Raw genomic sequence first — 226,918 nt, 5'->3', positions numbered from 1 at the left:
TTGCCGAGCGACTTGGACATCTTGTTGCCCTTCTCGTCCAGCGTGAACCCGTGCGTGACCACGTTGCGATAGGGCGCGCGGCCGTTGGTGCCGCAGGATTGCAGCAGCGAGGAATGGAACCAGCCCCGGTGCTGGTCGGTGCCTTCCATATAGACATCCGCGATCCCGTCCGCGGTTCCGTCGGCGCGGTCGCGCAGGACAAAGGCATGGGTCGACCCGCTGTCGAACCACACGTCGAGAATATCGAACACCTGGTCGTAGTCGTCGGGGTTCACGATCCCCGCGAGGAACCGTTCGCGGGCGCCCTCGGCATACCAGGCATCGGCGCCTTCGGTCTCGAACGCCTCGAGGATGCGGGCGTTGACCTCTGCATTGCGCAGCAGGAAATCACCGTCGGTGGGCAGCGCGCCCTTGCGGGTGAAACAGGTCAGCGGCACACCCCAGGCGCGCTGACGGCTGAGCACCCAGTCGGGGCGGGTCTCGATCATGGCGTAGAGCCGGTTGCGCCCGGACACGGGCGTCCATTTCACCTGTTCGTCGATCGCGGCGAGCGCACGGGACCGGATGGTGGTGCCCAGGTCGTCCTGCCCGTCGCCGACGGCGCGGTCGATGGCGGCGAACCATTGCGGCGTGTTGCGGTAGATGACCGGCGCCTTAGACCGCCAGCTATGCGGATAGCTGTGCTTGATCCTGCCACGCGCGAGCAGGCCGCCGACCTCGACCAGCTTGTCGATCACCGCCTTGTTCGCGTTGCCTTCCTTGCCGTTGGGTTTCAGGATCGCGGTGCCGCCGAACAGCGGCAGGTCGGCGCGGAACCGGCCGTCGGGATCGACATTGTAGGTGATCACCTCATCCAGCATCCCGGCATCCCGGTAGAGTTCGAACTCGTCCATCCCGTGCGAGGGCGCACAATGGACGAACCCGGTGCCGTCCTCGTCGGTGACAAAGGGCGCGGGCCGGAAATCGCGCGGCGCGTCCCATTCGCCCTCGCCACCCTCGACCCCGGCCAGCGGGTGCTGCAGGGTCAGGCCTGACAGGTCTTCGGCGCTTACGTCGCGCAGGCGTTTCCACATGCCGCTCTCGAGCCGGGCACGGGTCATCACGTCATCGGCGCGCTTGTCGGCCAGGATGAACCGGTCGCCGACCTTGGCCCAGGACTCCTCCGGCGTGCCGGTGACCTCGTAGAGGCCATAGTCGAAATCCGCACCATAGACGACACCCCTGTTGGACGGGATGGTCCATGGGGTGGTGGTCCAGATCACGACGTGAGCGCCGACCAGATCACGGTTTTCAAGCGCCTCGCCCGTCCCTGCGACCGGGTCGAGAACGGCGAACTTCACCCAGATGGTAAAGCTTTCCTTGTCGTGATACTCCACCTCGGCCTCGGCCAGCGCGGTCTGTTCCACCGGCGACCACATCACCGGTTTCGACCCCTGGTAGAGCGTGCCGTTCATCAGGAATTTCTGGAACTCCTCGGCGATCACCCGCTCGGCGTGGAAATTCATGGTCAGGTAGGGATCGTCCCAGTTGCCGGTGATGCCCAGGCGCTTGAATTCCTCGCGCTGGATATCGACCCATTCGCCGGCGAATTTCCGGCATTCCTGCCGGAAGGTGATCACGTCCACCTCGTCCTTGTTCTGGCCCTTGCTGCGGTATTGTTCCTCGATCTTCCATTCGATCGGCAGGCCGTGACAGTCCCAGCCCGGCACATAGCGGGAATCGTGGCCCATCATCTGGTGCGACCGCACGATCATGTCCTTGATCGTCTTGTTCAGCGCGTGCCCGATATGCAGGTGGCCGTTGGCATAGGGCGGGCCGTCATGCAGCACGAAGGACGGGCGCGCGCCACCGGCCTGCGCCGCCTTTTCGCGCAGTCGGTCGTAGATGCCGATCCGTTCCCAGCGGGCCAGCCAGTCGGGTTCGCGCCTGGGCAGGCCCGCGCGCATCGGAAAGCCGGTCTTCGGCAGGTTCAGGGTGTCTTTGTAGTCGGGTGTCTCGGCGCACATCTCGGGCGTCCTTCGGATGGTCGTGTGGGTCTGTCGGAGCTGTTTCTTGGCGGTGCGGAAACTCGGACACCTTTGCCCGGCGGCTCGATAACTCAGAGCGCCGGGGATGTAATTCGGATCGCAATGCGGCGGATGCGGCTCATGGCGCGGGTTATAGGCGCGTGCGCGGGCGGGGTAAAGTGCCCCGATCAGGGGTGGAACAGGGTTCCGACCACATAGGCCAATGCCGCCGCCGCTCCGCCGATCAGCAGGGTTTCCGCGCCCGACCGCCACCATGGCGCCAGCGACCAGCGGCTTTTCAGCGCGCCGATGGCAAAGAACACCGCCGCCGTCATCCAGGCCGAAACCGTGAACGCCGCCGGAACACCGAACAGGAATGGCAGCAGCGGGATCATGCCCGCCACCAGGAAAGCGCAGAACGTGGCCAGCGCCGCGCGCATCGGATGCGGGTCCGTCCCGCCCAGCCCGTATTCGCCTTCGAGCATCAGTTCGATCCAGGTCTCGCGGTCCGAGGTCACCACCTGCGTCATCTCCTCCAGCAGGTGCCCCTGCAGCCCCTTGCGGCGCAGGATCTCGCGAACCTCGTTGCGCTCGCCTTCGGGATAGCGGTCGATATGGCGCTGTTCGATGGCGCGAACGCGGCGGATGTTGTCCAGTTCGGCCTTGGTGCCGGAATAGTTGCCCGCCGCCATCGAGAACCCGTCGGCCAGCACGTTGGCCAGCCCCAGCGCCACGATCACGAATTCGGACAGGCCCGCCCCGGCCACGCCGGCGACGATGGCGAAGGTGGTGACCGACCCGTCGATACCGCCATAGACCACGTCGCGCAGCACCCCGCGCCCGCCCGCGGTATCTATCCGCGCGGCGATCTCGGCCTTGCTGTGCCCGTGATCCTGCATTGCCCTCTCGCTCCGGATGACCTGTCCGGGCAGATTGGCAGGGAGACGGCGCCCCGTCCTTGCGATGGATCAGGGATCATCCCGGCAGGCGTGCGATCATCTCGATCGGGGCGATCAGCCCGGCCTGCAGGTTGGCGATCATGTTCGCCACCTTCTGGGGGGCCTGCGGGCCCAGCACCAGATGCAGGCCCAGCGGCGGCGGGCCATCGGCGCGGGCCTGCCGCGCCTGCATCCGCTCGAAGAACTCCAGCGCGAAATCGGCGCGATCGGTTTCCTGTTCGAGCACGAAGCCCGCCGCGTCGAGCGCGGCGCGATAGGCCGTGGGCATTGCCAGCGCATTCTGCGCGGGCTCGGTCGCCCACGGGACCGGCAGCGTCAGATCACCCGTTCCCGTGCGCATCACATCATAGATGCCAAAGACGCAGCCCGGTTTCAGCACCCGCGCCACCTCGGCCGCCAGCCGTGGCTTGTCGGCGATATTCATGCCCACATGCATCATGTAGGCGGCATCGAACCGGTCGGGACCGAACGGCAGGTCGAGCACGCTGCCCTGCACCAGGTCGACCCGGTCGATCAGTGCGCACATGCCGTTGAGCGCACGCCCGGCGGTGATGAAATCCCCGGTCAGGTCGATGCCGGTGACATGGGCGGCGGTCAGTTTGCCCACCAGCCGGGCCGCGCCGCCCAGGCCGCAGCCGAGGTCGAGCACCCGCATCCCCGCGTGAAGCCCGAGCTGGCCGACAAACCGCTCGGTGGCCTGTCGCCCGCCGATGTGAAATTCGTCCACCGGCGCCAGCATGTCGAGATTGACCGGTATCCGGGCACCCACGGCCTCCAGCCCCTGTTCGATCCGCTCCAGCAGCGACGCGCGGGCGTAATGCGCGGCCACCCCTGACGTTTCCTGCATGGTTCTCCCTCCATGCCCGTTTCGAGCCCATCATGTGCAGCAAAAGGTTTACCTAACGTCAATATTAGCATAGGTCAGGCGTGAACCGAACACCCGCCATGGTTGCGCGCCGCGGTCAGTCGCGGGACCGCGCCACCAGCCCGGTGAGTGCGCGGCGGACGATCCCGCGCACCGACGGGCGGCGATCCGCGGTGAACGCCAGCGGCCGGCAGACCTCCATCGCGGCGACCCCCACCCGCGCGGTCAGCGCGCCGTTCACCAGCCCCTCGCCAAAGCGGCGCGACAGTTTCGACAGCACCGACCCGCCCAGGATCGGTTCGAGCAGGTCATCGGCGGCGGCCACGGCGCCGGTAGCCACCAGGTGCGCGAACACCGCGCGCATCAGCCGCCAGCTGCCCAGCGTGCCGGTGCGGCCGCCATAGATCTCCGCCACCCGGCGGATCATCCGCAGATTGGCGGCCAGCGCGGCGGCGACATCCGCCAGCGCCAGCGGAACCAGCGCCGTCACCGTGGCGACCTGCCGCGCGGCGGCCTCGACCTCGGCCGCGGCGCGGCCATCGAGCGGAACCAGCAACTCGGCCTCGGCCAGCGCCAGCAGGGCATGGGCATCGAGCTGTTCGTCGACCCGCTCGGCCAGCCGCTCGCGCCCCCAGCGCGTATCCTCGCGCCCGCGATAGAGCGCGTCGAGCCGGGCGGTCACCGCCCGCGCGGCGCCGAGATCGCCCCCGGCCAGCGCGGCATCCGCCGACCGGCGCAGCCCGTCGATCCGCGACAGCCGGCCAATCGCCGCGATCTCGCGCAGGGCGATGGCCAGCAGCACGGCGACAAAGGCCGCCAGCAGCCCGGTCACGGCCCAGCCCAGCACCGGCGCGCGGGCGATCAGTCCGGCGGCAAAGTTCCAGGCCGCCACCGAGATCGCGGTGATGATCAGCGCGCCCCCCAGCCCCAGCGCCCAGCGCAGCAGCCGCGATGGCCGCCGCGCGGCGACGGCCGCCGCCGCCTGCATGACCTGACCCTGCGGGCCGGGCTCGGCCAGATCCGGCACCGGCGGCGCACCGGCCACGTCGACGGGCGCTGTGTCCTCGCCCGACAGGTCGATCAGCACCGGGCCGGTCTTGTCGATATTTGGGTTCACAGCCTGTCTCCGATCAGGAATTGCGCGGCCTGGTCGAGCCGGATATGCGGCGGCCCGTCGCCGGGCTTCAATGCCAGCTGCGCCGGCTCGAACCGCATCCGCGCATAATCGGCATCGAGCCACGCCGCCGCCCCGTCCCGCGCCGGACCGAGGATCGCCGCCGGGTCTTCGGGCAGGTCGCCGGGATGAAAGGCGGCGATGCGCCCGTCCCCGAGCCGCCCGCGCACGCAGGCGATGTCGCGCCCGTCATGGCGGCGGGTTTCCTCGGTGGTCGCCCGCAGCGACGCGATCGCAAGCGCCGCGGTCTGCGCGCCGGCGAACTGCGCCCGGTCCCGCGCCTGCCGGGTCAGCGCCTGCATGATCGCGGTCAGGCGTGCATGCTGGGTGTGATGCAGGTGATCCGCCTTGGTGGCGGCGAAGAGGATCCGCTCGACCTGGCGCCCGGTCAGCAGCCGGGTCAGGAACGCATTGCGGCCCGGCCGAAACGCGCCCAGGATTTCCGTCATCGCGGCGCGCATGTCCTCGACCGCGGGCGGGCCGGAGTGGATGGCATCGAGCGCATCCACCAGCACCACCTGCCGGTCGATCCGGGCAAAATGGTCGCGAAAGAACGGTTTGACCACCTGCGCCTTGTAGGCTTCGAACCGCCGCCGCATCTCGCGCCAGAGCGACCCGCGCGGCGCGCCGGGATCGGGCGGCAGCGGCACGAAGGTCAGCGCCGGCGCCCCTTCCAGATCGCCCGGCAGCAGGAACCGCCCCGGCGTGCAGTCGTAGAACCCGGCCGCGCGGGCCTCGTGCAGATAGGCGGCAAAGGCACCGGCCAGCGCGCCTGCCCGCGGCTCGTCGAGCGGCGCCCGCGGATCGGTGTCGCCCAGCAGCGCGCGGAACCCGGCCGCCTGCGGACGCGGTTCGATCCGCGCCAGCACATCCGCCGACCAGTCGGCATAGGATTTGTCCAGCAACCCGAGATCGAGCAGCCATTCGCCCGGATAGTCGACGATATCCAGATGCACCGTGCGCGGCCCCTGCAGCCCGCCCAGCAACCCGGTCGGCCGCACCCGCAGCGACAGGCGCAGTTCCGACACCGCGCGGGTGCTGTCGGGCCAGTGCGGTGCCGGACCGGTCAGCGCCGACAGGTGCGATTCGAACTCGAATCGCGGCACGGTGTCGTCGGGCTGCGGCTGCAGGAAGGCCGCCTCGATCCGGCCTTCCTGCTGCGCGGCCAGACCCGGCATCCGCCCCCGGTCCATCAGGTTGGCCACCAGCGAGGTGATGAACACCGTCTTGCCCGACCGCGCCAGCCCGGTCACGCCCAGCCGGATCACCGGTTCGAACAGGGATTCACCCAGTTTCCCGCCCGCCCGTTCGACCCCGCGCAACAGGCTGTCTGCAATCGTAGAAATTCCCAAACCGGTGCGTGCTCCTGCTGCCCTGCGCCCCAAGATAGGCCCGCGCCCGCACAGTTGCCAGAGCTTGCCGCCGGCCGGCGCGCGCGCTAGGCAGCCGTCATGCCCAGATACGCGCTGAAAATCGAATATCACGGCGCGCCCTTTGCCGGCTGGCAATTGCAGCGCGACCACCCCTCGGTGCAGGGCGCGATCGAGGACGCGCTGGCGCGGCTGGAGCCCGGCCCGCACCGGATCGCCGCGGCCGGGCGCACCGATGCGGGGGTGCATGCGCTGGGACAGGTGGCCCATTGCGACATGGCCAGAGACTGGGAGCCGTTCCGGCTCGCCAGCGCCCTGAACCACCACCTGAAACCCGCGCCGGTCGCGATCGTCGGCGCCGCGGCGGTCGATGCGGACTGGCACGCGCGGTTCTCGGCCATCGAACGGCAATACCTGTTTCGCCTGCTGATGCGGCGCGCGCCCGCGACACTGGACCGGGGCCGGGTGTGGCAGGTCGCGCACCGGCTCGATGCGGGCGCGATGCAGGCGGCGGCGGACCTGCTGATTGGGCGGCATGATTTTACCACCTTCAGGTCCTCGATCTGCCAGTCCGCCAGCCCGGTCAAGACACTGGACGAATTGCGGGTCGAAGAGGCCGAGGGCGTCTCGGGCCCCGAGATCCGGTTCCACGTCCGCGCCCGGTCGTTCCTGCACAACCAGGTGCGCAGCTTCGTCGGGACGCTGGAACGGGTCGGCGCGGGGGCATGGTCACCCCGGGATGTCAGGGCCGCGCTCGACGCGCGCGACCGCGCCGCCTGCGGTCCGGTCTGCCCGCCGCAAGGGCTCTACCTGGCGCGGGTGGGGTATCCGGCCGATCCGTTCGCCGCACAGGGCTGAGCCGCCGCGTCACCCCACCGGGTGCAGCACCAGCGTCTGCAGCGCCACCGCCACCGGTCCGTTACGGTCATGCAGCACCGCCTGCGACATGCCGATCCCGTTGCCCTGCCAGTGCGACAGCGCCTGCGAGGCCAGCCAGTCGCCGCGCGGTTCGCGATGCACCTGCAACGTCAGATCGGTGTTCATGAACCCGATCTCGGTCAGCGGCGCGTTCCACGAAATGCCGTTTCCGCTGTCGGCCAGCGCGCAGAGCGTCTGCACCGGGGTCTGGGCCTCGCCCTCCAGCAGCGCGGGCGCGCGCATCCACACGGTCTTGGGCCCCGGCCCCGGCCGCTGACCGGGTGGCCAGGCCACGTCCATGCAGTCACCAAAGGATCGCAGACCATGCCGGCGCACCTCGAGCGGGAACGGCCCCGACCCAGGCCCGGGAAAGACCGGCGGCTCGGCCGGCGCGGTGGGCAACGCCCCCATGTCCTTGCGGACCAGGTGCATCGAACTGCCTGCCATGCACAGCGTGCCATCCGTATCCCGCACCGCGATCCGCGTGGTGCCCAATGTGCGGCTGTGGCGCGTCACCTCGGCCTCGACCCGCAGCCCGGCCAGCGGCAGCGGGCGCAGGATGTCCAGCGTCAGCCGGGTCAGCATCTTGTCCGGCCCGATCGCTGCCTCGGCGGCGCGCGCCGCCAGCCCGGCCACCGGCCCGGCATGGCAGTGATCCGGCGACCACGGCCCGCGGGCCGCATCATTGCCGGTGAACAGCCCGTCCGGGCCGAGGCGGAAGAACGCCGGCCCGGTCAACGGGTTACACCTTTTCCTGGGTGTATTTCTTCAGCTCGGCGCGGGCGACCTGGCGGCGGTGCACCGCGTCGGGCCCGTCGGCCAGCCGCAGCGTGCGCACATGGGTCCAGGCGCGCGCAAGCGGCGTGTCCTGGGTGATCCCCTGCCCGCCATGCATCTGCACCGCCTCGTCGATCACCTTGAGCGCCATGCGCGGCGCCACCACCTTGATCTGCGAGATCCACGGCGCCGCCGCACGCGCGTCGCCCTTGTCCATGTACCAGGCCGCCTTCAGGCACAGCAGCCGCGCCATCTCGATTTCCATCCGGCACTCGGCGATGATGTCGTAATTGGCCCCCAGTTGCGCCAGCTTCTTGCCGAACGCCTCGCGGTTCAGCGACCGGCGGCAGAGCTGCTCCAGCGCCGCCTCGGCCTGACCGATCGCGCGCATGCAGTGGTGGATGCGCCCCGGCCCGAGCCGTCCCTGCGCGATCTCGAACCCGCGGCCCTCGCCGAGCAGGATGTTCTCCGCCGGCACCCGCACATCGGTGAACCGCATGTGCATGTGGCCATGCGGGGCATCATCCTCGCCATAGACCTCCATCGGGCGCAGGATCTCGATCCCCGGCAGGCCGGCGGGCACCACGATCATCGACTGGCGCTGGTGCTTGGGCCTTTCCTCGTCGGCGGTCTTCACCATCACGATATAGACCTTGCAGCGCGGATCGCCGGCACCGGAGGCAAACCATTTCTCGCCGTTCAACACATAGTCGCCGCCGTCGCGCACGCAGGACATGGAGATATTGGTGGCGTCCGACGACGCGACATTCGGCTCCGTCATCAGATAGGCCGACCGGATCTCGCCCTCCAGGAGCGGCGCCAGCCACTCGGCCTTCATCTTCTCGGTGCCGTAGCGCTCGAACACCTCCATGTTGCCGGTATCGGGCGCGGAACAGTTGAACACCTCGGCCCCCAGCGGCGTGCGCCCCATTTCTTCGGCGAAATAGGCGTATTCGACGGTGCTCAGCCCGAACCCCTTGTCGCTGTCGGTGAGCCAGAAATTCCACAGCCCGGCGGCCTTCGCCTTTACCTTCAGCCCTTCGAGGATCTCGCTCTGCCGGTCGGTGAATGTCCAGCGGTCGCCCTTGGCGATCTCGGCATGATATTCGTCATCCAGCGGCGCGATCTCGTCACGCACCATCGCCGCCACCCGGTCCAGCAACGCGCGGTTCTGCTCGCGCATGGCAAAGCTCATGTCCATCGGTGGTTCCTCTCCCTTGATCCGGTGTCCGGCGAACCATGGCCCGCGGCGGGCGGCACTGTCCAGCAGCCCCGCCGCCGCAGCCGGCCAATTGCCGTTACGTCAGGTCGCGAAAGACGACACCGGCCACCCGCCCGACCCGCAGGCCCGGCCCGCCAGGGCGGGGCCGAGATATCCAGCGGCGGGCCGTCCGGCCCGCCTCCGTTTCACCAACGGCTATTCCGCCGCCTCGGCGTAATCCTCCATCGGCGGACAGGTGCAGACCAGGTGCCGGTCGCCCCAGGCGTTGTCCACCCGGTTCACCGGCGGCCAGTATTTGTCGACCCGGAACGCGCCCGGCGGGAAACAGCCCTGCTCGCGCGAATAGGGCCGGTCCCAGTCCTTGACCAGGTCCTCCATCGTGTGCGGCGCGTTCTTCAGCGGGTTGTTGTCGCGGTCGATGCGGCCTTGCTCGATGTCGCGGATCTCGTCGCGGATCGCCAGCATCGCGTCGCAGAACCGGTCCAGTTCGGCCTTGGTCTCGCTCTCGGTCGGCTCGATCATCAGCGTTCCGGCCACCGGCCAGCTCATGGTCGGCGCATGGAACCCGCAATCGACCAGCCGCTTGGCGATGTCGTCGACGGTAACACCCGCGCTCTCGGCAAAGGGCCGCGTGTCGATGATGCATTCATGCGCCACCCGGCCCCCCGCGCCGCGATAGAGCACGTCATAGGCCCCTTCCAGCCGCTCAGCGATGTAATTGGCGTTGAGGATCGCCACCCGCGTCGCCTGGGTCAGGCCCTCGCCGCCCATCATCAGGCAATAGGCCCAGGAAATCGGCAACAGCGACGGAGACCCGTAGGGCGCCGCTGAAACCGGCCCCTCGGTGCCGCCGGTCACCGGATGTCCGGGCAGGTGCGGCACCAGGTGCGGCTTGACCCCAATCGGCCCCATGCCGGGGCCGCCGCCGCCATGCGGGATGCAGAAGGTCTTGTGCAGGTTGAGATGGCTCACATCGCCGCCCAGGTCGCCCGGCCGCGACAGCCCGACCATGGCGTTCATGTTGGCGCCGTCGATATAGACCTGCCCGCCATGGGCATGGGTGATCTCGCAGACCTCGCGCACGGTTTCCTCGAACACGCCATGGGTCGAGGGATAGGTAATCATGCAGCCGGCCAGGCTGTCGGCGTGCTTGGCGGCCTTCTCGCGGAAATCATCGAGATCGATATCACCGTTTTCGGCCGATTTCACCGGCACCACCTTCCAGCCGACCATGTTGGCGCTGGCCGGGTTGGTGCCATGGGCGCTCATCGGGATCAGGCAGATGTTGCGCCCGCCCTCGCCATTGGCGCGGTGCCAGGCGGCGATGGTCAGCAACCCGGCATATTCGCCCTGCGCGCCGGAATTGGGCTGCATCGAGATCGCCGCATAGCCGGTGATGTCGCACAGCTTGGCCGACAGGTCGTCGATCATCTCGGCATAGCCCGCGGCCTGGTCGGCGGGCACGAACGGGTGCAGCTGCGAAAACTCGCGCCAGCTGATCGGCATCATCTCGGCGGCCGAGTTCAGTTTCATCGTGCACGATCCCAGCGGGATCATCGCCCGGTCCAGCGCCAGGTCGCGGTCGGCCAGCCGCCGCATGTAGCGCATCATCTCGGTTTCCGCCCGGTTCATGTGGAAGATCGGGTGTTCGAGATAGCCGCTCTGGCGCTCCAGCGCCTCGGGCAGGCGGTATTCGGGGCGGAAATCCTCGTCCTTCATGATGATCCCGAAGGCGCGCCAGACCGCCTCGATGGTGGCGGGGCGGGTCCGTTCATCCAGGGTGATGCCCACCTTGCTGTCGTCGACGCGGCGCAGGTTCAGCCCCTCGCGCACGGCCGCCTGCAGCACCCCGCGCTGCAACAGCCCCACATCGACGGTGATGGTGTCGAAATAGGTCTCGGGTTCGACATGGAACCCGGCCGCCTCCAGCCCCTTGGCCATCCGCACGGTCTTGCGGTGGATACGCTGCGCGATGGCGCGCAGGCCCTCGGGGCCGTGGAACACGGCGTAAAAGGACGCCATAACCGCCAGCAGCGCCTGCGCGGTGCAGACATTGCTGGTCGCTTTCTCGCGGCGGATATGCTGTTCGCGGGTCTGCAGCGACAGCCGGTAGGCGCGGTTGCCGTGGCTGTCCACCGACACGCCGACGATGCGCCCCGGCATCGACCGGGCATATTGCTGCCGGGTGGCCATATAGGCCGCATGCGGCCCGCCATAGCCCAGCGGCACCCCGAATCGCTGGGTGCTGCCCACGGCGATGTCGGCGCCCATCGCGCCCGGTTCCCTGAGCAGGGTCAGCGACAGCGGGTCGGCCGAGATGATGCCGATCGCCTTTGCCTCGTGCAGCGCGGCGATCTCGTCGGTGAAATCGCGCAAATGGCCATAGGTGCCGGGATACTGGAACAGCGCGCCGAACACGCGGCCGGCCTCCAGCGCCTCGGGCGCGCCGACGATCACCTCGATCCCCAGCGGCGCGGCACGGGTGCGGATCACCGCGATGTTCTGCGGGTGGCAGTTCTCGTCGACGAAAAACGCCGTCGCCTTCGATTTCGATATCCGCTGCGCCATCGTCATCGCCTCGGCGCAGGCGGTGGCCTCGTCCAGCAGCGAGGCGTTGGCGATCTCGAGCCCGGTGAGATCGGACACCATGGTCTGGTAGTTCAGCAGCGCCTCGAGCCGCCCCTGGCTGATTTCCGGCTGGTAGGGCGTATAGGCGGTGTACCAGGCCGGGTTTTCCAGGATGTTCCGCTGGATTGCCGGCGGCGTGACCGTGCCGTGATAGCCCTGCCCGATCAGCGAGGTCAGCACCTCGTTCTTCGAGGCCGTCACCCGCATGTGGTGCAGCAACTCGCGTTCCGATTTCGGTTTGCCGAAATCCAGCGGCTGTTCGAGCCGGATGCTTTGCGGCACCGTTTCGTCGATCAGCGCGTCGAGGCTGTTGGCGCCCACCACCTTGAGCATGTCGTCCATCTCGGCCGGCGACGGGCCGATATGGCGGCGGTTGGCAAAATCATATGGCAGGTAGTCGATCGGCTTGAAGCTCATTCCCGTATCCTCGCAACTGCAACGACCGGGCGCCGGCAACCCGCCGCGCCCGTCCCATTTTTTCCGTTTCAAACAGGCCCGCGCCGGTCCCGGCGCCGGACCAGAAAATCAGGCCCGAAAAATCAGGAGATGAAGTCGTTATAGGCGGCTTCGTCCATGTATTCCTCCATCGGCGCCAGGTCCGACGGCTTCATCTTGAAGAACCAGGCATCCCCGGTGGGATCCTCGTTGACCAGCCCCGGATTGTCGGCCAGCGCCGCGTTCACCTCGACGATCTCGCCGTCCAGCGGTGCGAGGATGTCCGACGCGGCCTTGACGCTCTCGATCACCACGATCTCGTCATCCTTGGCCACTTCGGTGCCGGCCTCGGGCAGTTCGACAAACACGACGTCGCCCAGCTGTTCGGCGGCATGGGCGGTGATGCCCACGACCACCACGTCGCCTTCCACCAGCAACCATTCATGTTCTTCGGTATACTTCATGTCCCTGATCCCTGTTCTGGACTATCGTTTGAAATTCGCCGCCACGAAGGGCAGTTCCGAAACCGTGACCGGCAGCCGCTTGCCGCGAACCTCGCCGAACAGCGCGGTGCCGGGAGCGGCGTGATCGGCGCCGACATATCCCATCGCGACCGGACCCCCGACGCTGGGGCCGAAACCGCCGGATGTCACCTGCCCCACCGGGTCGCCGCCAGCGGCCGACGCGAACAGCGGCGTGCCTTCGCGCATCGGTGCACGGCCATCGGGGCGCAGCCCGACCCGACGCCGCGCCGTGCCGTTTTCCAACTGGTCCAGAATGATCTCCGCGCCCGGAAACCCGCCCTCGCGGACGCCGCCGCGACGGCGGATCTTCTGGATCGCCCAGTCCAGCGCCGCCTCGACGGGCGTGGTGGTGGCGTCGATGTCGTTGCCGTAGAGGCACAGCCCCCCTTCGAGCCGCAGCGAATCGCGCGCGCCCAGCCCGATCGCCTCGACCCGGTCGTCGGCCAGCAGCCTGCGCGCCAGCGCCTCGGCCTGAGCGTCGGGCACCGAGATCTCATAGCCGTCCTCGCCGGTATATCCGGACCGGGACAGCCACAGCTCGCCCCAGTCGCTGCCGAGGATGGCGACATCCATGAACCGCATCGCCGCCGCGCCGGGCACCAGCGCCTCCAGCACCGCCTCGGCCTGCGGCCCCTGCAACGCCAGCAGCGCGCGGTCGGTGATCTCGTCGATCTCGCACCCGGCCAGCCCGGCGCGCATATGGGCGATGTCGGCCTCGCGGCAGGCGGCGTTGACCACGACGAACAGGTGGTCGCCCCGGTTGGCCAGCATCAGGTCGTCGCTGATCCCGCCGGCATTATTGGTAAAGAACCCGTAGCGCTGGCGCATCTCGCCGAGCCCGGCGATGCTGGCAGGCACCAGCGCCTCCATCGCCAGCGCGGCCGCCTCGTAGCCGGACGCGCGCACGATCACCTGCCCCATGTGGGACACGTCGAACAGCCCGGCCGCCGCGCGGGTATGCAGATGCTCCTTCATCACCCCGAGCGGATACTGCACCGGCATTTCATAGCCGGCAAAGGGAACCATCCTGGCCCCCAGTTCGGTGTGCAGGTCGTAAAGCGGCGTGCGCCTGAGATCCGTCATGTCGCCTCCTCGTCGTTCCGGGCCGGGTGCGTTCCATGACGGGAGGCGTCCGGCATCCACGGCCCGCCATCCCGGCGTGCCTGCGATGCCCCCTCTGTCCTTTGGCCTGAGATCGTTATCCCTTCGGCGGGCGCGTCCCTGCACGCCTCTCTCCAGAGTCCTTCCGATGCACCCGCGGTCCGTGTGGCCTGAGAGTTTCCGGGGCGGTTGCTCCTTCGGCACCGGACTGCGCGAACGGTCCGATTCTCCCACGGGTACGGGCGCCAAACTAGCGCCGGGCCCGCCCCCCGGCAAGTGGCGAATGGCAGCATTCGCCATCGCCCGGTCACGGCATCAGCAACCAGCGACCGTCCCCGGACTGGCACAGCCGCGTCTTGAGCTGTTCCGCCTTTTCGGCCCCCTTGGGATGGACCCGATGGTCGACGACGACGCATTGGCCGTCGACCCGGTCAAGCTGCGCGCTGCCATGGGACCCGGATTTCGCATTCGACCACGTCACCGATTTGCCGGGCTGCGGCGCCGGAACGTAGAGCACGGATGCGGCCTGACGCATAATATCGAAATCCTCGGGGCTGAGCCCGGTCTTGCGCAGGGTCTTGCTGAGCGGATTGGCCGCCACACCGGTGGCCGCGATACCGGCCGCAAGCGCGGCGATGAGAACGGGAACGACAAGGCGCTTCATGGGTGTTTCCTGAGGAGTATCCTGACTGGCTCGCCCCCTGAATACACCGGCAGCGGCAGCGCTCCAACCGTTTATCCCGCAAAACTCCGGCCATCTTCAAAATTTGGCGAAGGATGCGGCAGGTCCCGCGCGGTTCCGCGACCTGCCAGGACGTGAACGGTCGCCTGCGGCCGCACCCGCCCGGGTGACGGCTGTGACGTGAATGCGCAACAGCGCGCATCCGCAGGCGAACGGCGCATTTGCAGCGGCGGCGCGATCCGCTAGCATCGGCGCGAACGGGGGCCGCCCGGCCCCGCCGATGGAGGACCGGCGATGAAACGCCTGCTGATGACCCTGCCGCTGCTCTTTGCCCTGCCCGCCTGCGAAAGCCTCGACACCGCCTTCGGCGCGAACGAGATGCCCGCCCGCGAGGTGGTGGTGCTGGGGCGGACCTGGACCGTGACGCAGGAAGCGCCGCCGGAATTCGAAGGCGGCCCGGCCACCTGGTCGGCGATCCGCGACAACAACAACCTGAACCCCTATGGCAAACCCGTCGCCCGTCGCACCCCGCAGGCTATCCAGGCGCTGACACAGGCCACCGGCTGCCAGATCGTGCCCGGCACGCTGTCACAGAACACCTGGGCCAAGTATTACGCCAAGATGCGCTGCTAGTTCGGGACCCCATGCAGGCCATCGGCGCGGCGCCCGGGCTACGGTGTGACGGCACCCCAGCCTATCAGGGCGCGATGCAGCATCTCGATTTCTAGGCCGACCGTTAGGCCAGGCTGGACGCGGCCATTTCGACCCGATCGCCGAACTACATGACTGGTATGTCGGCGTGCGGGGCGGCAAGGTCGCGGCGGTCTGGCCTGCGATCACCTGCGGGCGGGCTTACTGTGGACCGCCGTGAACCGCGCCCTTGGCGCGGTGCCTCCGGCGGGGATATTTCTGGCAAGAGGAAGACGGGCGGCAGCGCCCGGAACGGGGCTCGCATGTGAATTCTACCGGAAAGCGTGGTGGCGGATTTTACCTGCACCGGGGCGATTTTCGACACGGTGGAGGTGGTCTTTGCGGCCATGGCAGGCTGCGAGGCGATGAGTTTTTCGGTGGTGCGCGAAGCCATCGGCCACGCGGATGCGCTTTGTGGCGTCATGTCCGGGTTCGACTGAGTCAGGCTGATTCTGAGGCTCAAATCAGGCAGTTTCTGGTCCGACAACGCCGCGCGTGGGCTGACCAATCATCAATCCTCCGTGGTGCCGTTCGACGCGGATAGCGGGCAATGCCGGCGCTGGACGGGGCATCTTGCTGGCCGCCCCGCGCATGACGGCCGCGCCCCGGTTGACCGATGCAACCGCGAGCATTCCGAACGGGGCGGTGATCGACGGCACCGGTGTCGGTCTTCAGGTCCCGCGGTGGTCGGGACGGTGCAGCAAGCGGCGATCGCTTCCGTCACACCCATTGAGGTTGATTTCTGAGCCTGTCATACCGCGATCATGCGTATCGCGATCAATGGATTCGGCCGCATCGGCCGCACGGTTCTGCGCCAGCTTCTGAGCAGGCCAGAACATGATGGGATCGAGGTGGCGGCGATCAACGACATCGCCGCACCTGAGACCTGTGCCTACCTGTTCCGCTATGACAGCACCTTTGGCCCGTTTTCCGGCGAAGTAACCGCGCGCGACGGCAGGCTCGAGGTGGCGAACCGGTCGATCGCCCTGAGCCATTCGCCGGATCTCGGGCAGATCGACCTGCGCGGGGTCGACGTGCTGATGGACTGCACCGGTATCGCGCGCACCACTGACGTTGCCCGGCGCGGCCTGACCGCCGGGGCGCAGAAGGTGCTGATCTCCGGCCCGTCGCCCGCGGCGAAGGTCACCGTGGTGCTGGGCGCGAATGACGATGCGCTGGGATCGGCTCGGGTTGTGTCGAATGCCTCGTGCACCACCAACGCAGTGGCGCCGCTGGCCCGGCTGATCGACGAAATCGCCGGCCTGGAGCGGGCGCATATGACGACGATCCATTGCTACACCAACAGCCAGCCGATGGTGGATGCGCCGCGCGGCGACCACGCCCGGTCGCGGGCGGGCGCGCTGTCGATGGTTCCGACCACCACCAGCGCGGCGCACCTGGTGGACACGGTGCTGCCGCAGCTCGCCGGCCGGATCAGTGGCGCCGCGGTGCGGGTACCCACCGCCAGCGTTTCAGCGGTGGATCTGGTGGTGCAACTGACCCGGCCGACCGACGATTTCCCGGCGGCGCTGCGTGCCGCGGCGGAGGCCAGCCCGGTGCTGGGCTGGACCGACGAGCCGCTGGTGTCGTCGGACCTGCGCACGCGACCGGAATCGCTGGTGATCGCGGGGCCGGAACTGATGATGACCGGCCCGGCCCAGGCCCGCGTCTTTGGCTGGTATGACAATGAATGGGGCTTTTCCGCGCGGATGATCGAACTGGCGGCGCGGATGGTCGGCTAGGATGTGAAAATTGCACATCGGTCCGCCTTGCGGCACATCTGGACACCGGAAAAGGAGGCGAGACGATGACCGGCTATCTGACCACCCATGTTCTGGATACAGCGCGAGGCTGCCCTGCCGAGGGGCTGCGGATCGAGCTGTTCCGCATCGACGGCGAGACCCGCACCCATCTGCGCACGCTGCGCACCAATCACGACGGCCGCACCGACGAACAGATCCTGCCCGAAGCCGGGTTCGAAACCGGCGAATACGAGCTGGTATTCCACGCGGGCGATTATCTGGACATCTCGGGCGTGCCGCCGGAAGCCCCGCGGTTCCTGCGCACCATCCCTGTTCGGTTCGGCATGTCGGAACCGGTGCATTACCATGTGCCGCTGCTGTTGTCGCCCTTTGGCTATTCGACTTACAGGGGCAGTTGAACGCGGCCGCCTGTCTCTTTCGCCGCCGTGCGGATCTGGGCCAGCCGGACCCTAAAACCACAGCCCGGTCGCTCGATGCGGCGGGCGCGGAGTTTTCCGTTTAACGCGCTCTGCGGGTCGTGCTAATCACATGAAAACGACCTAGAGGCAGGGGAATCGCGACTGTGGGGAGCGATCGAATTCCGGGCAGGAGTGGCTTTGCGTGGCTGGCCGGTGCCGCATTCTGTGCATTGCCGATGTCCGGGCTGGCGCTGGAAACGTCGCTGACGGCGCCGGGTGCCTCCGACGACCTGCGCAAACGGCTCGCAGCGGCGTCTTCGGCGATATCGGCCGAGGAACGCGGGCTGGAAACGGCCCAGGAGGTTCTCGCCGCCGCGCGGTCGGATTACCGCACGCTGGTGCAGGTCCTCTATGACGAAGGCCGGTTCAGCCCCGAGATCAACATCCGCATCGACGGTCAGGAAGCCGCGGACATCGTGCCGATCAGCCTGCCGCCGAAATACAACCGCATCGCGATCACGGTCAGACCCGGGCCGTCCTTCACCCTTGGCCGGGCACGGGTCGCCCCGCTGGCGCCCGGCACCGAGATGCCCGAGAGTTTCGCCCCCACCCGGCCCGCCAATACCGGCATCATCCAGGACGCCACGGCCGCCGGGGTGAAAGGCTGGCGCTATGCGGGCCATCCCAAGGTCGAGGTCGCCAACCAGGCGATTACCGCGGACCATCGCGCCAATCGCATCGACGCCGACATCACGCTGGCGCCCGGTCCGCAGCTTCGGTTCGGCAGGCTGCGCGTTTCCGGCAATGAAAGGGTCCGCGAAGACGCCATTCGCGCGATGGCCGGCTGGCCCGAGGGCGAGGTCTATCACCCGGACAAGGTGAAAAAGGTCGGCACGCGGCTACGGCGGTCGGGGGCCTTTGCATCGGTATCGCTGGCCGAGGACGAGATCGCCAACCCCGATGGCACGCTGGATTTCGGCGCCGCGTTCGAGGAAGAGGCACGCCGGCGGATCACGCTGGGCGGCGAGATCTCGTCGCGGCAGGGCCTTGACGTGTCGGCAATCTGGATACACCGCAACCTGTTCGGCGCCGCCGAGCGGCTGCGGCTGGAGGCACGGGTCCGCAATATCGGCGGCGAGGACGATGTCGACGGGCTGCTGTCGTTCCGGCTGGATCGCCCGGCGGTGCTGGGCCCCGATGACAGCATGTTCTACATCGCCGACCTGGAACAGCTGCACGAAACCCATTACAGCGCCCGGCGGGCGTTGATCGGCATGGGGGTGCGGCGGGTGTTTTCAGACCGCCTGTTCGCCGAATTGTCGATCACGGCGGGTGTGTCCAAGGCCGATGACGCCTTTGGTTCGGATCGCGAATTCAACCTGATCGCCCTGCCCCTGCGGGTCGAATGGGACAAGCGGGACAACAGGCTCAACCCCACGCGCGGCTTCTATCTCGACGGCCGCATCGCCCCGTTTGCCGGGTTTGGCGGTTCGGCGTCGGGCCTGCGAACCGTGGTCGACGGGCGCGGCTATTTCGGGCTGGGCGCGTCGCGGCGCGTGGTCCTGGCCGGGCGGGTGCTGGTGGGATCGACCGCCTGGGCCGAACTGTCGGAAATCTCGCCCGACCTGCTGTTTTATTCGGGCGGCGCGGGCACGGTGCGGGGCCAGCCCTATCAGTCGCTCGGGATTCCCATCAACAACGACGTGACCGGCGGGCGGTCGATGCTGATCGCTTCGGCAGAGGCCCGCGGGCGGATCACCGACAAGCTGTGGGTGGTCGGGTTCTACGATTTCGGCGCGGTGGACAGCAATGCGTTCGTCACCGCGGATTCCGCCCATCACTCGGGCGCCGGGCTGGGCGTGCGCTATGACCTGGGCGGGTTCGGGCCGCTGCGGTTCGACCTGGGCTATCCGGTTACGGGCGACACCGATGACGGGCTGCAATTCTATATCGGCATCGGGCAGGCATTTTGAAACATATGCGTCTATACGCGCTGGTGCTGGTCACCGGCCTGTCCGCCCCCCTGTCCGCCCAGCAGGACGGCGACACCGGGGAGGACGAGGCCAGCGGCGGGCTGCTGGTCGGCATGCTCGAGGACCTGCTGTCGAACGAACACAGCAGCATCCGGGTCATCGGGCTGGAAGGCGCGTTGTCGTCGCGGGCGACGATCGAAAAGCTGACGGTCGCGGATGACAGCGGCGTCTGGCTGAGCGTCAGCGACGCGGTGCTGGACTGGAACCGGCTGGCGCTGCTGCGCGGACGGTTTTCCGTCAACGCGCTGAGCGCGGGTGAAATCAGGCTCGAGCGGTTGCCGGAACCGGCGCCACCCGACCCGTCGCTGCCGGTGCCCGAGGCGCAGCCGTTCAGCCTGCCGGAGCTGCCTGTCGCGGTCGAGATCGGGCAGCTCGCGGTGCCGCGCATCGCGCTGGGTAAACCGGTGATCGGCCTCGCGGCGGACCTGTCGCTTGACGGCAAGCTGCTGCTGGCCGACGGGATGCTGGATTCGACGCTGGCGCTGGCACGGCTGGACAAGGCGGGCGATGACCTGAACCTGACCGCGCGGTTCGACAACGAGAACCGGCAGGTCACCGTGGACCTGGCGCTGAACGAGGCCGAGGGCGGGCTGGTGACCGAGCTTCTGGGCGTGCCCGACCGCCCGTCGCTGCGGATGGAGGTCAAGGGCCAGGGGCCGGTGTCGGATTTCACCGCCGATATCGGGTTGGCCAGCGACGGTGTCGAACGGGTTGGCGGGCAGATTCGGCTGCAGGGCGCGGACACGCCCGGCGGCGGTGGCGGCATCGCCTTTGCCGCAGATATCGCGGGCGACATCACCCCGCTGCTGACACCGGAACTGCGCGGGTTCTTCGGCACCGAGACCAGCCTCGGACTGGACGGCCACAGCGGTCCTGACGGACGGCTGGAACTCAGTTCGCTGGACGTGTCGGCCGACGCGCTCAGGCTCAGCGGTGCCGTCACCATCGCGCAGGGCAAGCTGGACAAGGCGCAGCTCGACGGGCGGATCACCCCACCCGCGGGCGATGCCGTGGTTCTGCCGCTGGGCACCCGCACCACGCTGCAAGGCGCGCGACTGGCGCTGGATCTCGACCGTTCGGTGGATGATGGCTGGGATCTGAGCCTGGATCTGGACGGGCTGGAACAGGACGCGCTGAGCCTGCAGCGGGCCGAGCTGACCGCGACCGGTACGCTCGGGCCGGACCGCGACACCGCCGCGGACGGCACGTTCGACGCGACGCTGACCGGGCTCGGCTTTGCCGATACCGCGCTGGCGCAGGCGGTGGGCGATACCGTCGGCATGACCGGCGGCTTCAGATTGTTGCGGGAAAAGGTGATCGAACTCACCGATATCGACCTGGCGGGGGCCGATTACCGCGCCACGGTGGATGGCCGGATCGACGGGCTGGACAGCGGGTTCAACATGACCGGCAGCGCCTCGGCCACGGCGGACAACCTGTCGCGTTTCGGTGCGCTGGCCGGCCAGGATCTGGGCGGCGCCATCACCGCCCGCGTCGACGGTGTCGGCGCACCGCTCTCGGGCATGTTCGACGTGAAGGTGCAGGCGGACGCGACCGACCTGGCCGCGGGGATCGACATGCTCGACCCGCTGATCGAAGGCGCGAGCACGCTGCACCTGGACGCGGCGCGGGACGAAACCGGCCTCTCCATCAGGGATTTCGGGCTGCGGACCCCGGCGCTGGATGCGCAGGCCGAGGGCGCGGTGCGCACCAGCGGCACCGACCTGACCCTGTCGGCGGCGCTGGACGACCTGGCCCGCGTGCTGCCACAGGCCAGTGGCCCGCTCACGCTGTCGGGCGACCTGGCGCATGGCGACACCTGGTCGGGAAAGCTGCGCCTCGACGCGCCGAACGAGTCCTTTGCCGATATCGAAGGCAGCTACGACCCGCAGGGCAGCGTCGAACTGACCTATGCGGCAACCGTCAACCGGATCGAAACCTATGTCCCGCAGATCGAGGGCACGATCACCTCGCGCGGCACCGCGCAGCGGCAGGATGGCAGCTGGCAGATCGACAGCGCGACCGATGGCAGCGCCGGGATCACCGCGCAGATTGCCGGAACGCTGGTCGAGGCCACCGGGGTGGCGGATATGCTGGTGCAAGCCGGGTTTGACGATCTCGGACGGCTGGTTCCGGCCCTGCCGGGCGCGGCCCGGCTGAACGGCCGCGCCGCGCGCGACGCGGACGGGGTGGCGACCGCGCAGCTGCGCCTCGATGCGCCCAAGGGCATTTCGGCGGTCATCGACGCCGACGCCCAGCCGGACGGCGCCGCGAATGTGACCTTCTCGACGCTGGTCAGCGCGCTGGACACTTTCGTGCCGCAACTGGCCGGGGCGCTGTCCGCCGACGGCACCGCCAGGCGGCGCGACGGGGCATGGGACATCGCCGCCACCACCGGCGGCAGCGCGGGGATCGCGGCCACGGTTGATGCGGGGTTCGACGAGGCCACCGGCGACGCGGAAGCAACCTTTGACGCCACGCTGGCGCGGCTGGAGCGGCTGGTTCCGACGATGGACGGCTCCGCACGGCTGCGCGGACAGGCGGCCCGCACGGGCGCGGGCGATATCTCGGGGCGGGTCAATCTCGACGGGCCGCACGACAGCCGGGCCGAGATCGCGGGCGAACTGCCGGCCAGCGGCGATGCGAAGGTGACCCTGAGTGCCGCGATGGAACAGCTGGAGCGGCTGGTGAAACCGCTGGAAGGATCGCTCACCGCGCAGGCCACGGCCCGGCGGCGCGACGGGATCTGGCAGATCGACGGCGGGACCGGCGGCAGCGCCGGGATCAGCGCCGACGTGATCGGCAAATATGCCGAGGCCACCGGCGCCGCGCAGGTTGCGCTCGATGCCGAGCTGGCCCGGCTCGAACGGCTGGCGCCGCCGATCAAGGGCAGCGGCCGGCTGGCCGCCAATGTCGATCTGTCCGATACCGGCACATTGGGCGCGCTGGCCCGGTTCGACGGGCCGAGCAGCTCCTACGCGGAACTGACCGCGGAGCTTTTCCCCGAAGGTGAGGCCACCGTGATCTTCGATGCCGAACTGGCGGCGCTCGAACGGTTCATGCCACAGGTCAGCGGCGCGGTTCACGCCAAGGGCACCGGCAAGCGTGACAAGGGGGTCTGGCAGATCGCCAGCGACGCGCGCGGCCCGGCCGGTATCACCGCCGATCTCGCGGGCAGTTTCAATGAGACCAGCGGCGAGGCCGACATCGCCGCCAGTGGCCGGCTGCTGCTGGGGATCGCCAACCAGTTCATGACCCCCAACGCGGTCGATGGCGCGGCCACCTATGACATCACGCTGAAGGGCAAACCCGCGGTCGAGAACATCGCCGGCACCGTTGCGACCTCGGGCGCCAGCCTCGTGATCCCCGATATCGGGCAGAGCGTCACCGACATCAACGCCAGTATCGGGCTGGCCGATGGTTCTGCCAATGTGGACCTGTCCGGGAGCATGCGCGCGGGCGGGCGGTTCACGGTCACCGGCCCGGTGGCGCTGGCCCCGCCCTTCGAGGGCAATCTCGCCATCGCGCTGAACCAGCTGGGCCTGACCGACAACGTGCTCTTCACCTCGGTGGCCAACGGGCAGCTGTCGGTCGCCGGCCCGCTGATGACGAACCCGCGGATCGCCGGTCGCATCGATTTCGGCGAAACCAATATCGACCTCAACAACGTGTCCGGCTCAATCGGCGCGGCCCCGATCCCGCCGATCCGCCATGTCAGCGAAACCGGCGCGCAATACGCCACCCGCGAACGCGCCGGTCTGGTCAAGGACGACAGCGGCGGTGGCGGCGGCGTCGTGGTCGGGCTCGATATCACCCTGTCGGCCCCGGACCGCGTCAAGGTGAGCGGCCGCGGCCTGCAATCGGAACTGGGCGGGGAAATCCATATTGGCGGCACCAGCGAACAGATGGTGCCCTCGGGCCGGATCAGCCTGATCCGCGGCACGTTCGACCTGTTCGGAAGCCGGCTGGAGCTGGACGAGGGCCGCGTGTCGCTGCAGGGCGATTTCGAACCCTATATCGATTTCGCCGCCTCGACCTCGACCGATGACGGCCAGGCCACGATCAGGATCACCGGCCCGATGGAGACCCCGGAAATCGTCGTCACATCGGTGCCCGACCGCCCCACCGAAGAAGCGCTGGCGATGCTGATCTTTGGCACCGACATCAACGACATATCACCGCTGAAACTGGCGCAGATCGCCGCCCAGGCGGCCTCGTTGAGCGGCGCGGGCAACAAGGCGACGGATACGCTGGCCACCGGGCTGTTCGACCTGGGCGGCTACCTTACCGACAATCTCTATACCGATGTCGAGGTCAATGCGAAGGGCGAGGCGGAACTGCAGCTGAACCTCGACGTGACCGACCACCTGACGCTGCGCGGAACCGCGGACAATGCCGGCGATACCGGTATCGGGGTATTCTTCAGCCGCGATTACTGATCCCGGGCCAGCGCCCGCACCACCTGCGCGGCGCCGGTCAGCCCGGCGGCATCGTCGGTGATCAGCCGCAGCGGCACCCCGGCGATCTGGTCGCCGAACGGGCCCGGCGCCCGCAGCGCCTCCAGGAACACCGCGCGGGCGGGCGATCCTAGCAGGCCGCGCGCCACGCTGCCGGCGAAATGCAACCCGGCATGGGGTTGGTAGAGGAACACCAGTTCACGCGCGAGCACCGCCATCGATCGCGCCGTCAGTTCGACGCAATGCGCGGTCCGGTCGCGGCGGGCCGGATCATAGGCAGAGATCAGCGCCGCCGCATCGGCCCCGGCGCCATCTTCCGGACAGGCGCAGAGCCGCGCCAGACCCGGGCCCGAGAACAGCGCCTCGTAGGTCTCGAACCCGGCCGCGCGCGCGCCGATCGCCGCGGTCAGGATCGCCGAGATGCTCGATGGCAGGGACGCGTGGCCGAGTTCGGCCTCGATGACCACGGGAGGCACCATACCCAGCTGGACCAGAGAGATGTTGAACCCCGTTCCCAGCCCTGCGACCAACATCTGGTCATTGGCCGGCGATGCGCCGAGGCTGGGACTGGGACTGGGGCCGGGACGAAGTTCCTCGACCTGGGCCGCGTCCAGCGCCGCCAGCGCGTGGCCCAGCGCCGCCAGATCGTTGATCAGCCGCAGCCGGCCCGGCTCCTGCAGGCCCAGCGCGGCGGCGACAGCGGCACGGTCGATCAGCCAGCCGCGATTGGTCAGCCGCGCCCGGCGCGTCGTCACCGGGCCGGCGACCGCGATGCAGGCGCCGGTCAGCGGCGGCGGCGCGGCATCATCGCGCCAGGCGGCCAGCAACGCCCCGAAGCCCGGAAAATCGTCGTTGCGGTAATACCGGGCCGGGCCGGGCCGCCCGTCGCCGCCCACCAGCGCCAGCCGCGTATTGGTGCCGCCCACATCGGCGACCAGCCCGGTCACGCCCCCTGCCCCGTCACGCCGACGCACCCGGCTCTTTGCCCAGGATGATCATGCCCAGCAGGTCGTCATGGGTCACATCGTCCACATCGACGGTGCCGACAAGCTTGCCGTTCTTCATCACGCTGGCCCGGTCGCAGAGCTTCATCACGTCATGGATGTCGTGGCTGATCAGGAAGATGCCGATGCCCTCGGATTTCAGCTGCCCGATCAGTTCGGCCACCATCTGCGTCTCGTGCGGCCCGAGCGCGGCGGTGGGTTCGTCCATGATCAGGATCCGCGCGTCGAAATAGACCGCCCGCGCGATGGCCACCGATTGCCGCTGCCCACCGGACAGCGCCGCTACCGGATCGCCGAATTTCTGGAAATTCGGGTTCAGCCGGGCCATGATCCTGCGGGTCTCGGCCTCCATCGCGTCCTCGTCGAGAAACCCCAGCGCCGTCGTCAGTTCGCGGCCCAGGAACAGGTTCGAGGCCGCGTCCAGATTGTCCGCCAATGCCAGCGTCTGGTAGATCGTTTCGATCTTGTAGCGCCGGGCATCGCGCGGATTGGCGATATCCGCCTTTTCGCCATTGATGCGGATCTCGCCCGAATCCATCCGGTAGGCGCCCGAGAGGATCTTGATCAGGGTGGATTTGCCCGCGCCGTTGTGGCCCAGCAGGCCGACCACTTCGCCCGCGTGCAGATCGACGCTGACATGATCGACCGCGTGCACGCCGCCAAAGGCGATGCAGATGTCGCGCATCTCGACCAGCGGAGGGGACGGTTGGCCGGTCATCGGGCGTCTCCCGTGCGCCTGCGATAGACAATGTCGACCAGCACGGCCAGCACCAGCACCGCGCCCACGACGATGTTCTGCAGCGGCGCATCCACGCCCACCATCGCCATGCCCGATTGCAGCGACTGCATGATCAGCGCCCCCAGGATGGCGCCGTGGATGGTCCCGGCCCCGCCCGCCAGCGCGGTGCCGCCGATCACCGCCGCCGCGATCACGCGCAATTCGTCCAGCGTGCCGATATCGTTGGAGTGGTTGCTCAGCCGCGCCGAGGCGACCACCGCCGAGATCGCGCACAGCGCGCCCATCAGCGCGAACACCTTGACCGTGAGCAGCCGCGTGTTGATGCCCGACAGTTCCGCCGCATCCGGGTTGCCGCCGGTGGCGAAGATATATCGTCCCAGCGCGGTCCGCCGCGCGAGAATGGTCATGCCGGCGGCGACAAAGACCAGCAGCAGCACCGAAACCGGGATGCCATAGGCCATCGTGAACCCTTCGGGCATCACCGCGCCCCGCGCTTCGAACAGGCGCTGCACCCGGCGGACGGGCACGTCATAGGCGTTCAGGATCGCGACAAAGCCGAGGATCGCCACCGCGATGATCGACGCCAGCACGGCTTCGGCCCAGAGCGGTTTGACTGCAAAGCCGTGCCGCATCTTGTTGCGCCGGGCGCCGTAGAGGCCCCAGAGCGCCGCGGCCAGCGCCAGCCCGCCCACGATCCAGGAGGCGGTCGCGCCCAGCGTTCCGTTGATGCCGCCGAATTTCAGGAAGGTCGGATCCAGCGGCCCGATCGTCTTGCCGCTGGTCAGATACCAGCCCACGTTGCGCCAGACCAGCAGCCCGCCCAGCGTGACGATAAAGGCGGGGATGGCCATGTAGCCCACCAGCCAACCGTGAAAGGCGCCGATCAACGCCCCGGTCAGCAGGCCCAGCGCGATAGTCAGCCACGGGATCAGCGGATGGCCGAGCCCCAGCCCCAGCGCGTTCGGCAACAGCTGCGTCTGCGTCATCGCCATCACCGCCGAACAGGTGGCCAGCAGCGCGCCGACCGACAGGTCGATATTGCGGGTCACGATGACGAACACCATCCCGGTGGCCATGATCGCCACCGAAACCGTCTGGATGGTCAGGTTGAAGATGTTGCGCGGGGTCAGGAACCGCCCGCCGGTGACAATGTCGAAAACCACGCACAAGACCGCGAAGGCGGCCACCATGCCCAGCAACCGCAGGTCGATCTCGAGCGTCTGCAGGATGGTCTTCCGCGCCCGCGCCGGTTCCGGTGCCGGTTCCGGCGCGTGGTCGGTGTCGGTCTTGGTCATGTCGCGAGGATCCATGAGGCAGCTGGCCCGCTCCGGCATCCGCAGCGGGCCGCCATCAGGTCAGTTGCAGGGCGACGGGCCGCCCGAAATGCCCTGGCACAGGGCCTCGGTGGTGATCCAGCCGGCATCGACCACCGCATCCAGGTTCTCCGCGGTGATCGGCACCGGCTTCAGGAACACCGCGTTCAGCTCGGTTCCGCCGGGCGATGTCCACAGCTCGCTGTCCTGGATCCCGTTCATCTGCGTCCCCTTGGCCAGCGCCACCGCGATCCGGCCCGCCGCCTTGCCGAGATCGCGGGCATCCTTCCACACGCTCACGGTCTGGGTGCCCTTGGCGACCCGGTTCAGGGCGGCGTGGTCGCCATCCTGTCCCGATACCGGGATACCGTCCATTCCCTGCGCGGTCAGCGCCGCGACCACGCCTCCGGCGGTGCCGTCATTCGACGCCACGACCGCATCGACCTTGTTGTCGTTGGCGGTCAGGATCTGCTCCATGTTGCGCTGCGCGTTGGCGGGCAGCCACCCGTCGGTATAGGCTTCGCCGACAATGGTGATGTCCCCGGCGTCAATCGCCTCCTGCAATACCTCCTGCTGGCCGCCGCGCAGGAAATCCGCGTTCGGATCGGTGGGCGAGCCCTTGATCATCACATAATTGCCCTTGGGAGCGGCCGCGAGAACCGCGCGCGCCTGCATCCGCCCCACCTCGACATTGTCGAAGGTCAGGTAAAAGGCGCGGCTGTCCTCGATCAGGCGGTCGTATCCGACCACCGGGATACCCTCGTCGGTGGCGGCCTGCACCGCGGGACCGATCGCCTGCGCGTCCTGCGCGAGGATGATCAGCGCATCGACGCCCTGCGCGATCAGGCTTTCGACATCCGACAGCTGCTTGGCGGACGAGCTTTGCGCGTCGGCCGAGACATATTGCGCGCCATGCAGTTCCAGTTCGGCCTTGATCGCCGCCTCGTCGGTCTTCCAGCGCTCTTCCTGGAAATTCGACCAGCTCACCCCGACCACCAGGTCGTCGGCCCAGGCCGCCGAACTCATCAGGGCGCCGGCCAGCAGCGCCGTCGCGGTTGCTTTGATCTTCATGTCTCTCCCTCCACGATTGTTGCGCGCCGGGGTCCAGGTCACGGGCCGATGCGAATGCAGGGATCGTGATTCATTTTAATTTGAAAATCAAATTTAATCGCCTAACCTTGGGGAAATTGTGGCCGGCACCCCGGCCCGGCCCGTGACACAAGTTTTATCGTTGCATGAGCAAGATCCGCGTAAATGGCTGCATTGCAAAGAGAACAGGGCAGGAGCACCTTGCTGCGCCATATCCGGCAGGCGGGGCCGGTGCCGCGTATCGAACTGGCCGACCGCACCGGAATCAGTCGCGCAACGGTAACCACGATCACCGCCGAGCTGCTGTCGCACGGGCTGATCGAAGAGGTCGCGCGCACCGATTCTTCCCCGGACAGCCGCCGCGGCCGCCCCCGCGTCGATCTCAGGATACGCGGCAAGGCACATCTGCTGGCGGGGATGAAGCTGAGCGACCGCAAACTGTCGCTGGTGCTGATGGATTTCGCAGGCGCCGAGCTGGCGGAACTGGAAACCCGGATGCCCGCGTCGACCCAGTCGCCCGGGCAGCTCGCCACCGAAATCGGCGCCGCGCTGGACCGGCTGACAGCGCAGGCGGACCGGACGCTGGCCGACCTGTCGGGTATCGGTGTGGGCATCGCCGGCGTGGTCGAGGCGGCGCGCGGCTTCGTCTACTGGTCGCCGTCCCTGTCGGACCGCAACATCCCGCTGGGCGCGTTGCTGTCGGATCACCTCGGCATCCCGGTCTTCGTCGACAACGACGCCAACCTGGTGGCCGTGGCCGAACAGGGGTTCGGGCTGGGGCGCGGCCGTGACGATTTCATCGTCGTCACCATCGAAAGCGGCGTCGGGCTGGGGCTGGTGATCGGCGGCACGCTCTATCGCGGCACGCGGGGCTGCGGGGCAGAGTTCGGCCACACCAAGGTGCATTTCGAAGGCGCGCTGTGCCGCTGCGGCCAGCGCGGCTGTCTCGAGGCCTATGTGGCCGATTACGCGCTGCTGCGCGAGGCGCTGACCGTGCCCGGCGCGGGCGATCCCGGCGCGGGGACAGAGGCCCGGATGCAGGCGCTGCTGTCGGCGGCGCGGGCGGGCGATGCCTCGGCCCGGTCGATCCTCGACCGTTCGGGCCGGGTCTTTGCGATGGGGCTGGCGAACCTGGTCAACATCTTCGATCCCGACCTGATCATACTGGCCGGCGAACAGATGCAGTTCGACCATCTCTATGCCGACGCGGTGATCGAGGCGATGCGGCGTTCCATCGTGCAGGTGGACAAGCCGCCGCCCGAGGTGGTGATCCACAAATGGGGTAACCTGATGTGGGCGCGCGGCGCGGCGGCCTATGCGCTGGACCAGGTGACCGACCTGGCGCTGGCTGGGATGGCCGACAATGCAGGCTGAAGCGACCGTCATCGCGGTGCTGCTGGCCGCGTCGGCCGCCGCCGATCCGCTGTTCCGCCCGGTGGACATGCCCGCGCATGTCTATTCGGGCGGCTGGGAACATTTCGTGGGCGGCGGGCTGGCGGTGTTCGACTGCGACGGCGACCGCCTGCCCGAGCTTTATGCCGCCGGCGGCAGCGCCCCGGCCATGCTGCTGCGCAACCGGTCGGTGCCGATGGGCGATCCGGCCTTTGTCGCCGACACGCCCGGGGCGCTGGCGCTGACCGGCGTGACGGGCGCCTATCCGCTGGACATCGACGGCGACGGGCAGCTGGACCTGGCGGTGTTGCGGGTGGGCGAGAACCGCCTGTTCCGCGGCGGCGACAACTGCATCTTTGCCCCGTTCGACGATCTGGGCTTTGACAGCGATGACCGATGGACTACGGGTTTTTCCGCCACCTGGGAACCGGCCTCCGGCCTGCCGACGCTGGCCTTCGGCAACTATGTCGACCGAACCGACCCCGACGGCCCGTTCCGCGCCTGCGATGTGAACCGGCTCTATCGGCCCGAAGGCGCGCGGTATGGCCCGCCGCGGGACCTGTCGCCGGGGTTCTGCCCGCTGTCGATGCTGTTCACCGACTGGGACCGGCGCGGACGGGCCGACCTGCGCATCAGCAATGACCGCCATTACTATGTCACCGGCGGCGGCGAACAGATGTGGGCGATGGAGGAGGCCCCCCGGCTCTACGGTGCCGGGGATGGCTGGCGCAGTCACCAGCTCTGGGGCATGGGCATCGCCCAGCGCGATCTGGATGGCGACGGGCTGGCCGAGGTGTTCCTGACCTCGATGGGCGACCAGCGGCTGCAGCGGCGGGTGGCCGGAGCGGCCGGACCGGCCTATGAAGACGTGCCCTATGAGATGGGTACCACCGCGCACCGGCCCTATCTGGGCGGTGACGGGCGGCCCTCGACCGGCTGGCATGTGGCCTTTGGCGACGTGGACAATGACGGGCGCGACGATGTCTTCATCGCCAAGGGCAATGTGCAGGCGATGCCCGACAGCGCCCATGACGACCCCAACAACCTGTTGATGCAGGGCCCCGGCGGACGGTTCGCCGAAGCGGGCGGCGCGGCGGGGCTGGCCAGCCTGCATCGCGGGCGCGGCGCAGCCCTGGCCGACCTGAACGGCGACGGGTGGCTGGACGTGGCGGTGGTGAACCGCCGCGCGCCGCTAGAGGTCTGGCGGAACGTGACCGGCGGACCGGGCCACTGGCTGGCGGTGTCGCTGGCGCAGCAGGGGCCGAACGTGAACGCGGTGGGTGCGTGGATCGAACTGGAAACCGGCGGGCGGCGGCAGCTGCGCGAGATCACCGTCGGCGGCGGCCATGCGGGCGGCACCGCCCTGCCCGAGCATTTCGGGCTGGGACCGGCCGGATCGGCCCGGCTGCGGGTGACCTGGCCCGACGGGACGGTGTCGGGCTGGCAGGAGATCCCGGCGAACCGGCAGGTGGTATTGCGGCGCGACGGCGACGCGCTCGCCGTGTCCTACTGATCGACCGGCAGGCCGCTGGGCACGCGGGCCGGAACCCCCAGCCGCCCGGCAAGCGCGGTCTCATCCGTCAGCGCGGCAAGAAAGGCGAGCAGGTCGGCGATCTCGGCCTCGCCCAGAGATCGGGAACCCAGCCTGTTGGCCGCCGCGATGGCCGTGACTTCGGCCGCATCACCCATAACCGCGCGGTCGCTGCCGAACGCTGCCCCCGGCAGCGACGCCTGCGCCGGGTCATAGGCGCGCAGCGACGCAACCGGATCGAGATGGTGGCGGATCACCCCGTCGAGCGTGGCAAAGGCGCCCGCATGGCCATAGGGCGCGGTGCGCGTCACGTTGCGCAGCGACGGGGTGCGAAAGGCATAGGCATCGCGCGCCTCTCCCGTCACCCGCATCCGGCCGGTATCGCGGTTGTGGCGCTCGAACCGCGCCGCCTTGCCGGGGCCGATCTGGGGCATGGCGATGGCGTGAAATCCATGATCGGTCTGGAACTGGCCCGCGTGGCAGCCGTCACAGCCCGCCGCGCCATAGAACAGCGCCATGCCACGGGCGGCGGCCTGCGGTAGCGCCGTGCCTTCACGCAGATACCGGTCAAAGGCGCTGTCATCGGCCCGCCATTCGAACGCGATGAAATCGGCAATCACGTTGGCGATGTCGGTGAAACGGATGTCGCGGGACCCGATCACCGCGTCGAACGAGGTGCGATAGTCCGGTATCGCCGCCACCCGCGCCGACAGGATATCCCAGGCCCCGCCCGGTTCGGCCAGCAACCCCTGCCGCACCGCCTGCGCCACGTCGTTCTCGGAGTAATGCCCGGCCATTTCATCGCCGGACAGCACCGGGAACATCGCCTGCGCCGACAGCACCGAGGCAAAGCCCCGCGCCATGTCCGCGCCCAGCGGGGTCCGGATGCCGCCCGCGCGGTCCGGGTCCAGTTCCAGCCGCCCGTCATGGAACAGGGTGGTGAACTGCGCGGCGCCGAGGTTGAACAGGGCGGGCGCATTGCGCGGGATGCGCTGTTCCGGCGGGTTGGCGGGATCAGGGCCGCGATCCGGCCCCAGTCCGGTGCCGCCATCGCCCAGCCCCAGCGACACCCCGTCCCCGGTGGCAAAGCGCGGATGGTGACAGGTGGCGCAGGACACGGTTTTCGCGCCGCTCAGGATCGGGTCGTAGAACAGCAGCCGGCCAAGCTCGACCCGCGCCATGTCCGGTTCGGGGAACACGGCATCCGCATCCGGCAACGGCCCGGCAACGGCCAGCCCCGCCACCAGCAGCCAGATGACGAGGCCGCCCCCTGCCCCGGCCTGCCGCCGCAATGCACCGTGTCGGCCCGCTCTCATCGCTCAGACAAATTGGTTGACGTAGTTTTCCAGCATCTCCTGGCGTCCCGAACGGGGCTGCGGGTCGATCTCGCCAGAGCACACGCGGTCAAAGATCGTATCGAGATCGCTGGTCAGCATCGCCTGCGCCTGCGGGTTGTCCCACCCGGCGTAGCGGTCGGCCAGCGCCGCCTCGAGCCCGCCATCCCCGATCATCGCGGCGGCGGATTTCAACCCGCGCGCGCATACGTCCATCGCGCCCACATGCGCGGCGATCAGGTCCTGCGCGTCCAGCGACTGCCGCCGCAGCCTGGCATCGAAATTGGTGCCGCCGGTGGTGAAACCGCCCGATTTCAGGACGTGATAATAGGCCAGCGCGACCTCGGGCACGGTGTTGGGAAACTGGTCGGTATCCCAGCCGGACTGATAGTCGTTGCGGTTCATGTCGATGCTGCCCAGCATGCCCTCGGCCGCGGCCAGTGCCAGTTCGTGTTCGAACGAATGCCCGGCCAGGATCGCGTGCCCCTGTTCGATATTCAGCCTGACCTCGTTTTCCAGCCCGTATTTGCGCAGGAACCCGATGCAGGTGGCCACGTCGAAATCATACTGGTGTTTCGACGGCTCCTGCGGCTTGGGCTCGACCAGGATCGCCCCCTCGAAACCGATCTTGTGCTTGTAGTCGACCACCATCGACAGGAACCGGCCCATATGGTCCAGTTCCCGGCCCAGGTCGGTGTTCAGCAGGGTTTCATAGCCTTCGCGCCCGCCCCAGAGCACATAGTTCTGCCCGCCCAGTTTCTGCGTGGCGTCCATGCAGGTCTTGACCGTCGCCGCCGCCCAGGCAAACACGTCCGGGTCCGGGTTGGTCGCCGCGCCGGCCATGAACCGGCGATGGCTGAACATGTTGGCGGTGCCCCACAGCAGCCGGACCTTCCGGCCCTCCATCTTCTGCGCGAAGTAATCGGTGATCTCTTCGAGGTTGCGCAGGCTCTCGGCAAATGTCGCGCCTTCGGGGCGGATGTCGGCATCGTGCCAGCAGAAAAACGGCTGGCCCAGGATGTCGAACATCTCGAACGCCGCGTCGGCCTTGTCCCTCGCGCGGGCCATGTCGTCCTGCGGATACCACGGTCGCTGAAAGGTCGGCCCGCCAAAGGGGTCGCCGCCTTCCCATGCGAAGGAATGCCAATAGGCGACGGCAAAGCGCAGATGGTCCTCCATCCGGCGGCCCATGACCAGCTCGTCGGGGTCATAGTGGCGGAAGGCCAGCGGGTTGTCGCTGTCCGCGCCCTCGTAGGTGACGGGCGCGATGTCACGAAAAAATCCGGTCATGTCATGTCTCTCCGGGCATTGCCTTGAGGGCCGGATAGGCGGCGGCGAAACCGGCATGGGCCTCGGCAAAGGCGTCACGCAGATCGGGCCGCGGTTGAAGGGTTTCGGCGACGGGCGGCCGGGTCATCACATCGGCGGGCGCCGCACCGGTGACGCCGCAGATCGCCAGCCGCGCCGCCCCCAGCGCCGCGCCCAGTTCGCCTTTCTCGGGCAGGTCCACCGGCAGGTCGAGCGCACAGGCCAGCAATTCGCACCAGTAGCGCGACCGCGCCCCGCCGCCGATGGCCAGCACGCGCTGCAGACCGGCCCCTGTCGACCGCAGCGCCTCGAGGTTGTCGCGCAGCGCGAAACAGACCCCTTCGAGCACCGCGCGGGTCAGGTCGTCGCGCCCATGCGCGATGTCCAGCCCGGTGAACGCACCCCGTACGGCACTGTCGTTATGCGGGGTCCGCTCGCCCGACAGGTAGGGCAGGAACCGCAGCCGCCCCGGTGCGCGCAATTCGCCCAGCCCGGCGGTCAGTTCGGCGGGCGTCTGCCCGGTGATCCCGGCCAGCCAGTTCAGGCTGTCGGTGGCCGACAGGATAACCCCCATCTGGTACCAGCGTTCCGGCACCGCGTGGCAGAAGGTATGCACCGCGCTGTCCGGTTTGGGGGCAAAGCCATCGCGCGCGGCCAGCAGCACACCCGAGGTGCCGAGCGACACGAAGCCGTCGCCCTCGTCCAGCGCGCCGACGCCGCAGGCCGCCGCGGCGTTGTCACCGCCGCCGATCACCACCTGCACATCCCCCGGCAGCCCGAGGTCACGGGCCAGATCGCCGCGCAGCGGCCCGGCGACACCGGTGCCTTCCATCAGCGCGGGCATCTGGTCCCGGCGCATCCCGGACGCGGCCAGCAGGTCGTCGGACCAGTCGCGCGCAGCGGTATCGAGCCACGCCGTGCCGGCGCTGTCGGACATGTCGGACACCGCGCGACCGGTCAGCCAGTAGGAAAGATAATCCTTTGGCAACAGGACCTTGGAGATTGACGCGAAGGTATCGGGTTCGGTTTCGGCCACCCAGAGCAGCTTCGGCGCGGTGAAGCCGGGAAAGACGATGTTGCCGGACAGCGCACGCACCCGCGGCGCCGCATCGAGCCGTGCCGCCTGTTCGTGGCTGCGCGTGTCGTTCCACAGGATCGCCGGGCGCAGCACCGCGCCCCGGTCATCCAGCAGCGTGGCACCGTGCATCTGGCCCGACAGCCCGATCCCCCTGAGTGCCGCGATGTGATCCGGAAACGTCTGCGCCAGCTCACGCAGTGCCGCCCGTGCCGCGGCGATCCAGTCAGCGGGGTCCTGTTCGCTCCAGCCGGGATGGGGGCGTGATGCCCCAAGCCCCGTCGCCGCGTCACCGACAACCGCGCCGCCGCCATCCACCAGCAGCGCGCGGACGCCCGACGTACCAAGATCGAGACCGATGAACATGTGACCTCCCCTCACCCGCCGGGAGTGTCCCGATGTTTTTTTCGCGTGTCAAACTAAATCAGCGCCGCATCCTGCCCCGGCGGGTGAACCCGCGTCATTTCGCCGATGCCATGGCGGCGGCCGTGTCCAGCATGCGCAGCGAAAACCCCCATTCATTGTCATACCAGGCCAGCACCCGGACCAGGCCGCCATCGCTGACGCTGGTCTGTTCGGTGGCAAAGATGGACGAATGTGGGTTGTGGTTGAAATCGCTGGAGACCAGCGGCAGGTCGCACACGTCCAGGATGCCCCGGAGCGGCCCGGCGGCGGCCTCGCGGATCGCATCGTTGACCGCCTCGGCCGTCGGCACCCGGATCGGCATGAAACACAGGTCCACCGCCGACACGTTCGGCGTCGGGACACGGATCGCGGATCCGTCGAGCCGCCCCTTGAGATGCGGCAGCACCTCGCCCACCGCCCGCGCGGCACCGGTGGTGGTCGGCACCATCGACAGCGCCGCGGCGCGGGCACGGTAGAGATCGCCATGCGCCGTGTCCAGCGTCGGCTGGTCGCCGGTATAGGAATGGATCGTGGTCATGTAGCCGGTTTCGATCCCGAAGGCATCGTCCAGCACCAGCGCCACCGGCGACAGGCAGTTGGTGGTGCAGGATGCGTTCGACACGATCCGGTCGCGCGCCGTCAGCACACCGTGGTTGACCCCGTAGACGACGGTCTTGTCGACATCCTTGCCCGGCGCCGAGATCAGCACCTTGCCGACCCCCGCCTCAAGGTAGGCAGCGGCCTTGTCATGGGACCGGAACACGCCGGTGCATTCCAGCGCGATATCCACATCAGACCAGGTCAAGGCCGCCGGATCGCGCAGGGTCGAGACCCTGAGCCGGTGCCCGTCCACCACCAGGTCGTCGCCCTCGACCACCACATCGCGGTTCAACGGGCCGTGCACGCTGTCGAACTGCAGCAGATGCGCCCCGGTCGCCGCCGGCGCGAGGTCGTTGATCGCGACGATCTCAACGTCGTCGCGGCCCGATTCCAGCCAGCCGCGCAGCACCAGCCGCCCGATCCGTCCGAACCCGTTGATCGCCAGTCTTACGGTCATGTCCGCCTCTCCGCCCTTTGCGATGTTAACGCTAACATGTGCGCATCTAGCAAAGTCGGACGCAGATTTCCAGACCTGTTGTGAGCGCCTCTGCCGGACCGAGCATTCCGTGCGGCCCTGGCCGGTCCGGCGCAAGTTTCCGGCATCGGACGACTCGACGCTGGCGACCGGGGCGTGCATGGTCGAAGCCAGCGGCATGGTGGCAACGGAGCAAAGCGCGGATATGACGGACAGGGTGCAGGCCGGCTGGATCGCGGTGGACTGGGGCAGCAGCCGCCTGCGGGCCTGGGCGATGCGGGGCGACACGGTTCTGGACCGGGCCGAAAGCGATGCCGGCGGCGGATCGTTGGCCCGGGGCGACTTTGGCCCGGCGCTGAATGCGCTGGTGGCGGACTGGCTGGGCGACGGCATCACCGACGTGCTCGCCTGCGGCATGGTCGGCGCGCGGCAGGGCTGGGTCGAGGCGCCCTATCGCGCCGTCCCCTGCCCCCCGCTCGGTGCTGACGCGACGGCGGTGGCCGATGGCGACGGGCGCCTGTTGGTGCGGGTGATCCCGGGCCTGAAACAGGCCTCCCCGCCCGACGTGATGCGCGGCGAGGAAACCCAGATCGCCGGTTTCCTGTCTCTGAACCCGAACTGGGACGGGGTGATCTGCCTGCCCGGCACCCATACCAAATGGGTTCAGGTCAGCGCGGGTGAAGTGGTCAGTTTCCGCACCTTCATGACCGGCGAGATATTCGCGCTGCTGGGCCGGCATTCGGTCCTGCGCCATTCGGTCGGCGAAACCGGCTGGGACGACGCGGCCTTTGCCGGGGCGCTGGGCGATGCGATGAGCCACCCCGAACGGATCGCGGCACAGCTGTTTTCGCTGCGGGCCAGCGACCTGCTCGATGGCCAGCGGCCCGAAACGGCGCGCGCGCGCCTGTCGGGACTGCTGACCGGCGCCGAACTGGCGGCGGCCCGGCCCTACTGGCTGGGCCAGCAGATTGCCGTGATCGGGGATCGCGGACCCGCGCAGCCCTATGTGGCCGGGTTGCAGGCGCAGGGTGTTCCGGTCACGCAGGCCGACGCCGCCAGAGCGACGCTAGCGGGCCTGGTCGCGGCGCGTCGCCTGATGGTGGAGGCACCGCGATGAGCCGCCCGCTGATCGCGATCCTGCGCGGGATCACGCCCGCCGAGGCCGAACCCGCCGCCGCCGCGCTGATCGGCGCCGGGATCGACGTGATCGAGGTGCCGCTGAATTCCCCCGACCCTCTGGACAGCATCGCGATCATGGCCGGGGCCTTTGGCGACCGGGCGCTGATCGGGGCCGGCACCGTGCTGACGCCTCGGGACGTGCAGGCCGTGGCCGATGCGGGCGGGCGGCTGATCGTATCCCCCGACTGCAATCCCGAGGTGATCGGGCGCAGCAAGGCGCTGGGGCTGCAAAGCTGGCCGGGCGTGTTCACACCGACCGAAGCCTTCGCCGCGCTGCGGGCCGGGGCGGACGGGCTGAAACTGTTTCCCGGCACATTTGCGGGCCCAGACGGGCTGCGCGCGCTCCGCGCCGTGCTGCCCACGGGCACGCGGGTCTATGCCGTTGGCGGCGCCGGACCAGATAACTTCGCCCGATGGCTCGAGGCCGGCGCGGACGGTTTCGGCATCGGCGCGGCCCTTTACGGGCCGGGCATGTCGGCCGCCGATATCGCCGCCCGCGCCACCGCAATCGTGACCGCCTATGACGCGGCCGCGAACCGATGAGCGCAATCTTTGACAGCCGCCCGTGCAAGCTGGGCGAAGGCCCGCTCTGGCACCCGGTGCGGCAGCAACTGTTCTGGTTCGACATCCTCGGCAAACGGTTGCTGAGCCGGAAAGGCGACGACACCCGGGACTGGCGGTTCGGCGAATGCGTTTCGGCCGCGGGCTGGATCGACCGCGACCGGCTGCTGATCGCATCGGAAACGGCGCTGTTCACCTTCGATCTGGTCAGCGGCACCCGCCGCGACGTGATTACGCTCGAGGCGGACAACCCGGTGACCCGGTCCAATGACGGGCGCGCGGATCCCTGGGGCGGGTTCTGGATCGGCACCATGGGCAAGAACGCGGAACCCGGGGCCGGGGCGATCTATCGCCTCTACCGGGGCGAATTGCGCCGGCTGTATTCACCGATCACCGTCGCCAACTCGATCTGTTTCAGCCCCGACCGCAGCCATGCCTGTTTCAGCGACACCATCACGCGACAGGTGATGCGGCAGGCGCTGGAGCCCGAAACCGGGTGGCCGCTGGGTGACCCGGAGGTCTATCTCGACCATACGGAGCAGGGGCTGAACCCGGACGGGGCGGTGATGGATGCCGATGGCAACCTGTGGCTGGCGCAATGGGGCGCGTTGCGGGTTGCCTGCTATGCGCCCGACGGGACATTCCTGCGCGCGGTGCGTTTCGACGCCTTGCAGACCTCGTGCCCGGCCTTTGGCGGGCCGGACCTGACCACGCTCTACTGCACCTCGGCCACGCAGGGGATGCGGCGCAGCACGCTGGCGGCCCATCCGGCCAACGGCATGACCTTTGCCGCACCGGGCATCGCGCGCGGACAGCCCGAACACCGGGTGCGGCTGTGACCCCGGCATCCGGGCCGTGGCCCGCGCCCGGTGACGGTCAGGTGTTGAACAGGAAATGCATCACGTCGCCATCCTTGACGACATAGCTCTTGCCCTCGGCCCGCATCTTGCCTGCTTCCTTGGCACCCTGTTCGCCGCCGCATTCGACGAAATCGTCATAGGCGATGGTTTCGGCGCGGATGAACCCCTTTTCGAAATCGCCGTGGATCACGCCCGCGGCCTGCGGCGCCTGCGTGCCCTGGCGGATGGTCCAGGCGCGGGCCTCCTTGGGGCCGACGGTGAAATAGGTTTCCAGGTGCAGCAGGTCGTAGCCCGCGCGGATCAGCCGGTCCAGCCCCGCCTCGTGCAGGCCCATCTCTTCGAGGAACATCGCCGCCTCGTCCGGTTCCAGCTGGCTGATTTCCTCCTCGATCCGGGCCGAGATGATCACATGCGCGTTGCCCTGTTCGGCGGCCATCGCGGCCACCGCCCCGGTATGGGCGTTGCCGGCCGCGGCCTCGTCCTCGGCCACGTTGCAGACATAGAGCACCGGCTTGGTGGTGAGCAGTTGCAGCAGTTTCCAGGCGCGGGCGTCCTCGGCATCGACCTCGACCAGCCGCGCGGGCCTGCCGTCTTCGAGCATCGCCTGCGCGGCGGCGAGCAGCCGGTCCTGCTGCACGGCGTCCTTGTCGTTGCCCTTGAGCTTGCGCACCAGCCCGGCGCGGCGTTTCTCGATGCTCTCCAGGTCGGCCAGCATCAACTCGGTCTCGATGGTCTCGGCATCGGCCACCGGGTCGATCCGGCCTTCGACATGGGTGACGTCGCCATCCTCGAAACAGCGCAGCACATGGGCGATTGCGTCGACCTCGCGGATATTGGCCAGGAACTGGTTGCCCAGCCCTTCGCCCTTGGACGCGCCTTTGACCAGCCCGGCGATATCGACAAAGGTCATCCGGGTCGGGATGATCTGGCGCGACCCGGCGATGGCGGCCAGTCTGTCCAGCCGCGCGTCGGGCACCCCGACCTCGCCCACATTGGGCTCGATGGTGCAGAAGGGAAAGTTGGCCGCCTGCGCAGCGGCGGTGCGTGTCAGCGCGTTGAAAAGGGTCGATTTGCCCACATTGGGAAGCCCGACGATCCCCATCCTGAAACCCATGGCCCGTGGCCTCCGTTGCCTGCGCGTTGCGTGAAATCCGCGCCGCTTCTACGGTCTGGCCCGCGCTGGGGCAAGGGGCGGCGTCGCGCGCGCGTTTCCCGGCCGGTCCGAACCGCCCGGGCGCAGAGCCCATTGATTTTCCCGCGCGCATTCGTCACATCGGTGCGGACAAGGAAAAAGGACGCCCCATGACCCGTATCGACGCCAAGTTCGCCGACCTCGCAGCCCGCGACAAGAAGGCATTCGTCGCCTATGTCATGGCCGGCGATCCGGATTTCGACCGCTCGCTCGAGATCGTGCGCGGCCTGCCCGGCGCGGGGGTGGACGTGATCGAACTGGGGCTGCCCTTTACCGACCCGATGGCGGACGGCCCGACGATCCAGGCCGCCGGCCAGCGGGCGCTCGAGGCCGGCATGACCCTCGACCGCACGCTGGCGCTGGTCGCCGCCTTCCGCGAAAACGACGACACCACGCCGATCGTGATGATGGGTTATTACAACCCGATCTACAGCCGCGGGGTCGACCGGTTCCTGGCCGAGGCATCCGAGGCCGGTATCGACGGGCTGATCGTCGTCGACCTGCCGCCGGAGGAAGACGGGGAACTGTGCCTGCCCGCGCAGAAGGCGGGGCTGAATTTCATCCGCCTCGCGACGCCCACCACCGACGATGCCCGCCTGCCGCGCGTGCTGCAGAACACCTCGGGCTTCGTCTATTATGTCTCGATCACGGGCATTACCGGCTCGACCGAGGCGCAGGCGGCCGATGTCGCCCCAGAGGTGGCGCGGATCAAGGCCGGGACCGACCTGCCGGTGGTCGTGGGGTTCGGCATCAGCACGCCCGAAAAGGCCCGCGCCATCGCCGGTGTCGCCGATGGCGCCGTCGTCGGATCGGCCATTGTCAGCCGCATCGCCCAGGACCAGCCTGCCGCCGACGTGCTGGAGTTCGTCCGCTCGCTGGCCGACGGCGCCCACAGCGCCACCGCCTGATCCCGTCCGGCCCAACTGCGTTCCGGTCAGCGCGGGCGGATCACGTCAGCCAGCCGAGACTGTCCTCGGTGCGCCGGGTGCTGGGCGTGTATTCCGCGCTGACCCAGCCCGCATACCCGCTGGCGTCGATCGCGGCGAACAGCGCCGCGAAATCCACCGGTCCGTGACCCGGGCCGCGCCCCGGTTCGCTGCGATCCGGCGCGGCGCCGATCTGGACGTGAAAGGCCCCTGCCCCGTAGCGGTCCCAGATCCCGGCCGCATCGCCATGGATCATCTGCGCGTGATAGGCGTCGTATTGCAGCCCGACATTGGGCCGGTCCACCGCCGCCAGCACCTCGGCCGCCAGCGCGTAGTCGTTGAGGAAATAGCCCGGCTGGTCGGTATCGTTGAGCGGTTCGATGGTGAACCGCTGACCGGGCGCATGATCGGCGGCCCATTGCAGGTTGGCGACAAGTGTCTCCTGCGCCGCCGCGCCCTGCGCCGGCCCCGCCATCACATGGATCAGCCCCGCGCGCAACTCGTCGGCATAGCGCAGCACCCGGCGAATATCATGGCGGAACCGGTCCTCGCCGCCGGGCAGCGCGGCAAAGCCAGGCATACCCCCGGTGTAATTGGGCGGCGGCGCGTTGATCAGCACCAGCTGCAGACCGTTGGCGATCAGCGCGCGGCGGGTGTCACGCGCGGCGATGTCATAGGGAAACAGGATCTCGACCGCCTCGAAACCGGCCCGCGCCGCGGCGGCGAACCGGTCGAGATAGGGCAGTTCGCAAAACAGCAGCGACAGGTTGGCGGCAAAACGTGGCATGGGTCCAGATTAGCCGCTGCACCGGGCCTGTCCAAGCGAAACGGTCATGCCTCCTGCGGAAACCGCGACCGCGTCCGGTTGGCGAACGCCACGAGCGAGAGCATCACCGGCACCTCGACCAGCACGCCGACAACGGTGGCCAGCGCCGCGCCGGAACTGAGGCCGAACAGGCTGATCGCGACTGCGACGGCCAGTTCGAAGAAGTTTGACGTGCCGATCATCGCACAGGGGGCGGCGATGCGGTGCGGCACCTTCAGCACCCAGGCCGCGCCATAGGCCAGCGCGAAGATGCCGTAGCTCTGGATCAGGATCGGGACCGCGATCAGCACGATCACCAGCGGCTTGTTCAGGATCACCTCGCCCTGCAGGCCGAACAGGATCGCCACGGTTGCGATGAGGCCGATGACCGACCACGGCTTGACCCGGGCCGCAAAGGCGTCGATCGCCGCCGGGTCGCCCAGCAGGCGGCGGGTGACCAGCCCCGCGGCCAGCGGCAGCGCGACATAGAGCACGGTGGCCAGCACCAGCGTTTCCCACGGCACCGCGATGTCGGTCACACCGAGCAGGAAGGCCACGATGGGCGCGAAGGCCACCACCATGATCAGGTCGTTCACCGAGACCTGCACAAGCGTATAGGTGGCATCGCCACGGGTGAGCTGCGACCAGACGAACACCATCGCGGTGCAGGGTGCCGCGCCCAGCAGGATCAGCCCGGCGATATATTGCTGCGCATCCGCCGGCGCGATCCAGGGGGCAAAGACATGGTCGAAGAACAGCACCGCCAGCAGCGCCATGGTGAAGGGCTTGATCAGCCAGTTCACCGCCAGCGTGACCAGCAGGCCGCGCGGCTGGCGCGCGACGCCCGCAACGGCGCCCAGATCGACGCCGACCATCATCGGATAGACCATGGCCCAGATCAGCACCGCGACGACGAGGTTGATCGACGCGATCTCGGCCGAGGCCACGGTTTCGACCAGGCCCGGTGCGACATGGCCGATGGCGATCCCGGCAATCATCGCGAGGGCGACCCAGAGGGTCAGGTAGCGTTCGAAGATGCCCATGCTGTCGGTGCGGGGCGGGGTGATGTCGGTCATCGGATCATCCGGTTCAGGGTTGCGGTGTTGCGGGGTCGGCGGGTTCGGTGGGGTCTGCGGCGTCGGTGGCGCAGGCCAGCCGGTCGAGCACGGGCTGGCACAGTTCGGGACGACCGCCGCAGCAGTCCTCCATCAGGAACCCGAGCAGGTCGCGCATGCCGTCCATGCGGGCGAAATAGCGGATCGAGCGCCCTTCGCGCCGCGAACGGATCAGACCGGCGGCGGTGAGCAGGGCGAGGTTGTTGGAAACGGTGTTGGGCCGCGCGCCGATGGCGGTGGCCAGTTCGCCGGCGGGCATGCCATGGTCGCCGGCGCGGGTCAGCCGCCGGAAGATGTCGATGCGCAGGTCATGCGCGAGGGCCGAAAGGGCGGCGATGGCATCTGTCTTTTCCATATTTCATGTAATATGGAATCATTCCGCGCGATGCAAGGGCGGCTCACCCCTGTCCGAGGCTTTCGGACGGTGCGACGGGAAAGAACGCGCCGCCCGACCACAGACCGAACCAGCCATCGTGATGGGCGCCGATATCCACCAGCCGATAGAAGCTCTTGCGGTCGATCAGCGCCTTGAGCCCCGCGCGGACATGCACATAGGGCGACGGTTCGCCGGTTTCCGGGTCACGTTCGACGCGAATCGGATTGTCCGGCCCGGCGACGGTGAAATCGCCCACATTGGTCTCGAAGGTCAGGATCTGGTCCGCCCCGTCATCGGCGGCCTCGAAATCGACGGCCACGAACGGGGCGTCATCGACGGTGATGCCCACCTTTTCGACCGGGGTGACAAGGAAATACTTGCCGTCTTCCCGTTTCAGGACGGACGAGAACAGCCGCACCAGTTCCTTCCGCCCGATCGGCGTGCCCAGGTAGAACCACGTCCCGTCCCGCGCGATCCGCATGTCCAGGTCGCCACAGAAGGGTGGGTTCCACAGATGCACCGGCGGCAGACCGCGGGATTTCGTCTTTGCCGCACGGACCGCGGCGGCGATGCCATCCGCCGAAGGGGTCACGGTATTTTGTCTGCTCATTGCTTTTGCCATTTCAATCCGGCGCGATACACTCCACCCTCGAGACTATACGCGCCATGAAAGGAAAGTCATGTCCGATCCCGCCGACCTGGTCGCCGAAATCGAGGCGCTGGAACAGAAACTGGTCAAGGCGCGCAGTTCGATCGGCCGCCGCTTCATCGGCCAGCAGCGGGTCGTGGACCTGACGCTGGCCACCTTGCTGTGCGGAGGGCACGGGCTGCTGATCGGCCTGCCCGGGCTGGGCAAGACCCGGCTGATCGAAACCCTGTCGACGGTGATGGGCCTGCAGGGCAACCGCATCCAGTTCACGCCGGACCTGATGCCGGCGGACATCCTGGGCTCCGAGGTGCTGGACACCGCCACCGACGGCACCCGGTCCTTCCGTTTCGTGCCGGGGCCGATCTTCTGCCAGTTGCTGATGGCCGATGAAATCAACCGCGCCAGCCCGCGCACCCAGTCGGCGCTGTTGCAGGCGATGCAGGAACGCGTCGTCACGGTGGCGGGCGCCGACCGGCCGCTGGACGCGCCGTTCCATGTGCTGGCCACCCAGAACCCGATCGAACAGGAAGGCACCTATCCCCTGCCCGAGGCCCAGCTCGACCGGTTCCTGGTGCAGATCGACGTGGCCTATCCCGACCGCGACACCGAACGCGACATCCTGATCGCCACCACCGGCACCGAGGAAGACGCCGCCACCCAGGTCTTCAGCCGCGACGAATTGCTGGCCGCGCAGGAGCTGCTGCGGCGGATGCCGGTGGGCGCATCCGTGGTCGAGACCATTCTGGATCTGGTGCGCGCCCTGCGCCCCGACAGCCCCGGCGCCCCCGAGCGCGTGGCCGAAACGGTGGCATGGGGGCCTGGACCGCGCGCCGCGCAGGCGCTGATGCTGATGGTCCGCGCCCGCGCGTTGCTTCAGGGGCGCCTGGCGCCCAGCGCCGAGGATGTGATCGACATGGCGCGCCCGGTGCTCAGCCACCGGATGGCGCTGAACTTCTCGGCCCGCGCCCGCGGCGACAGCCTTGCCGACCTGATCGACGCCACCACCGCCGCGATTTCCACGCGCGGCGAGGCGGCCGCGTGACATCTGCGCTCACCCTGCGGGAACGGGCCGAGGCCGAAGCCGGCCGCCTGCCGCCGCTGCTGGCGCGGGCTGAGCACCTGGCCGGCACCGTTCTGCTGGGTGACCATGGCCGGCGCCGCGCCGGTCTGGGCGATGATTTCTGGCAGTATCGCCCGGCGCAGCCCGGCGACAGCCGGCGGCTGATCGACCACCGCCGGTCGGCGCGGGGCGACACGCAATACGTTCGCGAACGCGAATTGCAGATCGCGCAGTCGGTGATGCTGTGGTGCGACCGGGGCGCGTCGATGCGGTTCGCCTCGAACGACGCCCTGCCCGAGAAGATCGACCGCGCCCGGCTGCTGACGCTGGCGCTGGCGATCCTGCTGATCCGGGGCGGCGAACGGGTCGGGTTGACCGGCACCGTCCTGCCGCCGCGACGCGGCAACGCGCAGGTGCTGCGGCTGACCGAAATGCTGTCGCGCGACCTGCCCGAAGACTACGCCCCGCCGGAACACCGCGCCATGCTGCCCCATGCGCGGGCGGTGTTCGTGTCGGATTTCCTGGGCGATATCGCGCCGGTGGAAACCGCGCTGACCAAGGCCGCCGACCGGGGCGTGCGCGGCGTGTTGCTGCATCTGCTCGACCCCGCCGAGGCGGAATTTCCCTATCGCGGGCGCAGCGTCTTCGAGAGCATCGGCGGAGAATTGCGCCACGAGACCCTGAAGGCGGACGACCTGCGCGGGCGTTACCTCGACCGGCTGGCGGAACGGCGCGAGGCGCTCGAACGGCTGTGCCGCGCCACCGGCTGGCGGCTGGGCCGGCACCGGACCGACCACGCCGCGCAAACGGCGCTGCTGTGGCTCTACCGCGCGCTTGATGCCGGGCGGCGGCGGTGACGGTTCTGGGCGGCATCGGCTTTGCGCAGCCATGGCTGCTGCTGGGCCTGCTCGCGCTGCCGGTCCTGTGGTTGCTGCTGCGCGCGGTGCCGCCGGCGCCGGTCCGCCGCCGGTTTCCCGGCGTCGCCCTGCTGCTGGGGCTGACCGACGACGAAACCGTGACCGACCGCACGCCCTGGTGGCTGCTGCTGCTGCGGATGCTGGCGATCGCGGCGGTGATCCTCGGCCTGGCCGGGCCGGTGCTGAACCCCCGGCAGGCCGATACCGGCAGCGGTCCGCTGCTGATCCTGCTCGATGGCGGATGGGCCGGGGCCTCGCGCTGGCCGCAGACCACCGCCCTAATCGGCGCGCAGCTCGACGAGGCCGCCCGCGCCAACCGTCCGGTGGCGCTGCTGCGGCTGACCGATCCCGCCGATGCCGTGTTCCAGGCCCCGGACGTCTGGCAGAGCCGGCTGGCCGGGCTCGCCCCCGCCCCCTGGCCCCCCGGTCCGGCGCAGGTCGCGGCGGCGCAGGCGGCGGTGCAGGCGATCGAGGGCCGGTTCGACACCCACTGGCTGGGCGACGGGCTGGACTATGACGGGCGCGGCGACCTGCTCGCGGCGCTGCAGGCGCGCGGTGCGGTCACCGTGTTTCAATCGCCCGGCGCGGTGCTGGGGCTAGAGCCGGCCGGGTTCCGGGACGGGGCGGTGCAGCTGACCGCGATCCGGTCGGCCCCCGGCCCGGCCCGCGAGGTGACGCTGACGGCGCAGGGGCGCGATCCGGCGGGACATGCCCGCGTGCTGGCCACCGTTCCCGCACGGTTCGACGCGGGCGCGACCACCGCCGACGCGGCGCTGTCGCTGCCGTCCGAGCTGCGCGCGCGTATCACCCGGTTCGAGATCCGCGGCCAACGTTCGGCCGGCGCGGTCAGCCTCGCGGATGACAGCCTGCGCCGGCGCGAAGTGGCGCTGGTCGCCGGGCGCGACGACCGCGAGGGGCTCGAATTGCTGTCGCCGCTGCACTACCTGGAACAGGCGCTGGCCCCCAGCGCCGACCTGTTGCACGGGGCGCTGAGCGACCTGCTGCCGGCCAATCCCGACGTGGTGGTCCTGGCCGACGTGGCCACGCTCTCGGCGGCAGAGGAAACCGCGCTGACCGACTGGGTCGATGCCGGCGGGATGCTGCTGCGCTTTGCCGGGCCGCGGCTGGCGGCCAGCGACGTGTCGCGCACCGAGGAACACCCGCTGATGCCGGTACGCCTGCGCGCGGGCGGACGCAGCGTCGGCGGCGCGATGAGCTGGGGCGAACCCAAGGCGCTGGCGCCGTTCCCCGATGGCTCGCCCTTTCACGGCCTGTCCGTTCCCGCCGACGTGGCGGTATCGGCGCAGGTGGTCGCGCAGCCCGACCCGACGCTGGCCGACCGGGTGATCGCCGCGCTTGGCGACGGCACGCCGCTGGTCACGCGCAAACCGCTGGGCCAGGGGCAGGTGGTGCTGTTCCACGTCACCGCCAACGCGGAATGGTCGAGCCTGCCGCTGTCGGGCCTGTTCGTCGAGATGCTGGAACGGCTGGCGGTGTCCTCCACGGCCAAGGCGCCCGAAGCGGCCGATCTCGAAGGCACCACCTGGACACCGCTCCAGGTGATGGACGGGTTCGGCACATTGTCCGAAGCGGGCACCCTGCCCGGCATCGACGGGCCCGAGCTGGCCACCGCCCCGGTCGGCCCCGCGCTGCGTCCGGGGCTGTACCAGAGCGGAGACCGGCGGCTGGCGCGCAATGTGCTCGAACCGGGCGCGGTCCTGACCCCGGCCGGCTGGCCCGCCACGGTGCCGGTCGAGGGCACCGGCGTCGAACGCGAAACGCCGCTGGGTGGCCCGCTGCTGGCGCTGGCGCTGGGGCTGCTGGCCATCGACGTGCTGGCGGTGCTGTGGCTGACCGGACGGCTGACCGGCGCGGGCGGACGGGCGGCGGCCGCGCTGGCGCTGGTCCTGGTGCTGCCGATCCCGCAGGGTCAGGCGCAGACCGCCGATGACGCGGCCGCGATCCGTGCCGCCGCCGAATTGTCTCTGGCCCATGTCCTGACCGGTGACGCGCGGGTCGACGATGTGACCTGGGCCGGGCTGGCCGGGCTGAGCAGGATCCTGTCCTACCGCACCTCGGTCGAACCGGCCGACCCGGTGGGGGTCGATCTGGAACGCGACGAACTGGCGTTCTTCCCGCTGCTCTACTGGCCGGTCACCCCCGATCAGCCGCAACCCTCGGGCGAGGCCTATGCCCGGCTGAACGCCTATCTGCGGTCGGGCGGCATGATCCTGTTCGACACCCGCGACGCCGATATCGCGGGCTTTGGCGCCGCCAGCCCCAACGGGCGCAAGCTGCAGCAACTGGCCGCGCCGCTGGACATTCCGCCTTTGGAACCGCTGCCCGCCGACCACGTCCTGACCCGCACCTTCTACCTGCTGCAGGATTTCCCCGGCCGCCATGCCGGCCGCGGGGTCTGGGTCGAGGCGGCGCCGCCGGACGCGGAACGCGCCGAAGGCATGCCGTTCCGCAATCTCAACGACGGGGTGACGCCGGTGGTGATCGGCGGCAATGACTGGGCCGCCGCCTGGGCGGTCGATCCCGCCGGCCGGTCGATGCTGCCGGTCGGGCGCGGCTTTGCCGGGGAACGCCAGCGCGAACTGGCCTACCGGTTCGGCGTCAACCTGGTGATGCATGTGCTGACCGGCAACTACAAATCCGACCAGGTGCATGTGCCCGCGCTGCTGGACAGGCTGGGCCAGTGACCGGGTCGGTGATCTTCGATCCGCTGCTGCCCTGGCCGGTGATCGCCGGGCTGGCGGTCGCGGCGCTCGCGGCGGTTGTGCTGGCACTGGTGCGCGGGCTGTCCGGCTGGGGGCTGCGCGCGCTGGGCGCGCTGGTGCTGCTCGGCGCGCTGGCCGGGCCGGTCTACCAGGTCGAGGATCGCGCGCCGCTCTCGGACATCGTGGTGATGATCGAGGACGAAAGCGCCAGCCAGACCCTGTCGGACCGCCCTGCCCAGATGCGCGGCGCCGCCGACCGGCTGGCCGCCCAGATCGCCGCGCGGCCCAACACCGAATTGCGGCGGGTGACGCTGGCAGACGGCGCGGAGGATGCCGGCACCGAACTGATGACCGCCCTGAACGAGGCGCTGGCCGGCGAGCCGCGCGCCCGCGTCGCCGGGATCATCGCGCTCACCGACGGGCGGGTGCATGACATTGACCGCGCCCCCGCCGCGCTGCCCGCGCCGATGCATGTCCTGCTCACCGGCCATGACGAAGACTGGGACCGCCGCCTGATCGTGCGCAACGCGCCGGCCTTTGCCATCATCGGCGAACCGGTCACGCTGACCCTGCGGATCGAGGACAGCGGCGCGGCCCCCGCGGGCGTCGCGACCGCGCCGCTGGAGATCGCGGTAGATGGCGGCGAACCGCAACGCTACGACGTGCCGATCGGCCAGGACATGGACCTGCCGGTCACCCTGCCCCATGGCGGCCGCAACGTGCTGCAGTTCACGGTGCCCGAGGCGGATGGCGAGATCACCGCGCGCAACAACACCGCGCTGATCCAGATCAACGGCGTGCGCGACCGGCTGCGGGTGCTGCTGGTGTCGGGCGAGCCGCATCCGGGCAGCCGCACCTGGCGCAACCTGCTGAAATCCGACAGTTCGGTGGACCTGGTGCATTTCACGATCCTGCGCCCGCCCGAGAAACAGGATGGCGTGCCCGTGGGCGAGCTGAGCCTGATCGCCTTTCCCACCCGCGAACTGTTCCTGGAGAAGGTCGACGATTTCGACCTGATCATCTTCGACCGCTACAAGCGGCGCGGCATCCTGCCGGCGATCTATCTCGACAACGTGGCCGATTACGTCAATCGCGGCGGCGCGGTGCTGGTGGCGGCGGGGCCGGATTTCGCCGGGGCCGACAGTATCTACCGGTCGCCGCTGGCCGCGGTCCTGCCCGCCCAGCCCAGCGCGCGGGTGATCGAGGACCGCTATCGCCCCTCGGTCACCGAGCTCGGCGCCCGCCATCCGGTCACCGCCGGCTTGCCCGACGCGGATGGCTGGGGCAGCTGGCTGCGCCAGATCGAGGTCAGGGCCGAATCCGGCCAGACCGTGATGACCGGGCTCGACGACAGGCCGCTGCTGCTGCTCGACCGTGTCGGCGAGGGCCGGGTGGCGCTGCTGGCCTCGGACCATGCCTGGCTCTGGAGCCGGGGCTTCGAGGGCGGCGGGCCGCAGCTGGAACTGTTGCGGCGGCTGGCGCACTGGATGATGAAGGAACCCGAACTGGAGGAAGAGGCGCTCTGGGCCGAGGCAACGGGCCAGAGCATGCGCATCATTCGCCGGTCGTTGACGGATGATATCGGCGCGGTGACGGTGACGCGCCCGGATGGCGGCACCGATCAGGTCTCGCTGGGAGAAACCGCGCCGGGTCGGTTCGAAGCCCTCTATGACGGGCCGCAGATCGGGCTCTACCGGCTGCGCGAAGGCGACCGCGACGCGGTGATCGGGCTCGGCCCCGCCGCCCCGCGCGAATTCGAACAGACCATCGCCAGCGGCGAGGTGCTGGCCCCGGTCGTGGCGTCGCTGAAGGGCGGCGTGATGCACCTGCAGGACGGGTTGCCGAGCCTGCGCAACATACGCGAAGGCCGCCCCGCCGCGGGGCGCGGCTGGATCGGGCTGGTGCCGCGCGGCGCCTATGAAACCCGCGACGTGACCCGCACGCCCCTGCTGCCCGCCTGGCTGGTGCTGGCGATGGCGGCGGCCCTGATCGTGGGCGGCTGGCTGCGCGAGGGACGCCGCTAGGGTCGTCCCTCGCGGTGCCGTTTCAGCATCCTGCCCGGCCCCCGCGCGCCGGCCCTGTCAGCGGAACACCACCGACACCGACGGATCGCCCGGCAGGCCGGTATAGGTGGCGGTCGCCCCGCCCTTGCCCTTGGCGGGCGGCACCAGCGGCCCGAAGGATCCGACCGAGATCATGTCGCCCGGTTTCAGGTCGATCCCCTTCGACATCAGCCACATGAGCGAATTCACCGGATGCCCCAGCACCGCCGCGCCGGGCACCTCGGCCAGGACCTCGCCATCGGCGGCCGACAGCGTGACCGTCATCGCGCCCAGCGCCGCGTGCATCGCCGCCGGGTCGTCGACCGGGATCGCGCTGCCCAGCACGCCCAGTTTCGGCGCCACGCCGATGGCGGTCAGGGTCACCCCGGTGATCGGCTCGCCCTCGGCAACGGTCAGGTCCGGCAGTTCGATGAACGGATGCACCGCCGAGATATGCGCCATGGCGTCTTCGCCGCTGGCCGCGTCATTGATCGCGGCGTCACCGACGACGAGGATCAGGTCGGCCTCGAATACCGGGCGCGCGCCCCATTTCTCCGGCACCTCGGCCCCGTCGGGCAGCATCATGTCGCGGTAGAGCACCCCCTGCACCGGCTCGGTCACGCCGAAGCGGTCCTGCGCGGGCTTGCTGGTCAGCCCGGCCTTGTATCCGATCACCGGCCCCATCTGTTTGCTGATCGCGGCGGCGACCTTGGCCTGGGTGCAGAGCGCATCCTCCATGCTGCCATCGGCCACCAGCGCCCGCGTCGGTGTTCCGGCGGCATAATCGGCGGCAAACCTGGCCACGTCCTCGTCGCTGGCGCAATCCGCCACCGCCCCGCCGGCGATACCGGCGACACCCATCATGCAGGCCAGCGCGGCCCCGATCCGATCCGGTTTCATCGTCCATCCTCCCGTTGCACGCGGGCAGGTTTGCATGCCGGCCGCGCCCCAGGCAACGATTCCCGTCGCCGCTTAAACACTTGTTCACCGGGATCGCGGATGCTGCCGGGCGGAATTGCCTGCCGGGCCGGATGCGGAGCTGCCTGCATGAGCCTTACACATAAACTCGCCGAGGAACGGCGTGCGCGGCTTGCCGCCGAACGCCTGCTCGAGCTCAAGCAGGCCGAACTGTCGGCTGCCAACCGCAAGCTCGGCCGCCACGCGCTGGCCCTGACCCGCCAGATCGGCCAGACCAGGGCCGAGGTCGAAACCGTCCGGGACGAAAACGAAAAGGTCAAATCGGACCTGACCGCCGCCAATGCCAAGATCGAGATCGCCGAGCGGCGGCTGTGGCATTCGATCCAGACCATCCAGGACGGGTTCGCCTTTTTCGATTCCGACGGCATCCTGATCGGCGCGAACAGCGCCTATATAGACGCCTTCGAAGGGCTCGAGGAAATCGCCCCCGGCGTGTCCTACATGCGTATCCTGCAACTGATGACCGACGAAGGGCTGGTCGACACCCAGGACCTGGCACCGGACGACTGGCGCGCGATGATGGCCGAGCGCTGGTTTTCCCCGTCCCCCCAGCCGGTCGTGATCCGGATGTGGAACGACGCCTATATCCGTCTGGTCGACAGCCGCGCCCATGGCGGCGACGTGGTCAGCCTCGCGCTGAACATCACCGCCACCGTTCGCTACGAGGCGAGGCTGACGACCGCGCGGGTCAGGGCCGAGGCGGCCAACCGCGCCAAGTCCGCCTTTCTCGCCAACATGAGCCACGAGATCCGCACCCCGATGAACGGCGTGGTCGGCATGGCCGACCTGCTGCTCGACACCGGGCTGGACGAGGAACAGCAGCTCTACGTCAACACCATCCGCAATTCGGGCGAGGCGCTGCTGGTGATCATCAATGACGTGCTCGATTATTCCAAGATCGAGGCCGAGAAACTGACCCTGCGCCCCGAACCCTTCGACCTCGAACGCTGCATCCACGAGGTGGTGATGCTGCTGGCGCCGATCGCCCGCGACAAGGACCTGGCGCTCGCGGTCGATTACGACCTGTTCCTGCCGACGATGTTCGTCGGCGATCCCGGCCGGCTGCGGCAGATCCTGACCAATCTCGCCGGGAATGCGGTGAAATTCACCCGGCGGGGACATGTGCTGATCCGCGTGACCGGCGTGCCCGACGATACCGGCAGCGGCTGCGCGATCCATGTGGCGATCGAGGATACCGGCATCGGCATACCGGCGGACAAGGTCGGCCACATATTCGGCGAATTCAACCAGGTCGATGACGAACACAGCCGCGAATTCGAAGGCACCGGGCTGGGACTGGCGATCACCCAGCGGCTGATCGGGCTGATGGGCGGCAAGGTCTGGGTCGAAAGCGAGGAAGGCAAGGGATCGTGCTTTGGCTTTCGGATCACGCTCGACCGGGCCGAGCCCATGCGCCCGCTGCCCCCCATCCCGGCCCTGACCGGGACCACGCTGGTGGTGGACGGCCAGGACACCAACCGCGAAATCCTGCGCAAACGGCTGGGGCAGCTGAACCTGCCGGCAACCTGCTGCTGCACGGGCGCCGCGGCGATCGAGGCGGCCGGTGCCGACACCGGCCTGGTCCTGTGCGACCAGTCCCTGCCGGACATGGACGGGCTGGATCTGGCCGAGGCCCTGCAGCGCGACCGCCCCGGATTGCCCGTGATCCTGTTCAGCGCCAATCCCGGCAACATCGACCCGGACCCGCAACGGGCAAGGCTGCATGACGTGCTGCAGAAACCGGTCCGGCGCAGCGATCTGCTGGCGAGCCTCGCCCGGCTGGACCAGGCGCCGGCACTCCAACCTGCGCCGGGGGATGACGGGGACAGACCCGTCGCCGACACCACCCCGCCCCAGGCTCTGGCCCGGTCGCCAGAGGCCGGGATCCCCATTGGTCAGAGCACGGTCGGGCCAACGGTTACCAGAGCCGAACCTCCCCCCGTTTCCGAAACCGCTGCCGCGTCGGTCGAACAGCGGACCCCGGCACCGTCACAGGCCCGCAGAATGCGGATCCTGGCGGCCGAGGACAATCGCACCAACCGGCTGGTATTCACCAAGATGGTGAAGGATCTCGACATCGACCTGCGCTTTGCCGAGAACGGCGAAGAGGCGGTCGCGGCCTATTCCGAGTTCCGCCCCGACATGGTGTTCATGGATATCTCGATGCCCCGGATGGATGGCAAACAGGCCACGCGCGCGATCCGCGCCATCGAGGCCGACCGGGGCGGCCATGTGCCGGTCGTCGCCATGACCGCCCATGCGATGGATGGCGACAGCGCCGAGATCCTGGCCGCGGGGCTGGACCATTACCTGACCAAGCCGCTGCGCAAGGCCCTGATCCACGAACGCATCGCCGCTGACTGTCCGCCGGATGCCCGCGCCCCGCTGCCGGATAGCGCGTTGCGCTGAGGACGGGACCGGCCCTAGGCTGCGGCGATGCCGGACGATCCGCCTCCCGACACCTGCCCCGACCGGGGGTTCCGCCCGCGTGCGCTGGGCGAGATCGCCATCCGTTGCGCCGACCGGGCGGGCATGGCCGCCTTCTACCGCGACGTGATCGGCCTGGAACCGCTGGACGGGTTTCACAATCCCGCCATCACCTTTCTCAGGATCGGTGCGGGCTATGGCGGCCATACCGCGGTGCTGGCGCTGTTTTCCGCAGAGCCGGGCGCGGCGGCTCCGGCCACCGGCGCGGGATCGTCGCTGCATCACATCGCGCTGTCGCTGCCCTTTGCCGAACAGGAGGCGGCGATGCGCTGGTTCGACCGGCTCGGCCAACCCTACCGGGTGGAACAGTTCGGCTGGATCGGCTGGCGCGGCGTGTTCACCCTGGACCCCGAGGGCAACACCGTCGAACTGGTCGCCTATGACGCCTCGATGCTCGATGCGCCGGGCTCGGCCCCGCGCAGGAACACCGGACGACCGGGGTCGGACAGGTCCGGCTGATACCGGTAGCCGCCGCTGTCGAACCCGGTCAGCGCGGCGGGATCGGTCAGGCGGTGCTGAACGATGAACCGCGCCATCGCGCCACGCGCCCGCTTGGCGTAGAAGCTCACGATCTTGGGCCCGCCGGGGCGATCCTCCATGAACACCGGGGTGATCACGGACAGCTCCAGCGCCTCCGGTGCGACCGCCCCGAAATATTCCTGGCTCGCGCAATTCACCAGCGCCCGCGCGCCCACCGTTTCGCCCTGGGCGTTCAGCGCGCGCGCGATCCGGTCCCCCCAATACGCATAAAGCGAGGCGCCCCGCCGCGTCCTAAGCCGGCTGCCCATTTCCAGCCGATAGGGCTGAATGGCATCGCGCGGGCGCAACAGCCCGTAGAGACCGGACAGGATGCGCAGGTGATCCTGTGCCCAGTCCCATTCATCAGGGTCGAGCGACGCCGCCTCGAGCCCCAGATAGGTATCGCCGGCAAAGCCCAGTGCCGCCGGGCGGGTCGCATCGGCATCCGGGGTCTCGGAAAAGGCCCGGAACCGGTCGCGGTTCAGTTTCGCCAGTTCGGGGCTGATCTTCATCAGGTCCTGCAGGTTCTTCAGCGTCAGGTTCCGCGCCGTCCGCGCCAGGCGGACCGCATCTGCCGCGAAATCCGGCGCGGTGGTCGCGCCCTCCCGTTCGCTCCAGTCCAGCCGCTTGGCCGGTGAAATCACCACAAGCATCGCGTTCTCCCGTCGACTTCGGCCCGGTCTACCCGGCCCCTTGCAACACATCCAGAAAGGCGGGGCCGAACCGTTCCGCGCGCCGGTCGCCCAGCAGCCGTTCCAGCGTCCCGGCATCGCCGGGGCGCAGCTGTGCGACCCGCGCCAGCAATGGTGCCGGACAGCTCATCGGTTTCAGCGTCCCGCAGGCCCCGCGCGCCAGATCGGTCTGCACCGCCAGCAGCCGGTCATAGAGGTCGCCCGCCCCCTGCCCGGCCAGCTTGCGCCGCGCCGGGTGCGGGATATCCGCCGCGCCATTGATGACCGCGAGAAACTCGGCGCCGTAGCGGTCGAGCTTCTTGGCCCCGACGCCGCTGATCCGTGCCATCGCGTCCAGATCGGCGGGCCGGGTTTCCGCCATCTCTATCAGGGTGCGGTCGGTGAACACCATGTAGGCGGGCATCCGGGCGGTTTCGGCCAGGTCCCGGCGCCTGGCCTTGAGTGCGGCCAGCAGCGGGGCGTCCTCGTCCGACACCAGCGCGCGCGGCGTATCGGGCCGGCGCCCGGCAGCCCGGATCGTGTCGCGGCGCAGGTCGATCGTCGCCGCATCGCGCAGGATGGGCAGCGCGGCGTCGGTCAGCCGCAACGCGCCGTGACGTTCGGGATCGGGGCGCACGAGGTCATGGCCCATCATCTGCCGGAACACCGCCTGCCAGCCACGGCGGTCGAACTCGCCGCCGACGCCGAAGGTGGGCAGCGCGTCATGGCCGCGCGCGCGGACCTTTTCGGTCGCGTTTCCGGTCAGGATGTCGGTCAGGTGCCCGGTGCCGAACCATTCGCCGGTGCGCAGGATCGCCGACAGCGCCTTGCGCACGGCCTGGGTACCGTCGAAGGTTTCGGGCGGGGTGTCGCAGAGATCGCAATACCCGCAGGGTTCGGCGGTTTCACCGAAATAGCGCAGCAGCATCCGGCGGCGGCAGCCCAGCGCCTCGGCCAGGCCCAGCAGCGCGTTCAGACGGGCGTGATCGGCGGCGCGGCGTTCGGGCGCGGCGGGGCTTTCGTCGATCTGGGTGCGGCGCAGGCGGATGTCATCGGCGCCAAACAGGGTCAGCGTTTCCGCCGGGGCGCCATCGCGCCCGGCGCGGCCGATTTCCTGGTAATAGGCCTCGATCGACTTGGGCAGGTCCGCATGGGCCACCCAGCGGATGTCTGGCTTGTCCACGCCCATGCCGAAGGCGACGGTGGCGACCACGATCAGACCGTCTTCGCGGGCAAAGCGATCCTCGACCGCGCGGCGGTCGGCCGGCTCCATGCCGCCGTGATAGGCGCAGGCGTTGTGGCCGTCGACCTCCAGCGCGTCCGCCAGCGTTTCGGTCTTGGCGCGGGTGCCGCAATAGACGATCCCCGACTGCCCGCGCCGCGCATCGGCAAAGCGCAGGATCTGCTGGCGCGGCCCATCCTTGGCGGCAAAGGCCAGGTGGATGTTGGGCCGGTCGAACCCGCGCAGGAACACGCGCGGCGTTCCCCCGTCAAACAGCTTTTCCACGATCTCGGTGCGGGTTTCGGCATCGGCGGTCGCGGTGAATGCCGCCAGCGGCACCCGCAGCGCCCGCCGCAATTCGCCGATCCTCAGATAATCGGGGCGGAAATCATGGCCCCACTGGCTGACGCAATGGGCTTCGTCCACCGCGATCAGCGACACGCCCGCCCGCCGCAGCATCGCCGCCGCCGCGCCCGAGGCCAGCCGTTCGGGCGCCATGTAGAGCAGTTTCAGCCGGCCTTCGTTCAGCGCGGCGAACACGGCGTCGTTTTCTTCGCCGGTATTGCCCGAGGTCAGCGCGCCGGCGGCCACACCGGCCTCCTGCAGCGCGCGCACCTGGTCCCGCATCAGCGCGATCAGCGGCGAGATGACCACCGTGACGCCGTCGCGCAGCAGCGCGGGCAGCTGGAAACACAGGGATTTGCCACCGCCCGTGGGCATGATCGCCAGCACGTTTTCGCCTGCGGCCACCGCATGGACGATCTCTTCCTGCCCGGGCCGGAAGCAGTCGAAACCGAATATCTCGCGCAAGATGTCGTCGGCGCGTTGCATCGCGGGCCTATATTTTGTTGTGGACTGCTCGGCGCGACAGTCCCACAGGTCCCGCGTGCGGGCAAGGGCCGGATTACATGAAGCCGAAGATCGTCGGCAGGATATAGGCGCGCAGCGAGATCACGATGATCAGCGCCACCAGCGGCGCCAGGTCGATGGTCCCGGTATTGGGCAGGATGTTCCGGATCGGGCGATAGATCGGCTCGAGCAACTGATTCAGCCCGTACCAGATCTGCGCCACGAATTGCTGGCGCAGGTTCAGGACCTGGAAACTGATCAGCCAGCTCATGATGATATGCGCGATCATCACGAAGTAGACCACGCTGAGGATCAGCTGAAGCGGGCCGTAGATTGCCATCATTGCAGGATACTCCGTTGCAGGCTGCGGCAAGAGACCTAAGCGCGCGAAACCGAAAGGGCAAGAGCCGCCCGAACCGGTGGTCCCCACCCTGGCCTTGATCCTGACCCCGGCCCCGGTCGCGGCGACGGATACCGCCCTGCGCGCCCGTTGTTTCACGATGCGCTTGATTGACGCCCGTTAAATCTGTCTAAATCCCCCGAACGAAAAAGGGCGGGACGGGCATGGCGGAGATATCGGCGCGCAAGCGGATCTGGGGCTGGTTCTTCTTCGACTGGGCCAGCCAGCCCTACAACACCCTCCTGCTGACCTTCATTTTCGGACCCTATGTCAAGGAAATGCTGGGCGACGGGACGCGCGCGCAATCGGCCTGGGGTTTCGGCATCGGCGCGGCGGGCATCGTGATCGCGATCCTGGCACCGGTGCTGGGGGCGATGGCGGATACCGCGGGCAACCGGATGCGCTGGATCTGGTTGTTTTCGATCATGTATGTGGTCGGCAGCTTCGGCCTCTGGTTCGCCCATCCCGACCATTTCGACCTGCTGCTGGTCCTGTGCCTGTTCGCCATCGGCCTGATCGGGATGGAATTCGCGACCATATTCACCAACTCGATGCTGCCCGATCTCGGCACGCCCGAGGAAATCGGCCGCATTTCGGGCAATGGCTGGGCGTTCGGCTATGTGGGCGGGCTGCTGGCGCTGGTGATCATGCTGCTGTTCTTTTCCGAGAACGCGGCCACCGGAACCACCATGCTGGGGCGCTCGCCCGCGCTGGGGCTGAACCCGGCCGCGCGCGAAGGCACCCGTTTTGTCGGGCCGCTGACCGGGCTGTGGTTCATCGTCTTCATGGTGCCGTTCTTTCTCTATGTCCGCGACCCCAAACCGCGCGGCACCGATGGCGCGGCGGTGGCCGCGGCCCTGCGCGGGCTGGGGCAAACGCTGCGCGGCCTGCCCGCCAACCGCAGCCTGTTCGCCTATCTCGGATCGTCGATGTTCTACCGCGACGCGCTCAACGGCATGTATACGTTCGGCGGCATCTACGCGGCCGGCGTGCTGAACTGGAGCGTGATCGACACCGGCCTGTTCGGCATCCTCGCGATCATCACCGGCGCGATCTTTGCCTGGCTCGGCGGGCGCGTGGACAGCGCGCTGGGACCGAAACCCGTGATCGTCGCGGGCATCCTGACGCTGACGGTGGTCGCGGTGGCGATCCTGTTCGTATCCCGTGAGGCGGTGTTCGGCATGCCGGTCGAGCCCGGATCGAAGATGCCCGACACCGCGTTCTACATCCTCGGCGCGCTGATCGGCGCGGCCGGCGGCACGCTGCAATCGGCGAGCCGGACGATGATGGTGCGCCAGGCCAACCCCGCCCGCATGGCCGAGGCGTTCGGGCTCTATGCGCTGGCCGGCAAGGCGACATCCTTCATCGCGCCGCTGCTGATCGGCGTGGTCACATTGTGGACCGGCAGCCAGCAATGGGGCGTCACCCCGCTCATTGGGCTGTTCCTGTTGGGGCTGTTTCTGCTAGCATGGGTCAAACCCGAGGGGGATCGAGCAGCATGGGACACCTCAGAAGAGCCGCCGCGCTGATACTGGCGCTGGCCATGTCGCAGGCGGGAACGGCGGATGCCGCGCCGCTGGCCAAGCAACTGTTCGGCGCCAAATCCACCGCGTCGCACCAGAAACCCGCCCCCTATGGCAGCTATTCCCGCGGATGTGTCGCCGGCGCCGTGCAACTGCCGGAAACCGGCCCCACCTGGCAGGCGATGCGGCTGAGCCGCAACCGCAACTGGGGCCACCCCGAAACCATCGGTTTCATCCGCGACCTGTCCGGCTTTGCCGCGCGGCAGCCGGGCTGGAACGGGCTCTATATCGGCGATATCAGCCAGCCGCGCGGCGGACCGATGCTGTCGGGGCACCGCAGCCACCAGATCGGGCTCGATATCGACATCTGGATGTTGCCCGCCTCGCGGCTGAACCTCAGCCGCCAGAAGCGCGAGAACATCTCGTCGATCTCGACGCGCCGCGCCGAGGGCGCCTATGTCAACGGCAACTGGAGCCGCGCCCATCACCAGATCCTGCGCGCGGCGGCCAGGGACAAGCGGGTGGCGCGGATCTTCGTGTTCCCCGGCGCCAAGGTTCAGATGTGCAAGGATGCAAAGGGCAACCGCAACTGGCTGCGCAAGATCCGGCCCTGGTGGGGCCACCATTATCATTTCCATGTCCGGCTGGCCTGTCCGCGCGGGATGCGCGGCTGCGTCGACCAGGATCCGCCGCCCCGGGGCGATGGCTGCGCCGAGGCCCAGCAATGGGTGAACAACATTCTCAATCCACCGCCGCCCAAGCCGCGCGACCCGAACGCGCCCGCACCCAAAAAACGCCGCGAATATGTGCTGGCGGATCTGCCCAAGCAATGCGTTTCGGTCCTGCAATCGCAATAGCGGCCTGGGCCGCGCTGACCCCGGTTCTTCCCGCCCCCGCCGCGCCCGCCAGCGCGGCGGAAGGCCCGCCGGCGCAGTTCCTCGGGGAATATGAATGGCGCATGGACGCGCGATGGTTCGGCGGGTTCTCGGCGCTGGCGCTGTCGCCCGACGGGGGCGCGATGCTGGTCATGTCCGATCGCGGCCTGGTGTTTCACGCCGCGATCCTGCGCGACGGCGACCGGATCGTCGGGATACGGCCCGCGAAACCGGGACGGCTGCGCTCTTCCGAAGGCAAGCGGTTGCAGGGCCGCGCCGGCGATTCCGAGGGGCTCGCGATCATGCCCGACGGCACGTTCTGCGTGTCCTTCGAGGCGGTGACGCGCGTTTCCTGTTTCGCCTATCCCGGCGCCAACGCGGTTCCGCTGCGCCGCCTGCCCGCCTTCCGCGACATGCCGCGCAACGGCGGGTTCGAGGCACTGGCCGTGGACCGGCGCGGCCGTCTCTACACGATGCCCGAGGACAAGCTCGATGCCGATGGCAACATCCCGGTCTATCGCTGGGACAACGGCACCTGGTCGCAGCCCTTTGCGCTGCCGTCGCGCGGCCGGTTCCTGCCGGTGGGCGCCGATTTCGGCCCCGACGGACGCCTCTACCTGCTGGAACGCTCGGTCAGCCCGCTGGGATTCCGTTCCCGGCTGCGGCGCTGGGATGTCGATGAAGACGGCCCGAAGGGTGAACGCGTGCTGCTGCAAACCGGCGACCACGACAACCTCGAAGGCCTGTCGGTCTGGCGCGACGGCGACGGGCGGTTGCGGGCCACGATGATCTCGGATGACAATTTCATGCTCTTCCAGCGCACCGAACTGGTCGAATATACCCTGCCCGACTGACTTGCATTGCCGCGCCGCGCGGGTTAGATGCCCCCGTCCGGCATCGCCCGGACCAAGTCGCCGCAACCTTGTCAAAACGGGCATGATCACATGACACGCGCACATCTTCCCGGCATTGCCGCCATGGCCGCCATCGTGGTGGCCTCGAATATCCTGGTGCAATTCCTGTTCGGCAACTGGCTGACCTGGGGGGCCTTCACCTATCCGCTGGCATTTCTCGTCACCGACGTGATGAACCGCGTCTACGGCGCCCCCGCCGCCCGCAAGGTGGTGCTGGCGGGGTTCGTGACCGGAGTGGTCTGCTCGCTGATCGGCACGCAGATCATGGGCGAATTCGGCCCGCTGGTGACCCTGCGCATCGCGCTGGCATCGGGCTGCGCCTTCCTGCTGGCGCAGATGCTCGACGTGACCATCTTTTCGGCGCTGCGCGATGGCCGCTGGTGGCGCGCGCCGCTGGCCTCGACGCTGATCGGGTCCAGCGTCGACACCGCGCTGTTCTTCACCATCGCCTTTTCGGCACAGCTGACCTGGCTGGAGCCGGGCAATGACGTGGCCTGGGCGAACGCGGCGCTGCCGCTGCTGGGCCTGGGCCCGGTCGTCCCGCTCTGGGTGTCGCTGGGCGTGGCGGACTGGCTGGTAAAGCTGTCGCTCGCCCTGTTGGCGCTGGTGCCGTTCCGGCTGATCGTGCAACGCCTGACCGCGCGTTCGCACCCGGCCTGAGCCGCGGGAACGGCGGGCCATGCTCCGGATCAGCGACACCGTTGCCCTGCAGGACTGGGAACTGACCGAAAGCTTCGTCCGCGCCTCCGGTCCCGGCGGGCAGAACGTGAACAAGGTCGCAACCGCGGTGGAGCTTCGGTTCGAGGCGGCCCGGTCCCCGTCGCTGCCGCCCGCGGTCAAGGCACGGCTGAAACGGCTGGCGGGGCGGCGCTGGACCACCGACGGGGCGCTGGTGATCCAGTGCGACGAAACCCGCAGCCAGGCCCGCAACCGCGACATCGCGCGCGACCGGCTGGCCGAGCTGATCCGCCGTGCCCTGGTCGCGCCGAAACGGCGCATCGCCACCAAGCCCACCCGCGGATCGGTGCGCCGCCGGCTCCAGGCGAAAAAGGCACGCGGTGAAATCAAGGCCCTGCGTGGCCGGATCACCGACGATTGAGAACCCCGATTGACCCCGCGCCTGCCGCTGCTAGGCTGCGCCCGCAATCCAAGGGGGACACCATGCGGCTGAAAGGAAAAACCGCCATCATCACCGGTGGCGCATCGGGGTTCGGCGCGGGCATCGCGCGCAAGTTTGCTGCCGAAGGGGCGAAGGTCATGATCGCCGACATCAACGGCGACGGCGCCCGGACTATGGCCGCCGAACTCGGCGACACTGCGATCGCGCACCAGGTCGATGTCGGCGACGGCGCCTCGGTCCGGGCCATGGCCGAGGCCGCGCTGGCGGGGTTCGGGCATCTCGACATCCTGGTGAACAATGCCGGGGTCACCCACCTGCCCACCCCGCTCGACGAGGTCTCCGAGGATGATTTCGACCGCGTCTTCCGGATCAACATGAAATCGGTCTACCTGACCGCGCGCGCGCTGGTGCCGCATATGAAGGACCGCGGCGCCGGCGCGATCCTCAACATCGCCTCCACCGCCGGCGTGTCGCCGCGCCCCAACCTGAACTGGTACAACGCCTCCAAGGGCTGGATGATCACCGCCACCCGCACGATGGCGGTGGAACTGGCGCCCGCCGGCATCCGCGTGAACGCGCTGAACCCGGTGGCGGGGGAAACGCCGCTGCTCAAATCCTTCATGGGCGAAGACACCCCCGAGATGCGCGCCAGGTTCCTCGCCACCATCCCGCTGGGCCGTTTCAGCCAGCCCGAGGACCTGGGCAACGCCGCCTGTTTCCTGTGCTCGGACGAGGCATCCATGATCACCGGCGTGGCGATGGAGGTGGACGGAGGCCGCTGCATCTGATGCAACCGCAGCTTCCTCTTGCCATAAATATCCCCGCCGGAGGCCCGCGCCCGGACCGGGCGCGCAACCCAGAATGCGCGTGCGCAGCACGCACCAGTCAGGACCGACAGACATGATCCCCGGCCCCCGCAACCTGATCACCGACGTGCCCGGCCTCAGGGTGGGCAACGCACAGGATGACGACCTGAAATCCGGCGCCACCGTGCTGACCGCCGACCGGCCCTTCACCGCCTCCGTGCAGGTGATGGGCGGCGCGCCGGGCACCCGTGAAACCGACCTGCTCGCCCCCGACAAATCGGTATCGGCGGTGGATGCGCTGGTGCTGTCGGGCGGGTCCGCCTACGGGCTCGACGCCTGTTCGGGGGTCATGGACGGGCTGCGGGCGCGGGGGCGCGGTTTTCGCATCGGCGAGGCCCTGATCCCGCTGGTCCCCGGCGCGATCATCTTCGACCTGCTCAACGGTGGCGACAAGGGCTGGGCCGACAACCCCTATCGCGCGCTGGGGCGCAGCGCGCTGGACGCCGCGGGCGAAGATTTCGCGCTCGGCACCGTCGGGGCCGGAACCGGGGCGATGACCGCCATGCTCAAGGGCGGGCTGGGATCGGCCTCGCTGGTGCTCGACGGCGGAGTCACCGTGGGCGCGCTGGTCGCCGCCAACCCGATGGGCAGCACCAATACGCCGGGTGAACGGCATTTCTGGGCCGCGCCCTATGAAATCGACGGCGAATTCGGCGGGCTGGGACCGGATCCCTCGGGCGGGCTGGGCCGGCATCTCGAAAGCCGAAAACTGGCGGCGATGCTGACCGGGCTGGCGGCACCGGAACGCGCCAACACGACCATCGCCATCGTCGCCACCGACGCGGCCCTGACCAAGGCCGAGTGTCAGCGGCTGGCAACCGCCGCCCATGACGGCATCGCGCGGGCCTGCCTGCCGTCTCACGCGCCCGCGGATGGCGATCTGGTCTTTGCGCTCTCGACCGATGCCCGACCGCTGCAGACGCCCGAACACGAACGGTCGCTGATCGGCCATGCCGCCGCGCTGTGCCTGGCGCGGGCGATCGCGCGGGCGGTCTACCTGGCAACCCCGGCGCCGGGTGACCTGCTGCCCTGCTGGTCCGAGGTCAACGGCTGATGCCCGGCCTGCGGCTCGCCGACGTGACGCTGCATTACGAGATCGGCGGTAACGGCCCGCCGCTGCTGCTGATCGCGGGCATGGCCAGCGACAGCGCCAGCTGGCTGCCGCTGCTGCCCCTGCTCGAACCCCGGTTCACCGTGATCCGCCCCGACAACCGTTCAACCGGACGCACCACGCCGTGGGAGGCTCCCACCGGCCCCGCGATCAACGCCGCCGATTGCGCGGCGCTGCTGGCCCATCTGGGGCTGGGCCCGGCCCATGTCCTGAGCCATTCCATGGGCGGGCTGATCGCGCTGCAACTGGGCATGGACGCCCCGGAGGCCGTGGCCTCGCTGACGCTGGCGGCTTCGGCGCCGATGCGGCTGCAGCGCAACAGCGCCATCTTCCGGAACCTGGTCGCGATCCGCCGTTCTGACGCGCCGCCCGATACCTGGCTGCGCGCGCTCTACCCCTGGCTGTTCGACCCGGCGGCCTTCGACGATCCCGCCGCGCTCGATGCGGCGGCCGCGGCGGCGCTGGTCTATCCCCATGGCCAATCGGCCGACGCGATGGACCACCAGCTGCGCGCGCTGGACCGGTTCGATCCCTCCGGCCTGCGGGTGGCCCACCCCGCGCAGGCGATCCTCGGCGGCCGCGACCTGCTGATCCCCGAGGCGCCGGCCCGCGCGGCTCTGGCGGCGCTGGGGGACGTCCCCGTGCACCTGATCGCCGATGCGGGCCATTCGATCCACTGGGATGCACCGCACGCGGTCACAGACCACCTGACCATGTTCATCGACGCGCTGAGCGGCTGACTGGCTGACTGGGCCGGGCCGGGCCGGGCCGGGATTGCATACGGCGGCGCCTGCGTTTAAACCGGCGCGAATTTGCAGGAACCGCATCGATGTCCGTCACCGAACAAATGATCCCCGCCTGGGTCGAAAACCGGCTCGTCCCGGTCGAGAAACTGGCCGTGCACCTGCGGGCGCTGCGCCACAAGGCGGTGTCGGTCTTCGTGCTGCGTGGCGACGAGATCCTGCTGCAGCGCCGGGCGCTGGGGAAATACCACACGCCGGGCCTGTGGGCGAACACCTGTTGCACCCATCCGCTGTGGGACGAGACCGCCCGCGACTGCGCCCACCGCCGCCTGCGCGAGGAACTGGGGATCGAGGGGCTGGACCTGCAGCGCCGGCACGGGCTGGAGTATCGCGCCGACGTGGGCGGCGGGCTGACGGAGCACGAAGAGGTCGAGGTCTTTGTCGCCCGGGTGTCGGGCGATCTGGCCCTGCGGCCCGACCCCGATGAGGTGATGGCCACCCGCTGGTGCCCCCTGCCCACGCTGCGCGACGAGATCGCCGCCACCCCGGACCTGTTCACGCCCTGGCTGCGCATCTATCTGCGCGACCACGCGGACGAGATCCTCGGATCCGCGCTGGCCGGGCAAGGCCGGGGCTGATGCCCCGGCCCCCGGTCTGACCGGCTACAGGCAGGCCTCGAACAACGCGCGGGTGTTTTCCGGGGTCATCGCGACCGGGTTGCCCCCGACCGAGGGATCGTTCAGCGCATCGCGCACCAGAACGTCGAGATCGGGGTTTTCCACGCCCAGTTCGGTCAGCGTCCCGGGGATGCCCAGCGACGCGTTCAGGTCGTCCACATAGGCGCAGAACCCGTCAAAGCCGCCATCTATGCCCAGATAGGCCGCCGCGCGCGCCAGCACGTCCGCCGCCGCCGGTGCGTTGAAGCGCAGCACCGCGGGCATACAGACCGCGTTGGTGGTGCCGTGATGGGTGTGGTGATGCGCGCCGACCGGGTGGGACAGCGCGTGGATCGCCCCCAGCCCCTTCTGGAACGCCGTGGCCCCCATCGCCGCCGCGCTCATCATATGCGCCCGCGCCTCGATATCGGTGCCATCCGCATAGGCGCGCGGCAGGTAGTCCCTGACCAGCCGCATCCCTTCCAGCGCGATGCCCTGGCTCATCGGGTGGTAATGCGGCGAACAGAAGGCCTCGACGCAATGGGCAAAGGCGTCGAGCCCGGTGCCCGCGGTGATGAATTTCGGCATCCCCACGGTCAGTTCCGGGTCGCAGATCACCTGCGCGGGCAGCATCTTCGGGTGGAAGATGATCTTTTTCTCATGGGTGGCGGAATTGGTGATCACGCCCGCGCGGCCGACCTCGGAGCCGGTTCCGGCCGTGGTCGGCACCGCCACGATCGGGTGGATGCCCGCCGGGTCGGCGCGTGTCCACCAGTCGCCGATATCCTCGAAATCCCACAGCGGACGGGTCTGCCCCGCCATGAAGGCCAGCACCTTGCCCAGGTCCAGCCCCGAGCCGCCGCCAAAGGCCACGACCCCGTCGAACCCGCCGGCGCGATAGACCTCGAGCCCGGCCGCGACATTGTCGTCATTCGGGTTCGGGTCCACCTCCGAGAACATCGCCCGGCCCAGCCCGGCCGCGTCCAGCAGGTCCAGCGTGCGGGCGGTGATCTCCATATCCGCCAGCCCCTTGTCGGTGACCAGCAGCGGTTTGGCGATGCCGGCGGCGGCGCAGGCCTCGGCAATCTCGGCAATGCGGCCCGCGCCAAAGCGGGTCGCGGTCGGGTAGGACCAGTTTCCGGTCAGGTTCATGGGCTCACGCCTTCTTCAGGTGGTAGGATTTGGGACGGGTCAGGGCCTGGAAGCCCAGCACCGACAGGCCGGCGCCGCGCCCGGTGTCCTTGCAGCCGGTCCAGCACAGCGCCGGGTCGAGATAGTCGCAGCGGTTCATGAACACGGTGCCGGTCTGCAACCGCGCGCCGATGGCGGCGGCGGCATCGGTGTCGCGGGTCCAGATGCTGGCGGTCAGGCCGAACCGGCTGTCATTCATCAGCGCGATGGCTTCTTCGTCGTCATGCACCGGCATGATGCCGACGACCGGACCAAAGGTTTCCTCGCGCATCACGTCCATCTCGTGGGTAACGTTGGTCAGGACCTGGGGCGTCAGGTAGGCGCCGCCGTCATCTTCGGGAAAGGCGTCGATATGCGCCATCGCGCCCTTGGCCACCGCGTCCTCGATCTGGTCGCGCGCCAGTTTTGCGAACCGCACATGCGCCATCGGGCCGATGGTGGTGTCGGGGTCCAGCGGATTGCCGAGCTTGTAGCCCCTGACCAGCGCCACCGCCTTTTCCACGAAGGCGTTGAACAGGCTGTCATGGACATAGATCCGTTCGATCCCGCAGCAGCACTGACCCGAATTGAACATCGCCCCGTCGATCAGCGTGTCCACCGCCGCGTCCAGATCGGCATCGGCGCGCACATAGCCGGGATCCTTGCCACCCAGTTCGGTGGAAACGGGAATGAAGGTTCCGGCGGCGGCGCGTTCCATCGCCTGCCCGCCCGCGACCGACCCGGTGAAGTTCACGAAATCCACATGCCGGCCCGAGATCAGCGCCGAGGTGGTGTCGTGATCCAGCACCATGTTCCGGAACACCTCGGCGGGGATACCGGCGGCGTGGAACGCCTCGGCCATGCGTTCGCCGACCTGCAGGGTCTGGGCCGCGTGTTTCAGGATCACCGTGTTCCCGGCGATCAGCGCCGGGGCCACGGTGTTGATCGCGGTCATGTAGGGATAGTTCCACGGCGCCACCACCAGCACCACGCCATGCGGTTCGCGGGTGATCTGGCGCAAAAAGGCATCGCTGTCCTCGATCGTGATCGGCGCCAGCGCGGTTTCGGCGACCCCGGCCATATAGGCCGCGCGTTCCTCGAACCCGCCGAATTCGCCGCCATAGCGCACCGGGCGGCCCATCTGGTGCGCCAGTTCCACCGCCATGCGGTCGGTGGTCCGGCCCACCTCGGCCACCGCCGCGCGCACCAACTCGATGCGCTCGGAAAGCGTCCGGGCCGCCCATGCCGGTTGCGCGGCGCGCACATCCGCGGCGGCATCGGTGGCCTGCGTCAGCGACAGCACCGGCCGTTCCAGATAGACCGATCCGTCGATCGGCGAGATACATTTGGTTGTCTTGGTCATGGCCAGTTCCGTTTCAGCCAGGGTTATCCGTTCCGGTGTCCGCGTTAGTGCCGGCGCGACAGATTCGCCAGCCCGCTTTGCCGCATCAGGCGCGTTCGAATCCGCGCGCGATTTCCCAGTCGGTCACCACGCGGTCGAATTCTTGCTGCTCCCATTCGGCGCAGCGGGTGTAGTGATCCACCACCGCGTCGCCCATCGCCGCGCGCAGCATCGCCGAATTGCGCAGCGTTTCGGTCGCGTCGCGCAGCGTGTGCGGGATCTCGCCGGCCTGCGCATCCTCGTAGATGTCGCCGGCGGTGGGCGGGGCCAGGTCCATCTTGTCCTCGATCCCTTTCAGCCCGGCGGCGATCAGCGCGGCCTGCGCGAGATAGGGGTTCAGGTCCGACCCGCCGATCCGGCATTCCATCCGCACCGCCCGGGTGCCTTCGCCGCATAGGCGGAACCCGGCGGTGCGGTTGTCCACCGACCACACCGTTTTCGTCGGCGCGAAGGTGCCTTTGACGAAACGTTTGTAGCTGTTCACATAGGGCGCCAGGAAAAACGTGTATTCGGGCGCATGGCTGATCATGCCCGCACAGAATTGGCGCATCAGCTCCGACATGCCATGGGGGGAGTCGGGGTCGTGGAACATGGCCTCGCTGCCGCGCCACAGCGACAGGTGCACATGGCTGGCCGAGCCCACCTTGTCGTGATGCCATTTCGGCAGGAAGGACGCCGCCCGCCCCTGCGCCCAGGCGATTTCCTTGATCGCATGTTTCGAGATGGTGTGATGATCGGCGCAGCCCAGCGCATCCGCATAGCGGATGTTCAGTTCCCCCTGCCCGGTTTCGGCCTCGCCCTTGGTGTTTTCCACCGGGATGCCCGCCGCGAACAGATGGTTGCGCAGCGGGCGCATCACCGCCTCTTCCTTGGTGGTCTGGAAGATGTGGTAATCCTCGTTATAGCCCGAGATCGGCACCAGGTCGCGGAACCCGCCCTTGCGGATCTCGTCATAGCTCTGCTCGAACAGGAAGAACTCGATCTCGGTGGCCATCATCGGGGTCAGGCCCAGCGCCTCGGCCCGCGCGATCTGCGCCTTGAGCACCTGCCGCGGGCTGTGCGGGACCGGTTCGTGGCTGTGATGATCGAGCACGTCGCACAGCACCATCACCGAGCCTTCGAGCCAGGGCAGCGGGCGCAGCGTGGCGAGGTCCGGTTTCATCATGTAATCGCCATAGCCCGCCTGCCAGCTGGTCGCCGCATACCCGTCAGGCGTCGCCATCTCCAGGTCGGTGGCCAGCAGGTAGTTGCAGCAATGGGTTTCCTCCCAGCCATGGTCGATGAAATTCTGCGCGTGAAACCGCTTGCCCAGAAGCCGCCCCTGCATGTCCACCAGGCAGACCAGGACGGTATCGACGGTGCCCTCGGCGACCTGTTTTTTCAGCGTGTCCAGCTTGAGCATGCGCAACCTCTGACATTGGCGGCCGGACTGTTTCCGAAAGGTCCGGCACAAGTTTCGTGCAGAAATTTGGCCCGCGCGGGATGGCGGGCCAAATCGCGTTCATTGCGGCCGGGTTCAGCCGTAGCGATAGGGCCGCCCGGCCTTGGCCATGTCGGCGTTATACTGCTTGAACACCTCCACCACCTTGGCCTTGACCTCGGATTCCGCGGCGATCTCGTCCCAGAACTTGGTGGCGGCTTGCTCGACCTGCGCCCATTCGGCGTCGGGGATCGAGGTCAGCTGCATCTTGTCGCCGTTCACGCGCAGGCTGGCTTCGCCGCCCCAGTACCACCACTGGCGGTAGTAATGCGACTGGTCGCAGCAGACCCGGAACAGGGTCTGCAGATCCTCGGGCAGTTCGTTCCAGCGATCCATATTGGCAAAGAACGACCCGGCCCAGGCACCCGAGATGTTGTTGGTGAGGAAATAGTTGGTCACGTCGGCCCAACCGACCGTGTAATCCTCGGTGATCCCCGACCAGGCGATGCCGTCCAGCTCGCCGGTCTGCACCGCGACCTCGATGTCTTCCCAGGGCAGCGTGACCGGCACCACGCCGAACTGGCTCAAGAACCGCCCTGCCGTGGGGAAGGTGAACACCCGCTTGCCCTGCAGGTCGGCGAGGCTGTTGATCGGGTCCTTGGTGGCGAAATGGCACGGGTCCCAGGCGCCGGCCGAGATATGTTTCACCCCGACCTTGGAGTATTCCTCGTCCCAGATCGCGTTCAGGCCGTATTGGTTGAACAGCACCGGCACATCCAGCGAATAGCGCGAGGCGAACGGGAAATAGCCGCCGAACACCGTCACCTCGGTGGGCGAGGCCATCGAATCGTCATCCGACTGCACCGCGTCGATGGTGCCTTTCTGCATCGCGCGGAACAGCTCGCCCGTGGGCACCAGCTGGTCGGCATAGAACAGTTCGATCTGCATCCGGTCGCCGGCGATCTTGTTGAACATCTCGATCGCGGGATCGATTACATGGGCGGCCAGTGCGGGACCGGCATAGGTCTGCATCCGCCAGGTGATCTTGTCCTGTGCGATGGCCGGGGTGGCCAGCGGCGCGGCCGCGGCGCCCAGCGCCGAGGTCTTCAGGAAATTACGACGTGTTGTCATGTCTTTCAGTCTCCTCTGTTGAACCTGTTCAATGGCTGTGCCCCGTCGGCGACAGCCCTCTGAATCCTTCCCGGAGCCGTTGTGGCACATTCTCGCGAAGGATGTCGCCATGCGCGAGCACGACGATGTCGGGTTGCCAGTCCAGCATCCGGGCCAGCGCGGCGCGCAGCTTGTCCCGGTTGCCGGCAAAGGACATCCAGATGTCCAGCGGCATCTTTCCGTTGGGGGCCAGGATGCCCCCCAAACGCGCAAGCGGCCGCACCCAGCGCGGCAGATCCCCGGCATGCATGTTTTCGATCAGGTCGGTCAGCACCAGCGTCCGGCTCTTGCGGTGGAAGAACACCACCTCGGTATGCGCCTTGCTGCCATGCACGATCAACTGGTCGATGTCCCCGGCCCAGTCCCCTGCCGCGTCGTCGCCCAGGTCGCGGTCGAACGCGATCTCGACCCCGCGGCTCGCGGCGCGGTCCCGCACGCCGGGCGAGGCCCAGCAGATCGCGTCCGGATACCGTGCGGCCCAGTCGCCGATATAGGCATAGTGGATCCAGTTCGGCGACACGAGGTGCCGGACCGGCCCCAGCGCGTCCAGTTCTGCGGCCAGACCCGCCGAAAAGGCGATCGGCGAATGCAGGAAGAGATCGCCGCTCGCCAGCCGGATGACGGTCATCCGGGTCGGGAACGGGATCCGGTAGAAATCGATGACCGGGCCATCGGCGATCCAGATCTCGGCGCCCAGCGGCGTCAGGGTGGCGGCCTCATTTGCCATAGACGGTCTCCGGCAGCCAAAGCGCGATCTGCGGGAATGCCATGATCAGCGCCAGCGCCAGCACCATCACGCCGACAAAGGGCGCGATCGAGCCGTAGATGTCGCGCAACGTGATGTCGGGCGGCGCCATGGCGCGCATCAGGAACAGGTTGTAGCCGAAAGGCGGCGTCATATAGGCGATCTGGGTGGTGATGGTGTAGAGCACGCCATACCAGATCAGGTCGAAGCCCAGCGCCTTGACCAGCGGCACATAGAGCGGTGCCACGATCACCAGCATGGCGGTGTCGTCGAGAAACGTGCCCATCAGCAGGAATGACAGCTGCATCAGGATCAGGATCATCCACGGGTCCAGCCCCAGCCGCTCGGTGAACAGGTCGTCGATGGCCTTGACCGCGCCCAGCCCGTCGAACACCGCCCCGAACCCCAGCGCGGCGAGGATGATCCACATGAACATGCAGGAAATCGCCAGGGTCTGCCGTACCGAGGTTTCGAACACGTCGCGGTTCATCCGACCCTTCAGCACGGCGGCCAGGAAGGCGGTCATCGCACCGATGGCCGAGCTTTCGACCAGCGAGGTCCAGCCGTTCACGAAGGGCACCATCATCGCGGCAAAGATCACCAGCGGCAGCACGCCGGAAAACAGCAGCCGGTGTTTTTCCTTCAGGAACAGATCCTTGTATACGGCCGGGTGGCGGCGCAGCAGGAAGGCCAGCGCGCCCGCGCCCAGCGCCGCGCCCAGCGCCGACTTGGGCGGCAACAGCCCGGCCCAGACCACCAGCGGGATCGCCACCACCGCCGCCAGCACGATGAAATTCAGCCGCAGCGGATGCTCGGACACCCGGTCGTATTCGGCCAGGTCCACGCGCGGCATGACCGGCCCCAGCGCCGGGTTCAACCTGCAGCGGATGGCGATGTAGAGGATGAACAGCGCGGCCATCAACAGCCCCGGCACCACCCCCGCCAGCCATAGCTGCCCGACCGGCTGGCGCGCGATCATCGCATAAAGCACCAGCACCACCGAGGGCGGCACCAGGATGCCGAGGCTCGATCCGGCCTGGATCACCCCCGTCACCATGCGCTTGTCATAGCCCCGGCGCAGCAGTTCGGGCAGCGCGATGGTGGCGCCGATAGCCATGCCCGCCACGCTGAGCCCGTTCATCGCCGAGATCAGCACCATCAGCCCGATCGTGCCGATCGCCAGCCCGCCCGAAACCGGCCCCATCCAGACATGGAACATGCGATAGAGGTCATCCGCGATGCGGCTTTCGCTCAGGACGTAGCCCATGAAAATGAACATCGGCAGGGTCAGCAGCGGATACCATTTCATCAGCTTCATCGCCGCCGAGAACGGGATATCCGTGCCGCCGGTCCCCCAGAGCATCAGCGCCGAAACGGCGGCGACGCCTCCGATGGCGGCAAAGACGCGCTGGCCGGTGAACAGCATCAGCATCATCAGCGCGAACATGAACAGGGCGATCATCTCGTATGACACGGGTTACAGCTCCACCCCGCGCAGACGCGCGATATCCTTGAAGAATTCCGACAGCGCCTGCAGCAGCATCAGCAGGACGCCGGTGCACATCACCACCTTGATCGGCCACATCACCGGGCGCCAGGCGGTCGGGCTGCGTTCGACCCGGCCGATCTCTTCGGCGCCGGTGGCCAGCCCGGCAAAGAACGCCAGCGGCTGGTCGCCCCAGTAACCCAGCGAATAGGCGGTCGAGCCCAGCCCGCCATAGAGCAGCACGCCCAGGTAGAAGAGCAGGAACAGCACCGTGACCGCGTCGAACCACGCTTTTCGCCGGTCCGACCAGTTGTGATAGAACAGGTCCATCCGCACGTTCGACCCCAGTTGGAGCGAATAAGGCCCGCCCAGCATGTAATAGGCGACCATCGCGAATTGCGCAGTCTCCAGCGTCCAGAGCGACGGCAGGAAGAAGGTCTTTGAAACCGACGACCACAGCAGGACGGCAACCATCACGAAGATGCCATACATCACGACCCGCCCGAGCCGGAGATTGACCGCGTCGATGATGCGCACATAGGCGCGGATCACGCGCATGGCCTGCCCTCCGCCCCGGTGACGATGCCGCAATCCGCGGCCGCTGCCGCGATCCAGCCCGCCAGCATCCGGCCGATGTCGGCCTGCGCCCGCGGTGTCGCGATCAGGTCGTTGCGGATTTCCAGCATCACGTTCGGCGCGCCGACAGGCAGCGCATGGGCACGCAGCGTATGGGTGACGCCATCGCCGGGCCCGTAGGGTTGATTGAGCGCCACGGCCAGGTCGGTATGCACGCCGGCCCGGTCGAACATGGCCCGCGCCATGCGGTCGTCGCTGTCATGCAGCAGGCCGATCTGCACTGCGCGCGGTGCGCCGCGATAGACCGGCGTGAAACTGTGCACGGTCACCAGCACCGGAGGGGCGGCAAACCGCGCCAGCGTTCCGGCCAGCAATGCCCGGAACGGGTCGTGGAACCGGCGCACCCGGTCGGCGCGCGCGTCCGCCGTCAGCCCGCGATTGCCGGGAATGTCGTGGATCTCGGAGCGTTCCGGGATCGCGTCGGGCGCCTCGGGCGGCCGGTTGCAGTCGAACAGCAGCCGCGACGCCGCCCCCGCGACCAGCGGCGCATCGAAGGCCTCCGACAGGTGTTCCGCCACCGCCAGCGCGCCGGGGTCCCAGGCGATATGCGCCTCGCGCAGCGCCGGGGGCAGGCCCAGATCGCCGTATTCGGCCGGGATGTGGCACGAGGCATGTTCGCAGACCAGCAGCATCGCGGCGCGCCCGTCGCCATTATGCAGCCGCGCCGCGCCCGCGCCGGTTTCCCGTTCCACCCCCGTCATCGAGACAGTCTTCCCCCTTGTCCGTTGGCGAAAAGAATTCTTCATCCCGCCCCCCGCTGTCAACGCAGGTTCTGAAATTTTTTCTTCACCAGTGAGGTATCTGTTGATAATTTCATCAAACAGGAGGACCGCTGCGGTGAACGAAGCGACGGAAACCATCGACCGGAGACTGCGCGCGGCATTCGATCAACTCACGCGCGCCGAGCGGCAGCTCACCGATTCGCTGCTCGAGAACTACCCGGTTTCGGGGCTGGGGTCGGTCACCCAGGTAGCGCAGAACGCAGGCGTGTCCACGCCGACGGTGGTGCGCATGGTGCAGAAACTGGGGTATTCAGGGTTCCCCGCCTTCCAGGCCGCGCTGCGCGACGAACTCGAGGCCAAGATTTCCGACCCGATCACCAAACGCGCCGGCTGGGCCGAACGCGCGCCGCAGGGTCATATCCTCAACCGGTTCGCCGATGCGGTGATCGGCAATATCCGCCAGACCCTCACCGGGATCGACCTCGACACGTTCGAACGGGCCTGCGCCCTGCTGGCCGATGGCGACAGCGCGGTCTATGTGGCGGGCGGGCGCATCACCCGGTCGCTGGCCGAGTATTTCTTTCTGCACATGCAGGTAATGCGGCCACGGGTGACGCTGATCCAGTCGATCTCGAATGCCTGGCCTCATTACCTGCTGGACGTGGCCAGGGGCGACGTGGTGGTGATCTTCGACGTGCGCCGCTACGAAAACTCGACGCTGAAACTGGCCGAACTGGCGCGCGAACGGGGCGCGCGCATCATCCTGTTCACCGACCAGTGGCGGTCGCCGGTGCATGAGTTTGCCGATTGCACCTTTTCGGGGCGGATCGCGGTGCCATCGGCCTGGGACAGCGCGGTATCCCTGATGCTGGTCCTGGAAACGGTGATCGCGGATGTCCAGGAACGCCGCTGGGACGGAACCCGCGACCGGATGGAGGCGCTCGAGGACATGTTCAACCGCACCCGGTTCTTCCGCAAGTTTACCTGACCGCCCCCAAACCGCCCCCCTTTCATCTTTTTGCTTCTGATGGCAGGTTGCAGCCATGCAATGGGAGGGAATCGGCCAGCCTGGCCGGTATGGGGACCTCCCGTGCAGATCAATGAACCAATCAGGGAGTAATCCATGAAAATCAGATCGTTTCTGACGGCGGGGGCTACCGCTCTGGCGCTGAGCGCCGGCATGGCCTCGGCACAGGCGCTGGTCTATTGCTCGGAAGGATCGCCCGAAGGCTTCGACCCGGCGCTGTATACTGCCGGCACCACCTTCGATGCCTCCAGCCACCCGATCTACAACCGGCTCACCGAATTCAAGGTCGGCACCACCGAGGTGATCCCGGCCCTGGCCGAGAGCTGGGAAGTCTCGGATGACGGCAAGACCGTGACCTTCAAGCTGCGCGCCGGTGTGAAGTTCCATGCCAACGACATCTTCACGCCCAGCCGCGATTTCAACGCCGATGACGTGATTTTCTCGTTCATGCGCCAGCACGACCCGGAACATCCGTTCCACAAAGCGTCGGGCGGCACCTGGGAATATTACGGGGGCATGTCGATGCCCGACCTGGTCGAAAGCATCGAGAAGATCGACGACCTGACGGTCCAGTTCAACCTGACCCGTCCCGAAGCGCCGTTCATCGCCAACATGGCCATGGATTTCGCCTCGATCGTGTCGGCGGAATACGGGCAGGCGATGCTGGACGCGGGCACGCCCGAGATGCTGAACCAGAACCCCATCGGCACCGGCCCGTTCAAGTACCAAGCCTATCAGAAAGACGCGGTGATCCGCTATGTGCGCAACGACGACTACTGGGGTGACCCGGCACGCGTCGAAACGCTGATCTTCGCGATCACCCCGGATGCCAGCGTGCGTTACCAGAAGGTGCAGGCCGGCGAATGCCATGTGATGGCCTATCCGAACCCGGCCGACATCCAGGCGATGAAAGATGACGAGAACGTCGTGGTGATGGAACAGGAAGGCCTGAATGTCGGCTACCTGGCCTACAACACGACCCAGGCGCCGTTCGACAACGCCAATGTGCGCAAGGCGCTGAACATGGCGATCGACAAGCAGGCGATCATCGACGTGGTGTTCCAGGGCTCGGGCCAGATCGCCAAGAACCCGATCCCGCCGACCATGTGGTCCTACAACAACGCCATCGAGGATGATCCCTATGATCCCGAGGCCGCCAAGGCCGCGCTCGAGGCCGAAGGCGTGACGGACCTGTCGATGAAGATCTGGGCGATGCCGGTGCAGCGCCCCTACAACCCCAACGCGCGGCGCATGGCCGAACTGATCCAGGCCGATTTCGACAAGATCGGCGTGACCGTGGAAATCGTCTCCTACGAATGGGGCGAATACCTGTCGCGGTCGCGTGAACTGGATCGCGATGGCGCGGTGCTGCTGGGCTGGACCGGCGACAACGGCGACCCGGACAACTTCCTCGCCGTGCTGCTGGGCTGCGACGGGCGCGAAAACTCGAACCGCGCGCAGTGGTGCCACGAGCCGTTCGAAGAGCTGATCCAGAAGGCCAAGATCCTGCCTACGCAGGCCGAGCGCCAGCCGCTCTACGAGCAGGCACAGGTGATCTTCAAGGAACAGGCGCCCTGGGCCACCATCGCGCATTCGGTGGTCTACATGACCATGCGCCCCGAGGTGGACAATTATGTGGTGCACCCGCTGGGCGGCCACATCTTCAACGCCGTCGGCCTGAAGTAATCCAACCATCGCGGGGCGGCGGCCCGGTCGCCGCCCCGCTCTTTTCACGCAGCGAAAGACGAGCCACGTGAATCAGACCCTTGCCTCCCGGCTGACCGCGCTTGCCCGCATTGCCACCGACCTGTCCGTCGATGCCGTGGCGCTGGTGCCGGGCCCGAATTTCACCGCCGCGCTCGGCCATCCCTTCATGAGCCACGAACGCCCCTTCCTGCTGGTGGTGCCCGCCCGCGGCGAACCGGCGGCGCTGGTGCCCAATCTGGAACTGCGCAGCTGGGACCTGGTCGGTTTCAGCGGGGCCGTGTTCGACTGGCGCGACCAGGATGGCTATGACGCGGCCTTTGCCGCGTTGCTGGACCACCTCGGAATTTCATCGCTCGCGGTCGAGGGCCAGGTGATGCGCGTTTTCGTGCATCACGCCCTGAAGACCGCCCAGCCCGACCTGCGCATCATCGACGGTGAGACCGCGATTTCCGGCCTGCGCATCGTCAAGAGCGACGACGACATCGCCGCGCTGCGCGCCGCCATCGCGATCTCGGAACGCGCGCTGGAACGGACGCTGGCCGGGATTCGCCCGGGCCAGTCCGAAACCCAGATCGAACAGGCGCTGATCCAGGCGCTGTTCGCCGAAGGTGCCGAGGACCAGGCGTTCCACCCCATCGTTGCCGCGGGCGACGGGTCGGCCCGGCCCCATGCCAAGGCGCGGACCGACTATGCGGTCCGGCCCGGCGACGCGCTGCTGTTCGATTTCGGCGCCCGCAAGCACGGGTTCGCCGCCGACATCACCCGCACCGTGTTCCTGGGCCATGCCAGCGACGAGGGCCGCGCGGTCTATGACACCGTGCTGGCCGCCAACCGCAAGGGTCACGAGATCACCCGCGCCGGGATCACCGCGCATGAGATCGACGATGCCGTGACCGGGGTGCTCGAAGCCTCGCCCTATGCCGACCGCATCCGCACCAAGACCGGGCACGGGCTGGGCCGGGACGTGCATGAAGCCCCCTACATCATGCGCGGCAACCACCAGGTGCTGCAGGCCGGCACGGTGTTCACCAACGAACCCGGGCTCTACAAGACCGGGAGCTTCGGCGTCCGCATCGAGGACGACATCCTCGTGACCGAAACCGGCTGCGAGTCGCTGACCACATTCCCGACAGAACTGATGGTGCTGCCATGCTGAAATATCTCGTCTCGCGGCTGCTGACCTTTGTTCCCACCTTCATCGGGGTGACGCTGATTTCCTTCGGCTTCATCCGGGTACTGCCCGGCGATCCGATCATCGTGATGGCGGGCGAACGCGGGCTGAGCGAGGAACGTTACCAGGAACTGACGCGGCAATTCGGCTTCGACCAGCCGATCTGGGTCCAGTTCTGGGATTACCTGACCGGCGTGCTGCAGGGCGATCTCGGGATGAGCTATGTGACCAAGCGCCCGGTCTGGGATGAATTCTTTGCCCTGTTCCCGGCGACGCTGGAACTGTCGATCTGCGCCATGGTCTTTGCCCTGATCCTGGGCCTGCCCGCGGGCGTGATCGCGGCCGTGAACCGGGGCAAGCTGTTCGACCGCCTGCTGATGTCCACCGCGCTGGTGGGCTATTCGATGCCGATCTTCTGGTGGGCGCTGCTGCTGATCATCGTGTTTTCCGGCAATCTCGGCTGGACCCCGGTATCGGGGCGCATCGACCTGATCTATTTCTTCCCCACCCCGACCGGGTTCATGCTGATCGACAGCCTGGCCTCGGGGCAGAAGGGCGCCTTTGCCTCGGCGGTGCGGCACCTGATGCTGCCGGCGATCGTGCTGGGCACCATTCCGCTGGCGGTGATCGCGCGGCAGACCCGCTCCGCGATGCTCGAAGTGCTGGGCGAGGATTACATCCGCACCGCCCGCGCCAAGGGACTCGCGCCGGGCAGGATCAACGGCATCCACGCCCTGCGCAACGCGCTGATCCCGGTGATCACCGTCATCGGGCTGAGCGTCGGCACCCTGCTCGCGGGGGCGATCCTGACCGAAACCATCTTCAGTTGGCCGGGCATCGGCAAATGGATGGTCGACAGCATCTATCGCCGCGACTACCCGGTGGTTCAGGGCGGGCTGCTGCTGATCGCGGTCGTGGTCATGATCGTGAACCTGACCGTGGACGTGCTCTACGGCGTCATCAACCCCAAGATCAGGAAGCGCTGAGATGACCGACACGACCGCCCCCGCCGTGACCGAGATCGCCCGCCCCAGCCGCCTGCGCGAATTCTGGTACTATTTCCGCGAGAACCGGGGCGCCGTGATCGGGCTCTATGTGTTCCTCGCCTTTTTCCTGGTCACCGTGTTCGCCCCGCTCCTGGCCCCCTACGACCCGACCGAGCAGTTCCGCGACCACGCGCTGCAACCGCCCGCCTGGCAGGAAGGCGGCAGCTGGGCCTTTCCGCTGGGCACCGATCCGCTGGGCCGGGACATGCTGTCGCGCCTGATCGAGGGGGCGCGGTTCTCGTTCTTCGTCGGGATGGTGGTGGTCGCGGTGGCGGCAACCGGCGGCATCCTGATCGGCATGATCTCGGGCTTTGCGCCGAAATGGCTGGATACCGTGATCATGCGGATCATGGACATCATCCTCGCCTTCCCGTCGCTGCTGCTGGCGCTGGTCCTGGTGGCGATTCTCGGGCCGACCCTGATCAACGCGCTGATCGCCATCGCCATCGTGCAGCAGCCGCATTATGTGCGCCTGACCCGCGCCAGCGTGATGACGGAACGGCAGAAGGACTATGTCACCTCGGCCAAGATCGCCGGGGCGGGCCTGTTCCACCTGATGTTCGTCACCGTCCTACCCAACTGCCTGGCACCGATCATCGTGCAGGGCGCGCTGTCGTTTTCCAGCGCCATCCTGGACGTGGCGGCGCTGGGCTTCCTCGGCATGGGCGCGCAACCCCCGACACCGGAATGGGGCACCATGCTGGCCGAAGCGCGGGAATTCATCCTGCGGGCCTGGTGGGTGGTGACCTTCCCCGGCCTTGCGATCCTCGTCACGGTGCTGGCGATCAACCTGATGGGCGACGGTCTGCGCGATGCGCTGGACCCGAAACTGAAAAGGAGCTGAACAGATGTTGCGCATTCTTTCCCGCCCGCTCACGCGCCTGGTCGAAAGCTACCTGCCCGATCCCTATGTCCTGGTGACCCTTCTGACCCTCGTGGTGATGGCGGCGGCGGTCCTGACCCAGGGCACCGGCCCGATCGAGGTCGTGACCATGTGGGGCGACGGGTTCTGGGCGCTGCTGCAGTTCTCGATGCAGATGCTGCTGGTGCTGGTCGCAGGCTTCATGATGGCATCGACCCCGCTGGTGCGCCGGCTGCTGGCGGCGCTGGCCAGCCGGGCCACCACACCGGGCGGCGCGATCCTGCTGGTCAGCCTGGTGTCGCTGGGCGCGAGCTGGATCAACTGGGGCTTCGGGCTGGTGGTCGGGGCGCTGTTCGCCAAGGAACTGGCGCGGCAGATCCGGGTCGATTACCGGCTGCTGATCGCCTCGGCCTATTCCGGCTTCCTGATCTGGCACGGCGGGCTCTCCGGGTCGGTGCCGCTGTCGATCGCGACCGACGGCCATCCGTTCGCCGAACAGATCGGCATGATCGGCACCGGCCAGACCATCTTTGCCGGTTTCAACATCGCCATCGTGGTCGCCCTGATCATCGCCGTGCCGCTGGTCAACCGGATGATGCTGCCGCCCGAGGACGAGACCATCGCCGTCGATCCCGCGCTGCTGGACGAACCGGCCGAGGAGGCTCCCGCCGACATGCGCTTTGCCGACCGGCTCGAGAACTCGCCGGTGATCTCGTGGATCATCGGGGCGCTGGGGCTGGTCTGGCTGGGTCACTATTTCCTCGGCGGGGGCGGTCTCAGCCTGAACGTGGTCAACTTCCTGTTCCTGACGCTGGCGATCCTGCTGCACGGGTCCCCCCGCAACCTGCTGAACAGCCTGCGCGAAGGCGTGAGCGGCGGCGCCGGGATCGTGATCCAGTTCCCGTTCTATGCCGGGATCATGGGGGTGATGACCGCCTCGGGGCTCGCCGCGTCGATTTCCGAGGCGATGGTTTCGCTCGCCAATGAAACGACCTTTGCCTTCTGGACCTTCCTCTCGGCCGGCATCGTCAACGTCTTCGTGCCGTCGGGCGGAGGGCAATGGGCGGTGCAGGCGCCGGTGGTGCTGCCGGCCGCCGCGGCGATCGGGGTCGATCCGGCCCGCGCCGCGATGGCGGTCGCGTGGGGCGATGCCTGGACCAACATGATCCAGCCGTTCTGGGCGCTGCCGCTGCTGGGCATCGCCGGGCTGCGCGCCCGTGACATCATGGGGTTCTGCGTGGTGCACCTGTTGATCGGCGGGGCGATCATCGTCCTTGGCCTGACATTCCTGTGAGGACGCCATGAGCCTGCTACGCATCCGTAACCTCAGCGTCGAATTCGCCACCTCCTCGGGCCGGTTCCGGGCGGTGGACGCGGTGGATGTCGATGTCGACCGGGGCGAGATCCTCGCCATCGTCGGCGAATCCGGGTCCGGCAAATCGGTGTCGATGCTGGCGCTGATGGGGCTGCTGCCATGGACTGCCACCGTGACCGCCGACGAGATGACATTCGATGGGCATGACCTGGCGACCCTGACGGCCGCCGACCGGCGCAAGATCGTCGGCAAGGACCTGGCGATGATCTTCCAGGAACCGATGTCGTCGCTCAACCCCTGCTTTACCGTCGGCTGGCAGATCAAGGAGGCGCTGCGGTTCCACCTCGGTCTCGACCGGTCCGCCCGCCACGCCCGCGCGGTGGAGCTGTTCGAACAGGTGGGCATTCCCGACCCGGAGCGCCGGCTGTCGGCCTTTCCGCATCAGCTCTCTGGCGGGATGAACCAGCGCGTGATGATCGCGATGGCGATCTCCTGCAACCCCAAGCTGCTGATCGCGGACGAGCCCACCACCGCGCTCGACGTGACGATCCAGGCGCAGATCCTCGATCTGCTGACGCAGCTGGTCGAGGATACAGGCATGGGGCTGGTGCTGATCACCCATGACATGGGCGTGGTCGCGGAAACCGCCGAACGGGTCAGCGTGCAATACGCGGGCCAGAAGATCGAGGAACAACCGGTCGCGCCCCTGTTCGAGACCCCGCACCACCCCTATGCGGCGGCGCTGCTGAACGCGCTGCCGGAACGGGCCACCGAAAAGCGGCTGCCGACCATTCCCGGCGTGGTGCCGGGTCAGTTCGACCGGCCCCGGGGCTGCCTGTTTTCGCCGCGTTGCCAATATGCCGACGACCGGTGCCGTTCCGAGGCGCCCGCCCCGTGCAGCGACGCGCTGGGCCGCGCCCGCTGCCACTATCCGCTCAACGCCGAGGAAAGGGCCGTGTCATGACCGCGCCTGTGATGACCGCAACCGGGCTGGCACGCCACTACGAGGTGGGCGGCGGGCTGTTTTCCAAACCCGGCACCGTCAAGGCGGTGGCGCGGGTGGATTTCAACCTGTTTGCCGGGCGCACGCTGGCGGTGGTGGGTGAATCCGGCTGCGGAAAATCGACGCTGGCGCGCATGGTGACGATGATCGAGGAACCGACCGCGGGCGACCTGACGCTGGACGGCGAACCGGTGATCCCGGCCAACTGGCCGTCGCTGCGCACCGATGTGCAGATCGTGTTCCAGGATCCCTACGGCTCGCTCAACCCGCGCCAGCGCATCGGCACCATCCTGATGGAGCCGCTGGCGATCAACCGCCCCGACCTGTCCGCGGCCGACCGCGAGGCCCGCGCCCGCGAGATGATCGCGATGGTCGGCCTGCGGCCCGAGCATTTCGACCGCTACCCGCATATGTTCTCGGGCGGGCAGCGCCAGCGCATCGCCATCGCACGCGCGCTGATGCTGGACCCCAAGGTGCTGGTGCTGGACGAACCGGTCTCGGCGCTCGACGTGTCGATCCAGAGCGCGATCCTCAACCTGCTGGTGGATCTCCAGGAACGGATGGGGCTGGCCTACCTGTTCATCAGCCACGATCTCAGCGTGGTTCGCCATGTGGCGGACGACATCATCGTGATGTATCTGGGACAGGCGGTCGAAACCGGCTCCACCGAGGCCGTGTTCGCCGCGCCGCGCCACCCCTATACCAAGGCGCTGCTGTCGGCGACGCCGCGCGCCGATCCGAAGGGGCGCAAGGAACGGATCAAGCTGACCGGCGAACTGCCCTCGCCGCTGGCGGTGCCGCCGGGCTGCCCGTTCGCGCCGCGATGCTGGAAGGTGCAGGATATCTGCCGGTCCGACCGCCCGGTGCTGACCGGTGACGCCCATGCGGCGGCCTGTCATTTCCCCGAAGGCGCGGACTGACACCGACAATGGCGGATCGCGCCGACCTGCTGGTGATCGGCGCCGGCGTGATCGGGGTCACGGCGGCGCTGATGGCGCAGGCGCGCGGGCGGCGGGTGATCCTGATCGACCGGTCGGGACCGGCGGCGGGCGCCTCGCGCGGCAATGCGGGCGGGCTGGCCTTCTCCGAGATCGAACCGATGGCCGCCCCCGCCACCCTGCGGTCGGCACCGCGATGGCTGCTCGATCCGCTGGGTCCGCTGTCGGTGCCGCCGGGCGAGTTGCCGAAACGGGCGCCCTGGCTGCTGCGCTTTGCGCTGGCCGCCCACCCGGCGCGGGTGCGCGCGAGCCGGCAGGCACTGGCGGCGCTGAACCTGCTGTCGCGGGACGAACTGAAACCCTTTCTCGACGCGACCGGCACGCGGAACCTGCTGCGCGAACGCGGCCACCTGTCGGTCTATGACCGCGCCCGGCATTTCGCGGCGGCCCGCAAGGACTGGGAGGAACGGGGCCGGTTCGGCATGGATTGCCGGTTTCTCGACGGGGCCGAGGCTCTGGCCACGGTCCAGCCCGGCCTGCATTCCCGCTTTGCGCATGGCATCTTTACCACCCATTGGTGGAGCATCGACGACCCGCGCCGCTATGTGGAGCGCCTGCACGCCGCATTCCTGGCGCGCGGTGGCCTGTGGCGGGTCGGCACGGTAGAGGGCTTGCTGGCCGGAACAGCCGGACCGGCGGCGCAGCTTGCAGGGGGCGAAACCCTGCACGCCGAGAAAATCCTGGTCGCCGCCGGGGCCTGGTCGCACCTGCTGCTGCACGATCTCGGGCTGCACATCCCGCTCGACACCGAACGCGGCTACAACACCACCCTGCCCGGCAACAGCATCGGCCTGCGGATGCCGATTACCTTCGAGGCACATGGTTTCGTCACCAGCCCGATCGGCAGCGGCATCCGCGTGGGCGGCGCGGTCGAACTGGGCGGGCTCGAGCGTCCGCCACATCCGAAACGCGCCCGCGCGCTGCTGGACAAGGCCCGCGCGTTCCTGCCGGGGCTCGACACGTCCGGCGGCACCGAATGGATGGGATTTCGCCCCTCGCTGCCCGACAGCCTGCCGGTGATCGGGCCGGCCGGACCGGCGGACGTGTTCCTGGCCTTCGGCCACGGCCATCTCGGGCTGACCCAGTCGGCGGGAACGGGCCGCCTGATCTGCGACCTGATCGACGGGCAGACCCCGCCGGTCGATGCCGCGCCATTTCGCGCGGACCGGTTCTGAGCGCGATTGACGGCACGGCCGGGGCGGCGCAGGCTCGGGGCCGGAACAAAAGGACACGCCATGCGCAGCAGCCGCAGCATCCACGTCATCTCTGCCCATGCCGAGGGCGAGGTGGGCGACGTGATCGTGGGCGGCGTCGCCCCGCCACCGGGGGACACGCTGTGGGATCAGCGCAGCCATATCGCCCGCGACGGAACCCTGCGCGACTTCGTGCTGAACGAACCGCGCGGCGGGGTGTTCCGCCATGTGAACCTGCTGGTGCCGCCCAAAGACCCGCGCGCCGATGCGGCCTTCATCATCATGGAACCCGAGGACACGCCGCCCATGTCCGGGTCGAACACGATCTGCGTGGCGACCGTGCTGCTGGACGCGGGCATCCTGCCGATGACCGAACCGGTCACCGAATTGCTGCTGGAGGCGCCTGCGGGGCTGGTGCGGGTCCGCGCGGACTGCCGCGACGGCAAGGCCCGGCGCATCACCCTGCGCAACGTTGCATCCTTTGCGCAGGCGCTCGACATGCCGCTCGAGATCGACGGGATCGGCACGTTGCGGGTCGACACGGCCTTTGGCGGCGACAGTTTCGTGATCGTCGACGCGCAGGCCGCCGGGTTTGCGATCGAACCGGAGGAGGCCCGCGCAATCGCGGAAACCGGCGTCAAGATCACCGCCGCCGCCAATGAACAGATCGGGTTTTCGCACCCGGAGAACCCCGACTGGGCGCATATCTCATTCTGCCTGTTCGCCGGGGCGCTGCGGGATACGCCCGACGGGTTTGCGGCCCGGTCCGCGGTGGCGATCCGGCCCGGCAAGGTCGACCGTTCGCCCACGGGCACCGCGCTGTCGGCGCGCATGGCGGTGCTGGCGCGGCGCGGGATCATGCGCCGGGGCCAGGTGCTGGAGGCGCGGTCGATCATCGGGTCGACCTTTGCCGGGCGCATCGCGGAGATGGCCGAGGTCGCGGGCGCGCCGGCGATCATCCCCGAGGTTTCCGGGCGCGGCTGGATCACCGGCACCCATCAGCACCTGCTCGACCCCGACGATCCGTGGCCGGGCGGTTACCGGCTGTCGGACACCTGGGGCACCGGGTGACGCGTCCACGCGCCGCGTCTGCAACCACAAGTTTTTCTGGACCGGATACCCGCTCTGACGGCATGTTCGGTCAGGGGACCCCAACGGAAGGACGAGCCGGTGACGCTGAGCGCAAGACCAAGCCTGATCTTTGCAACCCTGGCCATGCTGGCGCTGGCGCGACCGTTCGCGGCGCAGGCCCAGGACGACACCGCCGAAACGGCGGCTCCGAAAGTGACCGTTGCCGCGGCCTATACCGATGATATCACCGAAGAGGCGGTGTTCATCGGCCGCGCCGAAGCCGTGGACAGGGTCGATATCGTCGCCCGGGTCAGCGGATTCGTCGACGAGGTGGCGGTGGAAGACGGGGCCAGCGTGAAGGAAGGCGACCTTCTCTACCGCATTGAGCGCGACAGCTACGAGGCCAGCCTGTCCGCCCGCCAGGCCGATCTGAGCAAGGCCGAGGCGCAGCTCGACCTGGCCCGGATCGAACTGGACCGGAAATCCGAGCTTCTTGCGCGCGGCTCGTCGCCCGAATCCGAACGCGACCTGGCCCGGGCCAACGAACTGGCCGCCGAAGCCGACGTGAAGGCGGCCCATGCGGCGATCCGGAAGGCCGAGCTCGAACTGAGCTATACCGACATCCACGCGCCCTTCGACGGCAAGATCGGCCGCAACAATGCCAGCACCGGCGAACTGGTCAGCCCCTCGACCGGGCCGCTGGTCACGCTGGTCCGGCAGGCGCCGATGTTCGTTCGGTTTTCCCTGTCCGAAAAGCAACTGTCCTCGATCCTCGAGAAACTGTCGACCGACACCGCCGACCTGACGAAGAGCGAGCGCAAGCCGGATGTCTATGTGACCCTGCCCAACGGGTCGGACATGGCCGATCCCGGCGAGATCGTGTTCGTGGACAACCGGATTTCTCCGCAGACCGGCACGATCTCGATGCTGGCGCAGTTCGACAACGATCCGCAGCTGCTGGTCGACGGGGCCTATGTCCGGGTGCGCATCGAGGCGGTGCAGCCCACCCATGCGCTGCTGATCCCGCAGGAATCCATCCAGCGCGACCAGCGCGGCGATTTCGTGCTCGCGATCAGCCCCGAACAGATGGTCGAACAGCGCTATGTGACGCTGGGCCAGCAGGTGGGAACCGCCGTGGTGGTCGAGGAGGGACTGCGAGAGGGCGAAAGCGTGATCGTCGAGGGGCTGCAGCGCGTGCGGCCAGGTGTGAAGGTCGACGCGGTCCTGTCCGGCCGGGCCAGCGAAGGCTGAGCGGATGTTCTCGAGCCTCTTCATCACCCGCCCGAAACTGGCCCTGGTGATTTCGCTGGTGCTGACGATCATGGGCGGCATCGCCTATCGCGTGCTGCCGGTCGAACAGTTCCCCAACATCACGCCGCCGGTGGTCAATGTCTCGGCCAGCTATACCGGCGCCAGTTCGGAAACGGTCGAAAACACGGTTGCCGCGCCGATCGAGGCGCAGGTCAACGGCGTCGACGACATGATCTACATGTCGTCCGACAGCACCGATACCGGATCCTATTCGCTGTCGGTCACCTTCGAGGTCGGCACCGATCCCGACATCGCGTCGGTGAACGTGCAGAACCGGGTCGCGCAGGCGATGGCCAGCCTGCCGACCGAGGTGACATCGTCGGGCGTGGTCACACAGAAATCGTCCACCAACATGCTGCTGGTGATCACCCTGTCATCGCCGGGCGGCACCTATGACGAGGTATTCCTGTCCAACTACGCGTCGATCAATCTCAAGGATGCGCTGGCGCGGGTGGCGGGCGTTGGCAAGGCCGAGGTCCTGACCGATTTCGCCTATGCGATGCGCATGTGGATGGATCCGGACCACATGGCCAGCCTGGGGATCACGCCGGGCGACCTGATCGCGGCGATCCGCGACCAGAACCTGGAAGTGTCCGCCGGCCAGATCGGCGCCCCGCCGGTACCCGAGGGCCAGCAGTTCCAGTACACGATCAAGTCCAAGGGCCGCCTGACCAGCGCCCGGGAATTCGGCGACATCGTGGTGCGCACCGGCGATGCGGGCAGCATCGTGCGCATCCGCGACGTGGCCGAGGTGGAACTGGGCGCGAATTACTACAACGCATCCGGCCGGTTCAAATCGCAGCCGGCCACCGTGCTGGCGGTCTACCAGGCGCCGGGGGCCAACGCGCTGGCGGTCGCCGAACGGGTCAGGACCGAACTGGACCGGCTCTCCGCGACCTTTCCCGATGACGTTGAATATGAGGTTCCGTTCGATTCCACCCGGTTCGTCGAAACCTCGCTCGAGGACGTGATCACCACGCTGATGATGACCTTCGTGCTGGTGATCAGCGTGGTCTTCGTCTTTCTGGGCAGCGTTCGCGCGACGCTGATACCGGCGGTGGCGATCCCGGTTTCGCTGATCGGCACCTTTGCCTTCCTGCTCGCCTTCGGCATGTCGCTGAACACGGTGTCTCTGTTCGCGCTGGTGCTTGCCATCGGCATCGTGGTCGATGACGCCATCGTGGTGGTCGAGAATGTCGAACGGATCATCGCCGAGGAAGGGCTGCCCCCGGCCGAGGCCACCCGCAAGGCGATGGGGCAGATCACCGGGCCGGTGATCGCCACAACGCTGGTGCTGCTGGCGGTCTTCGTGCCGGTCACCTTCATGCCGGGGATCTCGGGGCGGCTCTATTCCCAGTTCGCCGTCACGATCTCGGTGTCGGTGCTGATCTCGTCGATCAACGCGCTGACCCTGTCCCCGGCCCTGTGCGCGCTGGTGCTGAAGGCGCGATCCGGCCCGCCCAGGGGCCTGATGGCGGTGTTCGACCGGGGTATCGAGGGGATGCGCAGCGGCTATGTGGCGGTGGTGCGGCGCCTGGTGCGGCTGCCGATCCTGGGGGTGGCGATCATCGCCGCGCTGATCATCGGGTCGGGTGGCCTGATGAAGGCCCTGCCCGCCGGGTTCCTGCCGCTCGAGGACAATGGCTATGTCTTTGTCGACGTGCAGCTGCCGGATGCCGCCGCGCTGGCGCGCACGGAAACCGTGACCGGACGGCTCGACGCCCAGATCCTCGATATCGACGGCGTGGCCAATACCGTGCTGGTGAACGGCTTCAGCCTGCTGAACGGTGCGGGGTCGAACGTGGCGATGATCATCGTCAACCTCGATCCCTGGGGCGACCGGACCACGCCGGAACTGAGCGCCAGCGGCATCCTGCGGCAGCTGATGGCCATCGCCGACCAGGAGGCCGCCGCCAGCGTCATCGCCTTCAACCCGCCGCCGATCAGCGGGCTGGGCATGAGCGCGGGCGTCGAGATGAAGGTGCAGCAGACCGGCGGGGGAACCCCGCAGGACCTGTCGGCGGCGCTGGGATCGCTGGTCTATGCGGCCAACCAGCGGGCCGAAATCGGGCAGGCCTATACCACCTTCCGCGCCAACGTGCCCAAGGTGTTTGTCGATCTCGACCGGGAAAAGGCGCAGCTGCTCAAGGTATCGGTGGCCGAGGTGTTCCAGACGCTGCAGGCCTATATGGGCAGCTATTATGTGAATGACTTCAACCTGTTCGGGCGGGTCTATCGCGTGATAATCCAGGCCGCCGGCAGCCATCGCGACCGGGTCGAGGATCTCGACGCGCTCTATGTGCGCTCGCAGCCGGGCGAGATGGTGCCGATGCGGACCCTGATCGAGGTCAGCAACGAACTGGGGCCGGTGCTGCTGAACCGCTACAACATGTTCCGCGCCGCAACGGTGACCGCGGTGCCCGCCCAGGGCCTGTCCACCGGCGACACGATCCGGGTCTTGCAGGAAGAGAGCCGCACCGCGCTGCCGCCCGGCTACGGGTTCGAATGGACCGGCACCGCGCAGCAGCAACTGGCCACATCGGGCATGGTCACCGTCATCCTCGCCCTGGCGGTGGTGTTCGGCTACCTGTTCCTCGTGGCGCAATATGAAAGCTGGACCATGCCCGTGGGGATCCTGCTGTCGGTCACGGTGGCCCTGTTCGGGGCGCTCGCGGCGGTGGCGGTCAGCGGCAGCGACATCAATCTCTATACCCAGATCGGGATGATCATGCTGATCGGGCTGGCCTCGAAAAACGCGATCCTGATCGTCGAGTTCGCGATGGAGCAGCGCGCCGCCGGGGCCAGCATCCGCGAGGCCGCGATGGAAGGGGCGAAACAGCGGTTCCGCGCGGTGATGATGACGGCGCTGGCCTTTCTGCTGGGGGTGGTGCCGCTGCTCGTGGCATCGGGCGCCGGCGCGGCAAGCCAGAAAGCGATCGGCATCGCCGTCTTCGGCGGCATGCTGGCGGCGACGGTCGTGGGCGTGGTGCTGGTGCCGGTGCTCTATGTGGTCATGCAGGGGCTGCGGGAATTCATCAAGGGCGGGTTTCGGCGCGGCGGCGGGTCGCGGGCGGGCGCCTAGTGGCAACCGGCCCCGTCCGCCGGGCCATTCCACGGTTGCAACCGGGTTTTCCGCCGCGCTAGGTGGGGTCCGACGCGGCGGACGGAACACAAGGCACCAATGGACGGCAAAACGGCAACCGGCAACAGCGGCGAACCCGCGGCGAATTCCGCCCGGGCCAGGTTCATGCGCGAAGTGGCCGATGACCTGCCCTCCAGAAGCCTGCCGCACGGGTTCCTGGCGCGGGAAATGTCACGCCCCTCGTCGCTGGCGCTGACCAACCGCATCGGCATCATCGGCACTGGCGGGTTCGCGGATATGCTGGCGAAATATGCCGATGTCACGGTGATCGCACCCGACGCACCGGATGCAACCATCGCCTGGACCGGGCTGGACCTGCTGCTGGTCGAAGGCCGGATCATGCGGCAGGACGATCCGTGGCGGCGCGGATTGCTGGGCATGGGCGATGATGGTGCGCATCTGCACGCGCTGATCGCGCGGGCGCGGGACCATGAGGTGCCGGTCGTGCTCTGGATCAACGAGGAAGCCGCGGCGCTGCCGCATTTCGCCCATCTGCGCGGCGCCGTCGATCTGGTGGTCGTGCCACCCGGCGCCGACGCCAGCGACCCCGATACGGTCGCGATACCGCCCTGCGTGGATGTCAAGCTGTTCAACCCGGTGATCGACGACCTCGCCGCCCATGTCCCCTGGGGCCGCTATCTGAGCCTTGCGGTGGATGGTTGCCACGAAATCGGCGCGCGTGACGATCCCGAGGCCTTCGCCGACCGGTTCGAGGCGCTGTTCGACTATAACTGGTGGCTGCTCGACAGCTCCTATGACCTGCGCAACAACAATCGCCGGTTTCCGCCACGGATGCAGCGGCGGGCGCTGGGTCCGTTGCGCGGGCAGCCGCTCGCCAACCTGCTGAAGTTTGCCGAGGGCTATATCCTGCCGACCGCCCTGACCGGCAACCGGCCGCGACATGCCCGGCAGCGTCAGCTCGAAGCGGCCGCGGCCAAGGCGCTGGTGCTGGCCGAGGATGGCAGGCTGGCGGGTGCTGCCACCGCCGACACCCCCGCCGGGCTGAACGCGCTGATCCACTGGCTGATGCGCGACCGGATCGGAGCCGCCGCCGCCCAGCACCTGGGCTGGCGCGACGCGGTGGCCCGGCACAGCTGGTTCGAAGGCATCGCCGCGCTGCTGGAGCATTTCGGCAAGCCCGTGCGCAGCACCGCGCCGCTCGATCCCGGCGTGAACGTGGTCATGCCCACGATCCGGCCCGAACTGATCCCGCATGCGCTGCGCATGATGGAGGCGCAGGTCCATCGCAACTGGCAGCTGACCATCGTGGCCAACGGCGTGTCGGTTCCCGGCGACATCGCCCGGCAGGTGGCCGACCACCCGGCCGCGCAGCTGACCGCGATCCCCGGCGACAAGAGCATCGGCTATTGCATGAATTTCGGCATCGACCAGTCCGGCGCCGACTACTGGGCCAAGATCGACGATGACGATATCTATGGGCCGCATTACCTGTCCGATCTCCTGTTGCAGCGCAAATACGCGGATTTCGACATTGCAGGGAAAGCGGCGGTCTTTGCCTGGCTGGAGGAAACCGAGAAGCTGGTGGTGCGCAACTTCGAGGCCCGCGACCGCAAGGCGGTGTTCCTGACCGGCAGCACCATCCTGGCCCGCGCCGGGTCCGGTCATTTCCCCGAGGACGTGCGCGGCTATGCCGATGTGCTGTTCCTGACCACCGCCGAGGAAAACGGGCGCCGGCTGCTGACCGCCGATCCGTTCAACTATGTCCAGGTGCGCCGCGCGGATGTGCGCAACCACACCTGGACCGCCGACGCGGCGCAGTTCGAAACCCAGGGCCCGGTGCGGGCGGGCCTCGATTTCGGCGGGGTGATCCTGTGACCGGCAGCGGCGACAGCCCCGAAACCCATCTGGCCTTCTACGACCGGATGCACCGGGCCGTGGCCGAGGCCCGCCGCCCGGCACCGGGCGAGGCATCGGGCTTTGCCGCGAAGCAGGAGGATGCCCTGCAGGCAGGCCTGGCATGGCGTCCGGTCGGCACGCTGCCAGCGGAACTTGTGGCCGAGGAGTACGGCCAGTTGCTGCGGGCCCGGGTCGCCGGGCGCTCGGTCGAGCTGCAGTTGCGCCCCGCCCCGCGGCACGAGCCATGGATGCGGCATGTGTTCTCGAAGGCGCCGCAACCGGTGGCGGCGGTGGTCAACGGGCGCATCGAGGTCGCGGCGATGCTGGCCTATGCCCCGGCACGCCGGCGGGCGACGCTGCGGTTCGACCTGCCGGATGGTCTCGACCCGGCCGCGCGGATCGGGGTCGAGGCCGAGCGCGACGGCCGGCTGGTGTTCAGCGGCTACCTGTCGCCGCGTGACAACCGGCGCACACCGGGGCTGGCCCCGCCCGCCCTGCCGCGCGGGCTGCTGCGCCGCGCCTATGGGCGGCTGCCCGAAGGCCTGCGGATGCGGCTGGGGCCGATAGTGCGGGACCTGCTGTCGCGGCTGCGCTGACGCGGGCCCGCTCAGGCAGCGGTGAACACCGTGCGCCCGCCGCAGATCGTGCGCCGCACCCGCATATGTTCGATTTCCGCCGGGTCGACCGCCTCGATATCGCGATCGAGGATCACCAGGTCGGCCAGCTTGCCGGGGCTCAGGCTGCCCTTTTTCGCCTCGGAATGTTCGGCATGGGCACCGCCGATGGTGTAGCCGCGCAGGGCCTCGTCCAGCGTCAGCCGCTGGTTCGGCACGTCGTCGCACCAGGCCTCGCGGGTGACCGCGGCGTGAATGCCGCGCAGCACCGAGATGTCCGACACCGGCCAGTCCGAGGCCAACGCCAGCGCAGCGCCGCTGTCGGCGATGCGGCGCCAGGCAAAGGCATCGTTCCAGCGCGGCCGGCCGATCTTGGTCAGCGTCGGCTCATGGGGCACGCCGCAGCATCCCGGCGCGTGGGCCGGCTGCATCGACGCGATCAGGCCGAGATCGGACAGGCGCGGAATGTCGGCCGGGTCGATCAGTTCGATATGTTCCACCCGGTGACGCAGCCCGCTGTCGCCGTTCGCACGGCGCGCGGCGGCATAGCCGTCCAGCACCCGTTCGGTCGCGGCATCGCCAATCGAATGCACCGCGATCTGCAACCCGCGCCGGTCGATCTCGGTCGCGATCCGGGCAAAGCGGTCGGCCTCGAACCGGCCATGCGCGCGCCAGCCGGGCCGATCGGGGTAATCGTGTTTCATGAAGGCTGTCCCACTGTCGATCACCCCATCCATGAACATCTTGACGAAGCCGGAACAGAGCCAGTCATCCTGCCAGCGCCCGGTCATCTCGGTGGCGGCATCGAGATCGGCCATCTCCATCTCGGGCAGGAAATGGAACGGCACCCGCACCCGCGCGGTCAGATCGCCGCGCCGCCGCAGTTCCTCGAGCAGGTCGAGCGTGTAGAAATTGCCGTCCATGTTCACCAGCGAGGTGATCCCGGCGGCATTGGCATGGGCCAGTCCCCGCGCGAGATCGGCGAGATCGGACGCGCGCTGCTCCGCATCCGGCGCCGGGTCCGGCTCGCGCCCGGTGCTCAGCCCCAGCATGGACCGGAAATAGCCGCTGAGCGCGAGGACCGGACCATAGGCTTCGGGCTCCAGCAATTCGCCGGTGGCGAGCCCGTCGGCCCCCATCACCACCTCGTGCCCGTCGGGCGTTTGGCGCCCGTGCAGCACCCCCGCCGCCCGCAGCGCCGCGCTGTTGGCCCAGACCGTGTGATGGTCATGCGCCATCAGCGCGACCGGCCGGTCGGCGACGATGTCGTCCAGCAACAACCGCGGCACGACCCCGGCGAACAGGCCGTAATCGGGCCCCTGCCCGACCACCAGCGGCAGGTCGGGACGCCGCGCCGCATAGTCGCCCAGCAGCCGGCGCAGCCCGGGTTCCGAATCGCAGCCATCGAGGTGCAGGTGATTCAGTTCCGCGCCGCCGGTGAACAGGTGCAGGTGGCTTTCGACAAAGCCCGGCAGGACCGATCCGCCGCCGGCGTCGATCACCTCGGTCGCCGCCCCCGCCAGCGCGGCGATCTCGTCGGCGCCGCCGACCGCGAGAATGCACCCCGCGGCCAGCGCCACCGCCTCGGCGCGGGGCATGGTGTCATCCATGGTCAGGACGCGGCCATTGGTGACGATGGTATCGGCATGTGTCATCTGCAATCTCCCGATTCGGACCGGTTCAGGCGCCCAGCGCGACGCGGATCGCGTCGATGGCGCGGTAGGTATTGGCGGTATAGGCCGGGATCAGGTAGTCGGGCCAGGTCGACAGCTTGACCACCAGCAGATCGGCCTCGGGATCGGCATGGATCATCTGTCCGAACACGCCGCGCGCCGAGATGTCGCCCCGGTCATTGTCGCGCACCCACCAGAACCGGCGATAGGCACCGTTGGGGGTCAGCAGCGAATAGGGCTCGCCGAATTTCGCGGTCTCACCCCGGCGCATCCCGTCGATCCAGTCACGCGGCACCACCTGCCGGCCCATCGCGCGGCCGTCCTTCAGCACCAGCCGCCCCAGCCGCGCATAATCGCGCAGCGTGGCGTTGAACCCGCCATCGGCCAGCGCCGTGCCCGCTGCGTCAACGGTGAAATAGGCGTCGCGCTCGGCGCCCACCGGTTGCCAGATGAGCGTGCTGACCAGCTCCGCCAGCGACCGGCCGGCGGCGCGTTCCAGCACCCAGGCCACCAGGTCGGTTTCGATCGAGCGATAGTCGAACCGCTCGCCATGGGGCCGGATCGCGGGCAGGGTCAGGATCACGTCGCGGATGGTCGGGCGTTCGCCGGTCTCCGGCCCCGGCCGCCAGCCCGACGCGATGTCGATCCGGGTCATGTCGCTGCCCGGCAGGTTGTAATCCTCGGTGAACCGGACGCCCGTCTGCATGTCGAGCGCCTGGGCCAGCGTCGCGCGGGCATAGCCGCAGGCGGCCAGTTCCGGCACGAGATCCGCCAGCGGCGCGTGCATCTCCAGCAGCCCCTGTCCGTCCAGCACGCCCGCCACCAGCCCGACCAGCGACTTGGCCACCGATTGCGACAGGTGCGGCGTTTCGGGGCCCATGTCGTTGAAATAGCGTTCATAGACGATCCGGTCGCGGTGACAGACCAGGAACCCGTCCGCATAGGTCGCGGCCAGGAAATCCGCCAGCCGCACCCGGTCGCCTTCCAGCGTCACGACCTGGATGCCGTCCAGCGACTGGAGATCCTCGCCAAACGGGTCCGCCGGCCCGGTGCCGCGCCAGACCTCGGCGGTCGGAAACAGGCTGCGCACGTTCTGGAAGCTCCACCGGTTGAACGGCGGCAGGTCCCAGTTCTCGAGCGTCGGGCGCTTTTCCGGAGGCGGCGGGAACCCCTGCATGATGCCGAGGTCACGCGCCGTCTTGGGTTTCGGAGGTGAAACGGGTGTGCTCATCGGGTCAACTGCTGACGAGGACCGGCGCGGCGCCATCCCGGACGCCGCGCCGCGTTTGCCCTACTGCTTCAGCCGGGTCCAGATCTTGTTGTAGAGATCCACCACCTCCTGCGGGCAGGGCTGGACGAAGTCGGTGAGGGTATCCAGAGTGACATGCACGCTGGTGCCGGCGCCGAAATAGACCACATTGGCCACGGTGCCACCCAGTGTCGCCGCGCCGCCGACCGGTGCCAGCGCCACGTTTTCGGGCCGGATCGCCAGATCCACCCTGTCGCCGGGGGCCATCGTCCCGCCCGACAGCGCAACGGAAACACGGCAACCCGGCGCCAGTTCGATCTCTGCGGCATCTTCGCCCAACGCTTTCACTTCGCCGCTCATGATGTTGATATCACCTATGAAATCTGCAACGAACCGATGCGCCGGATGGTCGTAGATTTCATTGGGTGCGCCGACCTGCAGGATCTCGCCCGCGTTCATCACCGCGATACGGTCGGACATGGTCAGCGCTTCTTCCTGGTCGTGGGTGACGAAAACGAAGGTGATGCCGGTTTCGTGCTGCAGGCGCTTGAGCTCCAGCTGCATGTCCTTGCGCAGTTTCAGGTCCAGCGCCGCCAGCGGTTCGTCCAGCAGCAGCACCTTCGGCGCCGGGGCCAGCGCGCGCGCCAGCGCGACCCGCTGTTGCTGCCCGCCCGAGATCTGGTCGGTCCGCCGATGCGCCATCGGCTCCATCTGCACAAGGGCCAGCATCCGGGCGACGGTGTCGTCGGTATCCGCCGCCGGCCGCCCCAGCATCTTCAGGCCGAACCCGATATTTTCGGCCACCGTCATATGCGGGAACAACGCATAGTTCTGGAACACGGTGTTCACCGGGCGGCGATGCGGTGGCAGGGCCGTGATGTCCGCCCCGTCCAGTTCGATGGTGCCGTCGCCGGGCAGTTCGAACCCGGCGATCAGCCGCAGCAGCGTGGTCTTGCCACATCCCGACGGGCCCAGCAGCGTGAAGAACTCGTTTTCGCGAATATCGATCGAAACCGATTTCAACGCATGGACCGCGGCGGCGCCCTGCCCGAAGGTCTTGGTCACCGCGCGAACCGATACCGCGGTGCGGTCTGGTCCGTCCGGCGTTCCGTCCTGGCTCTCCTGCATGGTCCGGCTGTCCCCCTTCGATCGTTCCGGTCCCGCGGCGCTCCCGCGTTGGTTGCAGACAGGTTAGAACGATCCGGATGGATCGGTAAATATCCCTCGGGGGGTAGTCAGGGCCCGTCGCGACCGGCCAGCACACGCCCGAGAAACGACGCGAACAGTTCGGACTGCGATGAAACCCCCAGCTTGCGATAGAGGTTCTTGCGGTGGATCTTGACCGTTCCCACCGCGGTGCCGGTGCGGTCCGAGATCGACGCGCTGGAATGTCCCTTCAGGATCAGTTCGGCCACCTCGCGTTCGCGCGCGGTCAGCACCCCGGCGCCGAACCCGATCAGCGCATCGTCGATCACCTGCGCCGGGCCGGGCAGATCGGGCCGCGGCTGGTGCAACAGGTGCTTGGCGGTCAGCGATGTCACCAGCGGCAGCGCGGTCCGGAACGCGGCCAAGGCCCGGGACGAGAACCGCCGTTCGCGACCCGGCCGGCCGATCGAGTAGAACGCGACGCTGCCATCGGGCAGCGCCAGCAGAAGCCCGAGTTCGTCGCGCAGATCGATGTTGCGGTAATAGTGCTGGTAATATGTGGACCGCGTGAACCGGTCGGGCGCCACGTCGCGCAGGCGGTGCGCACAATCCACGTTTCCCTTGCGGAACGCGTCATAGAACGGATCGAGCAGGTAGGCGCTGTCGAGATACTGGTCGATCACCGCCGCCCGGCGTTCGATGCGCACCGTGTCATAGACATGCCGGGGCGGCGCGTCACGGAACAGCCTGGTGATGAAGATGCCGGAAAACGGGGCCAGCCCGCCGAGAAATCGCGTCATCCGGGGAAAGAACTCGGCGCTGTGCAGCGCGTCGATCACCGGCGGGAGCGTGTCCGGCCAGTCGCTGGCGTCCGGCGCGGTCGTCATGCCCGGATCACGAGAAACCCGTTCCCCGACGGGGACGGGTTAGGCCCGCATCCAGGCCGATATCGGGTGTCGGATAACGCGGCAGGTCCCGGGCCCCGCCATACTCGCCACCACTCACACGCGGGCAACATACGCGATACGGTCCATTTTTCAACCATTGGGAGAACAAACCGAAAATTGACGTAACGTAAGGTGGTATCAGACCCGGCCTTTCCAGGGCACGAGCACCCGCTCGGCCCAGCGCATTGCCATGTCGATCCCAAAGCCGATCATGCCGATCAGGATGATGCCCATGATCACGATATCCGTGTTCTGGAACTTGGAGGCGACCATGATCATCATGCCGGCGCCCTTTTCCGCCGCCACCAGTTCGGCGGCCACCACGGTGCCCCAGCAGACCCCCATCGCCACCCGGGCGCCGGTAAAGATCTCGGGCAGGGAATTGGGCACGATCACATAGCGCATCAACTGGCGCTTGCTGGCGCCAAGGCTATAGGCGGCGTGCACTTTCGAGATGCTCACCCCCGACACCCCGGCCCGCGCCGCGATCGCCATGATCCACAGCGCGGCCAGGAACAGCAGGATGATCTTGCCCGCCTCGCCGATCCCGGCCCAGATGATCACCAGCGGTATCAGCGCCAGCGGCGGCACCGGGCGCATGAATTCGACGATCGGGTCGAACCAGCCGCGGAACCAGTCGGACAGCCCCATCGCATAGCCCAGCGGGATGCCGACCAGCGCCCCCAGCACGAACCCGACGATGACGCGGAACAGCGAATAGCCGAGATGCTGCCAGAGCGTCGAGCCGCGGAAGCCGTCGCGGGCGATCTCGACCACGCGCCCCAGAACCGCCTCGGGCGGCGGCAGCCAGATCGGTTCCATCTGCCAGCCCTTGGCCGGTTCGAAATTCAGCGTGCCCTTGGGCGACATGCCGACGCGGCCATGCTCGATATCGACGCTCTGGCCCGGGCTGATCGGCTGGCCGTTCACGGCCACCACCGTGGCACCGTCCGCGCGGGTGATGTCGTCATTGGCATCGACCCGGATCAACCCGCTGCGCCAGACGCCCACGGTGGCGGCATCGTTTTTCGCCCATCCCTCGCCCGGATCGACGCCGGGCATCTCGGCCGCCTGGTCGATGGGATGCACCAGCACGGTGACGGTGGCCGTGTCGCGGTCGCCATCGGAGGCCTGCGCGGTGTATTCGAACGAGGTTTCGCCCTCGAAGGGGCCGGGCGCGTGCAGAAAGGACGGCACCAGCGACGAGCCGGTGAACATGCCCCACATCAGAAACAGGGTGAGGATGGAAATCACCGAAGCGACGCGGTTCGACCGCACCGCGCTTTCGTCGCCGAAGGTCACCGTCTTGAGCGAGGTGAAATCGTGCCGCGCGGCATGATGCACCAGTTTCATCACCACCAGGTAGGAGATGACGAAAATCGCGAGATAGATCGCAAAGGGGATCATGCGCCCTCCTCCGCCCGGCCCATGATCTCTTCTTCCATGTCCCAGATCATGCCCAGTATCTCCTCGCGCCGCGTGGCAAAGTCGGGATGTTTCTTGACCTCGCGCAGGTCCTGGCCGACACCCAGATCGGCAAAGGGCAGCCGGTATTCGCGGTGGATGCGTCCGGGGCGCGGCGCCATGACCAGCAGGCGTTCCCCCAGCAGCAGCGCCTCTTCGACCGAATGGGTGATCAGGATGATCGTCTTGCCGGTCTCCTTCCACAGTTTCAGCACCAGCGACTGCATCTTTTCGCGGGTCAGCGCGTCCAGCGCGCCCAGCGGTTCGTCCATCAGGATGACGTCGGGGTCATTGGCCAGGCAGCGCGCCAGCGCCACCCGCTGCTGCATCCCGCCGGACAGTTCATAGACCGCCTTGTCTTTGAATTCCCCCAGCCCGACGGTTTCCAGCAGGTGATCGACGATCCCGGCCTTGTCGCGTTTGGGCATCCCCTTCATCCGGGGGCCGAAACCGACATTTTCCCGCACGTTCATCCATTCGAACAGCGCGCCCTGCTGGAACACCATGCCGCGTTCGGCATCCGGCCCCTTCACCGCATGTCCGTTCAGCACCACCTGCCCCGATGTCGGCGCCAGGAACCCGGCGACGATGTTCAGCAGCGTGGTCTTGCCGCATCCCGACGGTCCGAGCACGCTCAGCAACTCGCCTTCCCGAAGGTGCAGGGATACGTCCTTGAGCGCCTGGACCGCCCCGCCGGCAGGCAGTTCGAAGCGCATCGATACATCGTCTATCCGTAGTCCGCTGACCACCGGGTCCCCCGTTCCTGTTCGTTCACCGGACCGGAGACGGGGCCGGATGCCGGCCCCCGTCATCCGCGGTTGCGGATCACATGTCGGCCGCGGCACTCAGCGGGCCGGTATTGACCTGGTTTTCATAGCTGTCGAGCGCCGCGTCGATGCTGCCCGCCTGCACGAACACATCCGCCACGCCCTTCATGAAATCCTGCGACCCGCCGCCAAGCCACTTGTCCGACAGTTGCTCTTCGATGCTGGGAAACACGAAGGTGGCAAGCGACGCGGCGGCGGTTTCCTTGTCCATGCCGGCATCCTTGGCGATCACCTCGAGCATTTCGTCGGTATGCTCGCCGCTGTTCCACATCGCGTTGGCATCGGCGGTCACCTTCAGGAACGCCGCCGCGAGGTCGCTGTTCTCGGCCACGAAGGACGCCGGCGCGGTGGTCACGTCGAACACCAGAATGCCCAGTTCCTCCTTTTCGGCGCCGGTCAGCAGCACGTTGCCGTGCTCCTTCATCCGGATCAGGCCGCCGGCATAGCCGCAGGCCATGTCCACCGCCCCCTGCGACAGCGCCGCCGCACCTTCGGACGGGGCCATGTCCACCACCTCGAGACTGCCGAGATCGACGCCGAAATGGTTCATCTGCTCGAGGAACCCGAAATGCGCCGCGGTCCCCAGCGGCACCGCCACCTTCTTGCCGGCCAGTTCGCCCGCCGAGGTCTTGTCGATCTCGAGATCGGCCCGCACCACGCAATTGTCGTTGTCGGAATAGCTGACCGCCACGTCGAGGATCTGCAGGTCCTGCCCCGCGCTGGTCGCCACCACGAAGGGCGGCACGCCCTGGCTCACGCTCATCTGGACATCGCCGGAGGCCATTGCCGCGCTCATCGCCGTGCCGGTGTCGAAGCTGACCCAGTTGACGGTGACGCCCATCTCCTCGTCATATGTGCCCATCGCCTTGGCGTATTGGAACGGCATCGGCCATTCCAGGAAATAGCCAACGGTGATGTCCTGCGCCTGCGCTGCGCCGCCGATCAGCAGCGCCAACCCCGCCGCCGCGCCCATGAGCGTCTTGGGTGCTTTCATCGTCATTCTCCCTGTCTGTGGCCCGTCGGGCCGTTGGTCTGGACGGTGGTCCGTCTCTGGTATGGCGGTGTGTGCCGCTGCTCAATCGGACCCGAAATGGCCAGAACGATCAACGGTTTTGTTTGCCGGATTGCCACCCCCGCCAGCCAGTTTTTCGCCGGAACGATCCAAACGCAAACATTTTCAATGGTATATCCGGGTGATGCCAATAATTTCGTCACCCGCGGCACGGGCTGGCATTAAATCGACTTGATATCTGGCCCTATCGCAACCCATGTGACACGGCGCATTGTTGCGGCAGACCGACTCTGGCGCCGGGCGCCCGAGATGCGAACCCGAATTCCCGAACCGAAAGGACCCGTCATGGACGGCACGTTCAACGAAAACGACATCAGCCACATCGTCGAGGCCGACAAGGCCCATGTCTGGCACCACCTGATCCAGCACAAACCGTTCGAGACCAACGACCCGCGCATCATCCTCGAAGGCAAGGGGATGCGGGTCTGGGACCAGAACGGCAAGGAATATCTCGACGCAGTGTCGGGCGGGGTCTGGACCGTCAACGTGGGCTACGGGCGCGAAAGCATCGCCAAGGCGGTCTATGACCAGCTGATGAAGCTCTGCTATTTCGCACAGACCGGCGGCTCGATCCCCGGATCGCTCTTTGCCGAGAAGCTGATCGACAAGATGCCGGGCATGAGCCGGGTCTATTACACCAACTCGGGCTCGGAGGCGAACGAGAAGGTGTTCAAGATGGTGCGCCAGATCGCCCACAAGCGATACGGCGGCAAGAAACACAAGATCCTCTACCGCGACCGCGACTATCACGGCGGCACGCTGGCGACCATGTCGGCCGGCGGGCAGGACGAACGGGTGATGCAGTATGGCCCGCTGGCGCCGGGCTTCGTCCGGGTGCCCCATTGCATGGAATACCGCGCCCAATGGGACCTGACCGGCGAGGAATACGGCCGTCGCGCCGCCGATGCCATCGAAGAGGTCATCCTCGCCGAGGGCGCCGACACGGTGGGCGCGCTCTGCCTCGAACCGGTGACCGCCGGCGGCGGCGTCATCACCCCGCCGCCCGGCTACTGGGAACGGGTGCAGGAGATCTGCCGGAAATACGACATCCTGCTGCATATCGACGAGGTGGTCTGCGGCATCGGGCGCACCGGCACCTGGTTCGGCTACCAGCACTACGGCATCAAGCCGGATTTCGTGACCATGGCCAAGGGCGTCGCCTCGGGCTATGCGGCCATCGCCTGCTGCGTGACCACCGAAGAGGTGTTCGACCTGTTCAAGGACAACGCCGAGGATCCGCTGAACTATTTCCGCGACATCTCGACCTTTGGCGGCTGCACCGCGGGCCCGGCCGCCGCGCTCGAGAACATGCGCATCATCGAGGACGAGAACCTGCTGGACAACTGCACCAGCATGGGCGACCGGATGATGGGCAATCTCGAGGCGCTGATGGAAAAGCACCGGATCATCGGCGACGTGCGCGGCAAGGGCCTGTTCCTGGGCGCCGAACTGGTGGCCGACCGCAAGACCAAGGAACCGGTTCCCGAAAAGACCATCGCGCAGGTATCGGCCGAATGTGCCGCCCAGGGCGTCATCATCGGGTCGTCGAACCGGTCGGTTCCGGGGCTGAACAACGTGCTGTGCTTCTCGCCCGCGCTGATCGCCACCGCAGACGACATCGACCAGATCACCGACGCGGTGGACGTGGCGCTGACCCGCGTCTACGGCTGATCGCTTGCCGGCCCCGGTTCAGCCGGGGCCGGCACTGCCGCCTCGGCGGTTCCCGTGACAAACGAAAAACAGTCGCCCGTCATGTGACAATCCCAGGCGCGATGCGCCACCATCGCCAGGTTGATCAGCACGAACAGCAGGAAAAAGGCATGGCGGCGGAAATACTCCGGCCAGGACGACTTGTTCGATCCGCGCTCGCCCGCCTGTCCGCAATCGCCACCTGCATCCAGCGACTCGTTCCAAGCCTTCAGCCCGTCATTCGACTTGCGGCTGCGCAGGAACCTTTCCCACCCCATCGGACTGGCGCCCGACACCCGGTAGAGATAGATCTCGAGCGACCGGATGTAATTGCCCATCAGCCGGATATGGCGGCCGACGAAACTGGCATCGAGATAGGTCACGACCGCAAATGCCAGCGATCCCAGCGCCAGGCTGAACGCAACCTCGGCGCGCAGGGCAATGGGGATCTGCCCGGCGCCGGGCCACGGCAGCACCCCGATATAGATCAGGATCAGGGTGACGAAAGTCACCAGCTGCACCCGCCGCTTCATCGATTCGATATCGGCATCCTTGCGGGCGATCTCTTCCTTCAGCGCGTCGAATTCGCGCAGGGCAAAGCCCCGTTCGGCTGGTTCGGTCCGTTCCGCGCCGCCGTTTTCGCCGTTTCTATCCATACCGCCCCCGAACATGCCACCATGCCGGGGACGGTAGCGTCCTCATGCGCCGCGTTGCAACCGGGTCAGACCAGCATCTGGAACAGCAGCCCCGACAGGATCGCGCCGCAGACCCCGAGGCCCAGATAGGTGGCAAAGACCCGCGGTTTGACCAGCGACCACACCGCGGTCATCGCGGGGATCGAACTGACCGCCCCGGCGACCATGAAGGCCATCGCGGCGCCCGCGCTCATGCCCTGCTCGATCAGCCCTGCCAGCATCGGCGGCGCGACATAGGAATTGAGATAGGCCGGCATCCCCACCAGTGCCGCGATGCCGATCGGCACCACGCCGTCGCCGCCGACCGCACCGGCGATCAGTTCGGCCGGAACATAATGCACCAGCAGCGCCTCGAGCACATAGGCAAAGGACATCCATTTCAGCAGGAACAGCCCGTTTTCCACCAGTTCGGCACGGAATTGCGCGCGCCGCGGTGCCTCATTCCAGAACCGCCAATGCGGCTGCCCGCCGGCCTTTGGCCCGGACCCGCAGCATCCCTTGCGCGCATAGACCCGCAGCGGCGCGGCAAAGGCTCCGCCCGACATCATCGCCCGCACCGCGAACCCGCCCATCAGGCCCAGCGCCACCGCCGCGACCGCCTTGCCGATGGCAAAGGGCCAGCCCAGCGCCCCGGCGGTGATCAGCAGCGTCGGCGGATCGATCAGCGGCGAAGACAGCCAGAACGCCATCACCGCCGACAACGGCGCGCCCAGCGCCAGCAACCCGGCGATGAACGGGATCACCTGGCAGGAACAGAACGGCGCCAGCCCCCCGATCAGCGCCGCGGCAATGATCATGCGCGTCTCGCGCCCCTCGAAGGCCCGGGCGACCAGCTGTTCGGCCCCGGTCGCCTTGAGCCACGCCAGGAGCGCCACCGCCACCACGATATAGGGCAGTGTGCCGCCCAGCGCCCGCAGGGCAAAATCCACCGTCGCGACCAGGTTGGACGGGTCCAAGAGCGCCACGCCCGCCAGCACGATGACGATCAGGGCCCAGGGCGATTTCAGCCGCGCCGCGCGGGCCCGCCAGGCCACGCCAAATGTCTGTGCCGTGTCAGCCATCGTTTGCAGCCCTCGTGCAATCATCCGCGCAACATTCGCTCAGTATGAACTGGGCGAGATTTTCCAGTTCACCGAAACAGGCCCGGTTGATCGTGGTCCGCCCGGCACGTTCCTGTTCCACCAGCCCGGCGCCCGCGAGGAATTTCAGGTGATGGGCCAGCGTCGAGGGCGCGATCCCGGTCCGGTCCTGGATTTCGCCCACCGTCAGGCCCGCATGACCCGCCCGCACCAGCGCCTTGACCACCTGCAGCCGCGCCTCCGATCCCATGGCCGCGAACCCGGCCGCCGCTGTTTCCCACATCCCATATCCCCATTAAACTAGTTTTATGGTTACTTTGCGGACACCCATTCGTCAAGCCGAAAAACACTTTGACAATGGCCCTCGCGGGTCAAGGATGAGGCAACCGGCCTCAGCGGGCAGGCCAATGGGGGGGGGAGAAACGGGTGATGAGGCGTGAGAAATACGAGGCAACCAAGGCCGCGTTGCAGTTCGAGGATGCGCTGGAGGCGCTCGACGGAGCGGTGCGCAGCCGTGATTTTGCGCGCGCCAAGCTGGACCGGCTCGGTGCGCAGATGGCCGACCTGATCGAGACCTTCGACGGCGCGCCGAACGCGCGGGCGCTGTCGACCCTGAAATCGCTCCGGCACAAGTTCCGCTTTGCCGAAAAGGCGCTGGAGCGCACGCAGGCCGACTGCGCCCGGGCGCGGCGTGCCTATGGCGAACTCCACGAGGTCTATGTCGAAGCGATGGACCGGCTGCATCACCAACTGATTGCCCGGCAGGATGAGATGGATGTGGCGCACCGTATCTCGGCCGCCTCGGAACGCGCCTTCACCACGATGGTGGCCGAGGTGTTGAACAGGACCGACCGGCCCGACGAAAAGGACCTGTTCAAGCGGCCGGACGACTCCTATGACTACATCCCCTTCGCCGTTTCGAAATACCTGGAAACGCTGATCCGGCTGGACGCGCTGCTCAGCAATGACCCCGATTTCGACGATGCCAACCTGCGCCATCGGCCGGTGTCCTATCTCGAAGTCGGCTGCGGCCACGGGCGCAACATCCTGCTGACCCGCGCCGCCCGGCTGATCCATGTCGGCGACTATCGCGGGTTCGACATCAATCCCGATCTGGTCGAACTGGGCCGCAAGGCCTTTGGGCTGAACGGCACGATCGAGGTCGCGGATGCGCTGGATTACGACTATGCGCCGCATGACGTGATCTTTTCCTACCGGCCGATCCGCACCGCCGCGCTGCAGGCGCGTCTCGAGGCGCGCATGGCCGATACGATGCCCGCCGGGTCCTATCTGATCGCGCCGCTGGCCGAGGATCTGACCATCTATCCCGAATTCAGCCGCGTCTGCACGGCGCTCGATATCTGGAAGAAAACCGGCTGACCGCCCTTAGGGCCAGATTGCATGCTACATAGGTCCAGCATACCCTGCGCCCATGGCGATCCCGGTCGAAACCCTTTTCCTCAGCCCTGACGGGCAGGGCACGCTTCAGGCCCGCATTCAGCAGATGGTTGCCGAGGGCATCCTGTCGGGGCGGTTCCGCCGGGGCGAGAAGCTGCCCTCCTCGCGCAAGCTCGCCGCCCATCTCGGCGTCAGCCGCATCACCGTCACGCTGGCCTATACCGAGTTGCTCGCCAATGACTACCTGATCTCGCGCGGCCGGTCCGGTTACTATGTGTCCGACGGCGCACCGGTGCCGCCGGTCTATACGCCGCCCGAACGCGGGCCGGATGGCGTGAGTTGGGATCGCGCCATCATCCGGCGCTTTACCGGCGGCGACACGCCGCGCAAGCCGCTGGACTGGCAGAGCTATCGCTATCCGTTCATCTACGGCCAGCCGGATGCCGCCCTGTTCGACCATTCCAACTGGCGGCTCTGCGCGTTGCGGGCGCTGGGACAGAAGGATTTCACGGCGCTCACCGCCGATCTCTATGACGCCGACGACCCGATGCTGGTGGATTTCATCGCGCGTCACACCCTGCCCCGGCGCGGCATCGTCGCGCGGCCCGATGAAATCCTGATCACCATGGGAGCCCAGAATGCCCTTTGGCTGGCGGCACAGCTGCTGCTGTCGGAAAACCGCCGCGCGGTGATCGAAAACCCCTGCTACTACGCCCTGCGCGACATGGTCACCCAGACCGGCGCCACGGTGCTGCCGCGCATGGTCGATGGCGACGGCCTGCCGCCCGACAGGGTGCCTGAGGGCACCGATGTGATCTTTACCACGCCCAGCCACCAGTGCCCCACCACCGCCACCATGCCGCGCGACCGCCGGCTGTCGCTGCTGCGCCGCGCCCGCCGGATCGGGGCGCTGGTGGTCGAGGACGATTACGAGTTCGAGATGTCGTTTCTGGCCCCGCCGTCGCCCGCGCTGAAATCGCTCGACCGCGACGGGCGGGTGATCTATGTCGGCAGCTTTTCCAAGCCGCTGTTTCCGGGGTTGCGGCTGGGCTACATGGTCGGCTCCGAACCCTTCATCCGCGAGGCCCGCGCCCTGCGCGCCGGCATGTTGCGCCACCCGCCGGGCCATATTCAGCGCACCGCAGCGCATTTCCTCAGCCTGGGCCACTACGATGCCCAGATCCGCCGCATGGCCCGCACGCTGCACGGCCGCAGGCAGGCGGTCGAGGCGGCGGTGGCCGAACATGGGCTGACCATCGCCGGGCGCGGGGTCTATGGCGGGTCGTCGCTGTGGATGCGCGCGCCCGAGGGCACCGATATGTCGCGCCTGTCCGACGATCTGCGCCGGGCCTCGGTCCTGATCGAACCCGGCGCGCCGTTCTTTGCCGGTCCGGACCGCCCGCACAATTATTTCCGGCTCGGATATTCGTCGATCCCGCGCGACCGCATCGCCCCCGGCATCGCCCGTATCGCCGCCGCGATCGCCGCCAACTCCTGATCCGCCGTGCCCGGAAAATTCAGACAGGCGACGGCAGGCCCCGCGTGAGCCGGCGTCAGTTCAACGCCACGGTCACCGCCGTGGCCGCCACGATATCGTCCACCGTCGCACCGCGGCTCAGGTCGCAGACCGGGCGGCGGAACCCCTGCAGGATCGGTCCCAGCGCCTGTGCCCCGGCCAGTTCCCGGCAGAGCTTGTAGGCGATGTTGCCCGCGTCGAGCGAAGGAAAGACCAGGACATTGGCATCCACCGCCTCGATCCCCTTGGTCCGGGCGATGGCGGCGTTCAGCGCCGCGTCGGCCTGTATCGGCCCGGCGAACCCGGTGGCATCCGCCGCCGCGCGGACCCGTTCGACACTGTCGCCCGCCCCGGATGTGCCGGTGGAAAAGGACAGCATCGCCACCCGCGCCGACCCCAGCAGGGCCTGGCCCGTCGCCGCCGAGGCCCGCGCGATGGCCGTCAGCGTCGCGGCATCCGGGTCCACGTTCACCGCGCAATCGGCAAAGATCATCTCGCGCCCGTCGGGAAACAGCATCAGGAAGAACGACGACGGCGCTTCCACGCCGGGGGCGAGCCCGATGCTCAGCGACGCCGCCTCGATCACCCGCCGCGTGGGACTGTCGACACCGGCGACCATCGCATCCGCTTCGCCCGCGGCCACCATCGCCGCCGCGCGGATCAGCGGTTTGCCCAGCATCCGCCGGGCGAGCCCCGGTTTCATTCCACGCTGGGCGACGATGGCCCCGACCTGCGCCTCGGTCGGTTCGGACAGCGGCACCGGGTCACAGATCGCCTCGGCGCGCAGCCGGTCGACGGCGGCCGCGACGCGCGGCGCGTCCATTTCGGGAAACACAACGCGCGCCCGGCGCGTCCGTGCCATATCGCATATCTCGTCAAGCACTGGCATAAGAGCCTCCATACGCACCCCAGGAAGGAGCCCGCCATGACCGGCAACGTCAAGATCAACCGTGGCCTCAAAGGCGTCTATTTCGAACGCTCCGGTGTCAGCGACATCGACGGGGCGGCGGGCGAACTGTCCTATCGCGGCTATTCGATCCACGATCTGGCCACCCATTCCAGTTTCGAAGAGGTCGCCTATCTGCTGATCCACGGCGAGTTGCCGACCGCCGCACAACTTGCCGACTTCGACGCCGCGCTGCGGGCCGGGCGCGATCTGCCGCCGGGCGTTCTCGGTGTCATCGAGACCTGCCGGGACGGTCACCCGATGGATGTGCTGCGCACCGCCGTTTCGGCGCTGGCCGCGCTGGACCCCGCCAGCGCCGACAATTCCGAACAGGGCATGATCGCGACCGGCCTGCGCCTGACCGCCCAGCTGCCGGTTCTCGTCGCCCATCACCACGCGATCCGCGAAGGCCGCGATCCGGTCGCCCCCGATCCGGAACTGGGCCACGCCACCAACTGGCTGTGGATGCTCAAGGGCCAAAAACCGTCCGCCGAGGCCGCGCGGCTGGCCGACGTGGATTTCATCCTTCATGCCGAACACGGCTCGAACGCGTCGAGCTTTGCCGCGCGTGTCACCATCGGCACCGAGGCCGGCCTGCACGGTGCGATCACGACGGCGCTGGCCACGCTGGCCGGCCCCGCCCATGGCGGCGCGGCCGAGGACGTGATGAAGATGGTGCAGGATATCGGCAGCCCCGAAAACGCCGCCGAATACGTCAGGGCCAAGCGCGCCGCGCGCGAGGCGGTCACCGGGTTCGGCCACCGGGTCTATCGCCGCGAGGACCCCCGCGCCCGGCACATGCGCGACGGCGTGCGCCGGCTGGGCGAGGAAATGGGCGCCCCGCAATGGTATGAAATCCTGCAGGCGGTGGTCGAGGCAATGAAACCCTATGCGCGGCACGGGCTGAACGTGAATGTCGATTTCTATTCCGGCGTCATCTACCAGTTGCACGGCATCCCGATGGATCTCTATGTGCCGATCTTTGCCATCGGCCGGATGCCCGGCTGGGTGATCCAGTGTCTCGAACAGGCCCGGCGCAACATCCTGATCCGCCCGCTGACGCTCTATGACGGCCCACCTCCGCGTGCCTATGTCCCGCTGCAGGATCGCGGAACGTAATCGCCCGCCCGCTGCCGCACCCGGCACGGCATCCCCTATTCACCTGCTATTCAGGGATATTGTTCCGAACGCGCTTCTGCCCTAGCGTAACCCGCAGCAACGCGGATCATTCAGGGCAGACATGACCGAACAGCCACGCCTGGACCTCTCGCCACCGGTATCCGACGAGATCCGGCGCACCACCTGCTACATGTGCGCCTGCCGCTGCGGCATCAACGTGCACATGAAGGACGGCAAGGTCGCCTATATCGAGGGCAATCGCGACCATCCGGTCAATCGCGGCGTGCTCTGCGCCAAGGGCAGCGCCGGGATCATGCAGGTCAACGCGCCGTCGCGGCTGCGGGCGCCGCTGAAACGGGTCGGCCCGCGCGGGTCCGGCGAATTCGAGGAAATCGGCTGGGACGAGGCGCTGGAGATCGCCACCGGCTGGCTGGCTCCGATCCGGCGCGACAATCCCGAGAAACTCGCCTTTTTCACCGGCCGCGACCAGTCGCAGAGCTTCACCAGCTTCTGGGCGCAGAATTTCGGCACGCCCAACTATGCCGCCCATGGCGGGTTCTGCTCGGTCAACATGGCGGCGGCGGGCATCTACACGATGGGCGGGGCGTTCTGGGAATTCGGCCAGCCGGACTGGGACCGCACCCGGCTGTTCATGATCTTCGGCGTCGCCGAGGACCATGACAGCAACCCGATCAAGATCGGCCTGGGCAAGCTGAAGGCGCGCGGCGCGCGGGTGATCGGGGTGAACCCGATCCGCACCGGCTACAACGCGATTGCCGATGACTGGATCGGCATCACGCCAGGCACCGACGGGTTGTTCATCCTGTCGCTGGTGCATCTGCTGCTCAAGGCGGGCCGGATCGACCTCGACTATCTCGCCCGGTTCACCAACGCGCCGGTGCTGGTCAACGGCGATCCGGGTTCGCCGGATTACGGGCTGTTCCTGCGCGACGAAGCGGGCCGCGAACTGGTGATCGACCGCGCGACCGGCCAGCTCGCGGCCTTTGATGCGCCCGGCATCCGCCCCGATCTGGCCGCCAGCCACCGCCATGCCGGCGTCAGCCACCGCCCGGTGTTCCAGCTCATCGCCGAACGCTACCTGTCGGACGACTATGCCCCCGAGGCCGTGGCCGACCGCTGCGGTATCCCGGCCGGCAAGATCCGCGCCGTGGCCGCCGAACTGGCCCGTGTCGCGTTCGACGAAGCGTTCGAGATCGACCGCGAATGGACCGATTTCCGCGGCGAAACCCACGAGACCATGACCGGCCGCCCGGTCAGCTTTCACGCCATGCGCGGGGTCTCGGCCCATGCCAACGGGTTCCAGACCTGCCGCACGCTGCACCTGCTGCAGATCCTGCTGGGCACGGTCGAGGTGCCCGGCGGGTTCCGGTTCAAACCGCCCTACCCCAAGCCGGTCCATGCCCATCCCACGCCGCACAGCGCCAGTGCCCCCGACAGCCCGCTGGACGGGCCGCATCTGGGGTTTCCGCGCGGCCCCGAAGACCTGGCGCTGAAGCCCGACGGCAGCGCGGCCCGGATCGACAAGGCATTCACCTGGGAAAACCCGCTATCGGTGCACGGGCTGATGCATATGGTGATCTCGAACGCCCATGCCGGCGATCCCTATCGCATCGACACGCTGTTTCTCTACATGGCGAACATGGCGTGGAACTCGTCGATGAACACCGCCCGCACCATGGAGATGCTGACCGACACAGACGAGAACGGCGATTATGTGATCCCGCGCATCATCTATTCGGATGCCTATTCCTCCGAGATGGTCGCCTATGCCGATCTCGTGCTGCCGGATGCCACCTATCTCGAACGCCATGACTGCATCTCGCTGCTCGACCGCCCGATCTGCGAGGCCGAGGCGGCGGCGGACGCGATCCGCTGGCCGGTGATCGACCCCGAGCGCGACGGCCATGAAGGCGTGCGCGGGTTCCAATCGGTGCTGATCGACCTCGCCGTGCGGCTGAACCTGCCCGGTTTCGTGACCGATGACGGCCGCGCCAGGTATGCCGATTACGCCGATTACATCGTCAACCACGAACGCAAGCCCGGCATCGGCCCGCTGGCAGGCTGGCGCGGCGACGGCGACGACGCCGGGCGCGGCGCCCCCAACCCCAACCAGCTCGACCGCTATATCGAGAATGGCGGTTTCTGGATCGGCCATATCCCGGACGAGGCCCAGTTCTACAAGCCCTGGAACCGCGCCTATCAGGACTGGGCGGTGGGCCTGGGCCTCTATGACAGCCCCCAGCCCTACCTGTTCCAGCTCTATGCCGAACCGATGCGCCGGTTCCAGCTGGCCGCCGAGGGGCACGGGCCGCGCCAGCCCCCAGACCACATGCGCGACCGTCTGCGCGCGGCGATGGACCCGCTGCCGGGCTGGACGCCCGCCTGCGGCGACGATCCCGCCTATCCGGTCCACGCCCTGACCCAGCGGCCGATGGCGATGTATCATTCCTGGGGCAGCCAGAACGCATGGCTTCGGCAGATCCACGGCCGCAACCCGCTCTACCTGCCGACGCGGCTGATGCGTGGCAACGGGCTGCGCGACGGCGACTGGGCGCGGGTCACCTCGCCCCACGGAGAGATCACCGTGCCGGTGATGGAAATGGCCGCGCTCAACGCCAACACGGTCTGGACCTGGAACGCCATCGGCAAACGCAAGGGCGCCTGGGCGCTCGCGCCCGATGTGCCCGAAACCCGCGAGGGCTTCCTGCTCAACCACCTGATAGGGGAACTTCTGCCCGAACGGGACGACGGCATGCGCTGGTCCAACTCCGATCCGGTCACCGGCCAGGCCGCGTGGTTCGACCTCAAGGTCCGGATCGAAAAGGCCAATCCGCCCGATGCGAGCCAACCCGCCTTCCCGGGCCTGAACGCCCCGGTGGGCCACGGCCCCGCCGAACTCCGCTGGAAGGTCGGGAAATGACCCGCCCCCTTCCTCTTGCCGGAAATATCCCGGGGGAGTCGCCGCAGGCGACGGGGGCAGCGCCCCCGGCCCACGCCTGCGCCCATGCCGGAGGGCCGCCACGATGACCGACCTTCCCGGCACCACCGACCGCAAGCTGGGCCTGGTGATCGACCTCGACACCTGTGTCGGCTGCCATGCCTGCGTGGTGGCCTGCAAGGGCTGGAACACCCAGAATTACGGCGCGCCGCTTTCGGATCAGGCCCCGTATGGCGACCTGCCATCGGGCACGTTCCTCAACCGGGTCCACAGCTACGAGGTCGTTCCGGACGAGGGTGCCGCGCAGCTGGTGCATTTCCCGAAATCCTGCCTGCATTGCGACGACGCCCCCTGCGTGACCGTCTGCCCCACAGGCGCCAGCTACAAGCGGGCCGAGGACGGTATCGTGCTGGTCAACGAATCCGACTGCATCGGCTGCGGCCTCTGCGCCTGGGCCTGTCCCTATGGGGCGCGTGAAATGGATGCCGCCGAAGGCGTGATGAAGAAATGCACGCTCTGCGTGGACCGTATCTACAACGACAACCTGCCCGAAGCGGACAGGATCCCAGCCTGCGTGCGCACCTGCCCCGCCGGCGCGCGCCATTTCGGCGACCTGGGCGACCCGGACAGCGCGGTTTCGCAGCTGGTGGCGGAGCGCGGCGGGTTCGACCTGATGCCGGAACAGGGCACGAAACCGGTCAACAAATACCTGCCGCCGCGCCCCAAGGACCGGCTGGACGAGAGTATCGACGTGCTGGCCCCGCTGCTGGCGCCGGTGGCGGAAGAACCGCGCGGCTTCATCGCCTGGCTCGACAAGGCGCTGGAGAGGTTCTGATGCACCCCGCCCCCTCCGTCATCCTGTTTACCACGTTCTCCGGGCTCGGCTTCGGACTGCTGGCCTGGCTCGGCTTCGGCATTCCGGCCGTAACGGGCTGGGTGGCTTTCGTGTTCTTTGCCATCGCCTATGCGCTGGCCATCGGCGGGCTGGTCGCCTCGGCCTTTCACCTCGGCCACCCTGAACGGGCGATCAAGGCCTTTACCCAGTGGCGGTCGAGCTGGCTCAGCCGGGAAGCCTGGAGTTCGGTTGCGGCCCTGCTGGTGATGGCGGTGGCCGGGGCGGGCGCGGTGTTTTTCGGCGCCGGCCGGAGCGCGGCGGGGGTCGTCGGCGCGGTGCTGTGTCTCGGCACCGTGTTCGCCACCTCGATGATCTACACGCAGCTGCGTTCGGTGCCGCGCTGGCATCACTGGCTGACACCGGCAATGTTCCTCGGCTTCAGCCTCGCCGGGGGGGCGCTGCTCGCCGGTCAGGTCACGCCGGCGCCGTGGCTGCTGCTGTTGGCGGGCATCGTGCAGGTCGCGCATTGGCGGATGGGCGACACGGCGCTTGCTCGCTCGGGCAGTTCGCTGGCCACGGCCACCGGGCTGGGCGGGCTCGGCCGGTTGCGTGCCTTCGAGCCGCCGCACACCTCCCCCAACTACCTGATGCGCGAATTCATCCATGTGGTCGGGCGAAAACATCGTGACCGGCTGCGGGTGATTGCGCTGGGGCTGGGTTTTGCCCTGCCCGCGGCGCTGGTGATGCTGCCGTTTTCCCATATTCTGGCCGCGCTGGCGGTGGTGAGCCACATCATCGGCGTCCTTGCGTCGCGCTGGCTGTTCTTTGCCGAGGCGGAGCATGTGGTCGGGCTCTATTACGGCGCGCGGTGAAGCCGTGGCCGGCATGACCGCCTGAGGCGAAAGGGGGCCAGCCCCCTCTTGGCCCGTTCCGGGCCAATACACCCCCGGGATATTTCCGGCAAGAGGAGGGCGAGATCAGAGCAGCCCGGCGTGAGCCATGGCCGCGTCGATCGCGGCCCTTGTGCCATCGGTCAGCGGGGTCAGCGGCGAACGCACCTCTTCGGAGCAGAGGCCCAGCCGGCCGAGCGCGTATTTGGCGCCGACCAGCCCCGGTTCAAGAAAGATCGCCTCGTGCAGCGGCATCAGCCGGTCCTGATAGGCCAGCGCCGTGGTGTAGTCCCCGGCCAGCGTCGCCGCCTGGAACTCGGCACAGAGCCGCGGCACGACATTGGCGGTCACGCTGATGCAGCCGACGCCGCCATGGGCGTTGAACCCCAGCGCGCTGGCGTCCTCGCCGGAGAGTTGCACGAAATCCGTGCCGCAGCTGGCGCGTTGCTGGCTGACGCGGGTGATGTCGCCGGTGGCGTCCTTGACACCGATGATGCGCGGCAGTTTCGCCAGTTCGCCCATGGTTTCCGGCGTCATGTCGACCACCGAGCGGCCGGGGATGTTGTAGATCACGATCGGCAGATCGCAGCAGTCGTGCAGCGCAGTGAAATGCGCGATGAGCCCGCGCTGCGTCGGCTTGTTGTAATAGGGTGTCACGACCAGCGCGGCGGCGGCGCCGACGGCCTTGGCATGCTGCATGAAGCGTGCCGATTCGACGGTGTTGTTCGAGCCCGCGCCCGCGATCACCGGCACCCGTCCATCGGCGGCGCGGACAACCTCGGCGACCACGATCTCATGTTCTTCATGGGTCAGCGTCGGGCTTTCGCCGGTGGTGCCCACGGGCACCAGCGCGGACGAGCCTTCGGCGATCTGCCAGTCCACCAGCCGTTTGAGCGTATCCAGGTCCAGCGCGCCGTTGGCGAACGGGGTGACGAGGGCCGGCATCGAGCCTTGGAACATGGGTGCTCTCCTTGGTCGGTCATCCGGTTCCCGCGCATCTGGCACGAATGTGAGTTGATTGCCGCGCGCCAACCGGTATCGTCTCAGCCTCTAGCGTTTGAGAGGCGGGAAATGCAAGGGATGACACGCATCGCGGCGCTGACGGCCTGTCTTTGGGCGACCGCGCCGGGCGTTGTGCTGAGCGCGCCGTCGGATGCGCAGGCGGCACAGTCGCTGAGCGCCGCCTTCGAGCAGATGCGCGCGGGCGACTGGGGCGCGGCGCTGGCGGCGGCCGGCGCGCAGGCATCGGTGGCGCGCGACATCGTCGAATGGCACCGGCTGCGGGCGGGCGAGGGATCGGCCGCGGATGCGATGGCGTTTCTCGACCGCCGCCCGGACTGGCCGGGGCTGGACTGGCTGCGCCGGCGCAGCGAACCCGCCGTGGTCAGCGCCGGGCGCGACGCGATGGTCGCCTTTTTCGCCGAAGCCCCGCCGCAGACCCCCGAGGGGGTGCTGGGCCATTCCGCCGTGCTGGCCGCCACCGGCCATGAGGGCGATGCCGAGGCCGAGCTGGTGATGGCCTGGCGCACGATGCCGATGGGCGCCACTGTGCAGGGCGATTATCTCGAGAAACACCGCAAGCTGCTGGCGCCGCATCATGCCGCGCGGCTCGACCGGATGCTGTGGGACGGCCATATCGAGAGCGCCCGCCGGATGGTGCCCCTGGTCGATGACGGGCAGGGCAAGCTCGCCGAGGCGCGGATCGCGCTTTACGACATGGCTCCAGGGGTGGACGCGCGGATCGAAGCGGTGCCCGATATGCTGCGCGATGCGCCGGGCCTGGCCCATGCGCGGTTCGTCTGGCGCGACCGCAAGAAGGGCCGAGACGAAGACGCCATCGAACTGCTGCTGGAGCGCAGCAAGACACCCGCGCTGCTGGGCGAGCCGGAGAAATGGGCGAAACGCCGGGTCGCCCTGGCCCGGCAGGACATGCGCAACGGCAATCCCGAGCGGGCATATCGCATCGCCAGCGTTCACCACACCACGCCCGAAGCGGGCTATGTCTATGCGGACCTGGAATGGACCGCAGGGTTCATCGCGCTGCGGCTGCTGGGGGATCCGGCCACCGCGCTGCGCCATTTTCAGCGCTTCGAGGCCGCCGTCGCATCGCCCATCTCCAAGGGGCGCGCGGGCTATTGGATCGGCCGCGCACAAGAGGCGCTGGGCAACCCGGACGGGGCGCAGGCGGGATACGCGCTGGCCGCGGGATACCAGACCTCGTTCTACGGGCTGCTGGCGGCGGAACAGATCGGGCGCGGTTTCGACAGCAACCTGGCCGACCCGCCGCTGCTGCCCGACTGGCGCGAAGCCGAGTTCATGCAGTCCAGCGTGCTGAAGGCGGCGCTGCTGCTGCTGAAGGCGGGCGAGGACGGGCTGGCCGAGCGGTTCCTGACCCACCTGGTCGAAACGCTCGACCCGGTGGCCGCCGGGCAGCTTGGCAACATGGTACTCGACATGGGGCGCCCGCATCTCGCCGTGATGATCGGCAAACGCGCGGCGCGCGGCGGGGTGGTGTTGCCGGCCGCCTATTACCCGCTGCATCCGCTGGCCGACATGGACCTGCCGATGGCCAAGGAAATGACGCTGGCGATCGCGCGGCGCGAAAGCGAATTCGACCCGGTCGTGGTCAGCCACGCGGGCGCGCGGGGCCTGATGCAGGTCATGCCGGCGACCGCCGAGGCGGTGGCCGCCGACATGGGCATTCTCGCCGCCCACCGCAGCGAGATGCTGCTGTCGGACTGGCGCTACAACGCCCGGCTGGGCGCGCGCTACCTGGCCGGGCTGGCCGGTGAACTGAACGGGAATATCGTGATGATGTCGGCCGGCTACAATGCCGGGCCGGGGCGGCCGATCCGCTGGGCGCAGACCTATGGCGACCCGCGCAGCGGCGCCGTGGACATCGTCGACTGGATCGAGATGATCCCCTTCGACGAAACCCGCAACTATGTGATGCGGGTCACCGAGAGCCTGCCGATCTACCGCGCCCGGCTGGGCAAGACGCCGCTGCCGATCCCGTTTTCGCAGGAGCTGACCGGCTCAACGCTGCTTGCGTTCGCGCCATAGGGTGAACAGGCCCGCGCAGATGATCAGCGCCGCGCCGGCCATGACCGCCGGTCGCAGGGTTTCGCCGAACAGGAACAGGCCCAGAACCGCGCTCCACAGCAGGTGGAAATAGGCAAAGGGCTGCACCGCGCTGGCCTCGGCCATCTCGTAGCACTTGATCAGCAGCCCGTGGCCCAGCACCCCGGTCACGCAGAGCGCGGCCATCCAGCCCCAGTCCGGGGCGGTCATCGGCACCCAGAACCACAGCCCCACCGCCGTCATCGCGACCGCGCCGGAGGTGCCGGTCCAGAAGAAACTGGTGGCGGCGCTGTCGCGGCGGGCGGCATAGCGGGTCAGCAGGCCGTAAAGCGCGAACATCAGTGCCGAAATCAGCGGGATCACCGCCCAGGGGTCGAACACGCCCATGCCCGGCTGCAGGATCACCAGCACACCGATGCAACCGATCAGGATCGCCATCCAGCGCCGCCAGCCCACCCGTTCACCCAGCACCGGCCCGCTCAGCGCCGCGACCATCAGCGGGTAACAGATGAACACCGCCATGCTCTCGATCAGGCCCAGCACGGTAAAGCCGAATACGGCGACGCAGATTTCCCCTGCCAGCAGCAACCCCCGGGTGATCTGGAGCCGGGGCTGGTCGGTGCGCACCGCCGCCCGCAACCCGCCGGGCGCGCGCGCCGCCAGCGCGATCACGAAGGCGGCGAAGAACCAGTAGCGGATCATCACCACCATGTAGGTGTTGTAGGTTCCGGCGAGATGCCGGGAGATGCCGTCCTGCAGCGCGAACACCACGGTGGACGCGACCATCAGCGCGATCCCGGCAGGCACGTTGTTCTGCTGGACGACGGCGGCTCGGTCGCTCATCGCAGGATCCCCCGCGTCATGTGCCGCTTGCGGCCGTATCCGGGCGCGCGGGTGACGGTGAACCCGGCAGCCTCCAGACCCCGGCGCACGAAACCGGCGGCGGTATAGGTCGCCACCGTGCCGCCGGGTGCGGTGTGGCGGGCGACCTGCTGCAACAGCGTTTCATCCCACAGCTCGGGGTTCTTGGCCGGTGCGAACCCGTCGAGAAACCACGCATCCGCGCCTCCGGCCCATCGCGGCAGGGTGGCGCGTGCATCGCCTTCGATCACCTCGACCTGCACCGTGCCCAGGTCGCAGCGCCCCGTCCCCGGCCAGACCGCGAGAAAGCGTTCGGCATATGCACCCAGTTCGGGGAAGGCCGCCAATGCGCGCGCCATGTCGCCGGGCGACATCGGGTAGGCCTCGAAGCTGGTGAAGCGCAATGGCCCCGCCTGACCCGCACCCTGCCCCGTAGCCTCCCACGCCGCCCAGGCGGCGAGCAGGTTCAGCCCGGTGCCGAACCCCAGTTCGGCGATGTGAAACCCGGGCCGGAACCGGTCCGGCAGATCGTTGCCGCCGAGAAAGACGTGACGGGTTTCGGCCAGCCCGTCGCCGAGCGAGAAATAGGGGTCGTCGAACCGGGCCGAAACCGGCACCCGCCCGTCGCGCCAATGCAGTTCTGCCCGCCGCTCACCCATGCTAGCCTGTCCGAGAATATGCCGTTCGCGGCGACACTGGCGAAAGGCTGGGGGATTGGCAATGGTCGATGTAACGGTGCGCGGAGCGGGGATCTTCGGTCTGTCGATCGCGTGGACCTGCGCCCGGCGCGGGGCTTCCGTGCGGGTGGTGGACCCGCATGGCCCCGGCGCCGGATCGAGCGGCGGGCTGGTCGGCGCGCTGGCCCCGCACGTTCCCGAGAACTGGAACGACAAGAAGGCGTTCCAGCTCGACAGCCTGCTGATGGCCGAATCGTTCTGGGCCGATGTCGAGGCCACCGGCGGCGTGTCGCCGGGCTATGCGCGCACCGGCCGGTTGCAGCCGGTGGCAGACGAGGCCGCACTGGCGCTGGCACGGCAGCGGGCGGCGGGGGCGGACACCCTGTGGCGCGGACAGGCCGACTGGCGCGTGGTCGAGGCGGCGGAACTGGGCGACTGGGCCCCGCCCAGCCCGACCGGATATGTGATCCACGACACGCTGAGCGCCCGGATGCACCCCCGCCACGCCTGCGCCGCGCTGGCCGCCGGGTTGCGGGTTCTGGGGGTCGAAATCATCACCGAAGCCGCCGATGCGGGCCGGGTGGTGCAGGCCACCGGCCATGCCGGGCTGGCCGAGCTGACCGCCGCGCTGGGGCGGGCCGTCGGCGGCGGGGTCAAGGGCCAGGCGGCACTGCTGCGTTTCGCCAGCCGCGACGCGCCCCAGGTTTTTGCCGATGGTGTGCATATCGTCCCCCATGCGGATGGAACGCTCGCGGTCGGTTCGACCAGCGAACGGGACTGGGACGACCCGACCGCCACCGATGCGGCGCTCGACGCAGTGATCGACCGCGCGGTCGCGGCGATGCCGGTGCTGCATGGTGCCGAAGTGATCGAACGCTGGGCCGGTATCCGCCCGCGTGCCCGGTCGCGGGCGCCGATGCTGGGCGCGCATCCGCTCTGTCCGGGCCAGTTCATCGCCAATGGCGGGTTCAAGATCGGCTTCGGCATGGCCCCCAAGGTGGCCGAGGTCATGGCCGACCTGCTGCTGGAAGACCGCGACACGATCCCCGACGGGTTCCGGCCCGAAGCCTCGCTCTAGGCGCCCCGCGCCACCGGCGTGGCGGTGGCGCTCATCACCAGCCGCCCGTCCGGTCCCCGCACCCAGAGATCGGGGCCGTTGCGGCAACAGGTGCCGGTTTCGAAATGCATCAGCGGCGACGCGGCGCGAAAACTGAATTCGCCCAGAGGGCCCATCAGATCCCCGGCCAGCAGCATCAGCTGCTGCGCCAGCAACGGCCCGTGCACCACCAGCCCGTCATAGCCTTCGACATCGCGGGCATAGTCGAGATCGTAATGGATGCGATGCCCGTTGAAGGTCAGCGCCGAATAGCGGAACAGCAGCGTGGAATCGAACGCGATCTCGCGGGCGTCAGTTTCGTCGGTGCGGGCAACCGGGGCCAGCGGGCGCGGGGCATCGCGGTGCGGGTCCTGCCGATAGACGAGCTCCTGCCACTCGGTCAGGCACAGCTCGCCGCCCTGCCGGATCTCGTGGCGCAGCGTGACAAAGCCCAGCGGCCCGCTGCGCCCATGCTTGTGCTCGGCGCTTTCGACCACGCTCAGCCGGTCGGCCGGTGCGCCCGCCCGCAGCGGCATGGCGAACCGGAGCCTGCCGCCGGCCCACATCCGGCGCGGCAGGCCCAGATCGGGGATCAGCCCGCCCAGCTTCGGATGCCCGTCACGGCCCAGCCCATCGGGCGGATGCACGGCCCAGAAATAGAGCTGGTGAAAGAACGGCGGCAGCGGCATGCCCGCCTCGATATCCGGCTCCCGCCCCAACGCCGCCTGAAACGCCCGGGCGCGGGCGGGGTCGATCAGGTCCGACCGGGTTTCGCTGGCAGTATGCACCTGTTTCATGATCAAAGGGTAGGACCGCCGCGCCCAAAGGACAACCGCACATGACGCCACGGCTGGCCACGCTCGATCACCTCGTCCTGACCGTGTCCGACATCGATGTCTCGGTGGCGTTCTACACGCAGGTGCTGGGCATGGTGGCCGAACGGTTCCGGCCTGCCGATGGCGACCCGCGCCTGGCGCTGAAATTCGGACGTCAGAAAATCAACCTGCACCCCGCCGCCGCACCCTATGCGCCCTGCGCGGCGCAGGCCGGCGCCGGGACCGCCGATCTGTGTTTCCTGACCGATACGCCGCTGGCCGATTGGCAGGCCCACCTGGCCGCCGAGGGCATCGCCATCGAGCAGGGCCCGGTTCCGCGCAACGGTGCGACCGGGCCGATCATGTCGATCTATCTGCGCGATCCCGATGGCAACCTGATCGAGATTGCCACGCCCGCCGCCTAGCGCCCGATCTCGGCGCGCAGCTTGTCCATCAGCGCCTGCACCGCCGCGCGGTTGAGGTCGCTGCCCAGCCGGCCGCTCTCGTCGAACGCGTTCCGGCTGCCCGCCAGATGGACCGCCGGCCCCTGCAGGACACGCGGCTGGAACGGGACCAGGCAGGCGCGCAGCATCGTCTGCGCCTGTTCGCCCCCGGCGCGTCCCGCCGCCGCCGACATCACGGCGACGGGCTTGTCGGCCCAGGGATTGCCCGGTGTCCGGCTGACCCAGTCGAACGCGTTTTTCAGCACGCCCGATATCCCCTTGTTGTATTCAGGGGTCGAGATCACCACCGCATCCGCCACAGCGATTTGATCGGCTAGCCGCTGCACGGCCGGCGGGATGCCCGCGCGCTCCTCGTCATCCGCATCGTAAAGCGGCAACCGCGGATCGGCCTCGACGAGGGCGCAGGGGCCGAACAGGCGGGCCGCTTCGCGGATCAGGCGCCGGTTGGTGGCATCCGCACGCAGCGAACCGGACAGGCCGAGCAGAACAGGATCGGTCACGCGATCAGCCCTGGTTCGGGATCACGACGATCTCGACGCGCCGGTTCTGCGCCCGACCTTCGGGCGTCAGGTTCGACGCGACCGGCTGTTCCTCGCCCCGGCCGATGGTCTGCAACCGGCCATAACCCACGCCGCCAGCCTGCAGCAGGTCCGCCACCGCGCCGGCGCGGCGCTGGGACAGGCCAAAGTTATATGTGGCGTCACCCTGGTTGTCGGTGTGGCCGATCACCTGCACCGAGCTGTTGGGATACCGCACGAGATTGTCCGCGACCTTGCCGACCTCGGAGCGCAGCGACGGCCGCACGGTGTAGCTGTCGGTGTCGAAGGTGATGTCCTGCGGCAGCGACACCACCAGCTGTTCGCCGGTATTGGTCACGGTGATCCCGTCATTGGCCAGCTGGGCGCGCAGTTCCGCCGCCTGCTTGTCGAGCTGGTTGCCGATCAGGCCGCCCGCGACCGCGCCCGCGGCAGCCGCCAGCGCGATGTTCTTGCCTCCGCCGCCGGTGACCGCGGTGACCCCCGCGCCCAGCACGCCGCCCAGCAGGGCGCCCTGCTGGGCCTTGGAATGGTCCGCATTCGGATCGAGAAGCGCCGGATCGGTGCAACCGGCCACGGCAACGGCGCCGCCCAGCAGCAGCGCAACGGTCAATTTTCTGGTCATGGTGCTCAAACCTCTGCTCTGGTCCCGGTTCTTCCGGCCACCTTTGGCGCGGACTATAGCACAGGTAGGTGCGGACGCCTCAAGGCGTAACTGACGGGCCGCGCCCACGGACGCTCACGATTCCGCGCGCGCCGCCTCGAAGGCCAGCATCGCCCGCTTGACCTGCAGGCCCCAGTGGTAGCCGCCCAGCCCGCCGGATTTGCGCAGCGCGCGATGGCACGGGATCAGCCAGCTCACCGGGTTGCGCCCCACTGCTGTGCCGACCGCGCGCACCGCGCGGGGATGGCCCACCGCCTGCGCGATCTCGGAATAGGTGGTGACGCTGCCCGACGGGATCGCCAGCAGCGCCTCCCAGACCTTGATCTGGAACGGCGCGCCGATCATGTGCAGCCGGGTTTCGCCGGATTGGGCAAAGGCCGCTTCGGCCCAGGGGCGCAGCGCATCCACGTCCTCGACGAAACCGGCCTCGGGCCAGCGCGACGCCAGATCGGCAAAGGCGGCGTCGCGGCTGCATTCCGATCCAAAGGCGATCCCGCACAGCCCCCGGTCGGTGGCCATGACCAGTGCCGGGCCGAACGGGCTGTCGAGCCACCCCCAGCGGATCGTCAGCCCCGCGCCGCGGCGGGCAAACTCGCCGGGGCTCATCGCCTCCCAGCGCAGGAACAGGTCATGCAGGCGGCCGGTGCCCGACAACCCGGTGCCGAGGGCGGTTTCGAGCGTCGAGAACCGGTCGCGCAAGAGCGCCCGCGCATGGCCCAGCGCGAGATATTGCTGATACCGCTTGGGTGATACGCCAACCCATTGCGAAAACAGCCGCTGGAAATGCGCGGGGCTCATGTCCATCCGGGCGGCGAGATCCTCCAGCGACATGTCCTTGCCCCCGCCGGCGCTGTTGTCGTCGATCAGCTCGATCGCCCGGCGCATGACCTGATAGTGATAGCCCTGTTCCGGCGTCTGCATGTTCATGGCGGTCTCCTGCAATCGGTGCGTCGACATTAGGCCCCCCGCCCGCCCGGCGCGACCCGGAACCTGCGATTTCCATGCCTACGGCCCGGCGCGGTTCCCCCTTTACCATCCTGCCGACGGGCGGCATTAAGGCGCGGATGGCCCGGCAACTCGATTACCACGCGATCCACGAGATCTTTTCCCGTTTCCGGGCGTCCGACCCTGAACCCAAGGGCGAACTGGAGCATGTGAACGCCTATACGCTGCTCGTCGCGGTGGCGTTGAGCGCGCAGGCCACCGATGCCGGGGTGAACAAGGCCACGCGCGGGCTGTTTCCCGTCGCCGATACACCGCAGAAGATGCTCGATCTCGGCGAAGCGGGCCTAACCGACCATATCAAGACCATCGGCCTGTTCCGGCAGAAGGCAAAAAATGTCATCCGGCTCAGCCGCATTCTGGTCGAGGATCACGGCGGCGAGGTGCCGTCATCCCGCGCGGCGTTGCAGGCGCTGCCCGGCGTCGGGCGCAAGACCGCGAACGTGGTGCTGAACATGTGGTGGCGCTTTCCGGCCCAGGCGGTGGATACGCATATCTTCCGGCTCGGCAACCGGTCGGGCATCGCTCCGGGCAAGGATGTCGTCGCGGTCGAACGCGCGATCGAGGACAACGTGCCCGCCGAATTCCAGCTTCATGCGCATCACTGGATGATCCTGCATGGGCGCTATACCTGCAAGGCGCGCAAACCCCAATGCGGTGCCTGTTTGATCCGCGACATCTGCCAGTACGAGGAAAAATCCCTATGAAGCGTTACGACCTGGTCGGCATCGGCAATGCCGTCGTCGATGTCATCAGCCAATCCGACGACAGTTTCCTGGATCACATGGGCATCGAGAAAGGGATCATGCAGCTCATCGGGCGCGAGCGGGCCGAGGTGCTCTATGGCGCGATGGACGGCCGCGTCCAGACGCCGGGCGGGTCTGTTGCCAACACCATCGCCGGGGCCGGCGCGCTGGGGCTGGAGACCGCGTTCATCGGCCGGGTGCGCGACGATGCGCTGGGCCAGTTCTATGCCGGCGCGATGAGCGAAAACGGGATCGACTTCGTCAACCCGCCGGTGGCCGATGGCGAATTGCCCACCTCGCGTTCGATGATCTTCGTCTCGCCCGATGGTGAACGCTCGATGAACACCTATCTCGGCATTTCGACCGGGCTGAGTTCGCAGGACGTGTCGCCCGATGTCACCGGCAATGCCAGGATCATGTTTCTCGAAGGCTACCTGTTCGACCACGACGCCGGAAAGACCGCGTTCCGCGAGGCCGCGCGGGCCACGCGCGCGGGCGGCGGGCAGACCGGCATCGCGATCTCAGACCCGTTCTGCGTCGACCGGCACCGGGCCGATTTCATTTCACTGATCCAGCACGATCTGGATTTCGTGATCGGCAACGAGGCGGAAATCCAGTCGCTGTTCGAAAGCGATCACCTGGACGACGCGCTGGTGATGACCGCCGCGCTGTGCCCGCTGGTGGTCTGCACCCGGTCGGGCGACGGGGTGACGGTCATGCAGGGCACCGACCGGATCGACGTGGCCGTGGACGCGATCACGCCGGTGGACGCCACCGGCGCGGGCGACCAGTTCGCCGCCGGGTTCCTCTACGGGATGGCGACCGGGCGCGATCTGAAATCCTGCGCCCGCATCGGCAATATCTGCGCGCGCGAGGTGATCTCTCACATCGGGCCGCGCCCCGAGGCCGATATCGGCGCCATGTTGCGGGCCGAGGGGCTGGCATGACCACGCTTAGCGACGGGTTTCTTGGCGACGGGTTTCATGACATCCCGGCCGGGCGGCTGACGGCGATCGTCACCCATCTGGAAATGCGCGAGGCCGCCGCGCCGCGTCCGGTGCCCGCGCCGGAAAACGCCACGCTGCTGCGCGTCGAACGACCCGAAACGGGGTGGTATCGCGACCTGTTCACCCGCATCGGCGCGCTGGACTGGCTGTGGTATTCGCGGCTGTCGCTGGACGATGCCGCCCTGGCCGCAATCCTGCACGACCCGGCAGTCGAGGTTTACGCGCTCGACCGCGACGGGCAGGCCATCGGCCTGCTGGAGCTGGATTTTCGCCAACCCGGCGCCTGCGAACTGGCCTTTTTCGGACTGACGCCCGAGGCCATTGGCGGGGGGGCCGGCCGTTACCTGATGAACCGGGCCATCGACCTGGCCTGGGCGCGGCCGATCCGCCTGTTTCATGTCCACACCTGCACGCTGGATCATCCCGGCGCGCTCGGCTTCTACATCCGCAGCGGTTTCACCCCCGTCCGCCAGCAGATCGAAGTCGCCCCCGACCCGCGCCTGTCCGGCCTGCTGCCCGAAACCGCCGGGCCGCATGTGCCGCTGTTCCGCTGACGCCAGCCCCGTCCGGGCCGGCCCGAACCGGCGCGGCACCCTTGCCTCTTTCCCCTGCCCCGGCCTTGCCCTAAAAGGCGCGGCAATCACCCCCGACGGAGACGGACGCCCGCCATGCAGGATCCTGCCATCACGCCCGAGCTGATCGCCGCCCACGGGCTCAAGCCCGACGAATACGCGATGATCCTCGACATCATCGGGCGCGAGCCCTCCTTTACCGAACTGGGCATCTTTTCGGCGATGTGGAACGAACATTGTTCCTACAAGTCGTCCAAGAAATGGCTGCGGACCCTGCCCACCGAAGGCCCGCAGGTGATCTGCGGCCCGGGCGAGAACGCCGGCGTGGTGGATATCGGCGACGGCCAGGCCGTGGTCTTCAAGATGGAGAGCCACAACCACCCCTCCTATATCGAACCCTACCAGGGCGCGGCGACCGGCGTGGGCGGCATCCTGCGCGACGTGTTCACCATGGGCGCGCGGCCCGTCGCGGCGATGAACTCGCTCAGCTTCGGCGAGCCGGACCACCCCAGGACCCGGCGGCTGGTGAATGGCGTGGTCGAGGGGATCGGCGGCTATGGCAACTGTTTCGGCGTGCCCACCGTCGGCGGCGAAGTGCGGTTCCACGCCGCCTATAACGGCAACTGCCTGGTGAATGCCTTTGCCGCCGGGCTCGCCGACAGCGACAAGATCTTCTATTCCGCCGCCTCGGGCGTCGGCATGCCGGTGGTCTATCTGGGCGCCAAGACCGGGCGCGACGGGGTCGGCGGCGCCACCATGGCCAGCGCCGAGTTCGACGACACCATCGAGGAAAAGCGCCCCACCGTTCAGGTCGGCGATCCATTCACCGAGAAACGGCTGATGGAGGCGACGCTGGAACTGATGCAGACCGGCGCCGTGATCTCGATCCAGGACATGGGCGCGGCCGGGCTGACCTGCTCGGCGGTCGAGATGGGCGACAAGGGCGGGCTGGGCATCCGGCTCGATCTCGACGCGGTGCCGCAGCGCGAAGAAGGCATGACCGCCTACGAGATGATGCTGTCGGAATCGCAGGAACGGATGCTGATGGTGCTGCGCCCCGAGAAGGAGGCCGAGGCCAAGGCGGTGTTCGACAAATGGGACCTGGATTTCGCCATTGTCGGCGAAACCATTCCCGAGGACCGGTTCCTGATCCTGCATGGCAACACGGTCAAGGCCGACCTGCCGCTGTCGAAACTGTCCTCGACCGCGCCGGAATACGACCGCCCGTGGGCCCCCACCCCGGCCGCCGAACCGCTGGCCGACGTGCCGCAGATCGACCCGGTCGATGCGCTCAGGGCGCTGATCGGCTCGCCCAACTACGCGGCCAAGCAATGGGTCTATGAGCAATATGATTCGATGGTTATGGCCGACACCGTGCGCACGCCCGGGCTGGGCGCGGGCATCGTGCGGGTGCATGGCACCGGCAAGGCGCTGGCATTCGCCAGCGACGTGACGCCGCGCTATGTGCGCGCGAACCCCGAGGAAGGCGGCAAACAGGCCGTGGCCGAAGCGTTCCGCAACCTCTGCGCAGTAGGCGCCACGCCGCTGGCCACCACCGACAACCTGAATTTCGGCAACCCCGAAAAGCCCGAGATCATGGGCCAGTTCGTCGGCGCGATCAAAGGCATCGGCGCAGCCTGCGCCGCGCTCGACATGCCGATCGTCTCGGGCAACGTGTCGCTCTACAACGAAACCGACGGCGCGGCGATCCTGCCCACGCCGACCATCGGCGCGGTGGGCCTGATCGCCGAGGCCGACGACATCATCGGGGCGCAGGTGCGCGACGGGCATGTGGCGCTGGTGGTGGGCGAGACGACCGGCCACCTGGGCCAGTCGGCGCTTCTGGCCGAGGTGTTCAACCGCGAAGAGGGCGACGCGCCGCCCGTCGATCTCGCGGCCGAGCGGCGCAACGGCGAATACATCCGCGCCAACCGCGCCTTCATCAAGGCCTGCACCGACCTGTCCGATGGCGGGCTGGCGCTGGCGGCCTTTGAAATGGCCGAAGCGGCGGGCGTGGGCGTGCAGCTCGACAGCGACGACACCGCGACGCTGTTCGGCGAGGATCAGGGGCGTTACCTCGTGGCCTGCAATTTCGACCAGGCCGAGGCGCTGATGATCGCCGCCGGGCAGGCCGGGGTGCCGATCGCCAGCGTCGGGCGGTTCACCGGCGACACCGTGCGGTTCGGCGGCTCCGAGGCACCGCTGCATGAACTGGCGGCGATCTATCGCGAGACCTTTGCCGCCAGCGCGACCTGATGTCCGGGTCTCTTGCACGCATGCGCGCATCGTCCTACATCGGGAACAGACGAACAGGAGTGACGCCAACATGGCCATGTCAGCCCACGAGATCGAGGCCCTGATCCGCAGCGCCTTTCCGCAGGCAAAGATCACCATCACCGACCTGGCCGGTGACGGAAACCATTACGCCGCCGAAGTGATCGACGAAAGCTTTCGGGGCCAGAACCGCGTGCAGCAGCAACGCGCGGTCTATGCCGCGCTCAAGGGCAAGATGGACGGCCCCACGGGCGATCTGCATGCGCTGGCGCTGACCACCAAGGCGCCCGACTGACCCGACCCTTTCCCCCCGGAGACGACACATGACCAATGCCAAGACCCGCATCGACGAAACCGTGAATGCCAATGACGTGGTGCTCTACATGAAGGGCACCAAGGAAATGCCCCAATGCGGGTTCTCGTCCCGCGTCGCCGGCGTGCTGAACTACATGGGCGTGAACTATGTCGATGTGAACGTGCTCGCCGATGACGAGATTCGGCAGGGCATCAAGGATTACTCGGACTGGCCGACCATTCCGCAGCTCTATGTGAAGGGCGAATTCGTCGGCGGCTGCGACATCATCACCGAGATGACCCTGTCGGGCGAGCTGGACACATTGTTCGAGCAGAACGGCGTGTCCTATGACAAGGACGCCGCCGACAAGATCCGCGAAGCCAACGCCTGACCTGACCCAGATATTGGCCCGACCCTGAGCCGGTCCCGGCTCAGAACCCGGTTTCGGTGTGGCAACCGTCCAGTATGGTTGCCTCTTCGGCGGTGTGGTCGGCCGCCATATGGGTGACGAACGCATCGCTGCCCTTGGTGTAGAGGCGATAGCTGTCCTGCTCGTCCAGCGCCACATAGCGCACGCCCGATCCGCTCGTCGCCTGCCGGAGCGCGACCAGCTTGCCCTCGACCATCATCACCGCCAGCCCCGGCGCGTCGCCGGGGTTGATGAACGTCACCGGCAGCGTCACCGCGCGGTCGCATTGATAGGTCGCGCCGATGACGGCGGGGCCATCCCCGGCCGCCGCGATCCCCGGCAGCGCCAGCAGGGCCGCCGCAATGATGTGGATATGCCGGTTCATGTGTTCTGGTCTCCATGTTCTTCGGCCTGCGCGGCCAGTGCCTCGGCGCGGGCGACGAGTTCGGCCAGCGACTCCGTCAGCGAGTCAGGCACCACCGGCACCTGGATCTGCTGCGGCTCGGGCGGGGGGGCGTTGTTCAGCCGCGTGATCTCGGCATCGCGTTCGGCCAGCTGCATTTCCAGCCGCCGCGCCTTGTCCTCGACGGCGGCGGTGCGGTCGGCCAGCATGAGCCCGGCCATCAGCAGCATCTTTGCCTCGGGCATCCGGCCCAACTGATCGGCCAGAACCTGCGCCTCGTCATCCAGCATCCGCGCCGCGGAATGCAGGAATTCCTCTTCTCCGGGCTGGCACGACACATCGAACCCGCGCCCGCCGATCTGGATCGTTACCTCTGGCATCTCACGCATCCTCCGCAGCTTCGGTTGCATCCGCCTGCGCCAGCAGCGGTTCGAGCCGCGCCAGCAGCGCGCCGGCCTCGGCCGCATCCGCGGCGCGCGCGGCACGCAGGCTTTCGATCTCGGCGAGCATGGCCCGGTTCAGCAATGTCTCATCGGCGCCGCTGGCCTCGCGAAGCGCGGCGCTGGTATCACGCAGCTGGTCATTCGACATCTTCAGCCGCTGCAGATCCATGTCGAGCCGCGCCATCGCCTTGGACTGCGCCTCGGCCGCGTCCCGCGCCGGCTGCGCCGCGGCGGCATCGGCTTCCAGTGTCTCGATCTGCGCCCGCAACTTTTCGTTCGCGGCCTTTTCCGCGTCGAGCGCCGCCATCAGGTCAGCCACGCGCTTCAGCGCCGCCCCGTTCGCGGCGTCGATCCGCAACATGGCGCCGGACAACCGCGCCTGCAGTTCCTCGATCCGTTCCAAGCCTTGTCCCTTCCCGAGCGGCCCGGCCGCCGCCCTGTTGCTACGATTACCATCCGCGAATCAGCGCGGCACCAGATTGCGGCGATTCTAAACAAACCCGCGGCGGATTTCGCCCCCCCGTTTGCTTTCAACCACTTGGACCGGCATCTTCACGCGCATCCCCTGCCCGGCCCTGCGCCGCTTGATCTTTGGCACCCGGCTGGTATTGAGCATCCTGCCGCCAGAGTACACCATCTGACCAATCCGAAGGACGAAGCCGTTGGATCTTTCCGCCCTGCGCACCGCCAATCCCGAACACTGGACCAAGGCCGCAGCCATCCGCGCGTTGACGCTGGATGCCGTTCATGCCGCCAACTCGGGCCATTCCGGCATGCCGATGGGCATGGCCGACGTGGCCACCGTGCTGTTCGAAAAACACCTGAAATTCGATGCCTCGGCGCCCGACTGGCCCGATCGCGACCGGTTCATCCTGTCCGCCGGGCACGGCTCGATGCTGCTCTATTCGCTGCTCTACCTGACCGGCTACGAGGACATGACGCTGGAGCAGGTCCGGAACTTCCGCCAATGGGGCGCGCGCACGGCGGGGCACCCGGAATACGGCCACGCCAAGGGCATCGAGACGACCACCGGCCCGCTGGGCCAGGGCATCGCCAACTCGGTCGGTTTCGCGCTGGCGGAGGAAATCCAGCGCGCCCATTACGGCCGCAAGGTGGTGGATCACCACACCTATGTGATCGCCGGTGACGGCTGCCTGATGGAAGGCGTCAGCCAGGAAGCGATCAGCTTTGCCGGCAAGCACGCGCTGTCGCGGCTGATCGTGCTGTGGGACAACAACAACATCACCATCGACGGCACCGTGGACATGGCCGACAGCACCGACCAGGTGGCCCGGTTCCGCGCCTCGGGCTGGCATGTGCAGCAGATCGACGGCCACGACCCGGCCGCCATCGACGAAGCCATTGCCCGCGCCAAGACCACCCGCAAGCCGTCGATGATCGCCTGCAAGACCCATATCGCACTCGGCCACGCCGCCCAGGACACCTCCAAGGGCCACGGCGCCCTGACCGACCCGGACCAGCTCAAGGCCGCGAAAGAGGCCTATGGCTGGACCACCCCGGCCTTCGTCGTGCCCGATGACGTGAAAACCGCCTGGGAAGCGATCGGCGCCCGCGGCGCCGCGGCCCGCGCCGAATGGGAGGCCCGGTTCGCCTCGATCTCCGAGCGGCGCCAGGCCGAGTTCAGACGCGCCTATGCCCGCGAACTGCCCAGGAAACTGACCGGGACCATCCGCGCGCTGAAGAAACAGGCCAGCGAGGCCGGCCACAAGGTAGCCACGCGCAAGAGCTCGGAAATGGTGCTCGAACTGGTCAACCCGGTGCTGCGCGAAACCGTGGGCGGCTCGGCCGACCTGACCGGGTCGAACAACACCAAGACCGGGGATCTCGGCGTTTTCGGCGCCGACAACCGCAAGGGCCGCTACATCCACTGGGGTATCCGCGAACACGGCATGGCGGCGGCGATGAACGGCATGGCGCTGCATGGTGGTATCCGCCCCTATGGCGGCACCTTCATGGCGTTCACCGACTATGCCCGCCCGTCGATGCGGCTGGCCGCGCTGATGCGGATCCCGACCGTGTTCGTGATGACCCATGACAGTATCGGCCTGGGCGAAGACGGCCCCACCCACCAGCCGGTGGAACACCTGGCCATTTCCCGCGCCACGCCGAACACATGGGTGTTCCGCCCCGCCGACACCGTGGAGACCGCCGAGGCCTGGGAACTGGCGCTGAGTTCGACGGAAACCCCGTCCGTCCTGTCGCTGACCCGGCAGGGGCTGCCGACGGTGCGCACCCAGCACAAGGGCCGCAACCTGTCCGCGCAGGGGGCCTATGTGCTGGCCGACGCCACCGCCAAACGGCAGGCGATCCTGATCGCCACCGGGTCCGAAGTGTCGATCGCGATGGCCGCGCGCGAATTGCTCGAGGCCGAGGACATCGGCACCCGTGTCGTGTCGATGCCCTGCATGGAACTGTTCGCCACGCAGGACGAAACCTATCGCCGCAAGGTGCTGCCCGCCGGCGCGGTTCGGGTCGGCATCGAGGCCGCCGTCCGCGATGGCGGCTGGGATCGCTGGCTGCTGGGCGAACGCGGGAAGGAAGCCAAGGCCGGTTTCATCGGCATGGACAGCTTTGGCGCCTCCGCGCCCGCCGAGGTGCTCTACGAGAAATTCGGCATCACCGCCGAGGCAACCGTCGCCAAGGTCAAGGAACTGCTGGGCTAACGTTCGATCACGCGCCTGAACGAAGACGCCGCGCCTTTCCCGGGCGCGGCGTTTGTCGTTGCCGCGATCAGTGCCCGCCCGAGGCCGTGCCGCCGGTCATGCGGGACCAGAGCGGAACGATGACCCGCACCACGACCGGGATCAGCGCGAAGCCCAGCGCCAGGCCGAACACGCCATCCATCGCCGCCGTGGCGATCCATTCCCCGGCCTTGCGCATATTCTCGGGCACCCAATGCGCCGCCGCGACGGCCAGATCGTGGATCTGGTGCCCGAGCCAGCCAAAGCCCAGCACTTCGAGCCCGTGGATGACGATCGACCCGCCGACCCAGAGCATGGCCGCGGTGCCGATGATGGTCAGCCACCGCATGAAGCCCGGCATGGCCTTCACCAGCCCCCGCCCCAGCGCCCGTGTCAGCGCGAACCGGCCGTTCTCCGAGACGAACAGGCCGACATCGTCGGCCTTCACGATCACCGCCACGCTGCCATAGACCGCGATGGTGATGCCGATGCCGACCACCGCCAGCGTCGCGGCCTCCATCCAGAAATTGCTCTGCGGGATGGCGGCCAACGCGATGGTCATGATCTCGGCGGACAGGATGAAATCGGTCTTGATGGCACCCGCGGCCTTCTCCTCTTCAAGATGCGCGGGATCGCCGGGCGCGTTTTCGGCAAAACCGGTGTGGGCGTCATGGGGATGCAGGGCGTGCCAGATCTTTTCCGCCCCCTCGAAACACAGATAGGCCCCACCCAGCATCAGCAACGGGTGGATCAGCCAGGGCGCAAAGGCCGACAGCAACAGCGCGGCGGGCAGCAGGAAGAAGATCTTGTTCTTCAGCGACCCCTTGGCGATCTTCCAGATGATCGGCAATTCGCGCGCGGCGGAAAATCCATGCACATATTTCGGCGCCACCGCCGCGTCGTCGATCACGGCGCCCGCCGCCTTGGCGCCCGCCTTGGCCGCCTGCGACGCCACATCGTCGAGCGACGCCGCCGCCACCTTGGCGATCCCCGCCACGTCATCGAGAAGTGCCAGAAGTCCGCTCATCCGTCGTGCCGCCTGTCTGTTGCCCGGTCACAGCCTAACCGATCGTCCGGCGGGGGCAAGCGTTAGCGCAACCGGGCCATGTTTGCGCCAACACGTTCAATACAGGCCCTTTTCCCCCTTTTTATGCGATGCGTCGCTGGCTATATGGCCCGCAACCCTGTCGCGTTTCGGAGAGTTTGCCAATGACCATCAATGTCGGGATCAACGGTTTCGGCCGCATCGGCCGCTGCACCCTTTCGCATATCGCCGCCTCGGGGCGCAACGACATCCGCGTGGTCAAGGCCAACGCGACCGGCCCGCTGGAAACGGCGGCGCACCTGCTGCGCTACGACAGCGTGCATGGCCGGTTCGGCAATGACATCCGCGTCGGCGAACGCACGCTGGACCTGGGCCGCGGCGAGATCGAGATGTTCTCGACCTACGACCCGTCCGAACTGGACTGGTCGGGATGCGACGTGGTGCTGGAATGCACCGGCAAGTTCAACGACGGCAACAAGGCCGGCGTGCACCTGGAGCGCGGCGCCAAGTCGGTGCTGATCTCGGCCCCGGCCAAGAACGTGCAGAAGACCATCGTCTTCGGCGTGAATGACGAGATGCTGGCCAAGGGCGACAACATGGTGTCGAACGGGTCCTGCACCACCAATTGCCTGGCGCCGCTGGCCAAGGTCCTGGACGAGGCAATCGGCATCGAACATGGCCTGATGACCACGATCCATTCCTATACCGGCGACCAGCCGACGCTGGACCGCCGCCACTCGGACCTGTATCGCGCCCGTGCCGCGGCGATGGCAATGATCCCCACCAGCACCGGCGCGGCCAAGGCGCTGGGCGAGGTGCTGCCGAACCTCAAGGGCCGGCTGGACGGGTCGGCCATGCGGGTGCCGACGCCGAACGTGTCCGCCGTCGACCTGACCTTCCGCGCGGCCCGCGACGTGACCGCCGACGAGGTCAACGCCGCCGTCGAGGAAGCGGTCAAGGGGCCGATGGGCCGGGTGATGTCCTATGACCCCGAACCCAAGGTTTCGATCGATTTCAACCATACCGACGAAAGCTCGATCTTCGCCCCCGACCAGACCCGCGTCGTCGATGGCCGCATGGTGCGCGTGCTGGCCTGGTACGACAACGAATGGGGTTTCTCGGTGCGGATGGCCGACGTGGCCGTTGCCATGGGCCGGCTTAACCAATAATTCGATATTGCCTGAAATGCTGCGCCCGGCCAGCCGACGCTGGCCGGGCGTTTTTTTGTCGGGAGGCAGACGGGAATGACCAACCGGATCGCACTGGTGCTGGGGGTGCTGATTCTCGGTGCGCTGGCCACCGACCTCTACCTGTTCGGATCGCAGCACCTGATTTTTCTGGGCAAGAAGATGAACCAGTTCATCGAATGGCTCGCCTTCTGGCGCTGACACGACCACAGGCCCGCGCCGCCGCGCGGCCGGGGGCCGTCCGGCTCCGCAGCGCCGGTTGCCGTCAGTCTCCGTCGGCGGCCGATCCGCCGCCGCCTGAACCGCCGCTACCCGTTCCCGCGCCCCCGCTGCCAGCTACACCGCCCGGCGGCGGCGTGGTCGGCGTGCCGCCCGCACCCACCGGCACACAGCCGCAGGTGGCGGCCTGGGTCCCAAAACCGAAATAGGGCCGGGTGGTCAGCGCGACGCATTGCTGCCCGGGCGGGCATTTGCCGACACAGGCATCCTTGATGATGATCCCGCGTTTCAGCCGGCAGGTCACGATCAGCGATGTGATGAACCGGCCGAACACGTCGAACACCAGAATGATGACGACACCGCCGACGATGACGGTAATCCAGAAAACTCCTCCGGACATGGCTCTACCCTCCTGCCCGGAAATATAGCACATTCAGCGCCTTGGCGCATCCCAAACCCGGTGCGGCGGGCCGATCAGAGCAGCGGCGCGAACGCCTGCACCACCCGTTCATAGACCGCCCGTTTGAACGGCACGATCCCCTCGGCCAGCGTCCCGGGATCCTGCCAGCGCCAGGCGGTGAACTCGGGGTGATCGGTGGCGATGTCGATCTGGTCGTCGCGGCCGAGATAGCGCAGAAAGAACCATTTCTGTTCCTGCCCACGATACCGCCCCTTCCAGATATGCGGCACCAGCTCGTGCGGCAGGTCATAGCGCAGCCAGTCCGGCGTTTCGGCCACGATCTCGACCAGCCCCGGCATGATGCCGGTTTCCTCGCCCAGTTCGCGCAGGGCCGCGTCGCGCGGGGCTTCGCCCCGGTCCACGCCGCCCTGCGGCATCTGCCAGGCATCCGTGTTGCGGTCGCCACGCTGTCCGGTGAACACCAGCCCGTCGCCATTCACCAGCATGACGCCGACGCAGGGGCGATAGGGAAGGCGCGCGATCTGATCGGGGGTCATGTCCGGGTCCCTGCCTGTTGCCTCTCCTGTCTATCGCGCACCCGCGCGAGCGCAAGGGGCCGGGTCGGGCGCCGGGATGGGGGTATGACGCGGCGTCCCGCGTGACGTGCGCGTCAACCGCAGTATACCGGCACCAGCACAGGAGGACTTCATGGCCGATTACCCGCATCTTCTCGCCCCGCTCGATCTCGGTTTCACCACGCTGAAGAACCGCGTTCTCATGGGCTCCATGCATACCGGGCTGGAAGAGACCGGCGACTGGGACCGGGTGGCCGAGTTCTATGCCGCCCGCGCCCGTGGCGGCGTGGCGCTGATGGTGACCGGCGGCATCGGGCCGAACCTAGAAGGATCGGTGGCCCCCGGCGCGTCGATGATGACCACCGAACGCGATGTCGGGAACCACTCCGTCGTGACCGCCCGCGTGCATGACGCCGGCGGCAAGATCGCGATGCAGATCCTGCATGCGGGGCGCTATGCCTTCGGTCCGAAATGCGTGGCGCCCAGCGCGGTGAAATCGCCGATCTCGCCGTTCCCGCCGAACGAACTGGACGAGGACGGCATCGAAAAGCAGATCTCGGACATCGTGAACGCGGCGGTGCTGGCGCAGCAGGCCGGGTATGACGGGGTCGAGATCATGGGCTCCGAGGGGTATTTCATCAACCAGTTCCTGGTCACCCACACCAACAGGCGCACCGACCGCTGGGGCGGGTCCTACGAGAACCGGATGCGCCTGCCGATCGAGATCGTGCGGCGCACCCGCGCGGCGGTGGGCACCGATTTCATCATCATCTACCGGCTGTCGATGATCGACCTGGTGCCGAACGGGTCGACCTTCGACGAAGTGGTGCAGCTGGCCCGCGAGATCGAGGCCGCCGGCGCCACCATCATCAACACCGGGATCGGCTGGCACGAGGCCCGGATCCCGACCATTGCCACCAGCGTGCCGCGCGCGGCCTTTGCCTGGGTCACCCAGAAGCTGATGGGCAAGGTGGGCATCCCGGTCATCACCTCGAACCGGATCAACACGCCCGAGGTGGCCGAACAGGTGCTGGCCGAGGGCTGCGCCGACATGGTGTCGATGGCCCGCCCGATGCTGGCCGACCCGGATTTCGTCGTGAAGGCCGAAACCGGCGCAGCGGCCCGGATCGCGCCCTGCATCGCCTGCAACCAGGCCTGCCTCGACCACACTTTCGGCGGCAAGCTGACATCCTGCCTGGTCAACCCGGCCGCCTGTCACGAGGCCGAGCTGGCGATCACGAAGGCGGACAGCGCCAAACGCGTGGCCATCGTCGGCGCCGGTCCGGCGGGGCTGTCGACCGCGATGGCGGCGGCGGAACGCGGCCACGAGGTAACCGTGTTCGACCGCGCCGACGAGATCGGCGGCCAGCTCAACATGGCCAAGCAGATCCCCGGCAAGGAAGAGTTCCGGGGCTTCGTGGACTGGTATCGCACCATGATGGACACGTCAGGCGTTCACCTGGAACTGGGCCGCGAGGTGTCGGCTGAGGACCTGGACGGCTATGACGAGGTGGTGATTGCCACCGGTGTGACGCCGCGCGACCCGCAGATCCCCGGCCAGGACCGCGACAACGTGCTCAGCTATATCGACGTGCTGCGCGACAAGGCCCCGGTGGGCGACCGCGTCGCCGTGATCGGCGCGGGCGGCATCGGTTTCGACGTGTCCGAGTTCCTGCTGATGGACGGCAACAGCCCGACCGAGAGCCTGCCCGACTGGATGCGGGAATGGGGCGTTGCCGATCCCGCCGAACATCGCGCGGGTCTGGCCCCGGAAGGACCGCAGCCCCATGCGCCCGCGCGCAAGGTCACGCTGCTGCAGCGCAAGGCCAGCCGCCACGGCAAGGACCTGGGCAAGACCACCGGCTGGATCCACCGCGCGACGCTGAAGATGATGGGCGTCGAATTCCTCGGCGGCGTGAACTACGAACGCATCGACGATGACGGCCTGCATGTCAGTTTCGGCGAAGAGCGCGCCAATCCGACCGTGGTGCCGGTCGATACGGTCGTTCTCTGCGCCGGACAGCTGCCGGAACGGTCACTGGCGGATGCGCTGATCGAACGCGGCATCACGCCCCATGTGATCGGTGGCGCGGATGTCGCCGCCGAACTGGACGCCAAGCGTGCGATCAACCAGGGCACGCGGCTGGCCGCGACGCTCTGACCGGCGCGGTGCCCTGCGGGGCACCGGTCATTGCCGGTTCAGCAGGACCGCCTCGACCCGCCGGTTCGCTTCGCGGCCTTCCGGGGTCCGGTTCGAGGCCACCGGGGCGAGATATCCCGCACCCTCGGCCTCGATGCGGCCGGCGGCGATCTCATGGGTCCCGATCAGCCGGTCGCGCACCGCCCCCGCGCGGCGGCGGGACAGCGCGATATTGTCCGCCAGCCCGCCAACCGTGTCGGTATGGCCGACCACGGCGATCCGCGCCTCCGGGTTGTCGCGCAGGAACCCGGCCAGGGTCGCGAGCGAGGCGAACGGGCCGTCGCCCAGCCGCGCCGCGCCGGTGGCAAAATCGAGATCGGCCAGCACGACATGGCCGTCGTCAACGAGCGCCGACAGGAGATCGCCCCCGGCACCGTGCGGGGGTGACACGGCGCCCGCCGACGCGACCGCGAGCGGCGCGGCCTCGACCGGGACAACCTGGATCACCTGCACATGGGCCGCGTTTTCACCGCCGCTGACCAGCAGGCTCAGCGCCTCGGTCTCGCCGCGGGTGGCCGACAGGAACCGGTAGTCCCGCAGGTCCACATGCATGTCGGGGGCGGGCACCACCTCGGTCCCGAAGCGGAAGTCGAAACCGCCGCAGGCACGCCCGTCGCACTGGAACAGGATGTCATAGCCATCCGCCACGATCTGATCGCGCAGCGGCGCCATGATCTGCAACGGGGTCGGCCCGCCGCCCAGCCGCCAGGTGCGCCGCACCACCCGGCCCTCATAGACCCGTGCCGGCACCGCCCCGTCCGCGAACGGCCCGGTCGGCAGCGCATAGCCCTCCAGCGGGCTGATCCGCTCGGAGAGCTGTCGCGCGCCCGTGGGCAGGGTCAGCCCCTGTGCCGGGGCGGCAACCGGCGCCGCCGCCACCAGCGCGGCCAGACCCAGCGCCCGGATCAACGGAACTGGCCGTGGTAATCGTCGTTGGGCTTCATCGCGACGGAGGACGCGACCCGGTTGGTCATGTTGAAGAACGCGGCGACATTGACGATGTCCCAGATGTCGCGGTCGGAAAACCCGTGATCGCGCAGCGCCTGCCGGTCCGGTTCCTCGACCGTGGCGCTGGCCGTGGTCACCTTGGCGGCAAAATCCAGCATCGCGCGCTTGCGCGGATCGAGCGGCGCAACGCGATAGTTCATCACCAGCATTTCGCCCAGCTGCGGATCGCCGGACAGCTGCCGCACCGCCGCGCCATGGGCCACCAGGCAATAGAAACAGCGGTTGATCGACGACACCACCACCGCGATCATCTCGCGCTCGAGCTTGGTCAGCCCGCTATCGGCCAGCATCAGGTCATTGTAGAGCGTGGTAAATGCGTTAAGCTTGCCGATGTCGAATGTGTGCGCCGTCAGCACGTTGGGCACCATGCCCAGCTTTTCCAGGCAGATGTCGAAATATCTCTGCGTCGCCTCGGGCAACGGGTCGACAGCTGGCAGGTCGAGCGCGGTGGTCGCTGTGGTGTCGGTCATGGTCCTTTTCCCTCCGGCGGCGCGATACGATAGTGATAGGCCCCGACCTGCGCCATGCCCAGCGCTGCGTATAGCGCGTTCGCCGCCGCGTTGTCGCGCGTGCAGACGACGGTCAACAGGTCGGCCCCGTTCTCGGCGGCCCAGAATCCCGCGGCACGCAGAAACCAGCGCCCCATCCCGTGGCGGCGCTGGAACGGCGGGATTTCCAGCGCGTGCAGCATGGCGGTGCGCCCGTGGATCGCGACAAAGGCTGCGCCGGCGGGTTTGTCCCTGTTCCGGCCCATCAGCCCGGTCCTGGGGCCCTGCACCCGGTCCATGACCGCCAGCCGGTCCGGCCCGATACCGCCCGCCGCCCAGAGCTCGCGCATGATCGCCAGCGGTTCCCACAGGGCAAAGACGGTGACGCGCGGCACCGGCGTGCCGGTCAGCATGCTGACGGGACAGGCCCAGGCGATCACCGGATCCTTGACCGCATAGCCGCGACCGGCAAGCGCCGCGTCCAGCGCGTCCTCGCCATCGCGCAGCATGAACAGCGGCACCTGGCCCAGGCCCCGCATGGCCGTTTCCGCCGCCTCTATGTCGTCGGCGGCAACGTCACGGCCCGGTTCGCGCAGGGTCGCCGCCGACACCCGGCTGCCGCCGCCCTGCCCGTCGCGCAGGACAAACGGACCACAGGGCAGCATCCGCGCCGGCGGCCATGTGGCATCGATCAGCGTCGAAAGCTCGGCACCGGTCAGCCTGTCGGTCACAGGCCAAGATCCCGCGCAAGGTCCGACATCGCCGCGTCGATCCGCCCGCCATCCGCGCCCCGCACCACCACGTTGGCGCCGAACACCCCGTCCTTGTGGAACGGGTAGCACCCGATGGACAGGTCGGCATAGCGATCCGCCAGCGCCGCCAGCTGCGCCGCCATGTCGCCCTCGGCCCGGAACACCCGCAGGCTCTGCGACAGCAGCGGCGACCCGCCCGTCAGCGTTGGCAGCACGCTGGCCAGCATGGCCTGGAACACCGCCGGCACGCCCGCCATCACATGCACGTTGCCCAGCGTGAACCCCGGCGCGGTGGAGACCGGATTGTCGATCAGCGCGGCCCCGTCCGGGATCCGCGCCATGCGCAGCCGGGCCGCGTTCAGTTCCATGCCGGTGCGCGCGTAATGCGCCTCGAGCAGCGCGCGGGCATCGTCGCGCACGTCGATCGGCGCGCCAAAGGCGGCGGCGATGCTGTCGGCGGTGATATCGTCATGGGTCGGGCCGATGCCGCCCGAGGTGAACACATGGTCGAACGCCTCCGACAAGGCGCGGACCGCCGTGACGATCGCGTCGCGATCGTCCGACACGATCCGGACCTCGTTCAGGTCGATCCCGTGGCGGACCAGTTCACCGGCAAGGAAATGCATGTTCGCGTCTCGGGTCCGGCCGGACAGGATCTCGTCCCCGATCACCAGCATCGCTGCGGTTGGATTGGTCATCGCGCGCCTCACTTGCAGCCCCGTCCGCATCGGTATAGGCCGCGCGCCATGCGGTTTCCATCCCCACTTGTTCCCGCGCGGCTGATCCGGCGCTACAAACGGTTCCTGGCCGATTGCCGCCTCGGGGACGGTCGCGAGATCACCGCCCATTGCGCCAATCCCGGCTCGATGCTGGGCCTCGCCGAACCGGGGATGAAGGTCTGGCTGGAACCCAATGACGATCCTGCGAAAAAGCTGAAATACGGCTGGCGCCTGGTCGATCACGAAAACGGCCATTTCACCGGGGTCGACACCTCGGTTCCCAACCGGGCCCTGCGCCTCGCGCTCGAAGCGGGCGACGTGCCCGGCCTGCAGGGATATGCCGGGATCCGCGCCGAGATCCGCTATGGCGAAAACAGCCGCATCGATTTCCTGCTGTCCGGGCCCGGGCGCCGCGATGCCTATGTCGAGGTCAAGAGCGTGACCCTGTGCCGCGCCCCCGGGCTGGCCGAGTTTCCCGACAGCGTGACCGCCAGGGGCGCGAAACATCTGCGCGAACTGGCCGCGATGGCACGGTCCGGCAACCGTGCCGTGATGTTCTTTCTCGTCCAGCGCACCGATTGCCAGCGGTTTTCGCTGGCCTCCGATCTCGATCCGGACTATGCCGCCGCCTTCGAAACCGCCCGCCGGGCGGGTGTCGAGATCATGTGCCAAAGAACCCGTATCACGCCGGACGGCGTGACACTGGGGCCACCTTTGGAAATCGTGATCTGATCGCGTATGGCGCTTTTTCGCCAAACCCCCTAAACTCTTGCCCCGACAACAGGATGGAGCGCTTTGTTGAAAAACGAACTACCCGGCCATGTGACCAAGGAAGGTATCCGCATCTACGATGTCGCGGATTATCCCGGCATGCATCGTGCCGGCGCTCTGGCCGCGCGTATCCTCGACGAGATGGCCGGCCATGTCTTTGTCGGCCAGACCACCGGAGAGCTTGACCGCATCATCACCGAAAAGGTCGAAGAGGCCGGCGCCGTGTCGGCCACGATCGGCTACAAGGGCTATCAGCACGCATCCTGCATTTCGGTCAACCATGTGGTCTGCCACGGTATCCCGGGCCAGAAAACGCTCAAGGACGGGGACATCCTGAACATCGACGTGACCGTGATCGTCGATGGCTGGTATGGCGACACCAGCCGCATGTATGTGGCCGGGAAACTGTCGCGCAAGGCCGAGCGGCTGATCCAGGTAACCCATGATTCGCTGATGAAGGGGATCGAGGCGGTCCGCCCCGGCAACACCTTCGGCGACATCGGCCATGCGATCCAGAGCTATGTCGAGGCACAGCGGATGTCGGTGGTCCGCGATTTCTGCGGCCACGGGCTGGGCCGGGTGTTCCACGCCCCCCCCAATGTGCTGCATTACGGCCGTCCCGGCACCGGCGCGACGCTGGAGGAAGGCATGCTGTTCACCATCGAACCGATGGTGAACCTGGGCCGCCCGGAAACCAAGACGCTGGCCGATGACTGGACGGCGGTGACCCGTGACAAATCGCTGTCGGCGCAGTTCGAACATTCGATCGGCGTGACGGCGGATGGCTGCGAAATCTTCACCCTGTCGCCCGCGGGCCGGTTCCACCCGACCTATTCGTCCTGATCCCGCGACAGCAGCGTGACATGGGTGTCGCCATAGCGCCGCCGGTCCTCCAGCGCGAAACCCTCGGGCGGTGCCATTTCGGTGCTTTCCTCCCAGACCACCAGCGCGCCGGGGGCGATCCAGCCGCCGGCCAGTGCCGCCGCCAGCGCCTTGTGCCCCAGCCCCCTGCCATAGGGCGGGTCGAGAAACACCAGGTCAAAGCCCGCGCCGGCACAGGCCCCCAGCCGGGTGGCGTCCCGGCGGATCAGCGCGGTGTCCCCCGCGCTCCCGGTCAGGTCGACATTGCGCCGGATCAGGGCTGCCGCCGCGCGGCCGTCATCGACGAAGGTGACCTGCGCGGCCCCGCGCGACAATGCCTCGAGCCCCAGCGCGCCGGTGCCCGCGAACAGGTCGAGCACCCGCGCCCCGTCCAGCACATCCAGATGCGTCAGGACCGAGAACAGGCTTTCGCGCACCCGGTCGGTGGTCGGGCGCAGATGGGCGCCCGCATCGCCCTTGCCGACCGCGGCCAGCGCGCGGCCCCGGAACCGTCCCGCGATGATCCTCACGGTCGCAGCAGCGCCTTGAGGTCGGCAGACCCGTCGGCGATCACCGCCGCATCGGCGCTGCGCCCGGCCTCGATCAGGCGTTTGCCGACCATATAGGCGCGCGGATCGTTCATCGCGTCCACCGCCAGCAGGTCGTCGCCACGGAAATACCAGAACGAAACCGCGCCGCTCTCGCCCCGGCGGGTCACGATCCGGTCATAGCCGGTGTTCAGCCCGGCGATCTGCAGCTTGACATCATACTGGTCCGACCAGAACCACGGTTTCGGCACATAGGCCACGCCGGCGCCCAGCATGTTGCCCGCCACGCATTCCGCCTGGTCGATGGCGTTGGGCACGCTTTCCAGCCGCAGCCGCCCGTCCCGGTAGGGAAAGGAACAGCAATCGCCCGCCGCCCAGATCGCCGGGTCCGAGGTCCGGCAAAGTACGTCCACGGCGATGCCGTTGTCGATGTCCAGCCCCGCCGCCTGCGCCAGCGCGGTTGCGGGTTCGATGCCGATGCCGACCACCACGAAATCGGCAGGCAATTCGCGCCCGTCGCTCAGCACCGCGCCGGACACGCGCCCGTCCTTGCCGATCAGGCGGTCCAGCCCCACGCCTTCGCGGATATCGACGCCATGCCCGCGATGCAGGCTGCGGAAGAACTCGGAGGTTTCCGGCGCGGCGACCCGTTGCAGGATCCGCCCAGCGGCCTCGACCAGCACCACCTCGGCCCCCAGCCTGGCCGCGACCGCCGCCGCCTCGAGCCCGATATAGCCACCGCCCACGATCAGGGCGCGCGCGCCCTCGGTCACGTCAGGCGCCATCGCGTCGACATCGCTCAGCGTCCGCACCACATGCACGCCCGCCAGATCGCCGCCGATCGACGCGGGCAACCGCCGCGGCACCGAGCCGGTCGTCAGCGCCAGCTGGTCATAGGCGATGGTTTCGCCATCGACGCGGACGGTTTTCGCCACGCGGTCGATCGCATCGACCCGCTGCCCGGAACGCAACACGATATTCTCGTCGGCATAGAAGCTCTCGGGCCGCAGGAACAGCCGCTCCAGCGCCATCTCGCCCAGCAGATAGCCCTTGGACAGCGGCGGCCGCTGATAGGGCGGAACCGGTTCCTCGCCGATCAGCGTCAGGCGGCCGGCGAACCCGTCCTTGCGCAGCCGGGCGACCATCGACGCCCCCGCCTGCCCCGCCCCGATCACAACGATGTCATCCATGCCAAAGCACCTCTCTTTTTCCGGCCCGGGTCTGTTGGCACGGGTCTGGCCCGCACCCTATAGTCGCCAGCGACTCGAACGCAATTCCAGCAGGGGAGAAACACCGCCATGAGCATTTCGACCGGAGACAAGCTGCCCGACGCAACGCTGCTTCAGATGGGCCCGGACGGTCCCGAACCGGTGGCGCTCGCCGACCGGCTGGCAGGCCGCAAGGTGGTGATCTTTGCCGTGCCCGGCGCCTATACCCCGACCTGCCATTCGGCCCATGTGCCCAGCTTCGTGCGCACCTTTTCCGGGTTCGCCGACAAGGGCGTGGACGAGATCGTCTGCGTGTCGGTCAACGATCCCTTCGTGATGGGCGCCTGGGGCGACGCGACCGGCGCCACGGCCGCGGGCATCACCATGCTGGCGGACCCGTCGAGCGCCTTCACCACCGCCATCGGCATGAATTTCGACGCGCCGCCCGCCGGTCTGAACGCCCGGTCGAAACGCTATGCGATGCTTGTCGAGGACGGCACCGTGTCGCTGCTGCAGGCCGAGGAAAACCCCGGCGTCTGCGAAGTGTCGGCCGGCGAGGCGCTGCTCGCGTCGATGTAGCCGGACCACCCGCCGCTCAGCCCGCGAGCGTATCCATCTTGCGGGCGAGCTTGGCATCCCGCGCGGTCAATCCGCCAACGTCATGGGTGGTCAGTTCTACCTCGACCCGGTTGTAGACATTGCGCCAATCGGGATGGTGGTTCCATTTCTCGGCCCAGAGCGCGACCCGCGTCATCCATCCGAACGCATCGACAAAGGTCGCGAATTCATAGGTCTTGGCAATCGCATCGCGCCCCTCGACCGGGTGCCAGCCATTCTCGATCAGCGGCGCCAGCAGCAGCGCCCGGGTTTCTTCGGACAGACGTTCGCTCATTCCCGTTCCTCCACCGGCACCTTGCGGAAGGGGCCGTATTCGGTCAGCGCCTCGATCTCGTCGCCCACGGCATCCGCCTCGGCCTCGAGATACTGCGCGATGGCCCGGGCGAACCCCGGATCCGCCACCCAGTGCAGACTGCAGATCTGCGTCGGCAGGTAGCCGCGGGCCAGCTTGTGTTCACCCTGCGCACCGGCCTCGACCCGGGCGAATCCATGCGCGATCGCAAACTCGATGGCGCGATAGTAACACATCTCGAAATGCAGGCAGGGATGTGTTTCGACGCAGCCCCAGTAGCGGCCGAACAGGGTTTCGCGCCCGATCACGTTCAGGGCGCCCGCGACCCAGCGCCCGCCGCGTTCGGCCATCACCAGCAGCAGATCGTCGCGCAGATGCGCCTGCGCCGCGTCAAAGAACGCCCGCGTGAGATAGGGCGAGCCCCATTTCCGGGATCCGGTATCCTGGTAAAAGACCCAGAACGCATCCCAGTGTTCGGGGCGGATGTCGTCTCCGCTCAGCATGTGGATGGTGCCGCCAAAGCCGTTGGCGCGGCTGCGTTCCTTGCGGATGGCCTTGCGTTTGCGGGAACTCAGCGCCGCGAGGAAATCACCGAAATCCGCAAAGCCCCGGTTGAGCCAGTGAAACTGCTGGCTGGTGCGTTTCAGCAGGCCCATCCTTTCGCCCGCCTCGGCCTCGTCCGGGGTGCAGAAGGTGATGTGCAGCGACGACAGGCCGTTATCGGCGGCAAGCTGCACCGCGCCCTGGACCAGCGCGGACTGGCCGATCCCGTCATAGCCCGGCCGCACCAGCAACCGCCGCCCGGTCGCCGGGGTGAACGGCACCGCCATCTGCAGCTTGGGGTAATAATCGCCGCCCGCGCGTTCATAGGCATGGGCCCAGGAATGGTCGAAGATGTATTCGCCCTGGCTGTGGCCCTTGGCATAGAGCGGCGCGCAGGCGATCACCATGCCATCGAGCCGCGCGACCAGGTATTGCGGCTGCCAGCCGGTGCCGGGTCCGACCGACCCGCTCTCCTCCAGCGCCTTGAGGAACCGGTGCGTGGTGAACGGGTCGCGGGGGCGGCCCCCGTCGGCGGTTTCCGGGCAGGCGCAGGCATCCCAGTCGCCGGCGGCGATCTGCGACAGCGAGGCAAGAACCGTGATTTCGATCTGCGCCTGATCCATGCCCCATGATCGGCCCCGGCGTACCGGGGTTCAAGCGGGCAAGGCCGCCAGATAGCGTTCGAAGGTCACATTGTCGGCAAGACGGCGCGCGTCTGCCTCGGCCTGCGGCGACCGGATGGTCCAGCACAGCACCGGCACACCGGCGCGACGCAGGTCCTGCACCCGGCCGCGACCGAGATCCTTGGCCTGGTGGCTGATGAAGGCGGCGCCGACCCGGTCGAAATCCGGGATCTCGCGCAGCGCCGCGCGCCGGTCCGCCGGAACCGGCCAGTCGGCGGCCTCGAACCGGTCGGTGACCAGCCCGCGCGGCAGATCCGGGGCCAGCCGGGCCATCTCGGCCACGGAATGCGGATTGAACGACATCACCGCCACCGGCCCCGCGTAACCGGCGAGCGCCGCCGCCGTGGCGGCCTCGAGCGGCCCCACGTCAGGCCCCAGCGCGCCGTCCTGGTCCTTGATCTCGACCAGCAGCGGCACCCGGCCCGCAACCAGGTCGAGCACCTCGGCCAGCGTCGGGATGCCTTCGCCATCGCCATGCCCGAGTGGCACGCGCCCGGCCTCGGCCGCGGTCAGGTCGCGCACCGGACCGCGGGCCTCGGTCAGCCGCGACAGGTCGTAGTCGTGGAAGACCAGCGGCACCCCGTCCGCGCTCGGCTGCAGGTCGATCTCGATGGCATAGCCGGCCTCGATTGCCGCGCGAATCGCCGCGCGGCTGTTTTCGGGCCGTCCCTGCGCGGTGTCATGCAGCGCGCGGTGGGCGACGGGCAGGCGCAGGAAATCCTGTGGTAGCGGCGGCACGGTCATCGGATCTGGAAGATCCCCTCGATCTCGACCGCGACGCCCAGCGGCAGCGCGGCTGCTGATACGGCGGAGCGCGCGTGACGGCCCGCATTGCCCAGCACCTCGACAAGGAAATCCGAGGCGCCGTTGATCACCTGCGGCTGCTCGATGAAATCGGCGGTGGAATTGACGAATCCGGTCAGCTTGACCACGCGTTCAAGCCGGTTCAGGTCGCCGCCGCAGGCGGCGCGGACCTGCGCCAGCAGGTTGATCGCACAGCGTTTCGCGGCTGCGGCCCCCTCGCTGGTCTCCAAACCGTCGCCCAGCTTGCCGGTAATCAGTGATCCCGCATCGTCCGTGGAGATCTGGCCGGACACATAGACCAGATTGCCGCTTTGCACATAGGGCACATAGTTCGCCGCCGGCGCCGGCGCGTCCGGCAGGATGATCCCCAGTTCGGCCAGCTTTTCTTCGATCGTCATGTCTGTCCTCGCCTCCGCTGCAGCTTTGCGCGGACGCTAGCGGGGATGCGCGTCCTCGGAAAGGGCCAATGTCAGGATTCCCGGAACGCCTTGACGAAGTAATCCGACAGCGGCTTGACCAGATAGGCCAGCGGCGTCCGGTCCCGGGTCCGGATAAAGGTCTCGACCGGCATGCCGGGGATCAGGACGGTGCCATCGGGCAGCCGGGCCTGCTGGTCCTCGTCCAGCATGATCTCTGCCCGGTAGAACGACGCCTGGGTGGCATCGTCGTCGAAGGCATCCGCCGAAACCTGGCGCACGGTCCCCGACAGTTCGGGCGTCTGCCGCTGGTCCAGCGCCGAGAACCGCAGCGAAACCGCCTGCCCGACATAGATCTGATCGATATGGATCGGCTCGACCCGCGCGGCGATGACCAGCGGGCGGTCCTGCGGCACGAGGTAGAGCACCGGCTCGGCGGCGCGGATCACCGACCGGGGGGTGTGCACCTGCAGGCCATAGACGATCCCCGAAACCGGCGCGGTGATGTCCAGCCGGTCGAGCTGTTCGCGCAGCGACCGCCGTTGTTCGGCCAGTTCCAGTTCGCGATATTGCAGGTCGCGCAGCTCGGTGATCGCCTCTTCGCGCCGGGTGGTCCCCAGCTTGAGCATCTCGATCTCGATCTCGGTGATGCGCCCTTCGGCCTGGGCCTGCGCGGCGGTCAGTTCGCCCAGCGTGCCATCCAGATCGGCGGCGGTGCGTTGCAGGTTCAGCACCGTTGCCGCCTGCGCGAGACCTTTCTTGAGCAGCGATTCCTGATTGTCCAATTCTTCCTGAATCAGGTCGAGCTGCGTGTTCAGCGATTTCTGCTGCGCCTTGATGCCGACGATCTGGTCGCGGATCTGTGCCCGGCGCTTGTCGAGCTGCTCGGATTCGCGCTCGGTCGATTCGTTGCGGGCGCGGAACAGGCGTTCCTGGCCGGCCAGCAGGTCGGCGATGTCGCTGCGCGACCCGGCCGCCTCGACGATCTCGGGAGCATAGGCGATGATGTCGGTCCCGTCGCGCTCGGCCTCCAGCCGGCCCCGGCGCGCCAGCACCTCGAACAACTGCCCCTCGGCGATATTGTATTGCGACAGCAGCAGCTTGTCATCGAGCCGGATCATGACCTGACCCAGTTCGACACTGTCCCCTTCCTGAACGAGGATTTCATCGACCACGCCGCCGTCGAGATGCTGGACCACTTGCCGGTTGCGGTCCACCTCGATCCGGCCCGACGCGATGATGGCGCCCGAAAGCCGGGTCATGGCCGCCCAGCTGCCAAAGCCCCCGAGCAGCACCAGAAGCGCCGCCAGCCCGATCAGGACCGGCCGGCGGGCGGACCATTCCCCGGCGCTCATCGCACGCCCCCCATGCTCTTGGTCTTCTGGATTTCCTCGTGATTGACCACCAGCTTGCGCAGCACCTCGTCCTTGGGCCCGAAGGCGGCGCGGATACCGTGATCGAGCACCAGCAGCATGTCGCATTCCTGTATCGCGGCGGGCCGGTGCGCCATGATCAGCACCGAACGCCCGGTTTCCTTCATCATGCGGATCGCCTTGTTCAGCGCCAGCGACCCCTCGTTGTCGAGATTCGAGTTCGGTTCGTCCAGGATCAGGATCACCGGCTCGTCATACATGGCGCGGGCCAGCCCGATTCGCTGGATCTGACCGCCCGACAGCCGCCCGCTGGTGGCCGAGACCGGCGTATCGTAGCCATGCGGCAGTTCCACGATCATGTCATGGGCGGCGGCCATCCGGGCGGCCGCGACAACCTTGTCCGGATCGGGCTGCAGGTCGAGGCGGGCGATGTTCTCGGCAATCGTCCCGTCGAACAGCTGCACCCGTTGCGGCAGGTAGCCGATATAGCGGCCCAGCGCGTCGGGGTCATACTGGTCCAGCGCGGCCCCGTCCAGCCGCACCTCGCCACCGGCGGGATACCAGACGCCGGTGAGCGCACGCGCCAGCGTCGTCTTGCCGGAGCCTGACGGTCCGATCACACCGATTGCCTGCCCCGGCTCGACCACGAAGGACACGTTCTTGAGCGAGGCGCGTTTCTCGCCCGGCGGCACGATGGTCAGCGCCTGTGTCCGCAGGTTGGCCTTGGGGCGTGGCAGCGGCGTGCGCTCGCGTTCAGGCGGCACCGCATCGAGCAGTTCCGCCAGGTTCGACCAGCCTTTCGTCGCGCGCTGCACGAGCGCCCATTGACCGATCGCCATTTCGATCGGCGCCAGCGCCCGGCCGAGCAGGATCGATGCGGCGATCATCGCGCCCGGCGTCACCTCGTTCTGCAGCACCAGGTAGGCGCCCAGCCCCAGCATCGCCGATTGCAGGAACAGGCGCAGCGCCTTGGTGGTCGATGAAAACCTGCCGCTGACATCGCCGGCCGCAACGCCGCGTTGCAGGGAATGTTCCCGGGCCACCTGCCAGCGGCGGAACGCAGCGCCCTGCATCCCCATCGACCGGATCATTTCGCTTTCGGTGCGGATGCCCTCGGACATCAGGTTGGCCCGGTGGCTCGCGGTGTTGGCCTCGATCACCGGCCGGCGCGAAAACACCTGGTTGAGCACGGTGATCACGATCAGTATCGCCCCGCCGACCACCGCCAGGATACCCAGCCAGGGGTGGAACAGCATGATCCCGAACAGGAAAACCGGGGTCCAGGGAATGTCGAAAGCCGACATCATCACCGGCGACGCGATCAGCCGCTGCACCGATTCCAGGTCGGACAGCCCGGTCTGCGCCACCGGATCGTTCGACACCGAGGACCGGCGGATCATCGCTTCGAACACGCGCCGGTCGAGCCGCGACTGGAATCGCGCCCCGGCGCGCGCCATGATCCGGCCCCGCGCGAAATCCAGCAGCGCCATGTTGCCGTAGAGAAACGCCACCAACAGCGACAGCGCCACCAGCGTTTCCTCGGACCGGCTGCCCAGCACCCGGTCATAGACCTGCAGCATGTAGAGCGGCCCGGTCAACATCAACAGGTTGACGAAAAAGCTGAAAACAGCAACGAACCAGTAGAGGCCGCGGCTCTGTCGCCGCGCGTCGCGCAATTCCTCGCGGCCGCTTTTTCGTCTCATTCAGACTCTCCTGTCCCGCGCCGTCCGGGCGGGGATACATGGTCCGGCCGAAATTAGCCGGTTTCCAAATCGCCGCTTTGACATTAAGTCAAGGCGGGCTTCAAGTGAACCAACCAAGGCATCCCGATCACGGGTCGTGGGCGAAGACGTAACGGATACCGGTCAAATGAACGTTAATGATTGCGCCGCCAAGGCCGGAATTGTCATAGCCCTGAGCGCGCTGCTGTCCGGTTGCGCAACCCCCACGCCCGAACAGGTGGCCAGCGGCGAGCCCTTCGACCCCTACGAAAAGAACAACCGCGCGGTTCACCGGTTCAACGTGGCGGTGGACAGGATCTTCTTTCGCCCGGCAGCCAAGGGCTATACCAACCTGATACCGGACCCGATCGAGGACAGTTTCAACTATTTCTCGGAAAACCTCTCGAAGCCGGGCGATACCGCCAACTTCATCGCCCAGGGCAATTTCCGCGAAGCGGGCATCTCACTGGCGCGGTTCCTGGTGAACACCACGATCGGCTTTGCCGGCCTGGCCGATCCGGCCACAGAATTCGGCATACCCGAGGCCGAGACGGATTTCGGCGAAACCCTGCATGTCTGGGGCGCACCGGCGGGCGCCTATGTCGAACTGCCCGGCTTCGGTCCGTCGACCCAGCGCGACGCGATCGGCCTCGTTGCCGATTTCTTTACCAACCCGCTCACCTTCGCGCTGCAGAACCCGGCCGAGAATATCGGCGTCTATTCGAACGTGGTGGAACGGCTGTCGGATCGTGGCCGGTATTCGGACACGGTCGACGCGATATTGTATGAAAGCGCCGACAGCTATGCCGTTGCCCGGGTGATCTACCTTGAAAACCGGCGCTACGAACTGGAAGGCAATGACGGGGATTCCTATGTAGACCCGTATGCCGATACATCCGGGGGCGGCGCGTCCGACCCCTATGCCGATATCTACGAGGACCCATATGCTGAATAAGTCCCTGCCCCGCCGCTCCTTCCTGACCTCGGCCGCCGCCGCTTCGGCGCTCGCGACGCTGCCGGCACCGCTGCTGGCCCTGACCGAGGCCGGCGCCCGTTCCCTGGTCGATTCGCTGGTTGGCGATATCAACAAGGTCATTGCCTCGGGAAAATCCGAATCGGCGATGATCAAGGATTTCGAGAAGATCTTTGTCCGCTACGCCGATGTGCCGATCATGGCGCGTTACGCATTGGGGCCCGATGGCCGCCGCGCCAGCAAGGCCCAGATGCGGTCCTTTACCAAGGCATTCCAGTCCTATGTCGCCCGCAAATACGGGCGCCAGTTCCGGGAATTCATCGGCGGCCGCGTCGAGGTGAAGGGCACGCGCAAGATCAAGGCCGGGTATGAAATCCGCGCCACCGCGCATCTGAAGGGCGAAGCGCCGTTCAACGTGACCTTCCTCGTGTCGGACAAATCGGGCCGCGAACGGTTCTTCAACATGTTCGTCGAGGGCGTGAACCTGCTGCTGACCGAACGCACCGAAATCGGTGCCATGCTCGACCGGCGCAAGGGCAATATCGACCAGTTGATTGCCGACCTGCAAAAGGCCGGCTGAGCGACCGGCCGCGCGGGGTCTCTGCTGGAAGCCCGGGAAACCGGCCGCGGCTCCGGTCGGGGCCGCTGACCCAGGGCGTCAGCGGTCGCCGGCCTGACGGGGCGTGTTGCCGCCGCGGTTGCCACCGCCGCCGCCAAAGATATCGCGCAGGACATTGTCGACGACCTGACCCAGCCCGCCGCCGCTGCGCCGGTTGTTCGCGTTGCCCGCGCCGCCCGGTTCGCGGGTCCGGGTCGGTCCCTGCGGCTCCATCAGCGGCAGCGGCGTCGGCGTCAGCCCGTCATGCACGCGCACCATCGTCTCGTGCCAGATCTCGGCGGGCAGGCCGCTGCCGGTCACCCCTTTCAGCGGCGTGTTGTCGTCATAACCCATCCACACGCCGGCCACATATTGCGAGGTAAAGCCGATGAACCAGGCGTCGCGCGCCTCCTGCGAGGTGCCGGTCTTGCCCGCCGCCTGCCAGCCGTTCAGCCGCGCCCGCGTTCCGGTGCCCTCGGAGATCACCTTTTCCAGCATCCAGACCAGCTGTTGCGCCGCTTTCTGACGGATCACCCGTTCGCCGATGCCGCCCGTGGCCCCCATCAGGGGCGCGTCGTCGCCCAGCAGCGTCAGTTCGGTCAGCCCGTAGGGCGTGACCGCCGAACCACCGTTGAGGATACCCGCATAGGCGCCCGTCATCTCGATCAGCGTCGCCTCGGACGCCCCCAGCGCCAGCGCCGGTCCGGCGGCGAGGTCGCTTTCGATGCCGAAATCGCTGGCCACCTGCCGCACCGATTCGCGGCCGGCGCTTTCCGAGATCTTGACCGCCGGGATGTTCAGCGACCGTTTCAGCGCATCCGTCAGCGTCACCCGGCCGGAATAGCGGTGGCTGTAATTCTCGGGACACCAGCGGCCGGAGCCGGCGATATTCATGCAGAACGGTTCATCCACCACCGTGTCGAGAGGCGAATAGCCCAGTTCCAGCGCGGTTGCGTAGACGAAGGGCTTGAACGCCGATCCCGTCTGCCGCCGGGCCTGGGTGGCGCGGTTGAAAACCCCCGACACCCGTGTTTCACGCCCCCCCACGATCGCGCGCACCGCCCCGTCGGCGGACATCACCACGATCGCGGCCTGCGCCTTGGATTCGTCGCTGACCTTTTCCTGGAACACGAACTTCATCGCCTCTTCGGCGGCGGCCTGCAGCCGGCGGTCCAGCGTGGTGCGGATCACCACGTCCTCGGTGGTGTTGCGGGCGAAGTAGTCCGGTGTCTTTTCCATCACCCAGTCGGCGAAATAGCCGCCTGCCCGCTCGGCCGCGGCCTGTGACAGCCGGGCGGGGTTCGCCCGCGCCTGCCGGGCCTGCTCCGCGCTCAGATAGCCCTGGTCCTCCATCAGGCCGATGATGAGGCTGGCCCGGTTCTGCGCGCGGGTCAGGTTGTTGGTGGGGGCAAACCGTGTCGGCGCCACCAGCAGACCGGCCAGCATCGCCGCCTCGGAGGCGTTGAGCTGCGCCGAGGACTTGTCGAAATACCGCTGGCTCGCCGCCTCGAAGCCACGCGCCCCGGCGCCGAGGAAGGCGCGGTTCATGTAGATGGTCAGGATCTCGTCCTTGGAGTATTTCACCTCCATCGCCATCGCAAAGATCGCTTCCTTGATCTTGCGCCAGAGCGTGGTGCGGCGGCAATCGGCCTCGAATTCGGCCTCGGTCTTGCCCGAGGCGGGATCGTAGGGGTCGCCCAGGCACAGTATCTTTGCCGTCTGCTGGGTGATCGTCGATCCGCCATGACCCGAGAGCGGGCCGCGCCCCTCGCGCAGATTGATGCGCACCGCGCTGGCGACGCCGCGCGGGCTGACACCGAAATGCCGGTAGAATCGCTTGTCCTCGGTGGCGATAATCGCGTTCTTGAGATGTGGCGACACGGTTTCGGTGGTGACCACCCCGCCGAACTGGTCGCCGCGCCACGCGAACACCTCGCCGTTGCGGTCGAGCATCGTGACGGACCCGCGCGCGCGCTGGTCCAGCAGGGTCTCCGGTTCCGGCAGGGTCGTATAGATATAGCCGACCCCCAGCGCCACCAGCAGCACCATCACGATGGTCACCCGCGACGTGACCACCCAGATCAGCCGCAGGATCCAGCCGATCACCGAGCGGATCAGCCGCCCGACCCAGCCGAAGATACCGCCGCCGCCCTTGCGGGCGTTCGACCGTTTCCGCGCGCCGCGCCCGGCGCTTTTGCGGGTGCCGGCCGGTTTCGACCGGGACCCGGTGGATTTGCGCGCTGATTTGGCCGCGGTTTTCTTGCCCGGGCCATAGCGCCGGTCCGCGACCAGCGGCGGGTTTCGCCGTTTCCTGTCCGTCATGCCTGCACGCCCTTTTCGGCCTTTTCGCGCAGACTACCCCGCCGCCGCCGGATTGTAGAGGCCCGATTGGGATCGAAGCCGGGAAAGGTGTCTGCCCAATTTTTCATCGATGGATCGTTTTTGTGCAAAAATTGTGCGTTCTTTCGCGCCAGGGACGGTTTTTTCGCATCCGCAGCATACCCGCCACGCGCGGGATCGGGTTCCCTGACCATGCATGAGGTGCAGCCCCGTTGTCATCACCCGGGGGCGGCCCAACAGGAAGGAAAACCGAGTGAAACAGATCATTGCAACGATCAAGCCATTCAAGCTCGACGAGGTGCGCGAAGCGCTGACCGAGATCGGGCTGCGCGGAATGATGGTCACGGAAATCAAGGGCTTCGGCTCGCAATCCGGCCATACCGAGATCTATCGCGGCGCGGAATACCAGGTGAATTTCGTCCCCAAGATCAAGCTGGAACTGGTGGTGCCGGACGACCAGGCCGAAGAGATGGTCGAAACCATCGCGCGCAGCGCCCAGACCGGCAAGATCGGCGACGGTAAGATTTTCGTGCTGGATGTGGATCAGGCCGTGCGGGTGCGCACCGGCGAAATGAACGAGGACGCGCTGTGAACGCGCGCAAGGAAGGAAGACGAGACATGAAACCGATCAAGACGCTTGCCTTCGCCGCACCGATGCTGGCCTTGCCGGGTCTGGCGATGGCGCAGGAGGCCACGGCCGTCGCCGGCGAGACGGCTCAGCACACCCAATACATCCTGACCTCGCTGCTGTTTCTGGTGGGCGGCTTCCTCGTGTTCTGGATGGCCGCCGGGTTCGCCATGCTCGAGGCCGGGTTGGTGCGCTCCAAGAACGTGACCATGCAGCTGACCAAGAATATCGCGCTGTTTTCGATTGCCGCGATCATGTACTGGCTGGTCGGCTACGGCCTGATGTATCCCGGTGACAGCTGGTCGATCGCCGGCGTTCTGGGCGGGCTGGCGCCTGCCGCGCTCGAAGCGGTCGGGCTGGATGGCGTCGATCCCGATCTCGGCTATGCCTCGGTCGGGTCCGATTTCTTCTTTCAGCTGATGTTCTGCGCGACCACCGCGTCGATCGTGTCGGGCACGCTGGCCGAACGGATCAAGCTGTGGCCGTTCCTCGCCTTCGTGGTGGTGCTGACCGGTATCATCTATCCGATCGAGGCCTCCTGGCAGTGGGGCGGCGGCTGGCTGTCCGAGATGGGCTTTTCCGACTTTGCCGGCTCGACGCTGGTGCACGCGGCGGGCGGTTTCGCAGCCCTGGCCGGGGCGCTGGTGCTGGGACCGCGGATCGGCAAATACACCGCGGACGGCAAGGTCGTACCGATCCCCGGCTCGAACCTGGCGCTGGCCACGCTCGGCACCTTCATCCTGTGGCTGGGCTGGTTCGGCTTCAACGGCGGCTCGCAGCTGGCCATGGGCACGATTTCCGACATCGCCGACATCTCGCGCATCTTCGCCAACACCAACATGGCGGCCGCGGCCGGCGCGGTGGCGGCGCTGGTTCTGGTGCAGCTGCGCTATGGCAAGGTCGATCTGACCATGGTGCTGAACGGCGCGCTGGCCGGGCTGGTGTCGATCACCGCCGAACCGCTGGCCCCGAGCCTGTTCCAGTCGCTGATCATCGGCGCCGTGGGCGGCGTGATCGTGGTGTTCACGGTTCCGGTCCTCGACAAGCTGAAGATCGACGACGTGGTGGGCGCCATTCCGGTGCATCTGGCTGCCGGTCTCTGGGGCACCTTCATCGTCGCCTGGACCAATGCCGAGGCCAGCTTTGTCACCCAGCTTGTCGGCTTTGCGTCCATCGGCCTGTTCGTGTTCGTCGTCAGCTACATCGTGTTCACGGCGATCAAGAGGCTGATCGGCCTGCGTCCGGACGAGGAAGCCGAGATCAACGGGCTGGACCAGGCCGAAACCGGCATGGAAGCCTATCCCGAGTTCTCGCTGGGCTGACCTCCCCCGCCACCTGAAACGGGAAAGCCCCGGGCCATGGCCCGGGGCTTTTCTTTTCCGGCCGCCGCAGACGCCGCCGACGCCGCAAGGCGCGGCGCGAATGCCGCGGTTCAGACGCCGGCCCTGATGATGGCGTCGGCGAGGATCGGAACGGTCTTGGCGTTCAGCCCCGCGATGTTCAGGCGGCTGTCGCCCACCATGTAGATCCCGTGGTCCTGGCGCAGTTTCTCGACCAGTGCGGGCGATGCGCCGAGGCGCGAAAACATGCCGCGATGGTCGCCGATGAAGGCGAACCTGTCCGATCCCGCCAGCCGCTGCAATTCGTCGGCCAGTTGCCGCCGCAGGCCCAGCATGGACAGCCGCACATCCTCCAGTTCCGCCGCCCAGTCGGCGCGCAGATCGGCGTCGTTGAGAATGGTGGTCACGACGCGCGCGCCGTGATCGGGCGGGAAGGAATAGTTCTGCCGGTTCAGGAAGGCCAGCGTGCCCTGGTTCAGCCCCTGGCGGCCGGTATCGGCGGCAATGGCCATCAGCAGGCCGGTGCGTTCGCGGTAGACGCCGAAATTCTTGGAACAGCTCGCCGCGATCAGGCATTCGGGCACGCCGGCGGCGACCGTGCGGGTGCCGGCGGCATCCGCTTCGAGACCGTCGCCAAAGCCCTGATAGGCGATGTCGATCATCGGCACCGCGCCGGTTGCGTTCAGAACCGCGATCACCTCTTGCCATTGCACCGGGTTCAGGTTGGCGCCGGTCGGATTGTGACAGCAGCCATGCAGCAGCACGACATCGCCCGGCGCGGCCTTCTTCAGGTCGGAAATCATGCCGTCGAAATCCACGCCGCGGGTTTCGCTGTCGAAATAGCGGTAGGGCACCGCTTCGATCCCCAGATAGTTCAGGATCGAAATGTGGTTGGGCCAGGTCGGGTCGGACACGAAAACCCGCGCCGAGGGGTTGGCCATGCGGATCATCTCGAACGCCTGCCGGCAGGCGCCGGTTCCGCCCGGCGTGGCGGCGGCCGCGATCGCGGCGCGCGGCACCGCGTCGCCCAGGATCAGCCCGATCATGGCATCCGCATAGGCCGGGTCGCCCAGCAATCCGGTATAGGCCTTGGTGTCCTGGGTTTCCCACAGCCGATGCTCGGCGGCCTTGACGGCGCGCATCACCGGCGTGATGCCGTCGGCATTGCGATAGACCCCCACGCCCAGGTCGATCTTGTCGGTCCGCGGGTCATCGCGGAACATCTGCATCAGGGCCAGGATCTTGTCGGCGGGTTGGGCTTTCAGCGTTTCGAACATCACGCGTCTCCGGTTGCGATGGGAAGGGTCGGGAAGGCGCCCCATTCGGTCCAGGACCCGTCATAGAGCGAATGATCGGTCTTGCCGATCCGTTCCAGCGCCAGGCTGATCACCGCCGCCGTCACCCCGGACCCGCAGGTTGTGATGACCGGCTTGGACAGATCGACACCGGCGGCGTCGAACAGCTGCCGCAGCTCATCGGGCGCCTTCATCGTGGCATCGCCGTTCAGCAGGCTGGTATAGGGCACGTTGCGGGATCCGGGGATATGGCCGGCGCGCAGACCTTCGCGCGGTTCGGGCACCTCGCCCCGGAACCGCTCGGCCGACCGGGCATCGAGGATCTCGTGATCGCCCAGTTTCGACGCCTGGCTGACCTGGGTCACATCGCGCACGAGGCTGTTCTGCACCCGCACCGTCATGTGGCGGTCGCGGATCACGGGCGGCAGGTCCTCGATCTCGCGCCCCTCGGCCGTCCATTTCGGCAGCCCCCCGTCGAGCACCGCCACATCCTCCTGCCCCATCAACCGGAACAGCCACCAGACGCGGGCGGCGGAAAACAGCCCCGCGCCGTCATAGACCACGACCTGATGCCCGTCGCCCACGCCCATCGCGCGCAACCGCGACATGAATTTCTCGACCGGCGGCACCATGTGCGGCAGATCCGACCGGTGGTCCGAGATATCATCGATATCGAAGAACCGCGCACCCGGAATATGGCCGGCGTCATACTCGGCCTTCGCGTCGCGCCCGGCGCCGGGCAGGTAACATGACGCATCAAGGACCCGCAGGTCGGGGTCCTTCAGATGCGCCGCCAGCCAGTCGGTGGAAACAAGGGTTTTCGGATCGTCCTGCGCCATGTCTTTTCCCTCGCGGAATGTCCCGCCCTGCCTAGCTGCTGGAGGGCGTTACCGCAAGGCGGCGCGGCGGCGGATTTCACCTCAGCCGTGATCCTTCAGCAACCGCTGCTTGTGCCGGCCCCAGTCGCGTTTCGCCTGGCTTTCGCGCTTGTCATGCAGTTTCTTGCCCTTCGCGATCCCGATCTTCAGCTTGGCCAGCCCCTTGTGGTTGAAATAGAGCACGATCGGCACCAGCGTCATGCCCTTGCGCTGGGTGGCGTTCCACAGATCGGCAAGCTCGCGGCGCGACACCAGCAGCTTGCGGCGGCGGCGTTCCTCGTGGGGGAATGTCTTGGCCTGTTCGTAGGGCGCGATATAGCTGTTGACCAGCCACAGTTCGCCCTCCTCGACCGCGGCATAGCTCTCGGCGATATTCGCGCCGGTGGCACGCAGCGCCTTGACCTCGGACCCCTGCAACAGCAGCCCGCATTCCAGGTCGTCCTCGATCGCGTAATCGAAGCGGGCGCGCCGGTTCTCGGCGATCACCTTGTAGTTGGGATCTGTTTTCTGCTTTGCCATGACGCGCAGATTTAGGGCGCGACGATCACGGGCGCAAGCGGGGTGCGACGGCAAGGCTTTGTTAAGCCGACTGTGGGACGGTGCCGTGAACCGGGGAAGGAATCTGCGCGTGATCGGTATTTTCGGCATAGTCATGATCTTCGGGATGGTATTCGGCGGTTACATCGCCGCCGGGGGCAAGATGGCGATCATCCTTCATTCGCTCCCGTTCGAACTGATGATGATCGGCGGCGCCGCCGTGGGGGCTTTCCTGCTCGGCAACGATCTGGCCGCCGTGAAACATACCGGTCGCGACATCGCCAAGGTGTTTCGCGGCCCGAAATGGAAACCCGAGGATTACCGCGACCTGCTGTGCCTGCTCTTTGCGCTGATCCGCATCGCCCGGTCCAACCCGGTCGACGCGGAAAGCCATATCGAGGATCCGGACGGCTCTGCACTCTTTGGGAAATACCCCAGGATCCTCGGCGACCGCGAGGCGGTCGACCTGATCTGCGACACGATGCGGTCGGCGTCGATGAACTATGACGATCCGCACCAGGTCGAGGAAGTGCTTGAAAAGCGGATGGAAACCAACCTGAACCATGCGCTGCATTCGTCACATGCGCTGCAGACCGTGGCCGATGGCCTGCCTGCACTGGGTATCGTCGCCGCCGTGCTGGGCGTGATCAAGACGATGGGGTCCATCGACCAGCCGCCGGAGATTCTCGGCAAGATGATCGGCGGCGCCCTGGTCGGAACATTCCTCGGCGTGTTCCTGGCCTACGGGCTGGTCGGCCCCTTCGCCGCGCGTGTGCGCTCCGTCATCGAGGAGGACGGGCATTTCTATCAGCTGATCCGCGAAGTGCTGGTGGCCAACCTGCACAATCACGCGGCCGCGATCTGCATCGAGGTCGGTCGCCAGAATACGCCGGCCCATATCCGCCCCGGCTTCACCGATCTCGAGGACGCCCTGAAATCGGTCAAGCAGGACGCCGCATGATCCGCGCGTTGATCGCCGCAGCGCTCGTGGCCGGCAGCGCCGCCACGGCCGACACCATTCCGGTTCGCTCCGGCGAACACGGCGAATTCACCCGCCTTGTGTTCAGGCTGCCCGCCGGGACCGATTGGTCGCTGGACCCGATCCATCGCGGGCTGCGCCTGGAACTTGAGGGTGGCACGCACCGTTTCGACACCGATCAGGTGTTCCGCCGGATCGGCCGCGACCGGGTGGCCGGTTTTCGCCGTCCCGACACCGGCACCGGGCTGGGCATCACGCTGGGGTGCGACTGCCCCGCGCGGGCATCTATGGAAGGTGAACGGCACCTCGTCATCGACCTTCTTGAGCCGAAGCCCGGCCAGCCCCAGACCCTGACCGTCGGCGGGCACCGCCTTGCATTCCCGCCCGAACGCATGTCGCCGTTGCAGGCCCCCGAGATCAGCCTGCATCGGTTCGGAACCGGCAAGCCGGCGCTTGTCGATGCGCCCCCCGTTCCCCCGGCACGCCTCGCGCCCGCGATGGAAACTGCGGTATCGTCGAACATCTCCGAACGCCGGCTCCTTGAGCAGATCGACCGCGCAGCCGCCCAGGGCCTTCTGACCCCGATCCCACCTTCGGTGACCATCGCTGACGAAACGCCGCAGGAATCCGACGCCCCCGGACAAACAATACCCGAAACCGCCCCCGCAGCCGTGGAGGACGGTCAACCGCAGCCCCGGCCGCTCCCCCAGATCGTGGCCGTCACCGCGATCGACCGCGACCGGCCCGGACACAGGCCCGCCGATCCCGCGCCGCAACATTGCATTCCCGATACCGATCTCGACCTGTCGGGCTGGGCCGGCGACGAACCGTTCGGCCAACAGGTCTCCCGCATCCGCACACGGCTCTACGGCGAGTTCGACAAGCTGGACAAGCAGGCGGCACTCGACCTTGCCCGCACATATCTGCATTTCGGCTTTGGCGCCGAGGCCCGCCGCGCGCTCGATCTTGCATCGCCCGGGCGCGACACCGCATCCGTGCTGACCGCGCTGTCTCACCTGCTGGACCAGACCGATCTCGAAGCGGCGGGGGACACCTTTGCCGCACAGCAGGGCTGCGGCGGGGATGTGACGCTGTGGGCGGCACTCGGCAATCCCGGCATGGCCGCCGATGCCGACCCGGAGGCAATCCAGCGCGGGTTTGCCCGGCTGCCCGCCCATCTGCGGCGCCACCTGGGGCCGGTGCTGGGCCGCCGGTTGCTTGACGCCGGGCAGGCCGAGCTTGCCGCAGCGATCCTGCGCACCTCGGAACGGGTCGCGGGCGCCACCGATCCGCATCAGCGCCTGGCCGAGGCCCGGGCCGATACCGGTTCCGGGCAGGACGGACCCGGCGACACCGAACTGGCCAGGCTCGCGACCGAAGGGTCCGAGGTCGCGCCCGATGCCCTGATAGAGCTGGTCGACCGCCGCCTGGCCGAGTTTGGCACCGTTGCCCCGGACCTGCCCGAACTGGTCTCGGCCTATGCGTTTGAATATCGGGATACGCCGCTGGGCCCCGATCTGCGCCGCGTCCGCACGCTCGCCATGGCGCTGGCCGGCCGCTTCGCGGACGCGTTCGATAGCCTGCGCGAGATCGACGCCGAGGACACCGCAGGCAGCGTGAGATCATCGCTTCTGCAGATACTGACTCGGCGCGCGGACGACCTGACCTTTCTGCAATACGCGCTATTGTCTGCCCCGCGGCAGGATCGGGGTGTCACCGCCGAGGCATCGACGCAAACCGCGCAACGCCTGCTGGACCTCGGGTTTGCCGCCGAGGCCTGGGACCTGCTCACCATGGCCGACGAACGGGGAACGCCCGCGCAACGGCTGCTTCGGGCCGAAACAGCCCTGGACATGGGCAAGCCGCATCGCGGGCTCGTGGAACTGCTCGGCATGGACCTGCCCGATGCCGACCGCCTGCGTGCCCGGGCCATGCGGATGACGGCCAGCCACATCGAGGCCGCCCGTTTCTCGGCGGCGGCGGATGATCTGCCGGAACGGCTGCGCAGTCTCTGGCTCGCCGGGCAACCGGCTGACCCCGTCCTGCCCGACCCCGCCCTGCCCGATCCCGATCCGTCTGCCCCCGCAGAGAGCCGGACGCCCCGCTATGCCGGGATCGCGGCGCTGACGACCGCCATCGAAAACCAGCCCTCGACGTCCCCGGCCGAACCATCGCTCGCCCATGCGCGCGACCTTCTGAGCAACAGCGAAACGCTCCGGAGCGATATCGATGCACTTCGCGCGGCCGCCGCAGATACCCGGAACAGCGAAAATTCATGATCCCGGCAGGTAGTCTTGGCCTGTCCCGGCTAACGCTTTGTCAACCCGCAGCCCCTAGCCTTGTCTGAAACGACGACGATGGTTGAGAGAGGTCAGAATGACCTGCCAGAAGAAACCGGAACCGCGTGCGCCACATTGGGGTCGTGCCCGTGCAACCATTGCCCTGGTCGCGGTGATCTCGTGCGCGGTAGCCCTGCCGAACGACGCCCGCGCGGCGACTGCAAGCCGCGACGCGGGCCTGTGCGACCGCGCGGCCATCGCTGCCGCGCGCCGTGAAAACGTCCCCGCCGAAGTCCTGATGGCCATCACGCGAACCGAAACCGGCCGCGCCAGGCCGTCCGGGTTTCAGCCCTGGCCCTGGACCGTCAACATGGAAGGCATCGGCTCCTGGTTCGACAGCAAAAAACAGGCCCGCGACCATGTGACCGCGCAGATCCGACGCGGGGCAAAGAGCTTCGACATCGGGTGTTTCCAGATCAACTACCGCTGGCACGGCCATGCGTTCAGCTCCATCGCCGAGATGTTCGATCCGGTTCACAACGCGGTCTACGCTGCCCGGTTCCTGCGCGAATTGTTCGAGGAACATGGCGACTGGCATCGCGCTGCGGGCGCCTATCATTCCCGAACCCCGGCGCTCGCCAACGCGTATGCGCAGCGGTTCGGCCGTGTCTACGCCAACCTGTCCACGGGCGCGCATGACGCTGTACCTGCCCCTCGCGGCTTGCTCGACCCGGTCCGCCCGCTCGTGGAGGCCGGCGAACACCGACCCGGTTCGCTGGTCCCGCTGGGGTCCACGCCTCCCGGCGCCGTGTTCATTGCCCTGAACTGAGGGATCGATCGTGCCGCCCATCGACGCAAGGACCCTCTTCAGCCCGACCGTTTTGCTCGCCCTGGCGCTGATGGCGATCATCGTGATGATGATCCTGCCCATGCCCGCCTGGGTGTTGGACATAGGCCTGGCCGCCTCCTTCGCGCTGGCCATTCTCATCTTCACGATCACGCTGTTCATTGAGCGGCCGCTCGATTTCTCTTCGTTTCCAACCATCTTGCTGGCGTCGCTGATGCTGCGGCTGTCGCTCAACGTCTCGTCGACCAAGCTGATCATCGGACAGGGCCATACCGGCCCGGGCGCGGCCGGCAACGTGATCCAGGGCTTTGCCCAGTTCGTCATGGGGGGCAGCGTGTTCCTGGGCCTGGTGGTGTTCGGTGTCCTGCTGATCGTGAATTTCATGGTGATCACCAAGGGCGCGGCGCGGATGGCCGAGGTTGGCGCCCGGTTCGCGCTGGACGGGATGCCCGGCAAACAGCTCGCGATCGACAGCGACATGTCGGCGGGCGCGATCGATCACGAACAGGCCAAGGCGCGGCGCGAGACCGAGCAACGCGAAACCACCTTCTTCGGCTCGCTCGACGGCGCGTCGAAATTCGTCAAGGGGGATGCGGTCGCGGGCCTGCTGATCACGTTGCTGAACCTCGTGATGGGGCTCGCCATGGGGGTGATCGTGCATGACATGCCGATCGGATCCGCGTTTGAAACCTACGCCGTGCTGACCGTAGGTGACGGGCTGGTATCGCAAATTCCTGCCGTCATCATCTCCATCGCCTCGGCTCTGCTTCTCGCCCGCGGCGGCACGCAGGGGGCAACCGATCTGGCGCTTTTCGATCAGCTGGGCCGCCACCCCGCCGCGCTGTTTACGGTTGCGGTACTGATGGTGCTGTTCGCCCTCGTGCCGGGGCTGCCTTTTCTGCCGTTCATCCTGGGCGGCGGGGTGCTGGCTTTCACCGCCTACAGGCTGCGCCTGCGCGCGGCGCGGACCGACCTGGAACAGGCGCGGACGGCGGCGCAACCGGAACGGGCCGGGCCGCCCCCGATCGGCGACATTCTCGATCTCGACGACGTGCATGTGGAGTTTGCGCCTGACCTGGTCGGCATGGCGCTCGACCCCGGCACCGGCCTGGACACGCGGATCGCCAACATGCGCACCCATGTGGCCACCGAGTTTGGCATGATCCTGCCCGATATCCGGCTGACCGATCAGCCGGAGCTGTCCGCGGGCAGCTATCTGATCCGCGTGCAGGGCGTGGAACAGGTCAGCGGCGTGCTGCACCCCGACCTGGTGCTCGCCCTGATGCCGGACACGCCCCATTCACTGCCCGAGGGCAACGATGTGACGGAACCGGTCTATGGCGCGCCGGCCCGCTGGCTGTCGCCCGCCAATCGCGAGGCTGCGGCGCTGGCGGGGGCGACCATCGTGACCCCGCCCGAGATCCTGGCAACCCATCTGCTGGAAGTCATCAAGCGCAACTTCGCGCGCCTGCTGACCCTGAAATCGCTGCGCCGGCTGCTGACTGAAGCGACCCGCATCTCGGACCCGCAACGCGCCGAAGCCAACCGCAAGCTGATCGACGAATTGATCCCCGACAAGGTGCCGATCGACACGCTGCACGGGGTTCTGCGCCTGCTGGTCGACGAAGGCGTGTCGATCCGCAACCTGCCGCTGATCCTCGAGACGGTGGCCGAAGCCCGGTTGCACACCCTGCAACCCGAAAGCATCTGCGAACTGGTTCGCCAGCGGCTCGGCTTTCAGCTTGTCGCCGGTCTCAAGCGCGCGGACGGTTCGATCCCGCTGGTGCAACTCGCCCCCGAATGGGAAGAAACGTTCCAGATGCATCAGGTCGACACGCAATCTGCCGGGCTCGACGTGGCCTTGCCGCCCGACCTGTTCAACCGGCTGGCGGACGCGCTGGCCGCCCGTATCGGCGAGGTGATCGACCAGGGCACATTTCCCGCGCTGGCGGTTTCGTCGCGCCGGCGGCGGTTCCTGCGCACGGTCCTGCGCACCCGTGGCCTGTCCAACCCGGTCCTGTCCTTCGAGGAGATCGGTTTCGAGGCGCGGCCGGCGCTGGTCGGCATGGTGCCGGCGTGATCCATCTCTCTGCCGGGATGCTCGAACAGGCCAGCGCCGGGATCCTGTCCGCCCTGCTGGTGTTTCTGCGCGTAGCGGCCATGGTTTCGGTTCTGCCCGCGTTTTCGGAACGCATGCTGCCCATGCGGGTGCGGCTTGCCGCCGCGTTTGCCTTCACGTTGATCGTCGCGCCCGCGATCGGCGGCGCCGAGGCCCCGCCGGCCCTGCCCGATTTCGCGCGGCTAGCGCTGTCCGAAACCGTCATCGGCCTCGCGCTGGGTCTGGGGGTGCGCCTGTTCGTGATGGCATTGCAGACCGCGGGCGCCATGGCGGCGCAGGCAACCTCGTTGTCGCAGTTGCTGGGTGGCGCGGCGGCCGAACCGACACCGGCGCTGGCGCATGTGCTGGTGATCGCGGGGCTGGCACTGGCCATGCTGGCGGATCTGCATGTTCACGCCGCGCGGCTGATGATCGGATCCTATGACTGGTTCCCGGTCGGCATTCCGCCCGATCCGCAGCCGCTCTCGGCCTGGTGGGTCGACCGGGTTGCGGCGATGTTCGCCCTGTCCTTCACGCTGGCCGTGCCGTTCATGATCGCGGCAACGCTCTACAACCTGACGCTGGGCGTGGTGAACCGCGCCATGCCGCAGCTCATGGTCGCCTTCGTGGGGGCCCCGGTGATCACCATGGGCGGGCTCGTCCTGCTGCTGCTCTGCGCCCCGCTGATGCTGTCGGTCTGGCTCGATGCCCTGGTCGGATTTCTCGTCGATCCGCTGGACCCTGCGCGATGAGCGGCGAAGAGGAAGACGGCGCCGACAAGAGTTTCGAGCCGACGCCGGAGAAGCTGCGCAAGGCACGCGAACGCGGCGAAATCGCGCGGTCGGCGGACCTGTCGGTCGCGGCCTCCTATGCCGGGTTTCTGCTGGCCGCCTCCGTTCTCGGCGCCGCTTCGATCGGCGATCTGGGCACCGCGCTGATGGTCCTGCTGGACCGGCCCGATCGTCTGGCCCCGCTGTTTTTCGATGGTCCTGCCCGCGCCCCTGCGGGTGGCCTGATGGCGGCGACGGCGGCGGCCGTGACACCCTGGTTCCTGTTGCCGGCGCTGGCCGTGCTCGTTTCGATCCTTGCACAGCGCGGGCTGGTCTTTGTACCGACCAAAATCGCGCCGAAAGCCTCGCGATTGTCGATCATTTCCAACGCCCGCAACAAATATGGCCGCGCGGGTCTGTTCGAGTTTTTCAAGAGCTCGGTCAAGCTGCTGCTCTACTCGGGATGCCTGGGCCTCTACCTGGCCGCGCGCGCGCCGCAGATCCTGGCCTCGGCGGGCACCGACCCGCGCACCGCCGTGGCGATGCTGGGCATATCCTGCGTCGAATTCCTGTTGCCGGTGCTGGCAATCGCCGCCTGTATCGGCGGGATCGACGCGGTGTGGCAGCATCTGGAACATCGCCGCAAGAACCGGATGACCCGCAAGGAAATCACCGATGAGACCCGCGATGCCGAGGGCGATCCGCACATGAAGCAGCAGCGCAGGCAGCGCGGGCAGGAAATTGCATCGGGCCAGATGATCGCCGCCGTCCCCAAGGCGGATGTCGTGATCGTCAATCCGACCCATTACGCGGTCGCGCTGAAATGGAGCCGCGCGCCGGGATCGGCCCCGGAATGTGTTGCCAAGGGTGTGGATGAAATCGCCGCCGCGATCCGTGGCGCCGCGGCCGGGGCCGGGGTTCCGATCCACCACGATCCGCCGACGGCGCGCGCGTTGCACGCAACCACCGATATTGGCGCGGAAATCCCCGAAACCCTGTATGCCGCCGTGGCCGCGGCCATCCGGTTTGCCGAAACGATGCGTCAGAAAGCGAAATCCCGCATATGAAAGCCACGGATCTCGACGGGCTCGCAGGTGCCGCCGACCTGATGTATCAACGCGAGTTGCGCGTGATCCGCGAGGTTCTGGCGCGCGAAGCGGAAATCCGGAACGACCTGGCGCGGCTGGACCGGATGCAGCAATCGAACCGGGACGGCGGTGACGATCACCGGCAGCTGCGGGCGATTGGTGCCGACATGCTGTGGCAGGAATGGCTGGCGAACACCCGGACCGAACTGCAGCGGTCGCTGTCAGAGGCCCGTGCCCGCAAGCTGCGCGTCATGGCGGGCGCACGCCGGGCCTTTGGCCGCAAACAGGCGGTCGACATGATCGCTGCGGAAATCGCCCGCGAACGGCGGGTCCTTGCCATAAAGAAGGTGGGTGAAACACTGCAACAACAGATGCTTTATCGCCCGCGATAGGTGCCGCTTTTGGCGATCAGCCGCTTTGACGCCATGCGAACCAGAAACGCGTCGATGTGGTTTCTGCGGCCCGGCCAGCCCGGGCCGGGCGACGGACGATCCCGTCAGTTTTTGGGCGCGTTCGCGTTTCGGCCCGCCAGCACCACGCTGATCGAATAAGCCACCTGCGGGCTCAGCCCGGCCATGACACCCGCGGCGGCCTCGGGACGCATGCGGGCCAGAAACCCGGCGGCGAAATGCGGGTCCATCGATTCGAACAACTCCGCCACTTCCTTTGGCTTCATCTTGTCATAGACATCGGTGAGCCGCGCCAGATCGGTCTCGGCGGCGCCATCGGCCACGGCCACCATGGCGCGCAGCGCCTCTTCCGCCTCGACCAGTTCCGTCAATTTGCGATCCAGCGCCGCATCGGCGAGTTCGATCGCCCTGGCACGATCTTCGAGAACGCGTTCACGCTGTTCCAGCGCCGCTCGCCGTTCCTGCAGCGCAGCCAGCACCTGCGCCAGTTCGTCCCGGTCGGCAGCCCCCGCCCCAAGCGGATCATGCACCTGCTCTCGATCCGTCCGCTCTGCCATCTGCCGCGCGAGCGCGGGGCCCGCCTGCATCCCGAGACGGATCGTCGCCGACACGATCAGCAGCCCCGCGATCAGCAGGAGCGTCCCGCCGCGCAGGTGCCGACGGGGCCTGCGATGCCCAGTCCGGGACGTCATTGCCCCAGTCCGATCTGCGCACCACGGCGGATGAACGCCGGGGGGGAAGCACTTGGTATATCGCCATTTTCAGACGTATCTGATGACGTTTCCCGCTGTGCAGCCGTTTCCTGTTCTGCCTCCGATGTCGCGGGGTTGGGCGCAGGCGCGGCAGCAGGCCGGGACGTGCCGGTGGCCGCCGGCATGTCATGCATCGACGCGAGCAACAGTTCCAGCCGCTTGGCCACGTCTTCCGCCCGCCCCGTCAGGTCGTCCAGGGCGTCGTTCGAGACATCCGCCGCCTTGCGCGCCGAGACGAGCGCCCCGCTCAGGTCGTCCACCTGCGCCGACAGCACGGCGACCGCGCCCCCGACCCCCTTTTCAAGGTCATTGAACCGGTTCAGCCGCCGCGCCAGCACGAAACAGTAACATCCCGCGCCCAAGGCGCCGGCGACCAGCAACACATCTGCTACGAACTCCAATTCCGCCTCCTAGTTCACCACGAATTCCATAATCAGAAGATCGCGCACGCGTTCGTGCCCGGCGACGACCTGGACGCGCCGCAACATCTGTCCGCGCAGGCGCGTCAGCGCCATCGGGTCGCTCAGGTCGGCCGGTTCCAGCGCCCGCAGATAGCCGTTCAGCACATCGACGATCCGCGGCCGCAGCCGTTCGACCTCGTGCTGCGCCCCGATCCCGGTTTCCAGCTGCCCCCGGAACCGCAGATGCTGCCCCACCCCGCCGGCGGTGATCGAGATCATGATCGGATCAAGTTCCACGAAGGTGAAATCGATCGGGGCCGAATCGGCCTTGTCATACGGGGCCGGTTCCCCGACGGGCAACAGGCCGGACGACACCGCCAGGAACCCGCCAACCGCCCCGGCCACCATCAAAACGGCGCCGATGACGATCGGTTTCCGGCTCGGTCGCTGAACCGCGTCCTCTTCGTTGACAGTCGCGTCTGACATGGGGCCCTCGAATTCTTCGTCCGGTTCGGAATAACCCACGAGGAACTAACCGATTGTTAAGACCGATCGGCAAATCATGCCGCCATGCCAGGCAGAATGCGGGCATGACGGAGGTTACGGGTGACACAGATCAGAAGTTTCTGGACCGCGCTGGACAGACGCAGGCAGATCGCGCTCGTCGCGGCAACGGTTGCGGTGTTTGCCGCCGTGCTCGTCATGTCGCGAATCGCGACCGCGCCCACCATGTCGCTGCTTTTTGCCGGTCTCGAGAACGGCACCGCCGGCAATATCGTGCAATCCCTCGAACAACGCGGCATCGCCTACGAGGTGCGCGGCGGTTCGATCTATGTGCCGGTAAGCCAGCGCGACGAGTTGCGGATGACGCTGGCCAGCGCGGGCCTGCCCGCCAATGGCGGGCGCGGGTATGAACTGCTCGATTCGCTCACCGGTTTTGGCACCACGTCACAGATGTTCGACGCCGCCTACTGGCGCGCCAAGGAAGGCGAACTTGCCCGCACCATCGTGGCGAGCCCGCATATTGTGCGGGCGCGGGTCCATCTTGCGCAGTCGGGCTCGAACCCGTTCCGGCGCGGGGCAGAGCCTACGGCCTCCGTGTCCGTGGTGCCCGCCGGTGCGGCGGTGACCCCCGCCCAGGCCAGCGCGCTGCGCCACCTCGTCGCCTCCGCCGTGGCCGGGCTGACGGTTGAAAACGTGGCCGTGATCGACGCAAACGGCGCCCTGATCGGCAGTTCCGAAACATCTGCCGATGGCGTCAGCGGCGACGATCGCGCCCGGCAGTTGCGGGAACGGGTTCTCAGGCTGATCGAAGCGCGGGTGGGCGCGGGCAACGCGGTGGTCGAGGTCAGCGTCGACACGGTGACCCAGACTGAGCTGATTCGCGAACACCGGTTCGATCCCGAAAGCCGGGTCGCGATCAGCACCGATACCGAGGAACGCAGCGACACCTCGCAGAACGGGGCCGGCGGCGAGGTCACAGTCGCTTCGAACCTGCCCGGCGGCGAGGCCGCCAACGACGCCTCGCGCGCGCAGGCCAGCGAAACGCGGGAACGGGTCAATTACGAGGTGTCCGAGACACAACGCGAAATCACGCGCGGGCCCGGCGCGGTCAGGCGGATCACCGTTGCGGTGCTGGTCAACGGGCTGCCGCAAGGCGATGCGGATGGCGGGTTTCAGCCGCGCCCGCAGGATGAACTGGACGCCCTGCACGATCTCGTTGCATCGGCCGTCGGCTATGACGCCGAACGGGGCGATATCATCACCCTGCGGTCGCTCGAACTGCCGGTGCCGGCGATCCCGGGCACCGCCGCGCAGGCAACGCTGGTCCAACGGCTGGGGCTCGATCTGACGTCGATGATCAAGATGGCCGTCCTCGCGGTGGTCAGCCTGATCCTCGGTCTCTTCGTCATTCGCCCGCTCCTGGCCAGGCCACCGGCCGCAGAACCGATCGCGGCGCTGCCGCCAGCCGATCCGGCGGCGGCGGCCCCGGCCCTGACCGGAGAAATCCAGCCGGATGCCGGAACCGGCGACGGTCAGGCCGGTTCCGGGGCGTTGCTGCCGGCGGCCGAACAGCCACGGCAGGTCGAAAACCCGGTCGATCGCCTGCGTCACCTGATCGGCGAGCGGCAGGAGGAAACCGTCGAGATCCTGCGCGGCTGGCTCGAAGACAGCGAGGAGAAAGCGTGATGGCCCTGGCCGATCTGTTCGAGGATTTTTCCACGCCCGTCGAAACAGGCGATCAGTTCAGAATGATGAGCGACACCGCGCTGGAAGACCACCGGCTCGCCGCGTTCGAACAGGGATACAAGGCCGGATGGGATGACGCGGTTTCATCGCAGACCGAGGCGCATGGCCGGATCACCGAGGCGTTGATGCAGAGCATCGAGGACCTGTCCTTTACCTATCACGAGGCGCTTGCCGGGATGCAGGTATCGACGGAACCGCTGCTCCGGGCGCTGGTCGAAAAGGTTCTCCCCCGCGCCCTGCATGACACGCTGGGCCTGCACCTGACCGAACGGCTGACGGAAATGGCCACCGCCGCCGCCGGGCAGCCGGTGACCGTAACCGTCGCACCCGAAGATGCCAAGGCCCTGCAGGGCGCGTTCCAGAACCGCTTTCCGGTTGATGTCGAACTGCGCCAAGATCCCGCGCTGACCGGCGGACAGGTTCGTCTGGGCATCGGCCAGGCGGAAACCGAATGCGACTGCGATGCACTGATCGCCGAGATCGGCGACAGCGTCGACGCCTACTTCCACCATGTCAGAGAGGCTGAACGCCATGGATGATCCCACCGGTTCCGATCACGAACAGGACGAGGGCGGCAATCCGTTCGTTGCGGTCCCCATCGAGATTACCGTGGCGGTCGGCAAGGCGACCCCGCTCATCCGCGATCTGATCCGCCTGGGCGAAAACGCGGTCCTGCCGCTGGACAAGCGGCTCGAAGATCCGGTCGACCTCTATGTCGGCGATCACCTGATCGGCCGCGGGCAGCTCGAGGAACTGGACGGCGACGCGGCCGGACGGCTGGCCGTGCGCCTGACCGAGATCATCGACGTCAAACACGGCCTGGGATGAAACCCGCGCATCCCCGGCAGATCCTCGTCGCGGTCGCGGTATTGATCGCGTTGCCGCAACTGGCCTTCGCGCAGGACATATCGCTGTCGCTGGGCGAAGGCGGTTCGCTGTCGGCGCGATCCATCCAGTTGATCCTGCTGATCACCGTGCTCGGCCTCGCGCCGGGTATCGCGATCACCATCACCTGCTTTCCGTTCCTTGTCACCGTGTTGGCGATCCTGCGGCAGGCGATCGGGCTGCAGCAATCGCCGCCCAACATGCTGATCGTTTCGCTGGCGCTGTTCCTGACCTATTTCGTCATGGAGCCGGTGTTTGAAACCGCATGGCGGGACGGAATCGGCCCGATGATCGCGGAAACCGTCGATACCGAAACCGGGCTCAGACGGGCGGTAGCGCCCTTTCGCGACTTCATGGCGGCACGGGTCGATGCCGAGACCTTCGCGTCGCTGGCCGAATTGAGAAGCGGGGGCGTGACCGCCGAACCGACCGGGGACGCACCGCTCTCGCTGCTGTTCCCCAGCTTTCTGCTCACGGAAATCTCGCGCGCCTTCCAGATCGGTTTCCTGGTGTTCCTGCCCTTCCTGATCATCGATCTCGTCGTTGCGGCGATCCTGATGTCGATGGGCATGATGATGGTGCCGCCGGCAATCGTCGCCCTGCCCTTCAAGCTCGCCTTCTTTGTCGTGGCGGATGGCTGGAGCCTGATCGCGGCCGCATTGGTGAGAAGCTACAGCCCCTGAAGGCCGACACCTGACCATGGTCGCGGCCAGCCGGTGCATCCTCCTGCAGCACCGAACCGTCCGTTGCCAACGCATACCGGTCGCGATTGCAACACGAGCTGCGTCACGACGCGCTGCGTTCCCGAGCACAGCGATCTGCCACAAGGAATGGCCGACAATCTCGGGACCGGGCAACAAACTACCCGGTTTTACGAATTCCACCCCGGGGTTTCCGGCGCTGAGCGGGCCGTGGGCAAAGCGCCTGCGCATGGGCGGTGGCCGGTCCGGTCACCGCACCACAAACTCGGCATGCAGGGCGCCAGCGGCCTTGATGCTCTTGAGGATGTCGATCATGTCCCTGGGCGAAACGCCAAGCGCGTTCAGCCCCGCGACCACGTCGGACAATGATGTACTTTCCGGCACCTCGGCCAGCGCGACGCCCTCCCCTTCGTCGAGCGATGCCCCGGTTCTGGGAACGACCACCGACCGCCCCCCGGCGAACGGGTTGGGCTGCACCACGAGCGGTGCCTCCTCGATCCGCAGGGTCAGGTTGCCCTGTGACACGGCGACCCGCGACAGCCGCACGTCATCGCCCATCACGATGGTGCCCGACCGCTGATCGACCACCACCCGCGCCTTGCGCTGCGGTTCGATAAGGATGTTCTCGATCTGACCGATGGCATGGGCGGTCGAGGCTGCCCCGGTGGCCGCGACATCGACCTCGACCGTGCCGGAATCGCGCATCACCGCGACCGATCTGCGAAAGCTGCGGTTCACGGCAGCCTCGATCCGACCGGCGGTGGTGAAATCCGGTTCGCGCAGCGCGAGCCGGACCGAGGACATCGACGACAGGTCAAACTCGATCTCGCGCTCGACCCTCGCGCCGGCGGGGATCACCCCCGCCGTCGGAACCCCCTGCACGACCGACGCGGCATCGCCTTCGACACTGGCGCCGCCGGCGAGAATGGTTCCCTGCGACACCGCATAGATCTGGCCGTCCGCCGCGTTCAGCGGGGTCATGATCAGCGTCCCCCCCAACAGGCTGCTCGAATCGCCGATGGCGGACACGGTCACGTCGACCTGGCTGCCCACCCGCGCGAACGGCGGCAGGGTCGCGGTGACGAGCACCGCAGCCACGTTCTTGGGCCGCATCTGTTCGCCGGTGACATTGACACCGAGCCGTTCGAGGATGTTGGAGATCATCTCTTCGGTGAACGGTGAGTTGCGCAGCCCGTCTCCGGTGCCGTTCAGCCCGACGACCAGGCCATACCCCACGAGATCGTTGCCGCGGACACCGTCAAACTCGACCAGGTCCTTGAGCCGGATCGCCCCGGCCGAGGCCGCGAACGGCAGGAAAACCAGAAGAACAAGCAGGTAGCGGAGTTTCGTCATTTCAGGAAATTCAGCAGCGTGAGGTTCGAGGTTCTGACCGTCACCGCATAGAGGGCCTCGAGTTGCACCTGGACCTCTTCGAGACGTGCCGCGGTTTCAAACGGGTCCGCCTGCGCCAGCGCATTGCGGGCCAGTTGATAGCTGTTCTGCTCGGATGTGTTGCGAACCAGCACCGCCTCGATCCGCGCCTCGGAATATCCAAGCTCGGCGCGCATGCCGGTCAGCCTGTCCTGCCCCGCGATCAACCCCTCGCCGGTCCGCCGGTAAAGCTCGGTCTGTTCGGCCGCGTCCAGCGCCAGTGCCGGATCGTCGGCCAGCGCGGCGATGGCCAGATCCTTCAGCAGATCGCGCAACACCGCGTCATCGGCCCGTACCGGCAGCGTAACCGACTGGCCCGGCCCGACCTGGAACGCCGCCAGTGGGGTCGCCGCCCCCTGGTAGATCGTCGCCGTGAACCCGGCCGGATCGTCGAACCAGGCGGCCGCCGCCTGGGCCACATCCGTCGCCGTCCCCTGCCCGGCCACCACCATGCGCAGTTCCGCGAGCAGATCATCCGCCGTCAACAGCGGCATCCGGTCGGTTGCCGTCCCGGCAAAGACGCTGCGGCCGGCGACCTGGCCGTTCAGCGCCGAGATGGCCGTTTCGAGGTCGACCCGCGCCTGAACCGAAGCCTGCTGCCTGACCTCGGCCACGTTGGTCGATGTCGCCTGCAGCAGCGTGTTCGCCAGCGGCCCGGTCGCATTTTGCAGCAGACCGAGGCTCTCTTGCGCCATTGCCGCGAACAGCTGCGCCTCTTTCGCGGCGATGGCAAAGCCGCGCAGCCGCGTCAGGTTCCGGTCGATATCGGTCAGATGCGACAGATCATTGCCCAGCCGGCCGGTCAGGTCGGCGGTCTGCCCGCTGGCCAGTTCGCCGGTCAGCGTGGTGATCTCGGTCTTGATCTGGGTTACACGGCTGCGCAGCACGAGGCTCTGCGCAAGGTCGCCGATGGAGGTTACGGTCATATTCAGATCCTCAGCAATGTCTGGAGCATGTCGTCCACCGTCTCGATCATCTTGGCGTTGGCGGCATAGATCCGTTCGATCATCATCAGCGACTGCAATTCAGCGTCGGTATCGACGCCCTGCGCCTGTTCGGCCCGCAACAGTTCGGTCTGGGACGCCGTGGCAAAGCTGAGCGTCCGGGCGGCGATCCCGTCGCGCCGGGCCACCTGCGACAGCAGGGCCGACGACGCATCTAAGGCCGACATGGCACCGGTGCCGAACGGCGAACCGGTCAGGGTCCGGTCGGCCGACAGCGCCGCGCCGAGCGATTGCAGCAGGCGCGCATTGCCCTGATCGCCCGGGGTCGCCGCGCCGAGCCCATCGCGCAACAGCCATGACGCACCGCCCCGTTCGGGGTCGGCAAGCGCGTTGAACGACAGCCGCCCCGCGAGCCCCGTTGCCGCGCCGGGATCGAGGGCGTTGCCGTCATCGGTGAACAGCCCCGGCGAACCCGCGATGCGGGTCGCGTCCAGCGCCGGATCCTCGAACCGTTCGACCAGATCGCGGGCAAGGCTGTCCAGCTCGGCCTGCGCCTCGACGGCGAGGTCGTCGCGCACCGCGAACCGGGCCGCCAACGTTCCCCCGCCGACCGCCGACGGGGTGATGGGCCGGCCATTCAGTTCGAGCCCCGACAGGGCGCCGCCCACCTGCATCTCGGGCACGATCAGGTTGGTGACCTCGAAGGACAGTTCGGCCGCCATCCCGTCGAGAAGGGTGGCGCCGCCCTGCGTGAACAGGGCGACCTGGCCGCGATCCCGTTCGACGATGCGGACGGGGATCATTTCGTTGATCTCGTCGACGATCACCTGCCGCTGGTCGGCGAGCGCCGCCTGTTCGCCGGTCCCGGCGCCCGCGGCGGAAATCCGTGCGTTGAGGGTGCGCACCTCCTGCAACGCGGCGTTCAGCCGTTCCACCTGGTCACCGATGCCGCGGTCCGCCTCGATCCGCATGTCCTGGATACCGCGCGACGCATCCGATATCGCACGGGCGAGATCGACACCGGCCTGCGCCGCGGCATCGAGCCGGACCGCCGAATCGGGCCGGCTGGCGGCTTCGATCAGGCTGGATTCGAACTCAGCCAGCCGTGAGGAAATGGATCCCGGTTCGTCCGAGTTGCCGACGAGGTCGAGCACGCGCGCGTGGAACCGCGACAGCGCCGCCGCAGCGCCCAGATCGGCATCCGCGCCCCGGCGGCTCGCAACCAGGCTGGGGTCGGTGTTGCGGGTCACGCCGATCACCCGAACGCCCGGCGCGACATCGCCGTTGGACCCCAGGCCGAGCGTCCTGCGGCCATAGCCTTCGGTCATCGCGTTGGCGAGGTTCTCGGACACCAGGACAGACGCGCGGCTGGCGGCGTTCAGGCCACTCAGCGCGCTGTTGAGAGCGGAGGTCAATGCCATGTCGAATGCTCCTGCCGGGGCCGGTCAGCGTTTCGCGCGATGCCGGTCATCGCTTGATATTGGTGGTTTCCTGCAGCATCTCGTCCACGGTCTGGATCACCTTGGCGTTCGACGAATAGGCGCGCTGGGTCTGGATCATGGACGTGAGTTCGCCCGCCACGTCGGTCGAGGATTCCTCGCGCGCATAGGCAACGACCTCGCCCGTCGGCCCGTCACCGGCATCCCAGAGGAAATAGGCGCCGCTATCCGGCGACGGCAGATAGGTCTGGTGGTTGAGCGCCACCATCCCGTTGGGATTGGGCACATCGGCCAGGGGAACCTTGTAGATCGTCCGCGTGGCGCCCGAATCGAAATAGGCATGGACCTGGCCATTGGCGTCGATCTCGACGCCGGTCATGTTGCTGACCGCCGATCCGTCCTTGGAAATCGTGCCCGGCGCGAACTGGTCGGAAAGCTGGGTGATGCCATTGCTGTCGCCGATCCCGCCGATGGTAAACTCGATCGGTCCGCCATCGACATTGACGACCATCGACCCGGTCGCCGGATCGTAGGCGCCGCCCGACACCGTGCTGACCGCGCTCAGGGTTCCGCCGGCGGCCCGGCTGTCGTCGAAGGTCAGGGTGTATTCCCCGATCACCGCACCGCCCGATGCGGAATCGCTGAGCACCATCGTCCACTGGTTCGACATGCCGGCCGCCGGAATGGCCGGGCTGAACGACACCTGAATGCTCTCGGATCTGCCCAGATTGTCGTAATATTCCACCGACAGGTCGCGCGGCTGGCCGGTTCCGCCCGCCTCGGTTTCGGTCGCGGGCAGGTTCAACCCCAGGGTCATCCGCGTGGTCGGTTCACCGGACAGCTGGTTGAGATTGATCTGCACCGGTTCGAGCGCCGCGGCCGTATCGCGGGGATAGGGCGGAAAGGTCCCGTCGGGCAGCGCCGGCCACCCCAGCAGAACCAGGCCGGATTCGGTGGTCAGCCGCCCGGTGTCGTCGGTGCGGAACGATCCCGTCGTGGTCAGCATCATCTGCAGCGATTCGCCGCCTGCCGCCGCCTCGGCGGCCGAGGCGACTGGGATCATGCCGCGCCCCCGCACCGCGAGATCGGTCGCGTTCGAGGTCGATATCAGCGGCCCGCGGGCGTCGATCAGCCGGGTCGTGGTCGCGCGGGTGCCGCCGGCGGAATAGCTGCCGCCATTCGACGCGATGACCATCGAATGGAAATCGGTCTGGACGCGTTTGTACCCGTAGGTCGAGGAATTGGCGATGTTGTCGGAAATCGAGGCCAGCCGGCTGGCATTGGCGGACAGCCCCGCCACACCGGCGTTGAGCGAAGAGGAAATCGTCATGGCGCGCCTTTCTGCTACACATGAATCGTCCCGCAACAGCTAGCGTGCGCCGGCTTAACACCAGGCTAACAGATAAAATTCCCCCGAAATCCGGGCCGGAGCATCGCGCGCGCTCAGCTGCGCAACAGGATAATCTCGATGCGCGCGTTGCGGTCCGCCATCGGGTTCGCAATCGCCGGGCGGCGGTCGGCATGGCCGGTGACGCGCCGGATCCGGTGGTCCGCCATGCCCGCGGCTTCGAGCAGTTCACGGCTGCGCCCGGCCCGCGCGGTAGACAGGTCCCAGACCGGATTTTCCGCCCGCACGATGGGAACGGCGCGGGTATGGCCCCCGATCGCGACACCGTTTTCGACCGTCGCCGCCAGCCGGGCCACCATCCCTGTCAGATCGCGCATGACCCGCGTCGGGCGGGCGGTTTCGCCGTCGAAGAGCGGCACCCCGGGCAGCGAAAAAAGCTCGATGATCAGGCCTTCGTCGGTCACGCGGGTGGCGACATGGCGCAGCAGGTCGTTGGATACGAAGCTTTCGCCCCCCCGGCCCATCAGCCTGTCCTCGATGGTCCTGAGCGGGTCGCCCTCGTCCAGTGACGGCGCGGTTTCGTCGACGCCGGTTTCGCCGCGCGACCGGTGCGCGTCGGATGCCCGGGTCCTGAGCCCGCCGGTGCCGTTCTTCGGCAGCACGTCCTCGGCGAACATGCTGTCACCGCCAAAGGCACCGTCGCCGCCGCCCGACACCCGGTTGATCGGGACCGTCGGCGAGAAATAATCGGCAAGCCCCTTGCGTTGCTTTTCGGTCGTCGCGTTCAGCAGCCACATCAGCATGAAAAAGGCCATCATCGCCGTCACGAAATCCGCGTAGGCGACCTTCCAGGCGCCCCCGTGGTGACCGCCGCCGCCGATGACCTTCTTGCGCTTGATGATGACCGGCGCGACATTGGTCCGCGCATCCATTTCCATCACCTTTGCTCACCCGACGACAGGAATAGGCGGCGCCGGGTTAACACGCCGCTAATATCCCGACTTGTCGCGAAATTCCCCGCGCAGCGCAGCGCAGTTTCTTGCGGCATCGCCCCGGAATACGGTTTAGGGTGGCCCGCACCAGCGACGCAACAGCACCAAGGTTTCCCGCAATGACCAAGAAAACAGCCCTCGTCACCGGCATCACCGGGCAGGACGGCGCCTATATCACCGAACTGCTGCTCGCCAAGGGCTATGACGTGCATGGCGTCAAACGCCGGTCGTCGTCGTTCAACACCGCGCGGGTCGACCGGTTCTATCAGGACCCGCTGCTGAACGAGGACGTGCGGTTCTTCATGCATTACGGCGACATGACCGACAGCACCAACCTGATCCGCCTGATCCAGGAGGTGCAGCCCACCGAGATCTACAACCTCGCCGCGCAGAGCCATGTGCAGGTCAGTTTCGAAACCCCGGAATACACCGCCAACGCCGATGCGGTGGGCACCCTGCGGATTCTCGAGGCGATCCGCATCCTGAACATGGAACAGACCACGCGGTTCTACCAGGCCTCGACATCCGAGCTGTTTGGCGCCACCCCGCCGCCGCAGAACGAAACCACGCCGTTCTACCCGCGGTCGCCCTATGCGGTGGCCAAGCTCTACGGCTACTGGATCACCGTGAACTACCGCGAAGCCTACGGGATGCACGCCTCGAACGGCATCCTGTTCAACCACGAAAGCCCGCTCAGGGGCGAAACCTTCGTCACCCGCAAGATCACCCGCGCCGTCGCGGCGATCCATCTGGGATTGCAGGACCGGCTGCTGATCGGCAACCTGGGCGCACGCCGCGACTGGGGCCACGCGCGCGACTATGTCGAAGGCATGTGGCGCATCCTGCAACAGGATGAACCGGGCGATTTCGTGCTGGGCACCGGCGAAAGCGCCTCGGTCCGCGATTTCGTCAACGCCTCGTTCGCGGCGGTCGACCAGCGGATCGAATGGCGGGGAACGGGGCTCGACGAAACAGGCGTCGACCCGGCCAGCGGCCGGGTGCTGGTGGCGGTCGATCCAAAATATTTCCGCCCCACGGAAGTCGATCACCTGCTGGCCGACCCGACCAAGGCCCGCGAGGTGCTGGGCTGGACGCCCAAGGTGACGCTGGCCGAGATGGTGCGCGAGATGGTCGCGTCCGACCTCGACACGGTGGCCGCCGAACGCGAACGGGTGCAGCGCGATGACTGGTGATCCCTACCGCTATGACCTGGCCGGCAAACGGATCTGGGTCGCCGGCCATCGCGGCATGGTCGGCTCGGCGATCACGCGGCGGCTGGGGTCCGAGGATGTCGAGATCCTGACCGCCGGGCGCGACGTGCTGGACCTGCGCGACCAGGGGGCGGTGCGCGACTGGATCGGCGACATGAAACCCGACGCCATCTGCCTGGCCGCCGCCAAGGTGGGCGGGATCCTCGCCAATGACCGGCAACCGGCGGAATTCCTGTCGGAAAACCTGGCCATCCAGTCCAACGTGATCGACGCGGCCCATTCGCTGGACGTTCAGCGGCTGCTGTTCCTGGGCTCGACCTGCATCTATCCGCGCCTCGCACCGCAACCGATGCCCGAGGATTGCCTGCTGACCGGCCCGCTGGAGCCGACCAATGAATGGTATGCCATCGCCAAGATCGCGGGGCTGAAACTGTGCCAGGCCTATCGCCGGCAATACGGGCGCGACTACATCTCGGCGATGCCGACCAACCTCTATGGGCCGGGCGACAATTATTCGCCCAACGGCAGCCATGTGCTGCCCGCCTTCATCGCCCGGATGCACGCAGCCCGGACCAGCGGCACGCGCGAGGTCGAAATCTGGGGCAGCGGGACGCCGCGCCGCGAATTCCTGCATGTGGATGACCTGGCCGACGCGCTGGTGTTCCTGCTGCGCAGCTATTCCGGCGAGGTGGCGCTGAACGTGGGCGTGGGCGACGACATCTCGATCGCCGATCTGGCCCGGCTGGTGGCCGAGGTGGTGGGGGCGGAGGTCGAACTGACCTTTGACAGGTCCAAACCCGACGGCACCCCGCGCAAACTGGTCGACGTGACGCGGCTGACGGCGCTTGGCTGGCAGGCGCGGATACCGCTGCGCGAGGGGCTGGAACGGACCTATCGCGACTACCTGGCCGCGCTTGACGCGGGCGCGGTCCGGGGCCACTGAGCCGCGGCGCGGGATCGGGCCCGCCCCTTGGCGCGGCCCTGCCCGCGACCGGGCCGCAACCCGCTACTCTGCCGCGTCTCGTTTCGGCAGCACCCAGCCCGGGCGCGGAAAATGGCAGGTATAGCCATTGGGGATCCGCTCGCGATAATCCTGATGTTCGGGCTCGGCCTCCCAGAAATCGCCGGCCGGCTCAACCTCGGTCACGACCGGCCCCGGCCACAGCCCGCTGTCGTTCACATCGGCAATCGTGGCCTCGGCCACGGCTTTCTGCGCCGCGTCCACATAGTAGATCGCGGACCGGTAGCTAGGGCCCAGATCGTTGCCCTGCCGGTTCGGCGTGGTCGGGTCGTGGATCTGAAAGAAGAACTCCAGCACCTGCCGGTAGCTGATCTGCGCGGGGTCGAAGACGATCTCGATCCCCTCGGCATGGGTGCCGTGGTTGCGGTAGGTGGCATCGGGGACATCGCCACCGGTATAGCCCACGCGGGTCCGCACGATGCCGGGCAGCCTGCGGATCAGGTCCTGCATCCCCCAGAAACAGCCCCCCGCCAGAACGGCGCGTTCGGTCATGCCATATCCTCCACCTGGTTCAGATAGGCGCCATAGCCCTCGGCCTCCATGTCATCGCGATGGATGAACCGCAGCGACGCCGAATTGATGCAATAGCGCAACCCGCCCCGGTCACGCGGCCCGTCGGGAAACACATGCCCCAGATGGCTGTCACCGTTAGCCGACCGCACCTCGGTCCGGATCATGCCGTGGCTGCGATCTTCCAGTTCGCTGACATGCGCGGGTTCGACCGGCCTGGTGAAACTGGGCCAGCCACAGCCGGAGTCGTATTTGTCGGACGACGCGAACAGCGGCTCGCCCGACACGATATCGACATAGAGCCCCGGTTCCTTGTTACCCAGAAGCGCGCCGCTGCCCGGCGCCTCGGTGCCGTTCTGCTGGGTCACCCGGAATTGCTCGGGTGTCAGCCCGGCGATGGCGGTTTCGTCCTTGCGATAGTTGGGCATCCGATCCTCCGAACCTGCGTCGGGATATCATATGGGGCACCCGGCACCGGGCCAAAAGCCTGTTACGGCCCGGTCACGCAGATGTTTGCGCCGCCGGCCGGCGCGACAGCTGCACCGCAAGGATACCGGCGGTGACGACCAGCACCCCGATCAGGTCGGCGATCCCCAGCCGTTCGCCCAGCAGCGCCCAGGCAATGGTCACCCCGAATACCGGGTTGAGAAAGTGAAAGGTCGCCGCCCGCACCGGGCCGATCCGGTGCAGCAGCATGAACCAGATCAGGGTCGCCGCCAGCCCCGGAACCAGCGTGGTATAGACGAAGGCCAGCAGCAGCGGCCAGGTCGGATTGATGCGGATGGTTTCGAACAGCGGCGCGGCGGCGAACAGCAGCGCCGCCCCCACCAGCATCTGAAGCCCCACGACCATCATGAAATTGCCGCCCGATGTGGCCCCGCGCACCGCCAGCGTGGCAAAGGTCAGCGCCAGCACGCCGATCCCGCAGAGCAGGATGCCCAGCGGATCGACCCCGGCGCTGATCCGCGACCCCATGATGATCGCCACCCCGGCAAAGCCGGCCAGCAACCCGGCAATGCCCGCCCATTTCAGTTTCTCGCCCAGGATCAGCCAGCTTGCCAGCGCCACCAGCAGCGGCAGGGTCGAGGCGATGATCGCCGCGACCGAGGCTTCGACCCACTGCATGGCAACGAAATTCAGCCCCAGATACAGCGCGTTCTGGCAGACGCCGAACAGGATCGTCGCCCGCCACTGTCCCCGCGTCAGGCGCCATGACTGCCCCATCGCCCGCGCGATCGCGACCCCCAGCAGGCCGGAAAACAGGAACCGCAGCGCCAGCGAAAACAACGGCGAGGCATCGGCGACGATGATCCGCGCCGAGGTGAAGGCCGACGACCACATCAGGGCAAAGGCGAGCCCCATGACAATCGAGCGTGCGTCCATTCAGTCTCTCCGGGAACCACCGTTGCAAACCGCGCGACCCTTTCCCCGAATCGCACCCGGTTGCAAGCCTGTCACCGGCGGCCCGCGGTCAGTTTCCGGCCGCCGGGCCGGCCGGTTCCCACAGTTCGACCGGGTTGCCTTCGGGGTCATGGATGCGGGCGAACCGCCCCACCGCGCTGTCCCAGTCCGGCCGTGTCTCGACCGCGACACCGGCCGCGCGCAGATCGGCGATCATCGCGTCCAGATCGGACACGCGGAAATTCAGCATCACCGGGCGATCCGCTGCAAAATAGTCGCTGTCGCGCGGAAATGGCGCGAACACCGTTGGCCCGGCCTGCTGCATCCAGGCCCCGCCCGCCAGGTCGATCCCCAACCGGTCGCGATACCATCCGGCCAGCGTTTCCGGGTTATCGGCCCGGAAGAACACGCTGCCAATGCCTGTCACCGCCGCCATTTCAGACCTCCTCATCACCACCCGCAAAAAAAGGGCCGCCCCTGGACGATCCCGGGGCGACCCTCGCAATCCTCACGCCGTGGCGCAAGTTCAGCCGTTGACGCTGTCCTTGAGCGCCTTGGCGATGGTCATCTTGACCACCTTGTCGGCCTCTTTCTTGAACTGCTCGCCGGTGGCGGGGTTGCGCACCATGCGCTCGGGACGTTCGCGGCAATAGATCTTGCCGACGCCGGGCAGGGTCACGGCGCCGCCGCCCGAGACTTCGCGGGTGATCAGGCCGCAGATCGCATCGAGCGCGGCCGCCGCGGATTTCTTGTCGCTGTCCATTTCCTCGGCCAGAGCGGCAACGAGCTGTGTCTTGGTCATCGGCTTGGTCATTGTTGTATTCTCCTTCGTTCGCCCGATCCTTGGGCCTCATTGCGCGCATTAAACGGGATATGGTGGGCAAACACAACAAATAGTGGCCCCCGGCGCCATGAAAACAACGCTTTTTTGCGCTTTTTTCCTCTCAGAGAAAGGCGGTTTCGTCAAAAGAGCGCAGTTTCCGGCTGTGCAACCGCTCCAGCGGCATGCTGCGCAGGGATTCCATCGCGCGGATTCCGATGCTCAGGTGGCGCGAGACCTGCGTGTTGTAGAAATCCGAGGCCATGCCCGGAAGCTTCAGTTCGCCATGCAGAGGCTTGTCGGAGACACAGAGCAACGTGCCATAGGGCACCCGGAACCGGTAACCGTTGGCGGCGATGGTGGCGCTCTCCATGTCGAGCGCGATGGCGCGGGACTGGCTGAGGCGCTGAACCGGGCCGGACTGGTCGCGCAATTCCCAGTTGCGGTTGTCGACGCTGGCCACGGTGCCGGTGCGCATGATCCGTTTCACGTCGAACCCGTCCAGTTCGGACACCTCGGCCACCGCCCGTTCCAGCGCGATCTGGATCTCGGCCAGCGCCGGAATCGGCACCCATACGGGCAGGTCGTCATCCAGCACCCCGTCCTCGCGCAGATAGGCATGGGCCAGCACGAAATCCCCCAGCGCCTGCGAATTGCGCAGGCCGGCACAATGGCCGACCATCAGCCAGGCATGGGGGCGCAGCACCGCGATATGATCGGTCGCGGTCTTGGCGTTCGACGGCCCGACGCCGATATTGACCAGCGTGATGCCCGACCCGTCGGCGCGTTTCAGGTGATAGGTCGGCATCTGCGGCAGTTTCTGCGGCGGCTCCATCGGCGCATCGGGCGCGGTGATCTCGGTATTGCCCGGCCCGACCAGCGCGACATAGCCGCTGTCGGCCTCGGCAAGCCGGCTGCGCGCATAGGCTTCGAATTCCGAGACGTAGAACTGGTAGTTGGTGAACAGAACATGGTTCTGGAAATGCTCGGGCGTCGTGGCGGTGTAATGCGCCAGCCGCGCCAGCGAATAGTCCACCCGCTGCGCGGTGAACAGGGCCAGCGGGCCGATACCTTCATCGGGGTCGCGGGTGCCGTTGACGATGTCGTCATTGGTGTTCGACAGGTCCGGCACATCGAACACGTCGCGCAGCGTGAACCCGGCCGCGCCTTCCTGCGGCACGGTATCGGCACCGTCGGCGGCCATCGCGAAATGCACCGGGATCGGCGTCGAGGAGGCCCCGATGGTCACCGGCTGGCCATGGTTGCGGATCAGCAGCGCAACCTGCTGGGTCAGGTAGTTGCGGAACAGGTCGGGCCGGGTCACCGTGGTGGCATGGATGCCGGGCCGGGCGACATGGCCAAAGCTCAGCCGGGTATCGACCTGGGCATAGCTGGTCGTGCGCAGCCGGATTTCCGGATAGAAGGCACGGATGCGCGCGTCGGGGCGGCCTTCGCGCATGGCGGCGCGAAACCCGTCGCGAATGAACCCGGTGGCCTGGTCATAGAGCTGTTCCAGCCGCGCCACCGCGGCCCCGGCATCGGTGAAGTCCTCGGCCGGCGGGCCATCGGGGCTGCGCACGAGGCTCATTGCGGCACCTCCAGCACGTCGATGCGTTCGAAACTGCGGACATCGACCAGCCCCATATCCGAGATGCGCAGTTCCGGGATCACCACCAGCGCCAGCAGCGAATGCTGCATGTAGGCGTTGTTGAGCGTGCAGCCGCAGGCGCGCATCGCCTCGATCATCCGGTCCGCGCTGGCGGCCACCTCGGCGGCGGGGCTGTCGGACATCAGCCCGGCAATCGGCAGTTTCACCAGCGCCAGTTCGTCACCGTCGCGCCAGACGGTGATGCCGCCGCCGACCTGCGCCAGCCGGTTCGCCGCCAGCGCCATCTGGTCGCGGCAGGTGCCGACCACGATCATGTGGTGGCTGTCATGGGCCACGGTCGACGCCATCGCCATCCGCCCCCGATACCCGAAGCCCGTAACGAAGGCGTTGACCACCCCGCCGGTGGCGCGGTGGCGTTCGACCAGCGCGATCTGGCAGACATCGCCGTCGCCTTCGACCAGCCCGTCGCGCACCGGCAGATCCGCCTTCAGCGCCCGGGTCGGTGCCTGGTTCTCGACCACGCCGATCACGTTGGCGCGGGCAGAATTGGCGCCGGCGGGCGCGGCGATCTCGAAATCCGCCGCCCGCAGCGCGTGGCCCAGATGCACCGTATCGCGGGCATGGCCGGGCCAGTCGAGATGCGGGCAATCGACGGTGATCGCGCCGTTTTCGGCCACCACCCGACCGCGCGCGATGACCATGTCCACCGGCAGCGTGGACAGGTCCGGGGTCAGGATCACATCCGCGCGGCGACCGGGGGTCAGCGACCCGATCTCGCGTTCCAGCCCGAAATGGGTGGCGGTGTTGATCGTCGCCATCTGCAACGCCACCAGCGGATCGCAGCCGCAGGCGATGGCGTGGCGCAGCACCCGGTTCATGTGCCCTTCGGCCACCAATGTGCCGGAATGGCAATCGTCGGTGCACAGGATGAAGCTGCGCGGGTCCAGCCCCTTTTCGGTCACCGCGGTGATCTGGCTTTCGATGTCATGCCAGGCGCTGCCCAGCCGCATCATCGCGCGCATGCCCTGCCGGGTCCGCGCGATCGCATCGGCCTCGCAGGTGCCTTCGTGATCGTCGGCGGGGCCGCCCGCGACATAGGCCGCAAAGGCCGGGCCGAGATCGGGCGAGGCATAATGCCCGCCCACCGTCTTGCCCGCGGCCTGCGTGGCGGCGATCTCGGCCAGCATCTTCGGATCGCCCGCAGCGACGCCGGGAAAGTTCATCATCTCGCCCAGGCCCACGATCCCCGGCCATTGCATCGCCTCGGCCACGTCTCCGGGGGTGATTTCATAGCCGGTGGTTTCCAGCCCCGGCGCCGAGGGGGCGCAGGACGGCATCTGGGTGAAGATGTTGACCGGCTGCATCAGTGCCTCGTCATGCATCAGGCGCACACCTTCGAGCCCCATCACGTTGGCGATCTCATGCGGATCGGTGAACATCGACGTGGTGCCGTGCGGGATCACCGCGCGGGCAAACTCGGCCGGGGTCAGCATGCCCGATTCGATATGCATATGCGCGTCGCACAGGCCGGGTATCATGTAGCGTCCGCCCGCCTCGATCACCCGCGTTCCGGGGCCGGTCCGCGCGCCGGCATCCGGCACGACGCAGGCGATCCGCCCGGCGGCGATGGCGATGTCGTGGCCGGGCAGGCATTCGCGGGTGTGGACATTCACCCAGTTCCCGCCCCGGATCACCATATCCGCGGGTTCACGCCCGGCGGCAACGGCGATCAGGCGGGGGGCGACATCGGGCCAGCTGGGGAAAGGGTCAGTCGACATGGCTCAACTTTTCCCATTGTCCCGCCCGGCGCAACCCCTGACGAACGCACCTGCGCGCTTGCCTTGGGCGCGGTTCCGGGCAAGGCTGGCGGCATGGATTTCGAAACCGTTTCCGCAGCGGATTTCGGCCGCTCGCTTTCGGGGATCGGCCTGAACCTGCTGGTGCGCGACGTGCGCGACGAGGCCGCGTTCCTGCAGGCGGTGTTCGGGATGACCGCGCACCGGCTGAGCGCGGATTTCGCGATCATGGCCTGCGGCGGCGCGCTGTTCCAGATCCATGCCGACCACACCTATCATGCCCATCCGCTGCCCGGTCTGCTGCCCGAGACCCCGCCGCGCGGCGCCGGCGTCGAGATCCGTCTCTATGACTGCGACCCCGACGAGGCCGCAACCCGCGCCGGGGCCGCCGGCGGCACGATCCTGCAACCGCCCGCCGACAAGCCGCACGGCCTGCGCGAATGCTATATCCTGTGCGCCAACGGCTATGCCTGGGTGCCGAGCCGCCCGCTGCCACCGTCCGGGGCATCCTGACCGCCCAGTTCCGCCCGCAGCCAGCGGCAGAAGATCGCCGCCGCCGGGTTGCCTTCGGCCTGGGGCGACCGGATCAGGTAATAGGCTTCCTGCATCGGCGCGCGATGGGCAAAGGGGGCGACCAGCGCGCCCTGCCCGATCGCCCGCTGCGCGATCAGGTCATGGGCCAGCGCCAGCCCCCCGCCGGCCTGCGCCACCGCCATCGTCACCGTGAAGGTCGACGCATAGGTCACCGGCGGGTCCGGCCAGTCCAGCCCCTGATCCTCGGCCCAGCCCGCCCAGGAACACAACAGGTTGGAACAATCGAACAGCGGCTGGCGGGCGAGATCATCGAGGCGCACGGGATAGCCCGGCACGCAGACCGGGTAATAGTGATCCCGCCGCAGCAATTCGGCGCGAACGGTATCGGCGGGCCGCACCGACAACCGGATTTCCACATCGGCCCCCTCGGCCAGTTCGCGCGGCTCCCACAGCTCGGTCGAGATCGCCAGCCGCACCTCGGGATGGCGGGCATGAAACCCCGCCAGCCGGGGCGCCAGCCAGTGGACGGCAAAGCTCAGGTTGGACAGGACCCGCAGCACGTCGCCCGCCTCGCCGATCACGGCGCGGGTGCCGCGCATCAGCGTGCGAAAGGCATCGCGCACGACCGGCAGATAGGTGATCCCGGCCTCGGTCAGTTCCAGAACGCGGGGGCGGCGATGGAACAGGGGCCGGCCCAGATGCGCCTCGAGCGCGCGGATCTGCTGACTGACCGCACTCTGCGTCATGTTCAGATCGCGCGCCGCGCCGGTAAAGGACAGGTGCCGAGCCGCCGCCTCGAAGGCGCGCAGCCAGCCCAGCGGAGGAAGGTTGCCCTGCATGCCCATAACCTTGCCATAAGCCGAACTAATGGCAAGCCGCCGTTTTTTTCGTTGGTCACACGCCCGGCCGGGATGCACGATCCGCGCAGGTGATCCTGGGAGGACGGCATGAACATGATCCTGTTGCAGGCGATACCGGATGCCGACGGGCCGGCCCATGCCGACTGACCGGCGACAGCCCGGCCCCGCGGCACCGGGCAGAACCGCCCGCCCCACCCCCATCCGGGGTCTCACACGCCGCGCCGCACGCGCCGATCGCACAAGGGCCGAGACATGCAATACGGACTGACCGAAGAACAGGAGATGATCGCCGCGACCGTCCGCAGCTTCGTCGAAAACGAGATCTACCCGCATGAAGACCTCGTCGAACGCACCGGCGCGGTGCCAGCCGAGATCGCCGACGAAATCAAGCGCAAGACGATCGCGCTCGGATTTTATGCCTGCAACTTTCCCGAAACCGTCGGCGGCGCAGGGCTGAACCACCTTGAGTTTGCGCTGGTCGAACGCGAACTCGGCCGCGGCTCGATGGCGCTCAACCATTTCTTCGGACGCCCGCAGAACATCCTGATGGCCTGCGAGGGCGAACAGGTGGACCGCTACCTGATGCCGGCGGTGCGCGGCGAACGGATGGACGCGCTGGCAATGACCGAACCGGGGGCGGGCTCGGATGTGCGGGGGATGACATGCGCCGCCAGACGCGATGGCGGCGACTGGGTGGTGAACGGGACCAAGCATTTCATCTCCGGCGCCGATCACGCGGATTTCGTCATCGTCTTCGTCGCCACCGGCGAAGACACGACCCCCAGGGGCCCCAAGAAGCGCATCACCGCCTTCCTCGTGGATCGCGGCACGCCGGGTTTCAACATCCGCAACGGCTACAGGTCGGTCAGCCATCGCGGCTACCGGAACATGGTGCTCGATTTCGACGATTGCCGCCTGCCGGACGCGCAGGTTCTGGGCGAGGTCGATGGCGGTTTCGAGGTGATGAACACCTGGCTCTATGCAACCCGCATTACCGTGGCGGCGATGTCGGTTGGCCGGGCACGGCGGGTGTTCGACTACGCGCTCGACTATGCCGCCACGCGCGAACAGTTCGGCCAGAAGATCGGCAAGTTCCAGGGCGTGTCCTTCCAGATCGCCGACATGATCACCGAAATCGATGCCGCGGACCTGCTGACCCTGGCCGCCGCCGACCGGCTGGACCAGGGATTGCCCGCGAACCGGGAGATCGCCTCGGCCAAGCTTTATGCCTCCGAGATGCTGGCGCGGGTGACCGATACGGCGATCCAGGTCCACGGCGGCATGGGACTGATGGACGACTACCCGCTGGAGAGGTTCTGGCGCGATGCCCGGGTGGAACGGATCTGGGACGGCACCAGCGAAATCCAGCGCCATATCATCAGCCGCGACCTGCTTCGGGCGCTGGGTGCATGAGGCGGGTGGCGCAATCGCGCTGCCGCGCGATGCCTCCGGCGGGGATATTTCCGGCAAGAGGAAGTGGAGGGACCGCCCGGCGGCCCCTCCGTGGAAAGAGCACGGCCCCTTCCCCTTGCACGGTCATCGGCGTCCCCGCCTGTACCGCCCCGCGACAGTGGCGCATCATCGTTAACAATACCTTTCTTCCTCTTGCTCCAAATATCCCCGCCGGAGGCAAGAAAACTCATGCGTGACCTCAGCCGCCTGTTCCGGCCGCGCCATATCGCGGTGATCGGCGGCGGCGATTGGGCGGCGGCGGTGATCCGTCAGGCGCAGCGGTTCGGATTTGACGGCCCGGTCTGGCATGTTCACCCCAGGGGCGGCGATGGCGTGTTCACGCAGATCGAACAGCTGCCCGATGCGCCGGATGCCGCGTTCATCGGCATCAACCGCCATGCCACCGTCGAGGCGGTGCAGGCCCTGTCGGATCTGGGTGCGGGCGGTGCGGTCTGTTTCGCATCGGGATTCTCCGAAGCCCGCGCCGAGGATGCCGGCGCGGGTGCGCTGCAGGCAGGGCTCGTCGCCGCAGCCGCAGACATGCCGATCCTCGGTCCCAACTGCTATGGTTTTGTCAACGCGCTCGACCGTGTTGCGGTCTGGCCGGACCAGCACGGCCTGACGCCGGTCACGCGCGGGGTCGCGATCCTGACGCAAAGCTCCAACATCGCCATCAACCTGACCATGCAGCGGCGCGCCCTGCCCATCGCCTGCATAATCACCTGCGGGAACATGGCGCAGGTCACGCAGGCCGAGATCGCCACCGCGCTGCTCGACGACCCGCGCATCACCGCGATCGGCCTGCATGTGGAAGGGTTCGGCGACCTGCGCGCATGGGAACGCCTGGCCGCCAGGGCCCATGCACGCGGGATCCCGCTGGTGGCGATCAAGGTCGGGGCCTCGGAGCCGGCCCGGGCCGCGACCGTGTCGCATACCGCCGCGCTGGCGGGCAGCGACGCGGGCGCGCAGGCCTTTCTCGACCGGCTGGGCATTCCGCGCCTGCAGGACCTGTCCGCCTTTCTCGAATGCCTGAAGCTGCTGCATTGCGTGGGGCCGTTAACCTCGAACCGGATCGGTTCGATCAGCTGTTCGGGGGGCGAGGCGAGCCTGCTGGCCGATCTCGCCGCCGGGCGCGACCTGTGCCTGCCGCCGCTTTCCGCGACCCAGCGCTCGGCGCTGGCGGCGGTGCTGGGGCCGATGGTAGCGCTGGCCAATCCGCTGGACTACCACACCTATATCTGGCGCGATGCCGGGGCGATGACCCGCGCCTGGGCCGCGCTGACCGGCGACGGGCTGGCGCTGACGCTGAGCGTCGTCGACTACCCGACCACCGACCGCGCCGACTGGTCCTGCGCCACGCAGGCGGCGATCGGCGCCCGGGCCCGGACCGGCGCCCCTTTCGCGGTGGTGTCGTCCCTGCCTGAGCTGATGCCCGTGGATCCGGCGGAAGACCTTATCGCGGGCGGCGTCGTGCCGATGGCCGGGCTGGACACGGCCCTGGCCGCGATCGAAGCGGCGGCGCGCCATCGCCCGCCCGACCCGGCCCCGGTGCTGTTGCCCGGCCCGGTCGAAGCCACCCGGACGCTGTCCGAAGCACGGGCCAAGGCCGCCCTCGCGGCCTGCGGGCTGGCGGTGCCGCGCGGCACGACCTGCGATGCGGCGGCGGCCGGCGCGGCCGCGCTGTCGCTGGCGGAACCGCTGGCAGTCAAAGGCGCCGGGCTGGCCCACAAGACCGAACATGGCGCCGTGCGGCTGGGGCTGGCCCGGACAGAGGTGGCCGAGGCCGCCCGCATGATCGGCACCGACCAGGTCCTGATCGAAGAGATGGTTCCCGGCGCAGTGGCCGAACTGCTGATCGGCGTCACCCGTGACCCCGCGCACGGGTTCGTGCTGACGCTCGGCGCGGGCGGCGTGCTGGCCGAATTGCTGGCCGACACCGTGTCGCTGCTGGTTCCCGCCGCTCCCGCCCGGATCGAAGCCGCCCTGCGAAAGCTGAAACTGGCGCCGCTGCTGGCGGGATATCGCGGCAAACCCGCCGCCGACATGACCGCGATCCTCGACGCGGTGCGGGCGGTGCAGGCCTATGTGCTTGCCAATGCCGAGACCGTCGCCGAAGTTGAAATCAACCCCCTGCTGTGCACCCCCGACCGGGCGGTGGCCGCAGATGCCCTGATCCGAAAGGCCAAGGAACCATGACCGAGCAGCCCAGTCCCGTCAAAACCAGCCGCGACGGCGCGATCCTGACCGTCACGCTGGACCGTCCCAAGGCGAACGCCATCGATCTCGCCACCTCGCGCATCATGGGCGAGGCGTTCCGCGAATTCCGCGACGATCCGGACCTGCGCGTGGCCATCGTCACCGGTGCCGGCGACAGGTTCTTTTCCCCCGGCTGGGATCTGAAGGCCGCCGCCGATGGCGACGCGGTCGACGGCGATTATGGCATTGGCGGATTTGGCGGCCTGCAGGAGCTGCGCGACCTGAACAAGCCGGTGATCGCCGCCGTGAACGGCATCGCCTGCGGTGGCGGGCTGGAACTGGCGCTGAGCGCCGACATGATCATCGCCGCCGAAACGGCCACATTTGCCCTGCCCGAGATTCGGTCCGGCACGGTCGCCGACGCCGCCAGCATCAAGCTGCCCAAACGCATCCCCTATCACATCGCGATGGAACTGCTGCTGACCGGGCGCTGGTTCGACGCCGAGGAAGCGCATCGCTGGGGGCTGGTAAACGAAATCCTGCCCGCCGACGGTTTGATGGACCGCGCCCGTGACCTGGCCGGGCTGATCGCGTTCGGGCCGCCACTGGTCCATGCGGCGATCAAGGAAATCGTGCGCGATGCCGAGGATTCACGGTTCCAGGACGCGATGAACCGCATCACCCGGCGCCAGCTCCGCACGGTGGATGTTCTCTATTCGTCCGAGGATCAGCTGGAAGGCGCCCGCGCCTTTGCGGAAAAACGCGATCCGGTTTGGAAAGGCCGCTGACATAACCCCCTGCCACGGCGTATTGCCGAGATAAAGAAAAACATGAGCCATGGAATGCAACTCATTGCTTTTCAATGACTATATCGGCCAAGATCAGCTCTTTTCGAACAGGGCGATCAGCGCCGTATCATCCCGGTTCGGTCCCACGGCAAGATCGCCATAGATCGGCACCTCGGTCAGGCTCAGGCCGCCGATCCGGTCGCCGAGAGCTTTGAAAGCGGCGGCGAAGCCCGCGCTTTCGTAATGTGCCGCATTGATCGAAACCGCGAACTGGGCGCCGGGGCGGGCCACGCGCAACAGCGCCTCGATCCCTTCGGGGCCGACATGGCCGTGGGTGAAGGTGCCTGACGACACGATCCCGGAATAGCTGTCGCGCGGGGCCGGGATACCTTCGGTCAGGTCGGCCTCGAAAGCGTCGCGATAGACGTCCTTCTTCAGCGCCTCCGTCAGCATCTCGGCACTGATATCGGTCGCGTCGATCGGCCCGACCCCCAACCCGGCCAGCACCGCGCCACACAATCCGGTTCCCGCGCCGACATCCAGCACCGGCCCCTGTCCGCCCGCGCCGACAAAGGCCCGCGCGGTGTGCACATGCAGCTGGTAATCTTCCAGCGCGGCAAATCGTTCGTCGTAGTCGCCCGCCCAATCGGCATAAAGCCGCCGCGAATCTTCGGGCGATTTCAGCGAGTAAGCGTCTTTCAGCTCGGGCGGTTTGCGTGCCATGACCCATCAAAGACGCAAGCGGGGATTCGAATCAAGCGGCCTTTGGGGCACCTGCCCTTGCCTCCGCGCCGGATCCGTCGCATCAGGACGCATGACCGGAACCCTGCTTTCATTCGGACATGGCTATGCCGCGCAGGCGCTGGCCCGGCGGCTGGCGCCGCGAGGCTGGGCGATCACCGGCACGACGCGCGACGCTGCCGGCCGTGACGCGGTGCGCGCCAGCGGCGCAGAGCCGGTGATCTGGCCGGGCGCGGATGTGGCCCCGGCGCTGGACCGGGCGACCCACCTGCTGATCTCGACCGCGCCGACGCCCGACGGCGACCCGGTGCTGACCGCCCTGCGCGCACGCATCGCGGCGGCGGCGCCGCGATTGCGCTGGGTCGGCTACCTGTCCACCACCGGCGTCTATGGCGACCACGCGGGCGGCTGGGTGGACGAGACCACGCCGCTGCGCCCCGCGACCCGGCGCGGCGCGGCGCGCGTGAGGGCCGAAGCCGACTGGCAAGCGATCCCGGACCTGCCGCTGCACATCTTTCGGCTGGCGGGCATCTACGGCCCCGGCCGCGGCCCCTTTGCCAAGCTCAGATCCGGCACCGCCCGGCGTATCGTCAAGCCGGGCCAGCTGTTCAGCCGCATCCATGTCGAGGATATCGCATCGGTGCTGGCCGCGTCGATGGAGCGACCGGACCCCGGCGCGATCTACAATGTCTGCGACGACGATCCGGCCCCGCCCGAGGACGTGATCGCCCATGCCGCGCAGCTGCTCGGCCTGCCGGTGCCGCCCGCCGAGGATTTCGAAACCGCCGAAATGACGCCGATGGCCCGCAGCTTCTATGCCGAAAGCAAACGGGTGCGAAACGACCGGATCAAGCGCGACCTCGGCGTGACCCTGCGCTTTCCGACCTATGCCCAAGGGCTGGCCGACCTCCTGACCCGCGAGACATGACACCACGACGGCATGGTTCGCCCGACCGGGCAGGAGCCGGTCAGGCGCGCCTGCCGGTGATCGCCGCCACGTCCAGCACGTCCAGAACCCTGGCCTCGATCTGTGCCGCGTTCAGGCCCGCGGCGTCATACATCTCGGCCGGGCCGGCCTGGTCGATGAACTGATCCGGCAGCACCATCGACCGGAATTTCAGGCCGTGGTCGAACACGCCGCGATCGGCCAGAAGCTGCGCCACCTGGCTGCCGAAACCGCCCACCGATCCCTCCTCGATGGTGATCAGCGCCTCGTGATCCTCGGCCAGTTTCAGGATCATCGCCTCATCCAGCGGTTTCGCGAAACGGGCATCGGCGATGGTCGGGTTGATCCCGCGGACGGCAAGCGATTCGGCGGCCTTGCGCACCTCGGCCAGCCGGGTGCCGAAGGACAGGATCGCAACGCGCCCGCCCTGAGCGACGATCCGGCCCTTGCCGATCTCCAGCGGTTCGGGCGTCTCGGGCAGTTCGACCCCCACCCCTTCGCCGCGCGGATAGCGGAATGCGATCGGGCCGTCGTCATGGGCGGCGGCGGTGGCGACCATATGCACCAGCTCCGCCTCGTCGGCGGCGGCCATCACCACCATGCCCGGCAGGCTTGAGAGATAGCCGATATCGAAGCTGCCCGCATGGGTCGCCCCATCGGCGCCGACCAGACCTGCGCGGTCGATGGCAAAACGCACCGGCAAACCCTGCAGCGCCACGTCATGCACGACCTGATCATAGCCGCGCTGCAGGAAGGTCGAATACATCGCGCAGAAGGGCCGCATCCCGCCCGCCGCCAGCGCCGCAGAGAACGTCACACCATGCTGTTCGGCGATGCCGACATCGAAACAGCGGCTGGGAAACCGTTCGGCCATGAGCTTCAGCCCGGTGCCGTCCGGCATCGCCGCGGTCACCGCGCAGATCCGGTCGTCGGCCGCCGCCAGCCTGGCCAGCGTTTCGCCAAAGACAGAGGTATAGCTGGGCGCGTTCGACGGCGCCTTTTTCTGCTTGCCGGTCAGCACGTCGAATCGCGCGGTGGCATGGCCGCCGTCATCGGCCCGCTCGGCGGGGGCATAGCCCTTGCCCTTGGTGGTGAGCACATGCAGCAGGACGGGGCCGGTCGCGCGCGCGCGGATCGCGCGCAGGATCGGCAGCAGCTGGTCCATGTCATGCCCGTCGATCGGCCCGAGATAGGTAAAGCCCAGCGCCTCGAAGAGCGTGCCGCCCATGGCCATGCCCTTGAGCATGTCCTTGGCGCGCTTGGCCCCTTCGCGGAACGGGCCCGGCAGCAGCGACACCGCACCCTTGGCCGCCGCCTTGAGATCCTGGAACGGCTTTTCGGCATAGAGCCGCGACAGGTAGGCCGACAGCGCGCCGACCGGCGGCGCGATGCTCATCTCGTTGTCGTTGAGGATCACGATCATCCGCTTGCCCAGATGGCCCGCGTTGTTCATCGCCTCGAACGCCATGCCCGCGCTCATCGCGCCATCTCCGATCACCGCGATGCTGTCGCCCGTGCCTTCGGGGATCGCCCCGCCCAGGTCACGCGCGACCGCAAATCCCAGCGCGGCCGAGATCGAGGTCGAGCTATGCGCCGCGCCGAACGGGTCATGCGCGCTCTCGGATCTCTTGGTGAACCCCGACAGCCCGTCCTTCTGGCGCAGCGTGCGCATGCGGTCGCGCCGCCCGGTCAGGATCTTGTGCGGATAGCTCTGGTGGCTGACATCCCAGATGATCTTGTCCCGCGGCGCCTCGAACACCGCATGCAGCGCCACGGTCAGTTCGACGACACCCAGCCCGGCGCCGAGGTGGCCGCCGGTTTCCGAGACCGCCGAAACGGTTTCGGCCCGCAATTCATGCGCCAGCTGCGTCAGCTGTGCGTCGCTCAGCGATTTCAGGTCGGCCGGCCCGGCAATTCGGTCGAGCAGGGGCGTATCGGGCCGATGCGGCTGATCGTCGGACATGCGTGGCTCCTTCCCGCGGCCGGGCCCGCATCCGGGATCGGCGCGGTGCTAGCTGTCGCGCGAGATAACGAAGCGGGCCGCCTCGCGCAAGCTTTCCGCCCCGGCGCCATAGCACTCGAGCGCGGCACAGGCCACTTCGGCCAGCTCCGCCGCGCGGGCCCGCGCCGGCTCCAGCCCCAGCAGCGACACGAAGGTGGCCTTGCCCGCCCGTGCGTCCTTCTGCAGCCGCTTGCCGGCCTTCGCCGCGTCGCCTTCGACATCGAGAATGTCATCGGCGATCTGAAACGCCAGCCCCAGCGCACGGGCATAGGCCCGCAGCGGCGCCGGGTCGGCCTGCGCCAGCACCGCCCCCGCACAGGCGGCCCATTCGATCAGCGCCCCGGTCTTGCCCGCCTGCAACGCGGTGATCTCGGCCAGGCCCAGCGGCGCCTCGGCGCTCTCGGCGGCGATGTCGAGCGCCTGCCCCAGCACCATGCCGCGCGCCCCGGCCGCCCGCGCCAGCGTCAGCGCCAGATCGGCGCGCACATGGGCGGGCCCGGCATCGGGATGCGCCGCCAGTTCGAACCCGAGCGCCTGCAGCGCATCGCCCGCCAGCACTGCCGTGGCCTCGTCCCACCGCACATGCACCGTGGGCCGGCCCCGGCGCAGATCGTCGTCATCCATGCACGGCAGATCGTCATGGACCAGCGAATAGGCATGCACCGCCTCGATCGCGGCGGCAGGCCACATTGCGCGGGCCTCGCTGATCCCGTGCAACCGCGCGCCTTCCAGCACCAGGTAGCCGCGCAAAGCCTTGCCGCCCACCAGCGCATGCGCCATCGCGCGGCTCACCGCAACGTCGTCGAGGCCTGCCAGGACGGCCTCCAGATGCGCCGCGATCCGGGCCGCCGCCGCGCCCAGCGCCTGCGGAAAGCTCAAAGCCCCTCGACCGGCTTCGTCCCGGCCGGAACGCCGTTGGCATCCAGCGTGATCGCGGCCACCTTTTCCTCGGCGCGCTTGAGCTCATCCTCGCAGCGCGCCTTCAGCGCCGCGCCGCGTTCATAGAGCGCGATCGAGGCATCCAGCGCCACGTCGCCGCGTTCCAGTTGGTCAACCACCGCCTCAAGGTCCTTCATCGCTTCCTCGAAGCTCATCTCTTCGACCGGTCTATCCGTCATCCCGCGGCCCTCATCAGTTCTTCGACATGCGCGCGCGTCGCCCGCGCCAGCGCGTTCAGATCATAGCCGCCTTCCAGAGTCGAGACCACGCGGCCGCTGCAGCATTCGGCCGCAACCGCGCAGATCTGCCGGGTCACCCAGCGGAAATCGTCGGTCCGCCAGTTGAGTTCCGCCAGCGGATCATCCGCATGGGCATCGAATCCGGCGGATATCACGATCAGTTCGGGGGCAAAGTCGCGCAGGCGCGGCAGCGCCAGGTCGCCCCACGCAGCCCGCATCTCCGCCCCGCCGGAATGCGGCTCCAGCGGCAGGTTCAGCACATTGTCATGGCCGCCGCGTTCCGACGCGGCGCCGCTGCCGGGCCAGAGCGGCCATTGCTGCGAGGTGATCACCAGCGCACGCGGTTCGTCCCACAGCAGGTCCTGGGTCCCGTTGCCGTGATGCACGTCGAAATCCACCACCGCGACCCGGGACAGGCCGTGCCGCTCCAGCGCATGTCTCGCCGCGATCGCCGCGTTGCCGAACAGGCAGAACCCCATCGCCGTCTGCCGTTCGGCGTGGTGCCCGGGCGGGCGGACGGCGCAGAACACGTTGCCCGCCTCGCCGGCCAGAACCATGTCCACCGCCTGCACCGCCGAGCCGGCCGCGCGACAGGCGGCCGCAACCGTTCCCGGCGACAACCAGGTATCGCCGTCGATGCGGTGATACCCCGCCTCCGGCGCCGCCGCGCGCAACCTGGCGAGATATGCGGCCGGATGCACCAGCAGGATGTCGTCCTCGCTGGCCGGCACCGCCGCGCGCCGCAACAGCTCCAGCGGCTCCAGCGCGGCCAGCACATGCTCCAGCCGCGCCACCTGCTCGGGATGCCCCTCGGGCGTCACATGACCCAGACAGGCCTCGTGGGTGATCAGCGCCGTTCCCATTCGTCTCCCTTCCGCTTGCCCGAAATATCCCCGCCGGAGGCACAAAAACGCCGCGCAGCGGCACCCCCCGCCGCAGCCTGTCAGTCCGGGGCCAACATGTAGCCTTCGCCCCGCACCGTCTGCAGATAACGCGGCTGTTTCGGGTCCGGCTCGATCTTGCGCCGCAACCGGGTGATCTGCACATCGACCGCCCGTTCCTGCGCCTGTCCGCGATCGCGGCCCAGTTCCTCGACCAGGCGGGTCCGGCTGACCGGCTCGCCGGGATGGGCCGAGAATATCCGCATCAGCTGGATCTCGGTCGCGGTCAGCCGCACCGGGTCCTCGCCCTGCCACAACTCGCCGCGTTCCATGTCATAGCGGATCGGACCGAGATGCAGGACCTGCGGCACCACCTGTTCGGTCGGCGTATCCGGCATCCGCCGCAGAATCGCGTTGATCCGCAGCAGCAACTCCTTCGGCTCGAACGGCTTGGGCAGGTAATCGTCCGCCCCTGCCTCCAGACCGGCGATACGATGCTCGGTTTCGCCGCGCGCGGTCAGCAGCAGGATCGGCGTGGGCATGGTTTCGCGCAGGCTGCGGGTCAGGCTGACCCCGTCTTCGCCCGGCATCATCACGTCCATCACGATCAGGTCGAAGTCCAGCCCCGACAGGACCCGCCGCGCATGGGCCGCGTCGCGGGCCGCCGTGACCAGGAAACCGTTGCGGATCAGGAATTTCTTCAGCAGTTCGCGGATGCGTTCATCATCGTCCACGATCAGCAGATGCGCGTCGAGCCCGCTCATGACGCGCCATCCCGGAGCCGGCCATAGGCCCGGCGCATATCCGCATCCATCATCGCCTCGAGCACCCGGCGAAACCCGGCCACCGCCTCGGGGCCGGCGCTGCGATAGGCGGCGCGCATCCGGGTCCGCTGGGCATCGGACAGCCGCGCCTCCAGCGTCTCGCCGGCGTCAGTCAGGTAGAGATGGCGTTCCCGCTTGTCCTGGGTGCCGACGCGGCTTTCCACCAGCCCGTCGGCGATCAGCGTCCGCAGAACCCGGTTCAGCGACTGCTTGGTCACCCCGAGGATCGACAGCAGGTTGTTGACCGTGGTTCCCGGCACCCGGTTGATGAAATGGATCGCCCGGTGATGGGCCCGGCCATAGGCCATGCCGGCCAGGATGCGGTCGGGATCGGCGGTAAATCCGCGATAGGCAAAGAACATCGCCTCGATGCCCTGCCGCAGCTGTTCATCGGTGAGAAACAGCAGGCTTTCGCCGCTATGCGCCTTGCCACCCTGCCCGTCCGCCATGACACCCCTTCCCCGATACCTGTCCTCGCCGCAGCATATGTCAGCCTTGTTGACATTCCAAGAGGGAAGGCGTATCGAATCACGAGTTTGGCGCAACTTTATGTCCGATCGGGGCGTGGTTCGCGCAATATCAGACAACCGCATGACAGGGGTGAAGCAAACATGTCGGGATATGACGACCGCGACGGCAAGATCTGGTTGGACGGCAAGCTTATCGAATGGCGGGACGCCAACGTGCATATCCTGACCCATGCCATGCATTATGCCAGTTCCGTCTTCGAAGGCGAACGCGCCTATGGCGGCAAGATCTTCAAGAGCCGCGAACATTCCGAACGGCTGATCGCCTCGGCCACGCAGCTCGACATGCCGCTGCCCTGGTCCGTGGACGAGATCGAGGCCGCCAAGGCCGAAACGCTCGCCGCCTCGGGGCTCGAGGATGCCTATGTCCGCGCGGTGGCCTGGCGCGGGTCGGGCGAGGACATGGGTGTCGCCTCGTCGCGCAACCCGGTGCGCATGGCGATCGCCGTGTGGCCGTGGGGCGCCTATTACGGCGACGCCAAGATGCAGGGCGCCAGGCTCGACATCGCCAAGTGGAAACGCCCCAGCCCGGAAACCATCCCGGTCCATGCCAAGGCCGCCGGGCTCTACATGATCTGCACCATGTCCAAGCACGCCGCCGAGGCCAAGGGCTGTTCGGACGCGCTGTTCATGGATTACCGGGGCTACGTCGCCGAGGCGACCGGCGCCAACATCTTCTTTGTCAAGGACGGCGAGGTGCACACGCCAAAACCCGATTGCTTCCTCGACGGCATCACCCGGCGGACCGTGATCGGGCTGCTCAGGGACCGCCAGATCAAGGTGCATGAACGCCATATCATGCCCGAGGAACTGGAAGCGTTCGAACAGTGCTGGCTGACCGGCACCGCCGCCGAGGTGACCCCGGTCGGGCAGATCGGCGATCACACCTTCGTCGTCGGCGACCTGACCCGCGAGATTGCCGCGGCCTACGAAAAACTGGTGCGGGAATAATCCCGCTTGGCGGACCTGCCCGATGCCATTGACGGCTACGGTCCGGTCCGCCCTTTCGGCGTGGCGGCTGCGCCTGTTCCGCCGCGCCCGCCCCGTGCCCCGGTTGTCCCGCGCCGCCTGAGCGGCGTGAACGGCCTGCGCGATGCCATCGCCGCGGCCGGGCTGCGCGACGGCGCCACGATTTCCTTTCATCACCACCTGCGCAACGGCGATGACGTGATGCGCCAGGTTCTTGTCGCCTGCCGCGCGGCGGGGCTGCGCGACCTGCATATTGCGCCCTCGTCCCTGTTTCCCTGCCATGCCGCGCTGATCCCCTTTCTGCGCGACGGCACCGTGACCGGGATCACCACCGCCTATGTGACCGGCCCGCTGGCCGACGCGATCCGGGCGGGAGACCTGGCGCGCCCGGCGGTGCTGCAGACCCATGGCGGGCGGGCCGATGCCATCGAAAGCGGGCGGCTGGGCATCGACGCCGCCTTTGTCGCCGCCCCGGCGGTCGATGCGACGGGCAACCTGAGCGGCGCCGCCGGGCCTAACGCCTGCGGGCCGCTGGGCTACGCGATGGTCGATGCCGCCCATGCCCGCCATGTCATTGCCGTGACCGATCACAGCGCGACCGACCTGCCGCGCATCTGCATCCCGGCGACACGGGTGGACATGATCGTGTCCGTCGACAGCATCGGCGCCGCCGCGCAGATCGCCTCGGGCACGACCGGTCGCCCGCCATCGGCACCGGGCCGGGCGATCGCGGAGCTGACCGCGCGCCTGATCGCCGCGTCGGGCCTGCTGCGCGATGGGTTCAGTTTTCAAACCGGGGCCGGCGCGACCTCGCTGGCAGTGGCACGCGCCCTCGCCCCCGGGATGACCGCCCGCGGCATCACCGGCGATTTCGCCGCCGGCGGCATCACCGGCCCGCTGGTGGCCATGTTCCGCGACGGGCTGTTCAACCGGCTTTGGGACGTGCAGGCCTTCGATCTCGAGGCGGTGGCGTCCTATGCCGCGGATGCCGGCCACCTGGCGATGTCGGCGGCGCACTATGCGTCGCCCGCGCGGGCCGATGCGATCTGCAACAGGCTCGACGTGATGATCCTCGGCGCGGCCGAAATCGACCGGGCGTTCAACGTCAACGTCACCTGCGCCGGTGACGGGCGGATCATCGGCGGCTCGGGCGGACATGCGGACACCGCCGCGGGGGCAACATTGCCCATCGTCACCACCACGCTTGCGGCGGGCGGCTTTGCCAAGGTCGTGGACCGCCTCACCTGCCGCACCACCCCCGGCGCCACCATCGGCGCGGTGGTCACCGAGGCGGGTATCGCCATTCACCCGTCGCGCCCGGAGCTTGCCGACCGCGCCCGGCACGCGGGGCTGTCTCTGGTCGCCATCGACGATCTGGCGCGCCGCGCGCGCGATGGCACGCGCGTCGGCAAACATAGGACCGGCGACCGCCCGGTCGTCGCTGTCTGCGAATATCGTGACGGGTCGGTGATCGACGTGATCCGGGCCTGAATCCGGGTCTGAATCCGGGCCTGAACCCGCGCCCGTATCCGCGCCTGCGCGCATCTGTCACCAAAATGTCAGCCTGTCGTTTCGTCGCCGTCACGAAGGCGCGGTTTCCTGTTTTGGTACACTCAATTCCCGCCAGCGGGACAGCCAGCAGGACCATCCGATGACCAAGATCCTCCGCCCTTCGCGCCGCGCCATCCTGGCCGGCGGCACCGCCTTTGCCGCCGGGCTCGCCATGCCGGCGATCAGCCGCGCCGCCCAGCGCCCCGTTTTCAGCCACGGCGTTCAATCCGGTGACGTGACCGCGCAGTCGGGCATGATCTGGACCCGGACCGATCGCCCCGCCCGCGTCGCGATGGAGGTCTCCACCACCGAGAGCTTTGCCGACGCGGTCGCGCTGGCGCCGATGGATACGTTGCCGGCCAGCGACCTGGCCGTGAAACGGCTGGTGACCGGCCTGCCCAGCGATCAGGACATCTTCTATCGTTTCACCGCCACAGACCTCACCGATACCAACGCCGTCAGCGACCCGGTTGTCGGACGGTTCCGTACCGCGCCCGCCGCGCGCCGGAATGTTCGCTTTGCCTGGTCCGGCGACACCGCCGGTCAGGGCTGGGGCATCGACGACGACGGCATGCGCACCTATGCCACCATGGCCCTGCACCAGCCCGATTTCTTCATCCACTCGGGCGATACCATCTATGCCGACGGCCCGATGCAGGACGAGGTCGAAAAGGACGGCGCGGTGATCTGGAAGAACGCGGTGCTGATCGACGAGAAACGCAAGGTCGCCGAGAGCCTCGACGAGTTTCGCGGCCAGTGGAAATATAACATGATGGACGAACATGTGCGCGCGCTGAACGCGCTGTGTCCGACCTTCTTCCAGTGGGACGACCACGAGGTGGTCAACAACTGGTCGGCCGCCAAGGACCTGACCGCCGACGACCGCTATACGGAGAAATCGGTGCATGTGCTGGCCGCCCATGCCGCCCGCGCGTTCCATGAAATGACCCCGATCAGCTATACCCCGAGCGAACCGGGCCGCGTCTATCGCAAGATCGCCTATGGCCCGATGCTGGACGTGTTCTTTCTCGATCTGCGCAGCTATCGCGGCCCCAACGGCGCCTCGATGCAGGACGAAATCACCGCCGAGAGCCAGATCCTGGGGGCACGGCAGCTGGCCTGGCTCAAGCGTGAACTGGCCGGTTCGACCGCGACCTGGAAGGTGATCGCCTCGGACATGCCGGTGGGGCTGGTGGTGCCCGATGGCGACCGGATCGAGGGCGTGGCAAACGGCGATGGCGGCGCGCCGCTGGGCCGGGAACTGGAAATCGCCGACCTGCTGCGGTTCGTCAAGACGGCGCGGATCAGGAACACCGTGTGGTTCACCGCCGACGTGCACTACACGGCCGCCCATTACTATGACCCGAACAAGGCGCAGTTCCAGGATTTCGACCCGTTCTGGGAATTCGTTTCGGGGCCGCTGCATGCGGGCACTTTCGGGCCGAACCGGCTCGACGGCACCTTTGGCCCCGAGGTCAGGTTCGTGAAGGCCCCGACCGAAGAGCAGGGTGTGAACCTGCCGCCCTCGATGGGGCTGCAGTTCTTTGGACTGGTCGATATCGACGGCACCACCCGGCAGATGACCGTGCGGCTGATGGACCGGGGCAACATGGAACTGTGGAAGACCACGCTCGACCCGGATATCGCGGCGCTCTGAGCCCTGTCGCGAAACAGTCTGGTCGCATCGCGTGGCCAGCCCGGCGGGGTCGAGGATCTCGGCCCCGCCATGCGCCGCCCGCGGGTTCGCCGGTCAGAAATCCACCCCGCGCTGGGCTTTGATACCCGCCTTGAAGGGGTGTTTCACCTCGGTCATCTCGGTCACCAGATCGGCATAGGCGCAGATCGCGTCGGGGGCGTCGCGGCCGGTCAGGATCACCCCGGTGCGGTCCGACCGCGCCTTCAGCCCGTCCAGGACCTGGTCCGCCGACAGGTAGTCATAGCGCAGCGCGATGTTGATCTCGTCGAGCACGATCAGGTCGTAGTCGCCGCTTTCCATCATGGCGCGGGCCTTGTCAAAGGCGGCGTTGGCGGCGGCGATATCGCGGTCGCGATCCTGCGTGTCCCAGGTGAACCCCTCGCCCATCGTGTGCCAGTCGACACCGCCGTGACGCTGGAAGAACTGCCGCTCGCCGGTGATCCAGCTGCCCTTGATGAACTGCACCACGCCGACCGTCTTTTTCCAGCCCAGCGCCCGGATGACCACGCCGAAGGCCGAGGACGACTTGCCCTTGCCCTCGCCGGTATGCACCAGCACCAGCCCGCGGCCCGGATCGCTTGCCCCGGCAACGCGGGCGCGGTGTTTTTCCTGCAGTTTCTGCATCTTCGCCTTGTGATCATCCGTATCGGTCATGGGTGATTTCCTTTCGTTGCTCAGCTTTTCGGGTCGCTTACCGCGCGGGCACGGGCGCGTTCGAGCCCGAGCGCGCGTTCGCGCCAGATCACCACGATATTGCCCGCGATCACGAGCGTGGCCCCCACCAGCATCGCCCAGGTGGGCAACTCGCCGAACCAGGCCCAGCCGATCATGATCGCGAACAGCATCGAACTGTAGTCGCAGGGGGCCAGCATCGACGCCGGACCGAACCGGTAGGATGCCGTGACCAGTATCTGCGCCCCGCCGCCGACCAGGCCCGCGGCGACCAGCAGCGCCGCGGTTTCCGGGTCGGGCCACACCCAACCGAACGGCGCGGTCATCAGCGACAGGACGCTGGCGGTGGCCGAGAACCAGAACACGATGGCGGCCGTGTTTTCGCTCTGCACCATGCGGCGGATATGGATCTGCACCAGCGCCCGGATGATCGTGGCCGCCAGGATACAGAGCGCGCCCAGCGTCGCCGTATCACGCATGTCCGCGCCGCCGCCCAGCCGCGGCCAGAGCATGATCAGAACGCCCAGCAGGCCCAGCGCCACCGCCGATATGCGCACCATCCGGATCCGTTCGCCCAGCATCAGCGCGGCGAGGATCAGGGTGAAGATCGGCGTGGCATAGCCGATCGCGGTCACCTCGGGCAGCGGCAGCATCCCCAGCCCGGCAAAGGTCAGTCCCATCGCGGTGGTTCCGATCACCCCCCGCGTCACATGCAGCATCGGGTTGCGCGCCCGCAGGCCGCCGGGCAGGTCGCCCCGCAGCGCGAGCCACACCAGGATCACCGGGATCGCAAAGAACGAGCGGAAGAACACCGCCTCGCTGGCCGGCACCGTGTCCGAGGTCGATTTGACCAGCGCCGACATCACCGTGAAGAGAAAGATCGCGATGATCTTCAGCCCGATGGCAAGGCCCGGACGGTGCGAGGTGAGCTGCTGCGACATGGCGCGACCCTGATCGGTCGGGCCGGGAAGTGCAATGGGCGGAAACCGGCGCACACGATCGCGTGGCCAGGCGGTGAGCGGGCTTTCCTTTGCAGCCCGAACCCTTATCTAGGGTGGCATGAAACGATTTGCCGCCCTCATCGTCGCGCTTCTCGTCGCGGCGCCCGCCTTCGCCGCCGACAAGCTGCCGCTGTCGGCCATTTCGACCTATCTCAACGGGCTGACGACCGCGCAGGCGAATTTCGTGCAGTATAACGATGACGGATCGCGGTCGACCGGCACCCTGTGGATCCACCGGCCGGGCCGGATGCGGTTCGAATACGATCCGCCCAACAGCGCGGTCGTCATCGCCGGCGGCAACGCGGTGCTGGTGCATGACCCGAAATCGAACCAGCCGCCCGAGACCTACCCGCTCAAGCGGACGCCGCTGTCGGTGATCCTGGCGCGCAGGGTCGATCTGGGCCGCGCCGGGATGGTGGTCGGCTACGGCCATGACGGCACCCATACGGTGGTGCGGGCGCAGGACCCGGAGAACCCCGACTACGGCTTCATCGACCTGAAATTCGCCGCCAACCCGGTGCGCCTGGACCGCTGGACGATCCAGGATAGCAGCGGCGCCCGCACCACCGTGGTGCTGGGCAAGATGGCGACCGGCATGAAGCTCGGGGCCTCGCTGTTCTCGACCCAGGGCGGCGGCGGGCGACCGAACCGCTAGGTTTCCGGGCGGTGCAGGGGGCCAGCCCCCTCTTGGCCCGTTCCGGGCCAATTCACCCCCGGGATATTTCCGGCAAGAGGAAGGCCGGGCCGCGGTGACCGCGCGCCCCGCCGGCATGGCCCGGAAGCCCCGGACCCGGCTAGCGGCGGCAGGCGGACAGCTGGGCGCTGTAGACCTGGGCGCGGTCCTCGACATCGTCGGCCACCCGCATCAGCCAGCTCTTGTTCCGGTAGGAGCGGCGGGAATAGCCCAGGTGACCTTCGTGATAGGCGAGATACTGATTGCGCGCGTCATTGAGCGCGATGCCGTTCTTTTCGCGGCTCTTGTTCATGTACCAGCCCATGAAGTCGGTGGCATCGCGAATCCGGTCGCGCCGCGCGCCGCGACGGCGGGTTTCATGCCGATACTCTTCCCAGGTGCCGTCCAGCGCCTGGGAATACCCGTAGGCGCTGCTCTGCCGGCCCATCGGGATCACGCCCAGCACATAGTTGAAGGGTGTGCGCGCATCGCCCCGGAACTTGCTTTCCTGGTAGATGGTCGCCATCTGCACCGGCACCGGCACGCCCCATTTGCGTTCCGCTTTCCGGAACGCCTTCATGTATTCGGGCCGCTGCTTGGCTATGCTGCAAGCATCGTTGAGATTGCGCGGAGGCGCCTTGTGGCCGCCACCGCAGGACGCCAGAATCAGCGTCAGGATCATCGCGCAAAGCGTTCTGCTCATCCGCCTCTTGCCTTTTTTTGGCGCCTCATGCCTTTTTTCGGGAACATTAGCCCAAATGGGACGCGGATGGAATCACATTCGCGGTATTTCCCCCGGTTCCGTTGCTTGCGCCCGCGGCGGCAAATGCCTATGTCCGGGCTCTGGCCCCGATGGGGCGGCAGATGACAAGCGGAGCCCATGCTGAAAAGCGCTGCGAAATTTCATCTCGGCCAGGTGGTGCGGCACCGGGTCTACCCGTTTCGCGGGGTGATTTTCGATGTCGACCCGGAATTCGCGAACACCGAGGACTGGTACGAAGCGATCCCCGAGGACATCCGCCCCCGGCGCGAGCAGCCGTTTTACCACCTGCTGGCCGAAAACGACGAATCCTATTACGTCGCCTATGTTTCGGAACAGAACCTGCTGCCGGATGCAACCGGCGGGCCGGTGGGGCATCCGTCGATCCCCGACCTGTTCGGCCCCTATGAGGACGGCAGCTATCCCTTGGATGTGCAGATGAACTGAGGCGGTCGCGCGGCCTCAGATATCGGCCGAGCCGGCAAAGTGGCACGCCACCTGCCCCTGGCCGTCATGCGGCAACAGTTCGGGCAGTTGTTCACGGCAGACCGCCTGCGCGCGCGGGCAGCGATCGGCAAAGGCGCAGCCGGGCGGCGGGTTGATCGGGCTGGGCAGATCGCCCGAGATCTTGAGCGGCCGCACATAGCCCTTCGACTTGCGCCGCGACAGCGACGGCGCGGCCGACAGCAGCGCCTGCGTATAGGGGTGTTGCGGCGCATCGAACAGCGCATCGCGCGGCGCGCTTTCCACGATGCGCCCCAGATACATCACCGCCACATCGTCGCAGACATGCCGCACCACGCCCAGATCGTGCGAGATGAACAGGTAGGACAGTTTCAGGTCCTCCTTCAGCCGCGCCAGCAGGTTCAGGATCTGGGCCTGGATCGCCACGTCCAGCGCGCTGACCGGTTCGTCACAGACCAGCAGCCGGGGATTGGTCGTCAGGGCGCGCGCGATCGAGATCCGCTGCCGCTGCCCGCCGGAGAACTGGTGCGGGAACAGGTTGAGCTGGTCCGGCCGAAGCCCCACCAGCGCGAACAGCTCGCGCACCTTTTCGAGCCTTTCGCGCGGCGTGCCGATGTCCATCAGGTCCATCGGCTCGCGCACGATATCGACCACGCGGGCGCGCGGGTTGAGCGATGAATAGGGATCCTGGAAGATCAGCTGCACGTCGCGGCGGCGCCGGCGCATCGCCTCGTCGCCGAGCGTCAGCAGGTCCTCGCCATCGAACAGCACCTGCCCGCCAGCGGCGGTCGTCAGCCGGATCGCCGCCATCGCGGTGGTGGTCTTGCCCGAGCCGCTTTCGCCCACGATGCCCAGCGCGCGGCCTTCCTGCAGCGTGAAGGATACCTTGCGCACCGCCTCGAGGTGCGGGCGTTCGCCGAAGAACGATGTCTTGGGCAGCGCGAACCGCACCACCAGATCGCGCACGTCCAACAACGCGGTCATATCCGGCCCTCCTCGACCCCGTGACAGGCGACCGGATGATGACCATGCCCGCCCAGAAGCGGTTTCTCGGTATCGCAGCGCGGGGTGCGAAATTCGCAGCGGTCGGCAAAGGCACAGCCCCGGCCCAGCAGGTGCAGCGGCGGCACCACGCCGGGGATTTCCTTCAACGCGTGATCGGCCCGCCCCAGCGCCGGGATACAGTCGATCAGCCCTCGCGCATAGGGGTGCTGCGGGTAATCCAGCACATCGTCGGCGGCGGATTCCTCGATCACGCGGCCCGCATACATGACCGCCACCCGGTCGGCCATTTCGCTGATCGCGCCCATGTCATGGGTGATCAGGATGATCGCGGCCCCGAAATCGCGCTGGATCTCGTTCAGCAGGTCAAAGATCTGCGCCTGCACGGTGACATCGAGCGCGGTGGTCGGCTCGTCCGCGATCAGCACCTTGGGCCGGCAGCTGACCGCCATCGCGATCATCACCCGCTGGCGCATCCCGCCTGACAACTGGTGCGGATAGTCCTTTGCCCGTTGGTCGGGACTGGGGATCCCGACCCGGTCCAGCAACGACACCGCATCGCGAAAGGCGGCATCCGGCCCCACGTCCTGGTGCAGCATGATCGCCTCGGCAATCTGGTCGCCAACCGTGAACACCGGGTTGAGCGAGGTCATCGGCTCCTGGAAGATCATCGCCACCTCGGCGCCGCGCAGGGCGCGCAGCCGTGCCGGGGACGCGCCCACAAGGTCCTCGCCATCGAGCCGGATCGACCCGGCCGCGATCCTGCCCGGCGGGGACGGGATCAGCCCCATCACCGACAGGGCCGTGATCGACTTGCCGCACCCGGATTCGCCCACCACGCCCAGCGTTTCGCCCGCCTCGACATGCAGCGACACCGAATCGAGCGCGGTGACCTCGCCATGGCGCGTGCCGAAGGTCACGCGCAGATCCTCGATTTCCAGCAGACGGCTCATCGTTCCCTCAGCTTCGGGTTGAAGGCATCGTTCAGGCCGTCCCCGATCAGCGACACGGCGAAGACGGTAAAGAAAATGGCCAGGCCGGGAAACGTCACCGGCCACCAGGCGTCGAGGATATAGTCGCGGTTGGCCCCGATCATCAGCCCCCAGCTCATCACGTTCGGATCGCCCAGCCCCAGAAAGGACAGCCCGGCCTCGAACAGGATCGCGACGCCGATGGTCAGCGTCGCCGACACGATCAGCGGCGGCGCGGCATTGGGCAGGATCACCGTCCAGATGATCCGCTTGTTGCGGGCGCCGATGGCGCGGGCGGCGGTGACATATTCCAGTTCCTTGATCTTCAGGAACTCGGCCCGCGTCAGGCGCGCGGTCTGCGGCCAGCTCACCACCCCGATCGCCATGGCAATGGTCAGCAGCGACGGCGAAAACAGCGTCACCAGGACCATCGCGAACAGCAGCGCCGGCAAGACCTGAAAAAACTCGGTGACCCGCATCAGCAGGTTGTCGACCCAGCCGCCATAATACCCCGCCAGCGCCCCCAGCGAAATGCCGATCACCATGGTGATCGCGGCCGCCGCCAGCCCCACCGCCAGCGTCGGGCCACCCCCCGTCAGCATCCCGGCCACGATATCGCGGCCCAGGTAATCGGTGCCCATCGGAAAGGCCGGCTCCACGCCCGGCGCCTCATGTGGCGCCCAGACGATCTCGAACGGGTCGCCGCCATAGAAAAACGTCCCCCACAGGGTCGCCCCGACGATCACCGCCAGCATCGCCACGCCGGCCAGCGCGGGAATGTTGCGGCGGAACATGCGCCAGGCCTCGCGCGCCGGGCTTTCGGCCGTGTATTCGGTCACCGAATTGTCGCTCACCACCGCGCCTCCTTCCTCTTGCCGGAAATATCCCGGGGGTGAATTGGCCCGGACCGGGCCAAGAGGGGGCTGGCCCCCTGCCCTGCGGGACGCGCGGTCACGATTTTCCCCGCAGCCGCGGATCGGCCAGCCGATAGCTCAGATCGGTCAGGATGTTCGCCACCACGACCATGAACGAGGCAAAGAACAGCACCCCCATGATCGTCGGGTAATCCCGCCGCAGGATCGAATCGAAGGCCAGCCGCCCCATGCCCGGCCAGTTGAACACCGTTTCCACCAGCAGCGCGCCCGAGATCAGGTTGCCGAACTGCAACCCCGCCACGGTCAGGATCGGCAATGCCGCGTTGCGCAGCGCGTGCCGGAACAGGACCGACCGTTCGCTGGCCCCCTTGGCCCGGGCGGTGCGGATATAGTCCGAGCCCAGCACCTCGAGCATCGAGGCCCGGCTCAGCCGCGCATACTGGGCCAGGTAGATGATCGCCAGCGTAAAGGCGGGCAGCACCAGGTGATGCAGCACGTCCACCGCCTGCACCAGGATCCCGGCATCGCGCAGCTTCACCGACTGCATCCCCTCGACCGGGAACACCGGCAGCACCGAGGCGAACAGGATGATCAGCATGATCCCGGTCCAGAACACGGGCACCGCGTAGCCGATGGTGGCAAAGACCGACACGAAGGCCGACATCGCCCCGTTCGGCTTGCGCGCTGCGATCACACCCAGGAACACGCCCAGCAGGATCGACAGGATCTGCGCCGAGATCACCAGCAGGATGGTCGGCCCGATCCGCTGCGCGATCAGCGATGTGACCGGCTGGTTGAAAAAGAAACTCTCGCCGAGATCGAACCGCATCACGTTGCCGACATAGATCATCAACTGGGTCAGCAGCGGCTTGTTCAGCCCGTAATCCTCGCGGATGCTTTCCAGCATCTCCTCGGTGGCGCCGCCCATCTCGCCGGCGATCACCACCGCCGGGTCGCCGGGGGCGAGCCGGATCAGCAGGAAATTCAGCACCACCACGCCCAGCATCAGAAGCAGGCCGTAGAACAGTCGCCGGGTCAGGTAGGATGCGTTCATCTCGGTCCCTGGCGGGGGCGGGCCGTGGCCCGCGCCCCCTGGCTGGGGCTGCCGGTCATTCCGACCAGCTCACCCTGTCCATCGGATGCATGGTCCCCCAGATGCCTTTCGGGGGATTCTGCAGCCGCTTGTCATAGGCGGTGTGATAGGGCGTGGCGTTGATCCAGTAGATCGGCAGGTCGGCGGCCACGATCTGCTGGAACTCGGCATACATCGCCTTGCGCTTCTCCGCGTCGCTTTCGATCGCCGCCGCGGCGAGAAGCTCGTCCACCTTCTCGTTGCAATATTGCTGGGTGTTCGACCAGATCACGCCCTCGCGGATGTTCGAACACAGGTAGCTCCGGTGAACGCCGATCACCGGGTCGCCCCAGTTGAACACCACGTCCATGGTCAGTTCGAAATCATAGCTGCTGATCCGCCCGGCCCAGGTCGGGAAATCGGGCGCTGCGCGCACGGTCACGTCGATGCCGATCTTCTTGAGCTGCGATTTCATGTATTCGGCCACCGACTGCTGCTGTTCCTTGGGGCCGGGAATATAGTCGATGGTCAGGTCCATGCCGTCACCGAACCCGGCCTCGGCCATCAGCGCATTGGCCTTGTCCAGGTCCACGTCATAGGCCGGAATGGTGTCGTCGAAGAACGGCGAGCTTTCGATGATCGGGCCACGCTGTGGCGACGACACCCCGCGATGCAGCGCCTTGGTGATGAAATCGCGGTCCACCGCATAGGCGATGGCCTGGCGCACCCGCACGTCCTTGAGCTTGTCGGACGCGGTGTTGAAGGCCAGCCAGTTGATCGGGCCGACCGCCGCATAGCCTTCGCTGGTGATCTCGAGATGATCGGCCTTTTCGAGGCGCTTGATCTCCTGGCTGCCCGCCATGAACGGATAGATGTCGGCCTCGCCGTTTTCCATCGCGATCAGCATCGCCGAGGAATCCTTGATGATGCGGATGATGATCTCGTCCAGTTTTGGCCGGCCCTCGATGAAGAAATTCGGGTTCTTCTTCATCACCACCGCCTCGCCGGGGGTGAACTCCTCCAGCATGAACGGCCCCGATCCGACCGGCGCCGAGTTGGCCGGGTGCGATTTCGGATCCTGCCCGTCGCCATAGACATGCTTGGGCAGCACCGGCGCCAGCGCCGGCGACAGCGCCAGCAACAGGGCCGGGTGCGGCTGGCTGAGCCGGATCACGGCGGTATGGTCATCCGGGGTCTCGATGGCCTCGACCGGGGCGAACATCGTCTTGAACGGGTGGTTTTCCTTGGTGGTCATGATCGAGAACGCCACATCCTCGGACGTGACCGGCTGCCCGTCGTGGAAGGTGGCGTTCTGAACCAGGTTCAGCGTGACCGACAACCCGTCCTCGCTCACCTCCCAGCTTTCGGCCAGGTAGGGCTGCGGCTCCCAGTTCTCGTCATAGCGCAGCGGCGAGGCAAAGATCTGCGTCGACGGCACAGCGGTGGCGATGCCCGACTGGACCGCGCCGTTGAGATGCCGCGGCACCTGGTTCGATGCGATGACCAGCGTGCCGCCCTCTGCATGGACCGGTGCCGAGAACGCGCTCAGCGCCAGCGCGGCAGCCCCCATCAGGCCCGTTATCCTGTTCATGGGTCTCTCCCTGTCGTTGTATCTGTTGGCATCTCAAAGGCTACCTGCGCACAATCCACCAGAAAACAGCGTTTTCTGTAAGGGCATCCCGCATTTTTTGCGTTAATCGGGCAAGAGCAGCAGGTGATTGAGCTCGCCATCGTTCCAGAGCCCGGTGCTGATATCGATCACCGCCTGCACCACGGCGGATGTCTGCAACGCCGCGGCAAAGACCACGCCGAACTCGGGCGCGTCCACATCGCCCGCGATCGGCATCGCGACGAAACCCGAGCCTCCCGACCGGTCGATCGGCCCGCAGATATTGAGGATCGAATATCCGAACCGTGCCGCCACCAACCCGCGCAGCACCGAGCTGGACTTGGTCGAATGGACGATGTTGGGGGTCAGACCGTGCACCGTAAACAGGCCATGGAAATAGCCCTGGGTTCCCGGCAGGTCGAGCGCGATCATCGGCAGCGGCGCCAGGTCCCGGATGGTGACGCTCTTCTGGCGCGCAAGCGGAGAATTGTCCGGCAGCAGCGCCCAGGGCCGGGCCTTGAACAGCGGCTGGAATTTCTGGTTCGCCGCCAGCCTGACGTGATAGGTCAGCGCGACATCCACCACGCCCGACTGGATCAGATCGTCGATGGAATGCATGTCGCCTTCCAGCAACTCGATGCGTATGTCGGGATAGCTCTCGGCGATCCGTTTCAGCAGCGGCGGCAGCACATAGGGCGCGGTGGGCGCATAGCACGCCATCCGCAGCGTGCCGGCGGGTTCACCGGCCAGCGACATCAGGTCGGATTCGAACAGCCGCGCCTGTTCGAGGAACCCGGCGATGCGTTCGCCCACCAGTTCACCGGCCTGGGTCGGCACGATCCCCTTGGCCGGGATGCGCCGGAACAGGTCGCAGCCAACGGTCTGTTCGATCAGGTCGATCGCCGCCGTGATCGAGCTTTGCGAGATGTTCATGTCCTCGGCAGCGCGCGCGATCGACCCGCCCCGCCGTGCGGCATCGAAATAGCGCAGCTGTTTCAGCGTGAACTTCACCCCGTTCCCACATTTTTTCAGTCTTTCCCCGACAGTAAATCCATTTTCTCAAGGTTCAAGCCTGCGCTACGGCTGGACCCGAAGGAGAACCACCGATGCCCCACACAACCGTGTTCGAAGCCCGCAAGATCATCACCATGGACCCCAGCCGCCCGGAGGCAACCCATGTCGCCGTCCGCGACGGCCGTATCCTTGCCGTCGGCGGCGCGGATTGCGCGGATGCCTGGGGGCCGGTCGATCACGACGCCACGCTGAAGGACGCCGTGCTGATGCCCGGTTTCATCGAGGGCCACGCCCATATGATGGCGGGCGCGATGTGGCAGTTCGCCTATGCCGGGTATCACGACCGGATCGACCCGCAGGGCAAGCTGCACGAGGGCATGACGGATATCGACGCGGTGGTGGCGCGGCTACGCGCGCAGGCCGACACCCTGCCCGAGGGCGAGCCGCTGATCGGCTGGGGCTTCGACCCGATCTTCCTGCCCACCGAACGCCTGAACCGCCATCATCTCGACCGGATCGCCGACGACCGGCCGGTGGCGATCATCTATTCGAACTTCCACCTGATGTGCGCCAATTCCAGGGCCCTGGAGATGGCGGGCTACAGCCGCGAAACCAACGCGGTCGGCGTGGTCAAGGACGATGCGGGCAACCCCACGGGCGAGTTGCAGGAGATGGCCGCGATGTTCCCGGTGATGCGCCGCGTCGGCGCCGATTTCCGGGCGCTCGGCCTCTCGGACACCGCGGTGCGCGCCTATGCCGATGTCTGCCGACTGGCCGGCGTGACCACCGTGACCGACCTGTTTTCGGCGATGGAGGACAGCGACCTGGACCGGCTGCTGGCCATCACCGGCGCGCCGGATTTCCACTTGCGCATCGTTCCGGCGCTGGGGGCCGTCGGCGCACGGCCCGAGGACATCGCCCGGCGCGCGCTGGCGATGAAGGCCCGGAGCACCGACAAGCTGCGCCTGGGCGCGGTCAAGCTGATGACCGACGGATCGATCCAGGGCTGGACCGCGCGGGTCAAGTGGCCCGGCTATGTCGGCGGCCAGCCCAACGGCATCTGGAACACCCCGCCAGAGCTGATCTTCGATCTCTGCGCGGCGATGCAGGAACATGGCGTGCAGATGCATATCCACGTCAATGGCGACGAGGCGTCCTCGGTCGCGCTGGACGCACTGGCTGCCGCGGCCCGGGCCCATCCCTGGTCCGGCGCGCGCCATGTGCTGCAACACTGCCAGATGATGGGCCCCGACCAGTTCCGCCGCTGTGCCGAGCTGGGGGTCTGCACCAACATCTTCTCCAACCACATCTGGTATTTCGGCGACCAGCACGCGGCGCTGACCATCGGCGAGGACCGCGCCACGCGGATGGACGCGGTGCGCTCGGCGTTGGACCTGGGCGTGAACGTGGCGATCCATTCCGACGCGCCCGTCACCCCGATGGGTCCGCTCTTCACCGCCTGGTGCGCGGTGAACCGGCAGACCATGTCGGGCCGCGTTCTGGGCGACGCGCAGCGGATCACCGTGACCGAGGCGCTGCGCCTGATCACCCTGGGCGCGGCCTATACGCTCGGGCTCGATGCCGAGATCGGCAGCATCGAAACCGGCAAGATCGCCGATTTCGCGGTACTGGGCGACGATCCGACCGCAGTCGATCCGGCGGCGCTCGGGGACGTGCCGGTGCTGGGCACGGTCAATGGCGGGCAGATCAACCTGGCATGAACCGCCTGCCGCTCACCGTGATCGGCGGCTATCTGGGCGCCGGCAAGACCACGCTGATCAACCGGCTCCTGGCCGGGGATCACGGGCTGCGGCTGATGGTGCTGGTGAATGATTTCGGCGCCATCAACATCGACGCCGCCCTGCTGGCAACCGCCCGGGACGACATGATCGAACTGACCAATGGCTGCGTCTGCTGCACCATGGGCGCCGATCTGTTCATGGCGCTCGGCGATGCGCTCGACCGCAGCCCGCGCCCCGACCACCTGCTGGTCGAGGCCAGCGGCATCGCCGATCCGGCGGCCATCGCCAATGCCGCGGTGGCCGAACCGGACCTGGTCTATTCCGGCATCCTGACACTGGTGGACGCGCTCAATGCCCCCGCCCTGCTGGACGACACCCTGATCGCCGGACAGGTCAGCGGCCAGATCGCCGTGGCCGACCTCGTTCTGGTCACGAAATCCGACACCCCCGACCCCGCGCTGATGGCCCGGCTCGGGGCGCTCGCGCGCACGGCGCCGATGGTCCTGGGCGCGGAGATGCCGCTCTTGCCGCTGCTCACCGACGTGACGCCGCTGCCGGGCCGGGCGGCGCTGCCGCCACACCCGGCCTACCTGCACTGGCACCACGAAGACGGCGAAACCTGGACCCGCGACGCCCTGCGCGACCGTCTGGCCACGCGCCCGGCGGGGCTCTACCGGCTCAAGGGGCTGCTGCGCGCCCCCGATGGCGGGTTTGAACTGCATGTGGTCGGCAATCAGGTCGATATCCGCCCGGCCCCGGCGGACACCACGCGGCTGGTCGGCCTCGGCCTCGCGGACCGCGTGACCCGCGCCGAAATCGACCGCTGGTGGCAGGGCTGACCGCCCCTTCCTCTTGCCGGAAATATCCCGGGGAGCGCGAGGGGCTGGCCCCTCGCTCCGGCATCAACCGCCCCGCTCCGCCATCCGGTGCGGGTGCACTGCCTCACAGGCTCTGCGTGGTGTAGTCCACCTCGTCGGGATAGAGCGTGTCCTCGATCGAGGTGGTGTGCACCAGCTTCATTCTCCCGCCCTCGACCTTCGAGACATGCTGGTGCCCGAATACCTGGTGGGTCTTGCCGTTGAACAGCTTGGCGCCCTGGGGATGCGCCTGCGATTCCGGCATCTCCGTCATCGCCTCGACCGCCTCGATCAGGCTGGCCCGGTCCTGCGGGCCGGCATAGCCCGCCGCTTCCATCCCGGCCTTGACCACATAGAGCGTTTCCCAGCAGCCGAACATATGCGCATAGGTGGACACGTCCTTGGGATCGCTGACCGAGGCGCCGTTGTCATCAACGCCGACCGCGGCGCGATAGACCTTGTCGAACTCGCTCTGGTTTTCCTGCGCATAGCGCGGATTGCCCTCCCAGAAATAGGTGCCGTCGAGGAACTCCAGCCCCGGGCTGCCGATATCCACCGCCTCGAGGCTGTCGATGAAGCCGAACATCTCGGGGCGCGACGGCCCGAAGAACTCGCCCAGTTCCTTGACGAAAGTCAGCACCGCAGGGCCGACCATGACGTGATAGATCACCTCAGTGTCGCGCGGTATCTTGGGGAAATACTTGGTGAAACTGGTCTCGGTCGGCGGGATCGCGATATGTTCGAGCACCTGGCCGCCCTGCGCCTCGATCGCGGCGGTGAAATAGTCGCGGTGATCGTGGCCAAAGGCGAAATCCGGAAAGATCATGGTGACCTTCTTGCCCAGGGTCTCGCTGACAAAGGGCGCCATCGCCTGCACCTGGCTCTTCACGTCGGTGATGCCGGGCTGCAGCGTCCAGCGGTTCAGCATGCCGCTGGCCACATGGTGGCCTTCCGAGACCACGAAATAGGGCAGCTTCAACTCGCCCGCCCGCGGTGCCGATCCGATCACCACATGGGAAAACAGCGTGCCAAAGCCGATGTCGCAGCCATGCTGGTTGGCGAATTTCTCGACCACTTCGGCACCGCGCTTGGGGTCGGTGCCGTCATCCTCGGCCACGATCTCGATCATGCGCCCGTTGATACCGCCCGCGTCGTTGATCATCTTCACCGCCGCCTGGGTGGTGCGGTCATACCAACGGCCATAGGCCGCGCCGATGCCGGTCCGGTGGACCTGGAACCCGATGCGGATCGGCTCGGAGCTCTGGGCCTGCGCATAGCGCGCCCAGAGCGGCAGGCCGGCGGCGGCGGCACCGGCCGTCAGCGTCTTCAGCGCGCCGCGGCGGGTCGTGGCGGTGGTGATCTTGGTCATTTCCTATCCCCCTGGTGGTCGACAGCCCCGAGCCGTCCCCGGCCCCCCCTGTCCTGTCATGAGTGTGCGAACCGGCGCCCGTCTTGTCCAGCCCCCCGGGGTCACGGCAGAACGGCCGGATCAGATCCCGCGCGGCGACGCCAGCAACCAGAGGCTGAACAGCGTGTAGAGAACCATCATCGCGGCAAGCGGCGCCTGGCTCAGCGCGGCCCGGCGCGGATCGCGCAGCTCGCGCAGCGCGATGGCATGCGCCAGCAGCACCGCCAGTACATGACCCAGCACCACCGCCCCGGCCTGGCTCAGCCAGATCATCCGCACGCTGGCCGGCGTATTGAAGAACCCGGTGGTGACATAGGTTTCGCCCATGCCCAGCAGGTCGGCGCCGGTGGCCAGCGGGTCGTTCAGCGCGACCAGCACATATTGCCCGTCGACCAGGAACGAGGTCAGGTAATGGGCCAGGTGATAGCCCAGCGCGATTGGCAGCACCGACGGCGCCAGCGCCCGGAACGCGCGCCGGAAACGGCCGCCGCCGGCCAGCCACAGGCCTGCGCGCACCGCCAGCGCGAACCCGGCCACCAGCACCAGGTTGGCGACCGCCAAACCCGCCAGCGTCTGCCCGATCACCGCCGACCGGCCGGGAAACTCCAGCGGGTTCCAGCCCATCCGGGCAAACCACCAGAAGGTTTCGTTGAGCCCGTCGAAACTGCCGCTTCCCAGCATCAGCAGCATGAACAGCGCCAGCCCCGCCGGCGGCACCCGACCGGCGGCCAGTTGCCAGCCGGTCAGCCCGACCCGGCCATGGCGCATCACGCCCAACCGGCCATAGCTGCGCATCAGCACCCCGACCGCCTCGCCGCGATACCGCCAGCGCGCGCCGAACAGCACCAGCGCGGCAAAGCTCGACAGCCAGTAGAGCGCCACGATCACCGCCAGCCGCGCCGGATCGGTCGGGGCAGGATCGGCCAGCAGAAACCCGACAAAACACAGCAAGATGGCGATTGCCGGCGCATGGCCCAGCCGCGCGGGCAGCCGCAGCGGCGGCGGTCCGGACAGCCGCCGCGCCACCGCGACCGGCCCGCGCCACGGATCGATTCGGGACCACAGGTCGCCCGCCAGCCCCTGAAGCGCGACCAGCATGATCCACCAGACCGTCCAGACGACCAGCGGCAGCAGGTTGGCCAGCGGATCGCGCGGGCCGGCCAGGCCGCTCCAGACCAGCGCCGCCAGCACCGCGAACGCCGCCCAGTTCGTGACCATCCGCCGGGCCCGGCTGCCCCGTCCCGGCCGCAGCCGGCGCGGCCGGAACAGCGCGGCGACCGCGCGGGCGGGCAACAGGGCCAACAGCGCCACGGTGGCCGCGACGACCGCCACGCCGGCGGCGATATAGATATCGGTCGGCAGCAACAGCACCAGCCCGCCCTCGGACACATGGGCGCGCGCGGGCGCGCCGGCGCAGACGGCCAGGGCCATCGCCACGGCAGCACGCTTGAACACGACACGGGGATGAGGGATGCTCATGACCAACGACAATAGTCGGACCGGGAGGGGATGAAAGACACCCGACACATCAAATCGGCCTTTGTTGCCATCGTGTTGACGGCAATGGCAATGGCCGCGATCGTGATAGTCTCGCGCCGCAGCGGGCCGGAGCTGCTGCTGACCCAGGCAACGGCCGCGCCGGTGGCGGGTGAACCCGGACGGGTGGCCGTGTTTCTCAACGTGGTCAACCGGGGCGGTCCCGACCGGATCGTCGCGGTCCGGTCGATTGCCGCGCAGCGGGCGCGGCTCGATTCCACCGTCGCCGATGCCGGTCTGCCGATCCCCGGCGATGCCACGGCGGCGCTTGAACCCGACGGGGCGCATATCCGCATGGATGGCGTGGGCGGGTCGCTCGACGATGGCCGGATGATCCCGGTCACGCTGAGGTTCGAAACCGCGGGCGAGATCAGCACGCGGGCGCGGCTGGTGGCGCCGACCCGGCGGGGCGATGCCGGCAGCTTCGGCCTGTTCGGCCTGGGCGATATCTGCCGGGTCGGCGATGGCGAACCGGTGCCCGGGATCTCGCTGGCCGTGCGCGAGGACGGCGATGGCTGGATCGTCGAGGTCCAGGCCGAGAATTTCACCTTCGCGCCCGACCTTGCGGACACAGCCCATGTGCCGGGAACCGGGCACGGGCATCTCTATGTGGGCGGGCTGAAGCTGCAGCGGCTCTATCAGCCCACCGCGCGCATCGGCGCGCTGCCGCCCGGCACGCATGAGGTGCGGGTGACGCTGAACAGCAACGATCACCGCGCCTTCGTGGTCGGCGAGCAGCCGGTGACCGCGGTCGCCACGATCGTCGCGCGTTGACAAGCCCGGATGCGGCCCGCACCATTTGCATACGAACGAAAATGCGGGGATGGCATGGGTAACAAGGCGGCCGGCGCGGTGGTGGGTGTCGATGTAGGCGGCACGTTCACCGATCTCGTCGAGATGAACCCGGCGACCGGCGCGGTCCGGCTGGCCAAGGTGCCCACGACACCGGACAACCAGGCCCACGGGGTGATGTCCGCGCTGGCGGCGGCCGAATGCGACCTGGCCGCGCTCGACCTGATCGTGCATGGCACCACCACGACCACCAACGCGGTGCTGGAGCGCAAGCTGGCGCGCACCGGGCTGATCACCACGGCGGGGTTTCGCGACGTGCTGGAACTGGGGCGGCGGACCCGCCCGCAACCCTATGGCATGACCGGGGAATTCACGCCGCTGATCCCGCGCGACCTGCGTCTGGAAGTGCCCGAACGCATGGATGCCGATGGCCAGGTCGTCACGCCGCTGGACGAGGACGCGGTGGCGCAGGCGGGCCGCCGGCTGATCGACGCGGGCTGTGAATCGGTGGTGGTGCATTTCCTGCACGCCTATGCCAACCCCGATCACGAACGCCGGGCCGCCGCGATCCTGCGCGGGATCTGGCCCAATGACCATATCACCATGGGCCACGCGCTGCTGTCCGAAAGCCGCGAGTTCGAGCGCGGGGTGACGGCGGCGGCCAATGCCGCGGTGCAGCCGCTGCTCGACCGGTATATCCGGCGCCTGACCGGCGAACTGGCCGCGGGCGGCTATCGCGGCGAGATGCTGGTGATGAACGGCAATGGCGGCATGGTCGGGGCCGGACGGGTCGCTCAGGAAGCCGCCAAGACGGTGATGTCGGGCCCGGCTTCGGGGGTGATGGCGGCGGCCTATACCGGGCGGCGCGCGGGGCAGACCAGCCTGATCACCTATGACATGGGCGGCACCTCGACCGACGTGGCGCTGATCCGCAACGCCGAGCCGCCGGTTTCGAACGAGATCGAGGTCGAATACGCGATGCCGATCCATGTGCCGATGGTCGATGTGCGCACGGTCGGCGCGGGCGGCGGCTCGATCGCGCGGGTGAACGCCTCGGGCCTGCTCGAGGTCGGCCCCGACAGCGCCGGTGCCGATCCCGGCCCGATCTGCTATGGACGGGGCGGCACCGATCCCACCATTTCGGACGCCAACCTGCTGCTCGGGCGGCTCAACCCCGCCGGGCTGAACGCGGTCAGGGGCGGTGTGGACGCGGGCATCGTGCGCGCGATCTTTGCCGGGAAACTGGGCGCGCCGCTGGGGCTGGATGCGACAGGCGCGGCCGAGGCGGTGATCCGCATGGCCAACCTGCGCATGGCGGGCGCGATCCGCATGGTGTCGTTGTCGCTGGGCGCCGACCCGCGCGATTTCGCCCTGTTCGCCTTTGGCGGCGCGGGGCCGCTGCATGCCTGCGCGCTGGCCCGCGAACTGGCGATCCCGCGCGTGCTGGTGCCCGCGCGGCCCGGCATCACCAACGCGATCGGCTGCGTGGTGGCGGACCTGCGGCACGATTTCGTCACCACGCTGAACACCCCGCTGGAGACGCTCGACATGGACCGGCTGCGCGCGGTGCTCGACGGCCAGGCCGCCGAGGGCGCCCGGCTGATCGGCGCCGAAACCGTCGAGGTCCGGGACATCCGGCAGCTTTGCAGCGTCGACATGCAGTTCATCGGCCAGACCCACCTGCTGCGGGTGGACCTGGACGGGCCGGACATCACCCGCGACGCCCTGCGCGCGCGGTTCGAACAGGCCTACCGCCAGCGGTTCCGCGTCGATCTGCCCGAGATCCGCGCCGCCGTGGTCAATGCCAATTGTTCGGTCATCGGCGCGCGGGCCGAGCTGGACCTGTCGTCGCTGATCGATCGCGCGCAGCGCCGCGAGACCCTGTCCGAGGCCCAAACCGGCAGCCGCGCGGTTCATTTCACCGGCGGCTGGCGCGACACCCCGGTCTATCGCCGCGACCTGCTGCCCGCCGGGTTCACCCTGACCGGCCCGGCCATCGTCGAACAGATCGACACCACCGTGCTGATCGAACCGGGCGACCGCGCCAGCGGCGATGACGACGGCAACATCCTGATCGACATCGGAAAGGCAGCCCCATGACCGGAAACTCCGCGCCGCTCGATCCGGTGACCCTGTCGGTGATCCAGGCCGGGTTGCAGCAGGTCTGCGACGAGATGGACCTGTCCTTTTCCCGCGCCGCCTTTTCGCCCGTGATCGCCGAGGCCAACGACCGCTCTGACGGCATCTATGATGCCACCGATGGCGCCCTGATCGCCCAGGGCGCGGGGGGGCTGCCGGTTTTTGTCGGCACGATGCAGTATTCGACCCGCGTGCTGATCGACATGATTGCGCGTGGCGAGGCCGCGCAACCGCAACCCGGCGATATCTACATCGTCAACGACCCCTATCTGGGCGGCACCCACCTGATGGACGTGCGGTTCGCGATGCCCTTCTATCGCGGCGACAGCCTGTTCTGCTGGCTGTCCAATACCGGGCACTGGCCCGACACCGGCGGCGCGGTTCCCGGCGGGTTTTCCGCCTCGGCCACGGCGGTGGAACAGGAAGGGCTGCGCCTGCCGCCGGTGCGCCTGTTCAAGCAAGGCGAGCTGGACCCCGAGATCTATGCGATCATCTGTTCGAACATCCGCGTCGCCGAACAGCGTATCGGCGATGTCAAGGCGCAGGCCGCGGCGCTGCTGGTGGGCGCGGACCGGCTGGCTGCGCTGATGGACCGCTATGGCAACGACACCGTGACGCGCGCGATTGCCGAACTGCGCACCCGCGCCGCGCAGCAGATGCGCAGCTGCATCGCGCACATCCCAGACAGGAGCTATGCCGCCTCGGCCTGGATCGACAGCGACGGGGTGGTGAACGAGCCGCTGGAAATCCGCCTCGCGGTGACGCGAACCGATGACGGGCTGGTCTTTGATTTCGCCGGATCGTCGCCGCCCTGCGCGGGGCCGATGAACTCGGTCAGGGCCACCACGCTCAGCTCGGTCTACCTGGCGATGCGCCACATCTTTCCCGAAGTGCCGATGAGCGCGGGCGCGTTCGAGCCGCTGACCGTCACCGGCATCGACGGCACCTTTCTCGACGCGCGCTATCCGCGTCCGGTTTCGGGCTGCGCCGCCGAGGTCAGCCAGCGCATCGCCGAGGCAGTGTTTGCCGCGCTGGTCCCCGCCCTGCCCGGCCGGGTGACGGCAGCCCCCGCCGGCACCAGCGGCAATTTCGCCCTGGGCGGGCATGATCCGGCGCGGGGCCGGGATTATGTGATGTACCAGATCTCGGGCGGCGGCTATGGCGGCAACGCGCATCACGACGGCCTGGCCAATGGCTGTTCCACCATCGGCATCTCCAAGGCGCCGCCGATCGAGATCATGGAACAGCAATTCCCGGTGCTCTATCGCCACTACGCGCTGCACGAGGGATCGGGCGGCGCCGGCTGTCACCGGGGCGGGCTCGGGCTCGACTACGAGGTCGAATTGCGGCGCGGGCAGGCCAAGGCCAGTTTCGTCATGGATCACGGGCGGACCGGCCCGCAGGGCGCCTTGGGTGGCGGCGACGGCGGGGTGAACCGGGTCACGGTCTGGCGGTCGGGCGCGCCCTACACGCCCGACCACCTGTCCAAGGAACAGGATATCGCGCTGCAACCGGGCGACCGGGTCCGCGTGCGCACGCCGGGCGGCGGCGGCTATGGCGACCCGTTCACCCGCGACCCCGCGGCGGTGGCCGAGGACGTGCGGCTGGGCCGCTATGACCGGGCACAGGCCCGCGATCTGTTCGGCGTTGCGCTGACCGACGCCGGTGCGGCGGACGAGGCCGGAACCGCCGCGCTGCGAAACGGGCAACAAACCGGGGGAAAGGTGCAATGACGGTTCTGATTGCCGGCGGCGGTATCGCCGGGCTGACGCTGGGGCTGACCCTGCACCAGATCGGGGTGCCATTCCGGGTGTTCGAATCCGTGCGCGAGATGCGCCCGCTCGGGGTCGGGATCAACCTGCAACCCAACGCGGTGCGGGAACTGTTCGATCTCGGGCTGGAAAGCCAGCTGGACAGGATCGGCGTGCAGACACGGCAATACGGTTTCTATTCGCGGCTGGGCAAGACCATCTGGGAAGAACCGCGCGGAACCTGGGCGGGGTATCACTGGCCGCAATACTCGGTGCATCGCGGCAAGCTGCAGATGATGCTCTATGAAACCCTGTGCAACCGCGCCGGCGCCGATTGCGTGGTGACCGGGGCACGGGCCACGGGGTTCACGAACCATGACCACGGGGCAGAGCTGCATCTCGACGGGCGGGCCAGCGAAACCGGCGCCCTGATCGTCGGCGCCGATGGCATCCATTCGGCAATCCGCGCGCAGATGAACCCAGGAGAAGGCCCTCCGATCTGGGGCGGTGCGATCCTGTGGCGGGGAACGACGCAGGCCACGCCCTTCTTCGGCGGCGCGGCGATGGCGCTGACCGGGCACGACACCCAGCGCCTCGTTGCCTATCCGATTTCGAAACCCGATCCGGCGACCGGCAAGGCCACCATCAACTGGATCGCCGAGAAACGGGTCGATCCCGCGCAGGGCTGGCGGCGCGAGGACTGGAACCGCAGCGCCGACATCGCCGAATTCCTGCCCGACTTCGAAGCCTGGCGCTTCGGCTGGCTCGACGCGCCGGCGCTGATCCGGGGTGCCGAGGTCGTCTATGAATACCCGATGGTGGACCGCGATCCGCTGGACGGCTGGACCGAGGGCCGGGTGACATTGATGGGGGACGCGGCGCATCCGACCTATCCGGTGGGGTCGAACGGGGCCAGCCAAGCCATCGTCGACGCCCGCACGATCGGGGCCAGGCTGCTGGAGCACGGCGTCACGCCCGGCGCCTTGTCCGCCTACGAGGCCGAGATGCGGCCACGTACCACCGCCATAATCCGGGCCAACCGGGGGGCCGGCCCCGACGCGATCCTGCAACGGGTCGAGGACCTGTGCGGCGGCGATTTCGAAACCATCGACGATGTGATCCCCTACGCGGAACTGGCCGCCCATGCCGAGAAATACAAGCAACTCGCCGGGTTCTCGGTCGAGGCACTGAACGCCCAGCCATCGCTGATCCCGAAGGACGCCCACCTGCGGCCGCGTTCGGGATGACCGGTGGGCGGCCGGGAACCCGGGATATGACCCTCGACCCCCGCCCGGTCAAATCAGGTTTGGTGCCATGTTCATGTCGGCCAGCCCCTCGAGACGCCTCTCAACCGTGACACCGGACCTGACCCAGGGCAACACATTCAGGGAACCGGTGACTTCCACCTGCCCCGGCCGCAGGCCGCCGCAATGCGGGTCGAGCGCGCACGAGCCGGCACAGGGTTCTGAGTACATCGCCGCCTTTGCAGGCAACGGCCATTGCGCGCCCGTCTGGCAAGCTACGCCTTTCATGTGTAGCCTAACCGCAATGCCCACGCGGGACTCTGGCTAGACCATGGCGGACGTAGCGGAAGATTCGGATCGGGAAGACCTGCTGGTCGAACTGCGCCGCGGGCTTCGACGCGAGGCAGCCACGCGCCGTATTCTCAGTGTCATTCAAAAGTCGCGCGATGACGAAGGGCCTGTTTTCGAAGCCATCCTTACCCAAGCGGCGGAGCTGTGCGAGGCAAGCCAGGCGTCTTTGCAGCTTGCGAATGCCGAACGGACCCATTTCGAAATCGCTGCGTATTGGGGGTTTGAGGAAACCGCGTTCAGCGTTGGAGGATCAGCACCCCTGGACAGCGGCAGACCGATCCCAGAGGTCATTCGAACCGGTCAGACCATCAACATCGCCGATCTGCGCGACACCGACTTCTACCGTGAGAAAGACCCTGTCATCTCGCATGTGGTGGATATCGAGGACGTGCGTTCCTGGCTGATCGTGCCGTTGACAGATGGAGCGCAGGCGATTGGAGCCATAGCCCTTAGTCGCAAGAAATTGGATCCATTTGCGGAAACCGAAATCCAATTGGTCGAGATCTTTGCGGCGCAGGCTGTAATCGCCATCGAAAATTCGCGCCAGTTCCGGGCGCTGGAGTCGCTCAACTCCGCACTTGAGGAAAGGGTAAGGGACCAGGTGGACGAAAT

Annotated in this window: 211 protein-coding genes and 1 riboswitch (2 of these 212 running past the window's edge); of the genes, 100 read left to right on the top strand and 111 right to left on the bottom strand. The window is 67.7% G+C overall.

The genetic code is table 11. The features are described 5' to 3' along the window. The 5 genes from ileS to C6Y53_RS15685 form a co-directional block, all read right to left on the bottom strand. On the bottom strand, positions 1 to 2,006 hold the 5' portion of the coding sequence (gene ileS / locus C6Y53_RS15705; RefSeq protein WP_106473301.1) for an isoleucine--tRNA ligase. It extends 943 nt beyond the left edge of the window; the window shows 2,006 of its 2,949 coding nt (coding positions 1–2,006); the start codon lies at positions 2,004 to 2,006; its stop codon lies beyond the left edge, outside the window. Positions 2,007 to 2,194: 188 nt separating this feature from the next. Next, complete coding sequence (locus C6Y53_RS15700) at positions 2,195 to 2,905, bottom strand: VIT1/CCC1 transporter family protein (protein WP_106473300.1); 711 nt, start codon at positions 2,903 to 2,905, stop codon at positions 2,195 to 2,197. 76 nt (positions 2,906 to 2,981) lie between these two features. Continuing rightward, on the bottom strand, positions 2,982 to 3,812 hold the full coding sequence (locus C6Y53_RS15695) for a class I SAM-dependent methyltransferase (protein WP_106473299.1): 831 nt from the start codon (positions 3,810 to 3,812) through the stop codon (positions 2,982 to 2,984). 115 nt (positions 3,813 to 3,927) lie between these two features. Continuing rightward, positions 3,928 to 4,947 (bottom strand): YcjF family protein, encoded by a 1,020-nt coding sequence (locus tag C6Y53_RS15690; protein ID WP_244614854.1) that lies wholly within the window; start codon positions 4,945 to 4,947, stop codon positions 3,928 to 3,930. Next, entirely contained in the window at positions 4,944 to 6,356 is a 1,413-nt protein-coding gene (locus C6Y53_RS15685) for a YcjX family GTP-binding protein (protein ID WP_106473298.1), read from the bottom strand. The genes C6Y53_RS15690 and C6Y53_RS15685 overlap by 4 nt, the downstream gene beginning before the upstream one ends. Before the next feature lie 99 nt (positions 6,357 to 6,455). Here C6Y53_RS15685 and truA point away from each other — a divergent pair, with 99 nt between their 5' ends. Then, the gene (truA, locus tag C6Y53_RS15680) at positions 6,456 to 7,232 is read left to right on the top strand and encodes a tRNA pseudouridine(38-40) synthase TruA (protein ID WP_106473297.1); all 777 of its coding nucleotides are present in this window, start codon (positions 6,456 to 6,458) and stop codon (positions 7,230 to 7,232) included. A 9-nt stretch (positions 7,233 to 7,241) separates the two neighbouring features. On the opposite strand, the gene C6Y53_RS15675 is transcribed toward truA, so the two are convergent. The 6 genes from C6Y53_RS15675 to C6Y53_RS15650 all read right to left on the bottom strand — a co-directional run bounded on the left by C6Y53_RS15675 (position 7,242) and on the right by C6Y53_RS15650 (position 14,643). Further along, complete coding sequence (locus C6Y53_RS15675; RefSeq protein WP_106473296.1) at positions 7,242 to 8,030, bottom strand: thioesterase family protein; 789 nt, start codon at positions 8,028 to 8,030, stop codon at positions 7,242 to 7,244. Positions 8,031 to 8,034: 4 nt separating this feature from the next. Next, a complete protein-coding gene (locus tag C6Y53_RS15670; RefSeq protein ID WP_106473295.1) occupies positions 8,035 to 9,270 on the bottom strand; it encodes an acyl-CoA dehydrogenase family protein in 1,236 nt (411 codons plus the stop codon). Between the two features lie 216 nt (positions 9,271 to 9,486). Next, positions 9,487 to 12,336 (bottom strand): aminomethyl-transferring glycine dehydrogenase, encoded by a 2,850-nt coding sequence (gene gcvP / locus C6Y53_RS15665; RefSeq protein WP_106473294.1) that lies wholly within the window; start codon positions 12,334 to 12,336, stop codon positions 9,487 to 9,489. A 122-nt stretch (positions 12,337 to 12,458) separates the two neighbouring features. Next, complete coding sequence (gcvH, locus tag C6Y53_RS15660) at positions 12,459 to 12,818, bottom strand: glycine cleavage system protein GcvH (protein ID WP_106473293.1); 360 nt, start codon at positions 12,816 to 12,818, stop codon at positions 12,459 to 12,461. Between the two features lie 21 nt (positions 12,819 to 12,839). Beyond that, positions 12,840 to 13,961, bottom strand: a complete 1,122-nt coding sequence (gene gcvT / locus C6Y53_RS15655; RefSeq protein WP_106473292.1) for a glycine cleavage system aminomethyltransferase GcvT — start codon at positions 13,959 to 13,961, stop codon at positions 12,840 to 12,842. 165 nt (positions 13,962 to 14,126) lie between these two features. Then, a riboswitch (glycine riboswitch) is annotated at positions 14,127 to 14,222 on the bottom strand. Positions 14,223 to 14,286: 64 nt separating this feature from the next. After that, positions 14,287 to 14,643 (bottom strand): hypothetical protein, encoded by a 357-nt coding sequence (locus C6Y53_RS15650; RefSeq protein ID WP_106473291.1) that lies wholly within the window; start codon positions 14,641 to 14,643, stop codon positions 14,287 to 14,289. A gap of 312 nt (positions 14,644 to 14,955) precedes the next feature. Here C6Y53_RS15650 and C6Y53_RS15645 point away from each other — a divergent pair, with 312 nt between their 5' ends. The 6 genes from C6Y53_RS15645 to C6Y53_RS15625 all read left to right on the top strand — a co-directional run bounded on the left by C6Y53_RS15645 (position 14,956) and on the right by C6Y53_RS15625 (position 23,984). After that, the gene (locus C6Y53_RS15645; RefSeq protein WP_106473290.1) at positions 14,956 to 15,294 is read left to right on the top strand and encodes a hypothetical protein; all 339 of its coding nucleotides are present in this window, start codon (positions 14,956 to 14,958) and stop codon (positions 15,292 to 15,294) included. Positions 15,295 to 15,638: 344 nt separating this feature from the next. Next, positions 15,639 to 15,791 carry a hypothetical protein gene (locus C6Y53_RS21060; RefSeq protein WP_211299406.1) on the top strand — a complete coding sequence of 51 codons (153 nt, stop codon included), beginning with the start codon at positions 15,639 to 15,641 and terminating at the stop codon, positions 15,789 to 15,791. Between the two features lie 324 nt (positions 15,792 to 16,115). Then, complete coding sequence (locus tag C6Y53_RS15640) at positions 16,116 to 17,093, top strand: type I glyceraldehyde-3-phosphate dehydrogenase (protein WP_106473289.1); 978 nt, start codon at positions 16,116 to 16,118, stop codon at positions 17,091 to 17,093. A 65-nt stretch (positions 17,094 to 17,158) separates the two neighbouring features. Next, entirely contained in the window at positions 17,159 to 17,512 is a 354-nt protein-coding gene (uraH, locus tag C6Y53_RS15635; protein ID WP_106473288.1) for a hydroxyisourate hydrolase, read from the top strand. A 236-nt stretch (positions 17,513 to 17,748) separates the two neighbouring features. Continuing rightward, entirely contained in the window at positions 17,749 to 19,485 is a 1,737-nt protein-coding gene (locus C6Y53_RS15630) for an autotransporter assembly complex protein TamA (protein ID WP_106473287.1), read from the top strand. 5 nt (positions 19,486 to 19,490) lie between these two features. Then, the gene (locus tag C6Y53_RS15625; protein WP_106473286.1) at positions 19,491 to 23,984 is read left to right on the top strand and encodes a translocation/assembly module TamB domain-containing protein; all 4,494 of its coding nucleotides are present in this window, start codon (positions 19,491 to 19,493) and stop codon (positions 23,982 to 23,984) included. Here the strand turns inward: C6Y53_RS15625 and C6Y53_RS15620 are convergent. From C6Y53_RS15620 to xylF, 4 genes are read right to left on the bottom strand one after another with little or no spacing between them, the layout of a single operon-like run. Then, positions 23,978 to 24,949, bottom strand: a complete 972-nt coding sequence (locus C6Y53_RS15620; protein WP_211299405.1) for a glucokinase — start codon at positions 24,947 to 24,949, stop codon at positions 23,978 to 23,980. The two genes, C6Y53_RS15625 and C6Y53_RS15620, sit on opposite strands and share 7 nt — an antisense overlap. 13 nt (positions 24,950 to 24,962) lie before the next feature. Next, the gene (locus tag C6Y53_RS15615; protein WP_106473284.1) at positions 24,963 to 25,724 is read right to left on the bottom strand and encodes an ATP-binding cassette domain-containing protein; all 762 of its coding nucleotides are present in this window, start codon (positions 25,722 to 25,724) and stop codon (positions 24,963 to 24,965) included. Next, on the bottom strand, positions 25,721 to 27,040 hold the full coding sequence (locus tag C6Y53_RS15610; RefSeq protein ID WP_106474138.1) for a sugar ABC transporter permease: 1,320 nt from the start codon (positions 27,038 to 27,040) through the stop codon (positions 25,721 to 25,723). Before C6Y53_RS15610 ends, C6Y53_RS15615 begins: the two co-directional genes overlap by 4 nt. 60 nt (positions 27,041 to 27,100) lie before the next feature. Continuing rightward, the gene (gene xylF, locus C6Y53_RS15605) at positions 27,101 to 28,129 is read right to left on the bottom strand and encodes a D-xylose ABC transporter substrate-binding protein (protein WP_106473283.1); all 1,029 of its coding nucleotides are present in this window, start codon (positions 28,127 to 28,129) and stop codon (positions 27,101 to 27,103) included. A gap of 219 nt (positions 28,130 to 28,348) precedes the next feature. Between xylF and C6Y53_RS15600 the strand changes: the two genes are divergently transcribed. Both C6Y53_RS15600 and C6Y53_RS15595 read left to right on the top strand, forming a co-directional pair. Beyond that, a complete protein-coding gene (locus C6Y53_RS15600; protein WP_244614853.1) occupies positions 28,349 to 29,521 on the top strand; it encodes an ROK family transcriptional regulator in 1,173 nt (390 codons plus the stop codon). After that, positions 29,511 to 31,052 (top strand): CRTAC1 family protein, encoded by a 1,542-nt coding sequence (locus C6Y53_RS15595; protein ID WP_106473281.1) that lies wholly within the window; start codon positions 29,511 to 29,513, stop codon positions 31,050 to 31,052. Before C6Y53_RS15600 ends, C6Y53_RS15595 begins: the two co-directional genes overlap by 11 nt. Here C6Y53_RS15595 and C6Y53_RS15590 read toward each other — a convergent pair. From C6Y53_RS15590 to gap (C6Y53_RS15575), 4 genes are all read right to left on the bottom strand, one after another. Then, the gene (locus tag C6Y53_RS15590) at positions 31,046 to 32,386 is read right to left on the bottom strand and encodes a cytochrome-c peroxidase (protein ID WP_106473280.1); all 1,341 of its coding nucleotides are present in this window, start codon (positions 32,384 to 32,386) and stop codon (positions 31,046 to 31,048) included. The two genes, C6Y53_RS15595 and C6Y53_RS15590, sit on opposite strands and share 7 nt — an antisense overlap. Positions 32,387 to 32,389: 3 nt before the next feature. Beyond that, a complete protein-coding gene (gene xylA, locus C6Y53_RS15585; protein ID WP_106473279.1) occupies positions 32,390 to 33,694 on the bottom strand; it encodes a xylose isomerase in 1,305 nt (434 codons plus the stop codon). Position 33,695: 1 nt separating this feature from the next. Next, positions 33,696 to 35,153, bottom strand: a complete 1,458-nt coding sequence (gene xylB, locus C6Y53_RS15580; protein ID WP_106473278.1) for a xylulokinase — start codon at positions 35,151 to 35,153, stop codon at positions 33,696 to 33,698. 94 nt (positions 35,154 to 35,247) lie between these two features. Beyond that, the gene (gene gap / locus C6Y53_RS15575) at positions 35,248 to 36,249 is read right to left on the bottom strand and encodes a type I glyceraldehyde-3-phosphate dehydrogenase (protein WP_106473277.1); all 1,002 of its coding nucleotides are present in this window, start codon (positions 36,247 to 36,249) and stop codon (positions 35,248 to 35,250) included. A gap of 223 nt (positions 36,250 to 36,472) precedes the next feature. On the opposite strand from gap (C6Y53_RS15575), the gene C6Y53_RS15570 reads away from it, so the two are divergent. From C6Y53_RS15570 to C6Y53_RS15560, 3 genes are read left to right on the top strand one after another with little or no spacing between them, the layout of a single operon-like run. Beyond that, positions 36,473 to 37,384, top strand: a complete 912-nt coding sequence (locus C6Y53_RS15570; RefSeq protein WP_106474137.1) for a 2-dehydro-3-deoxygalactonokinase — start codon at positions 36,473 to 36,475, stop codon at positions 37,382 to 37,384. Continuing rightward, positions 37,381 to 37,989, top strand: a complete 609-nt coding sequence (locus C6Y53_RS15565; protein WP_106473276.1) for a 2-dehydro-3-deoxy-6-phosphogalactonate aldolase — start codon at positions 37,381 to 37,383, stop codon at positions 37,987 to 37,989. The genes C6Y53_RS15570 and C6Y53_RS15565 overlap by 4 nt, the downstream gene beginning before the upstream one ends. After that, positions 37,986 to 38,846 (top strand): SMP-30/gluconolactonase/LRE family protein, encoded by an 861-nt coding sequence (locus C6Y53_RS15560; RefSeq protein WP_106473275.1) that lies wholly within the window; start codon positions 37,986 to 37,988, stop codon positions 38,844 to 38,846. Before C6Y53_RS15565 ends, C6Y53_RS15560 begins: the two co-directional genes overlap by 4 nt. Before the next feature lie 37 nt (positions 38,847 to 38,883). Here C6Y53_RS15560 and ychF read toward each other — a convergent pair whose 3' ends face one another. Further along, positions 38,884 to 39,981 carry a redox-regulated ATPase YchF gene (gene ychF / locus C6Y53_RS15555; protein ID WP_106473274.1) on the bottom strand — a complete coding sequence of 366 codons (1,098 nt, stop codon included), beginning with the start codon at positions 39,979 to 39,981 and terminating at the stop codon, positions 38,884 to 38,886. Between the two features lie 188 nt (positions 39,982 to 40,169). Between ychF and trpA the strand changes: the two genes are divergently transcribed. Then, a complete protein-coding gene (trpA, locus tag C6Y53_RS15550) occupies positions 40,170 to 40,967 on the top strand; it encodes a tryptophan synthase subunit alpha (protein ID WP_106473273.1) in 798 nt (265 codons plus the stop codon). 40 nt (positions 40,968 to 41,007) lie between these two features. On the opposite strand, the gene C6Y53_RS15545 is transcribed toward trpA, so the two are convergent. From C6Y53_RS15545 to C6Y53_RS15530, 4 genes are read right to left on the bottom strand one after another with little or no spacing between them, the layout of a single operon-like run. Beyond that, positions 41,008 to 41,772: a hydroxypyruvate isomerase family protein gene (locus C6Y53_RS15545; protein ID WP_106473272.1), complete on the bottom strand. Its 765-nt coding sequence runs from the start codon at positions 41,770 to 41,772 to the stop codon at positions 41,008 to 41,010. A 44-nt stretch (positions 41,773 to 41,816) separates the two neighbouring features. Next, complete coding sequence (gene arsB, locus C6Y53_RS15540; protein ID WP_425300364.1) at positions 41,817 to 42,833, bottom strand: ACR3 family arsenite efflux transporter; 1,017 nt, start codon at positions 42,831 to 42,833, stop codon at positions 41,817 to 41,819. Between the two features lie 46 nt (positions 42,834 to 42,879). Next, entirely contained in the window at positions 42,880 to 43,260 is a 381-nt protein-coding gene (locus C6Y53_RS15535) for an ArsR/SmtB family transcription factor (protein WP_106473270.1), read from the bottom strand. Between the two features lie 43 nt (positions 43,261 to 43,303). Then, positions 43,304 to 43,891: a DUF1285 domain-containing protein gene (locus C6Y53_RS15530; protein WP_106473269.1), complete on the bottom strand. Its 588-nt coding sequence runs from the start codon at positions 43,889 to 43,891 to the stop codon at positions 43,304 to 43,306. Between the two features lie 70 nt (positions 43,892 to 43,961). Here C6Y53_RS15530 and C6Y53_RS15525 point away from each other — a divergent pair, with 70 nt between their 5' ends. Genes C6Y53_RS15525 through C6Y53_RS15510 form a run of 4 tightly spaced genes read left to right on the top strand, consistent with a single transcriptional unit; the run spans position 43,962 to position 50,654 of the window. Next, positions 43,962 to 44,972 carry an AAA family ATPase gene (locus C6Y53_RS15525; protein WP_106473268.1) on the top strand — a complete coding sequence of 337 codons (1,011 nt, stop codon included), beginning with the start codon at positions 43,962 to 43,964 and terminating at the stop codon, positions 44,970 to 44,972. Continuing rightward, positions 44,969 to 45,847, top strand: a complete 879-nt coding sequence (locus C6Y53_RS15520) for a DUF58 domain-containing protein (RefSeq protein ID WP_106473267.1) — start codon at positions 44,969 to 44,971, stop codon at positions 45,845 to 45,847. Before C6Y53_RS15525 ends, C6Y53_RS15520 begins: the two co-directional genes overlap by 4 nt. After that, positions 45,844 to 48,612, top strand: a complete 2,769-nt coding sequence (locus C6Y53_RS15515) for a DUF4159 domain-containing protein (protein ID WP_106473266.1) — start codon at positions 45,844 to 45,846, stop codon at positions 48,610 to 48,612. Before C6Y53_RS15520 ends, C6Y53_RS15515 begins: the two co-directional genes overlap by 4 nt. Next, positions 48,609 to 50,654, top strand: coding sequence for a glutamine amidotransferase (locus tag C6Y53_RS15510; RefSeq protein WP_106473265.1), 2,046 nt, complete (start codon positions 48,609 to 48,611; stop codon positions 50,652 to 50,654). The genes C6Y53_RS15515 and C6Y53_RS15510 overlap by 4 nt, the downstream gene beginning before the upstream one ends. Before the next feature lie 57 nt (positions 50,655 to 50,711). On the opposite strand, the gene C6Y53_RS15505 is transcribed toward C6Y53_RS15510, so the two are convergent. Continuing rightward, a complete protein-coding gene (locus C6Y53_RS15505) occupies positions 50,712 to 51,572 on the bottom strand; it encodes a 2-keto-4-pentenoate hydratase (protein WP_106473264.1) in 861 nt (286 codons plus the stop codon). Positions 51,573 to 51,719: 147 nt separating this feature from the next. Here C6Y53_RS15505 and C6Y53_RS15500 point away from each other — a divergent pair, with 147 nt between their 5' ends. Then, positions 51,720 to 54,059 (top strand): response regulator, encoded by a 2,340-nt coding sequence (locus C6Y53_RS15500; protein WP_106473263.1) that lies wholly within the window; start codon positions 51,720 to 51,722, stop codon positions 54,057 to 54,059. Between the two features lie 27 nt (positions 54,060 to 54,086). Continuing rightward, positions 54,087 to 54,596, top strand: coding sequence for a VOC family protein (locus tag C6Y53_RS15495; protein ID WP_106473262.1), 510 nt, complete (start codon positions 54,087 to 54,089; stop codon positions 54,594 to 54,596). Here the strand turns inward: C6Y53_RS15495 and yaaA are convergent. The 3 genes from yaaA to C6Y53_RS15480 form a co-directional block, all read right to left on the bottom strand. Beyond that, positions 54,515 to 55,309: a peroxide stress protein YaaA gene (gene yaaA, locus C6Y53_RS15490; protein ID WP_106473261.1), complete on the bottom strand. Its 795-nt coding sequence runs from the start codon at positions 55,307 to 55,309 to the stop codon at positions 54,515 to 54,517. The genes C6Y53_RS15495 and yaaA overlap by 82 nt on opposite strands. A 28-nt stretch (positions 55,310 to 55,337) precedes the next feature. Continuing rightward, on the bottom strand, positions 55,338 to 57,380 hold the full coding sequence (gene recQ, locus C6Y53_RS15485; RefSeq protein WP_106473260.1) for a DNA helicase RecQ: 2,043 nt from the start codon (positions 57,378 to 57,380) through the stop codon (positions 55,338 to 55,340). Between the two features lie 73 nt (positions 57,381 to 57,453). Next, positions 57,454 to 57,741: a YggT family protein gene (locus tag C6Y53_RS15480; protein WP_106473259.1), complete on the bottom strand. Its 288-nt coding sequence runs from the start codon at positions 57,739 to 57,741 to the stop codon at positions 57,454 to 57,456. Between the two features lie 221 nt (positions 57,742 to 57,962). On the opposite strand from C6Y53_RS15480, the gene C6Y53_RS15475 reads away from it, so the two are divergent. The 9 genes from C6Y53_RS15475 (at position 57,963) to idi (ending at position 65,588) form a co-directional block, all read left to right on the top strand. Beyond that, positions 57,963 to 59,327: an MFS transporter gene (locus C6Y53_RS15475; protein ID WP_106473258.1), complete on the top strand. Its 1,365-nt coding sequence runs from the start codon at positions 57,963 to 57,965 to the stop codon at positions 59,325 to 59,327. 14 nt (positions 59,328 to 59,341) lie between these two features. Beyond that, positions 59,342 to 60,178, top strand: a complete 837-nt coding sequence (gene mepA, locus C6Y53_RS15470; protein WP_244615014.1) for a penicillin-insensitive murein endopeptidase — start codon at positions 59,342 to 59,344, stop codon at positions 60,176 to 60,178. Then, positions 60,151 to 61,050 (top strand): esterase-like activity of phytase family protein, encoded by a 900-nt coding sequence (locus tag C6Y53_RS15465; RefSeq protein WP_106473256.1) that lies wholly within the window; start codon positions 60,151 to 60,153, stop codon positions 61,048 to 61,050. Before mepA ends, C6Y53_RS15465 begins: the two co-directional genes overlap by 28 nt. A 90-nt stretch (positions 61,051 to 61,140) precedes the next feature. Further along, entirely contained in the window at positions 61,141 to 61,770 is a 630-nt protein-coding gene (locus C6Y53_RS15460) for a queuosine precursor transporter (RefSeq protein ID WP_106473255.1), read from the top strand. Between the two features lie 19 nt (positions 61,771 to 61,789). Then, on the top strand, positions 61,790 to 62,209 hold the full coding sequence (gene arfB / locus C6Y53_RS15455; protein ID WP_106473254.1) for an alternative ribosome rescue aminoacyl-tRNA hydrolase ArfB: 420 nt from the start codon (positions 61,790 to 61,792) through the stop codon (positions 62,207 to 62,209). A 62-nt stretch (positions 62,210 to 62,271) separates the two neighbouring features. After that, positions 62,272 to 63,018 (top strand): SDR family oxidoreductase, encoded by a 747-nt coding sequence (locus C6Y53_RS15450; RefSeq protein ID WP_106473253.1) that lies wholly within the window; start codon positions 62,272 to 62,274, stop codon positions 63,016 to 63,018. 112 nt (positions 63,019 to 63,130) lie between these two features. After that, positions 63,131 to 64,150, top strand: coding sequence for a P1 family peptidase (locus C6Y53_RS15445; RefSeq protein ID WP_106473252.1), 1,020 nt, complete (start codon positions 63,131 to 63,133; stop codon positions 64,148 to 64,150). Beyond that, entirely contained in the window at positions 64,150 to 64,947 is a 798-nt protein-coding gene (locus C6Y53_RS15440) for an alpha/beta fold hydrolase (RefSeq protein ID WP_106473251.1), read from the top strand. The genes C6Y53_RS15445 and C6Y53_RS15440 overlap by 1 nt, the downstream gene beginning before the upstream one ends. 89 nt (positions 64,948 to 65,036) lie before the next feature. Then, a complete protein-coding gene (idi, locus tag C6Y53_RS15435) occupies positions 65,037 to 65,588 on the top strand; it encodes an isopentenyl-diphosphate Delta-isomerase (protein ID WP_106473250.1) in 552 nt (183 codons plus the stop codon). Between the two features lie 24 nt (positions 65,589 to 65,612). On the opposite strand, the gene C6Y53_RS15430 is transcribed toward idi, so the two are convergent. The 8 genes from C6Y53_RS15430 to C6Y53_RS15395 all read right to left on the bottom strand — a co-directional run bounded on the left by C6Y53_RS15430 (position 65,613) and on the right by C6Y53_RS15395 (position 74,336). Further along, entirely contained in the window at positions 65,613 to 66,758 is a 1,146-nt protein-coding gene (locus C6Y53_RS15430) for an iron-containing alcohol dehydrogenase (protein WP_106473249.1), read from the bottom strand. 4 nt (positions 66,759 to 66,762) lie between these two features. Then, the gene (locus C6Y53_RS15425) at positions 66,763 to 68,139 is read right to left on the bottom strand and encodes an aldehyde dehydrogenase family protein (protein ID WP_106473248.1); all 1,377 of its coding nucleotides are present in this window, start codon (positions 68,137 to 68,139) and stop codon (positions 66,763 to 66,765) included. 85 nt (positions 68,140 to 68,224) lie between these two features. Continuing rightward, positions 68,225 to 69,580: a glutamine synthetase family protein gene (locus tag C6Y53_RS15420; RefSeq protein ID WP_106473247.1), complete on the bottom strand. Its 1,356-nt coding sequence runs from the start codon at positions 69,578 to 69,580 to the stop codon at positions 68,225 to 68,227. 114 nt (positions 69,581 to 69,694) lie between these two features. Further along, the gene (locus tag C6Y53_RS15415) at positions 69,695 to 70,729 is read right to left on the bottom strand and encodes a TRAP transporter substrate-binding protein (RefSeq protein WP_106473246.1); all 1,035 of its coding nucleotides are present in this window, start codon (positions 70,727 to 70,729) and stop codon (positions 69,695 to 69,697) included. 28 nt (positions 70,730 to 70,757) lie between these two features. Beyond that, positions 70,758 to 71,495: a DUF4336 domain-containing protein gene (locus C6Y53_RS15410; RefSeq protein ID WP_106473245.1), complete on the bottom strand. Its 738-nt coding sequence runs from the start codon at positions 71,493 to 71,495 to the stop codon at positions 70,758 to 70,760. Further along, the gene (locus tag C6Y53_RS15405) at positions 71,485 to 72,987 is read right to left on the bottom strand and encodes a TRAP transporter large permease (protein ID WP_106473244.1); all 1,503 of its coding nucleotides are present in this window, start codon (positions 72,985 to 72,987) and stop codon (positions 71,485 to 71,487) included. The genes C6Y53_RS15410 and C6Y53_RS15405 overlap by 11 nt, the downstream gene beginning before the upstream one ends. Positions 72,988 to 72,990: 3 nt before the next feature. Continuing rightward, positions 72,991 to 73,557, bottom strand: coding sequence for a TRAP transporter small permease subunit (locus tag C6Y53_RS15400; protein ID WP_106473243.1), 567 nt, complete (start codon positions 73,555 to 73,557; stop codon positions 72,991 to 72,993). After that, positions 73,548 to 74,336: an N-formylglutamate amidohydrolase gene (locus tag C6Y53_RS15395; RefSeq protein WP_106473242.1), complete on the bottom strand. Its 789-nt coding sequence runs from the start codon at positions 74,334 to 74,336 to the stop codon at positions 73,548 to 73,550. The genes C6Y53_RS15400 and C6Y53_RS15395 overlap by 10 nt, the downstream gene beginning before the upstream one ends. A gap of 136 nt (positions 74,337 to 74,472) precedes the next feature. Between C6Y53_RS15395 and C6Y53_RS15390 the strand changes: the two genes are divergently transcribed. The 14 genes from C6Y53_RS15390 to C6Y53_RS15325 all read left to right on the top strand — a co-directional run bounded on the left by C6Y53_RS15390 (position 74,473) and on the right by C6Y53_RS15325 (position 92,656). Continuing rightward, positions 74,473 to 75,345, top strand: a complete 873-nt coding sequence (locus tag C6Y53_RS15390; protein WP_244614852.1) for a MurR/RpiR family transcriptional regulator — start codon at positions 74,473 to 74,475, stop codon at positions 75,343 to 75,345. A 135-nt stretch (positions 75,346 to 75,480) separates the two neighbouring features. Continuing rightward, entirely contained in the window at positions 75,481 to 77,070 is a 1,590-nt protein-coding gene (locus C6Y53_RS15385; RefSeq protein WP_106473241.1) for an ABC transporter substrate-binding protein, read from the top strand. A gap of 67 nt (positions 77,071 to 77,137) precedes the next feature. Continuing rightward, positions 77,138 to 78,247, top strand: coding sequence for a M24 family metallopeptidase (locus C6Y53_RS15380; RefSeq protein ID WP_106473240.1), 1,110 nt, complete (start codon positions 77,138 to 77,140; stop codon positions 78,245 to 78,247). Continuing rightward, entirely contained in the window at positions 78,241 to 79,248 is a 1,008-nt protein-coding gene (locus tag C6Y53_RS15375) for an ABC transporter permease subunit (protein WP_106473239.1), read from the top strand. Before C6Y53_RS15380 ends, C6Y53_RS15375 begins: the two co-directional genes overlap by 7 nt. Before the next feature lies 1 nt (position 79,249). Beyond that, on the top strand, positions 79,250 to 80,152 hold the full coding sequence (locus tag C6Y53_RS15370) for an ABC transporter permease subunit (protein ID WP_106473238.1): 903 nt from the start codon (positions 79,250 to 79,252) through the stop codon (positions 80,150 to 80,152). A gap of 4 nt (positions 80,153 to 80,156) precedes the next feature. After that, positions 80,157 to 81,464, top strand: coding sequence for a short-chain fatty acid transporter (locus C6Y53_RS15365; RefSeq protein WP_106473237.1), 1,308 nt, complete (start codon positions 80,157 to 80,159; stop codon positions 81,462 to 81,464). 7 nt (positions 81,465 to 81,471) lie between these two features. Continuing rightward, positions 81,472 to 82,449: an ABC transporter ATP-binding protein gene (locus tag C6Y53_RS15360; protein ID WP_106473236.1), complete on the top strand. Its 978-nt coding sequence runs from the start codon at positions 81,472 to 81,474 to the stop codon at positions 82,447 to 82,449. Further along, positions 82,446 to 83,408 (top strand): ABC transporter ATP-binding protein, encoded by a 963-nt coding sequence (locus tag C6Y53_RS15355; protein ID WP_106473235.1) that lies wholly within the window; start codon positions 82,446 to 82,448, stop codon positions 83,406 to 83,408. Before C6Y53_RS15360 ends, C6Y53_RS15355 begins: the two co-directional genes overlap by 4 nt. An 8-nt stretch (positions 83,409 to 83,416) precedes the next feature. After that, positions 83,417 to 84,661 carry an NAD(P)/FAD-dependent oxidoreductase gene (locus C6Y53_RS15350; RefSeq protein WP_106473234.1) on the top strand — a complete coding sequence of 415 codons (1,245 nt, stop codon included), beginning with the start codon at positions 83,417 to 83,419 and terminating at the stop codon, positions 84,659 to 84,661. A gap of 60 nt (positions 84,662 to 84,721) precedes the next feature. After that, complete coding sequence (locus C6Y53_RS15345; RefSeq protein ID WP_106473233.1) at positions 84,722 to 85,750, top strand: trans-3-hydroxy-L-proline dehydratase; 1,029 nt, start codon at positions 84,722 to 84,724, stop codon at positions 85,748 to 85,750. A 99-nt stretch (positions 85,751 to 85,849) separates the two neighbouring features. Continuing rightward, positions 85,850 to 87,001: an efflux RND transporter periplasmic adaptor subunit gene (locus C6Y53_RS15340; protein WP_244614851.1), complete on the top strand. Its 1,152-nt coding sequence runs from the start codon at positions 85,850 to 85,852 to the stop codon at positions 86,999 to 87,001. Between the two features lie 4 nt (positions 87,002 to 87,005). Continuing rightward, positions 87,006 to 90,143, top strand: coding sequence for an efflux RND transporter permease subunit (locus C6Y53_RS15335; RefSeq protein ID WP_106473231.1), 3,138 nt, complete (start codon positions 87,006 to 87,008; stop codon positions 90,141 to 90,143). A gap of 99 nt (positions 90,144 to 90,242) precedes the next feature. Further along, positions 90,243 to 92,039: a glycosyltransferase family A protein gene (locus C6Y53_RS15330; protein ID WP_106473230.1), complete on the top strand. Its 1,797-nt coding sequence runs from the start codon at positions 90,243 to 90,245 to the stop codon at positions 92,037 to 92,039. Beyond that, positions 92,036 to 92,656: a hypothetical protein gene (locus C6Y53_RS15325; RefSeq protein ID WP_106473229.1), complete on the top strand. Its 621-nt coding sequence runs from the start codon at positions 92,036 to 92,038 to the stop codon at positions 92,654 to 92,656. The genes C6Y53_RS15330 and C6Y53_RS15325 overlap by 4 nt, the downstream gene beginning before the upstream one ends. A gap of 11 nt (positions 92,657 to 92,667) precedes the next feature. Here C6Y53_RS15325 and C6Y53_RS15320 read toward each other — a convergent pair whose 3' ends face one another. The 7 genes from C6Y53_RS15320 to C6Y53_RS15290 all read right to left on the bottom strand — a co-directional run bounded on the left by C6Y53_RS15320 (position 92,668) and on the right by C6Y53_RS15290 (position 100,974). Beyond that, on the bottom strand, positions 92,668 to 94,329 hold the full coding sequence (locus C6Y53_RS15320; protein ID WP_106473228.1) for an amidohydrolase: 1,662 nt from the start codon (positions 94,327 to 94,329) through the stop codon (positions 92,668 to 92,670). Between the two features lie 25 nt (positions 94,330 to 94,354). Continuing rightward, a complete protein-coding gene (locus tag C6Y53_RS15315; RefSeq protein ID WP_211299403.1) occupies positions 94,355 to 95,578 on the bottom strand; it encodes a serine hydrolase domain-containing protein in 1,224 nt (407 codons plus the stop codon). A gap of 60 nt (positions 95,579 to 95,638) precedes the next feature. Further along, on the bottom strand, positions 95,639 to 96,724 hold the full coding sequence (locus tag C6Y53_RS15310; protein WP_106473226.1) for an ABC transporter ATP-binding protein: 1,086 nt from the start codon (positions 96,722 to 96,724) through the stop codon (positions 95,639 to 95,641). A gap of 107 nt (positions 96,725 to 96,831) precedes the next feature. Next, positions 96,832 to 97,629 carry a helix-turn-helix transcriptional regulator gene (locus tag C6Y53_RS15305; protein WP_106473225.1) on the bottom strand — a complete coding sequence of 266 codons (798 nt, stop codon included), beginning with the start codon at positions 97,627 to 97,629 and terminating at the stop codon, positions 96,832 to 96,834. A gap of 198 nt (positions 97,630 to 97,827) precedes the next feature. Further along, entirely contained in the window at positions 97,828 to 99,096 is a 1,269-nt protein-coding gene (locus tag C6Y53_RS15300) for an ABC transporter permease subunit (protein WP_106473224.1), read from the bottom strand. Continuing rightward, on the bottom strand, positions 99,093 to 99,869 hold the full coding sequence (locus tag C6Y53_RS15295; protein WP_106473223.1) for an ATP-binding cassette domain-containing protein: 777 nt from the start codon (positions 99,867 to 99,869) through the stop codon (positions 99,093 to 99,095). Before C6Y53_RS15295 ends, C6Y53_RS15300 begins: the two co-directional genes overlap by 4 nt. Before the next feature lie 109 nt (positions 99,870 to 99,978). Beyond that, positions 99,979 to 100,974 carry a taurine ABC transporter substrate-binding protein gene (locus C6Y53_RS15290; RefSeq protein ID WP_425300311.1) on the bottom strand — a complete coding sequence of 332 codons (996 nt, stop codon included), beginning with the start codon at positions 100,972 to 100,974 and terminating at the stop codon, positions 99,979 to 99,981. Between the two features lie 96 nt (positions 100,975 to 101,070). On the opposite strand from C6Y53_RS15290, the gene C6Y53_RS21055 reads away from it, so the two are divergent. Together C6Y53_RS21055 and C6Y53_RS15285 are read left to right on the top strand one after the other, a co-directional pair. Then, a complete protein-coding gene (locus C6Y53_RS21055; protein ID WP_211299402.1) occupies positions 101,071 to 101,217 on the top strand; it encodes a hypothetical protein in 147 nt (48 codons plus the stop codon). A gap of 120 nt (positions 101,218 to 101,337) precedes the next feature. After that, entirely contained in the window at positions 101,338 to 102,723 is a 1,386-nt protein-coding gene (locus C6Y53_RS15285) for an aminotransferase family protein (protein ID WP_106473221.1), read from the top strand. Here the strand turns inward: C6Y53_RS15285 and C6Y53_RS15280 are convergent. The 3 genes from C6Y53_RS15280 to C6Y53_RS15270 all read right to left on the bottom strand — a co-directional run bounded on the left by C6Y53_RS15280 (position 102,714) and on the right by C6Y53_RS15270 (position 104,798). Beyond that, positions 102,714 to 103,397 carry a hypothetical protein gene (locus C6Y53_RS15280; protein ID WP_149615540.1) on the bottom strand — a complete coding sequence of 228 codons (684 nt, stop codon included), beginning with the start codon at positions 103,395 to 103,397 and terminating at the stop codon, positions 102,714 to 102,716. The genes C6Y53_RS15285 and C6Y53_RS15280 overlap by 10 nt on opposite strands. A 65-nt stretch (positions 103,398 to 103,462) precedes the next feature. Then, the gene (locus C6Y53_RS15275) at positions 103,463 to 104,497 is read right to left on the bottom strand and encodes a permease (protein ID WP_106473219.1); all 1,035 of its coding nucleotides are present in this window, start codon (positions 104,495 to 104,497) and stop codon (positions 103,463 to 103,465) included. Then, positions 104,490 to 104,798, bottom strand: coding sequence for an ArsR/SmtB family transcription factor (locus tag C6Y53_RS15270; protein WP_106473218.1), 309 nt, complete (start codon positions 104,796 to 104,798; stop codon positions 104,490 to 104,492). The genes C6Y53_RS15275 and C6Y53_RS15270 overlap by 8 nt, the downstream gene beginning before the upstream one ends. Before the next feature lie 146 nt (positions 104,799 to 104,944). On the opposite strand from C6Y53_RS15270, the gene C6Y53_RS15265 reads away from it, so the two are divergent. Both C6Y53_RS15265 and pdxR read left to right on the top strand, forming a co-directional pair. Next, positions 104,945 to 105,895, top strand: coding sequence for a class I SAM-dependent methyltransferase (locus C6Y53_RS15265; protein WP_106473217.1), 951 nt, complete (start codon positions 104,945 to 104,947; stop codon positions 105,893 to 105,895). Positions 105,896 to 105,947: 52 nt separating this feature from the next. Beyond that, positions 105,948 to 107,411: a MocR-like pyridoxine biosynthesis transcription factor PdxR gene (gene pdxR, locus C6Y53_RS15260; protein WP_106473216.1), complete on the top strand. Its 1,464-nt coding sequence runs from the start codon at positions 105,948 to 105,950 to the stop codon at positions 107,409 to 107,411. A 55-nt stretch (positions 107,412 to 107,466) separates the two neighbouring features. On the opposite strand, the gene C6Y53_RS15255 is transcribed toward pdxR, so the two are convergent. After that, on the bottom strand, positions 107,467 to 108,291 hold the full coding sequence (locus C6Y53_RS15255; protein ID WP_244614850.1) for a phosphate acyltransferase: 825 nt from the start codon (positions 108,289 to 108,291) through the stop codon (positions 107,467 to 107,469). 63 nt (positions 108,292 to 108,354) lie between these two features. Here C6Y53_RS15255 and C6Y53_RS15250 point away from each other — a divergent pair, with 63 nt between their 5' ends. From C6Y53_RS15250 to C6Y53_RS15235, 4 genes are all read left to right on the top strand, one after another. Next, on the top strand, positions 108,355 to 109,494 hold the full coding sequence (locus tag C6Y53_RS15250) for a citrate/2-methylcitrate synthase (protein ID WP_106473214.1): 1,140 nt from the start codon (positions 108,355 to 108,357) through the stop codon (positions 109,492 to 109,494). Positions 109,495 to 109,615: 121 nt separating this feature from the next. Then, positions 109,616 to 112,435 (top strand): molybdopterin oxidoreductase family protein, encoded by a 2,820-nt coding sequence (locus tag C6Y53_RS15245; RefSeq protein WP_106473213.1) that lies wholly within the window; start codon positions 109,616 to 109,618, stop codon positions 112,433 to 112,435. A 103-nt stretch (positions 112,436 to 112,538) separates the two neighbouring features. Beyond that, entirely contained in the window at positions 112,539 to 113,288 is a 750-nt protein-coding gene (locus tag C6Y53_RS15240; RefSeq protein ID WP_106473212.1) for a 4Fe-4S dicluster domain-containing protein, read from the top strand. Next, a complete protein-coding gene (locus C6Y53_RS15235) occupies positions 113,288 to 114,160 on the top strand; it encodes a dimethyl sulfoxide reductase anchor subunit family protein (protein WP_106473211.1) in 873 nt (290 codons plus the stop codon). The genes C6Y53_RS15240 and C6Y53_RS15235 overlap by 1 nt, the downstream gene beginning before the upstream one ends. 105 nt (positions 114,161 to 114,265) lie before the next feature. On the opposite strand, the gene dapA is transcribed toward C6Y53_RS15235, so the two are convergent. After that, positions 114,266 to 115,138, bottom strand: a complete 873-nt coding sequence (gene dapA / locus C6Y53_RS15230) for a 4-hydroxy-tetrahydrodipicolinate synthase (protein WP_106473210.1) — start codon at positions 115,136 to 115,138, stop codon at positions 114,266 to 114,268. 120 nt (positions 115,139 to 115,258) lie between these two features. Between dapA and C6Y53_RS15225 the strand changes: the two genes are divergently transcribed. Further along, positions 115,259 to 117,241 (top strand): lytic transglycosylase domain-containing protein, encoded by a 1,983-nt coding sequence (locus C6Y53_RS15225; RefSeq protein ID WP_106473209.1) that lies wholly within the window; start codon positions 115,259 to 115,261, stop codon positions 117,239 to 117,241. Here the strand turns inward: C6Y53_RS15225 and C6Y53_RS15220 are convergent. After that, positions 117,215 to 118,102: a DMT family transporter gene (locus C6Y53_RS15220; RefSeq protein WP_106473208.1), complete on the bottom strand. Its 888-nt coding sequence runs from the start codon at positions 118,100 to 118,102 to the stop codon at positions 117,215 to 117,217. The two genes, C6Y53_RS15225 and C6Y53_RS15220, sit on opposite strands and share 27 nt — an antisense overlap. Then, entirely contained in the window at positions 118,099 to 118,779 is a 681-nt protein-coding gene (gene mnmC2, locus C6Y53_RS15215; protein ID WP_106473207.1) for a tRNA (5-methylaminomethyl-2-thiouridine)(34)-methyltransferase MnmC2, read from the bottom strand. The genes C6Y53_RS15220 and mnmC2 overlap by 4 nt, the downstream gene beginning before the upstream one ends. Before the next feature lie 55 nt (positions 118,780 to 118,834). Between mnmC2 and C6Y53_RS15210 the strand changes: the two genes are divergently transcribed. Then, positions 118,835 to 119,875, top strand: a complete 1,041-nt coding sequence (locus tag C6Y53_RS15210; RefSeq protein WP_211299401.1) for an NAD(P)/FAD-dependent oxidoreductase — start codon at positions 118,835 to 118,837, stop codon at positions 119,873 to 119,875. Here C6Y53_RS15210 and C6Y53_RS15205 read toward each other — a convergent pair. Continuing rightward, on the bottom strand, positions 119,872 to 120,690 hold the full coding sequence (locus C6Y53_RS15205) for an HTD2 family dehydratase (RefSeq protein WP_106473205.1): 819 nt from the start codon (positions 120,688 to 120,690) through the stop codon (positions 119,872 to 119,874). The two genes, C6Y53_RS15210 and C6Y53_RS15205, sit on opposite strands and share 4 nt — an antisense overlap. Positions 120,691 to 120,731: 41 nt before the next feature. On the opposite strand from C6Y53_RS15205, the gene C6Y53_RS15200 reads away from it, so the two are divergent. Beyond that, the gene (locus C6Y53_RS15200; protein ID WP_106473204.1) at positions 120,732 to 121,133 is read left to right on the top strand and encodes a VOC family protein; all 402 of its coding nucleotides are present in this window, start codon (positions 120,732 to 120,734) and stop codon (positions 121,131 to 121,133) included. On the opposite strand, the gene C6Y53_RS15195 is transcribed toward C6Y53_RS15200, so the two are convergent. The 3 genes from C6Y53_RS15195 to C6Y53_RS15185 all read right to left on the bottom strand — a co-directional run bounded on the left by C6Y53_RS15195 (position 121,130) and on the right by C6Y53_RS15185 (position 123,299). Continuing rightward, entirely contained in the window at positions 121,130 to 121,672 is a 543-nt protein-coding gene (locus tag C6Y53_RS15195; RefSeq protein WP_106473203.1) for an NADPH-dependent FMN reductase, read from the bottom strand. The genes C6Y53_RS15200 and C6Y53_RS15195 overlap by 4 nt on opposite strands. A gap of 4 nt (positions 121,673 to 121,676) precedes the next feature. After that, positions 121,677 to 122,333 carry a YiaD family glycine zipper/OmpA-like lipoprotein gene (locus C6Y53_RS15190; RefSeq protein WP_106473202.1) on the bottom strand — a complete coding sequence of 219 codons (657 nt, stop codon included), beginning with the start codon at positions 122,331 to 122,333 and terminating at the stop codon, positions 121,677 to 121,679. Between the two features lie 114 nt (positions 122,334 to 122,447). Continuing rightward, positions 122,448 to 123,299 (bottom strand): methylated-DNA--[protein]-cysteine S-methyltransferase, encoded by an 852-nt coding sequence (locus tag C6Y53_RS15185; RefSeq protein ID WP_106474135.1) that lies wholly within the window; start codon positions 123,297 to 123,299, stop codon positions 122,448 to 122,450. A 137-nt stretch (positions 123,300 to 123,436) separates the two neighbouring features. On the opposite strand from C6Y53_RS15185, the gene nth reads away from it, so the two are divergent. From nth to grxD, 6 genes are all read left to right on the top strand, one after another. Beyond that, positions 123,437 to 124,081 (top strand): endonuclease III, encoded by a 645-nt coding sequence (gene nth / locus C6Y53_RS15180; protein ID WP_106473201.1) that lies wholly within the window; start codon positions 123,437 to 123,439, stop codon positions 124,079 to 124,081. Then, positions 124,078 to 125,067, top strand: coding sequence for an adenosine kinase (locus C6Y53_RS15175; protein WP_106473200.1), 990 nt, complete (start codon positions 124,078 to 124,080; stop codon positions 125,065 to 125,067). Before nth ends, C6Y53_RS15175 begins: the two co-directional genes overlap by 4 nt. Beyond that, positions 125,064 to 125,681 carry a GNAT family N-acetyltransferase gene (locus tag C6Y53_RS15170; RefSeq protein ID WP_106473199.1) on the top strand — a complete coding sequence of 206 codons (618 nt, stop codon included), beginning with the start codon at positions 125,064 to 125,066 and terminating at the stop codon, positions 125,679 to 125,681. The genes C6Y53_RS15175 and C6Y53_RS15170 overlap by 4 nt, the downstream gene beginning before the upstream one ends. A gap of 114 nt (positions 125,682 to 125,795) precedes the next feature. Then, entirely contained in the window at positions 125,796 to 127,955 is a 2,160-nt protein-coding gene (gene purL / locus C6Y53_RS15165; protein WP_106473198.1) for a phosphoribosylformylglycinamidine synthase subunit PurL, read from the top strand. Positions 127,956 to 128,025: 70 nt separating this feature from the next. Then, complete coding sequence (locus tag C6Y53_RS15160) at positions 128,026 to 128,268, top strand: BolA/IbaG family iron-sulfur metabolism protein (protein WP_106473197.1); 243 nt, start codon at positions 128,026 to 128,028, stop codon at positions 128,266 to 128,268. A gap of 28 nt (positions 128,269 to 128,296) precedes the next feature. Next, positions 128,297 to 128,659, top strand: a complete 363-nt coding sequence (gene grxD, locus C6Y53_RS15155; protein WP_106473196.1) for a Grx4 family monothiol glutaredoxin — start codon at positions 128,297 to 128,299, stop codon at positions 128,657 to 128,659. Between the two features lie 40 nt (positions 128,660 to 128,699). Here grxD and C6Y53_RS15150 read toward each other — a convergent pair whose 3' ends face one another. From C6Y53_RS15150 to C6Y53_RS15140, 3 genes are read right to left on the bottom strand one after another with little or no spacing between them, the layout of a single operon-like run. Then, positions 128,700 to 129,062, bottom strand: a complete 363-nt coding sequence (locus C6Y53_RS15150; RefSeq protein WP_106473195.1) for an MliC family protein — start codon at positions 129,060 to 129,062, stop codon at positions 128,700 to 128,702. Then, complete coding sequence (locus tag C6Y53_RS15145; RefSeq protein WP_106473194.1) at positions 129,059 to 129,460, bottom strand: cell division protein ZapA; 402 nt, start codon at positions 129,458 to 129,460, stop codon at positions 129,059 to 129,061. Before C6Y53_RS15145 ends, C6Y53_RS15150 begins: the two co-directional genes overlap by 4 nt. Before the next feature lies 1 nt (position 129,461). Then, entirely contained in the window at positions 129,462 to 129,926 is a 465-nt protein-coding gene (locus tag C6Y53_RS15140; protein ID WP_106473193.1) for a hypothetical protein, read from the bottom strand. 259 nt (positions 129,927 to 130,185) lie between these two features. On the opposite strand from C6Y53_RS15140, the gene tkt reads away from it, so the two are divergent. Next, positions 130,186 to 132,207, top strand: coding sequence for a transketolase (gene tkt / locus C6Y53_RS15135; protein WP_106473192.1), 2,022 nt, complete (start codon positions 130,186 to 130,188; stop codon positions 132,205 to 132,207). Positions 132,208 to 132,274: 67 nt separating this feature from the next. Here the strand turns inward: tkt and C6Y53_RS15130 are convergent, their stop codons facing one another. Further along, positions 132,275 to 133,252 (bottom strand): DUF808 domain-containing protein, encoded by a 978-nt coding sequence (locus C6Y53_RS15130; RefSeq protein ID WP_106473191.1) that lies wholly within the window; start codon positions 133,250 to 133,252, stop codon positions 132,275 to 132,277. Positions 133,253 to 133,434: 182 nt separating this feature from the next. Between C6Y53_RS15130 and gap (C6Y53_RS15125) the strand changes: the two genes are divergently transcribed. Then, positions 133,435 to 134,439, top strand: a complete 1,005-nt coding sequence (gene gap / locus C6Y53_RS15125; RefSeq protein ID WP_106473190.1) for a type I glyceraldehyde-3-phosphate dehydrogenase — start codon at positions 133,435 to 133,437, stop codon at positions 134,437 to 134,439. A gap of 75 nt (positions 134,440 to 134,514) precedes the next feature. Further along, the gene (locus C6Y53_RS21050; RefSeq protein ID WP_211299400.1) at positions 134,515 to 134,658 is read left to right on the top strand and encodes a hypothetical protein; all 144 of its coding nucleotides are present in this window, start codon (positions 134,515 to 134,517) and stop codon (positions 134,656 to 134,658) included. A gap of 64 nt (positions 134,659 to 134,722) precedes the next feature. On the opposite strand, the gene C6Y53_RS15120 is transcribed toward C6Y53_RS21050, so the two are convergent. Further along, on the bottom strand, positions 134,723 to 135,076 hold the full coding sequence (locus C6Y53_RS15120) for a hypothetical protein (RefSeq protein WP_106473189.1): 354 nt from the start codon (positions 135,074 to 135,076) through the stop codon (positions 134,723 to 134,725). Positions 135,077 to 135,150: 74 nt separating this feature from the next. Next, positions 135,151 to 135,633 (bottom strand): RNA pyrophosphohydrolase, encoded by a 483-nt coding sequence (locus C6Y53_RS15115; RefSeq protein WP_106473188.1) that lies wholly within the window; start codon positions 135,631 to 135,633, stop codon positions 135,151 to 135,153. A gap of 151 nt (positions 135,634 to 135,784) precedes the next feature. Between C6Y53_RS15115 and C6Y53_RS15110 the strand changes: the two genes are divergently transcribed. Further along, entirely contained in the window at positions 135,785 to 137,812 is a 2,028-nt protein-coding gene (locus C6Y53_RS15110; RefSeq protein ID WP_106473187.1) for an NADPH-dependent 2,4-dienoyl-CoA reductase, read from the top strand. Positions 137,813 to 137,839: 27 nt separating this feature from the next. On the opposite strand, the gene C6Y53_RS15105 is transcribed toward C6Y53_RS15110, so the two are convergent. Genes C6Y53_RS15105 through C6Y53_RS15090 form a run of 4 tightly spaced genes read right to left on the bottom strand, consistent with a single transcriptional unit; the run spans position 137,840 to position 140,797 of the window. Further along, positions 137,840 to 138,760: an OmpA family protein gene (locus tag C6Y53_RS15105; protein WP_106473186.1), complete on the bottom strand. Its 921-nt coding sequence runs from the start codon at positions 138,758 to 138,760 to the stop codon at positions 137,840 to 137,842. Continuing rightward, positions 138,757 to 139,329 (bottom strand): peroxidase-related enzyme, encoded by a 573-nt coding sequence (locus C6Y53_RS15100; RefSeq protein WP_106473185.1) that lies wholly within the window; start codon positions 139,327 to 139,329, stop codon positions 138,757 to 138,759. The genes C6Y53_RS15105 and C6Y53_RS15100 overlap by 4 nt, the downstream gene beginning before the upstream one ends. Next, on the bottom strand, positions 139,326 to 140,078 hold the full coding sequence (locus C6Y53_RS15095; protein WP_425300309.1) for a GNAT family N-acetyltransferase: 753 nt from the start codon (positions 140,076 to 140,078) through the stop codon (positions 139,326 to 139,328). The genes C6Y53_RS15100 and C6Y53_RS15095 overlap by 4 nt, the downstream gene beginning before the upstream one ends. Next, positions 140,075 to 140,797, bottom strand: coding sequence for a competence/damage-inducible protein A (locus C6Y53_RS15090; protein ID WP_106473184.1), 723 nt, complete (start codon positions 140,795 to 140,797; stop codon positions 140,075 to 140,077). Before C6Y53_RS15090 ends, C6Y53_RS15095 begins: the two co-directional genes overlap by 4 nt. 48 nt (positions 140,798 to 140,845) lie before the next feature. Between C6Y53_RS15090 and sfsA the strand changes: the two genes are divergently transcribed. Continuing rightward, positions 140,846 to 141,550 carry a DNA/RNA nuclease SfsA gene (gene sfsA, locus C6Y53_RS15085; protein WP_106473183.1) on the top strand — a complete coding sequence of 235 codons (705 nt, stop codon included), beginning with the start codon at positions 140,846 to 140,848 and terminating at the stop codon, positions 141,548 to 141,550. Between the two features lie 66 nt (positions 141,551 to 141,616). Next, the gene (gene map, locus C6Y53_RS15080) at positions 141,617 to 142,432 is read left to right on the top strand and encodes a type I methionyl aminopeptidase (RefSeq protein ID WP_244614849.1); all 816 of its coding nucleotides are present in this window, start codon (positions 141,617 to 141,619) and stop codon (positions 142,430 to 142,432) included. Here the strand turns inward: map and rsmD are convergent. After that, positions 142,420 to 142,980, bottom strand: coding sequence for a 16S rRNA (guanine(966)-N(2))-methyltransferase RsmD (gene rsmD / locus C6Y53_RS15075; RefSeq protein WP_106473181.1), 561 nt, complete (start codon positions 142,978 to 142,980; stop codon positions 142,420 to 142,422). The genes map and rsmD overlap by 13 nt on opposite strands. Continuing rightward, positions 142,977 to 144,188 carry an NAD(P)/FAD-dependent oxidoreductase gene (locus C6Y53_RS15070; protein ID WP_106473180.1) on the bottom strand — a complete coding sequence of 404 codons (1,212 nt, stop codon included), beginning with the start codon at positions 144,186 to 144,188 and terminating at the stop codon, positions 142,977 to 142,979. Before C6Y53_RS15070 ends, rsmD begins: the two co-directional genes overlap by 4 nt. A 108-nt stretch (positions 144,189 to 144,296) precedes the next feature. On the opposite strand from C6Y53_RS15070, the gene C6Y53_RS15065 reads away from it, so the two are divergent. Further along, a complete protein-coding gene (locus tag C6Y53_RS15065; RefSeq protein ID WP_106473179.1) occupies positions 144,297 to 144,785 on the top strand; it encodes a peroxiredoxin in 489 nt (162 codons plus the stop codon). Between the two features lie 16 nt (positions 144,786 to 144,801). Here C6Y53_RS15065 and C6Y53_RS15060 read toward each other — a convergent pair whose 3' ends face one another. The 6 genes from C6Y53_RS15060 to C6Y53_RS15035 form a co-directional block, all read right to left on the bottom strand. Then, positions 144,802 to 145,098 (bottom strand): 4a-hydroxytetrahydrobiopterin dehydratase, encoded by a 297-nt coding sequence (locus C6Y53_RS15060; protein WP_106473178.1) that lies wholly within the window; start codon positions 145,096 to 145,098, stop codon positions 144,802 to 144,804. Continuing rightward, positions 145,095 to 146,282 carry a GNAT family N-acetyltransferase gene (locus C6Y53_RS15055; RefSeq protein ID WP_106473177.1) on the bottom strand — a complete coding sequence of 396 codons (1,188 nt, stop codon included), beginning with the start codon at positions 146,280 to 146,282 and terminating at the stop codon, positions 145,095 to 145,097. The genes C6Y53_RS15060 and C6Y53_RS15055 overlap by 4 nt, the downstream gene beginning before the upstream one ends. A gap of 30 nt (positions 146,283 to 146,312) precedes the next feature. Then, entirely contained in the window at positions 146,313 to 147,086 is a 774-nt protein-coding gene (locus C6Y53_RS15050; RefSeq protein WP_106473176.1) for a glycerophosphodiester phosphodiesterase family protein, read from the bottom strand. Beyond that, a complete protein-coding gene (locus C6Y53_RS15045) occupies positions 147,083 to 147,544 on the bottom strand; it encodes a RidA family protein (protein ID WP_106473175.1) in 462 nt (153 codons plus the stop codon). The genes C6Y53_RS15050 and C6Y53_RS15045 overlap by 4 nt, the downstream gene beginning before the upstream one ends. Before the next feature lie 71 nt (positions 147,545 to 147,615). Beyond that, positions 147,616 to 148,917: an HlyD family type I secretion periplasmic adaptor subunit gene (locus tag C6Y53_RS15040; protein ID WP_106473174.1), complete on the bottom strand. Its 1,302-nt coding sequence runs from the start codon at positions 148,915 to 148,917 to the stop codon at positions 147,616 to 147,618. After that, positions 148,914 to 150,638: a type I secretion system permease/ATPase gene (locus C6Y53_RS15035; RefSeq protein WP_106473173.1), complete on the bottom strand. Its 1,725-nt coding sequence runs from the start codon at positions 150,636 to 150,638 to the stop codon at positions 148,914 to 148,916. The genes C6Y53_RS15040 and C6Y53_RS15035 overlap by 4 nt, the downstream gene beginning before the upstream one ends. A 166-nt stretch (positions 150,639 to 150,804) precedes the next feature. Between C6Y53_RS15035 and C6Y53_RS15030 the strand changes: the two genes are divergently transcribed. Continuing rightward, the gene (locus tag C6Y53_RS15030) at positions 150,805 to 151,611 is read left to right on the top strand and encodes an MlaA family lipoprotein (RefSeq protein ID WP_106473172.1); all 807 of its coding nucleotides are present in this window, start codon (positions 150,805 to 150,807) and stop codon (positions 151,609 to 151,611) included. Next, a complete protein-coding gene (locus tag C6Y53_RS15025) occupies positions 151,601 to 152,209 on the top strand; it encodes an MlaC/ttg2D family ABC transporter substrate-binding protein (RefSeq protein WP_106473171.1) in 609 nt (202 codons plus the stop codon). The genes C6Y53_RS15030 and C6Y53_RS15025 overlap by 11 nt, the downstream gene beginning before the upstream one ends. A 78-nt stretch (positions 152,210 to 152,287) precedes the next feature. On the opposite strand, the gene C6Y53_RS15020 is transcribed toward C6Y53_RS15025, so the two are convergent. After that, entirely contained in the window at positions 152,288 to 154,549 is a 2,262-nt protein-coding gene (locus tag C6Y53_RS15020) for a transglycosylase domain-containing protein (RefSeq protein WP_106473170.1), read from the bottom strand. A 271-nt stretch (positions 154,550 to 154,820) separates the two neighbouring features. Here C6Y53_RS15020 and C6Y53_RS15015 point away from each other — a divergent pair, with 271 nt between their 5' ends. Both C6Y53_RS15015 and C6Y53_RS15010 read left to right on the top strand, forming a co-directional pair. Further along, complete coding sequence (locus C6Y53_RS15015; protein WP_106473169.1) at positions 154,821 to 155,159, top strand: P-II family nitrogen regulator; 339 nt, start codon at positions 154,821 to 154,823, stop codon at positions 155,157 to 155,159. 26 nt (positions 155,160 to 155,185) lie between these two features. Continuing rightward, positions 155,186 to 156,517 carry an ammonium transporter gene (locus C6Y53_RS15010; RefSeq protein ID WP_106473168.1) on the top strand — a complete coding sequence of 444 codons (1,332 nt, stop codon included), beginning with the start codon at positions 155,186 to 155,188 and terminating at the stop codon, positions 156,515 to 156,517. A gap of 110 nt (positions 156,518 to 156,627) precedes the next feature. Here the strand turns inward: C6Y53_RS15010 and C6Y53_RS15005 are convergent, their stop codons facing one another. The 3 genes from C6Y53_RS15005 to smpB form a co-directional block, all read right to left on the bottom strand. Beyond that, entirely contained in the window at positions 156,628 to 157,812 is a 1,185-nt protein-coding gene (locus tag C6Y53_RS15005) for an amino acid aminotransferase (protein WP_106473167.1), read from the bottom strand. Continuing rightward, positions 157,812 to 158,669: a 3-mercaptopyruvate sulfurtransferase gene (gene sseA, locus C6Y53_RS15000; protein ID WP_106473166.1), complete on the bottom strand. Its 858-nt coding sequence runs from the start codon at positions 158,667 to 158,669 to the stop codon at positions 157,812 to 157,814. The genes C6Y53_RS15005 and sseA overlap by 1 nt, the downstream gene beginning before the upstream one ends. Positions 158,670 to 158,750: 81 nt before the next feature. After that, positions 158,751 to 159,227, bottom strand: coding sequence for an SsrA-binding protein SmpB (gene smpB, locus C6Y53_RS14995; protein WP_106473165.1), 477 nt, complete (start codon positions 159,225 to 159,227; stop codon positions 158,751 to 158,753). A 109-nt stretch (positions 159,228 to 159,336) separates the two neighbouring features. Here smpB and motA point away from each other — a divergent pair, with 109 nt between their 5' ends. The 7 genes from motA to C6Y53_RS14960 all read left to right on the top strand — a co-directional run bounded on the left by motA (position 159,337) and on the right by C6Y53_RS14960 (position 167,698). Beyond that, positions 159,337 to 160,206, top strand: a complete 870-nt coding sequence (gene motA / locus C6Y53_RS14990; protein WP_106473164.1) for a flagellar motor stator protein MotA — start codon at positions 159,337 to 159,339, stop codon at positions 160,204 to 160,206. Beyond that, positions 160,203 to 162,503, top strand: a complete 2,301-nt coding sequence (locus C6Y53_RS14985) for an ATP-binding protein (RefSeq protein WP_106473163.1) — start codon at positions 160,203 to 160,205, stop codon at positions 162,501 to 162,503. The genes motA and C6Y53_RS14985 overlap by 4 nt, the downstream gene beginning before the upstream one ends. A gap of 97 nt (positions 162,504 to 162,600) precedes the next feature. After that, on the top strand, positions 162,601 to 163,332 hold the full coding sequence (locus C6Y53_RS14980) for a lytic transglycosylase domain-containing protein (protein WP_106473162.1): 732 nt from the start codon (positions 162,601 to 162,603) through the stop codon (positions 163,330 to 163,332). A 70-nt stretch (positions 163,333 to 163,402) separates the two neighbouring features. Continuing rightward, positions 163,403 to 165,430, top strand: a complete 2,028-nt coding sequence (gene flhA, locus C6Y53_RS14975; RefSeq protein ID WP_425300363.1) for a flagellar biosynthesis protein FlhA — start codon at positions 163,403 to 163,405, stop codon at positions 165,428 to 165,430. Continuing rightward, positions 165,427 to 166,200, top strand: coding sequence for a flagellar biosynthetic protein FliR (locus C6Y53_RS14970; RefSeq protein ID WP_244614848.1), 774 nt, complete (start codon positions 165,427 to 165,429; stop codon positions 166,198 to 166,200). Before flhA ends, C6Y53_RS14970 begins: the two co-directional genes overlap by 4 nt. Then, positions 166,197 to 167,285, top strand: a complete 1,089-nt coding sequence (locus C6Y53_RS14965; RefSeq protein WP_106473159.1) for an EscU/YscU/HrcU family type III secretion system export apparatus switch protein — start codon at positions 166,197 to 166,199, stop codon at positions 167,283 to 167,285. The genes C6Y53_RS14970 and C6Y53_RS14965 overlap by 4 nt, the downstream gene beginning before the upstream one ends. After that, positions 167,282 to 167,698 (top strand): hypothetical protein, encoded by a 417-nt coding sequence (locus C6Y53_RS14960; RefSeq protein WP_106473158.1) that lies wholly within the window; start codon positions 167,282 to 167,284, stop codon positions 167,696 to 167,698. Before C6Y53_RS14965 ends, C6Y53_RS14960 begins: the two co-directional genes overlap by 4 nt. A 104-nt stretch (positions 167,699 to 167,802) precedes the next feature. On the opposite strand, the gene C6Y53_RS14955 is transcribed toward C6Y53_RS14960, so the two are convergent. Genes C6Y53_RS14955 through C6Y53_RS14945 form a run of 3 tightly spaced genes read right to left on the bottom strand, consistent with a single transcriptional unit; the run spans position 167,803 to position 169,355 of the window. Next, positions 167,803 to 168,408 (bottom strand): MotE family protein, encoded by a 606-nt coding sequence (locus C6Y53_RS14955; protein WP_106473157.1) that lies wholly within the window; start codon positions 168,406 to 168,408, stop codon positions 167,803 to 167,805. Then, a complete protein-coding gene (locus tag C6Y53_RS21300; RefSeq protein ID WP_244614847.1) occupies positions 168,405 to 168,869 on the bottom strand; it encodes a hypothetical protein in 465 nt (154 codons plus the stop codon). The genes C6Y53_RS14955 and C6Y53_RS21300 overlap by 4 nt, the downstream gene beginning before the upstream one ends. Positions 168,870 to 168,878: 9 nt before the next feature. Further along, entirely contained in the window at positions 168,879 to 169,355 is a 477-nt protein-coding gene (locus tag C6Y53_RS14945) for a flagellar basal body-associated FliL family protein (protein WP_106474133.1), read from the bottom strand. Positions 169,356 to 169,475: 120 nt separating this feature from the next. Between C6Y53_RS14945 and fliF the strand changes: the two genes are divergently transcribed. From fliF to fliP, 4 genes are read left to right on the top strand one after another with little or no spacing between them, the layout of a single operon-like run. Further along, the gene (fliF, locus tag C6Y53_RS14940; RefSeq protein ID WP_106473156.1) at positions 169,476 to 171,059 is read left to right on the top strand and encodes a flagellar basal-body MS-ring/collar protein FliF; all 1,584 of its coding nucleotides are present in this window, start codon (positions 169,476 to 169,478) and stop codon (positions 171,057 to 171,059) included. Next, the gene (locus C6Y53_RS14935; protein WP_149615539.1) at positions 171,059 to 171,658 is read left to right on the top strand and encodes a FliH/SctL family protein; all 600 of its coding nucleotides are present in this window, start codon (positions 171,059 to 171,061) and stop codon (positions 171,656 to 171,658) included. Before fliF ends, C6Y53_RS14935 begins: the two co-directional genes overlap by 1 nt. Continuing rightward, positions 171,651 to 171,947, top strand: a complete 297-nt coding sequence (locus tag C6Y53_RS14930; RefSeq protein WP_106473154.1) for a FliM/FliN family flagellar motor switch protein — start codon at positions 171,651 to 171,653, stop codon at positions 171,945 to 171,947. The genes C6Y53_RS14935 and C6Y53_RS14930 overlap by 8 nt, the downstream gene beginning before the upstream one ends. Continuing rightward, complete coding sequence (gene fliP / locus C6Y53_RS14925) at positions 171,944 to 172,687, top strand: flagellar type III secretion system pore protein FliP (protein WP_106473153.1); 744 nt, start codon at positions 171,944 to 171,946, stop codon at positions 172,685 to 172,687. Before C6Y53_RS14930 ends, fliP begins: the two co-directional genes overlap by 4 nt. 267 nt (positions 172,688 to 172,954) lie before the next feature. Here the strand turns inward: fliP and C6Y53_RS14920 are convergent, their stop codons facing one another. The 5 genes from C6Y53_RS14920 to C6Y53_RS14900 all read right to left on the bottom strand — a co-directional run bounded on the left by C6Y53_RS14920 (position 172,955) and on the right by C6Y53_RS14900 (position 178,799). Beyond that, positions 172,955 to 174,058 carry a flagellar basal body P-ring protein FlgI gene (locus tag C6Y53_RS14920; RefSeq protein ID WP_106473152.1) on the bottom strand — a complete coding sequence of 368 codons (1,104 nt, stop codon included), beginning with the start codon at positions 174,056 to 174,058 and terminating at the stop codon, positions 172,955 to 172,957. Next, on the bottom strand, positions 174,055 to 175,062 hold the full coding sequence (locus C6Y53_RS14915) for a flagellin (RefSeq protein WP_106473151.1): 1,008 nt from the start codon (positions 175,060 to 175,062) through the stop codon (positions 174,055 to 174,057). Before C6Y53_RS14915 ends, C6Y53_RS14920 begins: the two co-directional genes overlap by 4 nt. A 2-nt stretch (positions 175,063 to 175,064) precedes the next feature. After that, entirely contained in the window at positions 175,065 to 176,501 is a 1,437-nt protein-coding gene (flgK, locus tag C6Y53_RS14910; RefSeq protein ID WP_106473150.1) for a flagellar hook-associated protein FlgK, read from the bottom strand. A gap of 46 nt (positions 176,502 to 176,547) precedes the next feature. Continuing rightward, on the bottom strand, positions 176,548 to 177,849 hold the full coding sequence (locus C6Y53_RS14905; protein WP_106473149.1) for a flagellar hook protein FlgE: 1,302 nt from the start codon (positions 177,847 to 177,849) through the stop codon (positions 176,548 to 176,550). 113 nt (positions 177,850 to 177,962) lie between these two features. Then, positions 177,963 to 178,799 carry a flagellar motor protein MotB gene (locus tag C6Y53_RS14900; protein ID WP_106474132.1) on the bottom strand — a complete coding sequence of 279 codons (837 nt, stop codon included), beginning with the start codon at positions 178,797 to 178,799 and terminating at the stop codon, positions 177,963 to 177,965. Positions 178,800 to 178,978: 179 nt separating this feature from the next. On the opposite strand from C6Y53_RS14900, the gene gmd reads away from it, so the two are divergent. Further along, positions 178,979 to 180,052: a GDP-mannose 4,6-dehydratase gene (gene gmd, locus C6Y53_RS14895; RefSeq protein ID WP_106473148.1), complete on the top strand. Its 1,074-nt coding sequence runs from the start codon at positions 178,979 to 178,981 to the stop codon at positions 180,050 to 180,052. Then, positions 180,042 to 181,013: a GDP-L-fucose synthase family protein gene (locus C6Y53_RS14890; RefSeq protein WP_106473147.1), complete on the top strand. Its 972-nt coding sequence runs from the start codon at positions 180,042 to 180,044 to the stop codon at positions 181,011 to 181,013. Before gmd ends, C6Y53_RS14890 begins: the two co-directional genes overlap by 11 nt. Positions 181,014 to 181,076: 63 nt before the next feature. Here the strand turns inward: C6Y53_RS14890 and msrA are convergent, their stop codons facing one another. The 7 genes from msrA to ade form a co-directional block, all read right to left on the bottom strand. After that, a complete protein-coding gene (gene msrA / locus C6Y53_RS14885; protein WP_106473146.1) occupies positions 181,077 to 181,583 on the bottom strand; it encodes a peptide-methionine (S)-S-oxide reductase MsrA in 507 nt (168 codons plus the stop codon). Further along, on the bottom strand, positions 181,580 to 182,029 hold the full coding sequence (gene msrB / locus C6Y53_RS14880; RefSeq protein ID WP_106473145.1) for a peptide-methionine (R)-S-oxide reductase MsrB: 450 nt from the start codon (positions 182,027 to 182,029) through the stop codon (positions 181,580 to 181,582). Before msrB ends, msrA begins: the two co-directional genes overlap by 4 nt. A 73-nt stretch (positions 182,030 to 182,102) precedes the next feature. Beyond that, entirely contained in the window at positions 182,103 to 182,984 is an 882-nt protein-coding gene (locus C6Y53_RS14875; RefSeq protein WP_106473144.1) for a DMT family transporter, read from the bottom strand. Between the two features lie 88 nt (positions 182,985 to 183,072). After that, on the bottom strand, positions 183,073 to 183,438 hold the full coding sequence (locus C6Y53_RS14870) for a VOC family protein (protein WP_106473143.1): 366 nt from the start codon (positions 183,436 to 183,438) through the stop codon (positions 183,073 to 183,075). 90 nt (positions 183,439 to 183,528) lie between these two features. Continuing rightward, positions 183,529 to 183,816 carry an HU family DNA-binding protein gene (locus C6Y53_RS14865; protein ID WP_106473142.1) on the bottom strand — a complete coding sequence of 96 codons (288 nt, stop codon included), beginning with the start codon at positions 183,814 to 183,816 and terminating at the stop codon, positions 183,529 to 183,531. Between the two features lie 130 nt (positions 183,817 to 183,946). Further along, a complete protein-coding gene (locus C6Y53_RS14860) occupies positions 183,947 to 185,410 on the bottom strand; it encodes an AMP nucleosidase (protein WP_106473141.1) in 1,464 nt (487 codons plus the stop codon). After that, positions 185,407 to 187,209, bottom strand: a complete 1,803-nt coding sequence (gene ade / locus C6Y53_RS14855) for an adenine deaminase (RefSeq protein ID WP_106473140.1) — start codon at positions 187,207 to 187,209, stop codon at positions 185,407 to 185,409. Before ade ends, C6Y53_RS14860 begins: the two co-directional genes overlap by 4 nt. 93 nt (positions 187,210 to 187,302) lie before the next feature. Between ade and C6Y53_RS14850 the strand changes: the two genes are divergently transcribed. Then, complete coding sequence (locus C6Y53_RS14850; protein WP_106473139.1) at positions 187,303 to 187,740, top strand: VOC family protein; 438 nt, start codon at positions 187,303 to 187,305, stop codon at positions 187,738 to 187,740. Here the strand turns inward: C6Y53_RS14850 and C6Y53_RS14845 are convergent. Continuing rightward, positions 187,692 to 188,600: a LysR substrate-binding domain-containing protein gene (locus C6Y53_RS14845; protein WP_106474131.1), complete on the bottom strand. Its 909-nt coding sequence runs from the start codon at positions 188,598 to 188,600 to the stop codon at positions 187,692 to 187,694. The genes C6Y53_RS14850 and C6Y53_RS14845 overlap by 49 nt on opposite strands. A gap of 273 nt (positions 188,601 to 188,873) precedes the next feature. Between C6Y53_RS14845 and C6Y53_RS14840 the strand changes: the two genes are divergently transcribed. The 3 genes from C6Y53_RS14840 to C6Y53_RS14830 all read left to right on the top strand — a co-directional run bounded on the left by C6Y53_RS14840 (position 188,874) and on the right by C6Y53_RS14830 (position 193,057). Further along, positions 188,874 to 190,034, top strand: coding sequence for an acyl-CoA dehydrogenase family protein (locus C6Y53_RS14840; protein WP_106473138.1), 1,161 nt, complete (start codon positions 188,874 to 188,876; stop codon positions 190,032 to 190,034). Positions 190,035 to 190,262: 228 nt separating this feature from the next. Further along, a complete protein-coding gene (locus C6Y53_RS14835) occupies positions 190,263 to 192,269 on the top strand; it encodes an acetate--CoA ligase family protein (RefSeq protein WP_106473137.1) in 2,007 nt (668 codons plus the stop codon). Beyond that, positions 192,266 to 193,057 carry a carnitinyl-CoA dehydratase gene (locus tag C6Y53_RS14830; RefSeq protein WP_106473136.1) on the top strand — a complete coding sequence of 264 codons (792 nt, stop codon included), beginning with the start codon at positions 192,266 to 192,268 and terminating at the stop codon, positions 193,055 to 193,057. Before C6Y53_RS14835 ends, C6Y53_RS14830 begins: the two co-directional genes overlap by 4 nt. 93 nt (positions 193,058 to 193,150) lie before the next feature. On the opposite strand, the gene C6Y53_RS14825 is transcribed toward C6Y53_RS14830, so the two are convergent. After that, positions 193,151 to 193,780: a class I SAM-dependent DNA methyltransferase gene (locus C6Y53_RS14825; protein ID WP_106473135.1), complete on the bottom strand. Its 630-nt coding sequence runs from the start codon at positions 193,778 to 193,780 to the stop codon at positions 193,151 to 193,153. Between the two features lie 91 nt (positions 193,781 to 193,871). On the opposite strand from C6Y53_RS14825, the gene C6Y53_RS14820 reads away from it, so the two are divergent. Continuing rightward, positions 193,872 to 194,726 carry an SDR family oxidoreductase gene (locus C6Y53_RS14820; protein WP_106473134.1) on the top strand — a complete coding sequence of 285 codons (855 nt, stop codon included), beginning with the start codon at positions 193,872 to 193,874 and terminating at the stop codon, positions 194,724 to 194,726. A gap of 40 nt (positions 194,727 to 194,766) precedes the next feature. Here the strand turns inward: C6Y53_RS14820 and dxs are convergent, their stop codons facing one another. The 6 genes from dxs to C6Y53_RS14790 form a co-directional block, all read right to left on the bottom strand. Continuing rightward, a complete protein-coding gene (gene dxs / locus C6Y53_RS14815) occupies positions 194,767 to 196,707 on the bottom strand; it encodes a 1-deoxy-D-xylulose-5-phosphate synthase (protein ID WP_106473133.1) in 1,941 nt (646 codons plus the stop codon). Between the two features lie 48 nt (positions 196,708 to 196,755). After that, a complete protein-coding gene (locus tag C6Y53_RS14810) occupies positions 196,756 to 197,625 on the bottom strand; it encodes a polyprenyl synthetase family protein (RefSeq protein WP_211299399.1) in 870 nt (289 codons plus the stop codon). Continuing rightward, the gene (locus tag C6Y53_RS14805) at positions 197,622 to 197,864 is read right to left on the bottom strand and encodes an exodeoxyribonuclease VII small subunit (protein WP_106473132.1); all 243 of its coding nucleotides are present in this window, start codon (positions 197,862 to 197,864) and stop codon (positions 197,622 to 197,624) included. The genes C6Y53_RS14810 and C6Y53_RS14805 overlap by 4 nt, the downstream gene beginning before the upstream one ends. Further along, complete coding sequence (locus C6Y53_RS14800) at positions 197,861 to 198,787, bottom strand: histone deacetylase family protein (RefSeq protein WP_106473131.1); 927 nt, start codon at positions 198,785 to 198,787, stop codon at positions 197,861 to 197,863. The genes C6Y53_RS14805 and C6Y53_RS14800 overlap by 4 nt, the downstream gene beginning before the upstream one ends. A gap of 80 nt (positions 198,788 to 198,867) precedes the next feature. After that, positions 198,868 to 199,569, bottom strand: a complete 702-nt coding sequence (locus C6Y53_RS14795) for a response regulator (RefSeq protein ID WP_106473130.1) — start codon at positions 199,567 to 199,569, stop codon at positions 198,868 to 198,870. After that, entirely contained in the window at positions 199,566 to 200,078 is a 513-nt protein-coding gene (locus tag C6Y53_RS14790; RefSeq protein ID WP_106473129.1) for a MarR family winged helix-turn-helix transcriptional regulator, read from the bottom strand. The genes C6Y53_RS14795 and C6Y53_RS14790 overlap by 4 nt, the downstream gene beginning before the upstream one ends. 162 nt (positions 200,079 to 200,240) lie before the next feature. Between C6Y53_RS14790 and C6Y53_RS14785 the strand changes: the two genes are divergently transcribed. The 3 genes from C6Y53_RS14785 (at position 200,241) to C6Y53_RS14775 (ending at position 204,333) form a co-directional block, all read left to right on the top strand. Next, on the top strand, positions 200,241 to 201,107 hold the full coding sequence (locus C6Y53_RS14785) for a branched-chain amino acid aminotransferase (protein WP_106473128.1): 867 nt from the start codon (positions 200,241 to 200,243) through the stop codon (positions 201,105 to 201,107). 6 nt (positions 201,108 to 201,113) lie between these two features. Then, positions 201,114 to 202,616, top strand: coding sequence for a citrate lyase subunit alpha (locus C6Y53_RS14780; RefSeq protein ID WP_106473127.1), 1,503 nt, complete (start codon positions 201,114 to 201,116; stop codon positions 202,614 to 202,616). A gap of 160 nt (positions 202,617 to 202,776) precedes the next feature. Beyond that, on the top strand, positions 202,777 to 204,333 hold the full coding sequence (locus tag C6Y53_RS14775; protein ID WP_106473126.1) for an alkaline phosphatase D family protein: 1,557 nt from the start codon (positions 202,777 to 202,779) through the stop codon (positions 204,331 to 204,333). A 93-nt stretch (positions 204,334 to 204,426) separates the two neighbouring features. Here C6Y53_RS14775 and cobO read toward each other — a convergent pair whose 3' ends face one another. Together cobO and C6Y53_RS14765 are read right to left on the bottom strand one after the other, a co-directional pair. Next, positions 204,427 to 205,026 carry a cob(I)yrinic acid a,c-diamide adenosyltransferase gene (gene cobO / locus C6Y53_RS14770; RefSeq protein ID WP_106473125.1) on the bottom strand — a complete coding sequence of 200 codons (600 nt, stop codon included), beginning with the start codon at positions 205,024 to 205,026 and terminating at the stop codon, positions 204,427 to 204,429. 20 nt (positions 205,027 to 205,046) lie between these two features. Next, positions 205,047 to 205,985, bottom strand: coding sequence for a DMT family transporter (locus C6Y53_RS14765; RefSeq protein WP_106473124.1), 939 nt, complete (start codon positions 205,983 to 205,985; stop codon positions 205,047 to 205,049). A 118-nt stretch (positions 205,986 to 206,103) separates the two neighbouring features. Here C6Y53_RS14765 and C6Y53_RS14760 point away from each other — a divergent pair, with 118 nt between their 5' ends. After that, positions 206,104 to 206,700, top strand: coding sequence for a LolA family protein (locus C6Y53_RS14760; RefSeq protein ID WP_106473123.1), 597 nt, complete (start codon positions 206,104 to 206,106; stop codon positions 206,698 to 206,700). Between the two features lie 139 nt (positions 206,701 to 206,839). Here the strand turns inward: C6Y53_RS14760 and C6Y53_RS14755 are convergent, their stop codons facing one another. Further along, positions 206,840 to 207,421, bottom strand: coding sequence for a transglycosylase SLT domain-containing protein (locus tag C6Y53_RS14755; RefSeq protein WP_106473122.1), 582 nt, complete (start codon positions 207,419 to 207,421; stop codon positions 206,840 to 206,842). Between the two features lie 177 nt (positions 207,422 to 207,598). On the opposite strand from C6Y53_RS14755, the gene hspQ reads away from it, so the two are divergent. After that, positions 207,599 to 207,925: a heat shock protein HspQ gene (gene hspQ / locus C6Y53_RS14750; protein ID WP_106473121.1), complete on the top strand. Its 327-nt coding sequence runs from the start codon at positions 207,599 to 207,601 to the stop codon at positions 207,923 to 207,925. A gap of 15 nt (positions 207,926 to 207,940) precedes the next feature. Here the strand turns inward: hspQ and C6Y53_RS14745 are convergent, their stop codons facing one another. From C6Y53_RS14745 to C6Y53_RS14720, 6 genes are all read right to left on the bottom strand, one after another. Next, positions 207,941 to 208,927, bottom strand: a complete 987-nt coding sequence (locus C6Y53_RS14745; RefSeq protein ID WP_106473120.1) for an ABC transporter ATP-binding protein — start codon at positions 208,925 to 208,927, stop codon at positions 207,941 to 207,943. Continuing rightward, positions 208,924 to 209,898: an ABC transporter ATP-binding protein gene (locus C6Y53_RS14740; protein WP_106473119.1), complete on the bottom strand. Its 975-nt coding sequence runs from the start codon at positions 209,896 to 209,898 to the stop codon at positions 208,924 to 208,926. The genes C6Y53_RS14745 and C6Y53_RS14740 overlap by 4 nt, the downstream gene beginning before the upstream one ends. Next, a complete protein-coding gene (locus tag C6Y53_RS14735; protein WP_106474129.1) occupies positions 209,895 to 210,770 on the bottom strand; it encodes an ABC transporter permease in 876 nt (291 codons plus the stop codon). The genes C6Y53_RS14740 and C6Y53_RS14735 overlap by 4 nt, the downstream gene beginning before the upstream one ends. Before the next feature lie 97 nt (positions 210,771 to 210,867). Further along, the gene (locus C6Y53_RS14730) at positions 210,868 to 211,845 is read right to left on the bottom strand and encodes an ABC transporter permease (protein WP_106473118.1); all 978 of its coding nucleotides are present in this window, start codon (positions 211,843 to 211,845) and stop codon (positions 210,868 to 210,870) included. A gap of 55 nt (positions 211,846 to 211,900) precedes the next feature. After that, positions 211,901 to 213,454 carry an ABC transporter substrate-binding protein gene (locus C6Y53_RS14725; protein ID WP_106473117.1) on the bottom strand — a complete coding sequence of 518 codons (1,554 nt, stop codon included), beginning with the start codon at positions 213,452 to 213,454 and terminating at the stop codon, positions 211,901 to 211,903. A gap of 102 nt (positions 213,455 to 213,556) precedes the next feature. Next, on the bottom strand, positions 213,557 to 214,483 hold the full coding sequence (locus C6Y53_RS14720; protein ID WP_106473116.1) for a LysR family transcriptional regulator: 927 nt from the start codon (positions 214,481 to 214,483) through the stop codon (positions 213,557 to 213,559). A gap of 95 nt (positions 214,484 to 214,578) precedes the next feature. Between C6Y53_RS14720 and C6Y53_RS14715 the strand changes: the two genes are divergently transcribed. Together C6Y53_RS14715 and C6Y53_RS14710 are read left to right on the top strand one after the other, a co-directional pair. Continuing rightward, positions 214,579 to 216,207, top strand: coding sequence for an amidohydrolase (locus C6Y53_RS14715; protein WP_106473115.1), 1,629 nt, complete (start codon positions 214,579 to 214,581; stop codon positions 216,205 to 216,207). Beyond that, a complete protein-coding gene (locus tag C6Y53_RS14710; RefSeq protein ID WP_106473114.1) occupies positions 216,204 to 217,067 on the top strand; it encodes a CobW family GTP-binding protein in 864 nt (287 codons plus the stop codon). Before C6Y53_RS14715 ends, C6Y53_RS14710 begins: the two co-directional genes overlap by 4 nt. Positions 217,068 to 217,170: 103 nt before the next feature. Here the strand turns inward: C6Y53_RS14710 and C6Y53_RS14705 are convergent, their stop codons facing one another. Next, positions 217,171 to 218,454, bottom strand: coding sequence for an ABC transporter substrate-binding protein (locus C6Y53_RS14705; RefSeq protein ID WP_106473113.1), 1,284 nt, complete (start codon positions 218,452 to 218,454; stop codon positions 217,171 to 217,173). Positions 218,455 to 218,574: 120 nt separating this feature from the next. Continuing rightward, positions 218,575 to 219,972: a hypothetical protein gene (locus C6Y53_RS14700; protein ID WP_244614846.1), complete on the bottom strand. Its 1,398-nt coding sequence runs from the start codon at positions 219,970 to 219,972 to the stop codon at positions 218,575 to 218,577. A 30-nt stretch (positions 219,973 to 220,002) separates the two neighbouring features. Between C6Y53_RS14700 and C6Y53_RS14695 the strand changes: the two genes are divergently transcribed. From C6Y53_RS14695 to C6Y53_RS14680, 4 genes are read left to right on the top strand one after another with little or no spacing between them, the layout of a single operon-like run. Next, positions 220,003 to 220,803 (top strand): copper chaperone PCu(A)C domain-containing protein, encoded by an 801-nt coding sequence (locus tag C6Y53_RS14695; protein WP_106473111.1) that lies wholly within the window; start codon positions 220,003 to 220,005, stop codon positions 220,801 to 220,803. Positions 220,804 to 220,857: 54 nt separating this feature from the next. Beyond that, complete coding sequence (locus C6Y53_RS14690) at positions 220,858 to 222,921, top strand: hydantoinase/oxoprolinase family protein (RefSeq protein WP_106473110.1); 2,064 nt, start codon at positions 220,858 to 220,860, stop codon at positions 222,919 to 222,921. Next, positions 222,918 to 224,693 carry a hydantoinase B/oxoprolinase family protein gene (locus tag C6Y53_RS14685; protein ID WP_106473109.1) on the top strand — a complete coding sequence of 592 codons (1,776 nt, stop codon included), beginning with the start codon at positions 222,918 to 222,920 and terminating at the stop codon, positions 224,691 to 224,693. The genes C6Y53_RS14690 and C6Y53_RS14685 overlap by 4 nt, the downstream gene beginning before the upstream one ends. Further along, positions 224,690 to 225,958 (top strand): flavin-dependent oxidoreductase, encoded by a 1,269-nt coding sequence (locus C6Y53_RS14680; RefSeq protein WP_106473108.1) that lies wholly within the window; start codon positions 224,690 to 224,692, stop codon positions 225,956 to 225,958. The genes C6Y53_RS14685 and C6Y53_RS14680 overlap by 4 nt, the downstream gene beginning before the upstream one ends. A 48-nt stretch (positions 225,959 to 226,006) precedes the next feature. Here the strand turns inward: C6Y53_RS14680 and C6Y53_RS14675 are convergent, their stop codons facing one another. Then, entirely contained in the window at positions 226,007 to 226,243 is a 237-nt protein-coding gene (locus C6Y53_RS14675; protein ID WP_149615538.1) for a hypothetical protein, read from the bottom strand. Between the two features lie 43 nt (positions 226,244 to 226,286). Between C6Y53_RS14675 and C6Y53_RS14670 the strand changes: the two genes are divergently transcribed. Then, positions 226,287 to 226,918 carry the 5' portion of an adenylate/guanylate cyclase domain-containing protein gene (locus tag C6Y53_RS14670; RefSeq protein WP_106473107.1) on the top strand. 652 nt of this gene lie beyond the right edge of the window, so the window shows 632 of its 1,284 coding nt (coding positions 1–632); it begins with the start codon at positions 226,287 to 226,289; its stop codon lies off the right edge, out of view.

It is taken from the genome of Pukyongiella litopenaei (assembly GCF_003008555.2).
Classification (GTDB): Bacteria; Pseudomonadota; Alphaproteobacteria; order Rhodobacterales; family Rhodobacteraceae; genus Pukyongiella; species Pukyongiella litopenaei.
This window is presented reverse-complemented; position numbering and strand designations above follow the sequence as displayed.

Bases quoted from the DNA above. Each gene is read 5' to 3' on its own strand.
- C6Y53_RS15410 (WP_106473245.1), bottom strand. From the start codon at position 71,495: ATGGCAAATGAGGCCGCCACCCTGACGCCGCTGGGCGCCGAGATCTGG.
- C6Y53_RS14820 (WP_106473134.1), top strand. From the start codon at position 193,872: ATGACCGGAACCCTGCTTTCATTCGGACATGGCTATGCCGCGCAGGCG.
- C6Y53_RS15365 (WP_106473237.1), top strand. From the start codon at position 80,157: ATGTTGCGCATTCTTTCCCGCCCGCTCACGCGCCTGGTCGAAAGCTAC.
- C6Y53_RS14850 (WP_106473139.1), top strand. From the start codon at position 187,303: ATGGATTTCGAAACCGTTTCCGCAGCGGATTTCGGCCGCTCGCTTTCG.
- C6Y53_RS15595 (WP_106473281.1), top strand. From the start codon at position 29,511: ATGCAGGCTGAAGCGACCGTCATCGCGGTGCTGCTGGCCGCGTCGGCC.
- C6Y53_RS14875 (WP_106473144.1), bottom strand. From the start codon at position 182,984: ATGGACGCACGCTCGATTGTCATGGGGCTCGCCTTTGCCCTGATGTGG.
- C6Y53_RS15315 (WP_211299403.1), bottom strand. From the start codon at position 95,578: ATGAGCACACCCGTTTCACCTCCGAAACCCAAGACGGCGCGTGACCTC.
- C6Y53_RS15100 (WP_106473185.1), bottom strand. From the start codon at position 139,329: ATGACCGACACCACAGCGACCACCGCGCTCGACCTGCCAGCTGTCGAC.
- C6Y53_RS15445 (WP_106473252.1), top strand. From the start codon at position 63,131: ATGATCCCCGGCCCCCGCAACCTGATCACCGACGTGCCCGGCCTCAGG.
- C6Y53_RS15395 (WP_106473242.1), bottom strand. From the start codon at position 74,336: ATGACGGGGGTGGAACGGGAAACCGGCGCGGGCGCGGCGCGGCTGCAT.
- C6Y53_RS15290 (WP_425300311.1), bottom strand. From the start codon at position 100,974: ATGAAAGCACCCAAGACGCTCATGGGCGCGGCGGCGGGGTTGGCGCTG.
- C6Y53_RS15500 (WP_106473263.1), top strand. From the start codon at position 51,720: ATGAGCCTTACACATAAACTCGCCGAGGAACGGCGTGCGCGGCTTGCC.
- nth (WP_106473201.1), top strand. From the start codon at position 123,437: ATGGCCCGGCAACTCGATTACCACGCGATCCACGAGATCTTTTCCCGT.
- C6Y53_RS15035 (WP_106473173.1), bottom strand. From the start codon at position 150,638: ATGAGACGAAAAAGCGGCCGCGAGGAATTGCGCGACGCGCGGCGACAG.
- C6Y53_RS15200 (WP_106473204.1), top strand. From the start codon at position 120,732: ATGACGCCACGGCTGGCCACGCTCGATCACCTCGTCCTGACCGTGTCC.
- C6Y53_RS15360 (WP_106473236.1), top strand. From the start codon at position 81,472: ATGAGCCTGCTACGCATCCGTAACCTCAGCGTCGAATTCGCCACCTCC.
- C6Y53_RS15645 (WP_106473290.1), top strand. From the start codon at position 14,956: ATGAAACGCCTGCTGATGACCCTGCCGCTGCTCTTTGCCCTGCCCGCC.
- C6Y53_RS14755 (WP_106473122.1), bottom strand. From the start codon at position 207,421: ATGAGCAGAACGCTTTGCGCGATGATCCTGACGCTGATTCTGGCGTCC.
- C6Y53_RS15160 (WP_106473197.1), top strand. From the start codon at position 128,026: ATGGCCATGTCAGCCCACGAGATCGAGGCCCTGATCCGCAGCGCCTTT.
- C6Y53_RS15150 (WP_106473195.1), bottom strand. From the start codon at position 129,062: ATGAACCGGCATATCCACATCATTGCGGCGGCCCTGCTGGCGCTGCCG.
- C6Y53_RS14835 (WP_106473137.1), top strand. From the start codon at position 190,263: ATGCGTGACCTCAGCCGCCTGTTCCGGCCGCGCCATATCGCGGTGATC.
- C6Y53_RS15050 (WP_106473176.1), bottom strand. From the start codon at position 147,086: ATGACCGTGCCGCCGCTACCACAGGATTTCCTGCGCCTGCCCGTCGCC.
- C6Y53_RS15305 (WP_106473225.1), bottom strand. From the start codon at position 97,629: ATGACGACCGCGCCGGACGCCAGCGACTGGCCGGACACGCTCCCGCCG.
- C6Y53_RS14825 (WP_106473135.1), bottom strand. From the start codon at position 193,780: ATGGCACGCAAACCGCCCGAGCTGAAAGACGCTTACTCGCTGAAATCG.
- msrA (WP_106473146.1), bottom strand. From the start codon at position 181,583: ATGACCGAACGCGCCGTTCTGGCGGGGGGCTGTTTCTGGGGGATGCAG.
- C6Y53_RS15465 (WP_106473256.1), top strand. From the start codon at position 60,151: ATGCGTTTCGGTCCTGCAATCGCAATAGCGGCCTGGGCCGCGCTGACC.
- C6Y53_RS15115 (WP_106473188.1), bottom strand. From the start codon at position 135,633: ATGACCCCCGATCAGATCGCGCGCCTTCCCTATCGCCCCTGCGTCGGC.
- sseA (WP_106473166.1), bottom strand. From the start codon at position 158,669: ATGGCGCAGGACGATCCGAAAACCCTTGTTTCCACCGACTGGCTGGCG.
- gmd (WP_106473148.1), top strand. From the start codon at position 178,979: ATGACCAAGAAAACAGCCCTCGTCACCGGCATCACCGGGCAGGACGGC.
- C6Y53_RS15045 (WP_106473175.1), bottom strand. From the start codon at position 147,544: ATGACGATCGAAGAAAAGCTGGCCGAACTGGGGATCATCCTGCCGGAC.
- C6Y53_RS15560 (WP_106473275.1), top strand. From the start codon at position 37,986: ATGAGCGCAATCTTTGACAGCCGCCCGTGCAAGCTGGGCGAAGGCCCG.
- gcvP (WP_106473294.1), bottom strand. From the start codon at position 12,336: ATGAGCTTCAAGCCGATCGACTACCTGCCATATGATTTTGCCAACCGC.
- C6Y53_RS14775 (WP_106473126.1), top strand. From the start codon at position 202,777: ATGACCAAGATCCTCCGCCCTTCGCGCCGCGCCATCCTGGCCGGCGGC.
- C6Y53_RS15425 (WP_106473248.1), bottom strand. From the start codon at position 68,139: ATGACCAAGACAACCAAATGTATCTCGCCGATCGACGGATCGGTCTAT.
- C6Y53_RS15235 (WP_106473211.1), top strand. From the start codon at position 113,288: ATGCACCCCGCCCCCTCCGTCATCCTGTTTACCACGTTCTCCGGGCTC.
- C6Y53_RS15250 (WP_106473214.1), top strand. From the start codon at position 108,355: ATGACCGGCAACGTCAAGATCAACCGTGGCCTCAAAGGCGTCTATTTC.
- C6Y53_RS15480 (WP_106473259.1), bottom strand. From the start codon at position 57,741: ATGATGGCAATCTACGGCCCGCTTCAGCTGATCCTCAGCGTGGTCTAC.
- C6Y53_RS15375 (WP_106473239.1), top strand. From the start codon at position 78,241: ATGCTGAAATATCTCGTCTCGCGGCTGCTGACCTTTGTTCCCACCTTC.
- C6Y53_RS15570 (WP_106474137.1), top strand. From the start codon at position 36,473: ATGACGGACAGGGTGCAGGCCGGCTGGATCGCGGTGGACTGGGGCAGC.
- C6Y53_RS15060 (WP_106473178.1), bottom strand. From the start codon at position 145,098: ATGAGCGAACGTCTGTCCGAAGAAACCCGGGCGCTGCTGCTGGCGCCG.
- C6Y53_RS15335 (WP_106473231.1), top strand. From the start codon at position 87,006: ATGTTCTCGAGCCTCTTCATCACCCGCCCGAAACTGGCCCTGGTGATT.
- msrB (WP_106473145.1), bottom strand. From the start codon at position 182,029: ATGCCCAACTATCGCAAGGACGAAACCGCCATCGCCGGGCTGACACCC.
- C6Y53_RS15090 (WP_106473184.1), bottom strand. From the start codon at position 140,797: ATGACCAATCCAACCGCAGCGATGCTGGTGATCGGGGACGAGATCCTG.
- uraH (WP_106473288.1), top strand. From the start codon at position 17,159: ATGACCGGCTATCTGACCACCCATGTTCTGGATACAGCGCGAGGCTGC.
- C6Y53_RS21055 (WP_211299402.1), top strand. From the start codon at position 101,071: ATGGCCAGAACGATCAACGGTTTTGTTTGCCGGATTGCCACCCCCGCC.
- C6Y53_RS15255 (WP_244614850.1), bottom strand. From the start codon at position 108,291: ATGGCACGGACGCGCCGGGCGCGCGTTGTGTTTCCCGAAATGGACGCG.
- C6Y53_RS15650 (WP_106473291.1), bottom strand. From the start codon at position 14,643: ATGAAGCGCCTTGTCGTTCCCGTTCTCATCGCCGCGCTTGCGGCCGGT.
- yaaA (WP_106473261.1), bottom strand. From the start codon at position 55,309: ATGCTTGTGGTGATTTCACCGGCCAAGCGGCTGGACTGGAGCGAACGG.
- C6Y53_RS14935 (WP_149615539.1), top strand. From the start codon at position 171,059: ATGGCCCTGGCCGATCTGTTCGAGGATTTTTCCACGCCCGTCGAAACA.
- C6Y53_RS15275 (WP_106473219.1), bottom strand. From the start codon at position 104,497: ATGGCTGACACGGCACAGACATTTGGCGTGGCCTGGCGGGCCCGCGCG.
- C6Y53_RS15005 (WP_106473167.1), bottom strand. From the start codon at position 157,812: ATGTTCGAAACGCTGAAAGCCCAACCCGCCGACAAGATCCTGGCCCTG.
- C6Y53_RS15350 (WP_106473234.1), top strand. From the start codon at position 83,417: ATGGCGGATCGCGCCGACCTGCTGGTGATCGGCGCCGGCGTGATCGGG.
- C6Y53_RS14965 (WP_106473159.1), top strand. From the start codon at position 166,197: ATGAGCGGCGAAGAGGAAGACGGCGCCGACAAGAGTTTCGAGCCGACG.
- sfsA (WP_106473183.1), top strand. From the start codon at position 140,846: ATGCGGTTTCCATCCCCACTTGTTCCCGCGCGGCTGATCCGGCGCTAC.
- C6Y53_RS15030 (WP_106473172.1), top strand. From the start codon at position 150,805: ATGAACGTTAATGATTGCGCCGCCAAGGCCGGAATTGTCATAGCCCTG.
- C6Y53_RS15110 (WP_106473187.1), top strand. From the start codon at position 135,785: ATGGCCGATTACCCGCATCTTCTCGCCCCGCTCGATCTCGGTTTCACC.
- C6Y53_RS15295 (WP_106473223.1), bottom strand. From the start codon at position 99,869: ATGCGCTTCGAACTGCCTGCCGGCGGGGCGGTCCAGGCGCTCAAGGAC.
- C6Y53_RS15625 (WP_106473286.1), top strand. From the start codon at position 19,491: ATGCGTCTATACGCGCTGGTGCTGGTCACCGGCCTGTCCGCCCCCCTG.
- C6Y53_RS14790 (WP_106473129.1), bottom strand. From the start codon at position 200,078: ATGGCGGACGGGCAGGGTGGCAAGGCGCATAGCGGCGAAAGCCTGCTG.
- C6Y53_RS15450 (WP_106473253.1), top strand. From the start codon at position 62,272: ATGCGGCTGAAAGGAAAAACCGCCATCATCACCGGTGGCGCATCGGGG.
- C6Y53_RS15285 (WP_106473221.1), top strand. From the start codon at position 101,338: ATGGACGGCACGTTCAACGAAAACGACATCAGCCACATCGTCGAGGCC.
- C6Y53_RS15205 (WP_106473205.1), bottom strand. From the start codon at position 120,690: ATGAAACAGGTGCATACTGCCAGCGAAACCCGGTCGGACCTGATCGAC.
- C6Y53_RS15320 (WP_106473228.1), bottom strand. From the start codon at position 94,329: ATGACACATGCCGATACCATCGTCACCAATGGCCGCGTCCTGACCATG.
- smpB (WP_106473165.1), bottom strand. From the start codon at position 159,227: ATGGCAAAGCAGAAAACAGATCCCAACTACAAGGTGATCGCCGAGAAC.
- C6Y53_RS15175 (WP_106473200.1), top strand. From the start codon at position 124,078: ATGAAGCGTTACGACCTGGTCGGCATCGGCAATGCCGTCGTCGATGTC.
- fliP (WP_106473153.1), top strand. From the start codon at position 171,944: ATGAAACCCGCGCATCCCCGGCAGATCCTCGTCGCGGTCGCGGTATTG.
- C6Y53_RS15695 (WP_106473299.1), bottom strand. From the start codon at position 3,812: ATGCAGGAAACGTCAGGGGTGGCCGCGCATTACGCCCGCGCGTCGCTG.
- C6Y53_RS15475 (WP_106473258.1), top strand. From the start codon at position 57,963: ATGGCGGAGATATCGGCGCGCAAGCGGATCTGGGGCTGGTTCTTCTTC.
- C6Y53_RS15370 (WP_106473238.1), top strand. From the start codon at position 79,250: ATGACCGACACGACCGCCCCCGCCGTGACCGAGATCGCCCGCCCCAGC.
- C6Y53_RS14830 (WP_106473136.1), top strand. From the start codon at position 192,266: ATGACCGAGCAGCCCAGTCCCGTCAAAACCAGCCGCGACGGCGCGATC.
- C6Y53_RS14805 (WP_106473132.1), bottom strand. From the start codon at position 197,864: ATGACGGATAGACCGGTCGAAGAGATGAGCTTCGAGGAAGCGATGAAG.
- mnmC2 (WP_106473207.1), bottom strand. From the start codon at position 118,779: ATGGGTGAGCGGCGGGCAGAACTGCATTGGCGCGACGGGCGGGTGCCG.
- C6Y53_RS15385 (WP_106473241.1), top strand. From the start codon at position 75,481: ATGAAAATCAGATCGTTTCTGACGGCGGGGGCTACCGCTCTGGCGCTG.
- xylF (WP_106473283.1), bottom strand. From the start codon at position 28,129: ATGAAGATCAAAGCAACCGCGACGGCGCTGCTGGCCGGCGCCCTGATG.
- C6Y53_RS14915 (WP_106473151.1), bottom strand. From the start codon at position 175,062: ATGACCGTAACCTCCATCGGCGACCTTGCGCAGAGCCTCGTGCTGCGC.
- C6Y53_RS15545 (WP_106473272.1), bottom strand. From the start codon at position 41,772: ATGCCACGTTTTGCCGCCAACCTGTCGCTGCTGTTTTGCGAACTGCCC.
- ychF (WP_106473274.1), bottom strand. From the start codon at position 39,981: ATGGGTTTCAGGATGGGGATCGTCGGGCTTCCCAATGTGGGCAAATCG.
- hspQ (WP_106473121.1), top strand. From the start codon at position 207,599: ATGCTGAAAAGCGCTGCGAAATTTCATCTCGGCCAGGTGGTGCGGCAC.
- C6Y53_RS15265 (WP_106473217.1), top strand. From the start codon at position 104,945: ATGAGGCGTGAGAAATACGAGGCAACCAAGGCCGCGTTGCAGTTCGAG.
- C6Y53_RS15170 (WP_106473199.1), top strand. From the start codon at position 125,064: ATGACCACGCTTAGCGACGGGTTTCTTGGCGACGGGTTTCATGACATC.
- C6Y53_RS15065 (WP_106473179.1), top strand. From the start codon at position 144,297: ATGAGCATTTCGACCGGAGACAAGCTGCCCGACGCAACGCTGCTTCAG.
- gcvH (WP_106473293.1), bottom strand. From the start codon at position 12,818: ATGAAGTATACCGAAGAACATGAATGGTTGCTGGTGGAAGGCGACGTG.
- trpA (WP_106473273.1), top strand. From the start codon at position 40,170: ATGACCCGTATCGACGCCAAGTTCGCCGACCTCGCAGCCCGCGACAAG.
- C6Y53_RS14765 (WP_106473124.1), bottom strand. From the start codon at position 205,985: ATGTCGCAGCAGCTCACCTCGCACCGTCCGGGCCTTGCCATCGGGCTG.
- C6Y53_RS14705 (WP_106473113.1), bottom strand. From the start codon at position 218,454: ATGACCAAGATCACCACCGCCACGACCCGCCGCGGCGCGCTGAAGACG.
- C6Y53_RS14905 (WP_106473149.1), bottom strand. From the start codon at position 177,849: ATGACGATTTCCTCTTCGCTCAACGCCGGTGTGGCGGGGCTGTCCGCC.
- xylB (WP_106473278.1), bottom strand. From the start codon at position 35,153: ATGTTCATCGGTCTCGATCTTGGTACGTCGGGCGTCCGCGCGCTGCTG.
- C6Y53_RS15420 (WP_106473247.1), bottom strand. From the start codon at position 69,580: ATGCTCAAGCTGGACACGCTGAAAAAACAGGTCGCCGAGGGCACCGTC.
- C6Y53_RS14680 (WP_106473108.1), top strand. From the start codon at position 224,690: ATGACGGTTCTGATTGCCGGCGGCGGTATCGCCGGGCTGACGCTGGGG.
- C6Y53_RS14730 (WP_106473118.1), bottom strand. From the start codon at position 211,845: ATGAACGCATCCTACCTGACCCGGCGACTGTTCTACGGCCTGCTTCTG.
- C6Y53_RS14930 (WP_106473154.1), top strand. From the start codon at position 171,651: ATGGATGATCCCACCGGTTCCGATCACGAACAGGACGAGGGCGGCAAT.
- grxD (WP_106473196.1), top strand. From the start codon at position 128,297: ATGACCAATGCCAAGACCCGCATCGACGAAACCGTGAATGCCAATGAC.
- mepA (WP_244615014.1), top strand. From the start codon at position 59,342: ATGTCGCAGGCGGGAACGGCGGATGCCGCGCCGCTGGCCAAGCAACTG.
- C6Y53_RS14745 (WP_106473120.1), bottom strand. From the start codon at position 208,927: ATGACCGCGTTGTTGGACGTGCGCGATCTGGTGGTGCGGTTCGCGCTG.
- C6Y53_RS15310 (WP_106473226.1), bottom strand. From the start codon at position 96,724: ATGCAGGAGAGCCAGGACGGAACGCCGGACGGACCAGACCGCACCGCG.
- C6Y53_RS15565 (WP_106473276.1), top strand. From the start codon at position 37,381: ATGAGCCGCCCGCTGATCGCGATCCTGCGCGGGATCACGCCCGCCGAG.
- C6Y53_RS15610 (WP_106474138.1), bottom strand. From the start codon at position 27,040: ATGACCAAGACCGACACCGACCACGCGCCGGAACCGGCACCGGAACCG.
- C6Y53_RS15120 (WP_106473189.1), bottom strand. From the start codon at position 135,076: ATGTCCGGAGGAGTTTTCTGGATTACCGTCATCGTCGGCGGTGTCGTC.
- C6Y53_RS15670 (WP_106473295.1), bottom strand. From the start codon at position 9,270: ATGGACATGAGCTTTGCCATGCGCGAGCAGAACCGCGCGTTGCTGGAC.
- C6Y53_RS14985 (WP_106473163.1), top strand. From the start codon at position 160,203: ATGATCCGCGCGTTGATCGCCGCAGCGCTCGTGGCCGGCAGCGCCGCC.
- C6Y53_RS15190 (WP_106473202.1), bottom strand. From the start codon at position 122,333: ATGACCAGAAAATTGACCGTTGCGCTGCTGCTGGGCGGCGCCGTTGCC.
- C6Y53_RS14710 (WP_106473114.1), top strand. From the start codon at position 216,204: ATGAACCGCCTGCCGCTCACCGTGATCGGCGGCTATCTGGGCGCCGGC.
- C6Y53_RS14715 (WP_106473115.1), top strand. From the start codon at position 214,579: ATGCCCCACACAACCGTGTTCGAAGCCCGCAAGATCATCACCATGGAC.
- C6Y53_RS15430 (WP_106473249.1), bottom strand. From the start codon at position 66,758: ATGAACCTGACCGGAAACTGGTCCTACCCGACCGCGACCCGCTTTGGC.
- C6Y53_RS14960 (WP_106473158.1), top strand. From the start codon at position 167,282: ATGAAAGCCACGGATCTCGACGGGCTCGCAGGTGCCGCCGACCTGATG.
- C6Y53_RS15240 (WP_106473212.1), top strand. From the start codon at position 112,539: ATGACCGACCTTCCCGGCACCACCGACCGCAAGCTGGGCCTGGTGATC.
- C6Y53_RS15460 (WP_106473255.1), top strand. From the start codon at position 61,141: ATGACACGCGCACATCTTCCCGGCATTGCCGCCATGGCCGCCATCGTG.
- dxs (WP_106473133.1), bottom strand. From the start codon at position 196,707: ATGTCCGACGATCAGCCGCATCGGCCCGATACGCCCCTGCTCGACCGA.
- flgK (WP_106473150.1), bottom strand. From the start codon at position 176,501: ATGGCATTGACCTCCGCTCTCAACAGCGCGCTGAGTGGCCTGAACGCC.
- C6Y53_RS14740 (WP_106473119.1), bottom strand. From the start codon at position 209,898: ATGAGCCGTCTGCTGGAAATCGAGGATCTGCGCGTGACCTTCGGCACG.
- C6Y53_RS14900 (WP_106474132.1), bottom strand. From the start codon at position 178,799: ATGGATGCGCGGACCAATGTCGCGCCGGTCATCATCAAGCGCAAGAAG.
- C6Y53_RS15615 (WP_106473284.1), bottom strand. From the start codon at position 25,724: ATGACCGGCCAACCGTCCCCTCCGCTGGTCGAGATGCGCGACATCTGC.
- C6Y53_RS15025 (WP_106473171.1), top strand. From the start codon at position 151,601: ATGCTGAATAAGTCCCTGCCCCGCCGCTCCTTCCTGACCTCGGCCGCC.
- C6Y53_RS15700 (WP_106473300.1), bottom strand. From the start codon at position 2,905: ATGCAGGATCACGGGCACAGCAAGGCCGAGATCGCCGCGCGGATAGAT.
- C6Y53_RS15525 (WP_106473268.1), top strand. From the start codon at position 43,962: ATGTCCGATCCCGCCGACCTGGTCGCCGAAATCGAGGCGCTGGAACAG.
- C6Y53_RS14920 (WP_106473152.1), bottom strand. From the start codon at position 174,058: ATGACGAAACTCCGCTACCTGCTTGTTCTTCTGGTTTTCCTGCCGTTC.
- C6Y53_RS15280 (WP_149615540.1), bottom strand. From the start codon at position 103,397: ATGGATAGAAACGGCGAAAACGGCGGCGCGGAACGGACCGAACCAGCC.
- C6Y53_RS15640 (WP_106473289.1), top strand. From the start codon at position 16,116: ATGCGTATCGCGATCAATGGATTCGGCCGCATCGGCCGCACGGTTCTG.
- pdxR (WP_106473216.1), top strand. From the start codon at position 105,948: ATGGCGATCCCGGTCGAAACCCTTTTCCTCAGCCCTGACGGGCAGGGC.
- C6Y53_RS15590 (WP_106473280.1), bottom strand. From the start codon at position 32,386: ATGAGAGCGGGCCGACACGGTGCATTGCGGCGGCAGGCCGGGGCAGGG.
- C6Y53_RS14685 (WP_106473109.1), top strand. From the start codon at position 222,918: ATGACCGGAAACTCCGCGCCGCTCGATCCGGTGACCCTGTCGGTGATC.
- C6Y53_RS15145 (WP_106473194.1), bottom strand. From the start codon at position 129,460: ATGCCAGAGGTAACGATCCAGATCGGCGGGCGCGGGTTCGATGTGTCG.
- purL (WP_106473198.1), top strand. From the start codon at position 125,796: ATGCAGGATCCTGCCATCACGCCCGAGCTGATCGCCGCCCACGGGCTC.
- C6Y53_RS15415 (WP_106473246.1), bottom strand. From the start codon at position 70,729: ATGACAACACGTCGTAATTTCCTGAAGACCTCGGCGCTGGGCGCCGCG.
- C6Y53_RS14675 (WP_149615538.1), bottom strand. From the start codon at position 226,243: ATGAAAGGCGTAGCTTGCCAGACGGGCGCGCAATGGCCGTTGCCTGCA.
- C6Y53_RS15185 (WP_106474135.1), bottom strand. From the start codon at position 123,299: ATGAACATGCAGACGCCGGAACAGGGCTATCACTATCAGGTCATGCGC.
- C6Y53_RS14700 (WP_244614846.1), bottom strand. From the start codon at position 219,972: ATGAGCATCCCTCATCCCCGTGTCGTGTTCAAGCGTGCTGCCGTGGCG.
- C6Y53_RS14860 (WP_106473141.1), bottom strand. From the start codon at position 185,410: ATGAGCCTCGTGCGCAGCCCCGATGGCCCGCCGGCCGAGGACTTCACC.
- gap (WP_106473277.1), bottom strand. From the start codon at position 36,249: ATGACCGTAAGACTGGCGATCAACGGGTTCGGACGGATCGGGCGGCTG.
- C6Y53_RS15225 (WP_106473209.1), top strand. From the start codon at position 115,259: ATGACACGCATCGCGGCGCTGACGGCCTGTCTTTGGGCGACCGCGCCG.
- xylA (WP_106473279.1), bottom strand. From the start codon at position 33,694: ATGACCGGATTTTTTCGTGACATCGCGCCCGTCACCTACGAGGGCGCG.
- C6Y53_RS21050 (WP_211299400.1), top strand. From the start codon at position 134,515: ATGACCAACCGGATCGCACTGGTGCTGGGGGTGCTGATTCTCGGTGCG.
- C6Y53_RS15130 (WP_106473191.1), bottom strand. From the start codon at position 133,252: ATGAGCGGACTTCTGGCACTTCTCGATGACGTGGCGGGGATCGCCAAG.
- C6Y53_RS14840 (WP_106473138.1), top strand. From the start codon at position 188,874: ATGCAATACGGACTGACCGAAGAACAGGAGATGATCGCCGCGACCGTC.
- arsB (WP_425300364.1), bottom strand. From the start codon at position 42,833: ATGGGCATCTTCGAACGCTACCTGACCCTCTGGGTCGCCCTCGCGATG.
- C6Y53_RS15300 (WP_106473224.1), bottom strand. From the start codon at position 99,096: ATGATCCCCTTTGCGATCTATCTCGCGATTTTCGTCATCTCCTACCTG.
- C6Y53_RS15440 (WP_106473251.1), top strand. From the start codon at position 64,150: ATGCCCGGCCTGCGGCTCGCCGACGTGACGCTGCATTACGAGATCGGC.
- C6Y53_RS15530 (WP_106473269.1), bottom strand. From the start codon at position 43,891: ATGAGCAGACAAAATACCGTGACCCCTTCGGCGGATGGCATCGCCGCC.
- C6Y53_RS14980 (WP_106473162.1), top strand. From the start codon at position 162,601: ATGACCTGCCAGAAGAAACCGGAACCGCGTGCGCCACATTGGGGTCGT.
- C6Y53_RS15495 (WP_106473262.1), top strand. From the start codon at position 54,087: ATGCCGGACGATCCGCCTCCCGACACCTGCCCCGACCGGGGGTTCCGC.
- C6Y53_RS15330 (WP_106473230.1), top strand. From the start codon at position 90,243: ATGGACGGCAAAACGGCAACCGGCAACAGCGGCGAACCCGCGGCGAAT.
- C6Y53_RS14945 (WP_106474133.1), bottom strand. From the start codon at position 169,355: ATGTCAGACGCGACTGTCAACGAAGAGGACGCGGTTCAGCGACCGAGC.
- C6Y53_RS14870 (WP_106473143.1), bottom strand. From the start codon at position 183,438: ATGGCGGCGGTGACAGGCATTGGCAGCGTGTTCTTCCGGGCCGATAAC.
- C6Y53_RS15270 (WP_106473218.1), bottom strand. From the start codon at position 104,798: ATGTGGGAAACAGCGGCGGCCGGGTTCGCGGCCATGGGATCGGAGGCG.
- C6Y53_RS14955 (WP_106473157.1), bottom strand. From the start codon at position 168,408: ATGACGTCCCGGACTGGGCATCGCAGGCCCCGTCGGCACCTGCGCGGC.
- C6Y53_RS14725 (WP_106473117.1), bottom strand. From the start codon at position 213,454: ATGAACAGGATAACGGGCCTGATGGGGGCTGCCGCGCTGGCGCTGAGC.
- C6Y53_RS14845 (WP_106474131.1), bottom strand. From the start codon at position 188,600: ATGCAGGGCAACCTTCCTCCGCTGGGCTGGCTGCGCGCCTTCGAGGCG.
- C6Y53_RS14690 (WP_106473110.1), top strand. From the start codon at position 220,858: ATGGGTAACAAGGCGGCCGGCGCGGTGGTGGGTGTCGATGTAGGCGGC.
- C6Y53_RS15400 (WP_106473243.1), bottom strand. From the start codon at position 73,557: ATGCGCGTGATCCGCGCCTATGTGCGCATCATCGACGCGGTCAATCTC.
- C6Y53_RS15220 (WP_106473208.1), bottom strand. From the start codon at position 118,102: ATGAGCGACCGAGCCGCCGTCGTCCAGCAGAACAACGTGCCTGCCGGG.
- C6Y53_RS15055 (WP_106473177.1), bottom strand. From the start codon at position 146,282: ATGGATCAGGCGCAGATCGAAATCACGGTTCTTGCCTCGCTGTCGCAG.
- C6Y53_RS15020 (WP_106473170.1), bottom strand. From the start codon at position 154,549: ATGACGGACAGGAAACGGCGAAACCCGCCGCTGGTCGCGGACCGGCGC.
- C6Y53_RS14695 (WP_106473111.1), top strand. From the start codon at position 220,003: ATGAAAGACACCCGACACATCAAATCGGCCTTTGTTGCCATCGTGTTG.
- C6Y53_RS14760 (WP_106473123.1), top strand. From the start codon at position 206,104: ATGAAACGATTTGCCGCCCTCATCGTCGCGCTTCTCGTCGCGGCGCCC.
- gap (WP_106473190.1), top strand. From the start codon at position 133,435: ATGACCATCAATGTCGGGATCAACGGTTTCGGCCGCATCGGCCGCTGC.
- C6Y53_RS15040 (WP_106473174.1), bottom strand. From the start codon at position 148,917: ATGAGCGCCGGGGAATGGTCCGCCCGCCGGCCGGTCCTGATCGGGCTG.
- C6Y53_RS14800 (WP_106473131.1), bottom strand. From the start codon at position 198,787: ATGGGAACGGCGCTGATCACCCACGAGGCCTGTCTGGGTCATGTGACG.
- C6Y53_RS15345 (WP_106473233.1), top strand. From the start codon at position 84,722: ATGCGCAGCAGCCGCAGCATCCACGTCATCTCTGCCCATGCCGAGGGC.
- C6Y53_RS15245 (WP_106473213.1), top strand. From the start codon at position 109,616: ATGACCGAACAGCCACGCCTGGACCTCTCGCCACCGGTATCCGACGAG.
- ade (WP_106473140.1), bottom strand. From the start codon at position 187,209: ATGTCGACTGACCCTTTCCCCAGCTGGCCCGATGTCGCCCCCCGCCTG.
- cobO (WP_106473125.1), bottom strand. From the start codon at position 205,026: ATGACCGATACGGATGATCACAAGGCGAAGATGCAGAAACTGCAGGAA.
- C6Y53_RS14785 (WP_106473128.1), top strand. From the start codon at position 200,241: ATGTCGGGATATGACGACCGCGACGGCAAGATCTGGTTGGACGGCAAG.
- C6Y53_RS15010 (WP_106473168.1), top strand. From the start codon at position 155,186: ATGAAACCGATCAAGACGCTTGCCTTCGCCGCACCGATGCTGGCCTTG.
- arfB (WP_106473254.1), top strand. From the start codon at position 61,790: ATGCTCCGGATCAGCGACACCGTTGCCCTGCAGGACTGGGAACTGACC.
- truA (WP_106473297.1), top strand. From the start codon at position 6,456: ATGCCCAGATACGCGCTGAAAATCGAATATCACGGCGCGCCCTTTGCC.
- recQ (WP_106473260.1), bottom strand. From the start codon at position 57,380: ATGCAACGCGCCGACGACATCTTGCGCGAGATATTCGGTTTCGACTGC.
- flhA (WP_425300363.1), top strand. From the start codon at position 163,403: ATGGCGATCATCGTGATGATGATCCTGCCCATGCCCGCCTGGGTGTTG.
- C6Y53_RS14795 (WP_106473130.1), bottom strand. From the start codon at position 199,569: ATGAGCGGGCTCGACGCGCATCTGCTGATCGTGGACGATGATGAACGC.
- C6Y53_RS15355 (WP_106473235.1), top strand. From the start codon at position 82,446: ATGACCGCGCCTGTGATGACCGCAACCGGGCTGGCACGCCACTACGAG.
- idi (WP_106473250.1), top strand. From the start codon at position 65,037: ATGTCCGTCACCGAACAAATGATCCCCGCCTGGGTCGAAAACCGGCTC.
- dapA (WP_106473210.1), bottom strand. From the start codon at position 115,138: ATGTTCCAAGGCTCGATGCCGGCCCTCGTCACCCCGTTCGCCAACGGC.
- C6Y53_RS14865 (WP_106473142.1), bottom strand. From the start codon at position 183,816: ATGACCAAGCCGATGACCAAGACACAGCTCGTTGCCGCTCTGGCCGAG.
- C6Y53_RS14890 (WP_106473147.1), top strand. From the start codon at position 180,042: ATGACTGGTGATCCCTACCGCTATGACCTGGCCGGCAAACGGATCTGG.
- gcvT (WP_106473292.1), bottom strand. From the start codon at position 13,961: ATGACGGATCTCAGGCGCACGCCGCTTTACGACCTGCACACCGAACTG.
- C6Y53_RS15070 (WP_106473180.1), bottom strand. From the start codon at position 144,188: ATGGATGACATCGTTGTGATCGGGGCGGGGCAGGCGGGGGCGTCGATG.
- C6Y53_RS15505 (WP_106473264.1), bottom strand. From the start codon at position 51,572: ATGAAACCGGATCGGATCGGGGCCGCGCTGGCCTGCATGATGGGTGTC.
- C6Y53_RS15630 (WP_106473287.1), top strand. From the start codon at position 17,749: ATGTCCGGGCTGGCGCTGGAAACGTCGCTGACGGCGCCGGGTGCCTCC.
- C6Y53_RS15535 (WP_106473270.1), bottom strand. From the start codon at position 43,260: ATGGAAAAGACAGATGCCATCGCCGCCCTTTCGGCCCTCGCGCATGAC.